Origin of the sequence: Streptomyces sp. ADI95-16, assembly GCF_003721495.1 — a bacterium.
GTDB lineage: Bacteria > Actinomycetota > Actinomycetes > Streptomycetales > Streptomycetaceae > Streptomyces > Streptomyces goshikiensis.
On the sequence record NZ_CP033581.1, the window covers coordinates 7,068,500 to 7,294,571 of the forward strand.

Here is a 226,072-nt window from a genome sequence, read left to right on the forward strand (position 1 = left end):
GCGGCGGCCCGGGCCGGTCCGCTCAGCGCGCCGAGCTCGGCGAGCAGCGGCGCCGCCTCACGCAGCAGACAGTCCTCGTCCCCGCCCGCCCGGTCCGGCCACAGCCCGGCATCGAAGCCTGCCGCGACCAGCAGCCGCAGGTACCCCGGAAGTCCCTTCGACGCGGCGTGCAGGACCGCCGCGGAGGCCCCCGTCCCGCCCGGGAGCGCATCCGCGGGGGCCATGGCCGCGTCCGGCGCCCCGGCCCCGTACCCCACCACTGGGACCGGCCGGCGCCAGCGGTCGAGCAGGGCCGCCACCGCCGCCACGTCCATCGGGCCGGCCTCCACCCGGACGATCCCAGCCGTCCGTACGCCCAGGTCAAGAGCCTCCAACAGGGCCGGCGGACTTTGCCGGGGCCGGTGCGCCAGAACCAGCACGAAGGGAGAGGGGGAAGGAGCGGAGGACGAGAGGGAGCGGATCAGCCGGAGCGCCAGCTCCAGCGAGGACGGATCGGCCCGGTGCAGCTCGTCGACTAACAGCACGCCACCGGCGGCCCGCTGCCGGATCAGCTCGTACCAGGTGGCCGGGTCGGACGCCTCGGACGCCTCGGCCGCCCCGGTCCGCCCTGCGGCGTCGCGGAAGACCCGGAACGGGCCCTCGCCCGAGCGGGGCGCGCGGGCCCAGATCACCGGAAGCCCGCGCCGCCCGGCCTGCTCCGCCAGCCAGCAGGCCAACTGCGTCTTGCCGGCTCCCGGTTCACCGGCTATCTCGACCACAACCCCCCGGCCGCGCTCCAACCCGTCCAGGACCTGGGAGAGCCGCGCGCTCTGCGCTTCACGTCCCACCGGTGGACCGTCCGCCATCGGTGACTGCACAACGAACATCACCCCTCCCCCCCTGCGGCCGCTACTCGATCCGGGCAATGCCACGGCGAGGCCGCACGTCAGTCTCGGAAACCTCTCCCCCCGCTCCTCACTTTGTAGCGCGCCGCACTGACAACGACCCGGCACCGCCGACGGCTCACTTCGCCGACGGCGTCCTGCGCTACGTATCCGGTTGCGTAGTTCTACGGCTGTGCGGGGCCGGGCCGCCGGGAAGACTGCCATCCCGTCAGCTCATCACCCCGACCTGGGAGAACCCGTGAAGTTGAGATCCATTGCGACGACGGCCGTACTCGGCGCCGTCGTCTTCACCGCCGTTCCGGCCGTGGCCGTCCCCTTCAGCGCCTACGCCTGCGGTGGCTCCACCCTGTGCCAGGACGAGGACCCGGGCGACGAGGGCGGTGGCGATGACGGCGGCGGCAACTGGGGCGGCGGCGACTGGGGCGGCGAAGGAGGCGGCGGCGAAGGAGGCGGTGGCGAAGGAGGCGACGGCGGCGACTGGAGCAACGACCCGGGCGACCCCGGGAACGCCCCGTCCGATCCGGGGGGCTCGGGGGTGGAGATCGTGGACGGGCCGATCGGCCAACCCATCGACGCGACCCTGCCCGAGGTCGTGGTCACCGGGCACGCCACCCGCCCCTCCGCCCCGGCCAACCCCGGCATCCCGACGACCCACGGGGGCGGCGTCAGCGGCCCCGGCCCCCTGGTCACCGTGCACAGCAGGGGCAGGGTGTGGGAGGAGCGCGGGAAGTGCTACCGCAACCAGTCCAGCTCCGTCGAGGCCAAGTACAGCCAGGGAGTGACCTACACGGTCGCCACCCAGACCAGCAGCAACATCTCGGCGACGGCGCTCCAGTTGCTCACCGCCCAGATAGGTACGCAGCTCAACACCACCGTGACCGAGACCTACAACACCGAGCTCACGCTCAAGCCGGGTGAGTCCTGGGCCGTTTACGTCGAGTACCAGACCAATGTCTACGCGATCACCACGTCCGACTTCTGGGGCAACTACTCGACCGAGTTCGTCAACGTCACACAGCCCACCGGCGTCGTGGCGGGTCGCGCCTGCTAGGTCCTGCCGTGACGGCCGGGTAGCCCTCCGCCCTGCCGTTTCACCGGCGGCTACTCGCCGTCCGGCGGCCAGGTGTCGCGGTCGCGGCGGTGGTGGAACTCCGTCAGCTCCGAGGCGAGGACGTCGAAGTGCGGGAGCGGGGCCCACAGGCCGCGCTCGCCGATGACGTAGAGGCGGCGTTTGGCTCGGCTCGCGGCCACGTTGAGCAGGTGCGGGGTGCGGGCCGCCCAGTCGCGGGCGCCGGGCCGACCGCCGCCGAGCACGAGGACGACGACGTCGGCTTCCTTGCCCTGGGCCCGGTGGACGGTGGCGCAGCGCTCCTCGATCAGTTCGGACGTCCAGCCGTCACGGCCGCGGCAGATCTTCTGGCATTCGGCGACGAGGGCGCGGAAGGGGGCGATGACGCGCACGCGCTCGACGCCGACGCCCTGCCGGCGCAAGTGGTCGAGGACGAACTCGAAGGCTCGGCGGTCGCGTTCGCCCCAGGGGGCGTCGGAGGGGCGGGACGGGTCGTCGGTGGCCAGCCAGCGGCTGGGTAGCAGGCCGTCCCGGTCCGCATCGGGGAACGCCTTGTGTTCGGTGCCGTGGACCATGAGGCCGCCGTAGGCGACCTCGTTGCTGACCGTGAACATCGGCTCTTCGCAACGGCGGTGCACGCGCAGCGGCGAGCCCACCCAGACGTGCTCGTCGCCGGTGTCCGGGGCCGGCAGGTAGGTGCCGTAGCGGTTGGTCCGGTCGGCGACGGCCTGGGCCGAGGTGGCCGACGGCAGCCAGTGCTCGTCCACGCCGTAGGCGCGCAGCAGCCGGCGCTGGAGGGCCTGGGGCATGGTGACGACGGGTTCGAGCTGGAGCGGATCGCCGACCAGAACGGCCCTGCGGGCCCGCCACAGCGCGCCGGCGGCGGCCTGCGGCGTGGCCTGCCCGGCCTCGTCGACAAGGACCCAGCCGATGGACTCCCGGCCGAGGCGCGCGAACATGCTCCCGACGGAGGAGAAGGTGGTCGAGACGACGGGCACCAGGAGGAACAGGGTCTGCCAGGCGTGCGCGACCTCCTCGTCGGGGACGGCCCCGTTGGTCCCGGCCATCAGCTCCATGAGGACCTGGAGGTTGCCCCGGACCTTCTTCGCTGCCCCGGCGACGAAGGCGCGGTGCAGGTCGAGGGCGCGCAGGAACAGGTCGCTGCGCGCGGTGGACCACGCCTCGTCGGACCAGGGCGAGCCGAGTTCCTGGTCGGCTTCGCCGAGGTGGGCCCAGCCGAGCGGCAGGGACGGCAGCGTCCGTGCCGCCTCCCGCAGCTCGCGGTGGTGGCCGTCGAGTTCGGCGACGGCGCCCCGCAGGTCGCGGCGGGACGAGTCGGCGCTCTGCCGGGCCTGCCGCAGGGAGGTGGCTGCCGAGGACTCCCGTGCGCTCGCGGCCCGTTCGCCGGCGCGGGCGGCGGTGAGGACGTTGGCCGCCTCGTCGACGGCGCCGCCGGACCGGGCGTGCCGGCCGGCGGCCAGGGATTCGGCGCGCACGGCTGCGGCGACCTGCTCCAGGGACTCTTCGAGCGCGGCGCGCTGCTGGACGAGCAGGTACGCGAGCTCGGCCTGGGTGTGCTCCTGCTGCCGTTCGGCGGCCTGCCGGTCGGCCGCGCTCTGCAGCAGCCGGCGCAGCCCGCCGCGCAGGCCCCGCTCGACGGCCGGGGGCGTGTCGTGGCGGGCAGTGAGCGCGGTGACGTACTCGCGGTGGTGAGCGGCCAGTTCACGCGCGGCCGACAGGTCCGCGCGGGCGGTGGCCAGCTCCTGCCGGGCCCGCGGTACGTACGCGGAGGCCGTCCGGTGTCCGGCCTCGGCCGCCGCGGTGGCGGTCCGGGCGGCGGCGGTGGCGGCCGCGGCCCGGTCCAGGGCCGCGGCGGCGGCGGTGACCTGCCGGTCGGCCCGGGACACGGCGGCTTCCAGGTCCGCGATCCGCTGCCCGGCCGACGGGGACTCGACGGCCGCCAGGGCCCCGGCCAGCCGGGTGCGCCCGGCGCGCAGCCGCTCGACCTCGGCCCGGGCGGTACGGAACGCGGCGACGGCGTCGGTCCACGACGGCACGGGCCGGGCGGGCCCGGCCGCCGCGGGCGCGACCCGCTCCGCCGGGGCGACGGGACCACGGCCACCGGGCTGTGGCTTGGGCGGGATCCAGTCGCTCAGGACCTCCCGCATGCCGCGCAGCGGCGGCAGCTCCGCGGCCTTGCGGGCGTCGGTCTCCTTCTGCGGCAGCCGGCCCCACCAGAACCGGTCCCCGAACTCCTTGCGGTTGGCCTTGTTGCCGAGCACCGCCGCGACCAGACCCCAGGCCGGCCCGCCGAGGAGCGCGGAGGCGAGGTCGGAGAAGTGGTCGGGTCCGTCGTGCCAGTGCTCGCCGAGCGCACCGATTCCGGGCAGCTCGGCGGTGATGTTCTCCACGGCGCCGTTGTTGGACGAGGTGACCACGATCTCGAACCCGGTCAGCCGCGGGTCGAGCCGCGACACGAAGCGGTGGTGCCCGCCCTGGCGGTCCTTGCCCCGCCACACCGGACCGGTGAACGCCTGCGCGGGCCGGTCGAACGTGGCCAGCACCGCCGCCCGCTCGACGACCAGGGCGGCGACCAGGTCGCGCAGCATCGTGGTCTTGCCCGTGCCCGGCGGGCCGTTCACGGAGAACATCCCGCCCTCGGTCCCCGCCCGGCCGGCGAGCATGCGGTCGACCGCGAACTGCTGGCTCAGCGCGAGCGGGAACCGCGCCGGTGCGGGCCAGCGGCCCGCCGGAACCAGGTCCGGAGCCACCCCTTCCAGGACGACCCCGCGCTCCCGGCGCACATCCGTCCGCGCCCCCACGTCGACTGCGTCGAGCTCGGTCAGGTACGCCTCCAGCGCCGGGCCGATCTCCTTCCCGGCGGCCGCGGACACCCGGGCCAGATCAGGGGGAAGCAGACTGTTCAAGAACGGCGCGGCGGCGGTGACCTTCGTCTGCGGGTCCCGCGGCCGGTGGACCAGCCTGCTCCGCACCCGGACCACCCGCGGCCGCAGGTGGTCCTGAACCCCGCACAGGTCGGCGATCTGCGCGCTCAGGGCGACCAGATCGGCGAACCCCAGCGCACGGGGACCGGCGCCGGCCCCGGACTCGGCCGATGTGTCAGGACCGTCGGCGGACGCCGCCTCGGGAACGCCCCCGGCGCCGTCCGGCCGCCCGGACTCCACCTGCTCCTCGGCGTGGCGCCGCGCCGCGACCCAGTCCGCGGCGCGGCGAACCAGGGGTTCCGCCGCGCCCTGCAACGCGGCGCCGGCGACCTCGCCGAACAGGGCCCCGACCGCGCCGACGGCGGCGCCGCCCAGGATCTCGGCGAGCAGCGACTGCCAGCCCCCGCCGCCGGCCGCGCCCGGCGCTCCCGCCGCACCCTCGGGGCCGGGCGACCGCTCGTACGCCGTTCCGGCGGCCGGTGCGGTGGGGCCGTAGGGGATCGCGGTGGCCGTGAGCTCGTCGATCGCCCCGCCGAACGCGTCGTCGAGCTCCTCGAATCCGTCCAGCCACCCCGGTGTGGACGGCCCCGGATCGAAGAGGCGGCCGGTCGCCCAGGCGCACGCGGAGATCACGGACGTGTCCTCAAGAGGTCGGCCCTCGTCGTCCAGGACCAGCGCGAACATCGCGCTCTGGCCCGACAGCACCAGCTCGGACTGCGGCACGCCGGGGTCGGGATCGGTCCCCGCGGGCAGTACCGCGATCATCGCCTGGCGGAGCAACTCCAGGTCGAAGACCCCGCAGTAGACCTCGTGCCGCCACATACGGCCGTACGGTGCCCGCCGTGCCCCCGTCTGCGGATGGTCCGGAGCCCACGGCAGGAGCGGTGGTACCCGGCCCGGCTCCGGCGTCAGGTCGGTTACGTATTCGTCCCTCGGCCCGGAGCGGGCGGCGGGGCGTCGGCGGGGTAGCGCCGGGATGGTCGGCGGGCTGAACAGCTCGATCGCGCGCCAGCACTCCAGCAGGGCCTGCCGTCGACGCTCCTGCGCGTGTCCGTTCCGCACCCACTGCCCCCGTGTCCCGCGCGCGGCATTCTGCCGCTCCCCTGACGATCAGCCGTGTCGCCGAATCTACCGGACCGTCAGCAGGGCGTGCCCCGGAGGCGGCTCAGCTCTCGGGGCGGAGCAGGCCGCGTTCGTACGCCTTCACCAGGCGCTGCGGCACCTGGTACACGGAGCCGTCGACCGTGATCGGGACCAGCTGCGGCGCGGTGGCCTTCCACCGGGCCCGGCGGTGGCGGGTGTTGCTGCGGGACGTCTTCCTCTTGGGGACGGCCATGGTGTTCTCCTGGGTGAGTCGGGGTCTTGCCGGGGTCTATCGGGTGCCGTAGGGGAGCAGGGCCATCTCGCGGGCGGTCTTGACGGCGGCGGCGAGCTCGCGCTGCTGCTGGGCGGTGACGCGGGTGACGCGGCGGCTGCGGATCTTGCCGCGGTCGGAGACGAACTTCCTCAGCAGGTCGGTGTCCTTGTAGTCGATGGAGGTGATCCCCGCCGTGTCCAGCGGGTTGGGGCGGGACTTGAGCGGCTTGTGGGGGTTCTGGCGGCGGGCCATGCGTGTTCCTTCGGGTCGTCGAGGTGTCGGGCGTCGGTGCGTACGGGGCTTACGAGACGGGGTCGAGCAGCGCGTCGAAGGCGGCGGGAAGGGACTTCCACGCCTCGGGTCCCGCCGCGTATTCGGCGTCGGTGAGGAGGCAGGACTCCAGGAGTTGCTCCAGGCCGTGCCGGTCGAGGCCGGGGGAGGTGAAGACGAGGTGCTGGCAGCAGTCGCCGTGGTCGGGGTGCCAGTCGAGCGAGGCCGCCGCCCGCCGCATCGGCGGGACCAGCTCCCAGGCGGCGTCCGGCAGTGACGCCAGCCAGGGGCCGGTGTTCTCCACGCACAGGGCGCCGCCCGCGGAGTCCCAGGCGAGCAGGGTGTCGGGGCGGTCCGCGAGCCAGAAGCGGCCGCGGCTGCGGGCGGCGGCGCAGCAGAGGTCCTCCAGTGCCTCGTAGAGGCGTTCGGGGTGGAAGGGGCGGCGGCGGTGCCAGACCAAGGTGGTCACTCCGGCCTCGTCGGCCTCCTGGGGGAGGAGGGCGCAGGCCGGGTGCTGGGCGGCGGCCGCGGCTTCCACGTCGAACCCGGCGAAGGCCAGCGCGGCCAGCTCGCCGCCGTCGGCGGCCACCCGGCGGGCGGTCGGATGGAGCTGGGCGAGCAGGGCGCGGTCCTCGGCGCCGGCCTCCCCGCTGTCGACGAGGGCGAGCACGGGCGCGTACTCGAGCTGCCGCGCCCAGGTGTCTCCGACGGTGCGCTGATCGGTGGCGGCGGCCGCGAGGCCCGCGTCGGCCAGGTCGTCGCCGTTGACGAGGTACGGCAGGACGAGCGCCGGGTCCACCGCGGTGATCACGCCGGTGAGTTCGAGCGCGCGGGCGCCGTGCGCGGCGACGACCTCGGCCATCGCCTTGGGCTCGACGGAGTCCCACAGTTCGACGACGGCCAGCCGGGTCAGGCCGCTGCCGGCCAGCCGTTCCAGCTCGGGGACGAGGTCCTCGCGCAGTGCGCAGCAGGCGCAGTCGTTGACGAGGGGCGTCTCGCCCCGGGACAGCTCGCCCGAGGCGTCGCGCACCAGGCGCAGGACCGTGCCCTCCGCTGCCGTGGCCAGGTCGTGGTGGAGGGCGATGCTGCCGGGGACGGCGTGCAGCAGGCGCTCCACGACTTCCTTGCGGGCGTCCGCGTGGAGCCCGCCGACGATGACGACGGGCAGGGTCACGGCTTGCTCCCGTACCGGCGCTGGAAGCGCTCGACGCGGCCGGCGGTGTCCAGGACGCGGGCGGTGCCGGTGTAGAAGGGGTGGCTCCGCGAGGAGATCTCGACGTCGATGACGGGGTAGGTGTTGCCGTCCTCCCACTCCACCGTCTTGTCGCTGGTGGCGGTCGAGCGGGTGAGGAAGGCGAAGTCGGCGGCCTTGTCGCGGAAGACGACGGGGCCGTAGGCGGGGTGGATTCCGGGCTTCATGTCGGTGTCCTTCGGGGCGGGGGAGGGTGGGGGCCGGTCAGCGCTCTTCGCGGAAGTCGACGTGCCGGCGCACCAGCGGGTCGAACTTGCGCAGGGCCAGGCGGTCCGGGTCGTTCCGCCGGTTCTTGCGGGTGACGTACGTGTAGCCGGTCCCCGCCGTGGAGCGGAGTTTGACGACGGGACGTATCTCGTTGCGTGCCATGCCGCTACTATACGGGAATGGAAATCGTTTCCAATAACCACTTCCGTCCAGAGAGGGGCAGGTAGCGCTTTGTCCGCCCACTGCCAGCTGACCGGAGCCCAGCCGGGCTTCGGCAACAACATCTCCCACTCGCACCGGCGTACGTCCCGCCGCTTCGACCCCAACATCCAGAGCAAGCGCTACTGGCTGCCGAGCGAGGGACGCCACGTGCGCCTGACCCTGAGCGCCAAGGCGATCAAGACCGTCGACGTCATCGGCATCGAGGCCGCGGTGGCCCGGATCCGCGCCCGGGGGGTCAAGGTCTGATGGCCAAGAAGAGCAAGATCGCGCAGAACGAGAAGCGCAAGGCGACGGTCGAGCGGTACGCCGCGCGGCGTGCCGAGCTGAAGGAGGTCCTGCGGCGGCCGTCCGCCACGGCGGCCGAGCGGGGCGCGGCGCTGACGGAGCTGCGCGGGCAGCCCCGCAACGCGAGCGCCACCCGGGTGCGCAACCGGGACAGTGTGGACGGCCGGCCCCGCGGACACCTGCGGAAGTTCGGGCTCTCGCGCGTCCGGATGCGTGAGCAGGCGCATGCCGGATTCCTGCCGGGAGTCACCAAGTCCTCCTGGTAGCAGCCGTATCCCTGGCCGGTAGGTACGGAGCGGTCCGGGAGGGGCGTGGGTGGCGCGAGCCAACCCGCCCGGACGGTCGACCGGACAAGTGCGGCCCGGCACCTCCTCGTCTTCCGAGGAGGTGCCGGGCCCGTGTCACGCAGACGGACGGAGGCCGTCGTGCGGCCGGGGCGGCCGGTGGGCGGGTCCGGTGGTCTCAGGAGACGGTGACGAAGACGCTGTGCCAGCCGCTCGCGCCGTCGGGGACGGTCCGGGCGCGCTCTTCGGTCTGCACCTGGCCGGTGCCGTCGGTGGCACGGACGGTGAGCGTGTGTCCGCCGGGGGTGGCGTTCCAGCGGTAGGACCACGGGCGCCAGGTGTCGACGGTGTCCTGTACGGCCAGGTCGGCGTCCTGCCACCGGCCGTCGTCGACGCGCACCTCGACCCGGGTGATGCCGCGGCGTTGGGCCCAGGCGACGCCCGCGACGGTGACGGCGCCGGCGGCGGGACGCGCGAAGGGTTTCGGGGTGTCGATCCGGGCCTGGGTCTTGATCGGTGCGCGGCGGGCCCAGCCGCGTTTGACCCAGTAGGGGTCGTAGGCGTCGAAGGTGGTGAGTTCGAGGTCGGTGATCCACTTGCAGGCCGATACGTAGCCGTACAGGCCGGGGACGAGCATGCGGACGGGAAAGCCGTGGTCGAAGGGCAGGGGCTCGCCGTTCATGCCCACCGCGAGCATCGCGTCGCGGCCGTCCATGACGTCCTCGACGGGGGAGCCGAGCGTCATGCCGTCCACGGAGCGGGCCACCAGCTGGTCGGCCTTGCCCCCACGGGAAGGCGGCCGGACGCCGGCCTCCCGGAGGAGTTCGGCGAGGGGGACGCCGAGCCAGCGGGCGTTGCCGATGTAGGGGCCGCCGACCTCGTTGGAGACACAGGTGAGGGTGATGTCGCGTTCGATGAGGGGGCGGGCGAGGAGCTGGTCGAGGGTGTGGGTGCGGGGACGGGCGACGCCCTTGCCATGGATCCGCAGCCGCCAGGTGCCGGCATCGACCCTGGGCACGACGAGCGCGGTGTCGACGCGGTAGAAGTCCCGGTTCGGTGTGGCGAACGGGCTGATGCCGGGCACCTTCAGCTCGGCCCCTGCCGGAAGGGCGGTCGCCGGGGAGGCGGGTTCCGGCAGTACGAGTGCGTTGCGGGAGGCGACGGCGCCTTGGCCCTTCCTGTCGACGAGGAACCGGCCGAGCGCACCCGCGGTCGTGGCCGCGACGGCGGTGGCGGCCGCCGCGGTCAGGAAGCCCCGCCTGTTCCACCCGGCCCCGGCCCCACCACCCTCGCCGCCCTCGCCACCCGCGGGCCGATGGGAGGCTTTCGACGCCAGGAACCAGAGGGTGAGTGCGCCCGCGACCCCTCCGGCGACCGAGGGGAGTGCGTCACCGACACCGATGGAGTCCGGACGCGTCAGGGCCGCGAGGGCGCCGACGACCCCGAACAGCAGCACACCTGCGGCACCGGCGCGGCGATGACGCAGGCTGAGCACGCCCAGACCCATGGCGATGAAGGCGAGGACGACGAGGATCCCCAGCTGCAGGACGGCCTTGTCGTCCTCGCCGAACGTACGGATCGCGAAGTCCTTCACCGCGGCCGGCGTCCGGTCGATCACCGCCCCGCCCACCACGGTCACCGGCCCCGCGGTCGGCCGCACCAGCCCGGCGACCAGCTCGGCGAGCGCGAGAGCCGTGAACGCGGCCAGGAGTCCGGCCAGCGCGCCCGGGGCGGCTCGGGAAAGGGTGCTGCGGAAGGTGGTCACACCGGCCATTCGGCGGCGCCCGCCCGGCGGATTGGCCGCTCACCCGAAAGAGCGGCCGGCCGCCCCACCAGGCGCGGGCCGTCCGGGCCGGCCCGTGCGTCCGCGACGGGGGCGGACGAAGCGGCCTCCCATCCGCACGGCTGTCCGCTACGAAGAACTGCCGACACCCCACCTGCGTGAACGACGAGGGACAAGGACCGGCATGCATGGACACCCCGCCCCCCGACGGCCGTTCCCGACGGCCCCTTCGCCTGCACGTCACGGCCGGAGCAGCGCCGGTGAACCAAACCCCTCCCCTCAGGTGCCCGCCACGCCGCCGACCTGCCAGGGACTCATCTACCGTGAGGTGGCCGAGGTCCTGCGCACGCCGCTTGCCACCATCTGCATGGGGGTGACCACATGAAACACCGCACGTCCGATGCCCACACCCTCGCCGCCGCCTACGCCCTCGGAGCACTGGAACCCGGTGAACGCACCTACTTCGAAGCCCACTTGCGGGCGTGCGAGGCCTGCCGGCAGGAAGCCGCCGAGTTCGAGGCGACCGCGGCACGCCTGGCGGCGGCGGTCGCGCAGCCACCCCCCGCGGCAGCCAAACCGCTGGTCATGGCCGCCATCGAGGAGGTACGTCAGCTGCCTCCGCGCGTCACCGCCACCACCTCCGCCCCCGCACCCACCCGGGGTCTCGCCCTGCGCCGCAGGGCCGTACCACTGGCTCTGGCCGCGAGCGTGGCGCTCGCCCTGCTCGGGGGCCTCGCCGTGTGGCAACAGCACAGCGGGCAGGACCTCAAGCAGCAGGCCCGGCAGGCGCGGCGGCAACTGGACGAGGTCAGCACGGTCCTGGCGGCGCCCGACGCCCGCACCGTCCACGGACGGGCCGCGAACGGAGCCCTGACCACCGTCGTCGCCTCCGAGCGGCAGAACAAGGCCGTCTTCGCCGCGGGCAACCTCCCCGCGCCCGGTGCGGGCAAGACCTACCAGCTGTGGCTCGCCCACGACGGCACCATGCGCCCGGCCGGCTTCATCGACCACGACGGCACGGTCGTCCTGACCGGCGAGCCGGCCGACGCGACCGCCGTCGGCCTCACCCTCGAACCCGCCGGAGGATCGCCCCGGCCCACCACCGAGCCCCTGCTCCTGATGCCCCTTCCCGCCTGATCCACCGGGCCCCGCCCAACAACGCCGGACACCACCGGCCTACCACGATCGAGGTACCTCATGGCCAGCACCCCCAAGATCGGGGACGTCATCGCCGACTTCCGCCTGCCCGGCGGACGCCTGGACGGTGAAACCTTCCGCCGCGCCGACTACGCCCTGAGCGCGCAGCGCGGCCGGCCGCTCGTCCTCGCCTTCTACCCCGGCGACGACACCCCGGTGTGCACCGCGCAGCTGTGTTCCTACTCCGACGGCCTGGCCGAACTGGAGTCCGCCGGGGCCGCCGTGTGGGGCATCAGCCCCCAAGGACTCGACAGCCACGAGGAGTTCGCCCGCGACAGGGGTCTGCGGATGCCGCTGCTGTCCGATGAGGGGCGCACGGTCGCGAAGTCCTTCGGCATCACCGCACCCCTGATCGGGCTGCGGCGTTCGGTGTTCATCATCAACGGCACCGGCCGCCTCCACTGGAAACACGTCACCGCCCTGGGCGCCACCTACCCGCCGCCCACCGTCCTGGCCGCACAGCTCTCCGCCCTGACCACCGCCTGAACCGGCGCACCTTCCGGCCAATCCGGCCGCCGGGCCGCTACGAAGTACGGGTGAAACGCAGCAGCCGGGCGGCGTGTCGGGTAGCCACCACCCCGACGTACGCCCCCTGCTCCGACCCGAAGGGACCCGCCGATGAGGCACGCCGCCGACCGACTCGAAGAACTCCTGGGCCACTTCCTCCCCGGCCCCCTTCCGGTGCGCGTACGCGCGTGGGACGGCAGCCAGGCGGGTCCGGCCGACGCCCCCCTGGTGCTGATCCGCTCACCCGACGCCCTGCGCCGCGTGCTGTGGCAGCCGGGCGAGCTCGGCCTCGCCGAGGCCTACGTCACCGGTGACCTCGACATCGACGGCGACCTCGCCGACGCCCTGTCGCGGGCCGGCCGGACCGTCCGCGACCGGCCCGCGGTACGCCCCCGGCCGGCCGCCCTGGCCGCGGCCGCCGCCCTCGCCGTACGCATGGGCGCTGCCGGACCGCCCCCGCGGCGCCCCGACGGACGGGCGCGCCTGACCGGCCCCCTGCACAGCGCCTCCCGGGACCGGGCCGCGATCAGCCACCACTACGACCTGTCCAACGACTTCTACGCACTCCTGCTGGACGAGTCGATGGCGTACTCCTGCGCCTACTGGACGCGGCCCGACGATCCCGCGTACACGCTGGCCGACGCCCAGCGCGACAAGCTGGAGCTGATCTGCCGCAAGCTCGGGCTACGCGCCGGTGACCGGCTCCTCGACGTCGGCTGCGGCTGGGGCTCCCTCACCGTGCACGCGGCCCGGGAGCACAAGGTGCGCGTCACCGCCGTCACCCTGTCCCGCGCCCAGCGCGACTTCGTCGCCGAGCGTGCCGTGCGCGAGGGAGTGGCCGACCTGGTGGACGTCCAGCTGCGGCACTGGCGCGACATCGACGGCGGGGGCCATGACGCGGCCGCCGCCGTCGAGATGGGCGAACACGTCGGCGACGCCGAGTACCCCGAATTCGCCGCGAAGCTGCACGGCGTCCTGCGTCCCGAGGGCCGGCTCCTGATCCAGCAGATGTCCCGCGGTGCCCACGCGCCCGGCGGAGGCGCCTTCATCGAGACGTACATCGCCCCCGACATGCACATGCGCCCGGTCGGCCGGACCGTGGACCTGCTGGAGGACGCAGGTCTGGAGGTCCGGTCCACCGAATCCCTCCGCGAGCACTACACGGCCACCATCGACGCCTGGCGCGCCACCCTCGAACGCCGCTGGAGCGACATCGAGGCCCTCGTCGGCGAGACCACCGGCCGGGTGTGGCGCCTCTACCTGGCCGGCGCCTCGCTCGCCTTCTCCGAACGCCGCATGGGCGTCGACCACATCCTCGCCGTACGGCCCGCCCGCGAAGGGACGTCGGCCATGCCGGCCACCCCCGCCGACTGGTACGCCCGGGTGGGCCCGTCATGAGCGGCACCGCCTGGAGCGCCCCCGTCCGCGGGCGCCGGAACATACAGGAAAACCGCTCCGGACGGGCGTCGCGCGGCACGCTTTGGCGGAAGTTGCTCAACCTGGGCCGCTCCGGCGCGGGCCGCACTATCGTCCACACCCCGTCATGAATTCCAGCCCCGTGACGCTGACACCGCTGACGGCAGCCAACCCGGAGACCGCCCCTTCATGCACACTGGACCGGCTCGCGCCGTCGGGACGCCACTGACCGTCCTGGCGCTGGTGGTCGCCGTATTCGCCCTGGTTCTCGGCGGGGCGGGGGCGGCCTCCGCCCATGCCGGCCTGAGCGGCTCCGATCCCGCTGACGGCGCCGTCCTGAAGGCCGTTCCGCAGTACGTCACGCTCACCTTCACCGAGTCGGTCAGCTTCTCCGACGACTCGCTGAGAGTCCTGTCGCCGGAGAACGAGCGCGTGAACCCGCGTCCCGCGCGGCATGTGGACGGCAAGGACAACACCGCGCGGGTGGAGCTGTCCGGCAAGCTGCCGCAGGGCACCTACACGGTGGCCTGGCGGGTCGTCTCCGCCGACGGCCACCCGATCTCCGGCGCGTTCGTCTTCTCCAACGGCAAGCCCTCCGAGACCGCCGCCGTGGTGGCGACCGGCTCACCGGACGACACGGCGGTCGGCCGCCTGTACGGCGTCTTCCGCTACGTCGCCTACAGCGGTCTGGCCCTCCTCGTCGGAGCCGCCGCGTTCGTCCTCGTGTGCTGGCCCGCGGCCGCGACGATCCGTCCGGTACGCAGGCTGCTGGCACTCGGGTGGGTGGCGCTGGCGGCTTCCACGGTGGCCCTGTTGCTGCTGCGGGGCCCGTACGAGACGGCCGGCCAGCTGACTTCGGCCTTCGACCCGGCTCAGCTGGGCCGGACCGTTACCGGCAGGCCGGGCGGTGCGCTGGTCGTACGGCTCGTGCTCCTGGCGGCTGCCGCGGTGTCGCTCCGGTGGCTGGCCCGACGCACCACCGACCGTACCGGCCTCGGGGCCCGAGTCCGGCCGGCGGGCGCGCTGTTCGCCTCGGCCCTGGCGGTGACGTGGGCGGCCGCGGAACACGCCTCCGCCGGCATCCAGGTGGCGCTGGCCATGCCCGTCGCCGTTCTGCACCTGCTGGCCATGGGGGTCTGGCTGGGCGGCCTGATCACCCTGCTGCTCCTGCTCCGGCGCCGGGGATCCGACGGTCAGGAGATCCCGGCGTCCGCGATCGGCCGCTTCTCGGCGCTGGCCTTCGGCGCCGTCGCGGTTCTGGTCGCCACCGGGGTGTACCAGTCGTGGCGGCAAGTCGGCTCTTGGGAGGCGCTGTCCACCACGTCGTACGGCAAGACCCTCCTCGTGAAGATCGCCGCCGTGGTCCTGGTGCTGTGGGCGGCCTCCTTCTCCCGCCGCTGGACCGCCCGACTCGGCCACGAGGCGACGCCGGCCACGGCCACGGCCACGGTCACGCCGGCGGTGTCCGCCCCCGAGCGGGTGCGGGTCGCCCAAGGGGTGGGCGCGCCCACCTCCGCGACGGGACAGGAGCTCGGCAGCGCGGCCGAAGCACCCGTCGGGGACGGGCCGGGCGACACGACCGAGGCGCCCTCCTTCGAGGCCGACGCGTACCGGCGCGGCCTGCGGCGCATGGTGACCGTGGAAGCCGTGCTCGGCGTCGTGGTCCTGGTGATCACCACCGTGCTCACCGGCACCCAGCCCAGCCGCGCCGCCGGGGAGAGGGTCGTGACGGCCTCCGCGGCGGAGCCGCAGGCACAGGTGGTCACCGTCCCCTTCGACATGGGCACCGCCAACCACCAGGGCACGGTGCAGATCACGCTGACGCCGGGCCGCGTCGGCGAGAACACGGTCGAAGCCGTCGTCTACACCCCGGACGGCGGCCTCGCCACCGTCCCGGAGCTCCGCCTCACGCTCACCCAGGACGCGCTCGGAATCGGCCCGCTCGACGCCAAGCTCAAGAACCTGAAGGGGTACTGGGCCGCCTACGACCTGCGGCTCCCCATGCCCGGCGTGTGGACCCTGAACATCACGGTGCGCACCACCGACATCGACCAGGTCACCGTGCGCGACACCGTCCGCATCACGTCGCTGCCGAGGTAGCCGGTGCACGGCGTCCGCCGTGCACCGGCCCCGCGGGTCTCGTCAGGCGTTGCCGCGGCCCCGGCGCACCCACCAGAAGGTGCCGCCGGCGACGAGCAGGAGCACGGCGGCGATCACACCGGCGACGGCTCCCGCGCCACTGCCCGCGTCCTCGGCGCTCGCCGCCCGCGCGCTCGCGGACCCGGCGGGCGCCGAGGGCTGCGCTGCGGCAGCGGCGGGAGCGGCGGGAGCGGAGGGGGCGGCGGAGCTCGGCGTCGGGGAGGGGGCGGGGGCGATCAACTTGGCTCCCGGGGCGGCGGCCTTCAGTTCGAGCACGGGAGCCGGATTGTCGACCTTCTCGCCGTTGGCGGGCACCTCGATCCAGCGGTCGATCTTTCCGTCGCCGTAGGTCTCCAGGGTCTTGAAGGCCAGGGACTTCTCGTCGGGCAGCTGGCGCACGGTGACGCTGTACTCGGCGTCCGTGCCGGTCGCCAGAGCCGGGCCACCGATCGAGTACCCGTCCGCCGTGGCCGTCAGCTTCCAGTCCTTCGGCGCGTCCTTCAGCGTCAGGGCGTCCGGGGCGATGCCCTTCGGCAGTACCACCCGCAACTCCTTGATGCCGGCGGTGTCCGACTCTGCCTCGGAGGTGAACGACAGCGTCACGTTCTCGGCGAGCGCACGCGGGTCGGAGGCCGTGACCTCGGCGTGTGCGGCGGCCGGTCCGGCGGCCACACCCACGACCACCACGGCGCCGACGGCCGCGATGCACAGCCTGCGCACCTGGAGGCCCAGCTTGCGGAGCCGGCGGGGAGTGCGTGATGTGTTCATGATGGAGAACCCTCTCGGTACGCGGGACGGGCCTCGGCCCGCAGCCGAGGAGCCCGTCAGGATCAGGGGAACGTCTCCCGCCCATCCGTCAGGAGGCCCCCGGCGCACCACCGCGTGACAGAGCATCGTCGCCGCCGCCGGTCGCACGGCCACGCCGTCGAGCGCGAGGGGTACGGTCCGCAGGGCCGGCCGCACCCCTGGCCGGCAGCGGAGGCCGAAAGCCGTGACGGTCGCCGCGACGGCCGCCTGGACCCATCGGCCCACCGTGTCCGGCAGGCGGCTCAGCGCCCGGTCCGCGCGGTGCATGAGCAGGGCCATCACGCATGCGGCCACGCAGTGCGCCGCTGTCATGGGCCATGTGCCGTGGTGGGCCGTACGGCCGATCCCCAGCACGCTTCCGTGCGCCTCGGCGTGCTGGGGACCTGCCAACCGGGGCACGGACAGGGCCTGGTGCAGCAGCAGTTGGGCGAGCCCGGTGGCGCTGAGCACCTGCCACCCGGGCCGGCACGGGCGCGCCGCGCACCACGAGAGGGCGAGGACGACCACCGCACCGGCGGCCGCCCGCCGCCAGGACACCGGCTCCTCCGAGGCCAGGTGATGGCCGATGACCGCCAGCGTGGAGCTGATGAGCGTGAACACGGCAGCCCGCAGCCACCGTCCGCCCCACCTCGAAGGTCGCGGACACGAGCGCGTCCCCGCAGTGGCTCCGGCCATGTCGGGCCCATCATCCACCGGGGCTGGTTGCCGTGCCCCCAACTGTCAATTGCGGAGCAGTTTTCCCGGATCGCCGGCCTCGGGTCCGGTCATCCGCCCCGACCTGCCCCGCCCCGCGCCCGTCAGCCGCCCACGTAGACGTCCTCCACGTAGCGGCCTTCCGCCACCAGCTCCCGGAGCCACTCCGAGGCCGTGGACGCGTCCTTCCCGCTGTAGCGGACGTACAGTTGCCGGAAGGCCTCGCGGACGCCGGGGGCCATGCGGGAGCCGTCCCCGCAGACGTGGATGCGGGCGCCCGCCTCGGTCAGCCGCCAGACTTCCTCGCCCTCCGCCTCGATCCGGTGCTGTACGAAGCGGACCCCGCCCTCGGGCGCCAGCGAGAAGGCGGGGCGCATGGACACGGCGCCCTCGCGGTCGGCGTCCTCCAGTTCCGCCCGGTGGAGGTAGTCCACGTCCGGGTGGTCACAGCCGAAGTAGCACAGCGCGGGCGCCAGCTCGGCTCCCGCCGCACGCAGCGCGCGACGGTCGGCGATCGCCCCCCGGAAGGGCGCGAGTCCGGTACCCGCGCCGATCATGATGACCGGCGTCCGCTCGTCGTGCGGAACGCGGAAGGCCTCCCGGCACGGCTGTACCCGGGCGAGGATCGTGTCGCCGGGGCGTACCCGGTGCAGGTACGAGGAGCCCGTTCCGCGGAACACGCCGTCCCGGCCGGATCGGTGGGGGGCCTCCAGGAGCGAGATCATCAGGTCCGCCCGCTCCGGACCTGCCGACGGGGACGAGGAGATGGAGTAGTGGCGGGGCCGCAGGGGTTCCAGCAGTTCCAGCAGTACGGGCCACGGCAGCCGGCCCCGGAGCGCGGGGTGCTCCTCGACGAGGTCCACGAGGCTGCCCGGGCGGGCTCCGCCCGCTCCGCCCGCTCCGCCCGCTTCGGCGGCTCCGTCGGCCTCTGCCGCGATCCGTTCCAGCGCGGCCTTCTCCGGCGGGCACGGGTTGTGCGCCGCGAGGACGGCCGCCCGCCCGGCCGTCACCGGGGCCTGGAGCTCGACGTACCGGGTGAGCAGTTCGCGTACGGAGACGGGGCGGTCGAGCGGCAGGGCGGTCCGGCCGGGTTGGCGGGTCCGGATGTTCAGCACCGAGCCCGGGTCGACGCCCAGGACCCGGGCCGCCCGCTCCACCTGGGCGGGGTCGTTGGCCGGGAGGACGGCGAGGTGGTCGGCGGTGCGGTAGCCGACCCCCTCGGGAAGCCTGACGCGCAGGAAGCGCTTCGGCCTGCCCGCCGGGTGGCCGAGGTCGGCGAGGTCCCCGGTGTGCGTGACCGTCATCGGCTGAAGGCCGTGTCGCCGGGCCAGTGCGCCGAGCGGCCCACCCGTGACCTTGACGACGTCGTACGCCGGGCCGGGCGGTTCCTCCGCCCGGGAGGGGGCCACGGACGCCGGGTCGCCGTAGCGTTCCAGCAGCGTACGGCGCAGGGCGGCGGTGAAGCCGCGCACCGCTCCCGCGAGGTCCCCGGAGGCGTCGGCCTCGGCGCGGTCCATCAGCCGCGCCGCACCCGCCGAGGCGAGGCCGCCGTCGATGAGCGCGGGTACCTGCTGGTAGGTGGCGGCCCAGTTGCGGTCCCCGACGCCCAGGACGGCGTAGTGCACGCCTGCCGCGGCGCCGGGGCCCGCCTGCGTCAGCCAGGAGACGAACGCGGCCGCGTCGTCGGTGGGCCGTCCGTTGTACGACGCGGCGACGACGACCACCGGCCCGTCCGTCGGCAGCCCGCCGTCACGGTGGTCGTCGAGGGGCGCGACACGCGTGGCGAAGCCCAGTTCCGCCGCCGCTTCGGCCAGGTCCCGCGCGTACGCGCGGCAGGTGCCGAAGTTGGATCCGTGCAGCAGCGTCAGCGTCGTACCCGGAACGGCCCGGGTGGGGGAGGCGCCCGGGTCCGGCGCCCGGGTGTCCTCCCCGTGGCCGGCGGGGAGGACCGCCCCGACGGCCGCGCGGTTGCGGGACCGGTCGGCCGGGGTGCGCCGGCCCAGGGCCAGGGTGAACCCGTCGGGCTTGAGCGTGAGCGTCTCCTTGACGCGCAGCTCGTACCGCCCCCGGTCGACGAAGCGGTAGCGGTGCACCAGCATGCCCAGCAGCATCGTTGCCTCGTGGAGGGCGAACTGCCGCCCGATGCAGGCGCGTTCTCCGGTCCCGAACGGCTTGTACGCGTGCGGGGAGCGGGCCGCCTCCGCCTCGGCGGCGAACCGGTCCGGGTCGAACTCCTCCGGGTTGTCGCCCCACACCGGGTCGCGGTGCAGCATCGGGGTCAGCACCAGCATCCGCTGCCCCGCCCTGACCGGGTAGCGGCCGCCGATCACGGTGTCGGCGCGCGCCTCGCGTGCGAACGCGGCGGCGGTCGGCCACAGCCGCAGCGTCTCGTTGAGAACCTGGCGTACGTAGCGCAGCCTGCCGATGTCCTCGAAGGCGGGCTCGGGGTCCGGGTCGTCGCCCCACAGCGCGTCGGTCTCGGCCTGGGCCAGGTGCAGCACCGCCGGGTTCTTCAGGAGGTGGTACAGCGCGAACGAAAGGGCGCCCGAGGTCGTCTCGTGGCCCGCGATCAGGAACGTGATCACCTGGTTCCTGATGTTCGCCTCGTCGAGCACCTCGCCGGACCGGGGGTGCGGGGAGCCCAGCATCAGTCCCAGCAGATCGTCGGTCGAGGTGTCCCCCGAGGCCTTGCGCCGCTCGATCACCTCGTCGACGACGCGGGCCAGGTAGGCGGCGTCCTCGGCGAACGCCGCGTCCTCGGCGGTGTGGTCCGCGCCGGGCACCCGGCCGAGCTTGGCCTGGCTGTGGGCGAGGGCCCGGACGAGTGCCTGGACGAACGGGTGCGCCCGCTCGCGCTCGAAGGACGCGAAGTCGTAGCCGAAGCCGGACAGGCCGATGGTGTCCAGGGTCATCCGGGTCATGTCCTCGGCGACGTCGACCGGGGCCGACACAGCGGCGCCCGCCGCGAACCGGGCGTCCCAGGAGCCGATGAGCCGCTTGGCGACCCGCAGCATGTGCGGGTGGTAGGTCCGCATCGAGGTGAGGGCGAAGGCCGGGAGCAGGATGTCGTGCGCCTTGGCCCAGTTGGGCTCGTCGTTGTACGCGGTGAACAGTCCGTCGGCGGCGACCTCGCGCACGTTCTCCAGCGCCGGGCCTATGCCCTTGACGAAGCGCTGCTCGTCGGAGAGCTCCTCCACCAGCGCCGCCGAGCTGACGAACACGGTCTCCCGGTCGTGGAAGCGCTGGACGAAGACCGGACCGAGCCGGCGCGCGTGCCCCATGGCCGTCTGCAGCGGGGTGCTCGTCATCCCCGTGTCGCTCACGTCGACGACCGGCGGGTGCCCGGTGTCGTCGTCGAGGGGTCCGGCGGCGGAGCTGTGCGATTCATTCATGGCGTCTGCCTCTTCTGGTCACGTCAGGCGTGGTGTGTCCACGGTGACGCGGCCGCCGGGGCGATCGGGTACGACGACTACCTATTCTTGTAGGGGTGTTTTCCGTTCCGGGCCTTGATCGGGGGCAGCCGGCCGTGGCAGGGGGAGAGTGCGTGACACAGCCGTCGGGGGAGGCGCCGGGCGAGGCGGCGGCGGCCTGGCGATCACGTTTCGTCAGCCTGTTCGACAGGGCGCCCGTGGCACTGGCGATCAGCGACGCGTACGGCCTGATCCTCGGCGCGAACCCCGCGTTCGCCTCCGCGTGGCAGCTCCAGCCGGGAAAACTGGAAGGGCGCCTCCTCCTCGACATCCTCACTCCGACCAACGACCGTCAGCTGCGCAGACTGGACGAGGCGCTGCGCTCGCGCCGCAGGTCCCGCTACCCGGTCGAGGTGAGCTGGCAGGTCCGGGGAACGGCCCGCCACGGCCGGGTCACCGTCGAACCGGTCTCCGACCCGCAGGACGACGTCCCCCGCCTGCTGGTCTCCCTGACCGAGGAATCGGGCGCGGGCCGGCCCGAGCAGCCGCCGGAGGACCCGGCCGACGGCCTGGGCCCCCAGGAGGCGCGCATTCTGCCGCTCGTCGCGGCGGGGGCGTCGGGAGCGGCCATCGCCCGAGAGGTGGGCCTCACCGTCGACGGGGTCAACTACCACGTGACCCGCCTCTGCCGACGGCTCGGCGTCCCCAACCGCCCCGCCCTGATCGCCCGCGCCTACGTCCTGGGCCTGCTGGACCCCACGGCGTGGCCCCCGCGCGCGGCGGCGGCCGCTCCGGAGCGGCCCTGAGGCGGCGTCCGCGTGCCGTGCGGCGCCCTCAGGTGCCGGGGGCGCGGCCCTTGGGCTGGCGGGGTTCGGGGGAGTCGGGCGCGGGTGGGACGGGGAGGTCCGTCGGCGTGTCCTTGGCGAGCGCGACCCGGGCGCCGTGGTGCGTCACGGTGAGGGGCTCTCCGGACAGCAGGGTGTAGCGGGCCGTCGACCGGCCCATGTCGACGCGGATCAGCCGCTGCCGGACACGGACGTTGAAGGCCAGCCGCGTCAGTGAGGACGGCAGGCGCGGCGCGAAGCGCACCGGGGGCCATTCCTGTTCCTCGGCCCGCGGAGTCCCGGACGGCTGCTCGCCCGGGAGTCCGGCCGGGTCCGCACGGAAGCGGCGCAGCCCGCCGAGGCCCTGGACCAGGGCGATCCAGGTGCCGGCGAGCGAGGCCATGTGGAGGCCGTCCCGCGTGTTGTGTTCGAGGTCGTCCAGGTCCATCAGCGCCGCCTCGCGCGTATAGGCCCAGGCGAGGCGCAGGTGGCCGGTCTCGGCGGCGAGCACGGCCTGGCAGCAGGCGGAGAGGGAGGAGTCCCTGACCGTCAGCGGCTCGTAGTACGCGAAGTTGCGGACCTTCTCCTCGGCGGTGAACTCGTCCGGGCACGTGAGCATGGCCAGGACCAGATCCGCCTGTTTGACGACCTGCTTGCGGTACAGCTGGAAGTACGGGAAGTGCAGCAGCAGCGGGTACTGGTCCTCGGAGGTGGCGTCGAAGTCCCAGGGCTCCTGGTCGGTGAAGCCGTCGGACTGCTCGTGCACCTGCAGCCGCTCGTTGTAGGGGATGGCCGTCCGCGCGGCGGTGTTGCGCCAGTCCGCGATCTCCTCGGCGCTGACGGCGAGGTCCGGTGCCCGGTCGGGGTGGCGCGAGACGGCGTCCGCCGCGGCGAGGAGGTTCCGCCGGGCCATGGCGTTGGTGTAGAGGTTGTCGCGCGCGATGGCGCTGTACTCGTCGGGGCCGGTGACCCCGTCGATGTGGAAGACGCCGTCGGAGTCGAAGTGGCCGAGCGAGCGCCAGAGCCGGGCGGTGTGCACCAGCAGGTCGAGGCCGGGACCGCGGTAGAACTCCCGGTCACCGGTGGAGAACACGTACCGCTCGACGGCCGCGGCGATGTCGGCGTTGACGTGGAAGGCGACCGTTCCGGCGGGCCAGTAGGCGGAGCACTCGGCGCCGTTGATCGTGCGCCAGGGGAAGGCCGCTCCCTCCAGGCCGAGTTGACGGGCGCGCTCCAGCGCGCTGGGAAGCGTGGAATGCCGCCACGCGAGGGCGGAGGCGACGGTGTACGGCGCGGTGTGGGTGAGGACGGGCAGGACGAAGGACTCGGTGTCCCAGAAGGCGTGGCCGTCATAACCGGTGCCCGTGAGGCCCTTGGCTGGGATGGGGCGCCGCTCGCCGCGCGCGGAGGCCTGGTAGAGGTGGAAGAGGGCGAACCGGACGGCCTGCTGGACCTCTTCGTCGCCCTCCACCTCGACGTCGGCACTGGACCAGAACTCGTCCAGGCAGGCCCGCTGTGCGTCGAGCAGCCCCTGCCACCCGGTGGTGCGGGCGCCCGCCAGCCCGCCTTCCACCTGGTCGCGCACGGCGGGCAGGGAGCGCTCCGCCGACCAGCCGTAGGCCACGAACTTGACGAGTTCGAGCCGCTGTCCGGGCTCCAGGGTGGCGGTCACCGTCAGGCGGGCCACGTCCGGTTCGCTCTCGGCGGCCCACGCGGTGCCGGCCGGGCCGTTCACGATGTGGTCGGCCGCCACCGCGACGCGCTGCCCGCTGGTGGCCGTGCAGTGGACCAGGCGCAGCCGGGTGTCGTGCGCGTAGTGCTCCTCGGGGAGCAGCGGGCGGTCGATGACGGCGGCCATGCGCGGGTCGCCGGAGGCGGTGGGCAACTGCTCGTTGGCGACGAGCTCGGACTGCACGGCGATGGTGGCCGGACCGCCCACGGTCTCCACGCTGTACGAGATGGCCGCGACGGCCCGCTGTGCGAGGGAGACCAAGCGGTGCGAGGTCAGGCGTACCGTCCGGCCGGAGGGCGTCGTCCACTCGGCGGACCGGCTGAGGACGCCGGTACGGAAGTCCAGGACCCGTTCGTGCGAGAGGAGTTCGCCGTAGCGCAGGTCGAAGGGGTGGTCGTCGACGAGCAGCCGGATGACCTTGCCGTCGGTGACGTTGATGGCCGTCTGCCCGGACTCCGGATACCCGTACCCGGCCTCGGCGTAGGGGAGGGGGTGGCTCGCGTAGACGCTGTTGAGGTAGGAGCCCGGCAGGCCGTGGGGCTCGCCCTCGTCGAGGTTGCCGCGCCAGCCGAGATGGCCGTTGGACTGGGCGAACACGGATTCGCTCTGCGCGAGGACGCCGAGGTCGAGGGCCGTCTCCCGCAGCCGCCAGGGCTCGGTCGCGAAGTTCTCGTGGGTGATCATCCGCGGTCCAGCAGTTCGGAGAGGTCGCTGACCACGACATCGGCCCCGTGCGCGCGCAGTTCGGCCGCCTGGCCGGTGCGGTCGACGCCGACGACGAAACCGAAGCCGCCCGCCTTGCCGGCGGCCACCCCGGCCAGCGCGTCCTCGAACACCGCGGCGTCGCGCGGGTCGGTGGCGAAGAGGCTGGCGGCCGCCAGGTAGCTGTCGGGGGCGGGCTTGCCGCGCAGTCCCCGCTCGGCGACGGTGATGCCGTCGACACGGTCTTCGAAGAGGTCCTCGATGCGGGCCGCCACCAGCACGTCCCGGCAGTTGGCACTGGAGGAGACGACCGCGCGGCGCAGGCCCGCGTCGCGTACGGCGCGCACGTAGGCCACGGAGCCCTCGTAGGCCTCCACCCCCTGCTCGCGGATCGCGCGGAGCACCAGTTCGTTCTTGCGGGTGCCCAGGCCGTGGACCGTCTCCCGGTCGGGGCCGTCGCTCGCGGCGCCCTCGGGCAGCGTGATGTCACGGGAGGCGAGGAAGGTGCGTACGCCGTCCTCGCGGGGCCGGCCGTCCACGTACTCGTCGTAGTCGCGCACGGAGTCGAAGGGTACGAAGGGCGGACCGTCGCGGTCGGCCCGCTGACGCAGGTAGTCGTCGAACATCTCTTTCCAGGCGGCCGCGTGGACCTTCGCGGTCCGGGTGAGCACCCCGTCGAGGTCGAAGAGGCAGGCGCTGACGTGGTCGGGGAGTCCCAGCATGCCGTCGAGGCTAGGAGGACGCGGCGGCCGACGGGCAGTGCGGCGCCCGCGGAACGGGCGCGGTACTCCGTACGGCGCGGGGCGTGTGGCGTTCGGAGCAACGCGCCCGTCGCCTCACCGCCCGCCGGGCCGGTGCCTCTCGGGCAGGTGCCACCGGTGGGGCGCCACGAGGGAGGTGATGGCCTCGGGCCCCCAGGATCCGGGGGCGTACGGGGCGACGGGCGGCGGAGCGTCCAGCAGCGGCGCGGAGATCTCCCACAGGCGTTCGATGCCGTCGGAGCGGGTGAAGAGGGACTGGTCGCCGAGCATGGCCTGGAGGATGAGGTGCTCGTACGCCTCCAGGGCGTTCTCGGTGGTGAAGGAGCCGCGGTAGCCGAAGACCATGTCGGCCTCCGCGAGCTGCATCGTGGGCCCGGGCTCCTTGGCGAGGAAGCGGGCGGTGATGGAGCCGGGGTCGGCGAAGTCGATGACGAGTTCGTTGGCGCGGCCGTCCGCCGCCTCCCGGGCGTCCAGGGGGAACATGCCGAGCACGGGCTCGCGCAGGCCGAGGGTGACGACGTGCCGGCCCTCGGCCAGCGCCTTGCCCGAGCGCAGGTGGAAGGGGACGCCGGCCCAGCGCCAGTTGTCGATGTCGACGCGCAGCGCGACGAAGGTCTCGGTGTCCGAGGCCGGATCGACCCCCGCCTCGGCGCGGTAGCCGGTGTACTGGCCGCGTACGACGCGGGCGGGGTCCAGGGGCCGCATGCTGCGGAAGACCTTGACCTGCTCGTCCCGGAGCGACTGCGCTTCGAGGGCGACCGGCGGTTCCATCGCCAGGAATCCGAGCAGCTGGAACAGGTGGGTGACGACCATGTCGCGGAAGGTTCCGGTGCCCTCGAAGAAGTGGGCGCGGCCCTGGATGTCGATCTGCTCGGGGACGTCGATCTGTACGTGGCTGATGTGCTCGCGGTTCCAGAGCGGCTCGAAGAGGCCGTTCGCGAACCGCAGGGCGAGGATGTTGTCCACCGCCTCCTTGCCGAGGAAGTGGTCGATGCGGAACACCCGGGACTCGTCGAAGACGGCGTGGATGGCCGCGTTGAGCGCGCGGGCGGACGCGAGGTCCGTCCCGAAGGGCTTCTCGACGATGACCCGCGCGTCACGGGCCAGCCCCGTGGCCCCGAGCAGCTCGATGACGGAAGTGAACGCCACGGGCGGGACGGCGAGGTGGAACAGGCGCCGCGGGGTGCCGCCGACGGCCCGCTCGGCCTCGCCCACCGCCCTCACCAGCGGCTCGGTCGCGTCCGTGTCGGCCGAGCCGAACGACAGGGCGGCCTCGAACTCCTGCCACTCGGGGCCCTCGGGGCGCGAGCGGCCGAACTCCGCCACGGCCTGGCGCGCGTGGGCGCGGAACTCCTCGTCGCTCAGGGCCTCGGCCGCCGGGGCGGAGCCGACGATGCGGTAGCGCCGCGGCAGGAGCCCCGCCTTGGCCAGGTGGAAGAGGCCCGGCAGCAGTTTGCGCCTGGCCAGGTCACCCGTCGCGCCGAAGAGCACGACGACGTGGTCCGCGGGCTGCGGCTGGGTCTGGGAAGCTTCGGAGTTCCTGTCCATGGCGGGCCCCCTCACGCGTCCGCGCCGGGACGCTTCTCGGCATGGCCGCCGAACTCGCTGCGCATGGCGGACAGCACCTTGGCGGTGAACTCGCCGAGCCCCCTGGACTCGTAGCGCTGGTAGAGGGCGGCGCTGATCACCGGCGCGGGCACGCTCTCCTCGATGGCCGCCAGCACGGTCCAGCGCCCCTCGCCGGAGTCGGACACGCGGCCCGTGAAGTCGTCCAGCCGCGGGGAGCGGGCGAGGGCGTCGGCGGTGAGGTCGACCAGCCACGAGCCGACGACCGACCCGCGGCGCCACACCTCGGCGACCTCGGCCACGTCGATCTCGTACCGGTAGGCCTCGGGATCGGACAGGGGAGCGGTCTCGGCGTCGGCGGTACGCGAGCGCAGGCCGGCGTCGGCGTGCTCGATGATGGCGAGGCCCTCGGCGATGGCGGCCATCATCCCGTACTCCACGCCGTTGTGGACCATCTTCACGAAGTGACCGGCCCCGCTGGGCCCGCAGTGGAGGTAGCCGTGCGGCGCGGTGCCCTCGGTCCGGGTCCGGCCGGGGGTGGGCTCGGCGCTGCCGGTGCCGGGCGCGATGGTGCGGAAGAGGGGGCCGAGCCGTTCCACGGGACCCCGTTCGCCGCCGATCATGAGGCAGTAGCCGCGTTCCAGGCCCCAGACACCGCCCGAGGTGCCGCAGTCGACGTAGTGGATGCCGCGCTCGGTCAGGGCCCGGGCCCGGGTGATGTCGTCCCGGTAGTAGGAGTTGCCGCCGTCGATGACGGTGTCGTCGGGCTCCAGGAGCCCGGCCAGCCGGTCCAGGGTGTCCTGGACCACGGCCGCCGGCACCATGAGCCACACGGCGCGGGGCCGCTCCAGCCGCTCGACGAGCTCCTCCAGCGAGAAGGCCGGCGTCGCGCCCTCGGCCTCCAGCGCCCGTACGGCGTCGGGGCTGACGTCGTTGACGACGCACCGGTGGCCGTCCCGCACGAGCCGGCGCACCAGGTTGGCGCCCATCCGGCCGAGTCCGACCATTCCGAGCTGCATGGGTGCGTCCGATGTCATCGCCGTGCTCCCGTTCTCCCGTTCCCGGCCGCGGGCCGGGTCACGCGGCGCGCGCCGCGCCGCCTTCCCGCTCCGCGCCCACTGTGCCCGCCCACCACGGCCCCGGCACCCGGGGCTGCGCCACTCGGCCCTGCCGGCGTTCCCGGCAGGCGGCCGCCGGGGCGCCCGTGCATGCTGGGGAAAGCGGTGTCCGGAGTCGGCCGACGACCCGTGAGAGCGACGACGGAGGCGGAAACTTGAGCCGAGCGATGCTCCGGCAGATCATCGACTACGCCAGCCGGGCCGACCCGTACCCGCTGTACGAGGAGCTGCGCAAGACACCGGTGTTCCACGACGAGGACGGGCCGTACGTCGTCAGCACCTACTACGAGATCCAGAGCCTGCTGCACGATCCGCGCATCAGCTCCGACCCCCGCAATCTGACGCTGTCGGCGAGCGACCCGCTGGTGCGAAGCGAAGGCGACGAATCGACCCTGCCGCCGGTCTTCCTGAGGCTCGACCCGCCGGACCACGACCGGCTGCGCCGCATCACGAACCGGCCCTTCGGGCCGCCGCACTCCCCGCACCGGGTCCACGACATGCGCGGCGAGCTCGCCGGCATCGTCTCCGGCCTCATCGACGGCATCGCCGGCGCGGACTCCCCGGAACGGATCGACCTCGTCGAGCAGTTCTCCTACCCCTTCCCGGTGACGGTGATCTGCCGGCTGCTGGGCGTGCCGCACGAGGACGAGCCGCGCTTCCACGGCTGGGCGGACACCATCGCCGCCAGCCTGGACTCCGATCCGGACGCCGACCCCGCCGAGAAGTCCAAGGGCGCGGCCGACGCGCAGATCGAGCTCGGCATGTACCTGGCCGGGCTGGTCGAGGAGCGCCGCAAGAACCCGGGCGAGGACATGCTGTCCCAGCTGGCGGCCGTCGCCGAGGAACCGGACGGGTCCATGAGCACGGTGGAGATCATCAGCACCGCGGCGCTGCTGCTGATCGCGGGCCACGAGACAACGGTCAACCTGATCACCAACGGCATGCTCACCCTGCTGCGCCACCCGGAGGTGCTCCAGCGGCTGCGCGAGGACCCGCGGCTGTCCGTACCGATCGTCGAGGAACTGCTGCGGTACGAGCCGCCCGTGCAGCTGCTGCCCCGGCGCAGCACGCTCACCGACATCGAGGTGGCCGGGGTGAACATCCCCAAGGGCGCCACGGTCGCGCTGATCCTCGCCTCCGGGAACCGTGACCCCAGGCGCTTCGAGAACCCGGACCGCTTCGACCCCGACCGGGGGGACATCCAGCACCTCGGCCTGGGCAGCGGCATCCACAGCTGCTTCGGCGCCCCGCTGGCCCGCCTTGAGGCCCAGCTGGCACTGAGCGAACTGGCCCGCCGGCTGGAGAACCCCCGGCTGCTGGAGGACCCGCCCCCGTACCGCCAGAACGCGGTGCTGCGCGGCCCCCGCCACCTGCCCATCGCCTGCGACGGCATCCGCCCCTGAGCCCGCCCGATCCGGCCGGCCCGTCAGAAGTGCGTGAAGAGCGGGCCGGCGGGCGTATGGATCTCGCCAAGGAAGCTGGTCGTACCGGATTTCCCCCTGAGGCTGTCCCTCGTCCGCGCTCGATCGGAGGGACCGGCATCATGGCCACGCACACAGGAAATCCGGACACGGCCGTCAAGGAGGCCGGCGCGGAGGAGCCCCCCGATACGGGGGCCGACGCGCGTCACAAGCTCACCGCCCTCCAGGGGCTGGCCGCGCTGTCGCTCGACGCGATGGCGTCCGTGGCGTACGGGCCCGAGTCGGTCGTACTGGTGCTGGCGGCGGCCGGGGCGTACGGCATGGGGTTCACCCTGCCCGTCACCCTCGCCATCGCCGCCCTGCTGGCGGTGCTGGTGGCCTCGTACCGGCAGGTCATCGCCGCCTTCCCGGACGGCGGCGGCTCGTACGCGGTCGCCAAGCGGCACCTGGGCCGGCGGACCGGCCTGGTCGCGGCCGCCTCGCTGATCCTCGACTACGTGCTGAACGTCGCGGTGTCGGTCACCGCCGGCGTGGCCGCCCTGACCTCGGCCTTCCCGGAGTCGTACGGGCAGCGGGTATGGATCTGCCTCGGCGTCCTCGTCCTGGTCACCGCCGTGAACCTGCGGGGCGTCGTCGACTCGGCGAAGCTGTTCCTGCTGCCGACGGCCCTGTTCGTCGGCTCGATCCTCGCCATGATCACCGTCGGCCTGTTCCGGGACGGGCCGCTCAGCACGGCCTCCGCCGAGGGACACGCGCCCGTACTCGGCGAGGGCGCCACCACCGTCGGCGCGCTGCTCCTGCTGAAGGCGTTCGCGGCAGGCTGCTCCGCCCTCACCGGCGTCGAGGCCGTCGCCAACGCGGTGCCGTCCTTCCGCGCCCCCGCCGCCCGGCGCGCGCAGCGCACCGAGGTCGCGCTCGGTGCGCTGCTGGGTGTGATGCTGATCGGCCTGTCCGTCCTGATCGGCCGCTTCCACCTCCAGCCGGTCGAGGGAGTGACGGTGCTCGCCCAGCTCGCCGACGCCTCCTTCGGGCACGACCTCGCCTTCTACGTGACGCAGTTCGCGACCATGGTGCTGCTGGCGCTCGCGGCGAACACCTCCTTCGGCGGGCTGCCCGTCCTGATGAGCCTGCTGGCCCGCGACAACCACCTGCCGCACCTGTTCGCGCTCAAGGCCGACCGCCAGGTGCACCGGCACGGTGTCCTCGCGCTGGCCGCGGTGTCAGCCGCCCTGCTGGTGTTCTCCGGCGGCGACACCAACACCCTCGTCCCCCTCTTCGCGATCGGTGTCTTCGTCGGCTTCACGATCTGTCAGATCGGCATGGTCCGGCACTGGTCCGGCGAACGTCCCCCGCGCTGGCGGGCCAAGGCCGCCCTGAGCGGATGCGGGGCGCTGCTCACCGGGGTCGCGGCCGTCGTGGTCACCGCCACCAAGTTCACCGAGGGCGCGTGGCTCATCGTCCTCGCGCTGCCGCTGCTGGTCCTCGGCTTCGAGAAGGTCGAACGCACCTACACCCGGATCGGCGAACGGCTGGAGCTCGGCCGGGTCCCGCAGGCCCCGACGCGGGCCCGCTCGCTGGTCGTCGTCCCCGTCTGCGGACTGTCGAAGCTGACCTGCCGGGCGCTGACCGCCGCCCGCTCGCTGGGCGACGAGGTGCTCGCCGTCACCGTCACCCACCCCGCGCCCGAGGACCGCCGGGCGGCCGAAGCCCTGCGCCGCGACTGGGAGCTGTGGAGCCCGGGGGTCGAACTCGTCGAGGTCACCTCGCCGACCCGGGCGCTCGGCCGACCGGTCTCCGGCTACGTCCGCGAGCTCACCGCCACGAACCCGGACGCCCAGGTCACCGTACTGATCCCGGAGACCGAGCCCGCCCGCCTGTGGCAGCGGATCCTCCAGAACCAGCGCGGAGCGGTCGTCGCCCACGCCGTACGACGCGACACCGACGCCGTCATCTGCCGGCTGCGCTTCCGCATCACGGACGAGGTGACGTGAGACCGCGCTCCCGCCTCGCGGCCCTCGTGCTCTCAGGTGAGGGCGGAGGGCGGCAGTTCCCCGTTGGCGGGTGGGGTGTCGGCCGGGGTGCGGAGGGTCAGGACCATGGTGAGGCCGCCGCCGGGGGTGTCCTCGGCCGTGAGGGTGCCGCCGATGGCCTCCGTGAAGCCGCGGGCGACCGCGAGGCCGAGCCCCACGCCCGCGCCGCGGGGCGCGTCGCCGTGCCGTTGGAAGGGTTCGAAGATCCTCTCCTTGGCCTCGTCGGGGACTCCGGGCCCGCGGTCCACGACCCGGAGCTCGACGCGGTCGAGCAGGGAACTCGCGCAGACGTGGACGGGCTGGCCGTGCGGGCTGTACTTGACGGCGTTCTCGACGATGTTGGCCACGACCCGTTCGAGGAGCCCGCGGTCGACGGCGACCATCGGAAGGGTCTCCGGGATGTCGAGTTCGACGCTGTCGTCGGGCAGGCCGCCCAGCGCCATCGGGACGATCTCGTCGAGGTCGGTCTCGCGGATGAGCGGGACGACGGAGCCCGTGTTCAGCCGGGACATGTCGAGGAGGTTCCCGATGAGCGCGGCGAGGCGGTCCGCGCCCTCCTCGATGCCTTCGAGGAGACCGGCCCTGTCCTCCTCGGACCAGTCGACGTCGTCGGAGCGCAGTGAGGTGACCGAGGCCTTGATGCCGGCCAGCGGTGTGCGCAGGTCGTGGCTGACGGCGGCGAGCAGGGCCGTACGGATGCGGTTGCCCTCGGCGAGTTCCCGGGCCCGCCCGGCCTCGTCGACCAGGCGCTGGCGGTCGAGCACGACGGCTGCCTGGGCGGCGAACGCGCCGAGGACGCGGCGGTCCTCGGCGGGCAGGACCCGCCCGGAGAGGGCCAGGGCCATGTTCTCGCCGATCGGCATGTCGACGTCGGCTTCCTCGGGCCGGGTCACCGGGTGGGCGCCGACGGCGGCGGCCGTGGTCCAGGGCTCGACCTCACCGGCCCGCTCCAGGAGGGCGACGGACCGCATGGTGAAGGTCTCGCGGAGGCGTTCGAGGAGCGCGTCGAGGGAGTTCTCGCCGCGCAGGACGCTGCCCGCGAGGAAGGAGAGGATCTCGGATTCGGCGCGCAGCCGGGCGGCCTGGTGGGTGCGGCGGGCGGCCAGGTCGACGACGGAGGCCACGGACACGGCCACACCGACGAAGATCGAGATGGCGACGATGTTGCGGGGGTCGGAGACGGTGAGCCGGTGGAGCGGCGGCGTGAAGAAGTAGTTCAGCAGCAGGGAGCCGAACGCGGCCGACGCGAGCGCGGGCAGCAGTCCGCCGAGCAGCGCGGCGGCGACGGTGAAGGTGAGGAACAGCAGCATGTCGTTCGCGAGCCCGAGCTCGGGAAGGACCTGGCTGAGCAGCAGGGTGAGCAGGGCGGGGCCGGCCACACCGGTCGCCCAGCCCCAGATGATCCGGGAGCGGCCCAGCCGGGCACCGCGCGCGAGCGGCAGGCGGCGGCCCTTGGCCGCGGCGTCGTGCGTGACCATGTGGACGTCGATGTCCGGTCCGGACTCGACGGCCACGGTGGCGCTGACGCCCCGCCCGAACACGTACTGCCAGGGCTTGCGGCGGCTGACGCCGAGGACGATCTGGGTGGCGTTGACGCCGCGCGCGAACTCCAGCAGGGCGTGCGGGACGTCGTCGCCTATGACGTGGTGGAAGGTGCCGCCGAGGTCCTCGACCAGGGTGCGCTGGACGGCGAGTTCCTTGGGGGAGGCGGAGGAGAGGCCGTCGCTGCGGGCGATGTAGACGGCGAGCACCTCGCCGCCCGCGCCCTTCTCGGCGAGCCGGGCGGCGCGCCGGATCAGCGTACGGCCCTCGGGGCCGCCGGTGAGGCCGACGACGATCCGCTCCCGGGCCTGCCAGGTGGAGCGGATGCCGTGCTCGCCGCGGTACTCCTGGAGGTACTCGTCCACGCGGTCGGCGACCCACAGCAGCGCGAGCTCGCGCAGCGCGGTCAGGTTGCCGGGGCGGAAGTAGTTCGACAGGGCCGCGTCGACCTTGTCGGGCTTGTATATGTTGCCGTGCGCCATCCGGCGGCGCAGGGCCTGCGGAGACATGTCGACCAGCTCGATCTGGTCGGCGCGCCGCACCACCTCGTCCGGAACGGTCTCGCGCTGGCGCACCCCGGTGATGGTTTCCACGACGTCGCCGAGGGACTCCAGGTGCTGGATGTTGACCGTCGTGACGACGTCGATGCCGGCCTGGAGGAGCTCTTCGACGTCCTGCCAGCGCTTGGTGTTGCGCGAGCCCGGGACGTTGGTGTGCGCGAGCTCGTCCACGAGGACCACGGCCGGGCGGCGTGCGAGCGCCGCGTCCACGTCCATCTCCGTGAAGACGGTGTCCCGGTACTCGATCTCGCGCCGCGGGATCATCTCCAGGCCGTGCAGCATCACTTCGGTGCGCGGCCGGTGGTGGTGCTCGACGAAGCCGACGACGCAGTCGGTGCCGCGTTCGGTCCTGCGGTGGGCCTCGGAGAGCATCGCGTACGTCTTGCCGACGCCCGGGGCCGAGCCGAGGTAGATCCGGAGCTTTCCGCGTCTCATGTGATGCCGGCTTCTCGTTCTGCTCGATGTGCTGTGTCTGTGTTGGTGTTGGTGTTGGTGTTGGTGGCTGTCAGGGCTCGAAGCGGTAGCCCATGCCCGGTTCCGTGATCAGGTACCGGGGGTGGGAGGGATTCGCCTCCAGCTTGCGCCGCAGCTGGGCCATGTAGACCCGCAGGTAGTTGGTGTGCTCCGAGTAGGTCGGCCCCCAGACCTCCAGGAGCAGCCTGCGCTGGGAGACGAGGTGCCCGGGCTTGGCGATCAGCAGCTCCAGCAGGTGCCACTCGGTCGGGGTCAGCCGGACGGTGTGGCCACCGCGCACCACCTTCCTGGCGGCCAGGTCGATGGTGAACTCGTCGGTCGCGATCCCCGAGATCCCGGCCGGGGAAGCGGGCGCTTCCTGTCGGCGGGTGGCGGCGCGCAGGCGCGCCAGCAGCTCGTCCATGCTGAACGGCTTGGTCACGTAGTCGTCCGCGCCGGCGTCCAGGGCCCGGATCTTCTCCTCGGAGGTGTGCCGCGCGGAGAGGACCAGGATCGGGACGTGGCTCCAGCCGCGCACACCCCTGATCACCTCCACGCCGTCCATGTCCGGCAGACCGAGGTCCAGGAGGATGGCGTCCGGTGTGCGGGCCGCCGCGAGCCGGAGCGCCATGGCGCCGTCCCCGGCTTCCACGACCTCGAACTTCCTGGCCTGGAGATTGATCTTCAGCGCGCGTACGAGCTGCGGATCGTCCTCCACCACGAGCACGCGTGTCATCGGTGCGGAGCCTTCCTTTCGTCACGTGCGAGCGGCCGGAGCCGGCGGGGCGACGCCTCGGGTCACACCCGGCGGCAGCCGGGGCCCGTCGCGCTCCGCCGGCTCCGGATCCGCGCCGCGGCGGCCGTCAGCTCTTGGCCAGGGCCTTGATCGCGATGTTGAGCCCCAGGACGTTGACGCGGGGTTCGCCCATGAAGCCGAGCGTGCGGCCTTCGGTGTTCTGCTCCACGAGCTCCTCGACCTGCTTGACGTCGAGGTCGTTCCGCTCGGCGACCCGGTGGACCTGGATCTTCGCGTACTCCGGGGAGATGCTCGGGTCGAGCCCGGAGCCGGAGGAGGTGACGGCGTCGGCCGGGACGTCCCGCGGGTCCACCGTGTACGAGGCCGTGGAGTTGTCCGCGATGACCGCGGCCTTGGCGTCCTCGACCATCTTGACCAGGTCCGGGTTGTCGGCGGCCTTGTTGGTGGCGCCGGAGAGGATCAGCGCGTACCGGGTGTTGACACTGTTGGACCCGAGGCCGCCCGAGGGGCGCGGCTGGAACCACTTCAGGTCCGGCTTGGCGCTCTCCTCGGGGTCGTCCGGGTTCCGCTTGGGGAGGTCGTAGGTCTGTCCGATGAGGGAGGACCCGACGACGGCGCCGCTCTTGTCCTTGGTCTCGGAGCCGTTGGCGTTGGCGTGGAAGGCGACCTGGGCGATGCCGGTCACGGCCAGCGGGTAGAGGACGCCGCACAGGACCGTCAGGACCAGGAGTGCCCGCAGGCCCGCGCCGATCAGCCGTGCGGTGTTGCCGACAGAGTTGTTCATGGCGGGTATCAGCCGATTCCGGGAATGAGGGTGATGAGCATGTCGATGAGCTTGATGCCGATGAACGGGGCGATGAGGCCGCCGAGTCCGTAGATCCCGAGGTTGCGGCGGAGCATCTTGTCGGCGCTCGTCGGCTTGTACTGGACGCCCTTCAGGGCGAGCGGCACGAGCGCGATGATGATGAGCGCGTTGAAGACGACCGCCGAGAGGATCGCGGAGTTCGGTGAGTGCAGGCCCATGACGTTGAGCTTGTCGAGGCCCGGGTAGACCACGGCGAACATGGCCGGGATGATCGCGAAGTACTTCGCGACGTCGTTGGCGATCGAGAAGGTGGTCAGGGCCCCTCGGGTGATGAGGAGCTGCTTGCCGATCTCGACGATCTCGATGAGCTTGGTGGGGTTGGAGTCCAGGTCCACCATGTTCCCGGCCTCCTTGGCGGCCGAGGTGCCGGTGTTCATCGCCACGCCCACGTCCGCCTGGGCCAGGGCCGGGGCGTCGTTCGTACCGTCGCCGGTCATCGCGACGAGTTTGCCGCCCGCCTGCTCCCGCTTGATGAGGGCCATCTTGTCCTCGGGGGTGGCCTCGGCGAGGAAGTCGTCGACACCGGCCTCCTCCGCGATCGCCTTCGCGGTCAGCGGGTTGTCGCCCGTGATCATGACGGTCTTGATGCCCATGCGGCGCAGTTCGTCGAACCGCTCGCGCATGCCCTCCTTGACGACGTCCTTGAGGTGGATGACGCCCAGGATCCGGGCGCCCTTCTCGTCCTCGACGGCGACCAGCAGCGGCGTGCCGCCGGCCTCGGAGATCCGGTTGGCCAGGACGTCGGCGTCGGCGGCGATCTGACCGCCCCGCTCCGTCACCCACGCGATGACCGAACCGGCAGCTCCCTTACGGGTCTTCTTGCCGTCCACGTCGACGCCCGACATCCGGGTCTGGGCGGTGAACTCCACCCAGGTGGCCTGCGCGAGCTCGCCCTGGTGGCGTTCGCGCAGCCCGTACTTCTCCTTCGCGAGGACGACGATCGACCGGCCCTCGGGGGTCTCGTCCGCCAGGGAGGAAAGCTGCGCGGCGTCGGCCAGTTCGGCAGCCGTGGTGCCCTTGACGGCCACGAACTCCGAAGCCTGCCGGTTGCCCAGCGTGATCGTGCCCGTCTTGTCGAGCAGCAGCGTGGAGACGTCGCCCGCCGCCTCGACGGCCCGGCCGCTCATCGCCAGGACGTTGCGCTGGACCAGCCGGTCCATGCCGGCGATGCCGATGGCGGAGAGCAGGGCGCCGATGGTGGTCGGGATCAGGCAGACCAGGAGCGCGGTCAGGACGATCATCGACTGCTTGGCGTCGGCGTAGATCGCGAACGGCTGGAGGGTGACGACGGCCAGCAGGAAGACGATGGTGAGGGACGCCAGCAGGATGTTGAGGGCGATCTCGTTGGGCGTCTTCTGCCGGGCCGCGCCCTCCACGAGCGCGATCATGCGGTCGATGAAGGTCTCGCCCGGCTTCGTCGTGATCTTCACGACGATCCGGTCGGAGAGGACCTTCGTACCGCCGGTGACGGCCGAGCGGTCGCCGCCCGACTCCCGGATGACCGGAGCCGATTCACCCGTGATCGCGGACTCGTCGACGGAGGCGACGCCTTCGACGACGTCCCCGTCGCCCGGGATGATGTCGCCCGCCTCGCAGACGACCAGGTCACCGATCCTGAGGTCGGTGCCGGGCACGGACTCCTCGGCCGATCCGGCCGAGGAGTCCGTGCCCGTCAGCCGGCGGGCGACGGTGTCGGTCTTGGCCTTGCGCAGGGTGTCGGCCTGCGCCTTGCCGCGGCCCTCGGCCACGGCCTCGGCGAGGTTGGCGAAGATCGTGGTCAGCCACAGCCAGGCGGTGATCGCCCAGCCGAACCAGTCCGTCGGGTCCGAGACCGCCAGGAAGGTGGTGACCACCGAACCGACGAGGACCACGAACATGACCGGGGACTTGACCATGATGCGCGGGTCGAGCTTCCTCACCGCGTCGGGGAAGGACTTCAGCAGGGCCTTGGGGTCGAACAGCCCGCCCCCGACGCGCCCTGCCGCGGGCTTGTGTCCGGTGGGCTGGTCCTCGTGCGGAGCACGGGTTGGGGTGATGGTGCTCATGAGGCGAGCCCTTCGGCAAGCGGACCCAGCGCCAGCGCCGGGAAGTAGGTCAGACCGGTGATGATGAGGATCGTGCCGACGAGCAGGCCCGCGTAGAGCGGCTTGTCGGTACGCAGGGTGCCCGCGGTCTCGGGGACCGGCTTCTGCTCGGCCAGCGAGCCGGCCAGCGCCAGCACGAAGACCATGGGCAGGAAGCGGCCGAGCAGCATGGCGATGCCGATGGTGCTGTTGAACCACTGGGTGTCGGCGTTCAGGCCCGCGAAGGCGGAGCCGTTGTTGTTGGCGCCCGAGGTGTAGGCGTAGAGGATCTCGGAGAAGCCGTGCGCGCCCGGGTTGGCCATCGAGTCGCCCGGCGTGGGCAGCGCCATCGCCGCGGCGGTGAAGCACAGGACCAGGGCGGGCGTGATGAGGATGTAGCAGGCGGCCAGCTTGATCTGCTGGGTGCCGATCTTCTTGCCCAGGTACTCGGGGGTGCGGCCGACCATCAGGCCGGCGATGAACACCGCGATGATCGCCATGATCAGCATGCCGTAGAGACCGGATCCCACACCGCCGGGCGCGATCTCGCCGAGTTGCATGCCCAGCAGCTGGATGCCACCGCCCAGGCCCGTGTACGAGGAGTGGAAGGAGTTCACCGCGCCCGTCGAGGTCAGGGTCGTGGCGACCGAGAAGATCGCGGAGGCGCCGATGCCGAACCGGGTCTCCTTGCCCTCCATCGCCCCGCCCGCGGCCTGGAGGGCCGGCCCGTGGTGGGCGAACTCGGTCCACATCATCAGCGCGGTGAAACCGATCCAGATGAGGCCCATGGTGGCGAGGATCGCGTAACCCTGGCGCAGGTTGCCGACCATCCGGCCGAAGGTGCGGGTGAGGGCGAAGGGGATGAGCAGGATCAGGAAGATCTCGAACAGGTTCGAGAAGGGGGTGGGGTTCTCGAAGGGGTGGGCCGAGTTGGCGTTGAAGTAGCCGCCGCCGTTCGTGCCCAGCTCCTTGATGACCTCCTGCGAGGCCACCGCCCCGCCGTTCCATTGCTGGGTCCCGCCCGTGAACTGGCCGACCTCGTGGATGCCGGCGAAGTTCTGGATCGCACCGCAGGCGACGAGGACCAGCGCGCCCACGACGGACAGGGGCAGCAGGATGCGGACGGTGCCGCGCACCAGATCCGCCCAGAAGTTGCCGAGCTCCCCGGTGCGGGAGCGCGCGAAGCCCCGTACGAGGGCCACCGCGACGGCCATGCCGACGGCGGCGGAGACGAAGTTCTGGACCGCCAGGCCGCCGGTCTGCACGACGTGGCCCATGGCCTGCTCGCCGTAGTACGACTGCCAGTTGGTGTTGGCCACGAAGGACGCGGCGGTGTTGAAGGCCTGGTCCGGGTCTATCGCGGAGAACCCGAGCGACCCGGGCAGGATCCCCTGCGCCCGCTGGAGGGCGTAGAGGAACAGGACGCTCACGGCGGAGAACGCCAGGACGCCGCGCAGATAGGCGGGCCAGCGCATCTCGGCCGACGGGTTGGCGCCGACGGCCTTGTAGATCCACTTCTCCGGCCCGTAGTGCCTCTCGGAGGAGTAGACCCGGGCCATGTAGTCGCCGAGGGGTCGGTAGGCCAGTGCGAGCGCGGCGATCAGCGCGAGCAGCTGGAGCACACCAGCGGTTACGGGGCTCATGTCGGTACTCAGAACCTCTCCGGATACACAAGGGCGAGGATGAGGTAACCCAGCAGGGAGACCGCGACCAGCAGGCCGACGATGTTCTCGATGCTCACAGCTTGGTCACCCCCTTGGCGATGAGAGCCACCAGCGCGAAGACCGCGACCGTGGTGACGACGAAGGCCAGATCGGCCACCGTGAGCTCCTGAATGAAGTGATGAAAATGGGTTTCGGCCAAGTCGGCCGAAGATGAGCAAACCGTGGGTCGGGCCGGGCGTTAAGACCCTTTGACGGACTCCATACGGGTGCCGCGGAACTCTTGACGCCGCCCATACGGGAACGCGGTGCGGTGGGCCCGGTGGCCTCCGGGGACCTGCGCGAGGGCGGTGTGCTGCCCCCTGCCCGGACACGCACGTCGGACACGGCGGCGGCGGGGTTCCGCCTTCTCCGGGAGTGCGTCCATTACGCCAGCGGAGGGGTCCGCGTTAAGGACACGTCAGGATTCGCTCAGCTGCGGGCATAAGGGATCAGCCTGCGTACGCTTGCTCAGCCGTCGGTGCCGATGGCTGATTCTTTGCCGTACGACAGGAGCTCCCCACGATGGCCACCCCTGCCCGCTCCTCGCGCCTGAGCGCGTGGATGCTGGAAGGCTTGACCGCCCAGACGAGTTCGCCCGCAGCCAAGGAGGCGGCTGCCCAGCCCCACGGCCGGCCGTGGTGGCGGGTCATGTGCCTGACGGGTCTGGACTACTTCTCCACCCTCGGCTACCAGCCCGGCATCGCGTTCCTGGCGGCGGGTCTGCTGTCGCCGCTGGCGACCATCGTGCTCGTGCTGCTGACCCTGTTCGGCGCGCTGCCCGTGTACCGGCGGGTGGCCGAGGAGAGTCCGCACGGCGAGGGTTCCATCGCCATGCTGGAGCGCCTGCTCACGTTCTGGAAGGGGAAGCTGTTCGTCCTGACCCTGCTCGGGTTCGCGGCGACCGACTTCCTCATCACCATCACCCTCTCGGCGGCGGACGCCACCGCGCACATGGTGGAGAACCCGCACCTCACCAGCACCCTGCACGGCCACGAGGTACTGATCACCCTGATCCTGATCGCGCTCCTGGGCGGGGTGTTCCTGAAGGGGTTCAGCGAGGCCATCGGAGTGGCGGTGGTCCTGGTCTTCACCTACCTCGGCCTGAACGTCGTCGTGGTGGCGGTCGGGCTGTGGAACGTGTTCAGCGAGCCGCAGGTCATCACCGACTGGACGACCGCGCTGACCGCCGAGCACGGCAACCCCTTCATGATGATCGCCATCGCCCTCGTCGTGTTCCCGAAGCTCGCGCTCGGCCTGTCGGGGTTCGAGACGGGCGTGGCGGTCATGCCGCACGTGAAGGGCGGTCCCGACGACACCGAAGCGAAGCCCGCCGGCCGGATCCGCGGTGCCAAGAAGCTGCTGACCACGGCCGCCGTGATCATGAGCATCTTCCTGATCTGCTCCAGCCTGATCACGACCCTGCTGATCCCCGCCGATCAGTTCCAGCCAGGGGGCGAAGCCAACGGCCGCGCGCTCGCCTACCTGGCCCACGAATACCTCGGTTCCGCCTTCGGCACCGTCTACGACATCTCCACGATCCTCATCCTCTGGTTCGCCGGCTCCTCCGCGATGGCCGGACTGCTCAACCTGATGCCGCGCTACCTGCCCCGCTACGGCATGGCCCCGCAGTGGGCCCGCGCCCTGCGCCCGATGGTGATCGTGTTCACCCTCATCGCGTTCCTCGTCACCTGGATCTTCGACGCCGACGTCGACGCCCAGGGCGGCGCCTACGCCACCGGTGTCCTCGTCCTGATCACCTCGGCGGCCGTCGCCGTCACCATCGCCGCCCGCCGGGCCGGGGAACGCGGCTGGACGATCGGCTTCGGTGTCATCTCCGCCGTCTTCGTCTACACCACCGCCGTCAACGTGGCCGAACGCCCGGACGGCGTGAAGATCGGCGCCTGCTTCATCGCGGGCATCATGGCGCTCTCCCTCCTCTCCCGCCTGGCCCGTGTCTTCGAGCTGCGCGTGACCCACCTCGAATTCGACGACATGGCCGCGAGGTTCGTCCGGGACACCGCCAACCGCACCATCCGCCTCATCGCCAACGAGCCCGACAACCGTGACAAGGCCGAGTACCGCGACAAGGTCGAACAGATCAGGGCCGACAACGACATCCCGGCCGGTGACGACCTCCTGTTCGTCGAAGTCACCGTCCTGGACCCCTCCGAGTTCGAATCCGGACTGCGGGTCCGGGGCGAGGTGCTGCACGACCGCTACCGCGTCCTGACCGTGGAGAGCTCCACGGTCCCCAACGCCCTCGCCGCGCTCCTCCTCCACATCAGGGACGAGACGGGCCAGCGCCCCCACATCTACTTCGAGTGGACCGAGGGCAACCCGATGGCCAACTTCTTCCGCTTCTTCCTCTTCGGGCAGGGAGAGGTCGCACCCGTCACCCGCGAGGTCATCCGCGAGGCCGAACCGGACCGGGACCGCCGCCCCCACGTCCACGCCGGCTGACGTCGACAGGAACTAGTCGCCGATGTCCCGGCTGCGGAAGTCGGCGAGGGTCTCACGGCGCATGAGCAGGCGGGCCCCGCCGTTGTCGACCGCGACGACCGGCGGCCGCCCGACCAGGTTGTAGCCGGATGCCATCGACAGCTGGTAGGCGCCCGCGACCGGTACGGCGAGCAGGTCGCCGGGGCGGACGTCCCCGGGCAGTTCCACATCGGCGGCCAGGACGTCGCCGGCTTCGCAGTGCCTGCCGACCACCGTGGCGACGCACGGCTCCGCGGCCGAGCGGCGGCCGACGAGGCGGGGCGCGTACCGGACCCCGTACAGGGCGGGGCGGGGGTTGTCGCTCATGCCGCCGTCGACGGCGACGAACACGCGGTCGCCGGTGCGTTTCACGGCGAGGACCCGGTAGAGCGCCACCCCGGCGGGTCCGGCGACGGCCCGGCCGGGCTCGATGGTGAGCCGGGGCACGGCCAGCCCGGCCGCCGCGCAGCTCTCCACGAGCGCGGTACGCAGCCGGCGGGCCAGGGCCGTGAGGTCCAGCGCGGGCTCACCGGGGCGGTAGGCGATGCCGTGGCCCCCGCCCATGTCCAGCTCGGGCAGGACGACTCCGTGGGCGTCGCGGATACGGGCCATCAGGCCGACCATGCGGCGCACGGCTGCGAGGTACGGCTTGACCTCGGTGATCTGGGAGCCGATGTGGCAGTGCAGGCCCGTCAGTTCGAGCTGCGGCTGGCCCAGGACGCGGGCGATGGCGTGCTGGGCCGAGCCGTCGGTGAGGGACAGGCCGAACTTCTGGCCGTCCGTACCGGTGCGGATCTTCTCGTGGCCGCCGGCCGTGATGCCCGGCACCACCCGGACCATCACCTTCTGCGAACCGCCCGTACCCACCATCGCGGCCAGCCGGGCGATCTCGGACGGGCCGTCGATGACGATGCGGCCCACCCCCAGCCGCAGCGCCGCCTCGATGTCGTGCGGTGACTTCGCGTTGCCGTGCAGGACCATGCGCTCCGGCGGGAAGCCCGCGGTGACGGCGAGTTCGAGTTCGCCCGCCGAGCACACGTCCAGCCCGAGGCCCTCCTCGTCGACCCAGCGGACCATCGCCCGGGACAGGAACGCCTTGGCGGCGTACAGGACGTCGGCGTCGGGGAAGGCGTCGCGGTACGTGCGGCAGCGGGCCCGTACCTCGCCCTCGTCCAGCACGTACACCGGCGTGTCGAAACGGTCGGCTATCTCGGCGAGCGGCACCCCGCCGACGGAGAGCCCCCCGTGCGGCAGCCGGCCGGTGGAGGCCGGCCAGACGGACAGGTCGTCCGAGTCCGCGGCGGCCCGGGACAGTGCGGTGATGGTCATGGAGTCCCCTCAGGCGGTGCGGGCCGCGACGCGGTCCGGCCGGCGGGTGGTGGCGACGGCCGCGGGTGCCGAAAGCATCGGGTCGATGGTGATCAGAGCGGCGCCGAGCGGATCGCACAGCTCCCGCAGCACGGACTCGGACAGCCGGATGTACCCCTGTCCCGCGCCGAGGGTCGAGACCAGCCGCTCCCTGCGGGTGAAGCCCACGGCGGTTCGCGCCCCCAGCGGGGTGCGGAACAGCCGGATCACCGCCGCGGCCGCGTCACCCGGCCGGACGGGCACGTACAGGAGTCCGGCCGGGATCCGTTCTTCGGGCTCGGGGTCTTCTTCGTACTGAAACAGGCACATGGCGCTCTCCCTGGGGGAACCACGAACGACGGATGACGCCCCGGGTGCGGGGAGGCAGGCCCGGGGCACGCGATCGAAGCTATCCCCGCCCCGGCACCTCCCGCGTCGCTCCCTGACGCCACCTTGACGGGCAACGGCCCACTCCATACACGTCACTGACGGACCCGGGGCGCGGCATCAAGGACGCGTACGGGTTTCCGGCTCCGGCGTCAGAGAGGCATCAGCGAAGCCCCCGCGCGACCGGCCGCGGCCGTTCCATGGAGGGCGAAGGACGACGAGGAAAGCAGGAGGGGTGGGGCGACGGTGCGAGGACGAGTGGTGGCGGGTACGTGCGGATCCCTCGGGAGCCTGACGGCGCTGCACCGGGCGGCCGCCGAGGCCCGGGCGCGGGACGCGGAGCTGTGGGTCGTACTGGCCTGGCAGGCGCCCCTCGGCGGCCCGGCCTCCCGGACCGCCGGTGGCGGAACGCCCCTGCTCGCGGGCTGCCGCGACGCGGCGGTCGAACGGCTGCGGGACGTCCTCGCCGCCGCCTTCGGCGACGGCCCGCCGGGCGTGACCCTGGCCGGCCTGACGGTCCGGGGAACCCCGGGTGCGGCCCTGGTCGACACCGTCCGCGACACCGGGGACCTCCTCGTCGTCGGTACGGGCTCCCGCACCCCGCTGCTGCGCGCCCTGCGCCCGTCGGTGTCCCGATACTGCCTGGCCCACGCCCCCTGCCCGGTCCTCGCGGTGCCGCCCAGCCCCCTCCAGGCCGACCTGGACGCGGTGCACCGGCGCATCGCGTGGCGCCGGCCCCTGCACGCCGAGGACCTGGCCGGATGAGCGCCCCGTCGGCGCGGACCCCCAGCCCTTTCGTGATACCGCCGTATCAACATCATGGTACGGTCGTATTACGAACAACGGATCCCTCCGGAGGTGCCCCGTGCCCGAGAACACGGCCCGCGTACGACGCGACATCGGCCACTACGTGAACGACGAGCTGCGCGATCGCTACTTCGCCGCCGGCGACGCGCTCTACGCGATGGGCGCGCCGATCCGCTCCGAGAGGGACGTCGAGACGAGCTTCGGCACCACACACGTCTACCGTTACGGCCCCACCGACCCCGCCGCGGAGTCCCGCACCCCGATCGTGCTGATCCACGGCTCCGGCGGATGCTCCGCCCAGTGGTACCCCAACACCCGCGCGCTCAGCGCCGAACGCCCCGTGTACGCCCTCGACACCCCCGGCGACCCCGGACGCAGCGTCCAGCGCGAGCCCATGTGGCAGCCGGAGCGGGCCGCCCAGTGGATGGACGAGGCCCTCGACGCGCTCGGCCTCGACCGTGTCCACCTCGTCGGCTCCTCCTACGGCGGCTGGCTGGTCATCAACCAGGCGCACCTGCGGCCCGGGCGGCTCGCTTCCGTCACCGCGCTCGACCCGGGCGGCCTGGAGAAGGTGGGGCTGCGGTTCTTCGTCTGGATCTTCGCCAGCCTCTTCGCCACCTACGCCCCGAAGTCCTGGCGGCCCCGCCTCGCGGCCTGGCTGGAGCAGCCGGTCATCGTCGTGCCCGAGCTGCGCACGTGGATCCAGGCCGGGGTGCGCGCCTTCCGGATCCGCCGCCCCGCGCCCCTGCCGCTGTCGGACGCGGAACTGGGTTCCATCCGGACGCCGTTCTACCTGGTCATGGGCAAGCGCAGCCTGCTCGTGCACCCGAAGCGCCAGCTGGAGCGCGTACCGCGCGTGATACCGGGGGCCCGTGCCGAGATCGTCGCCGCGACCGGGCACGGACCGCAGATCGACCACCCCGAACTGGTCAACGCCCGGATGCTGGGCTTCATGGAGGACGTGGACTCCCTCGCCCCGGCCGCCGGCCCGGGCGCCTGACGGAAGGGAACGGTGACCTGCCGACAGCCGAAGAGGACCTGCGCGACAGCACGCCGTGAACCCCGATGAGGGGCGTTGCCAGGGTGTGGTGCGGCCTGGTTGGCCGGCCGGGTGGCGGCCAGACTCGGCCGGGCGGAGTCATCCGCTTCGAACGAGGAGTAGGCAGGCATGAGGAACGAATCCAAGGTCGTGGCCATCACCGGAGCCAGCAGCGGGATCGGGGAGGAGACGGCCCGGCGGCTGGCCGGGGACGGCCACCGGTTGTTGCTGGGCGCGCGGCGCACCGACCGGCTCGACGCGCTCACCCGGGAGATCAACGAGGCGGGCGGCACCGCGGCGTTCCAGCGCCTGGACGTCACTGACGCCGCCGACGTACGGGCCTTCGTGGCCGCCGGCCGGGAGCGATACGGCCGGGTGGACGTGATGGTCAACAACGCCGGGGTGATGCCGCTCTCGCCGCTGGACGCCCTGAAGGTCGACGAGTGGGACCGGATGATCGACGTGAACGTACGGGGCGTGCTGCACGGGATCGCCGCCGCCCTGCCCGTGATGCGCGCCCAGGGCGGCGGGCACTTCGTGAACGTCGCCTCCGTCGGCGCGTACGAGGTGTCACCCACCGCGGCCGTTTACTGCGCCACCAAGTTCGCCGTCCGCGCCATTTCCGAGGGGCTGCGCCAGGAGTCGGACGGCTCCGTCCGGGTCACTCTGGTCTCCCCGGGGGTGACCGAGTCCGAGCTGGCCGAGGGGATCTCCGATCCCGCCGCGAGGGAGGCCATGAAGGCCTACCGCGCCGTGGCGCTGCCGGCGTCCGCGATCGCCGGGGCCATCGCCTACGCCGTCGCCCAGCCGGCCGGGGTCGACGTCAACGAGATCGTCGTACGTCCCGCCGCGAGCGCGCAGTGACCGCGGGCGGCGACGCGGCGGCCGGCCGGCGTCAGTGTTCGCCGCCGTGGAAGACGCAGCCGACCGTGGCGCCGCCGGCCATGCTGACCACGCCCACCGCCGGATCGGTGCTGCCCCGTACGAAACCTCCGGCGTACCCGTCGTCGCCGTCGCCGCGCGCGCCCAGGTAGATGCCCCAGTTGAGGAAGAGCTCCTGAGAGCCGCCGGCGCTGTCGGGGAACGGCTCGGAGGCGGGACGTACCCGGCGCTGGAGCACGAACGGGCCGTCCATCGCCGAGGAGACCTCGCGCTCCCACTCCGCCGGGTCCGCCGTCCAGCCGGCGACGATGCCCTTGCCGCCGTGCAGCAGCGTCGGCTTCAGGATCAGCTCGTGCTGGTGGGCCAGGGCGTGGGAGAGCGTGTCGACCGGCGAGCCGGCCCGGTCCGTGGTGCGGGGGCGCACGTACCGGGTCCAGGGCAGGAGCCGGTCGATGCACGCCAGTTCGGCGGCATCGAAGAGGTCGCGGTGCCGCTCGTCGGAGAGCATCGCCAGGGTGCCCTTGTTCCCGTACAGTTCGGCGTCCAGCCGGCTGAACAGCCCCACCCCGCCCTGCTCGACCGCGACCAGCAGCGGCTCCAGCAGGGCCGCCGAGGCGGGGTCGGTGAGGTCCTCGGGCAGGAAGTACCGGAAGACGACGTCGACGGCCCGGCCCGAGACCGTGGGACGGCCGTTCGGGTACGTGAACTCGCCGAGGTCGCAGGCGATCCCCTCGACTCCGTAGTCGGCCAGCTTCGCGGCGAACACCTTGAGCCGGGGCCCCACGACGGCGAAGTTGTCCACCGTGTCCACCACGGCGACGACGGGCGCCCGGTCGCTAGGGAGGGCCGCGGCGCATTCGGCGTACATGGTCCGCACCATGCGGCCCAGCGTGTCCTGGTAGCGGAGCGCGTGCCGCCGTACGAACTCCTCAAGCGGGGGATACGCCAGCATCGCCCGGTTGATGTCCGCGTTCTCGAAGCCGCCGAGCGCGCTGGTGATGTTGAATTCGAGGAGTTTGAACTCCGCACCGTCGTGATAGAGGTCGGCCCGCCCCAGCGGGAGGAGCGATCCGGTCCGGGCGCTGCGCGTGATCAGCGCGGATTGCAGCGGATCCATGCCGACCGCCGCGGCCAGTGCGGTCAGGCTGCCGCCGAACACCCGCTCCGGCAGCGAGCGCAGCAGTCCGTAGACCGTGTGGAGGTCCTCGACGACCGTGCGGCGCTCGGGCTCGCTGAGGAAGGCGGGGCCGTTCAGGAACCGGTCCTGGTACGCCAGCGCGAGCGTGGCCGACTCCCGGGCGGCGGCCGTCGGGTGGTCCGCCGAGGGGTGCCGCGCGAGCTCCTCCCCGTACGCGCGGCCCAGCCGCGATCTGGGCGCCTTGGGCAGGCTCGTGGTCGTCATTGCGTGTCCTTTCGAAGCGGAACGCGCCGCCGGGTCAGTCCGTGTCCGCCGGTCGCGGGGCCTGTGCGGTGCTCTGCTCGGTGCTCTGCTCGGCGCGGGTGATCCACTGGCGGCGGGCGCCCACGAGGAGCGCCACCGCGACGAGGGCCATGGCGACCGCCCCGACGCCGAACACGGCGCGGGTGCCGATTTCGGCGGCGACGATGCCGCCGGCCGCCGCACCGACGGGCAGCCCGCCCCAGGCGACGAGCCGGTACACGCTGTTGGCCCGCCCGAGCAGGTGCTGCGGCACCAGGGTCTGCCGCAGCACGACCACGACGACGTTCCACGTCACCGTCCCGCAGGCGAAGATCGCGAGGGCCGCGCCGGCCGCGTACACCGAGGGCACGGCGGCCAGGATCGTCTCGCTCGTGGCGATCAGCACGGCGGTGGCGACCAGCGCGCCTTCCCGGCCCAGGCGTTCGGTGAGTGCGGGGGCGAACCGTGAGGACACGACGGCCCCGACGGCTTGGCAGGCGAGCAGGGCGCCGTACCCGAACGGGCCCAGGTGGAGTTCCTTGCCGCTGTACACCACGAGCACGGCGAGCATCGCGTTCCCGGCCAGGTTGATCAGGCAGGAGATCAGCGCGAGGCTGCGCAACAGGTGGTGCGAGAAGAGCCACTTGGCGCCGGCCAGCATCTCCGACAGCACGCCGGCCCTGGCCGGTGCGGGCTCGATCGGCCGGGTGCCGCGGATGCGGCTCACCAGTACGGCGGAGCACAGGAAGGTGGCGGCGTCCACGCCGAACGGCAGGGCCACGGCCACACCGAACATCAGCGCGCCGAGGAGCGGGCCGATGAAACCGGTGCCGGCCTCCTGCGCGGCCATGATGCGGGCGTTGGCGGTGGCGAGCCCGGCCTGCGGGGTGATGAAGGGGACGAGCACCTGGGCGGCGTTGCGGGAGAGGACCTCGCCGACGCCGAGCAGGAACATGCACACGTAGAGCAGGGGCAGTCCGCCCCAGCCGCCGAGGATCCCGAGGGCGAGCACCGTGAGCAGGACGGCCCGGGCGATGTCGACCCGCACCATCATGGTCCGGATGTCGAGGCGGTCGACCAGCAGCCCCGCCGGGATGCCGAACAGGATGAACGGGACGGTGACGGCGACCGATGCCGCGCCGATCAGCCGGGGGTCGTCGGTCAGCCGGGTGGCGAGCAGGGGGGCGGCGGCGATCGTGGCTCCGTCGCCGAGCGAGGAGACCGCGGCGGACCACCACAGCTGGGAGAAGTCGCGCCCCAGGCGCGGCCGTTGTGAAGCGGCCCGGTCGGTCGTCGACGCGCTCATGACGCCACGTGGCAGCGCAGCAGGCAGTGCATTGCCTCCCCCTTCGATATGCGGTCCCGTTGTCGACGCGCCATCGGCCCGTCGTCGCTCGCCGAGGACCGTACGGTCAGGAGCCCGGGATTGCCGAGAATAGTCGGCGTCCGCGGTGGCGTCGAGGGAAAGATCAGCTCCGTCGGGAGACGGCGCGCCTGTCGCATCCGGTGTCCCGGGGTGGACAGGCCGTTCGCCTCCGAGGATGATCAAATTCCTTACGGGTGAGGGGGGTTGTCCCGCGCGCCGGGCCGTCGAGCCCTCCGTGGCCGCCGGGGCGTGTGGCCCGGCCTTTTCAGAAGGTGGAGAAACGATATGGCAGCACCGGACGCCGTGTCCGATCCGGACGGGACAGCGGGTGTCGAGGTCACCCGCATGTCGTTCGACGACTTCCTGGCCGTCGGCCCCCGGGGGCTGTACGAGGCCGACCGGCCCGTGGTCATCAAGCTGCCGAGCAGCGCGCAGGGACTCGGCCGGGACGAAGTGGCGGCGCGCCTGGCGGAGTTGACCGTCACCCTGTTCACCGAGCCGGGCGACAAGAACCACCCGGGGCGCTGGGAGACGCGGGACATCAAGCTCCGCGAGTTCTTCGCGGACGAGCGGCTCCTGACCAGCGCGGACACCTGGCACCGGGTGGTGTCGAACATCCGCGGCAATCCGGCCGACGTGAACGCCGTCATCGGCTTCGACGCCGAGGAGTTCTTCGGCTACGGCAAGTCCCTGTACGCGGCCAACCTGTGGATCAGCCACCGCGGCGTGTTCACCAAGAACCACTTCGACGAGTTCGAGAACTTCAACATCGCCCTTGAGGGACGCAAGCGGTTCATCATCGCTCCGCCCGGGGTGCGGGCCTACTACCCGAGGTCGGTCCTGCGCGGGTTCGGCGACAAGTCCGAGGTGGTCGACCTCGACGACGTCGACCTGAAGCGCTATCCGAGGCTGGCGGCGAAGCTCGCCCAGCGCCGTGACTTCGTCCTTGAGCCGGGCCACATGCTCTACCTGCCGCTCGGCTGGTGGCACCAGGCCGAGTCGCTGGACGAGATGAACATCAACGTCAATTTCTGGCTCAAGTCCAAGAAGATCCTCCACCGGCCGCACGTGCTCGGCGTCGCCCTGTACACGTACGCCTACCGGAGGCTCAAGGGCGTCTACAGCTACCGGCCCACCGAGGTGAACTCCTGATGAGCGAGCGCAAGACCATCACTCCCGCCCACCGGTACCGCAACAACGACCGGCTCATCGGGATCGGCAACACCTTCTGGAACACGTCCTACGAGCACGGGGTCGCCGGCATCGTCGGCGACCTCGAAGACGGCGTGTTCCACACGCCCGACGGACACGAATTCGTCAACTTCACGGTCTGCTCCTACCTGGACCTGGACACCCACCCCAAGGTCATCGACGGCGCCGTCGCCTCACTGCGCCGCTTCGGCGTACTCGACCACTGCATCCCGCGCACCCGGGTCCAGACACCGGTCCTGCTGGAGCTGGAGGAGTCGCTGGGCGAGCTGTTCGGCGCGATGGTGATCAGCGCGATCTCCACAGCGGCGGCCAGCACCGGCCTGCTCCCCGTGATCGCGTCGGGGCACCTCGGCAACGGCACCCGGCCGCTGATGGTCTTCGACAAGAACGCCCACGTCTCGATGGCCAACGCCAAGCCGAGCTGCGCCGACGAGACCGAGGTGGTGAGCTGCGGCCACCACGACCTCGACTTCCTCAAGGACATGTGCCGCACCTACGAACGCGTCTGCTACGTGGTGGACGGCTCCGACAGCCTCGGCGGCTACGCCCCCGTCCACGAGCTCGCCGAACTGCAGGAGAAGTACAACCTCCTGGTCTTCTACGACGACTCGCACTCGCTGTCCGCCTACGGCGAGCGCGGCATCGGCTACGTACGCTCCCACTCCCCGGTGCTGGACGAGCGGACCATCACCGTGGCGACGCTGAGCAAGGGCTTCGGGGCCGGCGGCACGGCGATCCTGCTCGACGGCTACCCCGAGCAGACCCGGCGGCTCATCGAGCGGTTCGCCGGTCCGCTGGGCTACTCGCAGAAGATGAACGCCGCCGCGGTCGGTGCGGCGCTCGCCTCGGCCGAGATCCACCGCACCGAGGAACTCACCCTGCTGCAGGGGCGGCTGCGGTCCAACATCGCGCTGTTCGACTCGCTGGTCGCGACCGAGCAGTCCGACAGCACGTACCCGATCCGGGTGGTGCCGATGACCGACGAGACGGTCATCGACGCCGCCAAACAGGTCTTCGCGGCCGGGTTCTACACCTCGCCGGTGTTCTTCCCGATCGTCGCCCGGGGCACCGCCGGACTGCGCGTGATGCTCCGGGCCGGTCAGAGCGAGGAGCAGATCAAGCGGCTCTGCGCGGCGCTGGTCCGGGCGGGAGCCCGCCCGGCGGCCGCGGCACCCGCGCCGGGCACGGGCGGCGAACGCCTCGCCGCACCGACGAGGGAGGGAGCGCCGGATGGACACGCATGAGGACCTCGGCACGGGAAGCGGGCACCCGTGGTTCGGCCGTCACCGGCTGCGGCCCGCAGCGCCCGCGGACACGATCCGGCGGATGCTGCGGCACGAGCTCCGGGACACCGGCTGGCCGTACCAGCGGGTCCTGCCCGCGGCGCCGATGGCGATCCCGCGCGCGTCCTACGCCGAGATCTTCCGGGTGAGCGTCGCGCTGATCGAGCTGCTGCGCCGCACCGCCCTGGAGAGCGGACCCACCACCGCCGACCGGCTGAGCGCCTACGACATGCCCGCCGCCGAGGACCGGCTGTGGGTGGGCGACCCGTTCATCGAGGAGCGGTACGCCGACTCCGTGGTCCGTCCGGACCTGGTCATCGGTCCGGACGGGCCGCGGTTCCTGGAGTTCAACGTCAGCGGCGCGCTCGGTGGCGTGGTGGAGACGCGGAGCCGGCTGGCGGTGTGGCGCAGGCTCCACGCCGACGAGGACGGCCGGACGCCGTTCCGCTCCCCGGACCCGTTCGCCGTCCGCGCGGACATGTTCCGGTCGCTCAGCGCGGAGCTCGCGCTGGCGCCGCGGGTGGCCGTCGTCGGCAGTGCCCGGGTGATCGGCGTGGAGCGGCGGTACTTCGAGATGGAGGCCGACTACTACAACAGCCACGGCCTGACCGCCCGCTTCTTCGAGCCGGAGGAGCTGCCCGAGGCGTGGGACTGCGCCCCGCACCTGCGCCATCCGGTCGGGCTGCGGAACTTCACCATCCCGGACTGGCTGGAGGTGGGCATCGACACCGCGCCGGTCCAGGACGCCCTGGACAACGGCTGCCTGCTGGTGGGCACCCAGACCTCGACCTTCCTGCACAGCAAGCTGACCATGGGGCTGCTCTCGGAGGGACGCCCCTGGATGACCGCGGCCGACCGCAGGCTCGTCGAGCGGTACCTGCCGTGGACGCGGATCCTCTCGGAGCGCAAGACCGACCGGGAGGGGCAGCCGGTCGACCTGCTCCCGTTCGTCCTGGGGAACCGGGAGCTGCTGGTGCTCAAGGCGGGCCTGGGGGAGAGCGGGAAGCAGGTCGTCATCGGCCGCGAGGTCGACCAGGCCGGGTGGGAGTCCGCCGTCGGCGCGGCCGTCGCCGGCGGCACCAGCGTGGTGCAGGCCTTCGTGGAGCCGCAGACCTGCCGGGTCTCGCTGATCGCCGACGGCTGCGACGAGCCGTACGACGCCGATGTCGCCCCGGTCCTCGGCCCCTTGGTGTTCGGCGGCCGCCCGGCCGGATTGTTCTGCCGGTTCTTCGGCGACGGCAGCGCCGGGATCGTCAGCGTCCGAGGAGGGACGAGCAGCTCCGACAACGTGATGGTGGCCATCTGACGCCGTCGCCCCCACCACCCCCGCCAGGACGCCCCGGAGGCCCGCCTCCGGGGCCGCCCCGCCGACCCCGGAGGCGCCCCCGGGCCGATCCGTCTCCGGAGCGCCCGCTGACGGCCGTGACCAGCGCGCTCAGCGCCGGGCCGTGACCGCCGCCAGGGCGTCCTTGACCTCCTGCGCCACGCGGGCCGCGTCCTCGGGGTTGTTCACCACGTCGGTGTGGTTCATGTCGATGACGAGGACCTCACTGGCCGAGTAGTGCTTGTGCACCCAGTCGTCGTAGCCGGACCACAGCGTCCGGTAGTACTCGACGAGCGCCTCGTCCTGCTCGAAATCGCGGCCGCGCAGCCCGATGCGGTACATGACCGTCTCGAAGTCCGCCTTGAGGTAGACCATGAGGTCGGGTGCCTTGCGGTACGGCAGGCCGTCGATCTCGCGCATCATCTCGCTCAGCAGTCCCTCGTACACCTGCATCTCGAGGGAGCTGATCCGGCCCAGGTCGTGGTTGACCTTGGCGAAGTACCAGTCTTCGTAGATGGACCGGTCGAGGACGTTGTCGGCCCGGTGGTACGCGTCCTTGATCGAGGCGAACCGCGTCTGGAGGAAGTAGAGCTGGAGCAGGAAGGGGTAGCGCTTGGCCTGGATCTCTTCGGGGCTCGCCGTGTAGAAGAGCGGAAGGATCGGGTTGTCTTCCACGCTCTCGAAGAAGACCTCGCTGCCCAGCTCCTTGGCGATCAGTTCGGCGACGCTCGTCTTGCCGATTCCGATCATGCCTCCGACGCAGATCACTGGCATACCTCACTTCTCCCTGGGGGTCTTCTGTTCCTGGGCCGCTGCGCGGGGCGTCCCACATCGATGAGACGCACGCCGGCGGTCACGCGATTCCCCGGGATCTTCGTGATCAGCGCCATGTGGTCCTCGTCCGGACCACGGCTCTGACCCAGGCCGCTCTCCTCGACGCGCACGGCGACGAGCCGCAGGTCCGCGGCCGTCTTGAATCTTAAGTGATGATCCGCCCCGCGCGGGCCAGAGCGGGGGGCGGCCAAGGCCGCGCGTCAGCGCCGCCCGCCGAACTCCCACGGGTGGATCTCGATGTCCGCGTAGCGCTCCACGGTCAGGACGCCGCGCGCCGTGTCGGCGTCCGGGGCCCGGACCAGCGCCGCCGTACCCAGCCAGGCGGTGGCGTCGTCGGACAGCAGCGGGCCGTACGCGATCAGGTCGTCCCGACCGGGCGGCACGGTGAGGTCGGCGGCCCCGCCCGCGCCGAGGCCGAGTACCAGGTACCGGTTGCCCCCGGTCCGGCCACCGGGGAAGTCCCACATGGTGCGCCCCAGCATGTCGCGCCAGCGGAGCAGCAGCACGTCCCGGTACACACCGGCTTGGTAGCCGGGCTCGTCGAAGGCGAACGCGCGCGCGGCGGCCGGATCGGGGAGGTCGACGATGTGCACGCTGCCGCTGGGGGCGTCGCCGCCGGGGGCGAAGGTCGGGCCCCGGGCGATCAGCTCCTTCTCGTACTGGTCCATGTAGGACCAGTGGCGTTCCAGCAGTTCCATGCGCAGGGCCTTGGAGCCGGGGCGATCGCGGTGGTAGCAGAAGAATTCCATGGTGCTGGACTCTCTCCGAGAACCGGCCGCAGATCAACGGTCCGGGGCTGGTGAATGCCGCCCGGATGCCGGGGTAGGGGGATCCGCACCAGCCCGATCGAGGAGGTCGAAGTGAGCATCGAGGACCCGTCCGGCAAACGAGCTCAGGAGATGCGCGACAAGGCGCAGGAGCTGGAGCAGGCCGCCCAGTAGGCCGCCGATCCCGCGGAGCGGCAGCGGCTCACGCAGAAGGCGCTGCGCATCCGTGAGAAGAGCGAGCAGGTGTACGGCTTCGGCGCCGGGACCATGGACCCCATGTAGCCCGGACGCGGGCGGCCGTCAGCGGACGCGGGCGGCGCTTCAGGTGGTCGCGGGAGGCTGAGCGTTGGCCACTCCGAAAGGGATGTGCACGCTCGGGGTGCCGTGCGCCGTGCCGTTCAGATGGGAGACCTGGTCGTCGAAGAAGATGTGCGGGTCGAGGGTGCGCATCACCGCCGCCTTTTCGATGCCGCCGAGGAAGAACGCGTCGTTGACCCGTAGCCCCCAGTCCTTGAGGCTCCGTATGGCGCGCTCATGGGTGGGGGCGTCCCGGGCGGTGACCAGGGACACCCGAAGACGCGGCTGATACGCGGGATCGCGGCGCCGGCGCTCCTCCTCCCGGCGCTGGATGCGGTTGACGCCCGCGAGGAAGGTGCGCAGCGGTCCCGGATCGTGGGGGGTGGCGGCCTCGCGGACCTCATGCGCGCGGAACTCGTCGAGCCCGAGGCTCTGGAAGACCCGCTCGGAGGCGTCGCTCGCCAGTACTCCGTCGAAGTCGAAGGCCATGCGGAGTTCGGGGTCGCTCTCGTCGTCGATCCGCGCCGTGTGGAGCACGTGGCCGGCCGGCAGTCCCGCCGCGACCGCGTCCCGGACGTCGGGTCCGTTGGCCGACAGGAACAACGACATGTTCAGCGCGCGCATGAACGGGTGCGAGGAACGGCCCTGCCGGAACACCGCCCGGCTGATCGGCAGGTGGTGCGCCGTGATCGACCGCATGACCCGCAGCCCGGTGTCGGGGTCGTTGCGCGAGAGGATGATGACCTCGACCAGGGGATCGGACCGGTCCGAGAGGTCGTTCAGCGACAGCAGGCGTCTGACGAAGGGGAAGGCCACCCCCTTGGCCAGGGCGTGGTCCGCGTGCGCCTCCTGGTAGGCCCGGTAGGCGTCCTCTCCTTGCTCCCGGAACACCGCGTCGCACTCGGTCAGGTCGAACAGGGCGCTGGAGGCGATCCCCACCACCAGGCGATCGGACAGGTCGTACCGCATGAAGCCCCCCCGCTGAACGTGACGGAACGATGGGGGGCTTATCGCCCTCCGGCATATGCGGAAAACGTCTGCCGAGGTGATGGGGAGGTCCCGGACGGGCCCTCGGCAGCCCCCGGGCGGTGGGCGGAGCCGCACCCAGGCGGGCGGAATCAGCCCATCCGGTTGTTGGGCTCGCGCTCGGGCGGGCGGGGGCCCTGTGATGCCTGCCGAGGTCGGGCGGCCGTGGGCCGTACGGGAGCGGCGGGAGCCGGGCGTCTGGGTTCGGCCACCCGCTCCCGCGCGCCGCATGCCGTGACGTTCCCGCACGGCGCTGGCTGGGCAGCCGGTTGGTGCTGATAGATCGTCACGTGAGGGGAACCGCGATGACCAAGGTCCTGGTGCTGCACAGCGTGTGTCTGGTGAGGTCCGGCCTCGCCGCGCTGCTGAGATCCGAAGGTGACTTCGACGTCACCTCCTCCGGCTGGCGCGCCGCCGGGCGCCAGGCGGCGTCCTTACGGCCCGACGTGGCCGTGGTGGACCTCGACTGTCCGGGGGCGTCGGCGGCCCTGCTCGCGGACGCCGGCGCCGCCCGCCCCATTCCACGCTCCACGCCCCTGCTCGTACTCGCCCGCGCCGACGCGCCCGGCTCGCTGCGGCGCGCCTTCCTGACCCAGGCGCAGGGTTACGTGGACAAGGACGGCTCGCCCGCCCGGCTGGTCCGGGCCATCGGCAGGGTCGCGGCCGGGGAACGCTCCATCGACGCCACGCTCGCCTCGGCCTTCATGGAGGCCGACCCCATGCCGCTCAGCCCGCGTGAGCTGAGCGTGCTGGCCCGGGCCGCCGAGGGCGACTCGATCGCGGAGATAGCCCGCGCCCTGCACCTCGCCAGCGGAACCGTACGGAACTACATGGCCGCCGTGACGCGGAAGACCGGCGCCCGAAACCGGATCGATGCCATCCGGATCTCCCGGCGGGCCGGCTGGGTCTGAGACCCCGGCGCCGGTTCCCCCGAAGCCCGCTTCACCCCCGCGCGTTCCACAGACCCACCAGATCCCGGTACAGGGGCGACCTGGCCGGGAGCTCCGCATGCGTGCCGCACACCGCCCGGGTCCCGTCGAGTACGAGGACCCGGTCGGCCCTGGCGGCGGAGGAGATGCGGTGGGCGACCACCACCAGGGTCCCGGGGCGCGCGGCGAGCGCCCGCTCGGCGCGTTCCTCCGTCCGGAGGTCGAGGTGGCAGGTGGCCTCGTCCAGCAGCAGCAGCGGGGCGGGGGAGAGATACGCGGCGGTGAGGGCGAGGTGCTGGCGCTCGCCCGGCGAGAGCCGGGCCGGGTCCACGGCCCCGTCCAGCCCGCCGAGCCGGTCCACGAGCCCGTCCACGCCGAGGGCGGCCGTGGCCCGCTCCACCTGGGCCCCGGATACCGGGCCGGGGCACAGGTGGGTCAGGTTCTCGCGGACCGTCCCCGTGAACACGTACGCCTGCTGGGGCAGCAGAGTCCGCCGGAGATCGGGCCCGCCCCCCTGCCCGGAGACGCCTTGCCCGGAGCCGGTCCCCTGCCCGGTGACACCCCGCGCGGAGCCCCCCTGCGCGGAGACGCCCCGCCCGGTGAGGTCCTGCGCGGAGACCTCCTGCCCGGAGACGCCCCGGGCGGGGGCACCCGCCACCCACACGGTTCCTCCGCCGGGCGGCAGCAGGCCGGCGATCAGAGCGGTGAGCGTGGACTTGCCGATGCCGCTCGGCCCCACCACGGCCAGGTGCTCGCCCGCCCCGACCGTCAGGTCGAGCCCGTCGATCACCGGCTGCGCGCGGGGCCCGTAGGCGAACCACACCCCCCGCAACTCAACGGCGACACCCGGCCCGGCCCCCACCCCCGGGGCCGAGGGCGCCGCCGGGGCCGTGGCCGGGGACGCGCCCGGGGTCGCCGCGTCCGCGCGCGCAGTTGCGCCCGCGCCCAGGGGCGGTCCCGCGTTGGCCGCCGGGGCCGTCGTCGCGGGGTCGGAGTCCGGTGGGGGGGACGGTCGCGGGGAGCAGAAGCGGTCCAGTACCACCAGCAGGCGGGTGCCCGCCGCGCCCACCGCCGTCATCAGGGCGTCCAGGGCGGGGAGCAGCGACTGCACGAGGTAGGTGAGGGCCCCGGCCACCGCGCCCGCGCTCACCCCGCGCCCGAGCAGCCACGGCGTCCCGGCCAGCAGCGCGACGACCGGCAACCGGCCGGCGACGCCCAGGGCCAGCGTGCGCAGGGCGGTCCAGCGCGCGAGGCGCCCGGTCAGCCGCTCCTGCTCGGCGATCAGCCGCTCCACCGGGGCTCCGGCGCTCGCCCCGCCGCCGCAGGCGACGACGTCGCGCAGCCCCGCCGCCAGTTCGCCGGAGCGCGCGGACAGCGCCTCGTCGGTGTCGAGCGCCGCCCGCTGCACGCCCGCCATCGGGCGCAACGTGGCCAGGAACCCTGCCGTGCCCAGGAGCAGCGCGGGCAGTACGAGGACCAGCAGGACGGGATCCAGCGCGGCCAGCCCCAGCAGCGCCCCCAGGGCGGTGAAGACGAACGACCGGGCGACCAGGACCAGTCCGGCGAAGGAGTCCCGGGCCATCTCGGTCTGCTGCGTGAGCCGGGAGACGGCACCCGCGTCACCGGCCCGACCGGGATCGGCGACGGCCCGCCCGATCGCCTGGCGTACGGAACGCCGCACCAGGCCGTCCCGCAGGGGCTCGACCAGGTCGGCGAGCCCGCCGAACACTCCGCGCAGGGCGAGGGCGCCGAGCAGGGCCCCCGCGCCGGCCACGGCCAGCCAGCCGAGGCCGGTGCCGGTACGCCCGGAGAGGAAGCCGTCGTCGAGGGCGCGGGCCACCGCGTAGCCGCCGAGGAAGGTGTGCGCGGACTCCAGCAGGGACCAGAGCGCGAGCCGGCGCAGCGACCGGTACCGCCCGCGCAGGAAGCGTCGGCCCTCGCGGGACACCCGGCGCCAGGAGCCGTCCCCGCTCATCGGACCGTCTCCCGGCCGGGCGCCCGCCGCCCGCCGGAGCGCCCCCCGCCGCCCGCCGCGGCCGATCCCGTTCCGGCACTCGCTCCCGTGTCCGGCCCTTCGACCGGCGCCGCACCCGTTCGTGGGATCGGTGCCGCCCCCGGCTCCGTGTCCGGTTCCGGGCCCGTTCCTTCGGCCCAGGCCGGGGCCGCATCCGCTGCCGCGTCGGAGCCCGCGTTCCGCTGCGCGTCCGGCCCTCCGGCGGCAGGTGGTACCGGTGCCGTCGCCAGAGCCGAGGCCGCCGCCGCAGGCTCCGCGTCCGGGTGCCCGACCGGTTCCGTCCCGGCGCCGAACACCGCCCGGTAGGCCGGGTCCCGCCACAGCTCCGCGTGGGGGCCGGTCGCGCGGACGCGTCCCGCGTCGAGCCAGACGACGAGGTCCGCGCGGGCGGCCGAGGAGATGCGGTGGGCGACGACGAGGCGGGTGCCCGGGCGGACCTCGTGGGCCAGGGCGCGCTCCACCTCCCGGGCGGTGAGGGTGTCCAGGCTCGACGTCGCGTCGTCCAGGATGAGCAGCCGCCCGGCACGGCAGAACGCCCGCGCCAGGCCCAGGCGTTGAAGCTCCCCGCCGGACAGCGGCGCGTCCGGCAGCGCCGTGTCGTAGCCGTCGGGCAGGCGGCGTACGAAGGCGTCCGCCCCGGCCGCCCGCGCCGCGGCGCGTACGCTCTCCGGGGTCGGCGCCGGCCCGCCGCCGAACGCGACGGCGGCCGCGACGTCCGCCCCGAACAGGGCGGGCCGTTCGAAGGCGTGGCCGACCTCGCGGCGCAGTTCCCCGGCGGACAGCTCCTCCAGCGGTACGCCGTCCAGCAGGACCCGGCCCGCGTCGCAGGCGGTGAGCCGCCCCGCCACCGCGGCCAGCGTCGTCTTGCCGGAGCCCGAGCGGCCGACGACGGCCACGGTGGTCCCGCCGGGGATCCGCAGGTCGACGTCGCGCAGCACCTCGGTGCCCTCGCGGACGACCCGCACCCCGCGCAGCTCCAGCGCGCCCGGCCCGCCCTGCGGCAACCGGCGTACGCCCTGAGGGAGTTGGGGCAGGTCGAAGAGGGCCGCCGTGCGGCGTGCGGCGGCGCGGCCGCGCACCACCGCCGCCAGCCGCCCCGTCACGACGCCGACCCCGGCCGCGAGTCCCGCGTAGCGGACCGCTGCGAGGAGCCCGCCGACGCCGAGGGCCCCCTCGGCGAGGCGGACCCCGCCCACGCCGAGGACGACGTACAGCAGCAGCGGCATCAGGGCACCGGTGCGCGCCATGGTCGTGCCGTAGATCCGCCAGGTCTCCCGCCCCTCGGCGCCGAGTTCCGGCAACCGGCGCAGTACGCGCGCCTGTTCGCGCTCGGCGGTGCCGGCGGCGGCGATGGTACGGGCGCCCGCGAGGGTCTCCACGAGGCGGCCGGCCATCGCGAGCTGGACTTCCTGGTAACGGCCCACGCTGGCGCCCGAGTCGCGGGCGAACGCCCTCAACAGCACGGCAAGCAGTGGGAGTCCGGCGAGGAAGGCCAGCGCGGTCCATACGTCGACCAGGACCAGCGCCACGAGCCCGCCGAGCGGCGCCAGCAGGGCCACGGCCGCGCTCACCACGGCGGCCGGTACCGCGCCGGCGGTGGTGGCCTGGGCGGTCAGCCGGGCGGAGAGTTCACCGGGGGAGTGGCGGGCGGCGTGGTGCGGCGCGGCCCGCAGCAGCCGGCCCAGCCCCAGGCGCCGCAGCCAGGCGGTGGAGCGGGCGTCGACGCCGCCGGTGAGCCGGGCCGTCACCGCGTCGAGCAGTACCTCGGCGGCGATCACCGCCGCGCACCACGCGGTCCACCGGGCGCCGCCGGGGTCCTGTCGCAGCAGCAGGTCGAGGGTGTGGCCGAGGACCGCCGGTTCGGCAAGCGCCGCGCCTGCGGCGGCCACCGAGCAGGCGGCGGCGGCGGCGAGACGGCCGCCGCTGTGTCGTGCGGCCGCCCGCAGCGCCCGGTCGGCGCCGCGGGCGGCCGTCGCCTCACGGGTGGGATCGGGTGCGGTCATGGGCGACGGCTCCAGGGGTGTGGTGCGGGCCCGGGCGGAAAACCGCCCGGGCCCGATAGGACCTGACTAGTTACAGGTCGTGATGCTCAGGCTGCTGTCGCCACAGAGGAGCAGGCTGGCGCGGCTGCCGCCACCGCCACCGTGCGCGGCCTCGGTGGTCTCTTCCTTCGGGGTTTCCATCGACTGCAGGTCGAGAAGCGTCATGTCTGATTCCTCTTCACTGTGGTGTTCCGATGGGTCACGGCCCCCACGAGGGGGACCGGCTCTGGGGCCGCCGCGGCCGACCGCGGCGGCGGGAGGAACGGCAGCCGCGCGCGCCCGCCGGGCGCGGCGCTGCCGAGGGCGAGGAGCGCGCCGGCCGTGCCCGTGGACAAGTCCATGGACAGGCGCATCATCTGCTCGCCGGGGAAGGCCAGGAAGCCTTGGTACGGGACCGCGTGCCGGGCCAGGGCCTCCACCTGCCGGGCGATGTCCTCCGGGCCGGAGCCCGGGCCCGGGGTGGTGGTGCGCGCCAGGTGGAGGATCATTCCGGCGGCGCCGCGGAACAGGCTCGGCTGCGCGTAGAACGTCGCCTGCGCGGCGCGGACGATCTCCGGCCGGGCCCGTTCGAAGCGCTCGTCCGGGGCGTGGGCCAGCCAGTCGTCCAGCACCATGCCGATCCCCACGCTGCCGGCCCCGAGGTAGGGCATCGTGCGCCACCCCTCGTCGACCTGGAGGGTGCCGAAGACGCTGGTCACACAGCGGTCGAGATCGCGGTGCAGGGCCCGGCCGGCCCGGAGCAGTGACTCCCGGTCGCCGGTGCGTTCGTAGAGCCGCAGGTGGAGGAGGGCGGGGCCGCTGTGGCCGTGGAGCAGACCGGCCCGTTTCGAACCGGCGGCGGTCTCGGACTCCGCGAGCAGATCGGCGCAGCGCAGGGCCGCGGCGTGCAGTGCGCTCTCGCCGGTGGCCGTGCCCAGGGAGTCCAGGGCCAGCCCGATGCCGGCGAGTCCGCCGTGCAGGTCGGGGCCGGCCGACTGCCAGGGCTGGCCCAGCAGTTGTTCGGCGAGGGCGAGCGCGCGGTCGCGGTGGCCGAGCCGCTCCAGGGTCCACGCGATACCGGCGAGGCCGTCGTAGAAGCCCAGCGGCATGCCGGAGGCCGGTTCCTTCGTCCGGGCCAGCAGCCATTCCTCGGCTTCGGGCCACGGGTCGGCGCCGGTCTCGGCGAGCGCGTACAGCACACCGGCGGCTCCGTAGCCGAAACCGGTGCCGCCGCCGGCGTTCGCGAACTGGGCGGTGTCCCCGGGGAAGAGGCGGTCGTCGCGGTCGAAGGTGGCGCTGGCCCTGATCGCCGCCGTCATGGAGGCGCGGGCCGCTTCCCAGTCGCCCGGCTCGACCGGCAGGTAGGGGTGGCGGGGCCTCACCGCGGACCCGGCGGCACCGGCCTCTGCCCCGGCCCCGGTCTCCGCCCCGGCGAGTATCTCCCGCACCGCCTCGTCGAGGAACTCACGGGGTACCGGGAACTGCTCGGCGGCGATGTCGGCCAGGTGCGCGGCCTTGCCCCGGTCCAGCACCAGCAGGCTGGTCAGCGGCAGGAACAGGGCCAGGCGCAGGCAGGCCAGGGCGTACCGGTCGACGGCGACGCCGCGCCGGTCCGCCGGGGCGACGAACGCCGGGTTGGCGACGGTCTGGCGGAGCCCCTCGTCGACGTGCGCGGCGGCCTCGAAGTCGAGGAGCGACACCGACGGTTCGCCGGTCTCCTCGTCCTCCGCGACCATGATGTTGAACAGGTGCAGGTCGTTGAAGACGATGCCGCGGGCGTGCACCGCCTCCACGGCCTCCGTCACCCGCCGGTGGATCTCCAGCGCCCACCGCGTGTACTCCGCGAGCTCCGCGGGGTCGGGGTCCGCCTCGATCAGCGGGTGCCGGCGGGCGAAGTAGGTGTTGAGGGGTTTGCCCTCCAAATACCGCATCACCAGGAAGTGGTGGTCCCCGACGGTGAAGGTGCCGTGCACCGCGGGCACGCAGTCCAGCCCGGCCAGCTGCTCCAGGGCCCGGCGTTCGCGGTCCAGCCGGGTCACGGCGTCCGCCCCGTCGGCCGCGAGCCCCGCGAAGGGGCGCGCTTCCTTGAGGACGACCGGCTCGCCGGTGCGGACGTCACGGCCGGCGTAGACGCCGCCCCCGTTGGAGAAGTGCAGGGCCCGCTCGACGGTGTAGGGGAGTCCTTCGAGGGTGACGGCCGCCCGCTCGGCCAGGTGGGGCGCCAGGAACGCGGGCAACTCGACCCACTCCGGCGGCTGGAACACCGGCCCCCGCGGGTCCGGAACCAGCCGGCCGTCCGGGGCCTCGATCGCGGGAACGAGCTCGCCGCGGTCGTCGTAGCAGTGCCGCAGCGTGAAACTGCCGTACCGCAGGTGCACGGGACCGCCGTTCCAGCGCAGGTCGCTCAGGATGTACGGGCCGGGCTCGCCGGTCAGCAGCGCGTCGAGCTCCTCGGCGACGCGCCCGCACTGCTCCTCGTCCGCCGGGTAGACGGTGAGGAACTTCCCGCTCGCGGCGCGGTCCGCGTACTTCGCGTTGCGCAGGTGCAACAGGTACCGGCTCGGAACGAACTTGAAGGCGATCCGCCGCTCCACGCAGTACCGGTAGACCCGTTCGAGGACCGACTCGGCGTTGTCGAGGCAGGCCGAGACGTGGATCTTCCAGCCCTGCGAGGGCAGTTGGGCGTCCAGGGGGCGCAGCGCCAGCCAGTCCCCGCTGCGGTGCGTCTGCCACCCCGCCGGTACGGGGGCGAGCGCGGCCGGGTAGTTCTCCTCGGCCCGCCGGTACGGCGCGTCGTAGAACCAGCGGTCGGCGTCGCAGAAGGCCGCGTACCCCTTGTTCACTCCTGCTCCCTCGGTCGGTGACGTGCTTACGCTGTCACGCGGTCCGAGGGCCGCGACAGTCACGGCTGTCACTTCCGGGGTGTGCAGTACGCACGAGTCACAACGGGCGCGCCGGGGGCAGTCCTCGCCCGCGCCGTCCTCGCGCCTCCCCTGGGGCGGAAACAAACCGGGCCCGGACCGCCGGGTTCCGCGAGCCGGGTGGGGGTGGCGCTCGTAGGCTGAAGGGGGTGTACGGCTCCTGTCCGGCAGCCGGTGGGCCGCGGGAAGGTGAGGCATGGGAAGGCGCTGGGCCGCTCGTCTGTCACTGGCCGCGGGTGTGGCGGCGCTGCTGGTGCTGGTGGTCTTCGGCGGGCTCGTCAGCCTCGTGCTCATGGGCGTGGGGTGGGCGGGGCTGGCGCTCTCGGCGGCGGGCGTGTGGTGGATGCTCACCCATACCGGCCGGATCCGGGTGCTGGCCGTGCTGCTGCTGGTGGCCGTGCCGCTCGCCGTGCTCGCCCTGTACGCGGCCGCCGGGCTGCTGTGGGTCGTGCTGGTCTCGCTCGGCCTGTGGGCGCTGGCCGTCTTCGCGGGCCGGGCCGCGCTGGTCGAGGACGCCCCGCCGGCCATGCCCGAGCACCCCGCCCGCAGGGCCGGGCGGCCGTTCCTGATCATGAACCCGCGCTCGGGAGGCGGGAAGGTCGCCAGGTTCCGGCTCGCGGAGCGGGCCAGGGCCCTGGGGGCCGAGGTCGTCGTACTGGATCCGGACCGGCCGCAGGACGTGGCCGAGCTGGCGCGGGAGGCCGTCCGGCGCGGCGCCGACCTGCTCGGCGTCGCGGGCGGTGACGGGACTCAGGCCCTGGTCGCCGGGGTGGCCGTGGCGCACGACCTGCCCTTCGTGGTGATCAGCGCCGGGACCCGCAACCACTTCGCCCTGGACCTGGGCCTGGACCGCAAGAACCCCGCCGGATGCCTGGAGGCGCTGACCGACGGCGTCGAACTGCGCGTCGACCTCGGATACCTCCGGGCGGGAGGTCCCGAGGAGCCCGAGGAGCCCGAGGAGTCGGCGGAGCCCGGTACGGAGGTCGTCTTCGTCAACAGTGCCTCGTTCGGCGTGTACGCGGAGGTGGTGCAGAGCCCCGCCTACCGCGAAGACAAGGTCCGCACCATCCTGGCGATGCTGCCCGACCTGCTGGCCCAGGAGAGCGGTGCGCGGCTGAGCGTCCGTGGCGACGGGCCGGTCCTGGACGCCCCCCAGGCCGTCCTGGTGAGCAACAACCCCTATCAGCGCGGCGACTCGGCGGGGCTCGGGCGCCGGGAGCGGCTGGACACCGGTGAGCTGGGGGTGCTGGGCATCCACGTCGGCAACGCCGCCGAGGCGGCGGAGCTCCTGCTGCACGGCGGGCAGCAGGGCCGCGGGCTGACCGAGACCACCGCCCGGGAGGTCGTCGTCGACGCCGACGCCCCCGTCATCCCGGTCGGTGTCGACGGGGAGGCCCTGACGCTGCCCACTCCGGTCCGCTGCCGCCTCGCGGCCGGCGCCCTGCGCGTACGCGTGCCCCGGCACCGGCCGGGCGTACGGCTGGGCGCGCCGCCGATGGACTGGCGCCGGGTGCGGCGGCTGGCGCTGACCATGGGCCGGGCCGCGGCGGGCCGTGGTCCCGCCTGACCGGGGGAGTGGGGGGAGGGGCGGTCACCGCCCCGGATTCCGCGGCAGGAGCAGTGCGGCCACGAGCCCGACGAGCCCGATCACGGCCAGCGCGATCATCGCGGCGGCGTAGGCGCCGGTGGAGAGGCCTGCGACGAGGATGGTGCCCGCCACCGCCGTGCCGAGGGAGGAACCCAGGTTCGACACGCTGCGGGAGAGGCCGGAGATCTCGCCCTGCCGCTCTTCGGGGAAGCTCGACTGGACGACGTTGACCGAGGGGGTCAGCATCACGCCGAGACCCAGTCCGATCAGCAGGAGGCCGGGCGTGAGGGCCCACGGGTTCGGGGAGCTGCCGGCCAGCGCGATCAGGACGACGATGCCGACGAGGGTGGCGAGGAAACCCGTCACGATCAGGGTCCGCTGGGGCCACCGCTCGGCGAGGCGTTCGGCGGCGAGCGAGGACACGAGCAGGCCGAGCGTGGCGGCGGTGAAGATGACACCGGTCTGGACGGCGTCGTAGCCGCGTACGACCTGGAGGTAGGCCGCCACGGTGAACGAGGACCCCATCAGCAGCAGCCACTGGACGTTCTGCGTGACCAGGCCCAGGTTGGACGTGCGGTCCCGGAACAGGGCCGTGGACAGCAGCGGTTCCTTGCCCGCCCGCTCCTTGGCCCGCACGGACCGGAAGAACCCGAGGAGCACGAGCGCGCCCAGGGCGAGCAGGCCGACCGTGAGCCAGAGGCTGTCGTCGGCCGCCAGGATGCCCATGACGACGAGGATGAGGCCCGCTGCCGAGAGGACCGCCCCGGTGGTGTCGAAGGAGCGGGTCGGATCGGGCGGGAGCGGATCCTCCAGGCGGCGGCTCAGCAGGATGATCACGGCGATGACCAGGGCCTGGAAGACGAAGGCCGCCCGCCAGCTCAGCGCCGAGGTGATCAGCCCGCCGATCAGCGGCCCGGCGGCCGCGCCGATGCCGCCCAGCGCCATGATGACGCCGAAGGCCCGGGCCCGGGAGGGGAGGTCCGTGAAGATCAGCGTCGTGAGGATGTAGACGGGCGGGATGAGCAGGGCCGTCCCGATGCCCTCCAGGATCGAGTTCCCGAGGATCAGTACGCCCAGGCCCGGGGCGGCGGCGCTCAGCAGCGCGCCGATGCCGTAGACGACGAGACCGACCAGGAGACAGCGCTTGCGGCCGTAGCGGTCGGTCAGTTTGCCGCCGGGGATCATCAGCGCGGCCATGACCAGGAGGAAGACCGTGATGGCCGTCTGTACCCCCTGGACGGTCGTGTCCAGGTCCTCGCTGATGTCGTTGATCATCACGTTCATGTTGGAGCCCGCGAAGCTGCAGATGAACTGCGCGAGCGCCAGCGGGGCGAGGACCCGCCGCTGCGCGCTGGACGGCCGGCGCGGGGTTCGGGTGTCGGACACCGGTGTCGCCTCCGCATCTCGGCCCGCCGGGCCTTCTGCGCGGCGGTTCGTACGCGGTGCCGCCCTTGGAGGTACGCACCCACGCTCACAGCGTGCGCCGCGCCGGGGCGGGGCGCACGCCGGGATACCCGGCACGCGTCCGGTGGCCCGGCCGGGCGCCGGGTCAGGTCGTCGTCCCGGCCTTGACCCAGCCGTCGCCGCCGAGGGGGAACTCGTAGCCCGGGCGACCGCCCAGGCCGCTGGTACGGAAGGGCCTGCCGTTGTGGTCGATCGTGAGGGTGCCGTGGCGGGAGCCGCTGGACCAGGACAGCTCCAGGTACCAGCTCACGTCGTACGCGGAGGCGTCGGCCTTGACGTAGAACACCTCCGGTTCCGACTCGCTGACCTTGAACGGGAAGTCCGGCTGGTCGGGCTCGGGCACGACGGCCGGGCGCGCGGCGTCGAGGGCCACGGTGAACGACCGGGTCGGTACGCCGGCGCCGCAGCCGACACCCGGGTAGCCCATGGCGTAGTCGTTCCAGGCGAGGGGCGCGTGCTTGCCGACCGTACGGACGGTCAGGCCGTCCAGGACCACCGTCTCCTTGCCGGAGCCCTGGAGGGTGAGCGTGACGTACTGCTCGCCCGCGGAGACGGCCCGGGACGCCGCCACCCAGGCGGGCGCGTCCCGTTCCAGGGGCGGCGGGCCCACCTCGGACGGAGGCTTCTCGATCAGGTAGTGCTGGCCGCAGGGCGACTCCCAGGTGTACGGCTGGGCGGTCACCTTCACCGGGGCACCGGACACGGCGCCGTCGCCGGAGGGGGCCCCGGGCGCGGAACCGGGCGCGGACCCGGACCCGGACGGTGCCGGGGGTGCGGCGGTGCCGGTGCCGGCTCCGGCCCCGGCACCGCCGGAGGCCGACGGGGAGGGCGCCGAGGGCGCGGGGGAGGCCGTCCGGCCGTCCGCGCGCTCCCCCGCTCCCGGCGCGGCGGACGCGGCGGCGGCGGGCCGGCCGCGGACGTCGGCGTCCCGTGACGTCAGGTGCGCGGTGAGGGCGACGGCCCCGATCGCCCCGGCCACGACGACCGCCGCGATCCCGGCGAGAACGGCCGTGCGCGGACGGCGCCGCCGCTCCGGTACGGCCGCCGCGGGCGGGGTGCCGGCGGGCGCGGGCTCCTCCGTCGCACCCGGCCCGCTCTCCTGCGGCGATGGCGACGGCGGCGGTGTCGCCGGGGAGGCGTCGGCCCGCGCCGGGCCCTCCGCGTCACCGGCACCCCGGCGCGGGCGGTTCGTGTCCGCCAGCACCCAGCTCCGGTGCAGTTCGAGGAGTTCCTCGGGCGAGGCCTTGCAGAGGCGGGCGAACCGCTCGACCGGTGCGTACTCCGTCGGGACGACATCGCCCGTGCAGTACCGGTGCAGGGTCGACGTACTCATGTGGAGCCGTTTGGCGAGCGTTCCGTAGCTGAGGCCGGACCGGTCCTTCAACTCCCGCAGCAGCCCGGCGAACCCGGACCCGGCAGTGTCTTCCGGCACCGATCCTCCTACCCCCGTGTCCCCGTCCGGCGTCCCAGGAACGGGTTGTTTCAGCAGCTCAGAGCCCGTTTCGGCGTCCCACCGTCCCTGACTGCCCCCGGTGGGTGGCGGCTGGGACGGATCACCGCACAGGCTGGGGCCATCCAAGCACACCGCTCACGGCGACCGGTCCCGACCGGCCGCCGCAGCCATGTCACATGAGGGGCCATCAGCCATGTCCGCCTTCCGCAGCACCCCCGCCACGAGCACCTCCCGCGCCTCCCGTCCCCGCGCCACCCGCCGGCTCGGCGGCGCCGCCGCACTCGCCCTCGCGGCCCTCGCCCTCACCGCGTGCCAGGACGGCAAGGGCCTCCAGGACGAGGGGGCCGCGACCTTCTCGGACTCCGCCGTCGCCACTCCCTCGGCGACGGCCACTGCGAGTGCCGGCTCCGGCTCGGCCTCCGGCTCCGCCACGAAGCCCGGCTCCGCCCCGAAGTCCGGCGGGGCGAAGGCGACCGGCACGGCGAAGACGACCGGCGGCGACGCGAAGGGCTCCTCCGACCCCTCCGCCGAGGGCAACCGCGTCACCTGCAACGGGTCCAACACCGCCGTCACCGTCCAGACGGTCTCCCGTCCGCTCAACCACATGCTGATCACGGTGAAGAACACCGGCACGAAGAACTGCGACCTCACGTACTACCCCGTGCTCCGCTTCGACGAGATGCAGTGGGCGCCGGCCGCGCGGAAGGACACCCAGCCCCAGGCCGTGGTCACCCTCGCCCCCGGCCAGTCCGGCTACGCCGGGGCCCTGCTGTCGGCGGCCGACGGCAGCGGCGAGGGCGGGGTGACCGGACACCGGCTGACGATCGCCTTCCAGGGCCGGACGCCCCTCAGCGACGGCGGCGCGTCCGCCGTCCCGTCCCTGCCGGCGGCGGGCGTCTACTACGACAGCTCGTTGACGGTCACCTACTGGCAGCAGAGCGTCTCGGACGCACTCGGCTCATGAGCCGCCGCCCGGCAGGGTCTCCTGGAGCCAGTCGAAGACGACCTCGCAGTGCAGCTGCGGGGCCATGGGGGAGCAGTGGAGCTGGGCGCCCTGGGCCGCGGTCAGCTTCACGTAGTCCTTGGGCGAGGTGAGCGCGTCGTACAGCCGGCGCGGCTGGCCGGGGTAGAACTGCTCGTCCTCGTAGTCCAGGACGAGGGTGGGCGCCTTGATCCGGCTGATGACGGAGGCGATCGAGAGTGCCTGGATACGGGTGGCGGGGGTGTAGAAGTCGGTGAAGAGCTTGCCCTGCCGGGCTTGGAGCATCGCCGGGACGGAGAAGGGCTCGAAGCGCTTCTTCAGCACGGCGGCGGCCTCCGGCGGCAGCTCGGGAACGACCTTCGTGTTCCAGATGTCGTTCGTCTCCTCCTTGCTGGGGGTGAGGATCTGCCGGATCTCGGGCGGGAAGCCGAGCCACGGCTCGATGCAGCCGGGCATGGCCACCAGCGCCGCGATCCGGCTCTCGAAGGCCGCAGCCCGCGGCGCGAGGTCACCCGCCATGCTCAGACCGGTCAGGGCGATCCTGTCCTGGTCCACGTCCGGGCGGGCGGAAAGCCAGTCGACGAGGGGGCTGACGACCTTCTCCCAGGTGGGGGTGAACACCACCCGGTCGACGAAGAGCAGCTGCCCCTGCCCCGGACCGTCGTAGACGAGCGCGTTCCAGCCGCGTTCGAGCGCGGCGGGGACCCCGTAGGTCCACATGTCGACGTTCTGGCCGTCGCTGCCGTTGGTCAGGATCACGGTGGGCCGGGGCGTGTTCGACGTGTCGGGCCGGAAGAACCACACCGGCAAAGGCGTCGTGCCGTACGGGACGGCGGCCTTGACCGGGGCGGGCTCGCACAGGTCGCAGAAGGTGTCCCAGGCGTCGCGTCCCGCCTTGTACAGCTGCTCCTCGCTGCCCGGGTCCTTGGAACCGAGGACGAAGAACAGCGCCTGGCCGTAGTACTGGGCGGCGCGCAGCGCCCGGAACCGTTTGGTCTGGCCGTCGGCCGGTGCGCCCGGCGGCGGCCCCAGGAGCTGGTCGCCGAGCTTGCGGAAGGTCTCGACGTACGTCTGCGCGGAGAGGCCGGCCCCGTTGATCGCGTTCACGGCGGTGAGGACCTCGCCGACCTCGGCGGCGCCGGCGCCGGAGGCCCCGAGCGCGAGGAGGCCGTTGAAGTTGTACCCCGGGTCCTTGAAGAGCGTCATCGCACCCGGGGTGGGGCCGGCCGCGGCCGCGAGGCCGGAGGGAGCGGAGCCGCTCGGGGTGGGCGCCGGCGCGCCGGGGGTGCCTCCGGGAGCGCAGCCGGCGGCGAGTGCCGCCCCGGCGCCGGCGACGAGCAGGGCGCGGCGGGTGGGACCGGACTCGGACTCCCGGTCGCCTGATATGTACGTCATATCAGTGGAACGTAGCCCTGGTCCGGTGCGACCACATCTCGCCCTGCTCCGAACGGCTCACGGCTCACGGCTTGCCGTCGGCGGCGGTCAGTAGCGGGGCTCGTCCGGTGGGCGGGGGTGGAGCCGGTCGCGCTCCCGGCCGGAGCGGTCCGCGTCCCGGGCGGCGCGGAGGTGGCTCAGGTGCCACCGGCTCTGCTGGGTCATCAGCGAGCCGAGCGAGTGGGTCGCGGTGGCCGGGTTCGCCAGGCACCGCTCGTAGCAGCGGGCCGCCCGGTCGGGCGCCTCGAAGTCGGTCCGGTACAGCTCGGCGCTGCGGAACTGGGCGTACGGGTGGCCGAGTTCCGCGGCCGCGACGAACAGCTCCAGGGCGTGCGCCACGGGAGCCCGGGTGAGCGGCAGCAGCCGTTCCAGGTACATCTCGCCGAGCGCCAGCATGGCCTCCGGCTCGCCGAGCCGTGCGGCCTCGCGGTACCAGTGCGCGGCGTCCGCGTAGGAGGCGGTGATGCCGGCCGGCGGGCAGCCGTCGTAGGAGAGCCGGCCGAGGTAGTGGGCGGCCCGCCGGGAGGTGCCGGCGCAGCCGCGCAGCCAGGGCGCCGCCGCGGCGTACTCGCCCCGGGAGAACAGGACGTGCCCGAGGAGTTCGGCCGCCGCGGCGTGACCGGCGCGGGCCGCGGGTTCGAGGAAGAACGCGGCGGCCTCCCGGTGTCGCGGCTCCTGCCAGCAGTGGAGCCCGATCCGGTGGAACTCCTCCGCCGTGGTGGGCTCGCGCCCGTCCACGGTGAAGTCGACGCCGTTCCACCTCACCCCGTCCCGCCCCCGTCCCCGCGGCGCGCGCCGCTCCGTACCCGTGGTCCCCGTCGTCGGTTCGCGGGCCCGACCCCGTTTACCGTACGCGGCAGCGGCCACATGCGGGCCATGACCGAACCGGAGGAGAGGGCCCCCGACCGGCCTTCCGCGCCGCCGAACCGGCCTCGTGCGGTGGCCGTGCGGCTCGACCGGACGGGCAGGTGAGCGTTTTGTCCGAGACCCTCAGGGTAGGCGCCGTTTCGTCCGCAGTCATTCAGTCATCCAGTCGAACAATCGAGCAACACCGAGGAATGGAGACGTCGTGTCCGTCGTCAAGAACGCCCTCCCGGAAGCTGACCTGAAGGTCGTCGGCGAAGCGCTGCAGGGCGCTCTGGTGGACCTGGGGCTCGTCGCCAAGCAGGTCCACTGGAACGTGGTCGGCCCCCGCTTCCGGTCCGTGCACCTCCAGCTGGACGAGGTCGTCACCTCGGCGCGCACCCACTCCGACGTGGTCGCCGAACGCGCCTCCGCCCTCGGGATCACCCCGGACGGCCGGGCCGCGACGGTGGCGTCGTCGAGCGCGATCAGCGGGGTGCCGGAGGGCTGGGTGAAGGACGTGGACGCGGTACGCATCCTCGTCGACGGCCTCAGTGCGGTGATCACCCGCATGCGCGAACGCATCCAGACCACCGCGGACCCCGACCCGGTCACCCAGGACATCCTCATCGCGGTGACCGGCGACCTCGAAAAGCACCACTGGATGTTCGCCGCCGAGAACGCCTGAGCGGGCACCGGCGGGTGGGCGCGGGCGGCTACGGGAGGATGGAGTCCACGTAGCCGCCGTCCACTCGGAGGGCGCCGCCCGTGGTCGCGGAGGCGAAGGGGGAGGAGAGGTAGACCACCATGTGGGCGATCTCCTCCGGCTCGATCAGCCGCTGGAGCAGCGACTGGGGGCGGTGCGTGCGCATGAACGCGCGTTGCGCCTCGTCCCACGGCAGGTCCCGGCCGACCAGTTCGTGGACGAAGTCCTCGACGCCGCCGGTGTGCGTCGGGCCGGCGATGACGGAGTTGACGGTCACCCCCGTGCCGGCGGCCTCCTTGGCGAAGCCCCGGGACACGGCGAGCAGGGCCGTCTTGGACATCCCGTAGTGGATCATCTCGGCGGGGACGGCCACCGCCGAGTCGCTGGCGATGTTCTGGACGCGGCCCCAGGAGCGCTCCATCATGCCCGGGAGGTACCGCCGGATCATCCGGACTGCGGTGAGCACGTTCGTGTCGAAGTAGCGGCGCCATTCGTCGTCTTCGATCTCCAGCGCCTTCGCCGGTGCGAAGACTCCGAGGCTGTTGACGAGGATGTCGGTCCGGGGGACCGCCTCGAAGACGGACCGCGCGCCCTCGTCCGTCGTGATGTCGCCGGGCGCCGCGACGAACTCGCCGCCCGACGCGCGGAGGCGGGCCAGCGCCTCCTCCACGGATGCGCGGCTGCGGCCGTTGACGGCCACCCGGGCGCCCGCGGCGGCCAGGCCGGCGGCGATGGCCGCGCCGATCCCCTGCGTGGAGCCGGTGACCAGGGCCGTCCTGCCGGAGAGGTCGATGAGCACGCGATACCCGCCTCGTCTGCCGCCGCGCGGCCCGTCGGGTCCGCCGTCCTCGTCACGGGTTCCCCGTATCGGCGGATTCCTCACCTTCCGTCGGGGAGACGGCCCTCACCGCGGCTGCCCGCGCAGGGCCCGGCTCCGTCACTATGGGGGCGTGCACCGCTTCCGCTTCCCGCGCTACCTGCTCATATGGGTGTCCTGTACGGCCGCCAGCGTGACCGCCGTCATGGCCACCGTCGACTTCGTGGCGGGCTCGACACGGCCGAAACCGCCGGTCGCGCGGTCGGCGCCGACCGTGTTCCTCTCACCCAGTGCCTCGGCTTCCCCTTCCGCTTCCGCTTCCGGTTCCGGCTCGCCCTCCGCTTCCGCGAGCCCTTCCGCGTCGCCCTCGGCCTCCAGCCCGCAGCTCTCCACTCCCGCGGCCGCCTCCCGCTCGCCTTCCCGGGCGCCCGGACCCCTCCCCTCGCCGGCCGGCACACCCCGTACCACCCCGGTCCAGGGCTGCGGGGGCGGCGGGGCCGGGTCGCACACCGTCCCGTCGACGGGCGGCAAGGCGACCGTGCGGTACGGGAGCGACAAGGTGTGCCTGATCTCCGCGGTCCCGGCGCTCGGGTTCAAGGTGAGCACCGCCCAGAACGCGGACCACACGCTCACCGTCACGTTCACCGGCAGCGGTCACACCTCGCAGATCACGGCGACGATCGTGCCGTCGGCGCGGGCCGCCGTCCGCGAGACCTCCTTCTGACTTCTGAGCGCGGCCCCGCGGCCCCGCGCCCCCGGCCAACCGAGTTGTCCGGGTTCCGTGCCGCTTCGGCGAAGCGGAGTCTGAGCGCTTCCTTAACGGCACCTCAAGATCGTGCCCAATGGCTTTCAGCCACCCCGGGCCGCCCTAAGCTCGCGGTCACCGACGGGCGGGCGGCGGCCGGACGCCCCGCCGCCGCCCGGGCCGTTTCGGCCACCGGTGTCCGAACCCGCGCATCCCAGGGGTGGCCCCACCATGTCTTCTCGCGCTCACCGCTCAGCCCGCCACGGCCGCCGCTCCCGGCGCGGCCTGCGGATACCCGTCATCGCCTCGGCGGTGGCGACCGTGGCCGCCCTCGGTGCCGCCTGGGCGGGTACGCAGGCGCTGCGGTCGCCGGGCTCAACCGCCGCTTCAACCACGGCCTCGGCCGCCGCTTCCGCCGAAGCGCGGTCGCGGACCGAGCCGGCGCCCGGCACCGTCTTCGTCCCGCCCGCCGACCCCTCGTCCGCCCCGGCGACGCCCTCCGCGTCCGCCCCGGCCCCGCCCGCCGCGACCCAGGGTTCCGCCGGCGCGAGTCCCAACCCGGCCGGCTCGAAGCCGGGGCCGGCCGGGGCGGCCCCCGCCGCCAAGCCCAAGCCGGCGGCCTCCGCCCCCAAGACGACGGCCAAGACCGCCTTCGCCCCCGGCTACGACTCCGCGGCCGACGGTCAGCAGGCCCTCGACGCCGCGCTGCGCGCCGCGGCGGCCGACGGGAAGCAGGTCCTGCTCGACTTCGGCGCCAACTGGTGCGGCAACTGCAAGGCGGCGGACAAGGTGTTCGGCCAGCCGGCGACGAACGCGCTCCTCAACGACTCCTATCACCTCGTCAAGATCGACATCGGCAGCCAGAACTCGGCGAACTTCTCGATCCTGCGCAAGTACTCCTCGGGCGGCGGCAGTTACAAGATGCCGGTACTGATCGTGCTCAGCCCGCCCGGGACGGTCCGCACCGACACCCATCAGACCGGCAACCCCGCGCTGACGGCGGACGGACTGGGCTCCTTCCTGCGCCAGTGGTCGTAACGCCCGGCCCCGCCCGACTCCCCGCCCCACGGAAGGACCGGACCGCCATGGCCCGCACCACTACCCGCACCCGCACCCGCACCCGTACCCGTACCGCGTTCGCCCCGCGCGGCGGGAGGCTGATCGGTGCGGCCCTCGCGCTGTTCGCCACGGCCGGGCTGACCTCGTGCTCCGCCGCGAAGGCGCAGCCGAGCGCCCCGGCGGTCACCCGCTTCACGCAGAACGGGGTGACGGTGACGCTCGCGGTCACCGGCTGGAAGGACGCCAAGGGCAGTCTGACGGCCACCTTCACCCCGACCGAGGCGGGTTACCACCTCTACAGCACCGATCTGCCGGCCGACGGCGTCGAAGGGGTGGGCAGACCCACCTCGGTCACGGTCGCCGGGGGCCTCGCGGCGGACGGGCCGGCCTCGGTCGACGCCGAGGTGCTGCGGATCAACCTGCCCGGCGTCGACAGCGCCGTCCCGGTGTACCCGGACGGCCCGGTCACGCTCACCCTGCCCGTCCGCGCCGAGGGCAAGGGCGGCGCGAGTGCCGGCGCCGCGAAGGCCCTCATCGGTTACGCGAGCTGCAACGCGGAAGAAGGCTGCAACATCCCGGTGCTGGACCGTCCGGTCATTCTCAACGTCACCGGAAACGCCCTGACTTTCCCGTGACCGACATCCGCTGGAATGCCGGAAAAGGCCATGGGGAATGAAGGCGGACTCGTCGGTTCCGGTCAATTGCGCCGCTGGATATGGTGTCCCGCATGCCCCGTGTACTCGTCGTCGAGGACGACCCCCGAATTCGCGCGTTCCTGATCGAGATCCTGACGGAGCACGGATTCGCCGTACACAACTCCAGCGACGGTTTCGGCGCTTTGCGGGAAATCACCCGGATGTCGTTCGACGCCGTCGTGCTCGACCTCGGACTTCCGGACCTGGACGGAGCTGACGCGCTCCGCATGATCAGAGGACTTTCCCCGGTGCCCGTCGTGGTGGCCACCGCCCGGGACGACGAGGCGGAAATCATCCGGCTGCTGAACGCGGGCGCCGACGACTACCTCGTCAAACCGTTCTCGGGCGGCCAGCTCGTCGCCCGGCTGTCCGCGGTGCTGCGCCGCACGGCCGGCTCGCACACCCCGGAACCGGGCGGCGGAGCCTGGTCCGGGGCGCCCGCCGACCTGATGCGCCCGGTCTCCGTCGGCCGGCTGACCGTGGACCCCGGGGCGCGGACGGCCGTCCTCGACGGCCGCGAACTCCGATTCACCCGAAGGGAGTTCGACCTCCTCGCGTTCCTCGCCCACCACGCGGGACAGGTCGTGTCCAAGCGCCGGCTCCTGAGCGAGGTGTGGCGCGAACCCTACGTGGACGACCAGACGGTCGACGTGCACCTGTCGGCCCTGCGCCGCAAGCTCGGGGAGAGCGCCGCCGCGCCCCGCTACCTGCGTACGGTCCGGGGCGTCGGCATCAAGCTGGTGGAGCCCCGTTGAGGCGGTCCCTGGCGGGCGTGGCCCTCGCCGTCACCTCGATGGTCGCCCTCTCCTTCCTGATACCGCTCGCCGTCCTGGTCATGTCGCTGGCCAGGGAACAGAGCATCACGGCGGCCGAACAGCCCGCCGCCGCCATGGCCCCCATCCTGACCCTCACCACCGACCCCGACGACCTGCGCGAATCCATGGCGGGCCTGGACCGGGCGGAACACCTGGCGATCCACCTGCCCGACACCCGGGCCATCGGCACCAGCCACGCGCCGGCCGATCTGCTGGAGCGGGCCAAGCGGGGCCGGGAGTCCATCTCGCAGGACGTGCCCGGCGGCGGCTGGATCTACCTCCAGCCGGTCGTGCTCCCGCAGGACCGGGTCGCCGTCGTCGAGAACTACGTCCCCGAGTCGGACCTGACCCGGGGCGTCGCCGCCTCGTGGACGGTCATGGTGGTCCTGGCGATCGGGCTGCTCATCGGATCGGTGCTCGTCGCCGACCGCCTCGGCGCGAAGGTCGTCCGGTCCTCGAAGCAACTCGCGCAGGCCTCGTACGTACTGGGGGAGGGCAACCTCAGCACCCGGGTCGTCCCGATGGGCCCGAGCGAACTGCGGGACGCCGGCGTGGCCTTCAACGCCATGGCCGACCGGATGACGGAGCTGCTCGCCATCGAGCGCGAACTCGTCGCGGACCTCTCGCACCGGCTGCGGACCCCGCTGACGGCCCTGCACCTCGCCACCGAACGCATGGGTCCGAGCCCGGAATCGGGCAGGGTCGAGGCCGCGGTCGGCGCGCTGGAGACGGAACTCCAGGCGATCATCACCGCCGCCCGCACCCCGCTGGCGATGGGGCCGATGGGACGCGCCCTGCGCGACGCGGGATCGCCGTCGCCCTCGCCGTCGGCGCCGCCCTCCGCGTCGTCCGCAGGCACGGGCCGGACACCGGGCGAGCGGTGCGAGGCGGGCGAGGTGATCCGCCGCCGGGCGGGGTTCTGGGCCGTGCTGGCCGCACAGCAGGACCGGACCTGCACCCTGGACATCGCCGAGGAGGCCACCACCGTCGACCTCGCGCACGACGACATCGCCGCCGTCGTCGACGCGCTGGTCGGCAACGTCTTCCGGTACACCGCGGAGGGCACGGCCTTCGCCATCGCCGTGGACCGCACCGCGCAGGCCGTGGAACTACGGGTGGAGGACGCGGGTCCCGGCATTCCGGACCCGGACGCGGCGCTGGCGCGCGGGAGCAGCACCAGTTCCACGGGCCTCGGGCTGGACATCGTACGGCGGGCCGCCTCGGCGACCGGGGGCACCGTGCACATCGCGCGGGCCGCGCTGGGGGGCGCGTCCGTACGGGTCACCTTCGGGCTCTCCACGGACATCGCCCGGAGCACCCTGCGGGGGCGCCGCCGGCGCGGCGGCAAGCGGCGAGTCTGAGCGGTTCCTTAACGGCACCTGAGGGCTCCCTGAGGGCTCCCTTCAGAGTCGGCCGGGCGGCCGGTGCGCCTCGTACAGTCACATCCAGCCGCCCGTTCCGGCGCGGCACCCCCTCGTAGCGCGGCCCGGCCTGCGAGTCACCCGTCCCAACGGAGGCCCCCGCCATGCAGACCCCCCACCCCCGCATACCCGCCGGCCACCGCGCCGCGCGCCACCCGCGGGCCCGGCGCGTGGTCCTGACCGCCCTGGGGACCCTCGCCGCCGGCACCGTGGGGGTGCTCGCGGTGAACGCCGCCACCGCGCCCTCGGGGAAGTCCCGCGCGGCCGACTTCGTCGCCCCGGCGGCGGACGGCCGCGCGAACGGGGCCGCCACCGGGACGGCCACGCCGAGCGAGCAGCCGACGGAGTCCGCCCCGCCCTCCGCGTCGGGCGAGCCGAGCCCCGGCACCTCCTCGGCGTCCGCGTCCGCCTCCGCCTCCGCCTCGGCGCCGGCCTCCGCGAGCGCCACCGCTTCCGCGCCGGGCGACCCGGTCGCCAAGGCGGCCGCCCCCGCCGCGCCCCCCAAGCCCAAGCCGGCGGCCACGACGAAGAAGCCCGCGCCCCCGGCCCCCGCCGGCGCCCCGGCCGGTGAGGCCGCCGAGGTCATCAGGCTGGTGAACATCGAGCGCGGTCAGGCGGGCTGCGGAGCCCTGACGGCGAACGCCAAGCTCACGCAGGCGGCCCAGTCCTACACCGAGGTGATGGCGCGGTCCGGGGAGCTCTCCCACACCGGACCGGACGGCTCCACCATGTCGGGACGCATCAGCGCGACCGGCTACAAGTGGTCGGCGACGGGCGAGAACATCGCCAAGGGGCAGGCGGACGCGGCCGCAGTAGTCGACGCCTGGATGAAGAGCCCCGGGCACCGGGCGAACATCCTCAACTGCAAGTTCACCGAGATAGGCGTCGGCGTCCAGAAGGCCGGCGGCCCCTGGTGGACCCAGGACTTCGCCCGGCCCCAGTGAGCGCACCCCGACGGTGTCACACCGCGGGGGTCCGGAAGGACTGACACGTCCCGGCGCGGGGTACTCCATCGGGCAACTGACGTCGGGGGGCGCTGATGGGCCGGGCACTGCGGATCGGGATACCCGTCATTCTGGTGGGGCTGTTCCTCTGGTGGGCCTCGTACTTCACCACGATCGTGGCCTGGGAGCTGCGCAAGGTCTTCGCCTGGCTGGCGGCGCCACTGCTGGCGGCCCTCCTGGCGGTACTGGTGTGGCTGGTGCTGCGGTTGATCGGGGGCAGGGGGCGCGGCCGGTTCGCCGGGCGGCTGCCGGTGGCGGCCCTCGGCTGGCTGGGCGGGCTGCTCGGGCTCGGCCTCGCGGTCGGCTGGCTGGTGTACGGGGCGTACCTCCAGGACCGGGCGTACATGGGCAACGCGCGGATCGTGTCCGAGCCGGTGCCCGAACTGTCCGCCCGCGCGCCGTACCTGGTCGGAAAGGCGCAGGCCGCCCCGCACCTGGGCGATGTCACCGGCGAGATCTCCGACATCACCTACCTGCCGGATTCGGACCGGTTCGCCACCCTGGTCGAACGGCGGGGCTGGCTGGCCGGGTACGAGGTGGGCCTCGTTCAGGACATCCCGCTCGGCGGCAGCAGCCGCAGCCAGCAGCGCTGTTCCTTCGACCTGGACACGGCGGACGCCCGCATCGGCGGCTGGTTCAACCACAACCTCGGCCGCAAGATCTCGGCGCACAAGCGCTGGGTGCGGTTCGAAGCCAGCGACGCGTACGTGACCTGCTCGGGCGACACCCCGATCGTGGTCGTCCCCCTCAAGCGCCAGACCGGGATCCTGGTGGTGACCGAACGGCCCGCCGGAGTCGCGCTCTACGACGGGCGGACGGGGAAGCTCACCGTCACCACCGATACCGCCGCGGTGCCCGGGCCGTCCTACCCGCTGAGCCTCGCGGGCCGGCAGCGGGAGGGCACGGCCGCGGTCGGCAGCTTCAGCGACTGGTGGTTCGAGCGCAGCGGCTGGGACGCCTCCGAGGACGGCGCCAACGCGGGCAACGAGTCGGAGTTCACGCTCCAGTACCGCGACGGCAGCGGCCACGGCGCGTACGTCACGCCGCTCACCCCGCAGGGGGAGGCCAGTTCGGTCGTCGCCGTGTCCACCGTGTCGACCCGGCAGGAGGGCGGCGCGCTCGCCCCGATCACCGTCCACCGGCTCGATCCGACGTGGTCCTCGCCCAAGGCCCTCGTCGCGCTGATCAAGGCCGAGTACCGGGACGTCTGTTGCTACAACGACGACCAGGTGTTCGAGGTCGTGCCCACCGGCGGCAGCACCTGGACGGCGACGGTCGGCAGCGACCAGAACCTCCGGTACCGGGTGGAGGGCCGCGGCCTGCCGGACGGCCGCGAGGCGAGCTGTCTGAAGACCGCCGACGGAGTGCTCATCCGGTGTGCGTACGCGGCGCCCGGCTCGCCGGAGGAGAAGGAACTCAAACGCCGGGAAGAGGAGAAACAGAAGGCCGCGGGCACGCCGAAGCCCGGCGAGGCCGGTGACCTGACGGCGTACACCCCCGAGCAACTCGCCGAACTGCAACGCCGGGTGTCCGATGAGGTCGTCCGGCGGCTGAAGGGAAGCTAGGCCCTGCGGGGCCGCGGGTCAGGGCTCGATCAGACCGACGCGGATCGCGTAGCGGGTCAGTTCGAGGCGGTCGCGCAGGCCGAGCTTCTGGAGGAGGTTGGCCCGGTGGCGTTCGACGGTCTTGGCGCTGATGACGAGGAAGTCGCCGATCTCCTTCGAGGTGTGGCCCTCGGCGACGAGTTTGAGGATCTCCTCCTCGCGCTCGGTGATGGGCCGGGCGGGCAGCGCCCCGCCCGTCCGCGCGCGGTCCAGATAGGTGCGTATCAGGGTGGTCTCGGCGCCCGGGTAGATGAACGGTTCGTCGCGCAGGGCGGCGCGGCAGGCCTCGACGAGGTCGCGGTCGGCGACCGACTTGGGGACGTAGCCGCTCGCTCCGGCCTTGAGGGCCTCGAAGAAGTACTGCTCGTTGTCGTACATGGTCAGCATCAGGATCCGCAGGCCCGGCCGCAGCCGGGAGAGTTCCCGGGCGGCTTGCAGCCCGGTCTGGCGGGGCATCGCGATGTCGAGGATGGCCAGATCGAGGCCGGGATCCCGGCGGGCGAGGGCGACCGCGTCGGCGCCGTCGGCGGCCTCGGCCACCACGGACAGGTCCGGTTCGGCGTCGAGGATGAGACGTACGCCGCTGCGGACGAGCGCGTGGTCGTCGGCGAGCAGCACGCGGGCCGGGGCGGGTGGTCTCATCGCCCGGTTCCTCCGGTCCGGTCCGCGGTGACGTTCAGGCACACCCGCGTGCCGCGGCCGCCGGGCCCGGCGCCGACGAGCAGTTCGGCGCCGATCAGCAGGGCGCGCTCCCGCATGCCCTGGATCCCGGCGCCCTCCGGCGCGGCCCCGATCCCGCCGCCGTCGTCGCCGACCACGAGCCCCACGCCGGCGCCGCCCGGCAGCGGCAGCAGGTGGACCTCGACCCGGCCGGCGCCGGAGTGGCGGGCCGCGTTGGTCAGGCTCTCCTGCGCGACGCGGTAGAGAACGAGCTCGGCCGCCGGTCCCAGCGCGGGCAGCCCGGGGGTGATGTGGGCGCTCACCCCGAGACGGGTGGTGGTGAACTCGGCGGCCAGGGCCCGGACCGCGCTGTGCAGACCGAGCTCCTCCAGCACGCCGGGGCGCAGTCGGCGGGCGATGCGGCGGATCTCGTCCAGGCTGGCGCGGGTGGTCTCCTGCGCCTGGTGCAGCTCGGCCCGTACGGGTTCGGGGACCCGGTCGGCGGCGTGCTTGAGCTGGAGCAGCACGGCGGTGAGCGTCTGGCCGATCTCGTCGTGGAGCTCCCGGGCGATCCGCCGGCGTTCGGCTTCGAGCGCGGACAGCACCCGGCCGCTGCTGGTGGCCCGCTCCGCTTCGAGGCGGTCGAGCATGGTGTTGAACGTGGCGGTGAGCCCGGCGATCTCGCCCTGGCCGGTGACCGCGGGCCGGGCGTCGGGCCTCAGCAGGTCGGCGGTGGCCATGGCCCGGTTCAGGCGGGCGAGCGGCGCGAGGCCGATCCGCAGCAGCACCGCGTTCGCGACGAGCATGGCGCCGAGCCCGCCGAGCAGGACGAGGGCCTCGCCGAGCAGGATGGGCGTGGAGACCGTGACCGGGCCGAGCAGCAGTGCCACCGCGACGACGAGCACGACCGCGTTCAGCAGGAAGATCCGCCCGTACAGCGACATGGCCCCACGTCCTTTCCCGCGCCGTCGCCCGCCGCGCCGCCGGTCTCCCCCCGTCAGCTGCCGCGGGCCCGCCTCCTTGGCGCACATACGGTCTGACCTGCGGAGGAACCTACTTCCCCGCTCCATCCTCACCGCCCGCGACCCTTCCTGTCCATCCGTGCCGACACCCATATTCCGGACACGCCGAACGTGGCACCATGGCCCCCGCCGCACCGCACGAAGAACGAGGGGGATGGGCCGTGCCCGCACCACGGACGCGTACGACACCACTGCCGGGCATCGGCGTCCAGTACGACCTCACCACCCGCGAAAGACGCCACCTGTCGGTCATCGCGCACCGGGACGGCTCCCGCACCGTGAACCTGTACCGGGCCGACGACCCCGACGCCTGCGCCCAGTCGCTGCACCTCACCGGGGCGGAGGCGGCCTCGCTGATCGACGCGCTGATGCCCGCCCACCACAGCCCGAACCTCCTGCACACCACCGACCTCGGCCTCGTCGCCGAGCGGATCGAGCTGTCGGCGTACTCGTACTGGAACGGCCGGGTGCTGGGGGAGACCCGGATGCGCACCGAGACCGGGGTCTCCGTGGTCGCCGTACTGCGCCGCGCGGAGGCCCGTCCGTCCCCGGCTCCGGACTTCCGGCTGGCCGGCGGGGACACCCTCATCGTCATCGGCACCCGCGAGGGCGTGGACGCCGCCGCCGCGATACTCGGGCGGGAGTGAGCGGATGCACTCTGCCGTCTTCCTCATCGAGTTCGGCGCGATCATCCTGGGCCTCGGCCTGCTGGGCCGGGTCGCGGGCCGCCTCAAGTTCTCACCGATACCCCTCTACCTGCTCGCCGGACTCGCCTTCGGAACCGGCGGCCTGCTCCCGCTCGGCGCGAGCGAGGAGTTCGTCGCGATCGGCGCCGAGATCGGCGTCATCCTGCTGCTGTTGATGCTCGGCCTGGAGTACACGGCCACCGATCTCGTCTCCAACCTCAAGACCCAGTACCCCGCCGGGCTCGTCGACTTCACCCTCAACGCCCTGCCCGGCGCCGCCGCCGCGCTGCTGATGGGGTGGGGGCCGGTGGCCGCCGTGGTGCTGGCCGGGGTCACCTGGATCTCCTCCTCCGGCGTCATCGCCAAGGTCATGGGCGACCTCGGCCGCCTCGGCAACCGCGAGACCCCGGTCATCCTCAGCATCCTGGTCCTCGAAGACCTGGCCATGGCCGTCTACCTGCCGATCATCACCGCGCTGCTCGCCGGGGTGAGCCTCGCCGCCGGCAGCCTCACGCTCGCCATCGCGCTCTTCGTCGCCGGGGCCGTGCTCTTCGTCGCCGTCCGGTACGGGCGCGTGATCTCCCGCTTCGTCTCCAGCGACGACCCCGAGAAGCTGCTGCTGGTCGTCCTCGGGCTGACCCTGCTGGTCGCGGGCATCGCCCAGCAGCTCCAGGTCTCGGCCGCCGTCGGCGCCTTCCTCGTCGGCATCGCGCTCTCCGGGGAGGTCGCCGAGGGCACGCACACCCTGCTGAGCCCGCTGCGGGACCTGTTCGCGGCAGTGTTCTTCGTCTTCTTCGGCCTGCACACCGACCCGGCCAGCATTCCGCCGGTCCTGCTGCCGGCCCTGGCGCTGGCCGTCGTCACCGCCGGTACGAAGATCGCCACCGGGTACTGGGCCGCGCGGCGCGCCGGGATCGGCGTGAAGGGCCGCTGGCGGGCGGGCGGAACCCTCGTCGCGCGCGGGGAGTTCTCCATCGTCATCGCGGGCCTCGCCGTCACCGCCGGAATCGAACCGGCCCTCGGTCCGCTGGCCACCGCGTACGTACTGATCCTCGTGATCGTCGGCCCGCTGACCGCCCGCTACACCCAGCCCCTGGCGGCCTGGACCGCGACCCGCCTCGGGGCCCGGCACACGCCGACCCGTGCTCCGGCGGCGCCGCCGGAACACGAGTCCGTCCCCACGCAGCCGGCGTCGGACCGCGGCTGACGGGAGCGCCGGGCCTGGCCTACCCGAGGAGGCGGCGCTTCTGCTCCGCGAACTCCTCCTCGGTCAGCACGCCCTGCTCCTTGAGGGTGCTCAGCTGCTTCAGCTGCTCGATCTTTGCGGTCATGTCGTCGGCCAGCGGCGCGGCGGCGGGCGGGGGAGCGGCGGCGGGCGGGGGAGCGGCCGCAGCCTGCTGTTCGCTCTCCTGCTGGGCCCACCGGCCGCTCTGGCGGCGGGACACGCGGTTGGACACCGCGGTGGCGGTGCCGGCGATGACGGCGGTGCGGGCGACCCCGCGAAGAAGTCCGGGCATGATGCTCATCTCCAGGCTGTGTGGGCCTCACTCGTCGGGGGGCAGGTCCTCCAGGGCGTCCAGCGAGGCCAGCAGGGCCTGGACGGGAATGCGTCCGGCCGCCACGAGCTGGGCTCCACCACGACGCAGGGCCCGGGCGAAGGGCGCCGCCCAGGTGTTCTCGTACACGATGATCCCGGCCGAGCTCCCGGCTTCCAGGGCGGCGGCGGCCTCCTGGATGTCACCGTGGTCGAGCAGGCCGGACGAAGCGCCCTCGAAGACGGTGAGGTCGACCTCGCCGCCGCCGAAGTCCTGGAGCTCCACCGCCGTCACCGTGCCGTCCTCTTCCTTGCGGACGAAGGCGAAGTCGAAGATGCGGATGATGCCCCGGTCGACGAGATCGACGAGAAGGGGGAAGCCCTCGCCGGTCATGCGGTTGCCCGGGAACTCGACGACGATGTAGTCGACGGGGCCCAGGTCCTCGACGTCGCCGAACCCGGTTCGGTCCTCGGCCTCGCTGCTCATGGCCGCTCCTGTCGGAGAAGGGGGGAAGGTCTTTTTCATTCCAGCACGCTGCCCGCGCCTCCGCATGTCTGGCGGTCGCCCGGTCGCCCGGTCGCCCGGTCAGCCCGTCAGCTGGTAGATGCTCTGTCCCGTCAGCCACAGGCCGAGCAGCAGGCAGACGAACACGACGGCCTCGTCCTTGTGCCCCTCCATCCACCTCCGCATCCGCAGCAGCCGCGCCTGGGCGGCTTCGGGCGCGAACACCATGTACAGCTCGGCGGCCAGCAGGCCGGAGCTGGCGAGCAGGCAGAAGCCGAACAGCGCGACGTAGGTGGTGGCGTGCGAGGCATCGGCCTGGATCACGGTCGTGGCGCCCGCCGCGACCATGCCCCACGGCTGGATCAGTACGGCCAGGCCGGCCGCGGCCCACGGCGAGCCGACGTCCATGCGGGAGGGCGGCGAAGGGCGCCCCGAGGCGGCCTCGCGGGCGGCCGCCCGCGCCTGCCTGCGGCGGTAGCGGTGCATTCCGTACAGCACCAGCCACACACCGATGGCCAGCTTGAGGGCCAGCGCGATCACGCTGGGCGGGGAGCGGGGCGACGGCGGCTGGCCGCCGGTCAGCGCCAGCACGATCGCGATCACCGCGACGAGGCACCCGAGCCACGCCAGGAGGAAGGCCAGCCCCTTCCAGACGCCTCTGGGGGACGAGACCACGAGGATGAAGGCCATCAGCGGGAGCGGGTAGAGGGCGATGGCCAACGCGATGAGCACGAGGTCGAGGACCATGACGCCCCAATCGTGTGACGACATACGACACTACGCACCGGACCGGGGCCCGACACCTTTTGCCCCGCTTCTTCGCGGTCCGCCGCTCCGAGATGCCACCCCCGGCCGCGTCCCCCAACCTGGACGCACACGAAGGAGACCGTCATGACGACGACCCGGCACCCGCCGTCCGCGCCGCGCGACTCCCCGGGCCGCTGATGCCGTCGGAGCGCAAGGCCCGGTGGCGCGAGCGCTCCCGGGAGCTGGCGGCGGCCGGCAAGCGGCTCCAGGGGAGGGCCGAGACCCGGTTCCCGGTGATCACCCACGCCACCGAGCGGATGGTCGGGGTCAACATCTTCGACTCCGCCACCCGGCTGGCCGCCCAGTGCTTCCTGACCGCCGTGCCCCTGCTCTTCGTCCTCGCCTCGTTCGCCCCGGAGGCCGTACGGACGCAGCTGGTCGACTCGATGCGGGCGATGTTCGGGCTCACCGGTCAGGCGAGCAGCCAGCTGAGCGACGTCCTCGACGGCTCCGCGGAGGACGACCTGCGCAACGCCGTGGGCGTGACGGGCGCCGTGATCGTGCTGCTGTCGGCGACGGCCGTGAGCCGCGCCATGCAGCGGCTGTGCCGGCGCGCCTGGGAGATCCCGCGCACCGGGACGCGGATCGCGATCTGGCGCTGGTTCGCCTGGATCGCCGTGTGGATGGTCCTGCTGATCATCCAGGGGCCGGTGCGCGACGGCTTCGGGCTCGGCCTGTGGCTCGGAATCCCCCTCACCTTCCTCTTCCAGACGGCGGTGTGGTGGTGGAGCCAGCACCTGCTGCTGGGCGGGATGATCCCGTGGCTCCCGCTGCTGCCCGGCGCCGTGCTCACGGCCATCGCGATCACCGCGCTGTCGCTGGGCGCGCGCGTCTACATGCCGATCGCGCTCAACCGCTCGCTCGCCGCGTACGGGTCCACCGGCTCGGTGTTCGTCATCCTCTCGTGGCTGATCGTGCTGTGCGTGGCGGTCGCCATCGGCATCAGCACGGGCGCCGCCGTGGCGCAGGAGCCGTACCTGGCCAGGCGGCTGGGCAGCCCGGTCCCGAACCGGTTGCGGCAGCCGCCGCCCTGACCGCTGTCCCGCGCCCCCGCCCTCCGGGCGCCCGCAGCGCAGGGGTGTGGCGCGAGTGCCATGCTGGGAGGCGGAGGCGGGGGCCCTGGTGGCCGGGAGGTTCACTGCGATGACGAAGCGCGCCAAGACCGCGACCGCGAAGCGGACCGCGAAGCCGACCGCGAAGCCGACCGCGAAGCCGACCGCGAACGCGGCCAAGAAGGGCGGCAACGAGCCCCTGCTCCCGGCCAAGGACCGGGCCGCGGCCGGCCGGGCCGCCCGGGCGCGGACACCGCGGTCCGCCCACGGGGACTTCGAGCCGTCGGCCCGACGGCCGGATCCGGTGGACGTCATCGAGGGGCAGTCCGCCACCCGGGTGCAGGAGCTCATCCCGATCCGCTACGGCCGGATGGCCCAGTCACCGTTCCGCTTCTACCGGGGCGCCGCCGCGATCATGGCCGGGGACCTGGCCGGCACACCCGACTCGGGCATCCGGGTCCAGCTGTGCGGCGACGCGCACCTGCTGAACTTCCGGCTGCTCGGCTCCCCCGAGCGCAACCTCCTCTTCGACATCAACGACTTCGACGAGACGCTGCCCGGGCCCTGGGAATGGGACGTCAAACGGCTCGCGACGAGCCTGGTCATCGCCGGGCGCGAGAACGGCTTCTCCGCGCACGAGCGCGCGGGCATCGTACGGTCGGGCGTGAGCGCCTACCGCGAGCAGATGCGCCGCTTCGCCGGGATGAACACCCTCGACGTCTGGTACGCGAAGGTCGACGAGACGGACCTCCAGGCGGTGGCGGCGGACGCGCTGCACACCCGCGGCCGCAAGAACGTGTCCGAGGCGCTCACCAAGGCCCGCGGGCGCGACAGCCTCCAGGCGTTCGAGAAGCTCACCGAGCTGGTCGACGGCGAACGCCGCTTCGCGGCCGCCCCGCAGCTGATCACGCCGATCTCCCAGCTGCTGCCGGACCGGGAACGGGACGGGCTCGAAGGCGAGATCCACGACCTCGTCGAGCAGTACGGGCGCAGCCTCCAGTCGGACCGCCTGCACCTGCTGCGCCAGTTCTCGGTGGTCGACATGGCGCGCAAGGTGGTGGGCGTCGGCAGTGTCGGCATGCGCTGCTGGGTCATCCTGCTGCTGGGCCGGGACGACCAGGACCCGCTGATCCTCCAGGCGAAGGAGGCCGGCGAGTCCGTCCTGGCCGCGCACACCGGCGCCAGCGAGTTCGCCACCCAGGGCGAGCGGGTCGTCGCCGGACAGCGCGTGATGCAGGCCGCCAGCGACATCTTCCTCGGCTGGCACCGAGTGCACGGGGTCGACGGCCGCGAACGGGACTTCTACGTACGCCAGTTGCGCGACTGGAAGGGCATCGCCGAACCCTCCCGGATGGTGCCGCGCGGCATGCGGGCCTTCGCCGGACTGTGCGGAGTGACCCTGGCGCGGGCACACGCCCGGTCCGGGGACCGGATCGCCATCGCCGCCTACCTGGGCCGCCGCGAGGTCTTCGACGACGCGCTCGTACGGTTCGCGGAGAGCTACGCCGACCAGAACGAGCGCGACCACCGGCGTCTGGTGGAGGCGATCGCCTCCGGCCGGGTGAGCGCCGTCCCGGCCTGAGCCGGACCGGGCCACGCCCACCGCCAGTCGACTGAACCCCCGGGCGAGGCGCCGTGCCACCCCGCCCGGGCGTGGCACGCTGCGCCCATGACGGCAGCGAAGGCGGCCCCGGCCGGGAACACGGGGAAGGCCGGGAACGCGAGACTCATCCTGCTGACCCTGGCGGCCGGGCAGTTCCTGATGGCCCTGGACAGCTCGGTGATGAACGTCTCGATCGCCACGGTGGCCGATGACATCGGCACCACGGTGAGCGGCATGCAGGGCGCGATCACGGCCTACACGCTGGTCATGGCGATGCTCATGATCAGCGGCGGCAAGGTCGGCGCGCTCATCGGCCGCAAACGGGCGTTCATGATCGGCTGCGCCGTCTACGGGTGCGGATCCCTCACGACCTCCCTCGCCCCGAACCTGACGGTGCTGATGCTGGGCTGGTCGTTCCTGGAGGGCGTGGGAGCGGCGCTCATCCTGCCGGCGATCGTGGCGCTCGTCGCCTCCAACTTCGGCAAGGAGCAACGTCCGGCCGCCTACGGCCTGGTCGCGGCCGCCGGCGCGATCGCCATCGCCCTCGGCCCGCTCATCGGCGGCGTGGCGACCACCTTCTTCTCCTGGCGCTGGGTGTTCGCGGGAGAGGTCGTGGTGGTGCTGGTCATCCTGATGCTGGCCCGCCGGGTCGTCGACGCGCCCCCGGACCACCGGCCGCGCATCGACGTGCTGGGCGCGATCGTGTCCGCCGCCGGCATCGGGCTGTTCGTCTTCGGCGTGCTGCGGACGAGCGAATGGGGCTGGTTCCGGCCCAAGGCCGGCGGCCCCGCCTGGTTCTCGCTCTCGCCCGTCGTCTGGCTGATGCTGGCCGGCCTCCTGCTGGTCTGGCTGTTCTTCCGCTGGGAGGCGCGCCTGGTGGCACGGGGGACCGAACCGCTCGTCGACCCGGCACTGCTGGGCAACCGCCAGTTCTCCGGCGGTCTGACGATGTTCTTCTTCCAGTACCTCGTCCAGATGGGCGTGTTCTTCGTCATCCCGCTCTACCTGTCCGTGGCGCTCGGCCTGTCCGCCCTCAGCACGGGCGTACGGATCCTGCCGCTCTCCCTGACCCTGCTCGCCGCCGCGATCGGGATCCCCAAACTGTGGCCGAACGTCTCACCGCGGCGCGTCGTACGCATCGGGATCCTGGCGATGTTCGTCGGCGCCGTCATCCTGATGGCCGGCCTGACCCCGGACGCCGGCGCGGCCGTGGTCACCGTTCCGCTGCTGCTGATCGGCCTCGGGATGGGGGCGCTCGCCTCCCAGCTCGGAGCCGTCACCGTGTCGGCCGTACCGGACGAGCGGAGCGACGAGGTCGGCGGCATCCAGAACACCTCCACCAACCTCGGCGCCTCGATCGGCACCGCCCTCGCCGGGTCCATCATGATCGCGGTACTGACGAGCTCGTTCCTCGCCACCATCGACCAGAACCCGGCGATCCCGGCCGACGTCAAGAGCCAGGCGCACACCAACCTCGCGGGCAGCGCCCCCTTCCTGTCGGACGAACAGCTCGGCGCGGCCCTCGACGAGGCGGGCACGGACCCCGTGGTGGCCCAGGCGGCCCTCGACGCCAACGACAGCGCCCGCATCGACGGCCTGCGGGCCGCGCTCGGCATCCTCGCCCTCACCGCGCTGCTCGCGCTGTTCTTCACCCAGCGCATCCCCGCGACCCAGCCGTCCGCGACGCGCGGACCGGCCGACGCCCCGTCATGACGGGTGCGGGCCCGCCACCTTGTCGGCGGCCGGGTGCTCTCCCGTGTCCTCGGCGAGGAAATCCGTCACCGCGAGCGCGAAGAGCAGGGCGAGGGCCAGACCCACGACCACCCAGCCGGTGGGGTAGGACCACAGGAGGTACACCAGGGCGGCGACCGCCACCAGCCCCCAGGTGAACCAGGCGCGGTGGCGCCGGATGAACGGGCCGACCGGTCCGGTGCGCAGACCCAGGCGGTCGGCCGTGGCGCGGGTGGCGGCGATGCCGGAGTGCCAGATCTGGCGGGCCGCGACGGCGTACCGGCCGGGGCCGGAGAGCCAGGCGGCGAGGGCGACCACCACGCCGAGGACCACGACCATCCGGACCGTCGTGCGCAGCAGGCGGACCAGCGCGTCGTAGACGGAGCCGGCCGCGGCCTGCGAGACGGTGTCGGGCAGCGCGCCCAGGTAGACGGTGCGGAAGACGGTCAGGGCCAGACCGAGGACGAGGGCCGCGAAGGCGACCGCGAGGGCCGAGGTCACCAGGGCCCGGCGGCGGTGGGCGGAGAGCAGGATGCCGGCGGCGATCAGGACCAGGGCGAGGACCGGCAGCCACACGCCGGCGATCTGCAGGAGCCGGAAGCCCGTCTTGACCCTGCCGATGTCCTTGGACTGCACGACGGTGAAATCGGTGTGGATCTCGGGGATCTTGCCGGCGACGCTCATCCCGGAGTCCACGAGCCGCGTCTTGACCTGGTCGATCACCGGGGCGAGGTCGACGGTCACCGCGTCGTTCTTGATCTGGACGGCGGAGTCACCACTGCCGGTCAGGGCCTTGACCAGAGCGGTGTGGATGGTGCGGTTGGCGTCGGTCCAGATCGTCTCGAAGGACTTCGAGGCGATGACGTCCTGCGCCTTGTCCTTCACGAAACTGCTGACCGCGCTCTCCAGCGAGCCGCCGAGCTTGCCGAGCGCCTTCTGGAGCAGCGGCCGTTGGTCGGGAGCCACGTCCTCCAGCAGGGCGGTGAGGTCGAGGTGCTGCATCAGGGCGGCCGTGACGCGGTTCGCGGCGGCTTCCTGGACGTCGGGGTCGGAGGCCAGCGGCGCGACCGTGGAAACGTAGCGGTCGGTGTTCCCCACGATGCCGGAGGTCCACGCGGCGACGATGCCCAGCGGGGCCAGCACACAGCCGACGATGATCAGCAGCGCGGCCAGCAGCGACCGTGTCCGGTGCCGCGGCGGGGTCCGCTTCCCGGCCGCGGCCTCCGACTCCAGGGCGGCGACCCTGGCCCGCAGCGCCGCGAGTTCGGCCGCGCTTTCGTCACCCTGCATGGCTGACCTCCTACGGGGTCGGGCGCCTGGGACCGTCGAGGATCAGTGGATGACGCTGAAGCTGCGCCACGGCAGGCTGGCGGGGGCCGTCACGTTCGACAGCGTGGTGGCGACGTAGATGCCGTCGGCCCGGTCGGTCTTCTGGCAGTCCGGCGTCCGGTAGAGGACGACGTCGACGAGGGTGTTGTTGTGGACGTGGGTGGCGCCCCGCGGCAGGCCGATCTTGTGGCAGCCCGTCACCAGGGTGTTGGAGTAGCTCAGCTCGGTCACCGAGTCCTGGGCGCGGAAGCTGAGCATCCCGACGGTCGTCCGGCCCAGGCCCGAGCAGGCGGTGGCGGTCAGCAGCAGCGCTGCGACCCCGGTGATGACGCCGATACGCCGGCTGTGGGACATGGCGCGGTCCTCGTCTGTGCGGTGGTGTGGCTCTCCTTGTCCCACAGCCTGCCCCGGCGCGCGGCGGGCGGCATCCGCTGCTCGGCCGGGCGGATGAACGGGGCGGACGAACGGGGCGGACGAACGGGCGCGGCGCCGGGGCGCTTGCGGCCACGGGTGGCCGGGCCGTCCGGACGGCCCGGCCACCCGTGGCGCGGCCGCCGGGCCCGCTCGGCCGGTGCCCGTCGCACGCGGCCCCGTCCGGGAGCTACGGAAGGGGTTCGTGCATCGTCGAGCAGTGGATGCCGCCGCCGCCCGCCATCAGCCGGTCGACGTCGAGCTGTACGACCGTCCGCCCGGGAAAGGCCTCGGCGAGGGCCCGGTTCGCCGCGGCGTCCTTGACCGCGTCGCCGAACCGGGCCGTGATGACCGCCCCGTTGACCACGTGGAAGTTCAGGTACGAGTCGACGAACTGGGAGTCCTTCGAGCGGACGGTGTCGGGCCCGTCCACGCGGATCACCTTCAGCCGCCGCCCCCGGGCGTCGGTGGCACGGGAGAGGATCGCGAACTGTTCGCGGGCGTCCCGCGCCCACGCGTCATCGCGGTCCTCCGGCGGGACCTGCACCATGACGACGCCCGGCCGCACGAAGCGCGAGGTCACGTCGATGTGGTCGTCGGTGATGTCCTTGCCCTTGATGCCCGGGACCCAGATCATCCGGTCGGCGCCGTAGGCGTGCAGGACCGCGTCCTCGATCTCGGCCCGGCTCATCCCCGGGTTGCGGTTCTTGTTGACCAGACTGCTCTCCGTGGCCATGACGGTGCCGTCGCCGTCGGTCTCGATCGCCCCGCCCTCACCGACGAACTCCGTCCTGCTGAAGGGCAGGCGCCCCTCGTCCGCGATGCGCCGGGCGACCTCGGCGTCGCGGGAGTGGGTCTGCTTCTTGCCCCAGCCGTTGAAGCCCAGGCCGATCGCGTCGAGTCCGCCGCGTCCGTCGCGGCGGAAGACAGGGGCGGTGTCCCGCATCCAGAGGTCGTCCGTGGGGATCGAGTCGAGCACGGTGACCGCCGGGCCGCACCGGGACCGGGCGGTGGCGGCGGTATCGGCGTCCGGCGCGCACATCACCACCGGCTCGTGGAGGGCGACCGTCCGGGCGATCAGGGCGATGTCCTCCTGTACGCCGGCCAGCCGGCGGCCGCCCCAGATGGACGTGCGCGACGGCCAGGACATCCAGGTACGGGCGTGCGGGACGTCATCGCGCTCCACCCACCAGCGCGGCAGGGCCGCGCTCGCCCGCTGCGGGGCCATCGCCATCGAACCCAGCGCCACGCCCGCCGCCCCGACGCCGGCGGCGCCGATGACGCGGCGGCGGGAGGGTTCGGCGGAGCCGCCGAACAGGCGGCTGAAGAGGGAGCGGCCGTCGCCGTGGAATGCGCTCATGGGTCTCTCCGGATCTCTTGGGGGAGGGGAGCCGTGGCCCGACTCTGTCATTGACTGAAAATTCAGTCAAGAAGCGAGCCGTGAGGAAGCCCGGGACGGGGAAGGGAACCGGGGAAGTGCCCCGTGCCCGGCCGCCGCGCGGCACCGGCATGCCTACGAGAGGCGCTGGAGCTCGGCCTCGATCGACGCGGCCATCAGGTCCCGCGCGTGCGCCAGGGGCAGGCTGCCGCTGAGCCAGCGCGAGCTGAGGCCCTCCACCAGGGCCGTCAGCCGTTCGGCGGTTCCGGCGAGCGCCGCGGCGCCGGCCATCGGCCGGACCCGGCCGAGGAGCTCGCCGACCTCCTGTACCCATACCAGCGTGGCGCGGGCGAGGTCCTCGCGCAGGTCGGGATCGAAGACCGCGCTGGCCCGGAGCTCTCCCCAGGCCGTGCTGTTCTCGCGCACCTCGGGGGTGTCCTGGAATTCGAGGAGGAGGGTCTCCTCCAGCTCGCCCCTCGCGTCCAGCGGGGGAGCGCCGGGATCCCGCTCCGTGGTGTACCGCCCCGCGCGATCGTTGATGAACTCCAAGGTGGCGCGCATGATTCCGGCGCGGTCCTTGAAGTGGTAGTAGATCAACGCGGTGGACACGCCCGCCTCCGAGGCGAGTTCCTCCACGCGCAGGCCGCGCACGCCGCGTCGGGCGATGACCCGCGCGGCCCCCTCCATGATTGCTGTTCGACGGTCCGCCACAAGCCGACACCCTACCCGGGCGCCGATCACCGGCACGACCTCGACCCTGACTGAAATTACAGTCGGATGGGATCCGCTGCCGTTCGGGCGGCGCACCGCCGCCGGGTGCCCTACGCGGTAGATTGACTGAAATTCCAGTCAGTGTCAGAGTGGGGGCGTCGCCGCGGAACTCGATGTTCCGTACCGGTCCGCGGCGCGGCCGCTGGATCGCCGTGCCGCGCGCCCGTGCCGACAATGGGACGGATGACGTTCCTCGCCCGCAGCCCTTGACCGCTGCCCCGTCGGCGAAAGCCCATCAGCCGAATGCCGGAGCCCTCTGTGACCCCTTCGCCCCTGTCCTCTCCCGTCTCCCGCCGCACCGCGCTGCGCGCCCTCGCGGGCATCGGCGGCGCGCTGGCCTTCGGGGCCGCCGCCTGCGCCCCCTCCGACCCGGAGGGCCCGGCGGCCTCGCCCGCCTCCGGCGCCGCGGAGGCGGCGGGTGGCGCGGGCCGTCGGTTCGGCGCCGAGTGGGAGAGCCACGCCCGGACCTTCATGTCCTGGCCCGCACTGGAAAACGTCTGGTACGAGGACCTGCCCGCCGTACGGGCGGACATCGCCCGCGTGGCCCGTGCCGTGGGCGAGTACGAGCCCGTGGTGATGCTCGCCCGGCCCGACCAGCAGGAGGCGGCCCAGCAGGCGTGCGGTTCCGGCGTCGAGGTGATCGCGCTCCCGGTGGACGACCTCTGGGCGCGCGACACCGTACCGGTCTTCGTCGAGCAGGATCACAAGGTCCTCGGCGTCGACCTCAACTTCAGCGGCTGGGGCAACAAGCAGGAGCACCGGAGCGACGCCCAGGTCGGCCGGCTGCTGCTGGCGAAGTACGGGATCGAGCGCGTGCGGGCACCGCTCGTCGCCGAGGGCGGCTCCTTCGAGACCGACGGCGAGGGCACCCTGCTCGTCACCGAGAGCTCGGTGGTCAACAAGAACCGCAACCCCGGCAAGAGCCGCGACCAGATCGAAGCCGAGCTCAAGGGCAGCCTCGGCATCAAGAAGGTGATCTGGCTCGCCGGAGTCCGCGGCCAGGACATCACGGACGCGCACGTCGACAGCCTGGTCCGGTTCACCGCCCCGGGCGTCGTCCTCCTCGACCAGGCGTTCCCGGGCTCCGAGCCCGACGTGTGGTCGCGCGCCGCCGACCAGGCGAGGACGGTGTTCAAAGACGCGACGGACGCGCGCGGCAAGCGCCTGGAGGTCGTCGACCTGCCCCAGCCCGACCTGGACAAGATCACCGGCCGTGGTGACGCCTTCGTGTCGACGTACGCGAACTTCTACGTGGCCAACGGGGCCGTCTTCATGCCCCGCTTCGGGGACGCCCGGGCGGACGACCGCGCGAAGGGCATCCTCCAGGAGCACTTCCCGAAGCGCGACATCGTCCCCGTGAAGATCGACACCATCGCCGGGGGCGGCGGCGGCATCCACTGCTCGACCCACGACGAACCCGGCAAGCCGGCCGAGTAGCCCCGCCGGCCCCGAAGAGCGGACCCCCGCCGTCCCGTACTGCCGGACAGATCCACACTTGCTAGGCCTTTGGTGGAATGGCCAAGCATTCGCCAGCTGATGTACGCGAAGCTCCTCGCACATGCAGTATGGGATGACGATGGTTCCCGGCAGGTGCGGAGGCGGAGACGGTGGGCGGTGTCGCGCAGGACCTCCGGTCGTAGCCCGGCCCCGCCCCGGCGCGATCGCACGACGGCCACCGCCGGGTCACCCCTTCCGATCTCCTGCTCACGAGGCGAGGTATCGACCCATGGATGTACGCGGCTTGGACGGCAGCGCGGGCGACGTCGACTACGGCGCCATCGGCTCCACCTACTCCGGCTACCGGCGGCCCGACCCGCGCATAGCCCGGCTCATCGTCGACGCGCTGGGCGGCGCCCGTACGGTCGTCAACGTCGGCGCCGGAGCCGGCTCCTACGAGACGGCCGCCGCGGCCGTCACGGCGGTCGAGCCCTCCGAGTCGATGCGGGCGCAGCGCGCGGCGGCCCTGCCGCGCGCCGTGGACGCGGTCGCGGAGGACCTCCCCTTCGAAGACGGGGAGTTCGACGGGGCGATGACCCTGTTCAGCGTCCACCAGTGGAGCGACGCCGAGGCGGGACTGCGGGAGATGCGGCGCGTCACCCGCGGCCCGGTCGTCGTGCTCACCTGCGACCCCGAACTGGTGCGGGACTTCTGGCTGTACGCGTACGCGCCCGAGGTGCTCGACACCGAGGCCCGGCGCTACCCGCCGCTGGAGAAGATGGCCGCCGCCCTCGGCGGCACCGGCACGGTGGAGACCGTACCGATCCCGCTGGACTGCACCGACGGCTTCAACGAGGCCTACTACGGGCGCCCCGAGATGCTGCTGGACCCCGCCGCCCGCCAGGCCTGCTCGGCGTGGAGCTTCGTCGACGACGGAGTGCGGGAACGGTTCACCACCCGGCTGCGGGAGGACCTGGACTCCGGCGCGTGGGACGAGCGGTTCGGCCACCTGCGCACCCAGCCGGCCTACCTGGGCTCGCTCGTCATCGTCCGGGCGGTCGGTCACTCCTCCTGGTAGGAGTGCCGCTGCTCCCTCCAGGGATCACCGGTGTTGTGGTAGCCGCGCTCCTCCCAGAAGCCGCGGCGGTCGGCGGTCATGTACTCGATCGCGCGCAGCCACTTGGGGCCCTTGTAGCCGTACAGGTGCGGTACGACCAGGCGCAGCGGGAAGCCGTGCTCGACGGTGAGCGGTTCCCCGTGGTGATGGGTGGCGAGCAGGGTCCGCTCGGAGGTGAAGTCGGCGAGCCGCAGGTTGGCGCTGTACCCGTACTCGGCCCACGCCATCACGTGCGTGACCTGCGGGGCGGGGGGCGCCAGCGCCAGGACCGTACGGGCGGCGACCCCGAAGAACTCGTGGTCGGTCGTGGTGGGACCCGAGGCGCAGTGCAGGTCGGTCTCGATCGTGATCCCGGGCAGCGCGGAGACCTCGTCGAAGGTCCAGGAGTACTTCTCCCCCGAGGCGGTGGCGCCGAAGACCTGGAAGTTCCACCGGTCGCGCCGGAACTTGGGCACGGGGCCGTAGTGCGAGACGGGCCAGCCTTTGGCCAGGCGCTGTCCTGGGGGGAGCGGTGGGGTTCCCACGGTCGGTCGTCCTTTCCCGGTGGCCGGCGGCCGGCGGCGGAGCGGTGGCTCCGGTGCGGGCCGCCGGATGAGATCCTGCCAGCCCCGCCACCGGTACGCCGACCCGGCGCGTGCCCGATCCGCCACGGGCGCCGGTACGGCCACGCCGGCGTCGGGCCGCGGGCCGTACTCCGCGAGATGGCGCAGCTCCGGTGACGGCGCGGCGAGTTGGAGCAGGATCCCGGTGGCGGCGCCACCGCCGGCGACCGCGCGACGGTACAACTCCCGGGCGCGGCCGCCCTTCGCGGACCGGAGCGCCCGCGCCGTTCCAGCAGCGGGGCGCCCGCGAGGGTCGCCCTCGACATCGCCTGCTGCGCGGGCTGGGCCGCCCGGCGGGCCGGGACCGGGCGGGGCCCCGGCCGCGCTCGTCGCGGGCGGCGCGGTGTGCACCGTGCTCACCGTGTTCTTCGCGGGGTCTCCGGGTCTCCGCGTTCCGCTGACGCTCAGGCGGGCAGCGCGAGCAGCATCAGGGGCGCGGTGGTGGGCTGCGGCGAACCGCCGGCCGGTTCGAGCGTGAGGCCCACCCCGCTGGCCTTGCGCAGATCGCCCTGGAGGAGGGTGGCCCCGTCGCGGTCGACGAGCCCGGCCGGACGCATCGTGCCGTGGTCGTCGTACCAGAGCTGGTACGTCCGGCCCGGCCCCGGGTCGGGGAGTCCGGTGCCGACGAACACGGCCTTGTCCTGCCGCTGGGAGCTGACCACGGAGGTGACGGCGCCGGTACTGGTCCGGCCGTGCACGGTACGGGCGTCGGGCGCCGCCAGCACGGAGGTGAGGTCCCGCATCCGCAGCTCCGTGCCCTGCGCCCGCTGCTGTGCCTCCTCGGTCTGCTGGTGCTGCCACACGGCGAGGCCACCGAACGAGGCGGCCGCCACGAGGCTCGCGGCGAGGGCCAGTGGTCCGGCCTTGCGGCGCAGCACGCCACTCACCGTCCGGGGCCGCTCGTCCGCCGGCAGCCGCGGCGGCAACTGCCGTACGGAGTCGATGCCGTGCAGGACGGCGTCCTTCATCCGCGGGGGCGGCGCCGCGGCGACCGCGGCGGCGAGGCGGGCCGTCGTACCGCTGAACTCGGCCACCTCCTGGCGGCAGGACGCGCACTGCGCGAGGTGAGCCGTGAACGCCGTCAGTTCCTCGCGGCCCAGGGCGTGAAGGGCGTAGGCGCCGGTGAGGGTGTGCAGGTCTTCTTCGTTTCTCATGTGGTCACCCCCATGCAGTCGCGCAGTCGGATCAGCCCGTCGCGCATGCGTGTCTTGATGGTAGGAAGCGGTGCGCGAAGCGTCTCGGCTACTTCACGGTAGGTCAGGCCCTGGTAGTAGGCGAGGGTGACGGCTTGCCGCTGGAGCTCGGTCAGGCCGCGCATGCAGCGCCGTACCTGTTCGCTCTCCAGCCGGGTTTCGACCTGCTCGGCCACCTCGTCGAAGGGCCGCTGGTGTTCGCGCGCCGCCTGGTCGTACTCGCGGTTGGCCGAGGCCTGGGCGGAGCGCACCCGGTCGACGGCCCGGCGGTGGGCGAGGGTGGCCGCCCAGGCGGGCACGCTGCCCTGGTCGGGCCGGTAGCGGGAGGCCTGCCGCCAGAGGTCGATCATCACCTCCTGGGCCACCTCCTCGGACTGGGCTCTGTCGCGCACGACCTTGACCACGATCCCGAAGACGGTGCCGGCGAGGGCGTCGTAGAGCGCGGAGAACGCGTCCTTGTCGCCGCGGGCCACCTGCGCCATGAGGTCTTCGAGCCGTGAGCCGCCGCCGTCCGGGGCGGCGAAGGGGAGAGGCTGCCTCACTGGTGCCCCTTCCCGCCGCCCGACGCCGCGCGGCGCCCGGTGGTGGCGGGTGGTCCGCCGGGATGCGTCTGCGTCCATTGCATGACAGTCCTTCGGGTCGAGAACAACCGGACCCGAACAGTACGCGGGCCTGTCATTCCGGTTGAGGCAGAGGGTTGGCTCGGATGTGGTCGGGCGCGGTGGTGATGTGGTTCCGGATGTGGTCCGCATTCTGGTTCCTTGACCGGTCTTCGGAGCGGACGTCCGTACGGATTGCCCTGGTCGTTCGGCAATTCGACGGCCGCCGGTCGTTCGATCGGACGACAGACCAATCCGGCCGGCGCACCGCTGCGAAGGGCCGGTGTGAGCAACTTCCGCGAGCGAATCCCCCGGCTCGCGGCCGGTGCGGCGACGGGCCTGCCGGCCGGTTCCGCGGCCCCGGCCGGCGCCGAGCCGGCGGCCTCGCCGACCCGGCCGCGGGCGGGGCCGGAGACGGCGGTCGGTTCAGCTGCCCCCGCCCGCGATCAGGACGCCCCGGCGCGGGGCCGAGCCCGTGCGCCCCACCCCGCGACTCACCCGGTACCCACCGGGACCAACGACCAAGTAGCCCCCCGGCCGTGGGCCGGCGCCCCCTGGCGGGGGTGGCGCCGGCCCACGTTTTACCCTCCCTTTGCCGACGCAGCCAATCCGGCCCGCCGTCGGCCGCGAAGTACAGGTGAACGGCCGCCCAGGGCGGCGTGGCGACTCATGGGGAGCTGGTACCTGTGCACACACGGAGAGTGGCCGTCATCGGGAGCGGCGTCGCGGGACTGACCGCCGCCTACGTCCTCGGCAAGTCTTGCGAGGTCACCCTCTACGAGGCCGACGACCGGCTCGGCGGCCACGCCCACACCCATGAGCTCCCCGCCGACGGCGGCGGAACCGTACGCGTGGACTCCGGGTTCATCGTCCACAACGAACGCACCTACCCCACGCTGCTGCGGCTCTTCGGCGAACTGGGCGTGTCCACCCAGGACTCCGAGATGAGCATGTCCGTCCGCTGCGACGGCTGCGGCCTGGAGTACGCCGGAGCCCGCGGCGCCGCGGGCCTGTTCACCGGCCGCGCCGCCCTGCGCGGCCGCTACCTGCGGCTGCTGGCCGAGGTGCCGCTCTTCCACCGGCGCGCCCGCGCGCTGCTGAGCGAGGGCGGCCCCGACCAGCGCACCCTCGGCGACTTCCTGAGCGACGGCCGCTTCTCCCCGTACTTCGTCTCGCACTTCATCGGCCCCCTCGTCGCCGCCGTGTGGTCCTGCCCCGCGCGGACCGCGCTCTCCTACCCGGCCGCGTACCTGTTCCGCTTCCTCGAACACCACGGCCTGCTCTCGGTCACCGGCTCCCCGCAGTGGAAGACCGTCACCGGCGGCAGCTCCGCCTACGTCGACCGGATAGCCAAGGAGATCGGCGACGTCCGCACCTCCACCCCCGTGCGCGGGGTCACCCGCCACCCGGGAGCCGCCCTCGTCACCACCGAGGACGGCCTCACCGACGCCTACGACGCCCTGGTCATCGCCACCCACCCCGACCAGGCCCTGCGGCTGCTGATGGACCCCACCCCGCACGAACGCCGGGTCCTCGGCGCCTTCGCGTACGAGGACAACCCGACCGTCCTGCACACCGACACGGACCTGCTGCCGCGCTCGCCCCGGGCCCGCGCCTCCTGGAACTACCACCTCGCCGACTGCGGCACCTCCACCGAAGGCGTCCGGGTCAGCTACGACATGACACGCCTCCAGAAGCTTCCCGGCGCCACGGACTACGTGGTCACCCTGAACGCGGGCGACCACGTCGACCCCGACCGGATCCTCGCCCGCATGCGGTACGCGCACCCCGTCTACACCCCCGAATCGGTCGCCGCCCAGCGGGAGTTGCCCCGGCTCAACACCCGGGTCAACGTCTACGCCGGCGCCTACCACGGCTGGGGCTTCCACGAGGACGGCTGCCTCTCCGGCGTACGGGCGGCCGAGGCCCTCGGGGTCCGGTGGTGAGCCCCCGGCCGGCCGCCGCCCCCGCCTCGCCCGCCCCCGCCCCGCCCGCCTCCGCCCCGGACCCCGCCGCCGGCGCTCCCGCCGTGGTCCCGGCCCTCTACGACTGCGTCGTCGCGCACGCGCGGACGGCTCCGATCCGGCACGCCTTCCGCCACCGCACGTACATGTGGCTCGTGGACCTGGACGCACTGCCCCGCATCCCGCGCGCACTGCGCCCGTTGGCCCGCTTCGACACCCGTGACCACTTCACCGGGACCGCGCAGGGCATCCGCGAAGGCCTGGACGCCTACCTGGCCACCCGGGGCGTACGGCTCGACGGCGGCCGGGTGCTGATGCTGGCGCACGCCCGGGTGCTGGGGTACGTGTTCAACCCGCTGACGCTGTACTGGTGCCACGACCGGTCCGGAGCGCTGGTCTGCGTCGTCGCCGAGGTCCACAACACCTACCGGCAGCGGCACTGCTACCTGCTGCGCCCCGACGCGACGGGCCGGGCCGAGGTCGCCAAGGACTTCCCCGTCTCGCCCTTCTTCCCCGTGGACGGCCACTACCGGATGCGCCTGCCCGAACCCGGCGAGCGCCTCGACGTCACCGTCCAGCTGGAGCGCGACGGCCAGCGGCCCTTCACCGCGACCCTGCGCGGCCGCCGCCGCCCCGCCACCCCGGCGGCCCTGCTGCGCGCCGCCGCGGGGCACCCCTGGTCCACCGCCGCCGTCACGGCCGGGATCCGCCACCACGGCATCCGCCTCCTCCTGCGCGGTCTGCCCGTCCAGCCCCGGCCCGACCGCCCCGGGCCGGACGGGGGCGCGACGCCCCCGTCCGGCCGGCCGCTCCGCTGCCCCGCCGGAGCCGCCCCCGCCCCCGCTCCCGTCCCCGTACGTCAGGAAGGCATCGCTCCGTGACCCTCTCGCTCCCGCGTACCGCCGACACCTTCATCCCGCCCCACGCGTACGTCGACGCCGATGTCTGGCCCGACGTGGCACGGCCGCCCGCGGCCCCGTTCGGGCACGCCGCCGCGGCCCGCCGGATCGTCCGCGGCGCCCTGGCGAGGCTTCCGCTGCGCTGCCGCTTCGCGGACGGCCCGGCCACCGGCACCGGGCCCTCGCTCACCGTCCACGACCCGGAGGCCTTCTTCACGCGGATCGGCGCCCACGGCCTGATCGGCTTCGGCGAGTCCTACATGGCGGGCGAGTGGGACAGCGACGACCTGACCGGCCTGCTGACCATCCTGGCAGCCAACGTCGACGAGCTCGTCCCCGCCCCGCTGCGCCGCCTGCGGAGCTCCTGGGTGGCGCGCAGGCCCACACAGCAGGGCACCCGGGCGGGCGCGCGCGAGAACGTCCAGCGTCACTACGACCTGTCCAACGAGCTGTTCTCGCTGTTCCTCGACGACACCCTGTCCTACTCCGCCGCCCTCTTCGCCGCCTTCCCCGCCCGCCAGGAGTCCCTCCGGACGGCCCAGGAACGCAAGATCGACCGGCTGCTCGACCTGGCCGACGTCGGCGAGGGCACCCGCCTGCTGGAGATCGGCACGGGCTGGGGCGAGCTCGCCCTGCGGGCGGCCCGGCGCGGCGCCCAGGTGACGACCGTGACCCTCTCCGCCGAACAGCGCGACCTCGCCCGCCGCCGCGTCGCCGAAGCCGGCCTCTCCCACCGGGTGGACGTCGACCTGCGGGACTACCGGGACGTCTACGGGCGCTACGACGCGGTGGTCAGCGTCGAGATGATCGAGGCGGTCGGGGCCGAGCACTGGCCGGTGTACTTCGGCGCGCTGCGCCGCGCCCTGCTGCCCGGCGGCCGGATCGCCCTCCAGGCCATCACCATGGGCCACCGGCAGATGCTCGACACCGCCGCCACCCACACCTGGATCAGCAAGTACGTCTTCCCCGGCGGCCTGATCCCCTCCCGCGAGGCCATCGAGGAGAACGCCGCCGCCGTGGGCCTGCGCGTGCTCTCCGACCACGGCTACGGCGACCACTACGCGCAGACCCTGCGCCTGTGGCGGGAGCGCTTCACCGCCCGCGCCGACGAGGTGGATCGGCTGGGCTTCGACCGCACCTTCCGCCGGATGTGGGAGCTCTACCTGGCCTATTCCGAAGCCGGATTCCGCTCGCGCTACCTCGACGTCCGCCAGCTGCTCCTCACGGAAGCCGACCCGGACGACTGGCCCGAGCGGGAGCGGGAGCCCCGGCCGTGACCACGGCGGCCACGGCGAGGACCCGCGCTGCGCGGTGCTCCTCGCCCACGGGCGCGGCGACCCGGACCCGCACCGGGGGCAGCGGCAAGCGCCTGCTGGAGGCCCCCACGGCGGACCGCCCCGCCCACGCCGAGTACGTCGCCCGCACCAGCGGGTTCATTCCCCGGCCGCCTCGGGATCCGGCAGGGGCTGCTCGGACCAGATGACCTTGCCCTCGGGCGTGTACCTGGCCCCCCACCGGCGGCTGAGCTGCGCCACCAGGAAGAGGCCGCGGCCCCCCTCGTCCGTGGTGGTGGCGTAGTGCAGCCGCGGCGAGCTGCTGCTGCCGTCGAAGACCTCGCAGGTCAGCACCCGGTCGAACAGCAGCCGCACCCGGACCGGCTCGGCGCCGTGCCGGATGGCGTTGGTGATCAGCTCGCTCAGCACCAGTTCCGTGCCGAAGGAGAGCTCCGAGAGCCCCCACTCCTCCAGCTTCGCCGTGGCCTTGGCCCTTATGGTCCCGACCGCGCTCGGCTCGAACGGCACCTCCCACTCGGCGATGTGGTCCGCCGGCAGCGCCGACGTCCGGGCCACCAGCAGGGCCACGTCGTCCCGGGGCCGAACCGGCAGCAGCTGTTCGAGGACCGCCCGGCAGGTGTCCTGAGGACTGCGGTCGGCGTGGGCCAGCGCCGCGCGCAGCAGGTCGAGGCCCTCGTCGATGTCCCGGGCCCGGTCCTCGACCAGCCCGTCGGTGTACAGCACCAGCTGGGTGCCCTCGCTCAGCTCCAGCTCCGCCGACTCGAACGGGAACCCGCCCAGCCCCAGCGGCGCCCCCGCGGGCAGCTCGGGGATCTCCACCGTGCCGTCCGGGTGCACCAGCGCCGGCGGCACGTGCCCCGCCCGCGCCACCGTGCAGCGCTGGTTCACCGAGTCGTACACGGCGTACATGCAGGTCGCGCCGAGCAGACCGCTCTGGGCGCCGTCGCCCTCCGCGTTCTGGTCGATGTACTGCACCAGGTCGTCCAGCCGGGTCAGCAGCTCGTCCGGCGGCAGGTCCAGCGACGAGAAGTTGAGCACGGCCGTGCGCAGCCGGCCCATGGCCGCCGCGGCGTGCAGCCCGTGCCCGACCACATCGCCGACGACGAGCGCCACCCGGCTGCCGGGCAGCGGGATCACGTCGAACCAGTCGCCGCCCACCCCGGACTGCGCGGGCAGGTAGTAGTGGGCCACCTCCACGGCGTTCTGCTCGGGCAGGTCGCGCGGCAGCAGGCTGCGCTGGAGGGTCACGGCCAGGGCGTGCTCGCGGGTGTAGCGGCGCGCGTTGTCGATGCTGACGCCGGCCCGCGCCACCAGCTCCTCCGCCAGCGACAGGTCCTCCTCGTCGAAGGGCTCCGGCTTCTGCGAGCGCCAGAAGTTGACCACTCCCAGGACCACCCCGCGGGACTTGAGCGGGGCCGTGATCAGGGAGTGCACGCCGTACTCGACGATGGCCCGCGCCCGCGGCGGGTCCTGGGCGTGCCAGCCGGCCGCGTCGGCCAGCTCGGCGACCACCTCGGCCCGGCCGCTGCTCAGCCCGCGCGCCTGCGGGGTGGAGGGCACGAAGTCGATCAGCCGGCCGCGCGGGTACAGCGGGACGTCGTCGCGGATCCCGCTGAACCCGGTGCGGCGCAGGTCCACCGCCGCCGCGGCGGTGGGCTCGTCTCCGTGCAGCACCTGCTCCGCGAGGTCCACCGTGGCGAAGTCCGCGAACCGGGGCACCGCGACGTCCGCCAGCTCCTGGGCGGTCCGCTCCACGTCCAGGGTGGTGCCCACGCCCACCCCGGCGTCGTACAGCAGCTTCAGCCGCCTGCGGGCCGCTTCGGCGCGGGTGCTGAGCACCTGCATCTCGGTGGAGTCCCGGATGGTCACCGCGGCGCCCTCGGGGCCGCCGCCGGGCTTGGTGGGCCGCTGGTTGATCACCAGCAGCCGCTCCCTGGCCTCGTGCACCTCGTCGGTGGCCACCCGGCCGGACAGCAGCAGCTCGGCCAGGTGCCGCTCCAGCCCCAGCTGGTCGACGCGCCGGCCCTCGGAGTCCGCCGGCAGCCGCAACAGCCGTTTCGCCTCGTCGTTGGCGAGCAGCAGCACCCCGCCCCCGTCGGTGATCAGGACGCCCTCCCGGACGGCGTGCAGCACCGCGTCGTGGTGCTCGTACATCCGGGTCATCTCCAGCGGGCCGAGCCCGTGGGTCTGCCGCCGCAGGCGCCGGCTGATCAGCGCCGCGCCGGCGGTGGCCAGGGCCAGGCCCGCCGCGCTGGCGCCGAGAATGACGGGGAGCTGCCGGTTGACCACGCCGGTGACGTTCTTGACCGTGAGGCCCGCCGACACCAGTGCCTCGACCTTGCCGTCGGGGGAGAACACCGGCACGACCGCCTGGATCTCCTGGCCCAGCGGCCCCTTCACGCTCTCCGTGTACACCTCGCCGGCCAGCGAGGGCTCGATCGTGCCGACGAACTTCTTGCCGATGCGGTCGGGGAGGGGATGGGTGTAGCGGATCCCCTCGGTGTCCATCACGACGATGAAGTCCATCCCGGCGGCCTTGCGCGTCGCCTCGGTGAGCGGCTGGAGGATCTTCGTGGGATCCGGGGTCTTGAGCGCGGCGCGCAGTCCGAGCGAGTGGGCGAAGGTCTGGGCCACCGCGACCGAACGGGCGCGGGCCTCGCGGTCGACGTCATGGCGCGACTGCAGTACCAGCGCGAGGACCGCCCCGGCGGCGAGCAGCACCACGACCGCCACCTGAAGGACGAATACCTGTCGGGCGACGCTTCGCGGGCGATTTCGTCTCAGTGACCGCACCGACGTCCCCGGCACGGGTTGCAAGGATGGGCCACGAACCATTTGTAGCACTGCCGGTGGCCTGAGGTCGGTCGAGATACCCCGGTGGGGTGCGGCGATTCTCGCCGGGCGGTGATCCGGGCGCGGGCGTCCGGCCCGGCGGCGGCGCGGCGGGCGGCGGTCCCGGGCGCCGCGCGGGCGGCGGAACGCGCACTTCACGGCCTTGTCCGGCGTCTGCCACTACCGTGAATCCCGAAGGTGAGTCACTGCCGCGTGGCGAGGGAGGCCGGTAACCGTGTCCACGTCCAGCCATGAGATGTTCGGCGCGCCGTGCTGGGTCAGCCTGATGGCCCGGGACCTCGCCTCCGCCCAGGAGTTCTACGGAGCCGTGCTGGGCTGGGAATTCCGCCCCACCCGGCTCGGCGAGCAGTTCTCCGTGGCCATGTACGACGGGGTGCCGGTCGCCGGGATCGGTGCCCTGGCCCTGCGGCTGGGCGTCCCGGTGGCGTGGACCCCGTACTTCGCCGTGGACGACGCGGACGTGACCGCGGCGCGGATCCGCGAGCGCGGCGCCACGACGGCGGTGGGGCCGCTCGCCTTCGGCACCGGGCGCGCCGCGCTCGCCGCCGACCCCGACGGGGCGGTCTTCGGTTTCTGGCAGGGCGAGGTCATCCCCGACTGGACGCTCCGCGGCGACGGGGCCGCCGCGTGGATCGAACTGCGCACCCGGGACGCGTTCGCCGCCGCGGTCTTCTACGGTGAGGTCCTGGACTGGGCCTGCGAACGGCCGGGCTGCTGCGACGTCTCCTACGAGCAGGGACACGTCATCGTCCGGCGGGGCCACGACACGGTGGCGCGGATCAGCGGCGGGGCCGTCGAGGCCGCCCCCGACCCGGAGGTCCGGCCGCGCTGGCACGTGCACTTCTCGGTGCTCGACCTGGAGAAGGCGGTGGAGACCGCGACCGCGTCCGGCGGCGCCGCCGTCTCGCCGGTGCAGAGCTCGGCGGCCAGCCGTTCGATCACCCTGCGGGACCCGGACGGCGCACTGTTCACCGTCGTCTCGCCGAACACCTGAAACCCGCGCACGCGGCGCGTCGCCTCCCCGGCACCGGTGCCGGGGAGGCGACGCGCCGCGTGCGTGCGGTCAGTCCTTGAGGGTGTCCTTGATCTTTTCCTTGGCCTGGCGGGCGTCGCCCTTCGCCTGGTCCATGCGGCCCTCGGCGGTGAGGCTCTCGTTGCCCACGGCGCGGCCGGCGGCCTCCTTGGCCTTGCCCTTGGCCTGCTCGGTCTTGGCCTTTGCCTTCTCTCCGTGCGACATGTGGTTCCTCCATGGCGTCGGGACGGGTGGACGTAGATGCGTCTGACCGGGAACGGCCGCCCTAAACACCGCGGACCGGATCGCGCAACTCGGGGCCGCTCAGTAATCGAGCACTTGTTCGGATGGCGCGGTAGGCTGGAGCCATGCACGCACTCCAGGGCTCGCTCTTCGACCAGGCCGACGAGACCGGGCTCGGCCCGCTCCGCGGGCTGCGCCGCACCGAGCTCGGCGCCGGGGCCTGGGTGGACCACCTGCCCGGCTGGCTGACCGGGGCCGACGCGCTGTTCGAGCGGCTGGCCGCCGAGGTGCCCTGGCGGGCCGAGCGCCGCCAGATGTACGACCGCGAGGTCGAGGTGCCCCGGCTGCTCGCCTTCTACGGCGAGGGGGAGCCGCTTCCGCATCCCGCCCTCACCACCGCCCGTACCGCCCTGAGCCGGCACTACGCCGCCGAGCTCGGCGAGCCGTTCGCCACCGCCGGGCTGTGCCTCTACCGGGACGGCCGCGACAGCGTCGCCTGGCACGGCGACCGGAGCGGCCGCTCCGCCACCGAGGACACCATGGTCGCGATCGTCTCCGTCGGAGACCCCCGCGATCTCACCCTGCGCCCCCGCGACGGCGGAGCCACCCTGCTGCGGCTGCCGCTGGGGCACGGCGACCTCGTCGTGATGGGCGGCTCCTGCCAGCGCACGATGGAGCACGCCGTCCCCAAATCGGCCCGCGCCGTCGGCCCCCGGATCAGCGTCCAGTTCCGTACCCGCGGCGTCCGCTGACCCCGCCGGGCCGGGAACCCGCTGCGGGCGGCGCACCGCGCTGGCGCGCCGCCCGCCACGGGTGTCCGCTGGAGGGGTGGACCCCGCATGCGAGCGCGCCTGGCTGGCCGGACTGCCCCCGGCGGCGGGCGCGGCCGTCATGGCCGCCGGGATCCTCTCCGTCGGCCTGCACCTGATCGGGTACGACCCGCTGTCCCTCGCGGCCCTGGCGATCGCGGCGCTGCTGTGGCTCGTCCTCGCCCGGGACTTCGCCGCCCGGCTGACCGGCGACCGCGGCCGCTTCCGCGCCGAGGCCGACACCCCGGCCGCGCTGACGGCGGTCGCCGCCACCACCGTCCTCGGGACCCGGCTCTCGATGCTGGGATGGCAGGCTGCGGCCGCCGCCGCGCTGGCACTGGCCGCCGCGCTCTGGCCGGGGCTGTCGTACGCCGTCGTGGCGCACCGGCACCGGCACCGGCGGATGCCCGGGGCCGCCTTCCTCGTCTGCGTCGCGACCCAGGGGCTCGCCCTCCTCGCGGCGGTGCTCGCCGCGGCGGACCGGCAGACGTGGCTCGCCCGGGCGGCGCTGGCCGCGTTCTGCCTCGGACTGCTGCTGTACGGCGCCGCGCTCGTACGGTTCGACTTCCGCGAGGTGTGCAGGGGCGCCGGCGACCACTGGGTGGCGGGCGGCGCGCTGGCCCTCACCGCCCTGGCCGGCTCCAAGCTCCTCGAATCACCCGTCTGGACGGGCTGGACGCACACCGCGCTGCGCACCGTCACGCTCGTCGCCCTCGGCCTGTCCCTCGTCTGGTACGTGGTCCTCCTCGCCGCCGAACTGGGCAGACCGCGCCCGCGCTACGACATCCGGCGCTGGGCCACCGTCTTCCCGCTCGGCATGACCGCGACCGCCTGCCTCTCGGCGGCCGCGCCGACGGGCGTGGCCTGGCTTCGCCGGCTGGGTGAGCCGCTGCTGTGGATCGCCGTCGCCGCCTGGCTCCTGACCTGCGTCGCGTTCGCCGCGGAGCACCTGCGATCCCGCCGGGCCCCACGCCGGCCCCCCGACGCGAGCGCCCGCCGCGGCTGACCGGGGCCGACCGCCGCTGACCGGGGCTCAGCCGGACTTCCTCCCGGCGCCCGCCCGGAGCCCCGCCACCGCGACCCAGGCCAGCAGGACGACCGCCGTGAGCAGCGCCCAGCGCGAACCGTGGTGCAGCGTCAGCAGACCCCCGGCGAAGGCCCCGCACAGCAGGGCCACGACCGACACCAGACGCCGTACCGCGGGCGCGCCCCAGGGATCGGCGGCCAGCCCCGTCAGCGCCCGGGTGACCACCGTCGTGGTCAGGTCCGGTACCGCCAGCCGGTGGACCACCGCGTTCTGCAGCCCCATGCCGAGCGCGAGCAGCCCGACCACCGCGAGCTGACCGCCGCCGGAGGACGTCGCGGCGAACGCGGCGCCGACCAGGGCCGCCTGCACCGCCACCAGCGGCCCGAACATCCGCGCCGCCGGTCTGTCGCGGCGCAGCCGCCCGGCCGCCATGGCCCCGGCGATGAAGGCCCCCAGCGCCAGGACCGAGGCCGCGCCGGACAGTTCGCGGTCCCCGGCGAGCGCGAACCCGAGGAACACCACGTTGCCCGTCATGTTGGCGACGAAGACGTGGTCGAGCCCGAGGTAGCTCACGGCGTCCACCAGCCCGCTCACGAAGGTGAGCACGATCAGCAGCGGCGCCACCACCCCGTGCGGCCCGCTCGATCCGTCCGGCCCCGGCGGGAACAGCAGGGCGGACAGCCTCCGCAGGATCATTCCCGTTCCCTCCCGGCACGCGTCCGCGCCCGCCGCTCCCTGTGGCGACCCCGCCCGCACCTCAGTAGGGTCCCCGCCATGGCATACACGTTTCAGGTGACCATCGACTCCGCCGAACCGCACGTCCTCGCCGACTGGTGGGCCGACGCCCTCGGCTGGGAGGTCGAGTCCAGCGACGAGGCCTTCATCCGCCGCATGATCGAGGACGGCCGGGCGACCGAGGAGGACACCACCACCCACCGCGGCACCCTCGTGTGGAAGGCCGGCACCGGGATCCGCCACCCGGAGGGCCTCGACCGCGCACCCCGCGTCCTCTTCCAGTACGTCAGCGACGCCAAGACCGTCAAGAACCGCGTCCACCTCGACGTCCGCACCGGATCCGACGACCCGAAAGCCGTCGTCGAACGCCTGATCGCCAAGGGCGCCCGGCACCTCCACGACGCCAGCCAGGGCCCCTACACCTGGACGACGCTCGCCGATCCGCAAGGCAACGAACTCTGCGTCTCCCACTAGCCGCGCCTGCGCCCAGCGCCCGCGCGGCACCGTCACCTCGGCGGTGACCAGGCGTAATTAGCTGTCGGAGCGTGCCTCCCGCACGTGAGAATGGAGCATCTCAATCCGGGAGGGAACCCCATGAGCCAGGCCCACCTGACTCTGCACGACCTGCTGCCGCCCCAGGACCTGGCGGCCGCCATCGACGCCGGGCACGTGACCCGCAAGTCGCACCCCGAACTGCCGCTGTCCATCTACACGTACAGCCGGACGGCCCAGTACGAGCAGGTGTGGAACCAGGTCACCACGCGCTGTCGCGGCCTCGTCGCCGACGACACCACCGGCGCCGTCGTCGCCCTGCCGCTGCCGAAGTTCTTCAACGTCGGCGAGCACGAGTCGGGCCGGCCGTACGCGCCGCCGCTGCCGAGGGACGAGCCGTTCGAGGTGTACGAGAAGGTCGACGGCAGCCTCGCCGTCGTCTTCCACTACGCCGGCCGCTGGCGGGTCGCGTCCAAGGGTTCCTTCATCAGCGCCCAGGCCACCTGGGCACAGCGCCGCCTCGACGCGAAGGACACCTCGGGCCTGGTCCCCGGCGTGACCTACCTCGCCGAGATCCTGTACCCGGAGAACCGCATCGTCGTCGACTACGGCGACCGCCGGGACCTGGTCCTGCTCGCCGCCTACGACCGGGACGGCACCGAGGTCCCGCTCGCCGAAGCCGCCGCGCACTGGCAGCCCATCGGCTCCGTCGTCACGGTGTGGCCCGCGATGCCGCTGGCCGAACTGATCGCGCTGACCGAGTCCAGCACCCTGCCCGGCGGCCGCGCCGCCACCGGCACCGACGCCGAGGGCTTCGTGCTGCGCTTCGCGTCCGGAGTCCGGGCCAAGGCCAAGATCTCCGAGTACGTACGGCTGCACAAGGTGCTCACCCGCGTCACCGAGCGCGACATCTGGCGCGGCCACGGCATCCAGCGCTTCGCCGGCCTGCCCGCCAAGCAGCTGGCGCAGCACCTGGGATGCACGGCCGCGGACATCGAGGCCTGGGGCGACAAGCCGCTCGACGCGCTGCTGGACCAGGTGCCCGACGAGTTCGACGCCTGGGTGCGCCAGGTCATCGCCCGGCTCGAAGCCGAGGCCGCGCTCCGCGAGCGCGCCGTCGACCAGGCCTTCCAGGGCCTCGCCCACCTGGCCGGCGACCGCGGCGCGTTCGCGCGGGCCGCGAAGGCGCTGCCCGACGGCCGGCTGCGCGCGGCGATGTTCCTGCGCCTGGACGGCCGGTCCACCGAGCTCGCCGTCTGGCGGGACCTGCGGCCCGAGACGTCCGACCCGTACACCACCGATGAGGAGAACTGACCAGTGTCCGAAGACCCCGTACGCCCCGTCGTCCATGTCATGACGGGGTTGCCGGCCTCGGGGAAGACGACCGCGGCGCGGGCCTTGCAGGCCGGGGCCGGAGGGCGGATGCGCCGCGTCAACCTCGACGACCTGCGGGCCATGCTCGACGTGCCCGACCCCGAGCACAGCCGCTCGTACAAGCACGAACAGACCGTCCTGGCCATCCAGGACGCGGCCGTGCGCGCGGCGGTCGAGGACGGCTTCGACGTGGTCGTCGACAACACGCACCTCACCCCGCACATCCCCAAGCGCCTGAAAGCCGCGGTCGCGGGGCTCGCCACCTTCGTCGTGCACGACTTCACCGACGTGTCCGTTGAGGAGTGCGTGGCCCGGGACGCGGCGCGGGAACGGCAGGTCGGCGAGGAGATCATCCGGATACTCGCCGACAAGCACCAGCGGTCCCGCAAGGGCGGCTGGCGGCTGACCGCCGAGTGGCTGAACGACGAGCCGCCCGTCGCGCCGTACGTGGCCGACCCGGCGCTGCCCGCCGCCGTGATGTGCGACATCGACGGGACGCTCGCGCTGACCGGCGACCGCCACGTCTACGACTTCACCCGCTGCGGGGTCGACCTGCTCAACGAGCCGGTCCGGTACGCGCTCGACGCGTTCAGGCGCGCCGAGGGTGACACCATCGTGCTGCTGTCCGGGCGCAGCGAGGACCACCGGGCGGAGACCGAGGAGTGGCTCGCGCGCCACGAGGTGCCGTACGACGAGCTGTGGATGCGCGCTTCGGGGGACCAGCGCCGGGACGACGTGGTGAAGGCCGAGCTGTTCGACGCGCACGTCCGCCACCGGTACGCGGTGCGGATGTCGCTGGACGACCGGGACCGGGTGGTCGCGGTCTGGCGCCGGATGGGCCTGCCCACCTGGCAGGTCAACTACGGCGACTTCTAGTGTGGGTGCGGTGACCGTACTGATCGTGGACGCCGCGAACGTCGTCGGATCCGTGCCCGACGGCTGGTGGCGCGACCGCCGGGGCGCGGCCGAGCGGCTGCGCGACCGGCTGGCGGAGCGGGACGCGGGGGAGGAGATCATCCTCGTGGTCGAGGGCGCCGCGCGGGGCGTCGAGTCCGTGCCCCGGGTACGGGTGGACCCGGCTCCCGGGAGCGGCGACGACCGGATCGTGGAGCTGGCCGGGCAGTACGCGGAGCGCGGCTGCGTGGTGGTCACGGCGGATCGTGAACTGCGCGCACGGGTAGGGGCGTTCGGGGTCGAGTGCGTGGGTCCGCGGACGGTCCGCCCGGCGCCCTGAACGCGGGTCCTGACGCCGGAAGTCCGGCCGCCCGGGGTACGGGGGGCCGGACTTCGGGCGGCCGGACTTGTGCGGCTGGACTTGGCTGCCGGACTTGGGGCTGCCGGGTTACGACATCGGCTGCGGACGCGGCTCCTGCGGACGGGCGGGGCAGGCCTTCACGGTGCTGAGGTTGCGGACGTAGCGGGCGGCCACCCAGCGGGAGTCGGGGCCGGCGAGGCGGTACCAGACGTTGTTGCCGTCGACCGGGTCCCCGGTGTTCTTGCAGACGAGCTCGACCCGCTGGTTCGGCTGGACCGTACCCAGCTTGATCGCGTGGATGTACGGCTTGTTGCGGATGTTCAGCGGGCCCTGGGCGATGACCTTGCCGTAGACGGCCTTGGTGGTCTCGGTGCCGTCGGTTCCGTCGGTGGTGTTTCCGCTGGGACGGCCGTTGGGGCGACCGTTGGGACGACCGTTCGGGCGTCCGTTCGGGTTCCCGTTGGGGCTCACCGCGGCGTTCTCCGAGGAGTCGCCGGCGTTGTCTGCGTTCTCTGCGTTGTCGTCGGCGTTCTCTGTGGTGTCGGCGTTGTCCGTGTTGTCTGCGTTGTTGGAGTTCTGGTCCGGCCAGCCGTGGTCCGAGCCGTCGTCCATGACGCTCCCCTGCTCCTGGGTGTCGGGCAGCGGGTCCTCGTCCGCCACGGCGAAGCCCGCTCCGACCAGGCCGAGCACCAGGCTTCCGGCGGCGAGAGCGAGGATGGTCCTGGGGCGCTTCAGCATGAGCCGGCTCCTCTGTGAAGGAAGTCATCCGCCCGGCCGCGGCACGCGGCCGGAGGCGGCGACCAGGCGGTCACCACGGACGACTATGACCGGGTCGCGGCACATCGCCAGGGCGACGCACCGCCGATTAGCCCGATATGCGTAATATCTGGCCGTGGCCTCCGCACACCCTCGGAGGGCCGTCGGATCATATGCGCGGAGTGAGTTCAGGGCACTCTTTCGAGGGACTCCCGTGCACCCTGCACCTGGCTAGCATTCTCATGAGCGCCTGCCACGCAATCCCATATGGGATTGCGTGATCATGCGTGTCCGACAACGAGAGGGCAGTCATGCAATTACGCAATGGAGTCGTGGCGAGCGAAATCCCCGGCGTGGTCTGGGTGAAGAGCAGCGCCAGCATCGGAAACGGAAACTGCGTCGAAGTCGCCGCGCTGGACGGCGGCGGTGTGGCGGTGCGCAACTCGCGCTTCCCCGACGGGCCGGCGCTGGTGTTCACCACCGCCGAGATCGAGGCGTTCGTCGACGGCGCCAAGCGATCCGAGTTCGACCATCTGACCGGATGACGGTCTAAGCTCGGGCCAAAGCTTGGAGCGGCGGGTATTCAGGCACCATTCTGGGGCTGTCACTCAACCCCGGTCATATCGGAGTTCGTATGCCCGCGCTCCCCGAGCACCAGCCCGGCCCCGTCGCCCCCGTCCTGCCGCTGGACCGGGAGCCCGGGAGGGAGGCGGCCGGGCGGATGCTGGGGAGAGAGCTCAGAGGATGGCGTGAGGACCGCGGCCTCACGCTGAAGGACGTCGCACCGGTGATCCGTGGATCGGTGTCCAAGATCAGCCGGCTGGAGCGCGGGGAGAGCCCCCCCAAACAGCGCGACGTACTGGACCTGGCCCGGCACTACGGGGTCGGCCCCGAGGACATGCGGACGATCGAGCGGCTCCTCCAGCACGCTCAGGACTGCGAGTGGTACGAGCAGTACAGCGATGTCACGCCCGGCTTCCTCAAGCGCCTGATCCAGCTGGAGGGCGATGCCACGGCCATGTGCATCTACGAGAACATGGTCGTCCCGGGTCTCCTCCAGACCCGCGAGTACGCCCGGCAGATGGTCCGCGCCGTGATGCCGAGCGCCTCCGCCGCGGAAGTGGAGCGGGTGGTGGACCTGCGGATCAGGCGCCAGCTCGTCTTCGACCGGCCCGGGCCCCGGGTGACCGTACTGCTCGACGAGAGCGTCCTGCGCCGCCGCTTCGGCAACGCCGACGTGATGCGCGGACAGCTGGCCCACCTGCTGCGCGCCTTCGACAGCGCCAAGGTGAACATCCGCGTCATCGAGATGTCCCGGGGCTACGGCATCGCGCCGCTCTACCCGATCACGCACCTCCAGTTCGGCGACGGGGGGCCGGCCGAGCTGGTCTACGTCGAGCACATCAACGGTGCGAACTACGTGACCCGGCGACGGGCCCTCGACGACTACCGCAATGCCCTGACCCGCGCCCGGATGGCGGCGACGTCCCTGGAGAAGAGCCGGAAGATGATCAAGGAAGCGATGGAGCAGTACGGCTGACCGGCGCCCGCCCGCCCGCCCGGCCCTCGACGCCGGCCACGCGCCCGCCCCGCACCTCGCGGGACGGGCGCGCCGTGCTCGTCGGTACCGAAGGGCCCAGGGCCCAGGGCCCGCTCAGCCCCGCCGGGTGGGGACGCGGGCCACGCCGCCCCACTCCACCCAGTCCGTGGGCCGGTCCTGGGCGCGCGGGGGCGGGCCGTCCGGCCGCCAGTCGACCACGTCGACCAGGCCGGGATCGAGGATCTCCAGGCCGTCGAAGTACCGCCGGACCTCGTGCGGCTCCCGGACCCGGCCCCAGTGGCCGTGGGTGGCGACGTCCATGAGCTTGGTGACGTCCTGGCGCACGACGGGGTCGTCGCTGACGAGCTGGCAGACCACCATGAAGCTGCCGTCCGGCAGCAGATCGGCCGTCTCGCGCACCACGGCCGCGGGGGAGCGGGGCTCGTCCCCGTCGGGGATGCAGTGCAGGACGGACACGAACAGGGCGGCGATCGGCTGCTCCCAGTCGAGGAACGGCTCCGTCTCCCGCCGGATCCGCTCGGTCTCGCGCAGGTCCGCGTGGACGACGACCGTGCCCGCGTTCTCGTCCAGCATGGTCCGGGCGTGCGCCAGCACCATCGGGTCGTTGTCGATGTACGCGACCTTGCAGTCCGGGTGGGCGCGCTGCGCCACTTCGTGGACGTTGTCCTGCGTGGGCAGGCCGGAACCGTGGTCGAGGAACTGCTGGATCCCGTAGTCCTCCACCAGGATGCGGACCACGCGGCGCAGGAAGGCCCGGTTGTTGCGGGCGAGGAGCTGGGTGCTGGGGGCGATGCGCAGAAGTTCGGCGCAGGCCGCGCGATCGCTCGCGTAGTTCTCGACTCCGCCGAGGAGCCAGTCGTACATCCGGGCCACGCTCGGGGTGTGCATGTCAATCAAAGGTGTGTGTGGGTCCTGCCCTAACTCCATGAGCCCTCCTTGTGGCCTTCGTCAGAGGCCTGCGGGTTGGGATAAGGGCTCATGTTAGGGAGTCGCCCTCTGGCCTGCCAATCACTCGATGGGGTTCAAGACAGGGGGACGGGGGCGGCGGCCCGGAGGCCGCCGCCCCCGCGGCGGGCCGTCAGGGCCGGCGGCGTCGCAGGTCACGGCGGCGGGCCCACTGCGCGCAGCAGACCCGGGCGGCTTCGGTGAGGTCGGCCAGCAGTCGGGGTGCGGCCGCCCAGGGCTCGGGTGTGAGGGCGAGCAGCAGGACCGCTCCGCTCACGTGCACGGCGACCGGAACGAGGCTCGCCCAGAGCGGGGTGCCGTCGGATTCAGCCGGGGGGCCTTCCTCGTCCGGCGGGGCAGACATAATGGCGGCGGAAGGGGCCGGGGCGCGAGTGTGGCGCCGCCGCTTCTTCTGGTGGGTCATGCGAATTTCCTTTTCTGGCTTTTTGCGGACTCGCCGGCGGCCCCGGGGCTGCATCCCGGGGCCGCCGCCGCGCGCAGTGCGTGAAGGAAACTCCACTGCCTGCGGAAAGCCGACCTTACATGTCAGCGCCTGCCCTTTGCGCCGCACTGTCGCTAACTGATCGGCCCTCGATCCATGCAATCTTGAAGCCCTGTGATCAGGCCTCGATATGGTCATCTTTTCGGGAGATTCGATATCTACTTCGCATGTCTTTGATCGATATTGATCGAATGGGCGGGCGGCAAGCGGTCAGAAAAGAAACGCGCCCGCTTGCTGCGCGAGGCGTCTGCACATGCAGATGGGAAATTCGCTGGGTTGCGTATGGCAAAGACGCCGACCCGGGCCGGGCGTTTGGGCTAGTGGGGCGGGGTCGGCCGGTTCGCGCCGCCGTTCGCAACTCGTCTTTGCGCGCCTTCGCACGGCCGTCTCCGGCAAGCGGACTGTCTCCCGCGCGGGCTGCGACACCGGGCGCGGTTCGCTTACGGCTGAGCGCATGCGACGCCCGCGCGTGCGTGCGGGGCCGTGCCCGCCCCCGTACGGGCACGGCCTCGCGGCGGAGGCCCGGGGGGAAGGGCCGATGCCGGTATGGGTCCGGCTCGGGGAAATCTACGGGCGATCCGCCCCCGGCCGCGCCCGTCCACAGGGTGAAGTCCGCCTACTTCCCAAGGTGGGGACCCCGTACAACCCAGGTTGTACTCAAGGGGGTTGACGTCCGGCCCGACGTCGGCATCGCCGCGGGGCCCGTCCTCAGCGCCGCCATCGTCCGGGCCGCTCAGGATGCGGGCGGCGGCCACCGGATCCAGAGTGGCCGCATGGGTATCGAAGACTACAGCGGCGGCCCCGGGGCCCAGCAGACCGGCGTCCTGGTCGTGACGACCAACGACGTCCCCGGCTACCGGGTCGAGCAGGTCATCGGGGAGGTCTTCGGCCTCACCGTGCGCTCCCGCCACCTGGGCAGCCAGATCGGCGCCGGTCTGAAGTCGATGATCGGCGGCGAGCTGAAGGGCCTGACCAAGACACTGGTGGAGACCCGCAACCAGGCCATGGAGAGGCTCATCGAGGCCGCGAAGGCGCGCGGCGCGAACGCGGTCCTGATGATGCGCTTCGACGTGACGGACGCCGCCGACGTCGGCACCGAGGTGTGCGCGTACGGGACGGCCGTGGTGCTGGTCCCCGCGACCGGCTGACCCCTCAGGCGGGCTGCCACAGCTCGACCCGGTTGCCCTCGGGATCGGTGACCCAGCCGAACCGGCCGACACCCTCCATGTCCTGGGTGTCCCCGGCCACGTCGGCCCCCTTGGCGCGCAGTTGCGCGAGCATCGCGTCCAGGTCGCGGACCCGGAAGTTGAGCATGGTGTGCTGCGCGCGGGACCCGAAGTAGTCGGTCCCGGACTCGAACGTCGCGAACACCGTCGGCCCGGTTTCCTGCTGCCACAGGCCGTGCTCGTCGACGTCCAGGCCCAGGCACTCGCGGTACCAGGCGCCGAGGGCCGCCGGGTCGGCCGCCCGCATGAAGTAGCCACCGATTCCAAGTACGCGTTCCATGCGGCCATCCTGCCAGGACCGGCGGCGGCCGGGCGGCCCGGCGCCACCGGCCGGCCCCGGGCCCTCAAGGGGCCGGACGCGCCGCGGGTTCCCGCAGTCCCGCCGCCAGCCCGGCGACGACCACGGCCAGGCCCAGCCACACCGCCGGCCCCGGTACCCCGCCGCCCGCGCACACCCCGGCGCCGGCCGCGGCGAGCGGGGCGACACCGGTCAGCAGCCCGGCCCGGCCGGAGCCGACCGCGGCCACGGTGCGGTACCAGAGCAGGAACGCCACCGCCGTCACCATCACGGCCAGGTACCCGGCGGCCGCCCACTGCCGCGGGCCCAGCTCCGCGAGGTCCGCCGGGCGCTCGCAGAGCAAGGTGAGCCCCGCCAGCATCACCGCCCCCAGCCACACCGCGTGCAGCGACACCCCCCACGCGCCGTGCCGCCGCAGCACCGGCACCGCGAGCAGCGTGAACCCCGCCTCGCAGCCCAGCGCGAGCGCGGCCCACGCCACCCCGGCGGCGTCCGTCCGGCCGGTCCCCTCCACCAGGACGGCCCCGGCCACCACGACCGGGGCGGCCAGCAGGATCCGGCGGCTGGGCCGGCGGCCCTCCAGGAGCGGGCCGATCACCCCGAGGAGGACCGGCACGGAGGCCACCGCGACCGCGATGACGGCCGGTTCGGCGTGCGCGACACCGCGTACGACGGCCACGTTGAACAGCACCAGACCCGTCGCGGCGATCCCCGCCAGCCACAGCCACTCCCGGCCGCGCGGGCGCAGCACCGGCACCCGGGCGGCCCGGGCGAGGGCGAACAGGATCAGCGCGGCGGCCGCGTACCGGACGGCCTGGGTGGCGAACAGCGGGGCGTCGACCAGCGAGCGGGAGACGGTGACGCTGCTGCCGACCAGCGCCATGCCGGCGATCCCGGGCGCGAGGTCGCGCAGCGCGGCGGACGGGGCTGCTACGGGGGCTGACGCGGAAACGGATACGGGCGCGGGCGCGGGGTGGGTGGTCAGTGGCTCCATACCGTCGAGCCTGGGCCCAGAATGGACCCATGAGCAGGTCCAATGAACCTCTGTTCCAGGGGTCCAAAACGCGCTCCGCAACGGGCTCCGCGACCGGGTCCGCAACCGGGTCCGCCCTCCTCGGCGGCTCGGACTTCCTTCAGCTCGACCCCGGCCGGGCCCCCGCCGGCGGCCGCACCGAGTGGCTCGCCGGGCGACTGCGCGCCGCGATCGCCGACGGCACGCTCCCGGTCGGCACCCGGCTGCCCGCCAGCCGGGTCCTCGCCGCCGAACTCGGCGTCTCGCGCGGCCTGGTCACCGAGGCCTACCAGCGGCTGGCCGAGACCGGCCAGGTCGCGGGGCGCGGCCGGGCCGGCACCGTGGTCGTCGCGGCCCCGCCGCCCGCACCGGCCGGGCCCGTGCGCACCCCGGCCCGCGGCGGCCTGGTAGACGCGCTGCGCGCCGAGCCCTGCCGGATCGACCTCTCGCCCGGCGTACCCGACCTGACCGCCTTCCCCCGTACCGCCTGGCTGCGAGCGGAACGCCGGGTCCTCGGCGGACTCACCCCGGCCGACTTCGGCTACGGCGATCCGCAGGGCGCGCCGGCGCTGCGGGAGGCGGTGGCCGGCTGGCTGGCCCGCAACCGCGGCATCCGGGCCGACCCCGACGAGGTGGTGATCGTCGCCGGGGTCGCCCAGGCACTGGCGCTCCTCGCGCAGGTGCTCCGCGAGGACGGGGTCCGGCGGGTCGCGGTGGAGGACCCCGGCTCGCTCGGCGCCCGGCAGCAACTGGACTACGGGCGGCTGTCCACGGCGCCGGTACGGGTGGACGCGTCCGGGCTGGACGTGGCCGCGCTGCGGGCCGGCGGGGCCGGGGCGGTCCTGCTGACGCCGGCTCACCAGTTCCCGACCGGGGTCGTCCTCGACGGCGAACGCCGCCGGGAACTGCTGGGCTGGGCGGCCGCGGGGGGCGTGGTCATCGAGGACGACTACGACGCCGAGCACCGCTACGACCGCGCGCCCGTACCCGCGCTGAAGGCGCTGCTGCCCGAGCGGGTCTGCTACACGGGCAGCGTGTCCAAGCTGCTCGCGCCCGCGCTCCGGCTGGGCTGGCTGCTGGCCCCGCCCCGGTACCGGGACGCCGTGGTGGAGGCCAAACGGTACGCGGACCTCGGCAACGCGGTCCTGGCCCAGCTGGTGCTGGCCGACCTGATGGACTCCGGGGAGCTGGAACGCCACCTGCGCTTCGTGCGGCGGCGCCACCGCGGCCGCCGGGACGCGATGCTGCGGGCCGTCGCCGCCCACCTGCCGGGCGCCCGCGTGCACGGCGCGGCGGCGGGGCTGCACCTGATGGTCACCTTCGACGAGGACGGCTTCGAGGACGGCTTCGAGGACACCGCCCTCGCCTCGGCGGCCCTCGCTCTCGGCGTCAAGGCGCACCCCCTGTCCTGGCACCGCCTGCGGCCGGGCCCGCCGGGGCTGATCCTCGGCTACGCGGCGGGCCCGGTCAGCGAGATCGAGGAGGGCGTCGCGCTCCTCGGCGAAGCCCGCGACCGGCTCTCCCGGATCTCCCGGCGCACGCGGCGAAGCTGACGCCGGGTCAAGGCAGGCCTTTCCGGCCCGGACTTGTGGCCGCCCTCGCCGACCGGCCGGCGAAGGCGGCGAAAAGTTTTTTCTCCCGGGCGGCAACCTCCGGCGGGGTCGCGCGTCGTGCGGGGGTGAAGGGCGTGATCCGCGCCCCTCACCGACCGTGGAGAACCGGAGAACCACCGTGAAGAACCTGAAGAGCGTCCCCTCGACCGCCCGCCGGGCGGCGGCCGTCACCACCGCCGTCGCCGGAGTGGCCATCGCTCTCGCGGCCGGGCCGGCCTTCGCCGCCACGGGACCGTCCGCCAGCCCGACGCCGCCCGGCGCGAGCGCGAGCCCGTCGCCCTCCGTCAGCGTCCCGCCGCGCGGCACGCCCACCCCCACCCCCAGCCGCAGCGCCGCGCCGTCGTCCGCCCCGTCTCCGTCGGTGAGCGCCGTCCCGGGCTCCGCCGCGCCCTCCCCGGCGCCGACCCCGCCGGGCGCCACCCCGTCCGCCTCGCCCAGTGCCGCCCCCGGCGGATCCGGCTCCTCCGAGCTCGCGCATACTGGCTCCTCCACCACCACCATGGCCCTCGGCGCCGGCGCCGCCGGGCTCATCGCGGTCGGTGCCGGCGCCCTGTACACCGTGCGGCGCCGCGTCAGCAGCTGAGGAATCCTGTGCTCCACCTCGTCTCAACCGCAGGCCCCCTCGCTCCCGGTCACGGCCGGGAGCGGCGGGGCCCGTGGTGGTGGCTGCTGCGCCGAGAGCGTTCCGCCCCGGCCGCCGAGCCCCAGCCGCGCCGGTTCTCGTACACCTACGACCCGGGCCACGAAGGCACCGGCCCCGGACACGGGGAGAGCGGGCAGCCGCCCACGGTCAGCGCGCTCTACCACGCGCACCGGTTGCGCATGGTGCGCCTCGCGGTGCTGCTCGTCGACGACCCGGCCACCGCCGAGGACGTGGTGCAGGACGCCTTCACCGCCCTGTACCGGCGGCACGGGGAGAACATCACGGAGGTGGACAACGCGCTGGGCTACCTGCGCACCGCCGTGGTGAACACCTCCCGTTCCGTGCTGCGCCGCAGACGGACGGCGCGCGCGTGGACCCCGCCCGCCGCCGTCGACGTACCGTCCGCCGAGGCGCACGTCGTCCTCGACGAGGCGCACCGCGAAGTGCTCGCCGCCCTGGGGCGGCTGACCCCCCGCCGGCGGCAGGTGCTGGTGCTGCGCTACTGGGCCGACCTGAGCGAGGCGGAGATAGCCGACACGCTCGGCATCAGCCGGGGCGCCGTCAAATCGAACGCGAGCCGGGGGCTGGACGCGCTGGAACGGATCCTGGAGGGACGGATATGACCTCGTACGGCGAATCGCCGGGCGGCCACCCGGCCGAGCGCCCCGTCGAGCGGCGGCTGCGCCGGGCGCTGGCCGCGCGGGCGGCCGAGATCACCGTGCGCGACCTGCGTCCCGCCGATCCGCCGGGACCCCGCGCGCGCGGCTCCCGCCCCGCGTGGCTGCGGGCGTACGGGACGCGCCGCTTCGTGCTGCCCATGGCGGCCGGGCTGGCCGCGGCGGCCACGGTGATCGGGTACGTCGTCCTCGCGCCCGGGGCCGCCCCGGCCCGCCCGGAGCCGCCCGCCGCCCCGCCCGAGATCAGCACCCCCGGTCCCACACCGGGATCGAGCACGCCGACGCCGGGAGCGTCGCCGTCGCCGTCTCCGACGCCCGGGGGGAGCCGGACACCGCCGGGCCCCTCCGTGTCCTCCTCGCCGTCGGGGCTGCCGTCGCGCTCGCCCGCCCCGCCCTCGCGGGCCCCGTCGCCGTCGGGCTCCCCGTCCGGCCCCGCCCGGTCCTCGTCCCCGTCGTTCTCGCTGCCGCCCACCGGCACCGGCACCCCGTCGGCCTCGCACAGCGCGACGAGCTCGCGCGCGCCGGGCTTGTAGCACCGGTCCCGCCGGGCACGCCGCAGCGGCCTCTCCCGCAGGGGGGCGGGAGAGGCCGGGACCGGGGAGGGGGTCAGCAGGTGCGGAAGCGGTACGCCTTGGAGCCGGGGGCCGTCACGTCCAGGTCGCGCTGGACGACGGAGAGCTTGGAGCCCCAGGCGGAGCAGGCCTTGCCGTAGCCGGAGTTCTGGTACTCGATGACGAACACGCGGTTCGCGTAGGCCTTCGCGAAGTCGCCGCACTCGTCGTACTGGCCGCACTCCTCGGCGACGGCGAAGTCGAAGCCGATCTTCGTCCGGTCGGGGAGCAGGTCGGCGGTGTTCTTCTGGCCGATGGCGAGGCCCGCCGCGTGTGCGCGGTCGGCGAGCAGTTTCGCGAAGGCGGCGTTGTCGGCCTTCTTCAGCCGGCCGCCGGAACGGGAGAAGGAGTCCAGGTTGTCCGGCTCGACGGCCTGGTAGCCGCTGCGGGCGCAGCCGCTGATCCAGTCGCCGACGACCTTGGCGAGCCGGGTGCGCTTGTCGGCCGTCGAGGTGTCGAGGAGGGCCTCGCCCCAGTCCTCGTCGACGACCGGGCGCCGCGAGGAGTCGCGCAGTACGAGGTCGGGGTGGTTCTTCTGCCACCAGCCCAGGGCGTCGGGCTGGGCCTGGAAGGCGTTGATGTAGCAGACGTTGTACAGCCCGGCGGCGGGCGGGGCGGAGCGGTCCCGGGAGACCGCGCCCACGCCCTTGGGCGGCGTGTAGGGGGCGCCGATCTGGTAGTCGAAGGACACGTTCGCCGCGGGGAGGCGGGGGGAGGCGGCCTGGCCTGCGGAGGCCTGGGAGAGCATCAGGCCCGCTCCGACGGCGACGGCGACGCCCGCGGCGGCCGCGGCCAGGGTGGCCTTGCGGCGCGGGAACGGGGTCGTGGAGTGTTTCGGCACACGTTCTCCTGTGCGAGGTGCGATGAGGTATTCGCATCCTGCGGGAGCGATCGTGAGGAATTGATGAGGTGCGGTTCAGGCCCTAAAGCCGTGTCGGGCCGCCCGCGTGGGCGGGTCCCGGGTCTCCGGGGCCCAGTGAGAGTCGGACCAGGGCGCCGCCGCCGGGGCGGAGGTCCGCCGTGAGGTCACCGCCGTGCGCGGCGGCGATCTCGGAGACCAGCGACAGGCCGATCCCGGTGCCGCCGCCCGGCGAGCGGAACCGCTCCGTCAGGGCGGGCAGGTCGGCTGCCGCGATGCCCGGGCCCCGGTCGGCCACGGCCACGGTCGCGCCGCGGACCATGACGTGCACCTCCGCGCGGCGGCGGCGGGCGCGGGGGCCGGGGTGGCGCCGTGGCGCACCGCGTTGTCGAGGAGGTTGCGGACGGCGATGCGGACGAGCGCCGGGTCCGCGGTGACCACGGACGCGTCGAGGGAGGTGGTCAGCACGTGGGGGCCGGCCGCCAGTTCCTCGCAGGCCTGCTCGACCAGCTGGTCGAGCCGCAGGGGGACGGCCCGCAGGTCCGGCCCGGCGGTCTGGAGGCGGCCGCGGGTGAGGACGTTGTCGACGACGTCCGTGAGGCGCTCGGTGGCCCGGCGGATGCGCGGCAGGTGCGGGCCCGGGCCGCGCGGGTCGGTGCCCGCGAGGTCGACCGAGCTGCGCATCACCGCGACCGGGGTCCGCAGCTCGTGGGCGGCATCGGCGAGGATGCGCTCCTGCGCCTCCAGCGACTGCCAGGCCGGCCGCAGGCTGCGGCCGGACAGCAGGTGTCCCGTCGCGGCGGCCAGGGCGGTGAGCAGCCCGGCTCCGACGAGGACGGAGGCGGCCAGCCGGCGGTGCTCGGCCATCCACTGGGACGGGTCGCCGACGACCACGACCGCGCCGCGCACCTCCTGCGTCTCGTCGTGGTGGAAGGGGCGGGCCAGCAGGTAGGCGGCGGCGCCCCGGGAGTCGGGTGCCTCGGTCCGTACGGTGTCGTCGCGGTCCATCGCGGTGCGGGCGAGCGCGGCCAGCCGGCCCTCGGCCACGGCGGGGTGGGCCGGTCCGGGGGAGGTGAAGACCAGGCGCAGCGTGCCGCCGGGTGTCGCGTGCAGCACCCGTACGCGGGGGGCGCCGCGGGTGGCTTCGTCGTCGTAGAGGCCGTCGAGCTGGAGGCCGTCGTCCGTGTAGTAGATCAGCGAGGTGCTGACGGCGGCGCGCTGGTCCATCTCGTCGTAGGCGGCGGCGCGCCAGGAGCGCTCGTCGGTGCGGATCACCATCCAGGACAGCGCGCTGACGCCGGCCAGGGTGATGAGGGTGTAGGCGAGGGTCAGCCTGAGCTGGAGCCGCCGCAGGCGTCTGTGGGCGGGCGACCGCCGGCGGCCGGCCCGTCCGCGGGCCGTCTTCGGCGTCCGCGCGGCACCGGTCACCGGGGGGCCCGGCGGCCGCCGGGGGCGGGGCCGTCGCCGTCGTCGCCTTCGTGGTGGTCTTCGCCGCCGAGCAGGAAGCCGTGGCCGCGGACGGTGCGGATCAGCGGCGGCGGGCCGAGCTTGCGCCGCAGGCCGGCCACGACGGCGTCGACGACGTTCGAGACGGGGTCGGCCATCTCGTCCCAGCAGTGCTCGACCAGCGCGGCGCGGGTGACCACCGTCTCCCGGTGGACGAGCAGGTGCCGCAGGACGGCGTACTCCTTGTGGGTCAGGGTGAGCAGGATCCCGTCCCGCCGGACCTCGCGGCGGGCCGCGTCCAGCTCCAGGCCGGCGTGGCGGAGGTGGACGGGGAGCCGGTTCCCCGCGCGCCGGGCCAGGCTGCCGACCCGCATCACGAGCTCCTCCATGGCGAAGGGCTTGGGGAGGTAGTCGTCGGTGCCGGAGCGGAAGCCGGCGACCCGGTCGGAGAGGGTGTGCAGCGCGGTGAGGCAGAGCACGGGGGTCGTCCAACCGGAGCGGCGCCGGTGTTCCAGGGCGGGGAGGGTGTCCCCGGAGGGCAGCATGCGGTCCAGGACGACGCAGTCGTAGGCGTTCAGGTCGAGCAGGAAGTCCGCCTCCGGCCAGTCGTGGGCGCCGTCGACCGCGTAACCGGCGGCCTTGAGGCCGGCCGCCACGACCTCGCGGAGGTCGGGTTCGTCCTCGACCAGGAGTACGCGCATGTGCTGTCCGCCCTTTGGTTCGCGCTGAACGGGAGGACATAGTAAACAAGCCGTGGCCATTGCTTGACCCTCGGTGTCGCGCCCGCCGCCAGGGCAGGGTCGACGGCGGCCCGATGTCGAGAACGTACCGTCGGCTCCGTCCCCGGGACATCGGCGGCCACCACCGGCCGCACGCGGAAGAAGGAGAGATCGGCATGCCGATTCAGCGGATGGACAACGTCGGCATCGTCGTCGAGGACATGGACGCCGCCGTCGCGTTCTTCGTGGAACTCGGTATGGAGCTGGAGGGCAGGGGGGGTGCCCCTATGGGTTTGGTCAAGGTGATGGGGCGGGTTGTGGTTCGTAGAAGGTGCCGTCTCGGAGCATGGCGAACAGGACGTCGGCTCGTCGTCGGGCGAGGCAGAGGAGGGCTTGGGTGTGGTGCTTGCCCTGGCTGATCTTCTTGTCGTAGTAGGCCCGGGATCGTGGGTCGGCGAGGGCGGCGAAAGCGGAGAGGAAGAAGGCCCGTTTGAGCTGCTTGTTTCCTCTCCGGGAGGGTTGTTCGCCGCGGATGGAGGAGCCGGAGCTGCGGGTCGTTGGGGCGAGGCCGGCGTAGGCGGCGAGGTGGGCGGCGGAAGGGAAGCTGGATCCGTCGCCGACGTCGATGAGGATGCGGGCTCCGGTCCTGACGCCGATCCCCGGCATGGACGTCAGGACCTTGGAAAGAGGGTGGTTCTCCAGCAGTTCCTCGATCCGAGCGGCGAGGAGTTTTCGCTGGTCAAGCACTGCCTGGAGAGAGTTGGCGAGGCTGGGAACAATCAATGTGGCCGCGTCCGTGCCCGGGACGATGACGGTCTGCTCGTCCAGAGCCGTGAAGATGTCGTCGACGAGACGCTCCGCCATCCGCGGGGCCTTCGGACGTATCAGCGTCACGAGCCGACGGCGTCCGGCCTTGCGGATCTGGGCCGGGGATCCGAACTGGTTGAGGAGCTTGAGCACGGCCGGGTGCTGGACTCGTGGGCCCAGGACCCGTTCCAGGGACGGGTGGATCTGCGTGAGAAGGCCCCGCAGGCGGTTGCTGATCCTCGTCGCTTCGCCGGCCAGGTCGTCGTCGAAGCCGACGATCATCTCGAGCTCGGCGATGGTCTCTTCTTCGCGGTCGACCGAGCGGAGAGTGTGGGGCATGACGCGGGCTGCGTCCGCGATGACGAACGCGTCGCGGGCATCGGTCTTGGCCTCGCCCGGATAGAGATCGGCGATCCGCCTCATCGTCAGCCCCGGCAGATAGGCCACCGGGCAGCCCATGTCCCGGGCCACTGCCAGTGGCAGAGCTCCGATCGAGGCCGGCTGGTCCACGACCACCAGCACGGTTCCGTGCTTGGCCTGCAGTTTCCCGAATACCTCGCGGAGCTTGGGTTCGCTGTTGGGCATCCGTTTGTCGAAGGCCTTCTTCCCGGCCGGGGTGACGGCGGTGGCGTGGTGTTCGCCCTTGCCGACGTCCAGGCCTAGGAAGGCGCCGATGCCGCTGATTTCGATCACGTGCATCCTCCGGTCGTCCCCGTCGCCCGGCCGTCCCACGGCACCGATCGCCACATCCACATTACGAAGAGCCTCCCGACCTGCGGAAAGGCCGGTGGTCATGCCCCTAATCAGCGGTCTGTCGATGCCTCCGGAGCCGGTGACACCACCCCCCAAGCCATGCGATCGACAGGGGGAGAAAGTCATGCCAACTCCGGAGGCCGGGCGCCCCATTGCGGGGCAACCAAAACGGTAATGGGGGGGCGGTCGAGGGCCTCTTCGCCGACCAGTGCACCGGACTCGACGGCGTCCGCTGTGACATCGCGATGCTCCGTACCCCGGACGGTCACAGCCGGCTCGAACTGGCGAAGTACCGCAGCCCCGCGGCCATCAGCGGCGGACCGCGCAACCGGCCGCACAACATCCTGGGCACGCACCGCGTCATGTTCGCCGTCGACGACATCGAGGACACCGTGGCCCGCCTGCGCCCGCACGGCGCCGAACTCGTCGGCGAGATCGCCCGGTTCGAGGACAGCTACCTGCTCTGCTACCTCCGCGGCCCGGAGGGCTTCATCGTCGGACTGGCCGAGCAGCTGCGCTGAGCCCCACCGTCACGCCCGACCGTCGCGGTGCGTGTTCTCCACGGCGGCGACCAGCGGGGCCAGCTTCGGGTCCCGGGCGGCCTCGTCGAGCGCCTCCCGCAGCGCGGCGTCGTTCGTGGGCCGCGCGGCGGCCAGCAGGGCCAGGCCCGCCTCGCTCACGTCGGTGTAGATGCCGCGCCGGTCGGTATCGCAGATGTAGCGGTTCAGCAGCCCGCGGTCCTCCAGCCGGCTGACCAGGCGCGTCGTGGCGCTCTGGCTGAGCACCACCGACTCGGCGACCTGCTGCATGCGCAGGTGGCCGCCGATGCCGCTGTGCTGCCGGCTCAGGACGTCCAGCAGCGAGTACTCGCGCACGCTCAGGTCGTGCCCGCCCTGGAGCGCCCGCTCGATGTGCGTCTCGATCCGGCCGTGCAGGAGGGAGAGGGCGCACCAGCCCTGGGAGAGGGCGGTGGTGGCGCTGTCCGTGACCGTCATGGACTCCTCCTTCTGAGCTTGTCCCACCAGGATAGGCCACTACCGCAATAGCCCGCGCTTGCAATTAAACGGCGTCTGCAACTAATGTGGACGCTCGTAAGCCGCGAAAGCAACCGAATGCGGCGTTGCGCAGCCTCCCTGAAAGACACCTCCCTCATGCCTCTCGCACTCCTCGCCCTCGCCATCGGAGCCTTCGGGATCGGAACCACCGAGTTCGTGATCATGGGCCTGCTCCCCGAGGTCGCCGCCGACTACGGCGTCACCATCCCCACCGCCGGCTTCCTGGTCACCGGGTACGCCCTCGGTGTCGTCCTCGGCGCCCCCCTGATGACCGTCCTCGGCACCCGCGTCCCCCGCAAGCGGATGCTGATGCTCCTGATGGGCCTGTTCATCGCCGGCAACGTGCTCTCCGCGCTCGCCCCCGCCTTCGGCGTCATGCTGGCCGGGCGCGTCGTCGCCTCCCTCGCCCACGGCGCCTTCTTCGGCATCGGCTCCGTCGTCGCCGCCGGGCTCGTCGCCCCCGAGAAGAAGGCCGGTGCGATCGCCATGATGTTCACCGGTCTCACCGTGGCCAACGTCGTCGGCGTCCCGCTCGGCACCCTCGTCGGCCAGACCGCGGGCTGGCGCCTGACGTTCCTCATCGTCGCCGCCCTCGGCGTCCTCGGCCTGTTCGGCATCGCCAAGCTGGTCCCCGAGCTGCCCCGGCCCGAGGGCGTCCGGATCCGCCACGAGCTGGCCGCGTTCCGCAACGTCCAGGTGCTGCTCGCCATGGCGATGACCGTGCTCGGCTTCGGCGGGGTCTTCGCCGCGATCACGTACATCACCCCGATGATGACCAACGTCGCCGGCTTCGCCGACACCTCCGTCACCTGGCTGCTCGTGCTCTTCGGCCTCGGCATGGTCGCCGGCAACCTGATCGGCGGCCGGTTCGCCGACCGGGCGCTGATGCCGATGCTGTACGTGTCCCTGGGCGCGCTGGCCGTCGTACTGGCCGTGTTCACCCTCACCGCCCACACGAAGGCCGGCGCCGCCGTCACCGTCGTGCTGATCGGGGCGCTGGGCTTCGCGACCGTGCCGCCGCTGCAGAAGCGCGTCCTCGACCAGGCGGCGGGCGCCCCGACCCTGGCCTCCGCCGTCAACATCGGCGCCTTCAACCTCGGCAACGCGCTCGCCGCCTGGCTGGGCGGGCTCGTCATCGCCGCCGGGCTCGGCTGGACCGCCCCGAACTGGGTCGGCGCCGCGCTGGCCGCCTCCGCGCTGGTCCTCGCCCTGGTCTCCGGCGCGCTGGAACGCCGTACGGCCGCAACCCGAACGCACCCGGGCGGCGCCGGCGGCAGCGGCGGCCCGGCCGTCGCCGCCCCGGCGGCCGGGGCCGTGCCGGCCCGTCACTGACCCGCCACTGACCTGCCACCTCCCCACCCCGCACTCCACAGGAGAGTCCCGCATGTCCCGCACCACCGTCCGTACCGCCCGCCGTACCGCAGTCGCCCCGCTGACCACCGAGGACGCCGAGCTCCTCGTCGCCGCCGCCGCCGACGCCGCCGAGCGCGCCGGGGTCACGGTCAGCGTCACCGTCCTCGACGCCGGCGGCCACCCGCTCGCCTTCCGCCGGGACGACCGGGCCGTGCTGATCTCCGGCGAGACCAGCACCCGCAAGGCCTTCACCGCCCTCCAGCTGGACACCCCGACCGCCGGCCTCGTCGACGCCGTCCAGCCCGGCGGGCCCTTCCACACCCTGCCCACCGCCCTCGACCGGCCGCTGCTCTTCATCGCGGGCGGCCTGCCCGTCCACCGCGACGGGCGCCTCATCGGCGCGATCGGCGTGGGCGGCGGCGCCCCCGACCAGGACCACGGGTTCGCGGCCGAGGCGCTCGCCGCGCTCGACGGCGCGACCGAGGGCTGACCGGGCGCCGACCGGGAAACCGGCCGCGGCGCCCCGGCGCCCCGGGTCGCGCCGACGTGTCCCCCGTGCCAGGTTGGGTACGGGGGACACACGGGCATGACGAACGGTCCCGCGAAAGCCCGACGCGGCCGATGGCACCGATGACACCTATGAAACCGATACATCCGATGAACGAGCGCATACGGATCAGGAGAGGCAACGCGATCGCGACGGCCACGGTCGCCGCGCTGGTCTCCCTCGTCTCCATACCCGGCTGTACGGCGAGCCCCGCGAGGCCGGACGCCTCCCCGTCCGCCGCCACCGGCAGCCCGGCCACCGAGCCTCCCCCCTCGCCGACGCCCTCGTACCCGCTGTCCTCGGCCCCCCGCACCATCCCGGCCGTACGGGAGCACGAGGCGGCCCGCGGCCCCGGCTGGAAGCCCGCCCCCGACGCCCGCGTCGTCGTCCCGCCGGCCAACAGGGCGGCCCTCGCCGACGAGGGCAGGCTGCTCGCCGGTGAACTCGGGATCGGCTACGCCGAGGCCGCGGAACCCCGTCGCGGTGACGTCCAGCTCGCCCTGGGCGCCAAGAACTCCGGTACCCCCGAGTCGTACACCCTCACCGTGCGGGACGGGCAGGTCCGGATCACCGGCCCCGACGAGGCCGGGGTCTTCTACGGCACCCGCACCCTCAAACAGGCGGTGAAGACGGGCGGTTCGGCCCCGGAGGGAACCGTGCGCGACGCGCCCGCGAAACCGCAGCGCGGGCTCAACCTCGACATCGCCCGCAAGTTCTTCACCCCCGACTGGATCGAGGACCGGCTGCGCGAGATGGCCGACCTGAAGCTCAACCAGCTCGGCCTGCACTTCTCCGACGACCAGGCCTTCCGGATCGAATCCGCCTCGCACCCCGAGATCGTGTCCACCCCGCACCTCACCAAGGCGCAGGTGCGCGAGATCAACGCGCTCGCCGCCCGGCTGCACATCACGGTGGTCCCCGAGATCGACTCGCCCGGCCACCTCGGCGCGGTGCTGCGCGCCCACCCCGACCTACAGCTGCGCGACGTACAGGGGCGGGCGGTCAAGGGCGCCGTGGACATATCGAACCCGGCGTCGGCCAAGCTGGTGGACGATCTGCTGCGCGAGTACCAGCCGCTGTTCCCCGGCGGCGCCTGGCACTTGGGCGCCGACGAGTACCAGGCCCTGGTCTACCGCGACCCGCAGAGCTCCTTCCCACGGCTCGCGAGCGCGGCCCGGCAGCGGTACGGGCCGTCGGCGCGGGTCCAGGACCTCGCGACGGGCTGGCTGAACGACCGCGCGGACGTGGTCCGGCCGTCGGGCAAGGCGCTCAAGGCGTGGAACGACGGCTTCTTCGCGGGCGGGGTGACGAACGCGGCGAAGGACATCCAGGTCGAGTACTGGACGGGCAAGGAGAACGGCGCCCGGCCGCCGCTGGAGTACCTGAGGGAGGGCCGCAAGGTCGTCAACCTCAACGACGAGTACCTCTACTACGTGCTCGGGCAGCCCAACCAGTTCACGTACCCCACCGGCAAGCGGATCTACGAACAGTGGACCCCGCTGGTGCTGCGCGGGACGACCCCGGTGCCCGCGGCGTACGCGGACCAGATCCTGGGCGCGCGGCTCGCCGTCTGGAGCGACCTGGCCGGGGCACAGACCCAGGACCAGGTCGCGGCCGGCATCCGGCTCCCGCTGGCGGCGCTGTCCCAGAAGGTCTGGGACGCGCGCACCCCGCAGCAGCCCTGGACGGAGTTCAAGGGCCTCGCGGACCGGCTCTAGAGCCGGTCCGCACCCGGCTACCAGATGGAGTTGACCCACTCGGGGTGGTCGATGAACGGGTTCCGGTTGTGCTGGAAGGTGTCGAATATGACCTGGTTGCGACGCTGCTCGAAGGCGTCCGGCGGGTCCATCTGGTTCCACTGCTTCAGCAGGCTGATCTTGCCGAAGAGCGGGGCGGAACCGTTGTTGACCTTGTCGTTCAGCTCCAGGTCGGCGAAGCCGTCGCCGCCGTCGTAGCGCACGGCCATGTAGAGGAGCATGCGCGCCACGTCGCCCTTGACCGCGTTGCGCGGCTCGAAGGAGTCGGAGTCGGTGAAGCTGCCCGGGGCCTCGGAGACCGGGCTGCCGCCCTTGTCGAAGTCCTTGTTGCCGCGGGTGCTGTTGACGGTGACGTCCTCGGGCCGCAGGTGGTGCAGGTCCGTGCCGGGGCCCGTCGCGGTGCCGAAGTCGCCGTGGCTCTTGGCCCAGACGTGCTCGCGGTTCCAGTCGTTGGCGCCGCCGCCGTTCGTGTTCTTGGACTGTGAGCGGCCCGAGTACACGAGGATGACGTTGTTGGGGTTCGCGGGGTCCTGGTCGGTGACCTTCAGCGCGTTCCACACGCCGTCGTAGGTCACCTTGGACTGGTTCTTGATGATGTTGTGCAGCGCGGACTTCAGTGCGGCGCCGGTCTTTCCCTCGGTGCCGGTGTAGTACGCGTCGACGGCCGCGGCCGCGGTAGTGGTGGACGCGGCGGCGGCGGGGGCGGGAGCGGCGGCGTGGGGAGCCGCCGCTCGCTGCTGCCCCGCCGAGGCGGCGGCCGGTACGAGGAACAGGGCGGCCGCGGCGACGCCGGCGGCCCAGGGGGTATGACGGAGGATGCTCATGACGTGGGGGATACCTCTTCACATGCACCGCCCCCGCCTGCGGTTGGCGGGGCATCAGTGGCAGAGCGAGGGTCACATTGTCATGTGCCCAACAGGTTAAGACCATGTGTCGGAACAGGAGACTTCACCCCCGGTCCCGCGTGGGCAGTGCCTCCTCGTCGGGACGGCCACACCCCTCAACGTCCGCCCGCGCCCTGAGCGATGGGCGCACCCGCCCGGCGGTGATGAGCGCACCCGCCCGGCGCGCCCCGTCGGCCCCGCCCCGGCCGGCCGTCGCGGCATGGGCCTCGGGGGGCTTTTCTGGGTAGAATGTGCGTACTTTTATGGATATCGAAGGGTTGGCCAATCCCTCGCACACGCGGCGCCGAATCACTGATGGGACCGCTCGCCAAGGGCTGGTCAGCTGGTCAGCTGGTCATGCGTGATGTGCAGGAGATGAGCTTCGTGACCATTTCCATCCGATTCCGCCATATATCCGCCGGCGTCGCCGCGACGGGTCTGCTCGCCGGAGGAAGCCTCCTCGGGGCCGTCGGCGCCGCGTCGGCCGCGCCGACGGCGACCTCCTCCGCGGTGAGCTCGACGCACGCGGACGACAACGACAACCGTGATCGCCAGGGTGACGGCCAGGGCAACGGCCAGGGCGACGGCAACCGGCAGGGCGACGGCAACCGCCAGGGCAACGGCAACCACCAGGGCGACGGCAACGGTCAGGGCGACGGCCGTGACCAGCGCCAGGACCACCGTCAGGGCGACCGCCACGACAAGGGCGACAACGACAAGCGGAATCACAATGACCGGTGCTGGTGGGAGCGCGGTCACTGGGGCAAGACCTGGGTGAAGGGCCACCACGAGAAGGTGTGGCACCCCGGCGTCTGGCACCCCGGTTACAAGGACCACCACGGGAACTGGCACCCGGGCTGGAAGGGCAAGGGCTGGGTCGAGAGCAAGTGGGTGCCGGGCCACTCGGTCGGTCACTGGGTGCCGGGACACTGGAACTGCCACAACAAGTGGTGACCGCTCGGCGACGGCCCGGTCGTATACGGCCGCGCGCTGTACGCCGTGAGCAACTGGAGTGACGCCGTCGACGTGTTCACCCTCGGCGGGGCGGGGCGGGGCGGGGCGGCCGGCCCGGTTCGTCAAGTGGACGAAGGGTCCGGCTCCGCCACCGCCCCGACGGTCGTCAGTTGCCCGACGTGACCATGGGGGCGGGCTCGTACTTGTAGTTCGCCGGGCCGAAGTTCTTCTTCACGGCCGCTTCCCAGGAGCCGTCCGTCACCATCTTGGTGAGAGCGGCGTTGATCTTCTTCTGAAGTTCCTTGTTGCCCTTCTTGACGCCGATGCCGTAGTTCTCGTTGCTCAGGCTCAGCCCGATCAGCTTGAACTTGCCCGCGTTCTCCTTCTTGGCGGCGTACCCGGCCAGGATGGAGTTGTCGGTGGTCATGGCGTCGGCCGAGCCGTCCTGGACGGCGATGAGGCACTCCGAGTAGCCCTCCAGCTCCATCACGCTGGCCTTGGGGGCGAGGGCCTTGACCTTCTCGGCCGAGGTCGAGCCGGTGACGGAGCACAGCTTCTTGCTGTTGAGGTCCTCGGCCTTGGTGACGGAGGCGTCGTCGGCGCGGACGAGCAGGTCCTGGTGCGCGATGAAGTACGGGCCGGCGAAGTCGACCTTCTCCTTGCGCTTGTCGCTGATCGAGTAGCTGGCGGCGACGAAGTCGACCTCGTTGTACTGGATCAGCAGTTCCCGGTCGGAGCTGAAGACCTGCTTGAACTCGATCTCGTTCGCCTTGTAGCCGAGCTGCTTGGCGACGTACGTGGCCACGTCGACGTCGAAACCGGTGAAGGTGCCGTCCTGCTCGCGGAACCCGATGCCGGGCTGGTCGAACTTGACGCCGATCGCGATGGGCTCCTTGGCGTCCTCCGCACACCCGGAGGCGGTCAGGGCGACCGCGATGGTCGCGGCGACCGCACCGGCCTTGGAAACCTTCATGCTGGACTCTTTCCTCGGGAACACGGGTCACGCGGGTCGCGCGGGAATCGCGGGCAGGTTGAAACGGGTGAAACGGGTGGATCGGGAGAATTGGATAACTCGTTCACGAGCGGAACCAGGGGTTCGGCTTGGCGCGTGTATGAGGAAGCTAGGAAGGCTCCGGCGCGGTGTCACGGCATCTGAGCGAAATTTGAGGATAACGATCTGGATCTCCCGGAGGATCTTCGACGGATATGGATCTTGCAGGGAGAAGGGGGCGGGGAGTGGTGACGGGTTCGATCAGGGTCGACGGCAATACGCTGCTGCTGGGTGACGGGGTACATGTCCGTTTCATCAGGACATTGCGGCTTCCGGAATCGGGTACGCACGCATTGCCACCGAATTTGGGGGAGTTTCCCCTGCGGCGGGTCGAGGACTATCCGGACACGGTGCCGGGGGAGTGGCTCGCCAAAGGTGGCGTGATGCTGCCGGTGTACCTGCGCGAGGCGATGTGGCTGAGCTTCGGCGGGACCCGCGAGCCGGCCGCGCTCCAGGTCGGCGTGGGCAAGGTGTGCGCGGTGTCGGGCGAGCGCTGGTCGGGGCGGCTCGCGCGCGACCCGCAGAACTACGTGGTGCTGCCCCGGCAGCCGTGGCTCGACGGGATCAACTCGGGCGACGGGACGGTACGGCAGTTCGTGGCGGTGCCGCTCGGGCTCGGCGCGACGGTGGAGGGGCAGGTCACCGGCGAGGAGACCACCGGCGGGGTCCAGCTCCAGGCGTTCCCGCTCGGGCCGCAGGCGCTGGAGCGCTGGCGGGAAGGGGAGCGGGCCCGGCTGCTGCCCCCGCCGCCGCCCGCGCCGGGCGGCGGCGGGCTGTACGGGGGTCCGCCGGCTCCCTCCGGGGGTTTCGGTGGCTACGGGGCCCCGGCGCCGATGCGCGCGGCGGTCCCGGCCGCCCCGGGCGCTGCCGCGCCCGCCGCGCCCGCCGCGGCCCCGGCGATGGGGCTGGGCGTCGGCGGTTCGATGCGGCAGGAGGTCTACCGCGACGACCGGGCCCCGACCGCCTGGGCGCCGGAGCCCGCCGCGCGGGTCTTCGTCCACCTGGTCACCCCGCCGGCGTGGCGCCGCATCACCGGCGAGGAGCCGCCGCCCTCACCGGTCGACCGGGCCGCGTACACCAGGGCCGGGCTGCCCTGGTTCGACTACTACGACGAGAGCGGCCACGACCTCCCGCCGACCGGAACCCTGGGCCAGGTCAAACCGGTCGGCGACTGGCTCGGCGACGACCACACCCCCTGGACCCCGCCGACCCCGCACCAGATCACCCCGCTCGGCCCCACCCCGAGGCCGGGCAAACCCGTCCGGGACGGCGACTGGTAGCCCCGCCCGCGCCCCCTGGGGGACCGGCCGCGGGGCGTCAGGGGTGCCGCGAGGCGGAATGTCCTACAGGGGGCGTATGTCCCCATCGGTGAGCGGGAATTGGTCAAACTGGTGATCGAGTTCGGGCCAGGCGGTCGGTATGATCGCGGACAGCAAGGCCGTAGCGCAGAGGTCGTCGCGCCCACGCATCGAGCTGGAGGACGTCGGTTCGAATCCGACCGGTCTTGCGTCTTCTTCATGTCGTTGCGGACGCCGGGCACCGGCGAAGGACCGGTGGAGTGGTGATGACACAGCCGACACCCGTACGCTGCCCCGTGATCGAGCACCCCGAGCTGCCGCTCGCCGACCCGGCGGGGCTCGATCCGCTGCTCGCGCGGCTCGCCGCGGCCGAACGCGTCGACGCCGACGAGGAGTTCCCCCTCGGTACCCTCCGCGGCGACGGCCGCGTCGACCTGTGCAAGCAGGGCCTCGGCCCGGCCGGCGCGGCGCGGCTGCTGCCGGTGGCCGCCGCCTCCGCGCACGCCCGGCACCTGCTGCTCGGCACCAACTCCATCGGGGACGACGGCGCCCGCACCCTGGCCCGCTCGCTGGCCGGGGGGCACGGGCTGCACACCCTCTACCTCGGCTGCAACCGGATCGGCCCGGACGGGGTGAGCGCCCTGGCCGGGGCCCTCGCCGACGACACCACCGTCCGCGCCCTCTGGCTCAAGCGGAACCCCGTCCTCGAAGACGGCGCCCGCACCCTCGCCGCCCTGCTGCGCCGCAACACCACCCTGCGCACCCTCGACCTGGTCAACACCGGCATCGGGGCCGAAGGCGTACGTGCAGTCCTCGACGCCCTCATCCACCGCGAAGCCCCCCTGGAGCGGCTGTTCCTCGGCGGCAACGGCCTCACCGCCGCCGACGCGCCGCTGCTCGCCGCCCTCATCCGCGACGCCGGGGTCCGCGAGCTGTACCTCCCCGCCAACCACCTCGGCGACGCCGGCGCGGCCGTCCTCGCATCCGCGGCGGCCGCCGACCCCGCCCGCCCCGTCCGCCTCGGCCTCGGCGGCAACGGCATCGGCCCGGCCGGCGCCCGCTCCCTGGCCGACGCCCTCGGCGGCATCGACACCCTGGACCTCGGCCGCGCGATGTCCGAACGCAGCCTCGGCTCCGACGGCAACTCCACCGGCGACGAGGGCGCCCGCGCCCTGGCCGCCGCCCTCCCCGGCAGCCCCCTGCGCCGTCTGGAGCTGCGCCACACCGGACTCACCGGACGCGGCGCGAAGACCCTGCTGGCCGCGGTGCCCGCCGGCTCCCCGCTGGAGTACGTCGGCCTCGGCCCCGGACTGCCCCGCCGCGTCAAGCGCTCCTTCGCCGAACGCCTGCGCCCCGCCCGCGCCACCCACCCGGACCTGCGCGCCATCGGCAGCGTGTACCGATGAGCGGCGTCCTGCCCGGCGGCATCCTGCCCGAGGACGCCCCGACCTGGCAGCGGATCCGCCGCCACGCCGTACCCGGCTGGATGATCGAGCGCGCCACCGCGCACCGGCTCGACGGCGACTGGCGGGCTGCCTGCGCCGCCGCGGCCGTGGACATCCGCTTCGACCCGGCCGACATCGCCGCGCGCCACGGCTCGGCCGTCGCCGAGGCCCTGGAGGACGACCTGCGCCACGTGGCGCCCGACCTGCTGCGCTGGCACCTGCCCCGCGTGCTGGGCGGCCGTACGACGATCGCCACCGACCTCCGGATCCTGCTCGCCGCCTACGGCCCCCGCCCCGACGCGCCGTCCCTCTGCGTCGCCACCCCCGCGATGACCGAGGGGCCGCAACGGCTGCGGCTGCTGTGCGAACCGGTCCACCCCGTGCGGCCCCACGTCCCGTACTCCGGCTTCGCCGTGGAGGACTGGAGCGCGGCCCGGCCGCTCTGGGACGCCCGCCGCGCCGGCGCGCTGCGCGGACTCCTCGGCGCGGGCGACGGCCGGCTGCCCTTCTTCCGCGCCGACGGCACCCCGCTCGGCCCCGACGAGCTGCCCCGCGCGGACCCCGGCTCCGCCGACCCCGCCAGGGCCGCCGAGTGGGTCACCCTCCTCCAGGCCCGCGGCGACTACGCCGAGGCCTACGCGGCCGCGGGCATCGAGCGCGACCTGACCACCCCCGAGCGGACCAGGACCTACGGCCACCCGGTGACCGCGGAGTCGGTCCTCGCGACCACCGCCCTCGACCTGACCCGGCTGCGGGCCGGGGTACGGGAGCTCGCGGCGGCCGGGGCCGGCGGCGCGTTCCGCATCCAGTCCCCCTACCGCACCATCCGGCTCGACGCGGTCGGCGAGGCCCCGCACGGCCCCGACGGCCCGATCCGGGCCCGTTACGTCGAGCAGCGGGAGGAGGCGGCGCGCGTCGCCCGGCTGCCGGAGTACGCCTGGAAGCGGCTGCCCGACCTCGAACTCGTACGGCTCGGGCGGATCACCCCGCGCGAACTCCACCCGCTCGTCGCCGGGGCCCTGTTCCCGGGCGCCGGCCCCGCCGTCGGGCCGCCCGGCCCGGCGCGGAGCAAACCGGTGCGGGTGCGCTGCGGGGGCGGCTGGCACGAGGTCCGCTCGCGCGGCGGCCTGCTGGAGATGCCGCACACCCCCGAGGAACAGCGGCGCGAGCGCGCGCTGCGGGCGTTCGGCGGCGCCGTCAGCGGCTGCTTCGCCGTGGAGGCGACCTGGATCACGGGAGAAGGGCGGCTGCCGCGCGCCCTGCGCGCCGAGCACCGGGAGTTCTTCCTGCGGGCCCAGCACGGCGACACCCCGGCCGTCCTGGCCCTGCTGGACGCCGGTGTCAGCCCCCGGATCCGGGACGGGCGGCGGCGCGGACTGCTCCACCTGCTCCCCCTCCTCGACCACGAGCCGCTGCTGCCCAGACTGCTGGCGGCCGGGCTCGACCTGGAGTCCAAGGACGTCAACCAGCGCACCCCGCTCCAGTCGGCGGTGCACTGGGGCGGCTCCGCGGAACTGGTCCGGGCGCTGCTCGCGGCCGGGTCCCGGATCGACGTCATCGACGAGATGGAACTGTCCCTGTCCCAGGAGATCCGCCGCTACAAGCGCTCCGACCTGGCCTTCCTGCGGCGCCGGGTGGACGAGGAGTTCCCCGGCATCGGCGCCGACTGGTGGGACGAGTACGTGCAGGACCGCGAGGACGACGAGTACGACGAGCACGACGAGGACGACGACGCATGAGTTCCCAGCCGCATCCGCAGGGCGGCCCGCGCGCCCTCGCCGCCGCCGACGCCCTCAACGCCCGGCTCGGCGGCACCCGGACCGAGCCCGCCGTCAACCCCCAACTGGAGGCGCTCGCACTGGCCGTGACGGCCAATCAGCCCGTCCTGCTGTGGGGCGAGCCCGGCATCGGCAAGTCCGCCGGCATGGAACAGCTCGCCGCCGCCCTCGGCGTCGGGCTGGAGAGCGTCATCGCCAGCGTCCACGAGCCCTCCGACTTCGCGGGGCTGCCCATCGTCGGCGACGACCCCGCCACCACCGGCGTCCCCATGGCCCCGCCGGACTGGGCGGTCCGCCTCGCCCGCACCGGCCACGGGCTGCTGTTCTTCGACGAGCTGTCCTCCGCCCCGCCGGCCGTGCAGGCCGCGCTGCTGCGCGTGGTGCTGGAACGCCGCGTCGGCAGCCTCGTCCTGCCCGCGTCGGTAAGGATCGTCGCCGCGGCCAATCCGCCGTCCAGCGCGGCCGACGGCTGGCACCTCAGCCCGCCGCTGGCCAACCGGTTCGTACACCTCGACTGGACCCACGACCCCCGCACCGTGGCCCGCGGCATGGCCGGAACCTGGCCCGAGGTCGCCATCCCAGCCGTCGACCCCGCCCGGATCTCCGGCTCCGCCGCCCGCGCCCGCGGTGTGATCTCCGGATTCCTGACGGCCCGGCCCGGCCTCGTGCACCACATGCCGAAGGAGGCCGAGGGCCGCGGCCGGGCCTGGCCCTCGCCGCGGACCTGGGAGATGGCGCTACGGCTGCTGGCCGCCGGATACGCGGCCGGCGCGGGCCGCGAGGCGCTCGCCACCGCCCTCACCGGGGCCGTCGGGGAAGCCACCGGCATCGAGCTGCTCTCGTACATGGAACACCTCGACCTGCCCGACCCGGACCGGGTGCTCGCCGACCCGGACGCCTTCGCGCTGCCCGGGCGCGGCGACCGGCAGCTCGCCTTCCTCATCGCCGTGGTCGCGGCCGTCCAGAGCGAGCTCACCCGCCCCCGCTGGGAGGCCGGCTGGGCGGTCCTGGCCAAGGCGGTGGAGGCGGGCGTACCCGACGTGGCCGCGCGGGCGGCCGCCGACCTCGCCGCGATGCGCCACCCGGACTGGCCCGTCCCCGCCGGGATCGACGCCTTCGTGGAGCTGCTCCAGCTCGCGGGCGCGCTGCCCGGCGGCGGCTGAGGCCGGGGCGGTACCGCGTGAGCACCGCCGCCGGCCTGGACCGGGCGAAGCTGCTCGCCGCCCGCTTCAAGGCCGCCCAGGACCGCCCGTACCTCGCCTCCGCCCTGTATGCGCTGACGGTGGTCCCGTCCTCGCGCGTCCCCACCATGGGCGTCGACCGGCACTGGCGCTGCTACGTGGCGCCCGCCTTCGTCGACGCGACGCCCGTCACCGAGCTGGCCGGGGTGTGGATCCACGAGGTCGCCCACCTGCTCCGCGACCACCACGCGCGGGCCGGCCGGCTCCCGGCCGCCGACCAGCGCGACCACCTCCGCGTCAACCTCGCCCAGGACTGCGAGATCAACGACGACCTGCTCGCGGACGGGCTGCGGCTGCCCGAAGGCCGGGTGGAACCAAGGGACTTCGGCCTGCCCGCGGGCGGCATGTTCGAAAGCTACCTGCCCGCCATCCCGGCCTCGTCCCCGCACGGCGCGGACTGCGGATCCGGCGCGCACGGCACCCCGATGCCCTGGGAACTCGGCGAGGCCGCCGGTCCGGCCCGGATCGGCGCCGTGGAGGCCGAGGCGCTGCGCCGCCAGACCGCCGAGGCCGTCCGGGCCCACCAGCGCGCCCGGGGCAGCGTCCCGGCCGGCTGGCGGCGCTGGGCGGAGCAGCTGCTGGAACCCACCGTCGACTGGCGCCGGGCGCTGTCCGGTGCGGTACGGGAGGCCACCGCCTGGGCGGCGGGCGCCGTGGACTACACCTACCGCCGCCCCTCGCGCCGCACGCCCGCGCTCGGCGGCCGCGTGGTGCTGCCCAGCCTGCGCAGGCCGCTGCCCCGGGTGGCGATCGTCATCGACACCTCGGGGTCGATGGGCGAGGACGACCTCGCCGCCGCGCTCGCCGAAGTCACCGGTGTGCTGCGGGAGGTGGGGGTAGGCGCCCAGCGGGTCGCCGTCCTGGCCTGCGACGCCGACGTGCACGCCGTGACCCGGGTGACCAGCGCCGAGCAGGTGACCCTGGCCGGGGGCGGCGGCACCGACATGACCGTCGGCATCAGCGCCGCGCTGGCCCTGCCCGACCGGCCGAACATCGTCGTCGTCCTGACCGACGGGTACACGCCGTGGCCGGCCGAGACCCCGTCCTGCCGGCTGATCGCCGCCCTGATCGGGGCCGCCGCGCCGGAGCCGCCGAGCTGGGTGGAGACCGTACGGGTCGACCTCGGGCAGTGACCCGACTGGCCTGGAACGTACGGTGGTTCGCCCCCCGTTCACGCGCGCATGACAGCATGGCGGGGCAACACCCGGTACACGGAGGGGGAGTTCGGTGAGCGGAGTACGCAAGGGCCTGGCCAAGGTGGAGATCGCGCTGCGATGGGATCCCAGCCCGGCTGGCACGCCCGCGAACGACCTGGACATACTCGCCGCGGTCTACGGCGCGGCGGACCCGCACGGGGAGCCGGTCTACCTCGTGCACTTCGGCAGCCGGGCCCCCGACGGGACGATCACGCTGAACCGGGACAGCCAGACCGGGCAGGGCTTCGGCTTCGACGAGGTGATGACCCTCGAACTCACCCGGATGTCGAGCGAGTTGGGCCGCGTGGTGGTGGGCGTCGTGATCCAGGACGCCGACGCGGGCACGGGCGCGGGGGAGGGTGTGAAGACCTTCGCGGACATCCCCGGAACCGGGCTGCGCATCCGCGAGGGCTACACGGACCTTGCCGAGACCGACTTCGCCGCCGTCGCGGGCGCCACGGCGGCCACGGTCGCGGAGTTCGTCCGCGACGCCTCGGGCAGCTGGTCGCTGGACGGCGCCGTGCGCGGCTTCGAGGCGGGCCCGGAGGAGTTCGCCCGGACCATGGGAGCCGTCCGCTCCTGATCCCGAGGCCCGTCCGCTCCTGACCCCGCGGGCCCCGTCGGTTCCGCACAGATCGGGCGGCGGCCACTCGTCGCGCGAGTGGCCGCCGCCCGGTCCGGGTGGCGCGCTGCCGCCGTCCCCACGAGGCAGCGCGGGCGGGTCGCCGTCCGGTCATCGGAGACGGCTGCCCGCCGGTTCTAGGGGGTGATCCCGAGCGAGGGAAGCAGGGCCGCGTCGACGAACCGGACCAGATAGTCGGCGTCGGCGTAGCGGCCCTCCAGGACCGGGCGGATCCGCAGCACACCCATCAGCTGCGCCGGCAGGAACTCCACGGCCGGATGGTCCGGGCCGATCTCGCCGCGCGCCACCGCCCGCGCGACCATCGCGTCGAACGCCGCCAGCTCCGGCTCCACCAGCGCCTCGCGCAGCGCCGCCTGGAGCTCCTCGTCGCTGAGCACCGCGTGCCCGAGGGCCTGGGTGAGCCGGGTGTCGCGCCCCGAGGTGCCGGCCGCGATCCGGGCCGCCTCGCGCAGGTCGCCCGCCAGGGTCCCGGTGTCCACGGCCGCGAGCGTGCCCTGCCGGTTCGCGCGCAGGGCGGCCGCCACGAGCTGCGGCTTGCTCTTCCACTGCCGGTAGAGCGTCGACTTGCCGCAGCAGGCGCGGGCGGCGACGCCCTCCATGGTCAGGGCCTCGTAGCCGTGCTCGCGCAGCTGTTCCAGCACGGCGTCGTAGAACTCCTGCACCCGCTCCGGGCTGATCTTGGAGCGGCGCGCGCTGGTCGGCGTCGACGTCATGGGGTGCGGCTCTCCTCGGCGGCTCGGTCGGTAGGGCGAGTGTACGGGAAGACGAGCTTATCGCTACACCTGCGTATCGATACGCGAATGTATCGATACACTGGCGTGTCGATGTGCTGCACAGGAAGTGAGACCGGGGGATGACCTCTCCTACGAAACCGGCCGGGCCACCCCCCGGCCCGCCGGCCGCCCGGCGCCGCCTCATACGCGAGCTGCTGCTCGTCGCGGGCCTGTTCGCCGTCTACAAGGCCGGCCGGACGCTCTCGACCGGCCGCACGGACGAGGCGTACCGCAACGCCGGACGGATCTGGGACGCCGAGCGCGCCCTGCACCTGCCCGGCGAGGGCGCGGTACAGCGGCTCCTGCTGCACGGGGACGCCCTCGTCCACACCGCGAACACCTACTACGCGGCCGTGCACTTCCCGGCGACCGCGCTCTTCCTGGTCTGGCTGTACGTCCGCCGGCCGGCCCACTACCTCTGGGCCCGCCGGGTGCTCGCCGTCCTCACCGGCGCCGCCCTCGCCCTGCACCTCACCTTCCCGCTCGCCCCGCCGCGGATGCTCGGCGCCGCGCACCTGGTCGACACCGGCCAGGTGTACGGGCCCAGCGTGTACGGGGCCGCGCCGGCGACCGACACCATGGCCAACCAGTTCGCCGCCATGCCCTCGCTGCACTTCGGATGGGCCCTGATGCTGGCCCTCGGCATGATCGCCGCGACCCGGTCGCGGTGGCGGGCCCTGTGGCTGCTGCACCCGCTGCTGACGCTGCTGGTGGTCGTGGGCACCGCCAACCACTACTGGCTCGACGCGATCGTGGCCACCGTGCTGCTGGGCGGGGCGCTGCTGCTGATCCCGAGGCCGGTGGCGGCCCGTACCGCCGCCGCCGTCGTACGCGGACACGTGCCGGGCCCGAAGGCCCCGGCGGCCGCCGCGGCCCCGGCCGCCGTGTCCGGGCCCGCCGCCGCCGTATCCGGGCCCGCGCCTGCGCCCGCGTCCGCCGCCGTGCCCGTGCCCGTGTCCGGGGCCGCCGCCCCGGCGCCCGGGCCTCCCACGCCCGCGACCGCTCTCGCCGCGCCCGCGGCCGTCACCGCCGGGGCCGGACGATGAACGCCACCGCCCTCGCCCTCCTGCTGTGCCTCGCCTCCGCCGTGACCTACGCCGCGGCCGCCGTGGCCCAGGAACGCCTCGCCCGGCGCGCCGTCGCCCGCAGCGCGAAGGCCCTGCTCGGCTCCGGCGGCTGGTGGTGGTCGGCCGGGCTGAACGCGGCCGCCGCGCTGCTGCACGCAGCCGCCCTGCGCTACGGACCGCTCACGCTGGTCCAGCCGCTGGGCGCGCTCACCCTCGTCGCCGCCGTCCCGCTGGGCGCGCGCGGCGCAGGCCGCCGGGTGGCGGCCACCGAATGGCGCGGCACCCTGGCCACCGTCGCCGGGCTCGGCCTGCTGCTGCTCCCCGCCTCGGGACCGGCCCCCGACGACACCCTCAGCCTGGCCGAGGCGCTCGCCGTCTCGGGCGCCACCGCCGCCGTGATCCTGCTGCTCACCGCACGGCGGGACCCCCGCTCGGGTCTCCGCCACGCCACGGCGTCCGGCCTGGCCTCCGCGGCGGCCTCCGCCCTGACCCAGACCGTGGCGGTGGCCGGCGGCCGCGGCGGGGCCCTGCTGAGCTTCCGCGTCGTCGCGGTGGCCCTGCTGGTGGTGGTGTTCGCGGTCGGCGGGATGCTGCTGTCCCAGCGGGCCTACCGGGGCGGGCTGGGCGCACCGCTGGCCGTGGTGAACCTGGCCAATCCGCTGGCCGCGGCCGCCATCGGCATGGTCCTGCTCGGCGAACGCCTCCAGGGCGGGGCGCTGGGGGTCCTGCTGGCGGTGACCGGCGCGTTCGCGGCGGCCCGCGGGGTCATGCTGCTGACCCGGACGCCGATCGTCCGCGTCGTGGCGTGAGAGGCCGCGCTGAACCGTTCGCGGCCGTTTCGCGTCCTCGCTGGTGAGCACGCCGACCGACGGGCGTGACGGAACGAAGCGGAGTGCACGGGCATGGGCATAGTCAGCTGGATCATCCTCGGACTGCTGGCGGGCGCCATCGCCAAGGTGCTGCTCCCCGGCCGGGACCCCGGTGGCCTGATCGGCACCACCCTCATCGGCGTCGCCGGCGCCTTCACCGGAGGCTGGCTCTCCGCCAAGTTCCTGGACCGCCCGATCCAGAACGAGTTCTTCGACCTCGCCACCTGGGGCTCCGCCATCGCCGGCTCCCTGGTCCTGCTGATCGGCTACCGGATCCTGTTCGGCAACTCCCGCGACTGACCCCGCCGACCGGGAGGCCAACGCCCCGCTCCGGAAGCCGCCGCACACGCCGGGACCGGGCGCGGCGCCGCGCGGTGCGGTGCGGTGCTCGTCGGGGACGGCCGACCGCGCGGGGCGGCGGCCTCATCGCCGGGTCGGCCGTCCGCGCAGGCGTCGCGCTCGCCGGCCTCGGCCCCGGGGTCAAGGCGCAAGGGCGCGAACCCCCGCAAGAGCGCCAAGACCGGCGCGGGCGAGGCCGATGCCCCCGATCCGCCGGGGCCCAGGGGCGAGATCAGGCCAAGGGCCGGGCGCCCGCTCTGGCGGGCCCGGGCCGGGGCCGGTTTCACTGCGGGCCCATGAGACGACACATCACGGGCCTGCTCGGCGCGCTCGCGCTCGCCGCGGGCACGCTGGCCGCCGCGGCACCCGCGAGCGCGGCCCCCGCCGGGCTCCCCGCCACCACCGCCACGGCCGTGGCGGCGCCCGCCGGTCCGGGGCGCGCCACCGCGCGCGGCGCCCGCCCGGCCGGGCTCTCCGCCACCACCGCCGCAGCCGTGGCGGGGCGCGCCCCCGGCAGGGCGGGCGCCGCGGGAGGGGAGGTCCCCGCCGAGTTCGGGAGCGACTGGCACGATCCGGTCACCGCCGGTCCGGCCGTCGCGCGGCCCGGGACGCGGGCGTGCGAGGTGACCCTCGCCGAGGCGCGGTTCCGGGACTTCACCCCCTACCGGGGCGACTACACCCCGCCCACCGCCTGCGGCTCCGCCTCCTGGGCCAAGGTGGTGCTCCGCCTCGACGGCAAGGTCAAGGGCCGCCAGTACGACCGCCTCGGCAACCTCACCCTGGGCGGCGTCGAGATCCTCCGTACCTCCACCCCCCAGCCCTCGCCCGACGGCATCAGCTGGGCCGTCGAGAAGGACGTCACCCGCTACCGCGACACCCTGAGGCGCCCGCAGCCCGTCGAGATGCTCATCGGCAACGTGGTCGACGACACCTACACGGGCGTCATCGACGTCAAGGTCACCCTCACCTTCTACGCCGCCGAGCGCGGCCCCGGCCGCCCGGCGGCCCCCGACACCCCCGACCGGGTCCTCCCGCTCACCACCCCGGCCGTCACCACCCCCCGCAACACCGAACGGCTCCTCGCCGAGGTGTACGCCACCGGCTCCGGCGGCGGCTGCGAGGAGTACTGGTACCTGACCACCCCCGACGCCGCCCCGTACTCCTGCAAGGCCGCCGACGGCCCCCACCGCGAGGTCCGCGTCCTCGTCGACGGACAGCTCGCCGGCATCGCCGCGCCCTTCCCCACCGTCTGGACCGGCGGCTGGTCCAACCCGTTCCTCTGGTACGTGACCCCCGGCCCCCGCGCCTTCGACGTCCAGCCCGTCCTCTACGACCTCACCCCCTACGCCGCGCTCCTCAACGACGGCCGCCCGCACCGGATCGAGGTCTCCGTCGCCGGCGTCCCGGCCGGCCAGAGCGGCTGGAGCACCCCGACCAACCTGCTGCTGTGGCAGGACGAGGCCCGCGCCGTCGTCACCGGCGCCCTGACCCGGCACGACGAGGGCGAACCGGCCAACTCCTCCCGCTGGACCCCGGGCACCGAGCACCGCCTCGACACCGAGGGCGGCCACCGCCTCACCGTCGCCGGTTACCTCGACACCTCCCACGGCCGGATCACCACCACCGTCAGCCGCGAGGTGCGCGGCGCCTCCGTCCACCGCTGGACCGACGGCGAGGGCCTGGACGCGCTCACCGCCACCTGGACCGACCGGGAGGACGTGGCCCGCGGCGCCACCACCACCCGTACCGAGCGCACGTACACCATGGACGGCGTCACCACCCTCGGCGCCGGAGACCGGCTGCGCACCGTCCTCTCGCTGGGCGACCGCGCCGACACCGTCACCCTGCGCGGCGGCCGCCCGGTCGACTCCTCCCGGCTCGACGACCGGTACACGGGCGACGCCACCTACACCACGAACGTCCCGCGCGACCAGCGGCACGCGGTGGGCACCACCACCGCGCGCCACCGCCTGTACGGGGCGGGGGCACCGGGCGGCTGTTACGACCGTACGGTGGCCACCGCCCAGGGCACGGTGACGGTGGACCGCCGCCGCTGCTGACACACCGGGCGCCTACGATGACCGGCCATGGACACGAGTGAGGCCGGCAGACAGCTGGTCGATGGCCGATTCGAACTGATCAGCCCGCTGGGCGCCGGCGGCATGGGAACGGTGTGGCGCGCCCGCGACATCGCGTTGCACCGCGACGTGGCCTTGAAGGAGGTGCGCCCGCCGGACCCGGCGACCGCGGCCGCGCAGCCCGGGCTGGCCACCCAGCTGCGCGAACGCGCGATCCGCGAGGCCCGGGCGCTGGCCCGGCTCGCGCACCCGAACGTGGTGACGATCCACCACATCGTCGAGCCCGCCGAGGGCGTGGACGGCCACCCGTGGATCGTGATGGAGCTCGTCAAGGGCGGCTCCCTGCACGACCGGCTGGAAACCGGCCCGATGCCGGTCGCGGACGTCCTGCGGCTCGGCCTCGACGTGCTGTCCGCGCTGCGGGCCGCGCACGCCGAGGGCGTCCTGCACCGCGATGTGAAACCGGCCAATGTGCTGCTGCGGCCCAACGGCTCGGCCGTGCTGACCGACTTCGGCATCGCGGCCCTGCACGGTTCGACCGCCCTGACCTCCACCGGGGTGCTGATCGGCTCGCCCGAGTACATCGCGCCCGAGCGGGTCCGCGGGGAGGAGGGGCTCGCCTCCTCCGACCTGTGGTCCCTCGGCATGCTGCTGTACGTGGCGGCGGAAGGCGTGCACCCGATGCGCCGGGCCAGCAGCCTGGCCACCGTGGTGGCCGTGCTCGACGACCCGATCCCCGTGCCCGTCCGGTCCGGTCCGCTGGGGCCCGTACTGGAGCGGCTGCTGGTCCGGGACCCGGCGGCGCGGCCGGACGCCGAGCAGCTGGAACTGCTGCTCCGGAACGCGAGCAGTGCTCTTGGCGGGGCGACGCCGGTCACGCCGCCCGTGGTCCTCGGCCAGTACGGGCCGCCGACCCCGCCGCCGTTCAGCCCGCCGTCGTTCAACCCCGGCGGTGGATCCCCGTACGCGCCGACCACGCCCGTCGTGGCGCCGCGCATCCCGCGCCGCCGGCCGGCGCTGATAGCGGCCCTGCTGACGGTGGCCGTCGCCGGCGGAGTGATCGGCCTCGTCCAGGCGTTCCCCGGCGGCGGGTCCGGTTCGGGCGGCGACGCGAAGGGCTCCACGGCCTCCCACTCCGCCTCCGCCCCCGCCTCCGGTTCCGGCTCTGGCTCGGCCGGCTCGGGCTCTGGTTCGGGCAGCGGCGCCACGCCCGGCCCCAGGGCGAGCGCCTCCCAGGCCGGCTCCGACACCGCGGCCAAGGGCAGCATGCTCACCCCCGCCAACATCCGTATCGCGCTGGCGGCGTTCAAGGAGAAGACCGGCACCACCACCTTCGTGGACCTGAGGATCTACGACGGGTACGTGCTCGCCTCCATCCCCACCGCGCCCGACGCCAAGACCGTCGACGCGTGGCAGTACCGCGACGGCGCGGCCAAGCGGACCGGCCCCGACGGCACGGTGGACGAGGAAGAGCCGCTGATCGACATGTCCAAGGTCAGCTGGGACGCCCTGCCCGAGCTGATGGAGAAGTCGAAGAAGGAGCTCAAGATGCCGAACCCGACCTCGCGGTACGTCATCGTCGAGCCCTGGATGATGGACCAGGTCCCCTGTATGCGGCCCTACCTCAGCGACGAGTACGGCCAGGGCGGCTACGTCCTCGCCGGCATCGACGGCAAGATCAAGAAGGTCGTCGCCTCCTGATGGCGGTTCCCCGGGCATGACATTTGTCCTGCCCGGGTCCGTACACGTGGATCTGCCGCTCTCCCCGCCCGGTCTCCTAGCGTGGTGCACATGCAGCAGCAGACCACGAAGCAGCCCGTCCCCGCGGTCCGGACCCCACGCGTGTTCCGCGCAGGCGCGAGGAGGGCGGCGCGCGCCAAGGAGGATTGCCGCGACGGTGGCGGCACGGGCCCGATCGGTACGCCCGGGGGCTTCGCCCTGCTGCCGTGGCTGCTCCTGGGCATGGGGTCGATCTCCAACGTCCTCAAGGGCGAGACCCCCGACCCGTGGGTCGGCGTCGTCGGCCTCCTCGCCTTCAACTCCCTCTACGTCAGCCTGGTGTTCCGCGCCTTCGACCGCGGGGCCCGGGAATCCGTCGCCACCCGCTGGTGCCTGGCCGCGCTCGGCCTCGTCACCTTCGCCCTCGCCGCCGCCTACGGGGGCAACTGGCTGCTCTTCTTCCCGCTGCTGGGACTCGCCACCGGCGCCGTGCTCCGCGGCCGCCCCCTCGGGCGGGTGCTGTTCGCGGTCACCGCCACGGCGGCGGCGGTGGCCGGGTACCACGAGGGCTGGGACGCGGTCGGGGTGGTGTACGGGACCCTGGTGTCGGGCGCCGTCACCGCGGCCATCCTCGCGCTGTCCGGGACGGTGCGTGAACTGCGCGACACCCGCGAGGAGCTGGCCCGGGCGGCGGTCGACCAGGAGCGGCTGCGCTTCTCGCGCGACCTGCACGATCTGCTGGGCCACACCCTCTCGGTGATCGTGGTGAAGTCGGAGGTGGCCCGCCGGATCGCGCCCCGCGACATCGACGCCGCCCTCGTCCAGGTCCGCGACATCGAATCGGTGGGCCGACAGGCGCTGACCGAGATACGGGAGGCCGTCACCGGCTACCGCGAGGCCAGCCTCGCCGCCGAACTGGACCGGGCCCGGGGCGCGTTGACGGCGGCGGGCATCGAGTCCGTCGTACGGCAGTCCGGCCCCCCGCTGCCCCCGCAGGCGGCGGCGCTGCTGGGCTGGGTGGTCCGCGAGTGCGCCACGAACGTGATCCGGCACAGCGGCGCGACCACCTGCGAGATCGAGGTGCGCGGCTCGGCCGAGCGGGTCCGGCTGGTGATCACCGACGACGGCGCAGGCGTAGCGTCGACCCTGCCGGGCAGTGGTCTGACCGGCCTCACCGAACGCCTCGCGGCGGCCGGTGGCGTTCTGGAAAGCGGTCCTGCCCCCGGCCGCGGTTTCCGGGTCACCGCCGAACTCCCGGTGGAGCCGGCCGACGGGGGCGAGGAGAGCCGATGATCAGGGTCCTGCTGGCGGAGGACCAGGGGATGATGCGCGGCGCCCTGGCCCTGCTGCTCGGGATGGAGGAGGACATCGAGGTGGTGGCGCAGGTCGCCGCCGGGGACGAGATCGTGCCCGCCGCCCTGGCGGCCCGGCCGGACGTGGCCCTCCTGGACATCGAACTCCCCGGCCGCAGCGGCCTCGACGCCGCCGCCGACCTGCGGGCCCGGTGCCCCGGCTGCCGGGTGCTGATCCTGACGACCTTCGGCCGGCCCGGCTACCTGCGCCGGGCGATGGAGGCCGGGGCCGCCGGGTTCCTGGTGAAGGACGGGCCGGTGGAGGAACTCGCCGCCGCCGTCCGCCGGGTGCTCGCGGGGGAGAAGGTGATCGACCCCGCGCTCGCGGCCGCCGCGCTCGGCGCCGGCCCGAACCCGCTGACCGCGCGGGAGCGGGACGTGCTGAACGCCGCGGCGGACGGGGCGACCGTGGCCGACGTCGCCGCGAGGGTGTCCCTGACCGAGTCGACGGTGCGCAACCACCTGTCCTCGGCGATCGGCAAGACGGGCACCCGCAACCGCATGGAAGCGGTCCGCGCCGCCCGTCGCCAGGGGTGGCTCTAGGGCCTGATCCGAAAGGACAGGCCCTAGGGGCGGTCAGTAGGCGCCGTTGACGTTGTCGATCGAGCCGTAGCGGGCGGCCGCGTAGTTGCAGGCGGCGGTGATGTTCGCGACCGGGTCGTAGGAGTCCATGGGCGTGCCGGGCACGTGGTAGGCCCGGAAGGTCGGGTCGATGACCTGGAGCAGGCCCTTGGAGGGTATGCCGGCGGCCGCGTTGGAGTCCCAGTTGTTGATGGCCATCGGGTTGCCCGAGGACTCGCGCATCACATTGCGGTGAATTCCGTTGTAGCTTCCCGGAATTCCGTGCTTGGCCATGACGTCCAGGGACTCCCGGATCCAGCCGTCAAGATTGTTCGCGTACGTGGGGGCGGCGGGCTCGGCCGAGATCGTCTTGGCCCGTGCGGCCGCCGCCTTGGCGGCCGTGCCGAGGGTCAGCTTGAGGCCGGGCTGAATGAGCGAGGGGTTGCCGCCGATGGTGGTCTTGTTGGCGTCGTAAAGGGCCTGCCAGCCGCCGTTCACGGAATGCTGGGCCGCGATCTTGGAAAGCGTGTCCCCGCCGATGACGGAATACGTGAGGGGTACGGCGGCCTTTTCCACGGCGGGTGCCGCGGCCGGGGCGAGCGTGGTCACCGAGGCGACGGTGGCGGGCTGCGTGACGGCCGCCCCGGCCGTGGTCGCGCTGATCAGCGGGAGGGCGAGGGCCGCGCCGCCGGTGCCGGCGAACGCCAGCCTGCGGGCGATCGGGTGCTGCTTCGGCCGACGGTGCTTAGCCTTTGCGGGCATGGCGCAATTCCTCACGTGGGGGGACGGGAGAGCCACGGCGGCGGCCGGATTCGGCAGGGGGCCACCGGGAATGATGGTGACCGTAGGCCGTCCCTCGGTGTGGGAACAAGACTGGAATTCCGGCTGGAGATCGACTTCTCGGAATAGGTCCGTTAAATGACCATGAAGCCCCCTTCCCGGGAAGGCCAACTTTCTTTCCGGGATAAGGGAATCGGCTGTTTCCGGAAAATGATGTTGGCGTGCTCCGCGTGACTCACATCACGGTTTAAAGGCGCCGAGGATGAATTCGGACAACTCGCCCGTACCCAGACCTGATTCGGGCGACTCGCCTGATACCGGCGAATCGCCCACACCGTCCCCTAGCGGGCGGAGAACCCCGCGGTGATCGGAGATCGGCGGTGGTCAGAGCTCGGCGGTGGTCAGAGGCCTGCCAGCGACCGCAGGGTCCGCGCCGCCGAGGCCCCGTCCGCCGGGAGCAGCGGCAGCCGGACGTCCGCCGTCGGGATCCGGCCCCGCGCGTGCAGGACCGCCTTGATCACCGTCGGGTTGGGCTCCTCGAAGACCGCCGCCGAGACGCGGGCCAGCGCATGGCCCAGCGCCCGCGCCCGGGGGACGTCACCCGCCTCCCAGGCCGCCGCGAGCTCCACGAAACGGGCCGTCGCCAGGTGCGCCGAGGCCAGGATCGCGCCCGCCGCACCGAGGGCCAGCATCGGCGAGGCGTACGCGTCGTCGCCGGCCAGCACCTCGAACCCGTCCGGCAGGTCCCCGAGCAGCGCCACCGTGTCCTGGTCGATGCCCCCGGCGGCGTACTTCACCCCGGCCACCCCCGGCAGCTCCCCGAGCGCCCGCAGTGCCCCCGCGTCCAGCGGCTGCCCGGTCCGGTACGGGACGTGGTAGACGACCAGCGGTACGGGGCTGACCTCGGCCAGCCGGGCGAAGTGCGCGAGCACCCCCGCCGCCGAGGGCCGTACGAACGGCGGCACCGTCACCAGCGCCGCCCGCACCCCCGGCCACCGCTCCAGCCGGGCGAGCGAGGCCTCGGCGGCCCGGGTGCCGCTCGCCCCGGCGCCCACCGTGAGCAGCCCGCCGCGCTCCGCGCAGACCCGCGCGCAGACCTCGGTCACGAGATCCCGCTCGGCCTCGTCGAGCGCGGCCGTCTCGGCGGTGGTGCCGAGCGCCACGATCCCGGCGGCGCCCGCGTCGAGGACCTCGTGGGCGAGGGTCTCCAGGGCCTCGGTGGCGATCCCCCCGGCCGCCGTGAAGGGCGTGACGAGCGGTACGTGGATCCCCCGCAGGGAGAGCGTGGGCTGGGGCCGGGTGTCCTGTCGCGTGGTCATGCCGTCGAGCCTCGCCCGCCCGAACCGGCAAATCCAGTTCGCGCTTCTTACCCGAACCGTAAGCTGAGCCGATGCTCGACGTTCGGCGCCTGCGCCTGCTCCGTGAACTCGCCCGCCGCGGCACCATCGCCGCCGTCGCCGAGGCCCTCGCGTTCAGCCCCTCGGCCGTCTCCCAGCAGCTCGGCGTCCTCGAACGGGAAGCCGGCCTGCCGCTGCTGGAGCGCACCGGCCGGCGGGTCCGGCTGACCCCCGCCGGGGAGGACCTCGTCCGGCACGCCGAGGCCGTCCTGGAACGGCTGGAGCGGGCCGAGGCCGATCTCGCCGAAGCGCGCACGGGGCTCGCCGGCGCCCTGCGCGTCGGCTCCTTCCCCACCGCCACCCGGGCCATCGTCCCGGCCGCCCTGATGGCCCTCGCCCGCCGCCACCCGCGACTGGAGCCGATGGTCTGCGAGACCGACCCGGCGGCCGTCGCGCACGCGCTGCGGGCCGGCGACCTGGACGTGGCCCTGGTCCACGAGTACGACTTCGTCCCCGCGCCGCGGGAGCCCGGCCTGACCACCGAGCCGCTGTACGGGGAGGCGATGTATCTCGCGGCCCCGGCGGCCCCGGCGGCCCCAACGGCCCCGGCGGGCACCCCGGAGGAGGCGGGACGCGACCAGGGCGCGGTGCTCCGTACCCACGCGGAGGCACCCTGGATCACGGCGACGCCCGGCACCCTCTGCCACGCCATGACCGTACGGGCCTGTCAGGCGGCCGGGTTCACGCCCCGGGTCCGCCATCAGGTCGACGAGTTCGCCACCGTCCTCGCCCTGGTCGCGGCCGGTCAGGGGGTGGCCGTCGTACCGCAGCTCGGCATCACCGGCGCCGACCACGCCGTCGGCCTCACCCGGCTGCTGATGGAGCGCCGGACCCAGCTCGCCTTCCGCAGCGGAGCCGGCGCGCACCCCGCCGTGGCCGCGTTCGGCGCGGCGCTGCGGGCCGCCGTGCCGCCGGAACTGGCCAGTCCGCGCGCCGAAGCGTGACACAACTCCCGCACCGCTCCGCGTCCGTGTACGTTCGATGATCCAGACGGATCCGATCAGAGCGGGGTATGACGTGACACATCGCGTACGTGGGGTCATCGCACGGAGCAAGGGCGCACCGGTGGAAACGACGACGATCCTCGTGCCCGACCCCGGCCCCGGCGAGGCGCTCGTCAGGGTCCAGGCCTGCGGGGTCTGCCACACCGACCTGCACTACCGCGAGGGCGGCATCAACGACGAGTTCCCCTTCCTCCTCGGTCACGAGGCCGCCGGCGTCGTCGAATCGGTCGGCCCCGACGTCACCTCCGTCGCGCCCGGCGACTTCGTCGTCCTCAACTGGCGCGCGGTGTGCGGCACCTGCCGGGCCTGCAAGCGCGGCCGTCCCTGGTACTGCTTCAACACCCACAACGCCACCCAGCCCATGACCCTGGAGGACGGCACCCCGCTGTCCCCGGCGCTCGGCATCGGGGCCTTCGCCGAGAAGACCCTGGTCGCCGCCGGCCAGTGCACCAAGGTGGACCCGGCCGCCTCCCCGGCCGCCGCCGGACTCCTCGGCTGCGGGGTGATGGCGGGCCTCGGCGCCGCGCTGAACACCGGCAACGTCGGACGCGGGGACTCCGTCGCCGTCATCGGGTGCGGGGGAGTGGGCAACGCGGCCGTCGCCGGCGCGCGGCTCGCGGGCGCCTCGCGGATCATCGCCGTGGACCTGGACGACCGGAAGCTGGAGTGGGCGCGGGGCCTCGGCGCCACCCACACCGTCAACGGCCGCACCGAGGACGTCGTCAAGGCGGTCCAGGCGCTGACCGGCGGCAACGGCGCGGACGTCGTCATCGACGCCGTCGGCCGCCCGGAGACCTACCAGCAGGCCTTCTACGCGCGGGACCTCGCGGGCACCGTGGTCCTGGTCGGCGTGCCGACCCCGGAGATGAAGCTCGAACTCCCGCTGCTCGACGTCTTCGGCCGGGGCGGCGCCCTCAAGTCCTCCTGGTACGGGGACTGCCTGCCCGAACGGGACTTCCCGCTGCTGATCGACCTCTACCTCCAGGGCCGCCTCGACCTCGACGCCTTCGTCTCCGAGACGATCCCGCTCGACGGCGTCGAGGAAGCCTTCACCCGCATGGAACGCGGCGAGGTCCTCCGCTCGGTCGTGGAGTTCTAACCCCAGGCCACCCCGCCCGCCCCCGGCTGCCCGGCCGACCCGCCAGGCGGGCCGGCCGGGCGACCTGGCCGGGCCGGGGGCCGAACGGCCCGGCGGGCCGCAAGCCGCCGCCCGGGCCGGGGAGTCGGCCGGGCAGCCTTCGGGGGCGATGGCGGGGGGTCCGCGCGGGGGGTTCGGACGTAGACTCGGCCGCGGCCGGCACCCGGCACCCTCCGACCGTTTCCGCTCGCCGCACTCAGGGGATTCCCGTGACCTCCGATCGCAGTTACCGTCAGCCCGGTGTCGTCCTGACCGACCACCACTTCACCGTCCCGCTGGACCACGCCCACCCGGGCGGCGAGTCCATCGAGCTGTACGCCCGCGAGGCCGTCGCGACCGGCAAGGACCCCGAGGGCCTGCCCTGGCTGGTGTACCTGGAGGGCGGCCCCGGCTTCGGTGCCCGGCGGTTCATCGGGCGGCAGGCCTGGCTGGGGCGGGCCCTCGCCGAGTACCGGGTGCTGCTCCTCGACCAGCGCGGAACCGGCCGCTCCACCCCGGTGTCCCGGCAGACGCTGCCCCTGCGCGGCACGCCGGGGCAGCAGGCCGAGTACCTCGCCCACTTCCGCGCCGACGCGATCGTGCGCGACTGCGAGGCCATCCGCCCCCGGCTGACCGGCGGCGCGCCCTGGACCGTACTGGGCCAGAGCTTCGGCGGGTTCTGCGCCACGCGCTACCTCTCCACCGCCCCCGAGGGCCTGGCCGCCGCGCTGCTCACCGGCGGCCTGCCCTCGCTCGACGCCACCGCCGACGAGGTGTACCGGGCCGCGTACCCCCGGATCGAGCGCAAGAACCTGGCCCACTACGCCCGTTACCCGGCGGACGTGGAGCGCGCCCGCCGGATCGCCGCGCACCTCGCCGAGACCCCGGTCCGCCTCCCCGGCGGATACCGGCTCACCGTCGAGGCGTTCCAGTCCCTCGGCATCCTCCTCGGCACCGGCGACGGCAGCCACCAGCTGCACTACCTGCTGGAGGACGCCTTCGTCCCGACCCCGGACGGGCCCGCCCTCTCCGACGCCTTCCTGGAGGGCGTCCACGGCCAGCTCTCCTTCGCCGGACACCCGCTGTACGCGCTCGTCCACGAGGCGCTCTACGCCCAGGACCCGGCCGCGCCCACCGCCTGGGCCGCCGAGCGGGTGCGCGCCGAGCACCCGCGGTTCGACGCCGCCAAGACCCTGGCGGGGGACGAGCCGCTCCTGTTCACCGGCGAGACCATCCACCCCTGGCACTTCACCGCCGACCCGGCGCTCGCCCCGCTGCGCGAGACCGCCGAACTGCTGGCCGCCCGCACCGGCTGGGAGCCGCTCTACGACCCGGCGCGGCTCGCCGCCAACGAGGTCCCGGTGGCCGCCGCCGTCTACCACGACGACATGTACGTGGACACCGAGCACTCGCTGCGCACCGCCCGCGCGATCCGGGGCCTGCGGACCTGGGTGACGGACGAGTTCGAGCACGACGGCGTCCGTGCCGGGGGCCCGCGCGTACTGGACCGCCTGCTGGCCCTGGTCCGCGGCGAGGCGTAGGGGCGTCCCGCTACGGGCGGGCGTACGAGCCGATCCCGACCAGGCAGTACACGTACTCGTTGAGCGGGACGCCGCCCCGGGTGTAGCGGTACGAGAACGCGTACTGGGTCTTCGGGTTGTCGTTGCAGCGGTTCAGGTCCGAGGTCAGCGGGATGCTCTGGATCACCTTGTAGTGCGCGTCGGACGCCGAGCAGGAGACCTCGCGGACGCCGGTGACCGTCTGCGCGGTCGTCGAGTCGGGCAGCGTCCCGTTGAGACAGGTCCCCGAGTCGAACGGGCTGGGGGCGGCCTCGCTCGCGGTCGCGCCGCCGTCCGGGGCGGCCGTGGCCGTGGCCGGCGGGGCCGGGGCGGGCGAGTACGGGCTGTACGAGGGGCTGGGCACGGGGCCGGCGGAGGCGGCGGTGTTCCCGTCGTCCCCGTCGTTCCCGTCGTCCCCCCGGTTCAGCAGCACCAGGCCGACGGTCACGGCGGCGAGGACGGCGACCGCCACCAGGCACCCCCGCGTGCCCGCCTTGCCGGCGGCGGACGGTCCCGGGGTCGTGCCCGGCCCCGTACCCGGGGCCACCCGGACGCGCAGCAGCACGTCGGTGCCCCCGAGGCGCGCCCGGACCAGGGCTCCGTCCGAGGTCGGCGGGATCCTGAGCCGGGCGGTGCCGGTCCCGCCCGGCAGCGGCACGGTGAGGATCACTCCGTGCGCCGCCTGCTGCGGGGTGAGCGTGAGGGGGATCTCCTGCGAGGACACCGGTGGCTCCCAGAGGTGAGGGCGGTCGTGACGGACCCTCACGGATTGTGCCGGGCAGGTGCTCGCCGCCGCAGCCGTTCCGCCGCACGCGCCCCGGCGCGGACCAGGTGCGCACGGCCCGGGCGCCGGCAGCGGCGTCAGGTCCGGGGCGAGCCGGCAGCGCCCGGTTCGAAGAAGTCCCGGTGGCGTCGAGGAGCGCAACCACCTCTCCGTGCCCGTCCATTCGCCTATGGTGCGCAGCATGACCAAAGAAGTGGATCAACCGGCGCAGCTGGAACCCATGCCCACCGACTGGCAGCGCGCCCTTGCCGTGGTCGCCCACCCCGACGACCTGGAGTACGGCTGCGCGGCGGCGATCGCCGACTGGACGGACGGCGGCCGCGAGGTCGTGTACGTCCTGGCCACGCGCGGCGAGGCCGGCATCGACACCCTCGCCCCCGAGGAGTGCGCCCCGCTGCGCGAGGCCGAGCAGCGGGCGAGCGCGGCCGTGGTCGGGGTGTCCGAGGTGGAGTTCCTCGACCACCGCGACGGGGTCGTCGAGTACGGCCTCGGCCTGCGCCGGGACATCGCGGCGGCCATCCGCCGGCACCGGCCGGAGCTCGTGATCACCCTGAACCACCGTGACACCTGGGGCGGACAGGGTGGCGGGGGCTACTGGAACACCCCCGACCACCAGGCCGTCGGCCGGGCCACGCTGGACGCGGCCGGTGACGCCGGCAACCGGTGGATCTTCCCCGAGCTGATCGCCGAGCGGGGCCTGGAGCCGTGGAACGGGGTGCGCTGGGTCGCGGTGGCCGGTTCCGCCACGCCGACGCACGCGGCCGATGCCGGGCCGGGGCTGGAGCGTTCGGTGAAGTCCCTGATGGAGCACAAGGCGTACATCGAGGTGCTGACGGACCAGGACCCCGAGGAGTACTGCCGCACCTTCCTCACGGGCAACGCGCGGCAGGCGGCGCCCCGGTTCGGCGGCCGGCCTGCGGTCACGTTCGAGGTCTTCCCGCGCTGACCGCCGCCCCCTACCGTGTCTGACGACTCGTCAGGAATGGTCGAGAGGGGTCCGGTTCGGATGATCGACACGGTGTCCACGGAGATCGCGGAGGGTGAGGAGCGGATCCGCCTGGAGGTCGCGGACGGCATCGCGGTCCTCACCCTCTGCCGCCCGGACAAGCTCAACGGCTGGAGCTGGGAGTCCACGCGCCAGCTCGGCCTGCTCGCGGACCGGATCCGCTTCGACCCGGGCGTACGGGTGGTGCTGCTGCGGGCGGAGGGACGGGCCTTCTGCGCGGGGATCGACGTCACCGCCCCGGGCGGCGCGATCACCGGCGCCTCGGCCGCCGAGCGGACCCGGAACTACTACGAGGGCATCCGCTGGGTCCACGAGCGCTTCGCGGTCCTCGCGCGGCTGCCGCAGCCGGTGGTCGCGGCCGTGCAGGGGTACTGCCTCGGGTTCGGCTTCGAGCTGGCGCTGATGGCGGACGTCCGGGTGGCGGCGCGGGACGCGGTGTTCGCCCTCCCGGAGGCCGGGCTCGGCGTGGCGGTGGACGCGGGCGGCGACCTGCGGATCGCGCGGGAGGCGGGCGCGGGCTGGGCCAAGTTCCTGGCGCTGACGGGCCGGCGGATCGACGCGGAGACGGCGGAGCGGCTGCGGCTGGTCCAGCTGGTGGTTCCGACGGGCGAACTCGACGGCGTGGCACGGGAGGTGGCGGCGGAGATCGCGGCCAACGCGCCGCTCGCGGTGCAGGGGATCAAACGGGGGATCGACGCCTACGCGGACGCGGGGCTGGCGGCCGCGCTGGACGGCGTCGCGATGACGGCGGCACTGACCCTGACCTCCGAGGACTGCCGCGAGGGCTACACCGCCCGGTCCGCCCGCACCCCACCCCGCTTCACGGGCGCCTGACCCCCGCCGGCGGCCGCGCGGCGCGGGCACCCGCTGTTCACGGGGTGAAGGGGCCGCGGCCCAGCTGGGTGCGCAGGGGGGTGAGCTCCGGGTTGACCACGGTGCGGCGCTGCCAGTTGGCGCCGTCCACGACCAGGGTGTGCCCGGTGACGAACCGGGCGTACGGCGAGGCCAGGAAGGTGGCCGCCCACCCCAGCTCGCGCGGGGCGCCCACCCGCAGGGCCGGCTGGCGCGCGTCCAGCCCGCCGCCCGGTCCGCCGCCTGTCCCGCCGCCCGGTCCGCCGTCCAGCCCGGCCGTGATCGCCTCCGGCAGGTCCGGGTGCGGGAACAGCCCCGGGACCAGGCCGTTGATCTGGATCCCGTACGGCCCCCACTCCACCGCCAGGGTCTCCACCAGGTTCTTCACACCGGCCTTCGCGGCCGCGCTGTGCGCGAACCCCGGCCCGCCGGTCCAGGCGTACGAGGCGCCGATGTTCACGATCGAGCCCGGCGTCCCCGCCGCCAGGTGCCGCCGCCCGAACTCCCGCGTCATGAACCAGGTGCCGGTCAGGGTGATGTCGACCACCGCCCGCCACGCGCCCGGCGTCAGGTCCTCCGCCGGCGACGGGAAATTGGCGGCCGCGTTGTTGACCAGGACGTCCGGCAGCCCGACCGCCGCCTGCGCCGCGTCGAAGACCTCCGCGACCCGCTCCGGGTCCCGGATGTCGCAGACGGCGGCCGTCACCCGGCCCGCGCCGGGGACGGCCGCCAGCTCCTCGCGCGCCGCCTCCAGTTGCCGCGCCCGGCGGCTCGCGATCACCAGGTCCGCGCCGAGCCGCGCGAACTCGGCGGCGATGGCCTTGCCCAGCCCGGAGCCGCCGCCGGTCACGAGGACCACCTGCCCCTCGTACGTACCGGGGGGCAGGGCGGCGGCGCCGAGCGGCGGCGGCGCGGGCAGCCCGCGCGCGGGGTCCTGCGCGGGGTCCTGCGCGGGGTTCCGTGAAGGGTTCTCCATGCGGCCATCGATACCGCGCGGGCGCTCAGATGGCCATGGCCGCGCCCCCGCGGAACCCGGGCCTGTTCCCCGCCCCGCTCCCCGTCCCCGCTACGCCTTCGGCGCGTACGCCTGCCCGCTCGCGCAGGTCCACACCACGGCGCTGGCCGTCATCGTGTTCCAGTCGTAGAAGGTGCCGCCCACCCGGTCGTCGTCCGACGCGGCGAAGGCCTCGCTGCGCGAGTCCGGCGCGGCGCCCGCCGGGTGGGGCAGTGCCAGCGGGGAGCCCTTGCCCGGCCAGTACGCGGCCTGGATGTGGTTGGCGTAGCCCTCGACGAAGGTGACGGCGGTGCCGACGCTCACGTTCGTGGTCGGGCTGATGGCGTCGAGCGTGAGGTGCTCGAAGCCCCCGACCCGGCCCGGGTCGGCCGGGAGCGCGTCGTACGGCTTCTTCCAGGCGGCGGGCTTGCGCTCCTGCCAGTCGCGGTAGCTGCGGTCCTCGTGTCCGACGACCCGGCCCAGGTCGTCGATGCCGGTCGCGCGCGTGCCCACCGTGTAGTCCGAGTCGGTCCAGACCCGCAGGCTGTACGGCGGGTAGCCGCCGCCGGCGGGCCAGACGACGGGGAAGCTCTTGCTCGTGACGACGTCGTCCTCCCAGTAGTAGGTGAGGGCGGTGCCGACGATGTCGCCGCGCTTGTTGATCCCGTCCACCGAGGTGATCTTGGTGGAGGGGTGCGCGTCCGCCGGTACGGGCAGCTCGCGCACCACCGTGCCGTTCAGCCACTCCTTCGGGACGCCCGCGTCCATGCCGACGACCCGGCCGGCGTCGTTGACGTCCGTCAGGGTGCTCGGCGTGGTGGCGGAGTTGACCAGTGCGACCGCCGCCGCGCCCTGCTGGTAGGTGAAGGCGAAGCTGTGGTCGTAGTCGCCCGGCCGGCGGAGCGCGCCGACCATCAGGCCCTTGGCGTTCACGGCCTTGACCTCGCCGGACTGGAACCCCTCGGGCACCGGTACCGCGTGCGCCGTGCCGTCCGCCGTCCAGTACGCCGGCAGGCCGCGGCTCTGGCCGGCGATCAGGCCGTTCGCCCCGAAGGCCTTGACCGTCCCGCCGTTCCCGGCGGGCCCGGCCGCGATGTCGGCCAGCTTGACGACGGCCGGTGCGCACGCCTTCTCGGCCGCCGGGCCCGGCGTGGCCGCGGCGGCCGGGCCGGCCGCCGTGATCAGGCCCGACAGGGCGATCGCGGCGGCGGTCGCGGCTCCGGCCGCGGACATGCTGTTTCTCATGTGGAGGTCCCCCCTGGACATGTGCTGTTCCCCGTTGAGTCATGACACGTGCACGTCACATGCTGCCGCAGGAGCGACGCGAGTGGCGCGATTGGCGCGGGTTGTTTTCGGGCCCGGGGTGGGCAGGTCCTCTGCCGGGCCCCCTCCGCTCCGCCTCCCGAAGGCTCCCGGGGCCTCCCGACGGTTCCCAATCAGGCAAGCGACCGCTTAGTATGCGGCCGAGCGTGGTTCCTCGACGGCGGCTGGAGGCCCCGGATGCAGGCATGGCGAGTACACACCCCCGGCGAACCCAGCGAGGCCATGCGTCTCGAAGAGGTCCCCGAACCGGTCCCCGGCGAGGGGGAGGTGAGGCTGAAGGTGCTCGCGGCGAACGTCAACTTCCCCGACGCGCTGCTCGCCCGAGGCCAGTACCAGATCCGGCCCCCGCTGCCCTTCACCCCCGGGGTGGAGATCTGCGGCGAGACCGAAGACGGCCGCCGCGTCATCGCCAACCCGAGCCTGCCGCACGGCGGTTTCGCCGAGTACGTCATTGCCTCCGAGCGCGCCCTGCTGCCCGCCCCCGACACCCTCGACGACGCCGAGGCGGCCGCCCTGCACATCGGCTACCAGACCGGCTGGTTCGGCCTGCACCGTCGCGCCCGCCTCCGGTCCGGCGAGACCCTGCTCGTCCACGCCGCCGCGGGCGGGGTCGGCAGCGCCGCCGTCCAGCTCGGCAAGGCCGCCGGGGCCACCGTCATCGGGGTCGTCGGCGGCAAGGCCAAGGCCCGTACCGCCGAGGAACTCGGCTGCGACCTGGTCATCGACCGCACCGTCGACGACACCGCCCGGATCGCCGCCCGCGTGAAGGAGTTCACCGGCGGACGCGGCGCGGACGTGGTCTACGACCCGGTCGGCGGCGAGGCCTACACCGCCTCCGCCAAGTGCGTGGCCTTCGAGGGCCGGATCGTCGTCGTCGGCTTCGCCAGCGGCACCATCCCCGCCCCCGCCCTCAACCACGCCCTGGTCAAGAACTACGCCGTGCTCGGCCTGCACTGGGGGCTCTACGCCGCCAAGGACCCCGCCGCCGTCCTCGCCTGCCACACCGAGCTCACCCGGCTCGCCGCCGAGGGCGCCGTGAAACCGCTCGTCACCGAACGGGTCCCGCTCGCCGGGGCCGCGGACGCCGTGCAGCGCCTCGCCGACGGGACCACCGCCGGCCGGCTGGTCGTCGTACCGGCCCTGGACGGAGGCGGCTCGCGATGATCACCTCCGAGGAACTGGTCGCGCGCGTACGGGACCTGCTCGCCGCCCACCCGCCCGGCGAAAGCGACCGCACCGACTTCCTGCGGGCCCGCTTCGACGCCGGACTCGCCTGGGTCCACTACCCCGAGGGCCTCGGCGGACTCGGCGCCCCGCGCTCCCTCCAGACCGTCGTCGACGCCGAGCTGGAGGCCGCCGGCGCCCCCGGCAACGACCCGCGCCGGATCGGCATCGGCCTCGGCATGGCCGCGCCGACGATCCTCGCCTACGGCACCGAGGAGCAGAAGCACCGCTTCCTGCGGCCCCTGTGGGTGGGGGAGGAGGTCTGGTGCCAGCTGTTCAGCGAACCCGGCGCCGGCTCCGACCTCGCCGCGCTCGCCACCCGCGCGGTCCGCGAGGAGGACTTCGGCGACTGGATCGTCGACGGGCAGAAGGTGTGGACCTCCAGCGCCCACACCGCCCGCTGGGCCATCCTGATCGCCCGCACCGATCCGGGTCTGCCCAAGCACCGGGGCATCACGTACTTCCTGTGCGACATGCACGCCCCGGGCGTCGAGGTCCGGCCGCTGCGCCAGATCACCGGCGAGGCCGAGTTCAACGAGGTCTTCCTCACCGGCGTCCGGATCCCCGACGCCCACCGCCTCGGCGCCGTCGGCCAGGGCTGGGAGGTCGCCCGCACCACCCTGATGAACGAACGCGTCTCCATCGGCGGCATGCGCATCCCGCGCGAGGGCGGCATGATCGGCCCCGTCTCCGCGCTCTGGCGCGACCGCCCCGAACTGCGCACGCACGCGCTGCACCAGCGCCTGCTGGAACTGTGGGTGGAGGCCGAGGTGGCCCGGCTGACCGGGGAACGGCTGCGCCAGCAGCTCGCCGCCGGCCAGCCCGGCCCCGAGGGCTCGGGGATGAAGCTCACCTTCGCCCGCCTGAACCAGGAGATCAGCGGCCTGGAAGTGGAACTTCTCGGCGCGGAAGGCCTGCTGTACGAGGACTGGACGATGCGCCGGCCCGAAATCGTCGACTTCACCGGCCGCGACGCCGGCTACCGCTACCTGCGCGCCAAGGGCAACAGCATCGAGGGCGGCACCAGCGAGGTCCTCCTCAACATCGTCGCCGAGCGGGTCCTGGGGCTGCCCGCCGAACCGCGCGACGACAAGGACATCGCCTGGAAGGACCTGGCCCGATGACGGACGAGACGGAGCGGACGACCCCGATGGCCTCGCATGCCCCCTTCGACCTGCTGTACTCCGAGACCGAGGAGGAGCTCCGGTCGGCCGTACGGGCGCTCCTCGCCGACCGCTGCGACGCCGCGAGCGTGCTCGCCCGGGCCGAGACCGACCGGCCGTACGACCCGGAGCTGTGGAGCACCCTCGCGGGCGGGATCGGGGCCGCCGGACTGCTCGTCCCGGAGAAGCTCGGCGGGCAGGGCGCGAGCCACCGGGAGGCGGCCGTGGTCCTGGAGGAACTGGGCCGGGCCGTCGCGCCCGCCCCGTACCTGACCAGCGCCGTCCTGGCGACGGAGATCCTGCTCGGCTGCGACACGACCTCGGCCGAGGTCGCCGGGCTGCTGGCGCAGGTGGCGGCGGGCGCGCGGGTCTGCGTGCCCGCCGTGCCGCTGACGCTGGCGCCGGGGGCCCCGCTGCCCTCCGGGGTGCGGGACGCCGGGGGCGGGGTCCTGACGGGGAGCGTCGGCCCGGTCGCGGACGCCGTGGCCGCCGATGTGCTGCTGGTGCTGGCCGACACCGGGCTGTACGCGGTCCCGGCGGCGGCGGCCACGCTCGTACGGGCGGTCCCGCTGGACCTGACCCGGCCGCTGGCCACCGTGGAGCTGGACGCGGCCACCGGAACCCGGCTCGGGGACCCGGCCACCGCGCGGGCGGCGGTCGCGGGGGCGCTGCTGTCGGGGGCGGGGCTGCTGGCGTCCGAGCAGCTCGGGCTAGCGCAGTGGTGCCTGACGGAGACCGTCGCCCACGTACGGGGCCGCCACCAGTTCAACCGGCCCGTCGGATCCTTCCAGGCCCTCAAGCACCGGCTGGCCCGGCTCTGGCTGGACGTGGCCTCGGCCCGCGCGGCGGCGCGCGCCGCCGCGGACGCGCTCGCCACCGGCTCCCCGGACGCCCCGCTGACGGTCGCGGTGGCCCAGGCGTACTGCTCGGGCGTGGCCGTCCGGGCCGCGGAGGAGTGCGTGCAACTGCACGGCGGCATCGGCATGACCTGGGAACACCCGGCGCACCTGTACCTGAAGCGGGCCAAGGCCGACGTCCTGGCCCTGGGCTCCGCCGGCCACCACCGCACCCTGGTGGCGGACTTCGCGGAACTCCCGTCCCCATAGCCGGGGCCCCGACGGGGTGACCTCGTTCGCTGGTCCGCGTTAGTCCCCGTACGCGGACCACCGAGCGAGGGAGACCGTATGTTCACAGCACCGGCCGCCGCACCACTCACCCGTCGCGCGGTCCTCCGTACGGCCTTCACCGCCGCCGTGCTGGCCGGGACGGCCGCCGCGCTGGCCCCGGTACTGCGGGCCCGGCGGCCCCGGCAGACGCTCACCCCGGCGCCGTTCGCCGAGGAGACCTACCGCGGCCGGCACATCGCCGTCGAGCTCGCCGGGACGGCCGTGCGCATCGACGGGCGCCCGCTGCACGTGATGCGCCGCGCCGACGGCAGCTACCTCAGCGGCATCAACCACTTCCAGTCGTTCGCGACCCCGCTGGAGCTGGCCCGCGCCGCCATCGACGAACTGGGCACCACCCAGCTGGCCCTCGCCGCCCCCCACCACGGCGGCTGACGCACGGGAACGGGAGGAGCCCCGAGGTGTACACCCGGCAGAACCAGAAGAACCTGACCAGCACTCAGAAGAGGCGGTTCACCGCCGCCGTCCTGGAGCTCAAGCGCAACGGGACCTACGACCGGTTCGTGCGCACCCACGACAAGTACTTCGTGCCCGACCGGGACCGGGGGCTCCGGGTGGGCCACATGTCCCCGTCGTTCTTCCCCTGGCACCGCCGCTACCTCGTGGAGTTCGAGAAGGAGCTCCGGGCGCTCGACCCCGGCGTCAGCATCCCGTACTGGGACTGGACCACCGACACCAGCCCGGTCTCCTCCCTGTGGGCCGAGGACTTCCTCGGCGGCACCGGCCGCTCCTCCGACCGCCAGGTGATGACCGGCCCGTTCGCCTACGCGAGGGGCGACTGGACCATCACCGTGGGGATCACGGAGGCCCGGTACCTGACCCGCAACCTGGGCCGCCCGCAGAACCCGGTCAGCCTGCCCACCCCGGCCGAACTCCAGTGGGCGATCGACGACCCGACGTACGACGCCTCTCCCTGGGACTCCACGGCGGGCGGCTTCCGCAACAGGCTGGAGGGCTGGGCCGCGCCGAAGAGCGAGCGCTGGCGCAACCACAACAAGGTCCACCAGTGGATCGGCGGCCACATGACGGGCGGTACGGCGCCCAACGACCCGGTGTTCTGGCTGCACCACGCCTTCGTGGACCTGCTCTGGGACCGCTGGCAGCAGCGGCACCCCTCCTCCGGGTACCGGCCCGCCAGGGCGCCGGTGCCGGGCGACGCCCAGCGCGGCCGGGTGATCGCGCTGGACGAGCCGATGCCGCCGTGGAACATCAGCCCGCGGGAGATGCTCGGCCACCAGGGCGTCTACCGCTACGAGGTCTGAACCCACCCGTGCGGCGCAAGGGCCCCCGCCGACCGGCGGGGGCCCTCAGTGTCGTTCCGACGGGCGGGCGATCAGCCGCCGTAGCCCTCGGTGTGCTCCTGCTGCGTCTGCGCGCCGCCGCCCGAAGCGTTGACGCAGGTGTTGCCGAACGCCGGGTTCAGCAGGCCGACGATGTTGACGCTGTTGCCGCAGACGTTGACCGGGACGTGCACCGGAACCTGGACGAGGTTGCCCGAGAGGACACCGGGGGAGCCGATCGCCGCACCCTGCGCTCCGGCATCGGCGACAGCCAGACCGGCACCGGCGGCCACGGCGCTACCGGCGACAGCGGTGATGGCGAATGCCTTCGCGATACGCGACATCAAGATCTCCTCGTGAGATGTGGGGTTGCCACAGAAGCTGCGGCATTTGACATGGCATACAACGCGGAGACGGCCCAGGGGTCACGGGCGCTGCGCCTACCCGGTGACCGGGAACCGCACCGAGGCGAAGTACGGCCGCACCTGGGTGACGGTCCCCGGCCCGAGCCGCTCCACCGGGGCGCCCGCGCAGCCCGGCTCCCGGTAGAACGTCGCGGTGCCCCGGGTGTGGTTGGTGACGGCCCGGGAACCGCCGCCCTCCGCCGCGACACAGCCCTTCGGGGCGGTGAGCCCGTGGACCCGGTCGTCCTGGCCCACGTACTGGAAGTCCGGACCGGCGGCCGCCGACGCCGTACCGCCCGCCGCCGGAGCTGCCGTAGCCGCAGCCGTGGCCGTAGCCGTGGCCGCCGCGACCGCGGCGGCGGCCAGCAGCAGGGCGGGAGCCGCACCGGTCCGGAGGGGGATCCGCGTGTCTCGCATGATTCGCATGGCCCGTCCAACCGGACCCGCCCCGGGCCGGGTCACGCCGGATCACCCGTTGGACGGCTGTGCGACCGTGTGCGACCGTGCCTGGACAGGCGGAACGTTCCAGGAGGACGGGATGAGCGCACCGAGCGGCCGGCCCCGGGCCGGCACCGGGTACGGAGTGGTCGAAGGCCGGCGCGAGGCCGGCGGCATCGCCGTCTTCCGCGGCATCCCGTACGCCGCACCTCCCGTCGGCGCCCTCCGGTTCGCCGCGCCCGCGCCCCCGGAGCCCTGGGAAGGCGTCCGCGACGCCGGCGCCTTCGGCCCCACCGCGCCCAAGGTGCCCTACCCCGACACCTTCGCGGCCCTGCTGCCCGACCCGGAGATCCCCGGGGACGACTGCCTCAACCTGAACGTGTGGACCCCGGACCCGGACCCCGGCGCCCGGCTGCCCGTCATGGTGTGGATCCACGGCGGGGCGCTCACCCGGGGCTCCGCCGCCGTCCCCGTCTACGACGGCGCCGCCTTCGCCCGCGACGGGGTCGTCCTCGTCTCCCTCAACTACCGCCTCGGCGCGCTCGGTTACGGCCTCTTCCCCGACGCCCCCGCCAACCGCGGCCTGCTCGACCAGATCGCCGCCCTCACCTGGGTCCGCGACAACATCACGGCCTTCGGCGGCGACCCCGGCCGCGTCACCGTCTTCGGGGAGTCCGCCGGGGCCATCAGCATCGGCGCCCTCCTCGCCGCCCCGCCCGCCGCCGGGCTCTTCACCCGGGCCGTCCTGCAGAGCGGCGCCCCCGAGGTGCTGCCGCGCGACCGGGTGCGCACCATGGTCCGGCGGATGGCCGCGCTGCTCAAGGTGCCCGCCACCGCCGAGGCCTTCACGGCCGTCGCCCTGCCGGACCTGCTCCGCGCCCAGGCGGCGGTGCTGCGCCGCACCAACTCGCTCGTCGGCGGCCCCGGCTTCGGCCTGGTGGCGGACCCCGGCATCCTCCCGGCCGATCCGCTGGAGGCGGCCGCCGCCGGGGAGGTGCCGCTGCTGCTGGGCTGGACCGCCGAGGAGTACCGGCTCTGGCTGGCGCCGACCGGGGCGATGCGGGTGCTGGACCGGCTCGGGCCGCTGGCCGTGTCGCTGGCCCGGGCCCGCAGCGGCAAGGACCGGGCCACCGTACGGGCGCTGCGCACCGCGCTGCCCGGGGCGAGCGCCGCCGAGCTCGCGGGCCAGCTGCTCACCGACCGGCTGCTGCGCGACCCGCTGCGGCGGCTGGCCGGGGCCCGGCGGCCGGCCCCGAGCCACCTCTACGAGTTCCGCTGGCGCTCCGGCGTCCCCGGCCTCGGCTCCTGCCACGCCCTGGAGCTGGGCTTCGTGTTCGACACGCTCCACGTACCGGAGGCCGGCTGGCTGGCCGGGCCGGACACCCCGCAGGAGCTGGCCGACGAGATGCACGCGGCCTGGGTGCGGTTCGCGGTCACGGGGGACCCGGGCTGGGCCCCCTGGGACGGCAACGGCCCGCCGAAGGTGTTCGGCGGGCCGGAGCGCGAAGGGGAGGGGGCGGGGGAGGCGCTGGCGGCTACTCCACCGGTCCTTCCATGACCTTGCTGATGAACTGGATCGGGCCCTCGCCCATGTTCGGGACGTAGGTCTTGGCGTTGTGCTTGCCGCCCGGGATGACCTTCAGGCTGGTGTGGACCGGGCCCTTGTTGCCGTAGGTGGCGATGAACTTCTGCACGTCCGGCAGGGTCCTCTTGTTGGACTCGCTGTCGCCGACCTGGAACGCGATGTAGACGTCCGGGCCCTTCTTGTCGATCAGGTCCTTCGCCAGCAGCTCGGGGTTGTTCTCGGCCTTCTCCTTGTCGTGGCCCTTCCACAGGGAGGAGTCCGGGACGATGTCCGGGCCGGAGGCGACCACGGCCTTGAACCGGTCCGGGTACTTCAGCACGGCCTTCATGCCCGCGAAACCGCCGGTGGAGGAGCCCATGAAGGCCCAGCCGTCACGGGACTTGATGGTGCGGAAGTTCGCCTTCATCAGGTCCGGGACGTCATCGGTGAGCCAGGTGCCCATCTTGGGCTGGCCCGGGATGTCGGAGCCGTCCCAGTAGACGCCCTTGTCGTCCGGACCCGGGTTGAGCACCGGCATCGCCAGGATGAAGGGCTTGCTCTTCCCCTCGGCGTACCACTTGGAGATGCTGGACTGGAGACCGAGGTCGGTGCCCATCCAGTAGTTGTTCGGGTAGCCGGCGCCGCCGGGCAGGGCGATCAGGACCGGGAAGCCGCTCTTGGCGAACTTCGGGTCGTTGTACTCCTTGGGCGCCCAGACCCAGACCTTGCCCTTGAAGCCGGACTTCTTGCCGTCGAGCGTGGTGACGGCGATGTGCGTGCCGTCCGGCAGCGTCTGCGCGTTCTTGAAGTCGGCGGCCGGGCCGGTCGGCATCAGCATCTTCGAGTTCGGCGCCTGCTTGGCGGCGCCCCCGCCGCCCCCGCCCCCGCCCCCGCCGGCCGGCTGTCCGAAGGACACGGCACTGCCCTTGTCCGTGAACGGGGGTATCTCGAAGTGGTACATCACGCCGGCGGCTATGCCGGCGAGGCCCAGCACGGCCACGCCCGCGATCAGCCAGCGCTTGCCGCGTGAGCGCCGGCGCGGCTCCTCGGGGGGCTGCGGCGGGCCGTAGTCGTACTCGTGGCCGTAGCCCTGGTCCGGGCCCGGTCCCTGGCCGTAGCCCGGCCCCTCCTGCCCGTAGCCCTGGCCCTGGGCCTGCCCGTAACCCTGGGCCTGCCCGTAACCCTGGCCCTGGCCCTGGCCGTACGGGGGGCCTGGCGGCGGGCCGTCGTGCGGTGGCCGGGGCTGCCGGTACTGCCCTTCCGGTGCCGGCCGGTAAGGCTGGTACTGCTGCTGACCGTCGGGTGCGTAGGACATCGCGGTGGCTCTCCGGCTTGTGCTGCCCGATCGGGCGGGGGGTTGGCTGCTTCCTCTCGGATGATGATCGCAAATACGTTCTGGTTCCTTATTTTCCCTTCTCTTGGGGTTCCGTAGGGCAATGCGTTGCCGATCGCTCAGCGGCTCGGTGGAGTTCCCGCGCTGTTCGCCGAGTGTCCCTGGCCCATGCACATGCCGCTGGGTATGGTGCGTCCGCGCCGCCGCCCCCACCCCCCTCTGCCCGGAGGTTTCCCGTGTTTGGCATGTCCCGTTCACAGGTGAGCCGTAAGACCGCCCTCGCCACCGCCTTCGGCGTCACCGCCGCCGGCGCGGCCCTGTGGGCCGGCATCGGAGCCGCCCAGCCCGCGCACGCCGCCGGCCTGCCCGCGCCCGACCACGTCGTCGTCGTGGTCTTCGAGAACCACGCCTACAACCAGGTGATCGGCAGCTCCAGCGCCCCCTACCTCAACTCCCTCAAGACGGGGGGAGCCAACCTCACCAACTCCTTCGGCATCACCCACCCCAGCCAGCCGAACTACCTCCAGCTCTTCTCCGGCTCCCACCAGGGCGTGACCGGGGACAGCTGCTACACCCCCGGCTTCAGCTCCGCCCCCAACCTGGCCTCCGAGCTGATAGCCGCCGGCAAGACCTGGGCCAGCTACAACGAGACCCTGCCCAGCCAGGGCTCCACCACCTGCAGCAGCGGGAACTACGCCCGCAAGCACAACCCCTGGTTCGCGTTCTCCAACGTGCCCACCAGCACCGCCAAGACGATGACCCAGTTCCCGGCGGACTTCACCACGCTGCCCAAGGTCTCCTTCGTCGTCCCCAACCTCTGCAACGACATGCACGACTGCTCCGTCGGCACCGGTGACACCTGGCTCAAGAACAACCTCAAGGCCTACGCGGACTGGGCCAAGACCCACAACAGCCTCCTCGTCGTCACCTTCGACGAGGACAACCGGCTCGCGGGCAACAAGATCCCGACCGTCCTCTACGGCCAGCCCGTCACCCCCGGCAGCACGTCGAGCACCACCTACAACCACTACGACGTGCTCCGCACCCTGGAAGGCCTCGCCGGCCTGACCACCCACGCCGGCAACGCCGCCGGCGCCAAGGACATCACGGGGATCTGGGCCTCCTGACCATGTACGTTGCGGACAGTCGCGGCACCCCCGCGCCCGCCGTGACCCCCGAGTCACCGGCCGTCGCCCCGGGCACCAGCCCGGGGCGGCGCGCCGCGCTCGCCCCCACGGTGCTCGCCCTCGGCACGGTCAGCCTGATCACCGACGTCTCCTCCGAGATGGTCACGGCCGTGCTCCCGCTCTACCTCGTCGCCGGCCTCGGGCTCTCCCCGCTCGGCTTCGGACTCCTCGACGGCCTCTACAACGGCGTCAGCGCCCTGGTCCGGCTGACCGGCGGCCACCTCGGCGACCGCCTCGGCCGCCACAAGGCCCTCGCCGGCATCGGCTACGGCCTCTCCGCCCTGTGCAAACCGCTCCTCCTGCTCGCGCACACCCTGCCCGCCATCGGCGCCGTGCTCGCCCTCGACCGGACCGGCAAGGGCCTGCGCACCGCCCCGCGCGACGCCCTGATCTCACTGTCCGCCGCGCCCGCGGACCGCGGCCGGGCCTTCGGCGTCCACCGGGCCATGGACACCGCGGGCGCGCTGATCGGCCCGATCCTGGCCTTCCTGATCCTGCGCGGCGCCGCCGACGGCTACGACGCCGTCTTCACGGTCAGCGCCTGCGTGGCCGCCCTCGGCGTCCTGGTGCTGGTCCTCTTCGTCCCCGGCCGCCGCACGGCGGCCGCCCCCGGCGCCGAGCCCGTCTCGCTGCGGGCCTCCGTCGGCCTGCTGCGCCGCCGCGACCTGCGCCGGATCAGCCTCTGCGCGCTGCTGCTCGGGCTGTGCACCGTCAGCGACGGGTTCGTCTTCCTGCTCCTCCAGCGCGCCACCGGGATCGCCGACCGCTGGTTCGCCCTGCTGCCGCTGGGCACCGCCGCCGCGTTCTTCCTGCTGGCGCTGCCGCTGGGCCGGCTCGCCGACCGGATCGGCCGCCGCCGGGTCTTCCTCGGCGGCCACCTCGCGCTGCTCCTCCTCTACGGGCTCCTCCTCGTCGGCGGGCAGCACCCGGCGCTGCCCTACGCGGTGCTCCTGCTGCACGGCGGTTTCTACGCCGCCACCGACGGCGTGCTCATGGCCGCCGCCGCCGGGACCGTCCCCGAGGAACACCGCGGCGCCGGACTCGCCCTCGTCCAGACCGGCCAGGCCCTCGCGCGGTTCGCCGCCTCGCTGGGCTTCGGCGCCGTCTGGACCGTGTGGGGCCCCCGCCCCGCGCTCGCCGTCGCCGCCGCGCTGCTCGCCGTCGCGGCCGCCCTCTGCGTCCGGCTCCGGCCCGGCGCCGACGCCTGACCCCCACCTCCGAAAGGCCCCCATGACCCTCCAACGCCGGATCCTGGTCCTCGTCTGCGCCGCCGCCCTGCTCGCCGCGGTGGCGGCGCTCGCCGTCGTACGGGCCTCCTCGCGCGCCGACGAGAAGAACCAGGCCCGGGCCGGCGGGCCCCGGATCACCCGGGGCGAGGTCTCCCTGACCCCCGGCGACGGCGGCCGGCGGATCGTGTTCCGGAACATGGCCTGGGGCCCGCACCGCGACGAGCTCGCCACCGTCCCGGCCGGTGAACCCGAGGGGCCCCGTACCGCCTCCGGAGTGACCTGCCTGCGCTTCCACTCCGCCGCGGGCACCGGCGTCTGCCTCCAGGCCGACAAGGGCGGGGTCCAGGAGAGCTACCGGGCGGTCGTCCTCGACGCCCGCCTCAAGGAGGTCTCCGCGCACCCGCTGGCGGGCATCCCCACCCGCGCCCGGGTCTCGCCCGGCGGGCACCTCGCCGCCTGGACCGTCTTCGTCGGCGGGGACTCCTACGCCGGCACGAACTTCTCGACCCGCACCTCGGTGCTCGACCTGCGCACCGGACGGTACGACGCCTCGCTGGAGGACTTCACCATCCGCAAGGACGGCAAGACGTACCGCAACGCCGACGTCAACTTCTGGGGCGTGACCTTCACCGCCGACGAACGGGGCTTCTACGCGACGCTCGCGACCGGCGGCAAGACCTACCTGGTCCGCGGCGACCTGGCCGAGCGGACCGTGACCACCCTGCGCGAGAACCTGGAATGCCCCTCGCTGTCGCCCGACGGCACCCGGCTGGTGTTCAAGAAGCGGGTGGAGGGCGCCCCGGCGGAGGCGCCCTGGCGGCTGTACGCGCTGGACCTGGCCACGATGCGGGAGACCCCGCTCGCCGAGGAACGCAGCGTGGACGATCAGGTGGTGTGGACGGACGACAAGACCGTCGTGTACTCCCTGCCCGGTGACTTCGGCGCCGACCTGTACGCGGTACCGGCCGACGGGAGCGGCGCGCCGGCCCGGCTGATGGACTCGGCGCTCGCCCCGGCCTTCCTCGGCTGAGAGCCGGGAGGACCGGGGCGGGCGCCGGCCGGGAGGACCGCTACGCCGGGATCAGCGTCTTGCGCCGGCGCTTGCGCTGCGCCGCCGAAGACAGCCTGAGCTCGATGATCGACCGGACCGTCGGCCACTCCTCGTCGAGGATCGAGTAGAAGGCCGTACTGCGCACCGCGCCGTCGAGCCCCCGCGAATGGGCCCGGCGGACCCCTTCACAGGTGAACCCGAGGCGCTCCATCGCTGCGCGCGAGCGCCCGTTACGGGCGTCCGCGCGCAGCGAGATGCGCCGGACGCCCCAGGTTTCGAAGGCATGGCGGAGCATGAGCAGCTTCGCCTCGGTGTTGATGCCGGTTCCCTGGGCCGCCGGGGACAGCCAGGTATTGCCGATCTCGGCGGCATCGGGGATCGCCGTGGCGGGATCGCCGAACGGGACTCCCGGCACGGCGGGCCACACGAGCGGCCCCTGCCAGTAGTCCAGTTCCAGGAACCGGGTCGAACCGACGACCCGCCCGTCGGTGGCTCTGACCACCGCGAACGGGAGCGATCGACCCGCCGCCTGATCGGCGAGGGCACGGTCGATGTACTCGTGGGACGCCTGCACCCCATGGGGTACGGGAGTGAAGGCGTAAGTCGTACGATCCTCGGCCCCGGCCATGGCCAAGGCCTCGGTGTGGTGGGGGGCGAGGGGCTCGAGCCGCACGGAGCGGCCGGCGAGGAGTACGGGTACGGGCACGGAGCCTTCGGTCCTTCTGGGCGGTGGGGTGGTTGCACAGTCTGCGCTCCTGACGTCGCCCCCCGTGCAAAACACGGGTGAAAGGCAACGGGCTGTCAGGTGAACGCGAGTGGCTCAATGTAGCCCCTCAACGAGCTCTCATGAACCCCCTAAATGGCAACGTCATGGCGATGATTTTCGAGGACTTTCGTCCCCGCCGGGAAGAGCCCTCAATCCTGATCCGGGGACATCCCTTCAACCGGTCGACGTGGACCCGCCAAGCGGCTGCCCCGAGTGGCGAAAGTCACCGGTTCGGCGTGTCTGACCTGCGACGATACGGAGGCGACCCGGCGTCGCCGTACCAGCGCCCGGCCGCCGGGGCGCCGGGCCGGGCCGGCCCGGTTCCCGGCCGGGCGGGCATCGAACAGGCGGCCGTCGCAGGAGTGTCCGGGGGGCGGCGGGCCGACCGGGTCACGGCGTTGCGCCACCCGGGTCCGCCGAGGGTCCGGGCGGGTCGCCGCGGAGCATTCCGGAGCGCCCCCGGGGGCCCGGTTCCGAGGGGGCGGCACCGGCCCGGCGCGCCCTTGAGATCATCGCGTCCATGGACATGGACGACGTATTGCGGCGGCTGGCCTCCGTCGGGCCGTTCTTCACCGTGCCGTACGGGAAGGAGCCCCCCGGCCCCGGCTTCCGCCCGCTCGGCGACCTCTACGGGGAGCGGCTGGGCCCGTACGTCACCGAGGTGGGCCGGCGGATCCGCAGCGGACCCGGCCGGGTCGCCGCGTCCACCGCGCAGCTCGGCATCGCCTCGCGGCTGTGGTCGCTGGGCCTCGGCTGCGCCGCCCTGGGCGGGCGGGTGCCGGACCTGGGCGTCGACCGGGTGTGGTGGCGGCTGCCCGCGGCGGGATCGCTGGAACTGTGGCTGCCCGAGCCGGAACCGGGCGCGCTGGACGCCGGGGCGCTGGGGGAGAACGTGCTGGGCAACCTCGCGGTGCTGGACGCGGGGCTGCGCGAGCGGTTCGGGGTCTCGGCGAAGGTGCTGCGCGGCAACACCGCCTCCGCGCTGGTGGGGGCGCTGCGGGTGCTGCTCGACCGGGTTCCGGGCGGGCCCGCCGTCTCGCTCGCGGCGGATCTGCTGGCCGACGGCGGCCCCCTGGGCGGCGCGGGCACCTTCCTCCACGAAGAGGGCCTCGGGGTGGCCTTCGTACGGCGCAGCTGCTGCCTCTACTACCAGGTGCCCGGCGGCGGCCTGTGCGGGGACTGCGTGCTGCGGACCAGGTGAGCGGGCGGTCCGTTCGAACCGGCGCAGGCCACCGGGGCGCGGTTGCACCGCTCCCCGATGGCCCCGCGGCAGCGCCGTGACGTCGTCTTCGACCGCCGGCTCGCCGACGCGTCCCGTGGCGCTAGGTCCGCTCGTGGCGGCCCACTAGACCCGTACTTCGCGGGTGACTGTTTCAGGTCTGTGGCCAGCGGGTTTGTGTGATGTCGGTGTCGAGGAGATCGAGGAGGTGGAGTTGGACGCCGCGGTTGATCTGGACGGTTGGCGGGTCGGTGACGTTGCCGATCCGCAGGGTGAGTTCGCCGAGGTGGTAGAGGATCATCCGGCCGGTGGGCCGGACCCGTCGGTTGTCCGGATAGAGACCGGCCATGGTCTCGTCGGGGCCCAGCGCGCGTCTGACCTGCCGCTCGATCAGGCAGAAGACGAGCAGGGCCAGGCAGATCACCTGGATCAGCGCGGCGACGCGCCGGTTGTGCTGCACGAAGACCGGTGCGACCGCGAGGGGGCCCTTGAAGTCGTGGTAACGCCGTTCGACCGCACCCTGGCCCTTGTAATGGATCAGGACCTGGGCCGGGCCGGCCTTGTCGGCCGGGACGCTGGTGATGAGTGCGTACCAGCCGTCGACGGCTGCTTCGGCCTTGAGTACGTCCTGGTCGAAGTGCCAGGCAAGGCCGGGGGTGCCTTGCTCGTCCTCGGTGATCTGCCACCGCAGGCAGGAGGTGACACGGCGTTTGGCTGTGACGACGCCGATCCGGGCGACGATCTTCTCCCGGGTCTTGTAGTGCCGTCCGCCCGCCGCTGCGGTGAGCCTGTCGAGGTCTTCGGCAGCCTTGGCCAGTCGTTTGGCCCGGGCCGCCTGCTGGCCGGCCGCGACGGCGGTGGAATGGACCAGGATCCGGCGCACGGTCAGCAGTGGATCGCTCTTGCGGCGGCCGGTCATCGTATGAACGTCTTCCAGGACCCGGTAGGTCTCCCGTTCCGCCCCCGGTTTCCTCTCGTCCCGCGCGGGCACCCAGTCGACGGGCTGTGCCTCCTCAGGATCCAGGACTGCGTAGAACTCGTCCTTGATCTGCGCGGCCGGGACGGGCGCGATGAACTCCACCCCGGCCTGAAGCAGGGCGGTGATGTTGGAGTAGGACACCAGCTTGGAGTCGGCGACCATCAAGAACTCGTGGGTGCCGGCCATCGCTTTGAGGTCTTTCATCGCTCCGACGACCTGGCTGACCTCGGCCGCGGCGCCGTCGAAGACCCGGGAGTGCACGGGGATACCGCCGTCGGCGGACACCGCGAGCCCGGCCTGGACCTGTTTCAGGTCCAGGCGCCGGTCTTTGGGATGCCCGTTGCAGGCGATGAGCGGGTACCGCTCGTCCTGGTCACCGGCGGGGAAGGCGCCATGGACGGACATGCTGGTCATGTCCCAGTGCAGCCGGGAGACGTCGATCCCGAACTCAGTGATGGCCCGGGCACCGACGGTGCCCGCGATGACCTCCAGCTTCGGGGCGATCGCGTCCAGCGCGCGGGCCAGACGGTCGTCGTTGAGCAGGTCCGGTGTGATGCCGAAGACCTCCTCCACCGCCCAGGTGCGGGCCCAGTCCCCGACCCGCACCAGCGGTGCGGGCGAGGTCAGCCGGTTGGCCACCAGTGCCTCGATGACCTGTCCGTGGGTCAGATGGGCGCTCGCGCCGCCCGGACACACCTCATCGACGACCCCGGCAACATCCAGCCGGCGCAGAAACTCGGCAGCGACAGGCAGAGCGCCCAGACGCTTCTCCACCACGGATGTCACCACGCACTCAAAGCGCTGGCGCTGGGACCGTGGCCGCGGGGACCGGGAAGTCATCGACACACCCGGACCAACGCCACACCACCGGTCCGGGACACTCCCGGACCGGTCACACCATACGAATCAACGACCCGCGAAGTACGGGACTAGAACGTGAGGTTCCAGGCGTCGATCTTGCCGGTGTCGCCGCCGGCGTTGTCGTTCACGCGCAGCTTCCACGTGCCGTTCGCGACCTCCGAGGAGGCGTTGACGGTGTAGGTCTGCGCGATGTTGTCGGTGCCGCCGCCGGCCCGGTTGTGGACCGTGTAGACGGTGCCGTCCGGCGCCACCAGGTCGACCTTCAGGTCACCGATGTAGGTGTGCTTGATGTCCACGCCCACCTTGAGGGTGGCCGGAGCGTTGCCGCTCACCCCGCTGACCGTGATCGGGCTCTCGACGGTGGTGTTGTCGCCGATGGCGACGTCACCGAGGTTCTCGAAGTACTTCCCGGACGGCGGGGTGCTCCCGACGGCCTTGAGGGCGTCGACCTGGCCCTCGCCGAAGAAGGAGTTGTTGGCCGCGGTGCCAGTGCAGCGGTTGTCCGACGGGCAGGCGATGTCGTTGGCCTGCGTGGCCAGCTTGTCGCGGATCTGCGCCGGGGTGATGCCGGGGTTGGCACTGGCGATCAGCGCCGCCACGCCCACGACGTGCGGGGTGGCCATGGAGGTGCCGCTCTTGGTGCCGTACTTCCCGCCCGGCAGGGTGGAGTAGACGTCGCTGCCCGGGGCCGCCACGTCGATGACGCCCGAGCCGAAGTTCGAGAACGAGGCCTTCGTGGTGCCCGATCCGTTCGCCGCGACGGTGACCACGCCCGGGAGCTCGGTCGGGATGTCGAGGCAGGCGTTGGTGATGGTGCGGGTGACCGGGGTCGAGTCGTTCGGGCTCGCGGTGTCGGTCGTCTTGTGGGCCAGGTCGTAGTTCTCGTTGCCGGCCGCGGCGATCTGGAGCGAGCCCTTGCTCTCCGCGTACTCCTGGGCGCGCTTGACGCCCTCGATGATGGCGGCCTGGTCGATGTTGTCGGGGCAGTTGAACTGCCACGGGTCGGTGTAGTAGCTGTTGTTGGTGACCTTGAAGCCGTGGTCACCGGCCCACACGAAGCCGCAGATGGTGTTCTCGGCGAAGAAGAACGAGTTGCCCGGCTCGGCGACGCGGACCGCGGAGATCTTCACGCCCGGGGCCACGCCGACGACGCCCTTGCCGTTCTTGGCGGCCGCGATGGTGCCCGCGACGTGGGTGCCGTGGGTGTCCACGTCACGCCAGGCGCCGGTGCGGGCGTCCGCCTTGCCGTAGGCGCAGGAGACGGAGTCGGCCGCGTTGAAGTTCGGCGCCAGGTCCTGGTGCTGGTCGTCCACGCCGGTGTCCAGGACGCCGACCTTGACGGAGGCGGAGCCGGTGGTGACGGCCCAGGCCTGGTCGGCCTTGATCTGGCTCATGTCCGCGCGGACCGGCTCGCCCGCAGGGGTGCTGGACTGGGCCGGGTTGGCGGGCAGGGCCGGGTTGTAGGCGTCCGCGGGGACGTCCGAGGTGCGGGTGGCGCCGACCTTCTGGACCCCGGAGACCCCGCGCATGGTGGTGGCGAAGGTGGAGGAGGTCGAGTGGGCGACGATCACGCCGATGGCGTCGTAGTTCGAGAACACCGTGCCGCCGTTGGCGGCGATGGCCGAACGGACGGCCGAGCTGTCACCGGGGGCGGTGATCACGAGGTAGGCGCGCGTGCCGGCAACCCAGGTCGCACTCTGGGAAGACGGCGCGGCGGCCTTGGCGCCACCCGGGGCCTTCGCGACCGGGGCGGGGGCCCCGGACGGGGAGACGGGGGCGGTGCCGGCGAGCGCGGCGGGGGCCCCGAAGGCGAGTGCGGCGCCGAGCGTGGCGGCCAGCACGAGGGTACGTCGAGGTCGGCTGGATATGTGGGGTATCAATGCGTCCTCCGAAGACGGCCCGGTAGCTGCTGGTGGCAGCTACCGGGCCGTACGAAACGAGTGGTGGACGCAAGATGTCAGACGGGTGCCCCGCTGCGGAAGTACCTTTTACCGCACGCGCATTCGCCCGCCGGTGGCTGAAAAGCGACCATGGATGGACGCGGGGCGGCCGGGCCCACTAGGCCGGGACGCCGTCCTTGGGGGTGGCCGGCTGGGCCGGTACCGGGGTCGGGGCCCCGTCGTCCACCTGGTCACCGTGCGTGTCTTCCACGAGCGTGGTCTCGTCGAACGGGCAGCGGCCCGCGAGGACTTCGGCGGCCCGGTCCCGGTCAAACTCCTTCGTCCACGTCCCGATCAGCACCGTCGCGACCGCGTTCCCGGCGAAGTTGGTCAGCGCCCGCGCCTCGCTCATGAACCGGTCGATGCCCACGATCAGGCCGACCCCGTCCACGAGTTCCGGCCGGTGTGACTGGAGTCCGCCGGCCAGGGTGGCCAGGCCCGCGCCGGTGACGCCGGCCGCGCCCTTCGAGGCCACGATCATGAACAGCAGCAGTGAGATCTGCTCGCCGATGGCCAGCGGCTTGTCCATGGCCTCCGCGATGAACAGCGAGGACATCGTCAGGTAGATCGCGGTCCCGTCCAGGTTGAACGAGTAGCCCGTCGGCACCGTGATGCCGACCACCGGCTTGGAGACCCCGAGGTGCTCCATCTTCGCGATCAGCCGCGGCAGCGCCGACTCCGAGGAGGAGGTGGACAGGATCAGCAGGAACTCCCGGCCCAGGTAGCGCAGCAGCGCGAACACGCTGACTCCCGTGCACACCCGCAGCAGCGTGCCCAGCACCACGATCACGAACAGCAGACAGGTCGTGTAGAAGCCGATCATGATCACGGCCAGTGACTTCAGGGCGTCGATGCCGGTCGCTCCGACCACCGCCGCGATCGCCCCGAACGCGCCCACCGGGGCCGCCCACATGATCATCGCGAGGACCCGGAACACCAGCTTCTGTACGTGCCCGATCCCGCGCAGCAGCGGCTCGCCCGCCGGGCCCATGGCCTGGAGCGCGAACCCGCACAGCAGCGCCACCAGCAGCGTCTGGAGCACCTGGCCCCCGGTGAAGGCGGAGACCAGCGTCGTCGGGATGATCGCCAGCAGGAACTCCGGCGTGCTCTGCGCACCGCCCGCCTTGGCCTGCGCCTCGCCGGCGTGCCGCGCCGCCTCGGTGAGGTGCAGCCCGCTGCCCGGCTCCAGCAGGTTGCCGACCAGGAGCCCGATCCCCAGGGCGACCGTGGACATGATCATGAAGTAGCCGAGGGCGAGCCCGCCCACGGCACCGACCTTGGCCGCCTTGCGCACCGATCCGATGCCGAGCACGATCGTGCAGAAGATCACGGGCGAGATCATCATCTTGATGAGGTTCACGAAGCCGGTGCCCAGCGGCTTCAGTTCGACGGCCACGCCGGGTGCGGCGAAACCGACGGCGATTCCGAGGAGTACCGCGCCGATCACCGCGATGTAGAGATAATGGGTCTTGTCGCGTCTGGCGGCCACGCTGCCTCCTGGTGATGATTACGTTCCGGGAGACCATCGCCCGCCGATGTGACCCCGGTCACCCTTGCGTTCATTGAGTTCATGGCCGGGTACACACTGAACCCCATGTTCCGTTTGCCTCGGCCGCCGCGCTCCCTCGCCGGCCAGTTGTTCGCCATGCAGGTGCTGGTGGTCGCGGTCGTCGTCGCGGGCTGCGCCGTGTTCGCGTACGCGACCGCCCGCGGCCAGGCCGAGGACGCCGCCCGGCGCCAGGCCGGGGCGGTGGCCCGCTCGGTCGCCGACTCCCCGTCCGTCCGCGAGGCGGTGCGCGGGGCGGCGCCGGGCACCGCCCCCGCGGCCGGCCTCCCGACGGGCTCGGCGACGGGCGCCCCGGCGAGTTCCGCGACCGGCTCCGCGACTGGTTCCGCGACCGGCTCCGCGGTCGATGCCTCGGCCGTGCTCTCGGCCGAGCTCCAGCCCTACGCCGAGCGGGTGCGCACCGACTCCGGAGTGGACTTCGTGACGATCATGGCCCCGGACGGGCGGCGCTGGACCCACCCCGACCCGCGCCGCATCGGAGAGCGGTTCATCGGCAACACCGCCCCCGCCCTGCGCGGCGAGACCTTCAGCGAGACCTACACCGGCACCCTCGGCCCCTCGATCCGCGTGGTCACCCCGCTGACCGACAACGGCCGGGTGATCGGCATGGTCAGCGCCGGGATCACCGTCCGCGTCATCGGCGACCGGCTGGCCGCGCAGCTCGTCGTCCTCGGCTGGTTCGCGGCCGGCGCCCTCGCCCTGGGCGGCGCGGGCACCTACGTGGTCAACGCCCGGCTGCGGCGGCACACCCACGGCATGAACGCCGCCGAGCTGAGCCGGATGTACGACTACCACCAGGCGGCCCTGCACGGTGTCCGCGAGGGACTGCTCATGCTCGACGGCCAGCGCCGGATCACCCTCATCAACGACGCGGGCCGCGAACTCCTGGGCCTGGAGGGGAAGATCAGGGGAACCGGCGTCGCCGACCTCGGGCTGCCCGCGCCGCTGACCGGCGCGCTGCTCGCCGACCGGCCCCGGGTCGACGAGGTGCACCTGACGGCCGACCGGGTGCTGGTCGTCAACAGTTCGCCCGTCGCCGGCGGCGGCCGCCGGGGCACCGTCGTGACCCTGCGCGACCACACCGAACTCCAGTCGCTGACCGGGGAACTGGACCATGAGCGCGGGTTCACACAGGCCCTGCGCTCCCAGGCGCACGAGGCCGCCAACCGGCTGCACACCGTGGTCTCCCTCATCGAACTCGACCGGGCCGAGGAGGCGGTGGAGTTCGCCACCGCCGAACTGGAGCTGGCCCAGGCCCTCACCGACGAGGTGGTCACCGCCGTCGGGGAACCGGTACTGGTGGCGCTGCTGCTGGGGAAGGCCGCGCAGGCGCACGAGCGCGGCGTGGAGCTGGTCGTCACCCCGGACAGCAGCGTGATCGACGGGCGGACCGGGATCCCGCCGGCCCGCGACCTCGTCACGGTGCTCGGCAACCTCGTGGACAACGCGGTGGACGCCCTCAGCGGGGTTCCCGGCGGCCGGGTTATGGTGACGGTGCGCGCCGAGGGCGACGGGCTGCTCATCCGGGTCGCCGACAACGGGCCGGGGCTGCCCGAGGGCGCGGACGTGTTCCGGCGCGGCTGGTCGGGCAAGGGCGAGGGGCGCGGCCTCGGCCTCGCGCTGGTGCGCCAGGTGGCCCACCGGCACGGCGGCAGCGCCGATGCCGGCGCGCGCGCCGACGGCGGCGCGGAGTTCACCGTACGACTGCCGGCGCGCGGGGAGGCGGGGGCATGAGCGCGCCCGAGGTGCGGGTCCTGGTCGTCGAGGACGACCCCGTCGCCGCCGCCGCGCACGCGCTCTACGTCGGCCGGGTGCCGGGGTTCACCGCCGTCGGCGCCGTGCACTCGCTGGCCGAGGCCACCCGGGTGCTGGAGCGGACCGGGGTCGATCTGCTGCTCCTGGACCTGACCCTGCCCGACGGGCACGGGCTGCGCTTCGCCCGGGGGCTGCGGGCCGCCGGGCACCCCGTCGACGTGATCGTGGTGACCTCGGCGCGCGACCTCGCGGTGGTCCGGGAGAGCGTCTCGGTCGGCGTCGTGCAGTACGTGCTCAAGCCGTTCGCCTTCCCCACCCTGCGCGAACGGCTGCTGCGGTACGCCGAGTTCCGCGCGACGGCGGGTGAGGCGGCGGGCCAGGACGACGTGGACCGGGCCCTCGCGGCCCTGCGCGCGCCCCGCCCGGCCGAGCTCCCGAAAGGCCTCAGCGCGCCGACCCTGGACAGGGTCGCCGCGCTGCTGCGGGCCGCGCCCGAAGGGCTGACCGCGGCCGGGGCGGCCGAGGCGGCGGGGATCTCCCGGATCACCGCCCGGCGCTACCTGGAGCACCTGGTGGACACCGGCCGCGCCGACCGCACCCCCCGGTACGGTCAGGTGGGCCGCCCCGAACTGCACTACCGCTGGCTGGCCGCCGCCGGCTCGGTGTCGAAGGTGTAGAACTTGCGGTGGTCCAGCATGTCGGCCGGGGTCACGTCGTTCCACGGCCGCATGGTGTCGTGCAGGTCCACCACGTTCGAGGTGCCCGCCGCCGGCAGGTACGTCGAACGCGGGTTGCGGGCCTGCCAGTCGGCCCACAGCTTGTCGATGAAGGCGTGGTGCATCCAGAACACCGGGTCGTTGGGGGAGACCCCGGTGGCCATCTGGCCGCCGACCCACACGTGCACCCGGTTGTGGAGGTTGGCGCCGCGCCAGCCCTCCAGGTTGTTGCGGAAGCCGTTCGAGGAGCTGTTCCACGGCGCCATGTCGTAGACCGGCATGGACAGTACGGCGTCCACCTCGGCCTTCGTCGGCAGCTCGGCGACGCCCGCGCCGAGGGCGCGCCGCAGGTAGTTGCGGCCGTCCACGCGCACGTTGACGTCCCACTTGCCCGTCGCGTACGCGAACGGCCCGTCGGTCACCTGGCCGTCGCGCGCCCGGCCGGTGCCGCCGAGGAAGTCGGCGGCCCAGAGGGAGGATCTGGTGGTGCGGTCCGCGCTCCAGTCCCAGTAGGGGATGGTGACCTTGGCGTCCACCGTCTGCAGCGCCGCCTCGAACTCCAGGAGGAAGCGGCGGTGCCAGGGCAGGAAGGACGGCGAGCGGTGGCCGACGCGGTCACCCGAGTCGGTGTCGCTCATGATGAAGCCGTTGTGCGTGGTGACGAAGCGGTCGTAGGCGCCGGTGCGCTTGAGCTCGATCAGCGCGTTGGTGAAGGCGCGCTTCTCGTCGGCGGACAGCGTGGCCTGGTTCTTGCGCACGGTCATGCCGCGCCTCCCATCGGTGCGAACGGAGCGAGCTGGGAGCCCTGGAGCTCGCGGACCGCGGCGCGGGCGAGCGAGGTGGGGTCGGCGAAGGTCTCGTAGTGGTTGACCACGCTGATCCAGGTGCCGTCGGCGTTGCGCATCACGTGCAGTTCGCGGCCGTCTATTCGGACGGTGGGCAGATCGGCGCCGTGGTGGCCGCCGTGGTGGCCGCCGCCCGTGGCGGGGCTGATCTGGATGCGGCGTCCCTGGAACACCTCGTCGACGGTTCCGGCAGGGGCGGCGGGGGCCGGGGAGGCGGCGGTCGCGCTGTGGGCGGCGGCGCCGAGGAGACCGAGGGCACTGAGCGTGCCGGCGGTCGTGCCCAGGGCCTGCCGGCGGGTGATCTTGTTCATGGCCGAAGAACTATCAGGCCGGTGCGGCCAGTTGTTCGATATCCGGACATCATTCGACAAGTTGCGGATCGAACGAATTGGCCGATCTTCCCGTCCGTACCGGCTCCAGCGGCTCGGACGGGAAGATCTACGCGCGCAATCGTATCGAACGATAAAATCTTCGGCGAACCTGGGCCACTATGTGCGGCGTCACACGCTGGAGTCGTCCGGATACAGGAGCCGGAATTGTCTGGTTGGTTCACTTATAGTCCGGATATGGCTCTGCATGAGACGAAGGACGTACCCGCCCAGGACGCCGACACGGACGTGTTCACTTCCGCGCTGAGTGGCGAGATCCTCCCCAAGTACCGGATGCCGGAGGACCACTCACCCTCCGAGGTGGTCTACGAGCTCCTGCACAACGAGCTCCTCCTCGACGGCAACGCGGCCCAGAACCTGGCCACCTTCTGCACCACCTGGTCCGACGACGGCGTGCGACGTCTGATGGCCGAGTGCCTCGACAAGAACATGATCGACAAGGACGAGTACCCGCAGACGGCCGAGATCGAATCCCGCTGCGTCAACATCCTGGCCGACCTCTGGAACGCCCCCTCCGGCGGCGCGGCCACCGGCTGCTCCACCACCGGCTCCAGCGAGGCGGCCATGCTCGGCGGCCTCGCCCTCAAATGGCGCTGGCGCGAACGCCGCCGCGCCGCCGGCCTCCCCGTCGACCGTCCCAACCTCATCTGCGGTCCGGTACAGATCTGCTGGGACAAGTTCGCCCGCTACTTCGACGTGGAGCTGCGCCAGATCCCGCTGGAGCCCGGCGCCACCGGCCTCCAGCCCCACCAGCTCGCCCAGTACGTGGACGAGAACACCATCGGCGTCGTCGCCATCCTCGGCGTCACCTACAGCTGCGACTACGAACCCGTCGCCGCGATCTGCGCCGAACTCGACCGGATCCAGGTCGAACGCGGCTGGGACGTACCCGTACACGTGGACGCCGCCAGCGGCGGGTTCGTCGCCCCCTTCCTGCACCCCGACGTCGTCTGGGACTTCCGGCTGCCGCGCGTGGCCTCCGTCAACACCTCGGGCCACAAGTACGGCCTCGCCCCCCTCGGCGTCGGCTGGATCGTCTGGCGCACCGCCGACCTGCTCCCCGCCGACCTCGTCTTCAACGTGGACTACCTCGGCGGCGACATGCCGACCTTCGCCCTCAACTTCTCCCGCCCCGGCGGCGAGGTCATCGCCCAGTACTACCTGTTCCTGCGCCTGGGCCGCGGCGGCTACCAGCGCGTCCAGCAGGCCTGCGCCGAGACCGCCCAGTACCTGGCCCAGGAGATCGCCAAGATGGGCCCCTTCACCCTCCTCTACGACGGCCGGGGCGGCCTCCCCGCCGTGTCGTACACCCTCGCCGACCCGGAGGGGAGCCCCTTCACGCTCTACGACCTCTCCGACCGGCTGCGGATGCGCGGCTGGCAGGTGCCCTCGTACGCGCTGCCGGCCGACCGCGACGACACCGTCATCCAACGCGTCCTGATCCGGCACGGCGTGACCCGCGATCAGATCGCCCTGCTCGCCTCCGACCTGCGCAAGGCCGTGGAACACCTCACCGCCACACCCCCGCCCGTGCCCGCCACCGAGCCCCGGTCCGGCTTCCACCACTGACGGTCAGGCGGGCGCCGACCAGCGCATGCCCAGGGCCGTCAGCGCCTCGACCCGCTCCGGGGCGAGCGACGCGGCGCGGGAGCGCTGGTTGGCGATCCACGAACCCAGCTTGAACTCCCGCCCGCCGACCCGCTCCACATGCGTACGGGGCACCCGCAGGTGCCGCTCGCGCTCGTGGAACAGCCGGGCGGCCTCCAAGTGCGCCGCCCAGGTGGCCGCGTGGGCGACCCGCGGCGGGGGGAGCTCGGCCCCGGTCGCCCGGGTCACCCCCAGCGTGTGCTCCAGCAGCCAGCGCTGCGCCCAGGACAGCCGCTCCCAGGACAGCCGCTGGGAACGCAGCCACAGGCCCAGGTCCTCGCCCTGCACCAGCACCTCGCCCGGACCGGCCGGGAGCCGCCCGCCCGCGTCCAGGTGCACCCGGGTCAGGTGGAAGGCCCGCTGCCAGGAGACCGGCCAGGCCGGGCACCAGGCCGCGTCGATCTCCTCCAGGGCCTCGCGCCGCTCCTGCGACAGCGCGCCCGGGCTCTCGCGGCGGGCCGCCGCGCGCTGGTTCTTCACCCAGATCCCGACCGGCGCCCCGTTCCAGGTGGCGTCCGCCGGCGGCAGCAGGTGCCCGTGCTCCGCCGCCCAGGCGCGGGCCGCCTGCAGCCCCTCCTCGAACGCCACGTCGAAGTGGCTCCACACCATGCCCAGCCGGTCCAGCTCCGCCACCCGCTCCCGGCCCAGCGCGCCCCGGCGGTACGTGCGCCGCGCGTCCGCGATCCACTGGCCGAGCGGGAACCCGGCCAGCCCGGGCGGCCACGGCGACCCGCCCGCCGGCACCCGGTGGGCGAACGGCACCTTCAGGTCCCCGGCGCCCTCCGCGTAGATCCGGGCCGCCTCGACCCCGCGCCGCCAGTGCTCGTGCTCCGGATTCAGCACCCGGAGCCGGACGAACGCCGCCAGCAGCGCCGGATCGCGCGGGGTGGCGAAGCTCAGCAGCGACTCCGCGCCGGACCCCGCCCCCGGCGCTCCCGCCGGGCGGCCCGGGGCCTGCGGCTGGGCGAGGGCCTCGACGAGCCGGGTGTCGTGCGCCCGCAGCGCCTCCAGCAGCCGCGCGAGGCTCCCGTACGCCCGTGAGGTCAGCATCGACTCCGGTGTCTCGCCCGGTCCGAGGAGCACCGGCACCACCAGCGAGGCGACCTTCCCCTCGCCGGGCCGGATCCGCAGCGCCCGGCCGACCGCCTGGACCAGGTCGGGCATCGAGCCGCGGACGTCCGCCCAGTACACGGAGTCGCACTGGGCGATGTCGACGCCCTCGCCCAGCACCCGGACGCTGCCGAGGAAGGCCTTCTCGGCGGCCTGGCCCGAGGCGAACTCCGCCAGCACCCGGCGGCGGTGCGCGGGCGGGTGCAGACCGCACAGCCAGTCGGCCCACACGGTCCGGGGATACACGGGCCCCTTGGGCTCCCCGGTTCCCGGGCGCGCTCCTCCCCGGGACCTTCCGGGGGCCCCGCCGGACGGCCGGGCGGACCGCAGGCGCCGCGCCACCGCCGGGAGCCCGGCGGCGAACGCCTCGGCCTCCCGCGTCAGGTGGTGGAAGACGAGCGTCCGCCGGAACCCCTGGTCCGCGGCCGCCTTCACCAGCGCCGTCTGCAACGCCGCGAGCCGGCTCCCGCGCACCGCGTCCGAGCGGCCGTCCGGGCCCAGCAGCACCGCCGCCTGGAAGCCCGGATCGGTGACGTCCACGCAGACCACCCGGTACGGGGCGCAGATCCCCCGGTCGATGGCCTCGGACAGGGTCAGGGTGTGGCAGCGCGCCCCGAACGGTCCTGCCGGGTCGTCCTCCATCGAGGCGACGAGCCCGCCCCTACCCCGGCCGTCGTCGTCCTCGCCGGCCTCGCCGCCCTCCTCGGGAGGCTCGCCGTCCTGCCACACGCGGGGCGTGGCCGTCATGTACAGCCGCCGGAGGGCGGGGATCCGGGCGTTGTCGTGCACCACCGCCCAGGGCTTGCCGATCCGCCCGGACGTACGGTGCGCCTCGTCGACCACGATCAGGTCCCAGCCCGGCAGCCCCGCGAGGTGCGCCCGCTCGATCGTGCCCATGCCCAGCGAGGCGTACGTGGCGAACACCGTCACCCGGTCCGCCACCCGGCCGCCCAGGCCGGCCAGTTCGGCCGGATCGGTGGTGGTGGGCATCCCGGCGTCGTCCTCGCGCAGCGAGCAGACGGCGAGGCGCCGCCCGGCCCGGCCGCCCTCCCGCCAGGCCGCCGCCGTCTGCACGAGCAGGTCCAGGGTGGGCACCAGGACCAGCACCCGGGCCGCCCGGAGCTCCTCCGCCGAGCGCACGGCGACCAGCGACTTCCCGGAACCCGTGGCCATGATCACCTGGGTCCGCAGGCCCGCCTGGGGCACCCGGCCCCCGGCGGGCAGCTCCAGCGCCCGCGCCACGGCGTCGACCGCTTCGCGCTGGTGCGGGCGGAGCTCTTTCCTCGCCATACCGCAGTTCTCCGTCCGCCCGCGCTCTGAACAGCCCTTTCGCCTCCAGTCTCCATCCTGCCGGAAACCTGAGGCGGTGGCGGCGGGCGCGGGCGGCGCCCCGGCTACATCTTGGCGCCGAAGTTCTGGGTCCACCACGGGCCGCCGGCGCCCTGGTGGATGCCCACGCCGATCTCCTTGAACGCGCAGTTGAGGATGTTGGCGCGGTGGCCCGGGCTCTTCATCCAGGAGTCCATGACCGAGTCGGCGTTCTGCTGCCCCCGCGCGATGTTCTCCCCGTACGTCGACCACCGGTACCCGGCGGCGGTCACCCGCTTGCCCGGGTCGGCCCCGTCGGGGTTGGTGTGGTCGAAGAAGTTCCGGGCGGCCATGTCGTCGGAGTGCCCCTGGGCGGCCGATCGGAGCTGGGAGTTCTCCGTGAGCGGCCCGCAGCCGGCGGCGGCCCGCTCCTTGTTGACCAGGGCGATGACCTGGCCCGCCACCCCCGGAGGGGCGGGCGCCGGCGCCGGGGCCGAGGGCTTCGGCGGCGTGGACTTGGTGCGGGTCGGCGAGGGGCTCGCGCTCGCGGTGGTCGGGCTCTGCGAGGGGGAGGCGGAGGCCGACGCGGAGGGGGACGGCGAGGCGGAAGCCGAGGCCGACGCCGAGGGCGAGGCCGAATCCGAGGGGAGCACCGCGTCGGGGGCCGACAGGGCCGCCAGGGGCGAGGCGGTCGCGCCGCCCTCGGCCTCGGTCTTGCCGGAGCCCGGCAGCGTACCGAGGTAGACCAGCCCGCCGCCCGCGACGCACGCGGCGAGCACGGCCCCGCCGATGACCCGGCGCCGGTTCTGGCGCCGCTTGCGCAGGGCGCCGCGGCTGCCGCCCGCCTCGGAGCCGGACGCGGAACCGGAACCGGAGCCCGGCCCGGAGTCGCCCGCGCGCCGCCGGGCCGCCCGGCCCGGGCCCGACACGACCGGGGTGAGCTCCGTGGCCGCGTCGTGCACCGCGGAGCCGACGGGGACCATGCCGCTCGCCGCTGCCGACCGTACGCCCGCGAGGAGCGCCGCCCCGACCGGCACCAGGGCCAGCCCGGCCAGCAGGCCCTCCGCCGGGACCAGTCCGCTGAACAGACCGGAACAACGCATGCATTCCCGGGCGTGCCGGGCTATTCGCTTGCGCCACAGCGCCGAGGGCCGGCCGTCCCAGCCCGCCGTCACCGCGCGTAGCGCGTCGCACGGAGGCTGCGAGTCCAGCGCCCGCTCGACGACCCGCGCCGACTCCAGCTGGGCCTTCATCCGCTGCACCCGGACCGCCGTGTGCTGCGGCGACAGCTCCAGCGCGGCGGACATCTCCGCGCGGGTGACCTCCCCGGCGCACTCCAACCACCACAGCGACAGCAGGGCCCGGTCGTCGGGCTCCAGCCAGCGCGTGGCGCGGGCCGTCTCACGCCGCTGACCGGCCAGGTTGAGCCGTACGACGGTCAGGTCGACGAAGTCGGCGCCCGGATCGGCGAGGTCGTTCGCCTCCTCCAGGCCGCTCTCGCCGAGGCCGCTGCGGCGCTCCTGCCAGTGCGCCCGGATGCGGTTCATCGTGATCGCCACCAGCCAGGAACGGAAGCTGTCGTCCGCCCGCAGACCGCCCAGTCCGTCGAGGGCACGCAGCATCGTGTCCTGCACCACGTCGTCCACGTCGCAGGAGCCGTTCAGGGCCCGGCCGACGATGTTGTAGACCAGCGGCAGGAAGGAGCCGACCAGCTCGTCCTGAGCGCGGGGATCGCCCGCGCGGGCCGCTGCGACCAGTGCTGCCGTGTGCTGTGTACTCATGTGATTGTTCCCTGTCCGTACCGGCGGTCGATGATGCCCAATACCTGGGAGACCGTCGAGAGAGGCCCCGATAACACTTATCCGGAAGTCAGATTTTCCGCCTTCGGAAAATCTGACTGGTGGGGCCGCCAGCATCGCATCCCCGCGAGCCGGCCGAGCGGCCGGGTTCGGGTTGGGCGCCGGCTCGCCGGCGCCGATGAACTCCCGCCGTCCATCGCTCCCTTGGGGTACCCGAAGTCCCGGGCGGGGCCACAATGGGAGTCACCACGGGACGTGTTGGGGGCGGCATGCCGGCGTTGCTCTGGAGTGGATCCGGCCGTACGAGGGGCTGGCTCGGCTATCTCGGCGCGGTCGGGCTGGGAGCGGGCGCGCTGGCGCTGGCCTCCCTGTGGACCTCCGGAGCCTGGGCCACCGGCATCGGCGCGGCCGTGACCACGCTGTCCGGGCTCCTCGCCGAGCGGCTCGCGCCGGGGGACCCGCCCGGCGTCGGCGCCGCCGAACTGCTGCGCACCTCCGCCGGGCGGATCCCGCGGCTGCGCCATGTGGACCGGCCCGAACTGGCCGGGGCCCATCCGGCCGAGACCCCCGGCGCGGCCCCCGCGTACATCGAGCGCGACGCCGCGCCCCGGCTGCGCGCGGCCCTCGCCGGAGGCGGATTCGTCCTGGTGGTGGGGGAGTCCACGGCGGGCAAGACCCGGCTCGCCTACGAGGTGACCCGCGCCCGCCACCCCCGGCACGCCTTCGTGCGCCCGCTGTCCCGCGCCGCGCTCCCGGAGGCGGTACGGATCGCCGCCCGCCGGCGCCGCGCCGTGCTGTGGCTGGACGACCTGGAGGACCACCTCGGCGCCGGCGGTCTCACCGCCGCCCAGCTGGCCACGCTCTCGCGCACCCTGGTCGTCGCGACCATGCGGGTCCAGGAGTACCGCCGCTACGACGCCCGCGAGGAGAGCCGGCTCACCGGCTCCGACCGCGACGCCTGGCGGGCCCAGCGCGATCTGCTCCAGCGGGCGACGGTGCTGCGCCTGGCCCGGCACTGGTCCCCGGAGGAACGCCGCAGGGCCGCCGCCCACCAGGCGGACCCCCGGATCGGGGCCGCGCTGCGCGCCGGGGAGCGCTTCGGGATCGCCGAGGTCCTCGCCGCCGGGCCGGAGCTGCGCGCCTCCTGGGAGAACGCCTGGGCCCCGGGCACCAACCCGCGGGGCGCGGCCGTCGTCGCGGCGGCCGTGGACTGCCGCCGGGCCGGGCTGCGGCGGCCCGTCAGCCGCGAGTGGCTGCGCGCGCTGCACGCCCCCTACCTGGCGGCGCGCGGCGGCGGCGACCTCCAGCCCGAGCCCTTCGCGGCGGCGATGGACTGGGCCTGCGCCTCCGCCTACGCGACGAGCGGGCTGCTCATCGGCAACTACGGCCAGGGGTACACGGCCTTCGACTACCTGCTGAACGCACCCGGGCCGGAGCCGGTTCCCGACCATCTGTGGCGGGGTCTGCTGGCCCGGGTGGAGCCTGTCGACGCGTACGACATGGGGCTGGTCGCCCATCAGGAGGGGCGGCTGCCCCGGGCGGTGGAGGCCCTCACCCGCGCCCACCGCGGCGGCGTCCCGGGCGCCGAACTGCCCCTGGCCATCGCCGTCGGGGACTCCGGTCGGCCGCGCCGGGCCGCCGCCGACCTCGCCGGGATCGTCCGGCGCCGCGAGGACCGGCTCGGCCCCCGCCACCGCGACACCCTCGCCGCCCGGCACCAGCTGGCCTTCTTCACGGGGGAGGCCGGGGACTACCGCGCCGCGGCGGCCCGGTTCGCGGAGCTGGCCGCCGACACCGAGGCGGTGCTGGGTCCCGACCACCCCGACACCCTTGCCACCCGGCACCAACTGGCCTACTTCACCGGCGAGGGGGGCGACGGGCGCGGCGCTGCCCGCCAGCTGGAGCGGCTGCTCGCCGACCGGCTGCGCGTCCAGGGACCCCGGCACCCGCAGACGCTGGCCGCCCGGCGCAGCCTGATCTGGTACCGCGCCACCGAACCGGCCGAGGCCGGGCGGCAACTGGCCGCGCTGCTCGCCGACGCGGAGGGCCTGCTCGGCCCCGATGACCCGCACACGCTCGCGATCCGGAGCAGCCTGGCTGCCCTCGCCGCCCCGTCCGGCCGGGCCGCCGAGGCCGCCGGAGCCTGGGCGGCCCTGGCGGCCGACCGCACCCGGGTGCTCGGCGCCGAGCACCCGCACACGGTCTACGCCCGGCTGGAGTGGGCCCGGGCGCTGATCGCCGAGGGGCGGGCGGACGAGGCCCGCGCCCTGCTGGCCCGGGTCCTCGACGCGGCCGGCCGGGCCCTGGAGCCCGGACACCGACACCTGCGGACCGCCCGGGAACTCGCCGCTGCCGCTGCCGCTGCCGCTGCCGCTGCCGCTGCCGCTGCCGCGCCTGCCGCGCCTGCCGCGCCCGCCGACTCGGCCGCGCCCGCCGACTCCGGCTTCGTCGTCAGAGAAGCGGAGCCAGGGCCTCCGTAGCCGCGCGCAGGGCCGGTGCGTAGGCCTCGATCCGCTCGCGGGAGACCAGGAAGGTGACGGTGGTGACGGACACCCCGCCGACCGGGCGGCCCCCCGGGCCGAGGACCGGCGCGCCGACGCAGCGGATGGTGGGCTCGTTCTCCTCGTCGTCCACCGCGAACCCCCGGGCGCGGACCGCCTCCAACTCGGCCCGCAGCGCCTGCGGGGTGGTCAGCGAACGGGGTGTCCGGCCGGGCAGGCCGGTGGCGGCGATCAGCTCCCGCACCTCCTCGGCGGGCAGGTGGGCCAGGACGGCCTTGCCGATCGCCGTCGTGTGCAGGGGCATGCGCATGCCGACGCGGGAGGCCGTCCGGAAGGGCTGGTCGCTCTCCAGCTTCCGGACGTAGGTGAGGGACTCTCCGGTGTGCAGCGCCAGGTGCACCGTCTGCCCGGTGGCGCGCCGGAGTTCGTCCAGGATCCGCTCGACGTCCGCCGGCTCCCCGGCTCCGACGAGGGCGGCCAGTCCGCGCAGCCGGGGGCCCGGCGCGTACCGGCTGTCGGCCTCCGGGCGTACGAAGCCCTGCTCGATCAGCGAGGCCAGGATCCGGAACGTACTGGACTTCGGGACCGCGGCCGCCGCCGTCAGATCGGTGAGCCGGTGCGGACCGCCGGGCGCCGCGACGGCCTCCAGGATCCGCAGGGACTTCTCCAGCGCGCTGCCGGCCGCCGAAGCGCGGCCGCCGCGACCGGGAGGGGGCGCTGCGCCGGGTTCGGGGACCGGGCTGTCGTCGGCCGTTGACATGTGATCTCCGCGGATGGGTATGGTCTCCACCAGATGTTCCGGTACACGGTACCAAGTTCCACTACGTGGAACGCCGGGAGGGGTTGGTCGTGTTGTCCTGTCATCCCTACGAGGTGCTGGCCGCCCAGCGGCTGCTGCCGGTGCTGCGCGAGGCCCGCGCGGACGAGGCCGTGCGCCGGACCACCGCCCTGCTCGCCGCCGGATGCCGCGCGGTCGAACTCACCACCACCACCCCCGGCTGGGCCGGGGCCGTCGCCCGCACCGCCCCGCTCCACGACGCCACCGGCCGGCCGGCCCTGATCGGCGTCGGTACGGTGACCACCGCCGCGCAGGCGCGGACCGCGCTGGACGCCGGCGCGGCGTTCCTGATCTCCCCCTACCCGGCGCCCGAGGTCCGGGCGTACGCCGCCGAACGCGGGGCCGTCTTCGTCGAAGGCGGGTTCACCCCCGGCGAGATCGCCGCCGCCGCGCGGCAATCGGGCGCCGCCAAGGTGTTCCCCGCCCATGTCGGCGGCCCGGCCTTCATCCGCTCCCTCAAGGCCGTCCTGCCCACGGCCCTGCTCATCCCGACCGGCGGGATCACCCCCGCCGAGGTCCCCCACTGGCTGGCGGCCGGCGCGACCGCCGTCGGGATCGGCGCCGGGCTGCCGGCCGACCCCGCCGAACTGGCCGCCGTATTCGAGGAACTGGCCCTGCCCCGCAGCTGCGACCGCGCGACCGCGGGGGCCTGACGGTGACCCGGCCCGCCACCCCCGCCGGGTACGACGTCCTCGTCCTCGGCGAGGTGCTCGTCGAGATCCATGCCGACGCGCCGCTGCGGCACGCCGTCGACGGGACCCGGGTGCGGCTCTCCTACTCCGGCGACGCCCTCAACGCGGCGGCCGCCGCCGCTGCCGCCGGGGCCCGGACCGCGCTCCTCGCCGTCGTCGGCGACGACGAACTGAGCGCTCCGCTGCTGCGCCGGGCCACCGAACTCGGCATCGACGTCTCCCACGTACGCCGCGCCCCGCGCCCCAACGGCGCCTACCTGCTCGGCTCCGACACCGAGGGCGACCGGGACTTCGTCTACTGGCGCACCCACAGCGCCGGCTCCACCCTCTCGACCCGGCACATCGCGTCCTGGCGCGCGTTGCTGACCGGTTGCAAGGCCCTCGTCACCAGCGGGATCACCGGCGCCCTGGCACCCGGCAGCCGGGACGCGGTGCTCGCCGCCGCCCGCATCGTGCACGAGGCCGGCGGGCACCTCTCGTACGACCCCAACTTCCGCCCCCGGCTCACCGGCCGGGCCGAGGCCCGCGAACTGCTGGCCCGCATCGCCCCGTTGACCGGGCTCCTGAAGAGCTCCTGCCCGGCCGACGCGCAGGCCCTGGTCGACACCGGCGACCCGCGCGAGGCCGCCGCCCGCTACCGCGCACTCGGCGCCCGCGCGGTCGCCGTCACCGCGGGCGCCGGCCGGCTGCTGCTCGACGAGGGCGCGGGGGAGGCGACGTACCAGCCCGTACCGCCGAACCCCCACCCCCTCGACGCGACCGGTGCCGGGGACTGCTTCACCGGCACCGCCACCGCCCGGATCGCCCTCGGTGACCCGCTCGCCGACGCCGTGGCCTACGGGACGGCCGCCGCCTCCCTCTCCGTGTCCGGGCGCGGCGGCACCGGCCGGATCCCCGCCTTCACCGAGACGGCGGCCCTGGCGGCCGCCCACCGCGGCGGCCGCTGACTAGACCGCTTCCAGCAGGGCGATCTCCTCGGCGGACAGCCGCAGCGCGCCCGCGGCGATGTTCTCGACCAGGTGGTCCGGGTTCCCGGTGCCCGGTATGGCCAGGACGTGCGGACCCCGGTTCAGGGTCCAGGCGATGCGCAGCTGCGCGGCCGACACCCCGTGCGCCGCGGCGAGCGCGCGCACCGCCTCGCCGTCCTGCGAGACCACCCCTGCCTCCTTGCCCGAGCCCGCGACGGCGAAGAACGGCACGAAGGCCACGCCCCGCTCCCCGCACGCGTCCAGGAAGGCGTGGTCCTCGGCCGGGGAGCCGATCCCGTACGCGTTCTGCACGCACACCACGGGCGCGATCGTCAGCGCCTGCGCGAACTGGCCGGGGCTGACGTTGGAGATGCCCAGGTGCCGGATCAGCCCGGCGGCGCGCAGCTCGGCGAGCGCCCCGAAGTGCTCGGCGATCGACGCATCCGCCTGGCTGCGCGGGATACGGAGGTTGACCACGTCCAGGTGGTCGCGGCCCAGCTGGCGCAGGTTCTCCTCGACCTGTCCGCGCAGCTGCTCGGGCGTGGCCCACCACCAGTCGCCGCCGGGAGCCCGGGCCGGCCCGACCTTGGTGGTGATGACGAGCTCGTCGGCGTACGGGGCGAGGGCGCTGTTGATCAGCTCGTTGGCGGAGCGCAGCGGGGAGAAGTAGAAGGCGGCCGTGTCTATGTGGTTGACACCCAGTTCGACGGCCTTGCGCAGCACGCCGGTGACGCGGTCGCGGTCGCTGGGGGAGCCGTCCGCGAGGTGGGTGAGGCGCATCGCGCCGAAGCCCGTCCGGTTGACGGTGAGGTCGCCGAGCCGCCAGGTGCCGGCGGCGCTCGCGGTGATGGGGTTCAAGGTCATCCGGAGACGATATCCGGGTCGTTGACCCAGCCGGCGGCGAGGACCAGCCGGGAGGTCCGGTGCACGGCCACGAAGCCGAACGGCCGGTGGAAGCGGACCTCGGCGTGCCGGACGCGGTAGGCGAGCCGCGGCTCGGCGCAGCCCGCGGCCAGACCCGCCGTGGTGACGGCCGCGGCCTCGAACCCCTCGGCGTCGAAGCGGGCCACGGCCACCTGACGCGCGCTCCCGACCGCCAAGGGCGTGGCGCTGATGCCGGGGAAATGGCCGTAACGGACGTCCGAGGCGCTGCGCAGACCGAACAGCCCGGCCTGGTGGAGCAGATCGTGATCCGCGTCCACGGAAAAGGTCACCGTCTTCACGCTCAGCCGGGGTTCCCGCGAGCTCGACGCGACGGCGGCGATCGACAGGCCGGGCCCTGGCTCCCCCTCGGGGAGCAGGCTCGCACCGGTCGCCGGGATCGTACGGGTCGCGGCGGCGATCCCGGTGGCGAGCACCTCGCCCGGCGCCGCCTCCGGCTCGCCGAGCACCAGGTGCACGTCCACCCCGGTGTCCCCGACCACCTCCAGGAGCGTGACGGGCCCCGCCGGCGTCCGGGCGACGCGGACCCGGTCCAGCAGGGCCGTCTCGCGGTACAGCCCGCTCACCTCGCGCCCGGCCCACGGGCCCTCGGTCAGCTCCGGGCACCACGGCGAGAACGGCCGGATCCACTTCAACCGCAGCGCCAGCGCCGACGCCAGGACCAGCAGGGTGTCCTGCCGGACCGCGACCGGCATCCTCTCGATCAGCCCGCCCGTCCGCTCCGACGCCCACGCGTCGAGCGTCCCGGCATCGGCCTCCGCGTCGCCCGACAGCACGCCCCGCGCGCCCTCCGGGAGCAGCGCCCGCCAGGGCTCCTCCAGCGGGAGACCGGCCCTGGTCCACAGCCCCGTCGCGGCCTCCAGGCCCCGTACGCCGGCCAGCGCGCCCAGCAGGTCCCGCGCGGCCCGCGCCGCCGAGCCGGCGGGTATGCCCAGGGCTTCGGCCAGTTCCGCCCGCGCCGGGCCGCCGGCGCCGTCCGCGAGGAGGGCCAGCAGCGGCCAGACTCCCGCCGCCGTCAGCACCGTGCCGCGCTCGCCCGTCACCGCCCGGGCCGCCCAGCGCGTGGTGAGCCGGCCCACCGCTCGTACCGCCGCGTCGTCCATGGCGGGAGCGTACGTGGTGGGCGCCGCCGGGCCGGTGTCCATTTCCGCGGCCCGGCGGCGCCGGTCGATGGGGATCAGCGGCCGCCGCGCAGGCCCAGTACCCGACCTTCTCGTACGGGCGGTCGTGGCCCGCGTCGCCGTGCCCCGCGGCGGCTACGGGCGCGAAGGCGGTCAGCCTGCCGAGCGTGCTGCGGGGCGCATGGGCTTCCTTTGCGGATGCGGAGGCGTGCTGTGCGTGCACCTCGGAAACTATTGGTCTGGACCATCTGGGTCAAGAGGGTGGTCATACCCGCGTGTGGGGCGAGAACCCGGCCGTCCGAAATTCCTCCGTCACGGCACTGGGCACCTCTGGGTCCGGTCGCTACCCTCCGCGCATGATTTCCACGGTGGTCTGGGGTACCGGGAACGTCGGCCGGGCGGCGATCCGTGCCGTCGAGGCCCACCCGGCACTCACACTCACGGCAGTACTCGTCCACAACCCCGACAAGACCGGCCGCGACGCAGGCGAACTCGCCGGTCTCGAAAGCCCCTTGGGCATCACCGCGACCGACGGCGTCGAGGCCGTCCTCGCCGCCCGCCCCGACGCCGTGGTCTACGCGGCCTCCGGCGACATCCGCCCCGACGACGCCCTCGCCGACATCACCCGGGCGATCCGGGCCGGCGCCGTCGTCGTCAGCCCCGCCCTGTACCCGCTCTACGACCAGCGCAACGCCCCGCCGGAGTTCCGGGACCCGGTGCTCGCCGCCGTCGAGGCGGGCGGCGGCTCGCTGTTCGCCTCCGGAGTCGACCCCGGCTGGGGCAACGACGTACTGCCGCTGCTGATCAGCGGGCTCGGCACGACCGTCGACGCGATCCGCTGCCAGGAGATCTTCGACTACTCCACGTACGACCAGCCCGACTCGGTCCGCCTCCTGGTCGGCATGGGCCAGCCGATGGACTTCGAGCCGATGATGCTGATGCCCTCGGTCCCGACGATGGTGTGGGGCGGTCAGATCCGGCTGATGGCCCGGGCCCTCGGCGTAGAACTCGACGAGATCCGCGAGACGTCCGAGCGCCGCGCGCTCGACGCGACGGTGACCACGCGGACGATGGGCGCCTTCGAGGCCGGCACCCAGGGCGCCATCCGCTTCGAGGTGCAGGGCGTCGTCGAGGGCGAACCCCGCATCGTCATCGAGCACGTCACCCGGATCCACCCGTCCTGCGCCCCGGACTGGCCCGCGCCGCCCGACGGGGCCGGGGCGCACCGCGTGATCATCGAGGGGCGACCCCGGATCGAGGTCACGGTCGAGGCCACCGACGAGGGCGAGAACCGCTCCGCGGGCGGGAACGCCACGGCGGTCGGCCGTCTGGTGGGCGCCATCGACTGGCTGATGGAAGCGGAACCCGGAATCTACGACGCGCTCGACGTCCCGCTGCGTCCCGCGGTCGGCAAACTCGGAAGGAAGCAGTCATGAGGATCGACGTTCCCGAGGGTCAGCACCCGATCGAGTACGTGTGGGGGGACATGGTCCCCGGCATCGGGATGGCCGCGGCGAACTTCTCGCTGTCCGTCTACGCCCACACCACCCTGGGCCTGCGCGAGTTCGAGGCCGCCCGGCTGCGGGTCGCGCAGATCAACGGGTGCGTCTTCTGCCTCGACTGGCGCACCGAACGCGACGGGCAGAAGGTCGAGGAGGAGTTCGCCGACGCGGTGACCGAGTGGCGCACCACCGACGCCTTCGACGCGCGCACGCGGCTCGCCGCCGAGTACGCCGAGCGGTACACCCTCGACCACCACGGTCTCGACGAGGAGTTCTGGGACCGGATGACCGCGTCCTACAGCCAGCTGGAGATCGTGGAACTGACGATGAGCATCGGCTCCTGGCTGGCGTTCGGCCGCCTCAACCACGTGCTGGGCCTCGACAGCGTGTGCGTACTGCCCGGGCACTGACGTGGTCCGGGGCCGCCCGGCTCGATGAGCGCGGCCGGCCCCGGCCTCGGCCGGTCCGGTCCGCTACAGGTCGGTGGCGATGATCTTCTCGATGTTGCGCTCGGCGAGCGCGGTGATCGTGACGAAGGGGTTCACGCTGGTGTTGCCGGGGATCAGGGATCCGTCGATCACGTACAGGCCGCTGTAGCCGTGCAGGCGGCCGTAGTTGTCGGTCGCCTTGTCCAGGACCGCGCCGCCGAGCGGGTGGTAGGTGAGGTGGTCGCCCCAGACCTTGTTACCGCCGAAGAGGTCGCTCCGGTAGATCGTCCCCTCCTTCGAGTTGATCTTGTCGAAGATGGACTTGGCCATGTCGATGGCGGGCTGCTTCCACGCCCGCTGCCAGTTCAGGTCCACGTTGCCCGTCGCCGCGTTCCAGGAGAACTCGGCGCGGTGGGGGTTCTTGGTGATCGACAGGTACAGCGAGGCGTACGTCTCGATGCCGGTGGGCAGCGGTGCCACCTCGGCGAACGCGCCGCCCGCGTCCCAGTTGTCGATGCCGGCGGTCGGCATGGAGGCCTGGAGCTTCCCCGTCGCGTCCCAGATGTGGTTGGCGCGGCCGCACATGACGTTGCCGTTGTCGCCCCAGCCCTTGCCGACCTCGTCGTTGAGGAGGGGGAGCCGGCCGGTGGCCTTCAGCCTGACCAGCAGCTTGCTGGTGCCGACGCTGCCCGCGGCGAAGAACACCCGGTCGGCGGTGACGGTCTTGGTGGCCGTGGTGTCGCCGGTGGTGTTGATCTGGTCGATGGAGACGGTGTAGCCGCCGCCGGTCGCCGGGGCGACCGAAGTGACCTTGTGCTGCGGGGAGATGGAGACGCGGCCGGTGGCCTTGGCCTGGGCGATGTAGGTCTTCTGGACCGACTTCTTGCCGTAGTTGTTGCCGTAGAGGACCTCGCCGTCGAGCGAGGACCGGGGCACGGTGCCGGCCTCCTCCTGCTTCATGTAGTCCCAGTCGTACACGTTGGGCACGAACACGAACGGGAAGCCGGAGCGCTGGGCGTGCTTGCGGCCGACCCGGGCGTACTGGTAGCAGGGCGCCGTCTCCCACCAGGCCTGGTCGACGTTGGTGACCCCGAGCCCGGCGTTGGCGCGCGGATAGTAGACGTCGTACATCTCGTCGGCGTCGACGGAGGGGAGGACGGCCCCGAACCGCTCGCGCTTCGGGGTGACCGCCATACCGCCGTTGACCAGCGAACCGCCGCCCACGCCGCGGCCCTGGTAGACCGTGATGCCGTTGAAGTCCTCGGCGTCCAGGATGCCCGTGTAGCGGGGGACGTCCTTGTCGATCGGGAATCCGAGGAAGTTGCTGATGGGGGCCTTGGTCCTGGTGCGGAGCCAGAAGGAACGGTAGTCCGGCCTGGTGGTGTTGGCGAAGATCTTGCCGTCCGAGCCTGGGGTGTCCCAGGCCATGCCCATCTCGATCATGTGCACGTCGACGCCGGCCTGGGCGAGGCGGAGGGCGGCGACGGAGCCCCCGTAACCGGTGCCGATGATCAGGACCGGGACGTGCGCCCCGTTGTCGATCGGGGCGGCGGTGGCACTCGTGGCGACGGTGGCGCGGGCGGTCGTGGCGGAGGCACTTCCGGCGACGGCCACCGCCCCGAGTATGGAACTTGTTCTAGCGATGAACCCTCGTCGGGAGAAGCCCTTGGAGCCCTTGTCGGGCATGAAAGGATCACTCATGTGACATTCCTTACTGTGGGGTGGAATGAGAACGAGTTCTACTGCGGCATGCATGTGAAGTCACTAGCTACGACTTGGTAACTTCCGGCAGATTACACAACAGGCGCACCAGGTCACGGCGTGTGTCGACGGCGTGTCGTTGGTCTCTACACGCTCTGGTGCGGGGGGAGTTGGGCCGGAGACGGTCAGCCCGGGGTCAAGCCCCGGAAAGGCTCCACTGGCCGACGTCCTCGGCGAGACCGCCGTTCAGCGCGAACTGCACCGCGGCGAGCCCGGCGTCCTTCGGGAGCCGGAAGGTGACGAAACCGGCCGTCGTGCCGCCGGGGTCGAGGGTGACGGTCTCGGGGAAGGCCGGCCCGGCCGGTACCGAGGCGTTCAGGCCGGCGAACCGCCGCCCCGCGGTGTCCAGCAGGTGCGCGCACGACGCGGGTGAGTCCTTGTACACGGCCGACCCGGTGTTCTCCAGCCGCAGTTGTACGGCGACCAGCCGGTCGGCGTCGTCGGGCGCGGCACTCGCGGGGTCGACCACCCGCACCAGCGTGACGTCGAGACGCTCGCCCGGCAGACCGCCCGAGAGCGGGACGGTCTCACCGGAGCCGCCGCGCGCCGCACCGAGCAGGGCCGGACCGAGGAGGACGAGGGCGGCGAGCGTAGCGCGCATGCCGAAACCACCTCCTGCCGCAAGGGCCACGCAGCCCACGATCCTCCACACCCCCCGCCCCCGCCAGCCCGGGCGCGGCCCGGGGACTCGGATGCGGGGCTGACCTCCAAGCCGGAGGTGAACATCCCGCCGGGGCGGTTAAATGTTCGAATGTCACGGTTCGGGCATAGCCGCCCCTGATTCCGCTTGTGCCCATACGGTGACCGGAATCCAGATCCGCTCCTGTGGGGGTTCCTCATGTCACAGCAGTTCCAGCCGCCTGGTCAGCCTCAGCCCGGATACGGCTACCCGCCCCCGCCCCCGCCGAAGAAGAGCAGCGCGGGGAAGATCGTCGGGTTCTCCTGCCTCGGTGTCGTCGGCGTGGTGGTGCTCCTCGGCATCGTCGCGGCAGTCGTCGGCGGCGACGGCGGCGACTCGGCGACGGGAGCCGCCAAGCCGGCCGCTGCCGCGTCATCGGATGCGGCGAAGGGCTCCGAGGCGAAGCCGACTTCGGCCGCTCCGGACAAGAAGGCCGCCGTGTCCGTCGTCGCGAAGAGGACGGAGTTCAAGAAGAGCGTCATCGCCGATGACTCCGCCTACACCAGCGTTGCGGTCACCATCACGAACAACTCGTCGAAGCCGATCGATGTGAACCCGCTGTACTTCACGATCACCGACACCTCGGGGACCAAGCACATGGCCGAACTCGCGGCCGATGAGAACCAGATCGCGACGGTCGAGCTCGCGCCCGGCGAGAACATCACCGGAACCGTCACCGGCAAGGGCGGGTTCAGCCCCAAGACCGTGACCTATACCGACGGGCTCATCGGCAAGGGCGTTCGCGCCGAGGTTTCATGAGACGGGCCCGGCCGCTGGTCGCGGCCGGGCCTGGGCTTTATGTGCGGGGGACCTGGAGCCTGGTCCAGGACGTGGGGCCGGGGTGGCCGTCGGCGTCGGCGCCGGTGTAGCCGAGTTTCTGCTGCCAGGCGCGGTAGGACGCCACGTCGCCGGAGCCCCAGACGTCCAGGTCGGTGTGCGTGCGGTAGCGGTCGCAGCCGACGGCGACGAGGCGTTGGTGCATGGCGGCGATGATCGGCGAGCGGCGGCCGGTGGTGAAGAACGCGGCCCCCGGGAAGGGCTCGTAGGGGGCGTCGGCGAAGGCGGGCCAGGTTCCGGGGTCGGTGTGGTCGTTCTCCGGTACGTGGGCGTGGGCGTACCAGCCCGCGCGCGAGCGCCATACGGACTCGCTGCGGTTGGAGGTGAAGGAGGTCGGGCGGCCCATGGGCCAGCTGTCCGGGACGCCCCAGTCGCGTATCCAGGCGTTGAGCGCGCCCCATCCCTCGCACGGGGTGTCGACGAGCCGGGCGTAGGTCGTGCCGTTCCAGCGGCAGTACGGGAAGAACAGGGTCTCCACCTGGATGACGACGCTTCCCGCGCGGTTGGTGCGGGTGCCCCCCGCGGCGTCGGCCAGTGACTTGGAGCGGCTGTCGGCGGGAACGAACTGGGTGAAGCGGCCGACGAAGGGGTCCCACAGGATGTGCGGGGCGACCTTCTTGCCGTCGGGGTTGCGGCCGAAGTAGCCGACCAAGTCCTCGTAGGGGGCCAGCGGGAGGGGATTGGCGGCCGTGCCGTTGTCGTCCCAGGTGATGTGGGCGATGGCCTTCGCGGGGCCGCCGTCGGTGGGCGCGTGGTCTCCGATGTCCAGGCGCGTGGCGCCGGGCAGCCAGAGTTCGGGCATGACGTCTCCAGGGCGTGGGGGGCTGCCCCCGACTGCGCGGCGGGGGTGGAGGAAAGCTGCTGCGGCGCGAGGGCCGGGGCGCCGGCGGGGCGGCGCGAACGGCAGAGCTCGGCGGCGAGGGTGCTTGGCGGGGGTGGCGGTCCGGGCGGGGTGTGCGGCCGAAAGGGCCCGTACGGGGCCGGTACGGGGCCCCGTACCGATGAGGATCCCCAGGTACGTGCCTGCCGATACCTGACAGTTGTGCCGAATACCTCAGACCGGCGTCATCGGGGTCGAAATGGATCGAACACATCGGCATGGCAGACTGGGGCGCGTTCACCCGGGCGGTGCAGGACAGGAAACCGGTGCGATTCCGGTGCGGTCCCGCCACTGTGACCGGCCCCCTCGCGGGGCCGGGAGTCAGACACTGACGCGCCGCCCCTTCACGTCGACCGGGGACGAGGATCCCCCGGAGAGGCCTCGCCATGTCGCGTTCCCGCGCCGTTCTGCGCTCGCTCGCCCCCGCCGCCCTGCTGATCCCGCTGGCCGGATGCGGAGGTTCCGCCGGCTCCGCGGACCCGGCCGCCGGGGCGGATGCCGCGCCCGGGTTCCCGTACACCGTCACCAACTGCGGTGTGAGCAGCACCTACCAGGCCCCGCCGCGGCGGGCGGTCACCATGAACCAGCACGCCACCGAGATCATGCTCGCCCTCGGGCTGGAGGAGAAGCTGGTCGGCACCGCCTACCTGGACGACGCCGTGCTGCCCGCCTATCGGCCCGCCTACGACAAGGTCAAGGTGCTGGCCAAGGAGTACCCCTCCAAGGAGGTCCTCCTCGGCGCCAACCCGGACTTCGTGTACGGCGGTTACTCCAGCGCCTTCGACAAGGCGCAGGGCCGGGACCGGGAGGGGCTGGCCAAGGCCGGCATCAACTCCCGGCTCAGCGTGGAGTACTGCACCCGGGGGCCGGTGGGGCTCGACCAGCTCCAGACCGAGATCATCGAGGTGGCGCGGACCTTCGGCGTACCCGAGCGCGGCGCCGCCCTCATCGGGACCGAACAGCGCCGGATCGACGCCGTCACCGCACGGGTGAAGGACAAGGCCAAGCCCGCCGTCTTCGTCTACGACTCGGGCGAGGCCTCCGCCTTCACCTCGGGAGGCAACGGCATCGGCAACGAGATCGTCTCGCTGGCCGGCGGGACGAACGTGTTCGCCGACCTCAAGGACACCTTCGGTGACGTGTCGTGGGAGAAGGTCATCGAGCGCAAGCCCGAGGTCGTCCTCATCTACGACTACGGCGGCACCACCGTCGAAGCCAAGAAGCAGCGCCTGGTGAACGACCCCGCCCTCGCGGAGGTTCCCGCCGTCAAGAACCGCCGGTTCGTGGTGCTCCCGCTGTCCTCGGCCGTCCTGGGCGTGCGCGTCGCCGACGCCGTCGAGTCCCTGGGCCGCCAGCTGCACCCCGACTCCGCGTGAGCCGTCGCCGCGCCCCGGCCGTGGCCTTGCTGCTCGCCGCCGCCCTCGCGGCCTGCGCCGTCGCGGGCCTGGCGCTGGGGCCCGTACGCATACCCCCCGGCCAGGTGCTCGACACCGTACTGGACGGGCCCGGCCGGCCCGGCGCGTTCGCCTCCATCGTGTGGGACGTACGGATGCCGCGCGTCCTGCTCGGCGCGGTCGTCGGCGCCGGACTCGCGGTCGCGGGCACCGTGCTCCAGGCCCTCGTGCGCAACCAGCTCGCCGATCCGTTCCTGCTCGGCGCCTCCTCCGGAGCCTCGGCGGGCGCCGTCGCCGTCATCGTCCTCGGCGCCGGGGCGGGCGTGCTCGGCGGGATCGGCGTACCGCTGGCGGCGTTCGCCGGGTCGATGGGCGCGCTCGTCGCCGTCTACGCCCTGGCCCGGCGCGGGGGCACCATGACCACCGGCCGGCTGATCCTCGCCGGGGTCGCCGTCCAGTACGTCCTGTCCGCGCTCACCAGCCTGGTGCTGGTACTGGCCGCGCACCCCGACCAGATGCGGAGCGTCCTGTTCTGGACCCTCGGGGGTCTGGGCGGGGCCCGCTGGGACGAACTGGCCCTGCCCGCCGTCGCGCTGCTCCTCGGCACCGGGCTGCTCATCGCGCTGGCCCGGCCCCTGGACCTGCTGCTCGCCGGGGAGGAGGGCGCGCGGACGCTCGGCCTGGACACCGGACGGTTCCGGGCCGTCGTCTTCGTCCTCACCTCCCTCGTCATCGGGGTGCTCGTCGCCTACAGCGGGGCGATCGGTTTCGTGGGGCTGATGGTTCCGCACGCCGCCCGCATGGTCGTCGGCGCCGGGCACCGGGCGCTGCTGCCGGTGGCCGCACTGGGCGGAGCCGTCTTCCTGAGCCTGGCCGACCTGCTCGCCCGTACCGCCGCCGCCCCCGAGGAGATACCCGTCGGCGTGGTCACGGCGCTCGTCGGCGGGCCGTTCTTCCTGTGGATGCTGCGCCGGTCCACCCGTACCGAAGGAGTGGCCGGATGACGGCGGACCCGGTGGAACTCGCCGTCGAAGCCGTGCGTTACGAGGTGGACGGGCACACGCTGCTCCACGGGATCGACCTCACCGCCCGCCCCGGCGAGACGGTCGGCGTCGTCGGCCCCAACGGCAGCGGGAAGACCACCCTGCTGCGCTGCGTCTACGGCGCCCTGCGCCCCACGGGCGGCCGGGTGCTGCTCGACGGGGCGGACGCCGGCGCGCTCGGGGTCAAGGACCGGGCGCGGCGGGTGGCGGTCGTCCCGCAGGACGCGGCGGGCACCTTCGGGCTGACCGTCGGCGAGGTCGTCGCCATGGGCCGCAGCCCGCACAAGCGGTTCTGGGAGCAGGACGGCACCCAGGACGCGCGGCGCGTCGCCGAGGCCCTGGAGACGGTCGGCGCGGCGGCCTTCGCCGACCGCCGCTTCGAGGAACTCTCCGGCGGCGAACGCCAGCGCGCCCTGGTCGCCCGCGCCCTCGTCCAAGCCCCCGGCCTGCTCGCCCTCGACGAGCCGACCAACCACCTGGACATCCGCTACCAGCTGGAGATCCTGGGTCTGGTCCGCGCCCTGCCCGCGACCGGCCTGCTCGTCCTGCACGACCTCAACCTCGCCGCCTCCTTCTGCGACCGGCTGTACGTCCTGTCCGCCGGGCGGGTGGCGGCCTCCGGACCGCCGGAGCGGGTACTCACCGAGGAACTGCTGGCCGAGGTCTACGGGGTGCGCGCCCGTGTCGGGGTCCATCCCGACACGGGCGCGCCGAACATCGTCTACGTCCCGGAGCCCCGTCGTCCCAGTGCCCCGGCGGGCTGACGGGCTGACGGTCAACGCCCGGGTGACGTGCCCCCGTAGACCGCCTTGACGTTGTCCCGCGCCGGGTGCGTGCGGCCCGCCGGGCCCGCCGCGAACACGCGCAGCAGGTTCTCCGTCACCCGGGTGGTCAGCGCACCCGACCGGGCGTCCAGGCCGTGGTTGCGCCCGCTCGCGCCGTCGCCCTTCGCGTCCAGGGCCTCCACCCACCGCATCGTCCCGGTCGCGAAGACGCCCGCCCCGCTCGCCGCCGTGTAGTACGCCGTGTCCTGATGGCTCGGGCGGCCCTCGCACACCACCGGGGAGTGGGCCAGGATCTCGATCGGCCGGGGCGTGGGGAAGCCGGTGTTGACCTTGTCGTACTCCACGCCCACCAGGTGCGCGAACCGGTCGCCCTCGCTCACTCCCGCGCCCTCGAACAGCCAGTGCCCCGGGTTGGTCACCACGTACGGGGCGTCCACCGGGTAGCCGTCGTAGATCACGCCGAGCAGCGAGCTCTCCGGGTCGGCCCCGGGCGCCGAACGGAAGTCGACCGTCGCCGGCTGGCCGCGTTTGAACCCCGGGTCCTGCTCGTAGGAGGACTTGTAGCAGACCAGCGTCCGGTCCGGGCCGAGGTCGGAGGGCTCCAGCCGGATCCGGCGGAAGCAGCAGTTCGCCCCCAGGACCGCCAGGTTGGTGCCGGCGTCGCGGGCCGCCGTGATGTGCGCCCGCTGCTCCGGGGACCAGTACTCGTCGTGGCCGAGCGAGAGGACCGCCGCCGCGCCCTCCAACAGCCGCTTCTCCCGGGCCACATCGGTGGTCGTCGCGTACGCGAGGGGGATGCCGAGCCGCTCCGCGAGCGCGATCAGCGGCGCCTCGTACGTGAGGAAGAGGCCCGCGCCGTCGTCGTACTCGTACGGCCGGTCGAAGCTCACCGCGAGGGAGCGCGAGGCGTAGCCGCCACTGGGGCCGTCGTAACTGCCGTAGCCGCCCCACCGGTTGTACGCCTGCCAGGTCGCCACCGCGTTGACCACGACCGTACGGCCGGCCGTCGTCGCCGAGCGCACGGTGAGCGGCACGAACCGCTGGCCCTCACCGCCCTGCGCGTCGAGCCGCAGCAGGTAGCTGCCCTCCGGCCAGTCCTTGGTCTCGACCGTGGTGGTACGGGCCCACCGGGTGCGCACCATCCGGGTCCCCGGGTCCACGGTGTGTTCCGGCTGCCGGGCCCCGGGCAGCGCCTCGGAGCGCCACACCAGCCGGGCGCGGGCGCCCGCGTACCAGCCCATCCGGTAGGCGGACACGGTGAACCGGGGCGCGGTGGTGGACACGTGCAGCCCGAACGACTCGCCGGGCAGGACGCTCACCTTGTCGGCGAACCCCTCGACGGCGCGGGCCGGACCGGGCTTGGTCACGGTCCAGTCGGCGTTCCCGGGCCGGGCGTTCTCCGCCTTGACGTCGAAACCCCGGGGCCCCGCCTTGCCGCCCGCCTTGCCGCTCGGCGCGTTGCTTCCGCCCGCCTTCGCGCCGCCGCCGTCCGGCCCGTCCGCGTCCCCGGTCCCGCAGCCGCCCACCGCCCCGAGTCCGGCCACCGTGGCCGCCCCCGTCGCGAGGGCGAGGAACCGCCGCCTGCCCGCGCCTTCGGCCGCGCCTTCGGGGTCCCCGGGTATGTGCTCCTGATCCATGGGGGCACGTTATGTCACCGTTCGCGCCCCCCTCCGGCCGGGTTCCGCCACCGGGTTCCCCATTACCGTTTTGGTTGCCCCGCAATGGGGCGCCCGGCCTCCGGAGTTGGCATGACTTTCTCCCCCTGTCGATCGCATGGCTTGGGGGGTGGTGTCACCGGCTCCGGAGGCATCGACAGACCGCTGATTAGGGGCATGACCACCGGCCTTTCCGCAGGTCGGGAGGCTCTTCGTAATGTGGATGTGGCGATCGGTGCCGTGGGACGGCCGGGCGACGGGGACGACCGGAGGATGCACGTGATCGAAATCAGCGGCATCGGCGCCTTCCTAGGCCTGGACGTCGGCAAGGGCGAACACCACGCCACCGCCGTCACCCCGGCCGGGAAGAAGGCCTTCGACAAACGGATGCCCAACAGCGAACCCAAGCTCCGCGAGGTATTCGGGAAACTGCAGGCCAAGCACGGAACCGTGCTGGTGGTCGTGGACCAGCCGGCCTCGATCGGAGCTCTGCCACTGGCAGTGGCCCGGGACATGGGCTGCCCGGTGGCCTATCTGCCGGGGCTGACGATGAGGCGGATCGCCGATCTCTATCCGGGCGAGGCCAAGACCGATGCCCGCGACGCGTTCGTCATCGCGGACGCAGCCCGCGTCATGCCCCACACTCTCCGCTCGGTCGACCGCGAAGAAGAGACCATCGCCGAGCTCGAGATGATCGTCGGCTTCGACGACGACCTGGCCGGCGAAGCGACGAGGATCAGCAACCGCCTGCGGGGCCTTCTCACGCAGATCCACCCGTCCCTGGAACGGGTCCTGGGCCCACGAGTCCAGCACCCGGCCGTGCTCAAGCTCCTCAACCAGTTCGGATCCCCGGCCCAGATCCGCAAGGCCGGACGCCGTCGGCTCGTGACGCTGATACGTCCGAAGGCCCCGCGGATGGCGGAGCGTCTCGTCGACGACATCTTCACGGCTCTGGACGAGCAGACCGTCATCGTCCCGGGCACGGACGCGGCCACATTGATTGTTCCCAGCCTCGCCAACTCTCTCCAGGCAGTGCTTGACCAGCGAAAACTCCTCGCCGCTCGGATCGAGGAACTGCTGGAGAACCACCCTCTTTCCAAGGTCCTGACGTCCATGCCGGGGATCGGCGTCAGGACCGGAGCCCGCATCCTCATCGACGTCGGCGACGGATCCAGCTTCCCTTCCGCCGCCCACCTCGCCGCCTACGCCGGCCTCGCCCCAACGACCCGCAGCTCCGGCTCCTCCATCCGCGGCGAACAACCCTCCCGGAGAGGAAACAAGCAGCTCAAACGGGCCTTCTTCCTCTCCGCTTTCGCCGCCCTCGCCGACCCACGATCCCGGGCCTACTACGACAAGAAGATCAGCCAGGGCAAGCACCACACCCAAGCCCTCCTCTGCCTCGCCCGACGACGAGCCGACGTCCTGTTCGCCATGCTCCGAGACGGCACCTTCTACGAACCACAACCCGCCCCATCACCTTGACCAAACCCATAGGGGCACCCCCCCGGGCGTCACGGCAGCCGGTCACCTAGGCTGGCGGCGCACGGGTACACCGCCAACCGGCCCTGGGGGCAAGCGAGATGACACCGAACACCACCGTCCACGACGGCGCTCCGGGACTGGGCGCCGTCCGCCAGCTGTGGCAGCTCCTCGAACCCGTCCACGCCGTCGTCTACTTCGCCCCCGAGTCCTACGAGGAGGCCGCCGCCCTCGGGTACGCCACCGACGACCGCTGGCCGCTGTACTTCGCCTTCCGCGCCGCCCCGCTCGGCGCCGCCGGACCGGAGCTGGTCACCTCCCTCTTCTACAGCTTCAGCCCGTCCATGGTGGAGCGGTACGTCTCCCGGCTCTGGGAGACGGCCCCGCCGGCCGCGGTGCTCGCGGCCCGGGCGGCAGCCACCGACCGGGCCCTGCGCGCCCTGCTCGGCGAGCGCGTCGCCTCGCCCGACCTGGCCGAGGCGGCGGCGCTGGCCCGCCGCGCCGCCGAGGCCGCGGCGACCGCCGGGCGCCCGCTGGCCGCCGCCAACTCCGCCCAGCCGTGGCCCGAGACCCCGCACGCCGTGCTCTGGCAGGCCGCCACGATCCTGCGCGAGCACCGCGGCGACGGCCACCTCGCCGCCCTCCAGGCCCACCGCCTCGACCCGGTCGAGTCCCTCGTCCTGCACTCCGCCGCCGGAGCCGCCCCCGCCGAGGTCTTCGAGAGCCGCCAGTGGTCCCCGGGGCAGTGGAGCGACGGCCGCGACCGGCTGGCCTCCCGAGGGCTGCTCGCCGGGGACGGCGCCGCCACGGGGGCGGGACTGGCCCTGCGCACCTCCGCCGAGAAGCTCACCGACGAACTCGCCGCCGCCCCCTGGTCCGCGCTGAGCCCACAGGAGGTCACCCGGCTCACCGAACTGCTCCTCGCGCCGGTCCTCGACATCGTCGCCGCCGGCCTCCTCCCGCACCAGAGCACGCTGGGCATCGGAATGAAGTACGACTACCAGCCGAGTTGAGTCACGCCCCGGCCGTGCGGAAGGCACGGCCCTCCCACAGGGCCGGGGCTCCTTCGGCCACGAACACCGCCCTGCCGCCACCAAAGACGTTCATGGACGTAGGGTGAGCGGGCAGGAGCTGCTGATCACTCGGCCGGCCGTCCGCCGGTCGACACCGATGAACGCGGAGGAAAGAAACACATGCGCTATCTCCCCCTGGGCAGCTCCGGTCTCCAGGTCTCCGCCGTCGGTCTCGGATGCAACAACTTCGGCGGCCGTCTCGACGCCCAGGCCACCCGCTCCGTCGTGGACGCCGCCCTCGACGCCGGCATCACCCTCCTCGACACCGCCGACATCTACGGCGACCGGGGCGGCTCCGAGAGCCACCTCGGCCAGGCCCTCAAGGGCCGCCGCGAACAGGTCGTCCTGGCCACCAAGTTCGGCTACGACGGCGTCGACATGGGCTACGGTCCCGCCGCCGGCGCCCGGGGCGGCCGCGCCTACATCCGGCGCGCCGTCGAGGAGTCGCTGCGCCGTCTGGTGACCGACCACATCGACCTCTACCAACTGCACAGCCCCGACCCCACCGTCCCCATCGCCGAGACCCTGGCCGCGCTCACCGAACTCGTCGCCGAGGGCAAGATCCGCTACATCGGCCACTCCAACCTCAGCGGCTGGCAGCTCGCCGAAGCCGCCCACGTCGCCCGCGAGACCGGCGCCACCCCCTTCGTCTCGGCGCAGAACGAGTGGTCGCTGCTCCAGCGTTCCGCCGAGCGCGACCTGGTCCCGGCCGCCGAGCACTACGGCGTCGGCGTGCTCCCGTACTTCCCGCTGGCCAACGGGCTGCTCACCGGCAAGATCCGCCGGGGCGCCCCCGTACCGGCCGGGTCCCGGCTCGAAGGGCGCGACGCGTACCTGACCGAGCAGCGCCTGGACGGCGTCGAGGCGCTGGCCGCGCTCGCCGACAAGTACGGCCGCAGCCTGCTGGAGCTGGCCATCGGCTGGCTCTGCGCCCAGCCCGGCTGCGCCTCCGTCATCGCGGGCGCCACCTCAGCCGAGCAGGTACGCGCCAACGCGGCCATCGCCGACCGGCCGCTGGAGCCCGAGCTGCTCGCCGAGATCGAGGCGGCCCCGGCGATCGCGAGGCCCGCGTGACCCACCGGCTGCGCTGCGCCGTCCTGGACGACTTCCAGCAGGCGGCCACCACCCTCGCCGACTGGGCGCCGGTCGCGGACCGGGTGGAGGTGGTGACCTTCCCCGACCACCTCACCGGGGAGGACGAGCTGGCCGCCCGGCTCGCCGCCTTCGACATCGTCGTCACCCTGCGCGAGCGCGTGCCGTTCCCGGCCGGCCTCCTCGACCGGCTGCCCCGCCTGCGGCTGCTCATCGCCAGCGGCATGCGGAACTCGGTCATCGACTACGCCGCCGCCGCGCGGGCCGGGGTGACCGTGTGCGGCACCGGCAGCTCCTCGACCCCGCCCGTCGAGCTCACCTGGGCGCTGCTGCTGGGCCTCGCCCGGGGCATCGTCCCGGAGAACACCGCGCTGCGGGGGCGGGGCCCCTGGCAGAGCACCGTCGGCACCGACCTGCACGGCAGCCGGCTCGGCCTCCTCGGCCTCGGCAAGATCGGCGGCCGGGTGGCCCGGATCGGCCTCGCGTTCGGCATGGACGTGGTCGCCTGGAGCCAGAACCTGACCGACGAGCGGTGCGCGGAGGTGGGCGTCACCCGCGCCGCGTCCAAGGAGGAACTCCTCGCCGGCAGCGACTTCGTCTCCGTGCACCTCGCCCTGGGGGAGCGCACCCGGGGGCTGATCGGGGCCGCGGAACTGGATCTGATGCGCCCGGGCGCGTACCTCGTCAACACCTCGCGCGCGGCCATCGTCGACCAGGAGGCCCTGCTCGGGGCGCTGCGCGAGGGGCGCATCGCCGGTGCGGGCGTCGACGTGTTCGACAGCGAGCCGCTGCCCGCCGATCACCCGATGCGCAGCGCGCCGAGGCTCCTCGCCACGCCGCACCTGGGGTATGTGACACGGGACAACTACGCCACGTACTACGGCCAGGCCGTCGAGGACATCAAGGCGTTCCTCGACGGCGAACCGGTACGCGTCCTGCCCTGAGGGCGCTGAGGTCCTGAGGGCCGTCAGGGCCCTCGGGACCGTCACAGGGCCCCCGGTCAGGACACGATGTCCTTGCGGGCGAAGCCGCGGAAGGCGAGGGCGAAAAGGACCAGGGCGTACGACACCGAAACCGCCGCGCCCTTGACCATCCCGCCCCACTCCAGGTGGGGCTGGAGCGCGTCGGCCCACGCGAACTGCCAGTGCGCGGGCAGGAACTCCCGCCACGACCCCAGCGCGGTCACCGCGTCCAGTACGTTCCCGACGATCGTCAGCCCGACCGCCCCGCCCACCGCGCCCAGCGGCGCGTCCGTGCGGGTCGACAGCCAGAACGCCAGCCCGGCCGTGACCAGCTGGGACACGAAGACGAACGCGACGACCAGGGCGAGGCGCGGCACGGTGTCCGCGGCCGCGAGCGAACCCCCGGCGGGCAGCTTCAGCGGACCCCACCCGTACGCCGCCGTGCCCGCCGCCAGCGCCACCACCGGCAGCAGCACCATCGCCGCCAGGCTGAAGCCGAGCGCCACCACCAGCTTGCTCCACAGCAGCCGGGCCCGAGGGACCGGCGAGGCCAGCAGGTAGCGCAGCGAGGACCAGCTCGCCTCCGACGCCACCGTGTCCCCGCAGAACAGCGCCACCGGCACCACCAGCAGGAACCCGGCCGACACGAACAGGCACGTCGCCGCGAAGTTCGCGCCCGAGGCCGTCGCCGTGTCGATGAGGGTGATCCGGCCGTTCCCGCCGTTCGGGCCGCCGCCGGGCCCGCCGCCCACCGCGAACGCGATCATCAGGACGAACGGGAGCGCGGCCAGCACCCCGCCCATCACCAGCGTCCGCCGCCTTCGCCACTGGCGCAGCGCCTCCACGCGCAGCGGCAGGGTGCGGCTCGCCCGGTAGCCGGGGGCCACCTCCGTCACGGCACTCATGCCGAACCTCCGATCAGGGTGAGGAACGCGTCCTCCAGCCGGCGGTGCGGCCCCACCGCGGACACCGGGACCTCCAGCCGTACGAGTTCGGCGATCAGGCTCTCGGCCGTCGCGCCCTCCAGCCGTACCAGCAGCCCGTCATCGGCCGCCGCCACGGAGCCCACGCCCTCCAGCGCCGCCACCTTCTCGGCGGTCGTCTCGTCCACCGGCCGGGCCAGTGTCACCAGCAGGGTGTCCCCGCCGCCCGTGATCTCCGCGACCGCGCCCGCCCGCACCAGCCGGCCGCGGTCCATGACCACGAGGTGGGTGCAGGACTGCTCGACCTCCGACAGCAGGTGGCTGGAGACGATGACCGTCCGCCCGCCCGCCGCGTACCGGATCATCACGTCGCGCATCTCCCGGATCTGCGGCGGGTCCAGACCGTTCGTCGGTTCGTCGAGGATCAGCAGATCGGGCATCCCGAGCATGGCCTGCGCGATCGCGAGCCGCTGCCGCATGCCCTGCGAGTACGTGCGCACCGCGCGCTCCAGCGCGTCGCCGAGCCCGGCGATCTCCAGGGCCTCCGCCAGGTGCGCGTCCTCGGCCGGACGCCCGGTGGCCCGCCAGTACAGCTCCAGGTTGGCGCGGCCCGTCAGGTGCGGGAGGAATCCGGCGCCCTCCACGAACGCCCCGACCCGCGACAGCACCGGCGCCCCGGCCCGTACCGCGTGCCCGAACACCCGGATCTCCCCGGCGTCCGGGGAGATCAGCCCCATCAGCATCCGCAGCGTGGTGGTCTTGCCCGCGCCGTTGGGCCCGAGCAGGCCCAGTACCTGCCCCTTCTCCACCCGGAACGACAGGTCCCGCACCGCGTACCGGTCCTGTGCCCTCGCGTACTTCTTCGTCAGGCCGGTGATCTCCAGCGGTACGTCGGCCCGTGCCGGGTCCGGCGCCGGTACGCGGCCCCGCGCCCCCGCGCGGCCCCGCCCGGGCCGCCGGATCCCCAGCAGGGCCGCGGCCAGCGCCGCCGCGCCCAGCGGCAGTCCCCAGGTCCAGGCGGGCAGCCCGGCGGCCGCCGTCCGCACGTCCTCGGCGACGGGCACCGCGAGGGGGCCCTCCACCGCGACGGTGTAGGTGGCCGGGGCGGCCGGCGAGGCGTAGCCGAGGTCGGTGGCGGCCACGACGAGGCGCAGCCGGTGCCCGGCCTCGACGGCGTGGTCGATCGCCGGGAGCCGCAGCGCGACGGTGGCGCCGTTGCCGGCGTTCTCCACCCGTACCGGGGCGACCAGCTGACTGGGCAGCACCTGCTGCCGCCCGTCGGGGCCGACATCGTACACCTTGCCGAAGAGGACGGCCGATCCGTCCGCGGCCGTCGACCTCACCTTCAGGGTGACGGTCGGGGTCCCGGTGATCCGCAGACCGGCGGGCAGCGGCGCCGACTCGAACCGGGCGTTCTGCCCAGGGAAGTCCAGCGAGAGCCCCGCGCCGAACGCGGCGAGCTGGCCGCCGATGCCGGGCAACGCGGACAGGGCGGGCGGGGTGGCGCCGGCCGGATTGGCGAAGGTCTGCTCCCGGCCGGTCAGCGCGATCGGGTGCGGGCCGGAGGTGAGCCCCGGGTACCGCTCGCCCGTCGCGCCGCGCAGCTGGACCTCGCCGTCGGTGGAGTCGATGCCTCCGGAGCGCGAGACGCGGAACGCCGGGCCGGTGGCGGCCTTCTCGTCGCCCTTGAGGTAGTGGTCGAACCAGGACGTCACCCGGGCCTGGGTCCGGCCGGACTCGCGCATTCCGCCGTCGTGTCCGCCGGCCGCCCAGTCCACGGCGACGGGCGCGCCGTTCGCCGCGATCGCCCGGGCCATCGCGTCGGCCTGGCCGAGCGGGAAGAGGGAGTCGTCCTGGCCCTGCACGATGAGGGTGGGCACCTTGATCCGGTCGCCGACCGCCGACGGGCTGCGCTTCTCCAGCAGCTCGCGGGCTTCGGCGTCGGGCTTCCCGGCCACCGCGACCCGCTCGTACATGGCGCACAGCTCAGGTTCGAAGCGCCCGCAGCCGGTGGCCGCGGGCGCACCGGGGCGGGCGTCCCGGCCGTCTTGGCTCTCGGGGGCGGGCGCGGACGGCTGAAGGCCTTCCGCGGCGCCGGTCGTGAAGAAGATGCCGGTCCAGAGCTTCTTGAAGACGCCGTCCGGGAAGAGCGAGTCGGCGAGGTTCCAGTACGAGATCTGCGGGGCGATCGCGTCCACCCGCCGGTCGTAGCCGGCGGCGAGCAGCGACACCGCGCCGCCGTAGGAGGCGCCGGAGACGCCGACGCGCGGATCGCCGTCCGCGTCGAGCCGCACCTCGGGCTGCCGGGCGAGCCAGTCGATGAGCCGGGAGACGTCCTTGACCTCCCGCTCGGGATCGTTCAGCCCGATCCGGCCGCCGGAGCGGCCGAAGCCGCGGGCGGACCAGGTCAGGACGGCGTACCCGTCCCGGGCCAGTTGCTCGGCCTGCGCGCGGGTCTCCTCCTTGCTGCCGCCGAAGCCGTGCCCGAGGAGGACGGCGGGACGTTTCGCCCCGTCGGCGACGCCCGCGCCGGAGGCGGTGAAGTACGAGGTGTCGATCGCGGCGCCGGGCATGTCGAGCACGCGGTCCTGGCGGTGCACGGCCGGGGCGTCGCCGGCCGCGGCGGTGGCCGTCAGCGTGCCGGCCCCCGCGACGACGGCGAGGGCGGCCGCGCCGGCCAGCAGGCGGCCGCGGCGGCGCCGGGGAAGTCGGAGCTTCATGTGGAAACCCTAGTCGCAGGGCCCGCCCCGCCCGAGCGTCCCCAGGCGGAAGTCCGCGACCTCCTCAGGGCGTACACCGCAGGCCCGGAATACCGCACCCGCGGTACGCCGACCGGCGGGGTCGTCCGAACCGTGTGGCCGCCGGCGGGCGGTGGCGGGTGGCAGGCGGCAGGATGGCGGCATGCTGCTCGCCGAGGTCGCGCGCGTGTCGGCGGAGGTCGCCGGGACCTCCGCCCGGTCCCGCAAGACCGCACTGCTCGCGGAGCTGTTCGCCGCCGCGCCCCCCGACGAGGCCGGGCTGGTGATCGCGTACCTGGCCGGGCGCCTCCCGCAGGGCCGGCCCGGCATCGGCTGGCGGGCCCTCGCCCGGGAGGTCCCACCGGCCGGGGAACCCACCCTCGGCGTCGGCGCCGTCGACGCGGCCGTCACCGAGCTGGCCGCCGTCGCGGGGCCGGGCGCGCAGGCCGGGCGGCGCCGGATCCTGGACGCCCTGCTGGGCGCGGCCACCGCCCCCGAGCAGCGGTTCCTGCGCAGCCTGCTCTCCGGCGAGGTGCGCCAGGGCGCGCTGGACGCGGTGGCCCTGGAGGGCGTGGCCGCGGCCGCCGGGGTACCGGCCACCGCACTGCGCCGGGCGGTGATGCTGGACGGCTCGCTGCCCCGGGTGGCGGCGGCCGTACTGGCCGGGGGCGAGGGGGCCCTGCGCACGGTCACCCTGCGCGTGGGCCGGCCCGTACAGCCGATGCTGGCGGGTTCCGCCAAGTCGGTGGCCGAGGCGCTCGCCGCGCTCGGGCCGTGCGTGCTGGAGGAGAAGCTCGACGGCATCCGGGTGCAGGTGCACCGCGACGGCGACGACGTACGGGTGTACACGCGCTCCCTCGACGAGATCACCGACCGGCTTCCGGAGGTGGCCGACCTGGCGCGGGCGCTGCCCGGTGACGCGTTCATCCTCGACGGGGAGGTGATCGGGCAGGGCGCGGACGGCCGCCCGGTGCCGTTCCAGGAGATCGCGAGCCGGGTCGGCTCCCGGGTGGACGTCGCGGCCGCCCGGCAGACGCTGCCGGTGGCCCCGTACTTCTTCGACGTCCTCGCCGCCGGCGGCGAGGTGCTGCTGGACCTGCCGGTCCACGAGCGGTACGCGACGCTCGCCGCCCTCGTTCCGGAAGCCTCGCGCGTCCGTCGGCTGGTGGTGGCGGACCCGGCGGCGCAGGCGGCCGAGGCCGAACGCTTCTGGGCCGACACCCTGGCCCGGGGCCACGAGGGGGTGATGGCCAAGGGCCTCGACTCCGCCTACGCGGCCGGCCGGCGCGGCAAACACTGGCTGAAGGTGAAACCGGTGCACACCCTGGACCTGGTGGTGCTCGCCGCCGAATGGGGGCACGGCCGCCGCACCGGACTCCTGTCCAACCTGCACCTGGGCGCCCGCGCCGCCGACGGCACCTTCGCCATGCTCGGCAAGACCTTCAAGGGGCTCACCGACGAGATGCTGCGCTGGCAGACGGAGCGGCTGCGCGAACTGGCGGTCGAGGACGACGGCTTCACCGTCCGGGTCCGCCCGGAACTGGTCGTCGAGATCGCCTACGACGGCCTCCAGCGCTCCACCCGCTACCCCGCCGGAGTGGCCCTCCGCTTCGCCCGCGTCCTGCGCCACCGCCCGGACAAAACCGCCCCCGAAGCGGACACGGTGGCCACCGTCCTGGCGGCCCACCCGGGTTTGCCTCAGAGGCAAGGGAGATTGCCAGGCGGGCAAGATTCTGGCTCAATCGGGGTATGACACCCGGATCCGACGAAGACGCCGGGGCAGCGGCGCACGAGCTGCCCACCGTGGCCCCGCAGCTGCGGGACCTGCGGCGGCGGGCCGGCCTCACGCTGGAGGCCGCCGCCACGCGGTCCAGGCTTTCGCCCGCCCACCTGTCACGGCTGGAGACCGGCCGGCGCCAGCCCTCGCTGCCGCTGCTGCTCGGTCTCGCCCGCACCTACGGTACGACGGTCTCGGAGCTGCTCGGGGAGACCCCGGCCGTGGCCGATCCCATCGTACGCGCCGGTGGTCCGGGGGCACGGGAGGCCGACGGGTGGACGTACTGGCAGGCCGGCGGCTCCGGGCGCGGGATGCAGGCGCTGCGCGTGCACGTCCCGCACGGGCGCAGTCAGGGCGAGCTGGTCCGCGTCCATCCCGGCGAGGAGTGGCTCCACGTCCTCAAGGGGCGGCTGCGGCTGCACCTGGGGGAGGCCGAGCACCTGCTGGAGCCGGGGGACAGCGCGCACTTCGACTCGCTCACCCCGCACCGGATCGGCGCCGCCACGGCCCAGGGGGCCGACCTGCTGTTCGTCCACACGCTGCTGCAGAGCAGCCTCGCCGGGCTGTGTCTCGGCGGCTCGACCACGACCACCAACCAGCACCGTCCGTAACTCCGTAGCTCCGTAGCTCCGTAGCCCCGTAGCCCCGAGGAGAGAGCATGTCCGTGGATTCCGCAGAGCCCGTGTCCGACCCCGCCGTGCAGGCCGGGGAGCCCGCCGCGCCGGGCGTGCGCAAGCGCATCGAGTCGAAGTTCCCGCGCGGTCTGGTCATCCGGCTGATCGCCTACCTGTTCGTGGGCCACCTCTTCGCCTTCTTCGTCTACCTGTTGTTCGTCCTGGGCGGCCAGAACCAGTGATCCCCGGGGCCCGCGCGGCCCGGCCGGCCCGGACCGCGCCGGACCCAGCCCAGCACCAGCACCGACGCCACCGCCGCGAACGCGCACCAGGTGGAGGCGAACTCCAGCCGCCACAGGGCCGCGCAGACCACCGCCCCGGCGGCCAGCACCGCCCCCAGCCGCCGTAGCTCCCGGTCCCCGGAGAGCAGCAGCGCGCCCAGCGTGGCGAAGAGGTAGCCCGCGAGCACCAGCGGGGCGTACGGGACGGCCACCCCGTACCCGATCGTGTGGCCCCGGACCTCGGCGTCCACCGGCCGGGTCGCCAGGCAGTACGCGAGCACGGCGGCGGTCGCGAGCCCGACGGTCCCCACAGCACGCGACGGGCCCGCGGCGCGGCCGCGAGCAGCACCCCGAACGCCACCCACACGGGCAGCACCGGCAGCGCGATCACCGCCCAGGCCGTACTGGCGGGGCCGCAGCCGCCGCCCGCGTTCCAGACGGCCGCCTCCACCAGCTGGTGTGCGCCCAGCAGCAGCGGAAGCGCCGCGACGGGCAGGTCCCGGGCCCGTCGCACGCGCAGCACGCACACCACCCCGACGGCGGTGATGACCGTACCCGCCGCCAGATCGGCCGTCGCGCTCCAGCACATGCGCCGCGCCCGCGCTCACGCCGTCCCGGCGCTCACACCGAGGCGGGGGGTTCGAGCGGCGGGGCGCTCACCCCGCAGTGCATGTGGCACTGCGGATGGCAGGCCGCGGGCGAGGAATTGCGTACGGTCGCCCACGCCAGGACGGAGCCGAGCACCAGGATCCCCGCACACCAGGGCATGGCCCGCCCGAAGGCCGCGTCGAACTCGGTCGCCGAGCGGTACGACTCGGGTCCCATTCCGGCCAGCAGCGGCAGCGCCGCCACCGCGAGCAGTCCGGCGGCGCGCGCGGCCGCGTTGTTGACCCCGCTGGCCAGGCCCGCCCGGCCGGGGTCCACCGAGGCCAGTACGGCGGCCGTCAGCGGCGCCACCAGGGCCACCATCCCCATTCCCATCACCAGCAGCGCGGGCAGCACGTCCTGGACGTACGAGGCCTGCGGCCCCACGCGCAGCATCAGCAGCATTCCGGCCGCGCACAGCAGCGGCCCCACGGTGAGCGGGATCCGCGGCCCGATCCGCTCCGCGAGCTCGCCCGAGCGGGCGGACAGCAGCAGCATCAGGCCGGTGGTCGGCAGCAGCGCGGCGCCGGCGGCCAGCGCCGAGTAACCGGCGACCACCTGGAGCTGGAGCACGACCAGGAAGAAGAACCCGCTGAACGCCGCGTACACGCACAGGGTGACCAGGTTGACGGCGGTGAACTGGCGGGAGGCGAAGATGTCCGGCGGCACCATCGGATCGGCCCGCCGCCGCTCGACGAGGACGAAGACGGCGCCCAGGACGACGCCGAGGACGGCCGCGGCGATGATCAGCGGAGATCCGGACCGGGCCTCGATCAGCGCGTAGGTGACCAGGGACAGGGACGACGCGGCCAGCAGCGCTCCGGCCACGTCGAAGCTCCCGTGCGCCTGCGGGTCCCGCGATTCCGGTACGTGCCGCAGCGCCACCGGCACGCACACCGCGGCCAGCGGCACGTTCAGCAGGAACACCCAGCGCCAGCCGGGCCCGTCCACGAGCCAGCCGCCGAGGAACGGCCCCACAGCCGCGCCGACGCCGCCGAGCCCCGACCACAGCCCGATCGCGCGGCCCCGGTCGTCGGGGTGGATCGAGCCCTGGATCAGCGCGAGCGAACCGGGCGTGAGCAGCGCCCCGCCGACGCCCTGGAGGGCGCGGGAGGCCACCAGCACCCCGGCGTTCGGGGCGATGCCGCACAGCAGCGAACCCACGGCGAACCACACCACGCCGAGGACGAAGATCCGCCGCCGCCCGAACCGGTCGCTGAGCGCGCCGCCGACCAGGATCAGCCCGGCGAGGGTCAGCAGGTAGGCGTTGACCGTCCACTGGAGCACCGCGAGATCGGCGCCGAGGTCCTCGCCGATCCGGGGGAGGGCGACGTTGACGACGGTGGAGTCGAGCAGCGCCATGCTCGACCCGAGCACCGTGGTGAGCAGGATCCAACGACCCCGGGCGGAAGCGATCCGGACGGCGGGCGGGGCGGCGGGCGCCGGGATGGTCATGTCTTCAGCCTCGCCCGGCCGCCCGCCGAGGGCCACCCGGCCGCGCCGCGCCACGGCGTCCCGGGCCGGGGTGCGGCGTTCCGTGGCCGTGGCGGGTTCCAGATCGGCTCAATTGGCCCCCTTGTAATGAGCATGACCCCTCGATCACCATGACCCGCGCACGTCACGCATGCCCGTTCCGTCCGTTCCGCACAACCTGCACACGGCGTACGAGGAGACCACACGTGGCCCGAAGCACCAGACGACGATCCTTACGCGCGGCCGTCGCCGCCCTCAGCTCCGTCCTGCTCTTACCCATCGGCGCGGGCGTCGCCGCGGCCGCGCCGGAGCCCGGCCCCACGCCCAGTGCGGCCGAGCGCAAGATCGAACCCAAGCTGCGCGCCCAGCTCGACGACTCCGCGAAGGCCGTCTTCTGGGTCTATCTGGACAGCGCCGCCGACCTCTCGGCGGCGGGGAAGCAGAAGACCCGCGCGGCCAAGGCAGAAACGGTTCTGCGCACCAAGAAGGAGCACGCCGCGCGCAGCCAGGCCGAGGTCATCAAGGCCCTGGACGGAGCGAAGGCCGAGTACACCTCGTACTGGATCGTCAACGCGGTCCGCGTCGTCGGCAGCGAGAAGCTCGCCGGCACGCTCGCGCAGCGCCCCGAGGTCTCCCGGATCGACGCCGACGACAAGGTCGCCCTCCCCAAGCCCGCCGAGGGCAAGCGGGAGAAGGCCGCCGCCGACGCCGTCGAGTGGAACATCGACCGGATCAAGGCCCCCCAGGTGTGGGAGCAGCTCGGCGTGCGCGGCGAGGGCATCGTCGTCGCCAACATCGACAGCGGCGTGGACTACACCCACCCGGCGGTGAACAACCAGTACCGCGGCAAGAACGCCGACGGCTCGTACGACCACAACTACAACTGGTTCGACCCCGGTGGCGTCTGCGCCTCGGCCGCGCCCTGCGACAACAACGACCACGGCACCCACACCATGGGCACGATGGTCGGCGACGACGGCGGCGCCAACAAGATCGGTGTCGCGCCCGGCGCCAAGTGGATCGCCGCCAAGGGCTGCGAGACCGGCTCCTGCTCCGAGGCCTCCCTCCTCGCCTCCGGACAGTGGATCGTCGCCCCGACCGACCTGAACGGCCAGAACCCGCGCCCCGACCTCGCCCCGCACATCGTGAACAACTCCTGGGGCAGCGCGGCGCACGACGAGTGGTACCAGCAGATCGTCGACACCTGGCGCGCCGCCGGCATCTTCCCGGCCTTCTCCAACGGGAACTCCGGCCCGAGCTGCGCCACCAGCGGATCGCCCGGCGACTACGCGAGTTCCTACAGCTCCGGCGCCTTCGACATCAACAACGCGATCGCCCCGTTCTCCTCGCGCGGCGCGGGCCCCGGCGGCATCGTCAAGCCGAACATCGCGGCGCCCGGCGTGAACGTCCGCTCCTCCGTCCCCGGCGGCGGGTACGAGGCCTTCTCCGGCACCTCGATGGCCTCCCCGCACACCGCGGCCACCGTGGCCCTGCTCTGGTCCGCCGCCCCCGCCCTCGAAGGCGACGTCGCGCAGACCGAGTCGCTGCTCGACGGCACCGCGCTGGACACCGACAGCAGCCAGTGCGGTGGCAACGCCGCCGACAACAACGTCTTCGGCGAGGGCCGGCTCGACGCGCTGGCCGCCGTGAACGCCGCCCCGCGCGGGGCGATCGGCGCCCTCGGCGGCACCGTCCGCGCCGGCGGCGAGCCGGTCGCCGGTGTGAAGATCACCGCCCACGGTCCCATCGACCGTACGGTGACCACGGCCGCCGACGGCTCGTACCGCTTCGGCTCCCTGTCCGTCGGCGAGTACGCGCTGACCGCGTCCAAGTTCGGCTACGGGCAGCAGGCGGCGACGGCGACGGTGACCGAGAACGCCACCGCCACCGGCGACTTCACCCTCACCCAGGCCGCCTCCGGCAAGCTCACCGGCACGGTCTCCTCCGCCGCCGGTCCCGCCGCCGGCGCCGTCGTCACCATCGCGGACACCCCGGTGACCGCGACCGCCGACGCGCAGGGCCGCTTCGAGGTCACGCTGCCGCACGGCACGTACGACGTGAACGCCACCCACGCCTCCCGCTGCGTCACCGGTGGCACGGCCAAGGTCACCGTCGCCGGGGACGCCACGGTCGCGGTCAGCCTGCCCGAGCGCACCGACGGCTACGGCTACGCCTGCGCCACCGCGAGCGGCGCCGCGTACCCGGCGGGGGACCGGCAGCTCGCGCTGACCGGCGACAACACCACCGAGCGCGTCGGCCTGCCGTTCCCGCTGCCGCTGTACGGAAAGACGTACGGCCAGGCGTGGATCGGCACCAACGGCACCGTCAGCTTCGGCGGCAACAACACCGGTGACATCAACGGCGACCTGCCGAGCACGGCCACGCCCAACGCGGCCCTGTACCCGTTCTGGGACGACCTGGTCGTCGGCGCCCCCGGCAGCGGCTCGGGCGTCTTCACCGCGGTCACCGGCACCGCGCCGCACCGGCGGTACGTGATCGAGTGGCGCGACGTGGCGCACTGGTCGGCGCAGACCGACAAGTTCTCCTTCTCGGCGGCCATCGGCGAGGACGGCACCGTCACCTACCACTACAAGGGGACGGGCGGCACCGGGATCAAGGGCGGCTCCACCGCCACGGTCGGCGTGGAGAACGCCACCGGCACCGACGCCTTCAAGTACTCCTTCAACACCCCGGTCATCACGGACGGCCTCTCCATCGGCTTCCGGACCACCAAGAGCGGCGTGGTCACCGGCCAGGTGCTCGACGCCAACGACGGCAAGGGCATCGAGGGCGCCACGGTGACCGTCGGCACCGGCGACGCCGCGGTCTCCGCGACCACGGCCGCGGACGGCGCCTACGTCGTCCAGAGCCCGTCCGGCTCGCGGCAGGTCTCCCTGACCGCGGCCCAGTACGAGTCCGGCTCGGCCACCGTCGACGTCAAGGCGGCGGACGTCACCTCGGTGATCCGCTCCCTGCGCACCGGCAAGGTCACCGCCTCCACGCCGGGGGTGGAGGTCGTCCTCCCCGCCGACCAGAAGCGCACCCGCACCCTCGACCTCACCAACCCGGGCCTCGGCACGGACTTCACGGTGGCCGAGGACGCTGCCTGGCTGACGGCCACCCCGGCTGCCGGGAACCTGCCGACCGGAGGCAAGGCCGCGGTCGCCCTGGCAGTGGACACCACCGGGCTGGCCGCAGGCGCCGTCCTGACGGCCGACCTGAAGATCACCTCGGCCAGTGGCCGCGCCCCCGTGCTCACCGTGCCCGTCAAGGTCGTGGTCCCGCGCTACCAGGTCGCCCTGGACGCGGGCTCCGACTACGCGGCCACGGACGCGCTCGGCGACGGCTGGTCCCCGGACCGCAAGTACAAGGCCGGCTCGTACGGCTACCAGGGGAACTCCTCCGTACAGTCCACCGGTCGCACCATCGCCGGCACGGACGACCAGCGGCTGTTCCGCAACGCCCGTGAGGGCATGTACGAGTACCGCTTCGACAACGTCCCGAACGGCACCTACACGGTGGAGCTGGGCTTCGCGGAGCTCTCCGCCGCCAAGCCGAACAAGCGCGTCTTCGACGTCATGGCCGAGGGCACGCAGGTGCTGCCGTCCCTGGACATCGCGCTGGAGGCGGGCTCGTCGTACAAGGCCCTGACCCGTACGTACACGGTCACGGTCACCGACGGGGTGCTCAACATCCGCTTCGTCACGCACAGCGGGTTCGGCAAGCCCCTGCTGAACACCCTGCGGGTGACGGACCGGCCCGACAAGAGCTGATCGCACGTCCGGGGGCGGGGCGTCTTCGGGCGCCCCGCCCCCGCGGCGTTCCGCCCCCCGTACCGTCTCCCCGTACCGGCATCCGGGTGGCGGGCCGCGACTTCGCCGCGACGCGCGCGGGGACGGCCGCCGGGCGTGGCTAGCGTCGTCGACCATGACGCCGCACAGCGACGAGGCCCTGTACGCGAAGGTGAGCTCCGCCGGCCCGGGCGCCTTCTGGGCGCTCGGAGGACCCGAAGGGCTCCAGGCCCGCTCCGCTGCCAGTACCGACGCCGCCAGCACCGACGCCGACGCCGACGCCGTCCACGATGTCGCGGGGCTCATGCCCGTGCTCGCCCTCTGGCCCGTGATCGGGTGCCTCGTGGACCGGGGCGAGCTCTCCCTGCACACCCCGCTCACGGCGCACGGGCCCACCACCCACCAGCTCCTCACGCGCGGGGCCGCCGACGGCCTGCCCGACCTGGTCCCGTTCGTCGAGGGGCTCTGCGGCGCCCCGGTCGCCGACTGCGCCGCCGAGCTGGTCTGGCGCCCGCTCGGAATGACCCGCACCGCCACCGGCCCCGACGGGACCCTGCGCGCACCGCTCGCCGACCTCGGCCGGTTCCTGGGCCACCTGCTCTCCCCGGCGGACCACCCCGTCCCCCGGGCCTGGACGGCCGAGTCCCTGCGGATCCGCACCGGTGAACTCACCCCCGCCCGGGGCCTGCTCTGGCACCCCGGCCCGTACGGCGTCTGGTCGTACGGAGACGGCCCGAGCCTGTGGATCTCGCCCCGGCACAGCCGCTGGGCGGCGCTGGTCCCGGGGCGCGGCGACGCCGGCTCCGCCGCCCTGCGCACGGCCTTCCGCGAGG

198 protein-coding genes, 5 pseudogenes and 1 riboswitch (2 of these 204 cut by a window edge) are annotated in these 226,072 nt (G+C 73.5%); of the genes and pseudogenes, 109 read left to right on the forward strand and 94 right to left on the reverse strand.

The features are described from left to right. Positions 1-827: the 5' portion of a LuxR C-terminal-related transcriptional regulator gene (locus EES41_RS31350; protein WP_164495992.1), read on the reverse strand. 2,140 nt of this gene lie to the left of the window's left edge; only the first 827 of its 2,967 coding nucleotides appear in the window; it begins with the start codon at positions 825-827; its stop codon lies off the left edge, out of view. A gap of 295 nt (positions 828-1,122) precedes the next feature. Between EES41_RS31350 and EES41_RS42405 the strand changes: the two genes are divergently transcribed. Beyond that, positions 1,123-1,935, forward strand: a complete 813-nt coding sequence (locus EES41_RS42405) for a DUF6426 family protein (protein WP_164495993.1) — start codon at positions 1,123-1,125, stop codon at positions 1,933-1,935. A gap of 50 nt (positions 1,936-1,985) precedes the next feature. On the opposite strand, the gene EES41_RS31365 is transcribed toward EES41_RS42405, so the two are convergent. The 6 genes from EES41_RS31365 to rpmG form a co-directional block, all read right to left on the reverse strand. Beyond that, on the reverse strand, positions 1,986-5,960 hold the full coding sequence (locus tag EES41_RS31365) for a DEAD/DEAH box helicase (protein ID WP_164495994.1): 3,975 nt from the start codon (positions 5,958-5,960) through the stop codon (positions 1,986-1,988). Positions 5,961-6,063: 103 nt separating this feature from the next. After that, positions 6,064-6,234, reverse strand: coding sequence for a 50S ribosomal protein L32 (rpmF, locus tag EES41_RS31370; protein ID WP_123081328.1), 171 nt, complete (start codon positions 6,232-6,234; stop codon positions 6,064-6,066). A 36-nt stretch (positions 6,235-6,270) separates the two neighbouring features. After that, the gene (gene rpsR, locus EES41_RS31375) at positions 6,271-6,507 is read right to left on the reverse strand and encodes a 30S ribosomal protein S18 (protein WP_123081329.1); all 237 of its coding nucleotides are present in this window, start codon (positions 6,505-6,507) and stop codon (positions 6,271-6,273) included. A gap of 49 nt (positions 6,508-6,556) precedes the next feature. Next, on the reverse strand, positions 6,557-7,699 hold the full coding sequence (locus tag EES41_RS31380) for a GTP-binding protein (protein WP_123081330.1): 1,143 nt from the start codon (positions 7,697-7,699) through the stop codon (positions 6,557-6,559). Next, a complete protein-coding gene (locus EES41_RS31385) occupies positions 7,696-7,944 on the reverse strand; it encodes a type B 50S ribosomal protein L31 (protein ID WP_123081331.1) in 249 nt (82 codons plus the stop codon). Before EES41_RS31385 ends, EES41_RS31380 begins: the two co-directional genes overlap by 4 nt. A 37-nt stretch (positions 7,945-7,981) precedes the next feature. Further along, on the reverse strand, positions 7,982-8,146 hold the full coding sequence (gene rpmG, locus EES41_RS31390; protein WP_123081332.1) for a 50S ribosomal protein L33: 165 nt from the start codon (positions 8,144-8,146) through the stop codon (positions 7,982-7,984). Positions 8,147-8,215: 69 nt separating this feature from the next. Here rpmG and rpmB point away from each other — a divergent pair, with 69 nt between their 5' ends. Further along, entirely contained in the window at positions 8,216-8,452 is a 237-nt protein-coding gene (gene rpmB / locus EES41_RS31395) for a 50S ribosomal protein L28 (protein WP_123081333.1), read from the forward strand. After that, positions 8,452-8,757: a 30S ribosomal protein S14 gene (gene rpsN, locus EES41_RS31400; protein WP_123081334.1), complete on the forward strand. Its 306-nt coding sequence runs from the start codon at positions 8,452-8,454 to the stop codon at positions 8,755-8,757. Before rpmB ends, rpsN begins: the two co-directional genes overlap by 1 nt. Before the next feature lie 196 nt (positions 8,758-8,953). Here the strand turns inward: rpsN and EES41_RS31405 are convergent, their stop codons facing one another. After that, positions 8,954-10,549 (reverse strand): molybdopterin-dependent oxidoreductase, encoded by a 1,596-nt coding sequence (locus EES41_RS31405; protein ID WP_123081335.1) that lies wholly within the window; start codon positions 10,547-10,549, stop codon positions 8,954-8,956. A gap of 390 nt (positions 10,550-10,939) precedes the next feature. Here EES41_RS31405 and EES41_RS31410 point away from each other — a divergent pair, with 390 nt between their 5' ends. The 4 genes from EES41_RS31410 to EES41_RS31425 all read left to right on the forward strand — a co-directional run bounded on the left by EES41_RS31410 (position 10,940) and on the right by EES41_RS31425 (position 15,778). Further along, entirely contained in the window at positions 10,940-11,695 is a 756-nt protein-coding gene (locus EES41_RS31410; protein WP_123081336.1) for an anti-sigma factor, read from the forward strand. A gap of 60 nt (positions 11,696-11,755) precedes the next feature. Next, the gene (locus EES41_RS31415; protein WP_123081337.1) at positions 11,756-12,241 is read left to right on the forward strand and encodes a peroxiredoxin; all 486 of its coding nucleotides are present in this window, start codon (positions 11,756-11,758) and stop codon (positions 12,239-12,241) included. A gap of 132 nt (positions 12,242-12,373) precedes the next feature. Further along, the gene (locus tag EES41_RS31420; RefSeq protein ID WP_123081338.1) at positions 12,374-13,660 is read left to right on the forward strand and encodes a cyclopropane-fatty-acyl-phospholipid synthase family protein; all 1,287 of its coding nucleotides are present in this window, start codon (positions 12,374-12,376) and stop codon (positions 13,658-13,660) included. 207 nt (positions 13,661-13,867) lie between these two features. Further along, the gene (locus tag EES41_RS31425) at positions 13,868-15,778 is read left to right on the forward strand and encodes a copper resistance CopC/CopD family protein (RefSeq protein ID WP_123081339.1); all 1,911 of its coding nucleotides are present in this window, start codon (positions 13,868-13,870) and stop codon (positions 15,776-15,778) included. Positions 15,779-15,820: 42 nt separating this feature from the next. Here EES41_RS31425 and EES41_RS43240 read toward each other — a convergent pair whose 3' ends face one another. Together EES41_RS43240 and EES41_RS31435 are read right to left on the reverse strand one after the other, a co-directional pair. Beyond that, positions 15,821-17,224: a DUF1775 domain-containing protein gene (locus EES41_RS43240; protein ID WP_254211630.1), complete on the reverse strand. Its 1,404-nt coding sequence runs from the start codon at positions 17,222-17,224 to the stop codon at positions 15,821-15,823. 197 nt (positions 17,225-17,421) lie between these two features. After that, a complete protein-coding gene (locus tag EES41_RS31435; protein WP_123081340.1) occupies positions 17,422-20,709 on the reverse strand; it encodes a bifunctional cytochrome P450/NADPH--P450 reductase in 3,288 nt (1,095 codons plus the stop codon). A 152-nt stretch (positions 20,710-20,861) separates the two neighbouring features. Here EES41_RS31435 and EES41_RS31440 point away from each other — a divergent pair, with 152 nt between their 5' ends. After that, positions 20,862-21,533: a PAS domain-containing protein gene (locus tag EES41_RS31440; RefSeq protein ID WP_123081341.1), complete on the forward strand. Its 672-nt coding sequence runs from the start codon at positions 20,862-20,864 to the stop codon at positions 21,531-21,533. 28 nt (positions 21,534-21,561) lie between these two features. Here the strand turns inward: EES41_RS31440 and EES41_RS31445 are convergent, their stop codons facing one another. The 4 genes from EES41_RS31445 to gnd all read right to left on the reverse strand — a co-directional run bounded on the left by EES41_RS31445 (position 21,562) and on the right by gnd (position 27,331). After that, positions 21,562-23,967 (reverse strand): glycoside hydrolase family 65 protein, encoded by a 2,406-nt coding sequence (locus EES41_RS31445; protein WP_123081342.1) that lies wholly within the window; start codon positions 23,965-23,967, stop codon positions 21,562-21,564. Continuing rightward, on the reverse strand, positions 23,964-24,707 hold the full coding sequence (locus EES41_RS31450; RefSeq protein WP_123081343.1) for a beta-phosphoglucomutase family hydrolase: 744 nt from the start codon (positions 24,705-24,707) through the stop codon (positions 23,964-23,966). The genes EES41_RS31445 and EES41_RS31450 overlap by 4 nt, the downstream gene beginning before the upstream one ends. A gap of 114 nt (positions 24,708-24,821) precedes the next feature. Then, entirely contained in the window at positions 24,822-26,294 is a 1,473-nt protein-coding gene (zwf, locus tag EES41_RS31455; protein WP_123081344.1) for a glucose-6-phosphate dehydrogenase, read from the reverse strand. An 11-nt stretch (positions 26,295-26,305) separates the two neighbouring features. After that, a complete protein-coding gene (gene gnd / locus EES41_RS31460; RefSeq protein WP_214352515.1) occupies positions 26,306-27,331 on the reverse strand; it encodes a phosphogluconate dehydrogenase (NAD(+)-dependent, decarboxylating) in 1,026 nt (341 codons plus the stop codon). A 254-nt stretch (positions 27,332-27,585) separates the two neighbouring features. On the opposite strand from gnd, the gene EES41_RS31465 reads away from it, so the two are divergent. Both EES41_RS31465 and EES41_RS31470 read left to right on the forward strand, forming a co-directional pair. Then, positions 27,586-28,833, forward strand: coding sequence for a cytochrome P450 (locus EES41_RS31465; RefSeq protein ID WP_254211631.1), 1,248 nt, complete (start codon positions 27,586-27,588; stop codon positions 28,831-28,833). Positions 28,834-28,973: 140 nt separating this feature from the next. After that, a complete protein-coding gene (locus EES41_RS31470) occupies positions 28,974-30,842 on the forward strand; it encodes an APC family permease (protein ID WP_123081347.1) in 1,869 nt (622 codons plus the stop codon). Between the two features lie 32 nt (positions 30,843-30,874). Here the strand turns inward: EES41_RS31470 and EES41_RS31475 are convergent, their stop codons facing one another. From EES41_RS31475 to EES41_RS43900, 7 genes are all read right to left on the reverse strand, one after another. After that, complete coding sequence (locus EES41_RS31475) at positions 30,875-33,418, reverse strand: sensor histidine kinase KdpD (protein ID WP_123081348.1); 2,544 nt, start codon at positions 33,416-33,418, stop codon at positions 30,875-30,877. A 70-nt stretch (positions 33,419-33,488) separates the two neighbouring features. Next, positions 33,489-34,172 (reverse strand): response regulator, encoded by a 684-nt coding sequence (locus tag EES41_RS31480; protein WP_123081349.1) that lies wholly within the window; start codon positions 34,170-34,172, stop codon positions 33,489-33,491. Positions 34,173-34,299: 127 nt separating this feature from the next. Beyond that, positions 34,300-34,977, reverse strand: a complete 678-nt coding sequence (locus EES41_RS31485; RefSeq protein ID WP_123081350.1) for a potassium-transporting ATPase subunit C — start codon at positions 34,975-34,977, stop codon at positions 34,300-34,302. Positions 34,978-34,985: 8 nt separating this feature from the next. Then, complete coding sequence (gene kdpB / locus EES41_RS31490; protein ID WP_123081351.1) at positions 34,986-37,103, reverse strand: potassium-transporting ATPase subunit KdpB; 2,118 nt, start codon at positions 37,101-37,103, stop codon at positions 34,986-34,988. Next, a complete protein-coding gene (gene kdpA / locus EES41_RS31495; RefSeq protein ID WP_123081352.1) occupies positions 37,100-38,764 on the reverse strand; it encodes a potassium-transporting ATPase subunit KdpA in 1,665 nt (554 codons plus the stop codon). The genes kdpB and kdpA overlap by 4 nt, the downstream gene beginning before the upstream one ends. Before the next feature lie 8 nt (positions 38,765-38,772). Further along, positions 38,773-38,862 (reverse strand): K(+)-transporting ATPase subunit F, encoded by a 90-nt coding sequence (kdpF, locus tag EES41_RS31500; RefSeq protein ID WP_079196248.1) that lies wholly within the window; start codon positions 38,860-38,862, stop codon positions 38,773-38,775. Further along, positions 38,859-38,984 carry a hypothetical protein gene (locus tag EES41_RS43900; protein ID WP_284681847.1) on the reverse strand — a complete coding sequence of 42 codons (126 nt, stop codon included), beginning with the start codon at positions 38,982-38,984 and terminating at the stop codon, positions 38,859-38,861. The genes kdpF and EES41_RS43900 overlap by 4 nt, the downstream gene beginning before the upstream one ends. 362 nt (positions 38,985-39,346) lie before the next feature. On the opposite strand from EES41_RS43900, the gene EES41_RS31505 reads away from it, so the two are divergent. Beyond that, positions 39,347-41,284 carry an APC family permease gene (locus tag EES41_RS31505; protein WP_123081353.1) on the forward strand — a complete coding sequence of 646 codons (1,938 nt, stop codon included), beginning with the start codon at positions 39,347-39,349 and terminating at the stop codon, positions 41,282-41,284. 12 nt (positions 41,285-41,296) lie between these two features. On the opposite strand, the gene lysA is transcribed toward EES41_RS31505, so the two are convergent. Both lysA and EES41_RS31515 read right to left on the reverse strand, forming a co-directional pair. Continuing rightward, on the reverse strand, positions 41,297-42,631 hold the full coding sequence (lysA, locus tag EES41_RS31510; RefSeq protein ID WP_123081354.1) for a diaminopimelate decarboxylase: 1,335 nt from the start codon (positions 42,629-42,631) through the stop codon (positions 41,297-41,299). Between the two features lie 9 nt (positions 42,632-42,640). Continuing rightward, a complete protein-coding gene (locus EES41_RS31515; protein ID WP_123081355.1) occupies positions 42,641-42,979 on the reverse strand; it encodes an SAV_915 family protein in 339 nt (112 codons plus the stop codon). A 318-nt stretch (positions 42,980-43,297) separates the two neighbouring features. Between EES41_RS31515 and EES41_RS31520 the strand changes: the two genes are divergently transcribed. The 3 genes from EES41_RS31520 to EES41_RS31530 all read left to right on the forward strand — a co-directional run bounded on the left by EES41_RS31520 (position 43,298) and on the right by EES41_RS31530 (position 45,746). Beyond that, positions 43,298-43,801 (forward strand): universal stress protein, encoded by a 504-nt coding sequence (locus EES41_RS31520; RefSeq protein WP_254211632.1) that lies wholly within the window; start codon positions 43,298-43,300, stop codon positions 43,799-43,801. A 100-nt stretch (positions 43,802-43,901) separates the two neighbouring features. Then, on the forward strand, positions 43,902-44,843 hold the full coding sequence (locus EES41_RS31525; protein WP_123081357.1) for an alpha/beta fold hydrolase: 942 nt from the start codon (positions 43,902-43,904) through the stop codon (positions 44,841-44,843). A gap of 168 nt (positions 44,844-45,011) precedes the next feature. Beyond that, complete coding sequence (locus EES41_RS31530) at positions 45,012-45,746, forward strand: SDR family oxidoreductase (protein WP_123081358.1); 735 nt, start codon at positions 45,012-45,014, stop codon at positions 45,744-45,746. Positions 45,747-45,777: 31 nt separating this feature from the next. Here EES41_RS31530 and EES41_RS31535 read toward each other — a convergent pair whose 3' ends face one another. Next, positions 45,778-47,166, reverse strand: a complete 1,389-nt coding sequence (locus tag EES41_RS31535; protein WP_123081359.1) for a hypothetical protein — start codon at positions 47,164-47,166, stop codon at positions 45,778-45,780. A gap of 34 nt (positions 47,167-47,200) precedes the next feature. Next, the gene (locus EES41_RS31540; RefSeq protein ID WP_123081360.1) at positions 47,201-48,490 is read right to left on the reverse strand and encodes an MFS transporter; all 1,290 of its coding nucleotides are present in this window, start codon (positions 48,488-48,490) and stop codon (positions 47,201-47,203) included. A 345-nt stretch (positions 48,491-48,835) separates the two neighbouring features. Here EES41_RS31540 and EES41_RS31545 point away from each other — a divergent pair, with 345 nt between their 5' ends. Genes EES41_RS31545 through EES41_RS31555 form a run of 3 tightly spaced genes read left to right on the forward strand, consistent with a single transcriptional unit; the run spans position 48,836 to position 52,351 of the window. Next, complete coding sequence (locus EES41_RS31545) at positions 48,836-49,702, forward strand: cupin-like domain-containing protein (RefSeq protein ID WP_250569301.1); 867 nt, start codon at positions 48,836-48,838, stop codon at positions 49,700-49,702. Beyond that, a complete protein-coding gene (locus EES41_RS31550; RefSeq protein WP_123081361.1) occupies positions 49,702-51,006 on the forward strand; it encodes an aminotransferase class I/II-fold pyridoxal phosphate-dependent enzyme in 1,305 nt (434 codons plus the stop codon). Before EES41_RS31545 ends, EES41_RS31550 begins: the two co-directional genes overlap by 1 nt. Then, positions 50,993-52,351, forward strand: coding sequence for a hypothetical protein (locus tag EES41_RS31555; RefSeq protein ID WP_123081362.1), 1,359 nt, complete (start codon positions 50,993-50,995; stop codon positions 52,349-52,351). Before EES41_RS31550 ends, EES41_RS31555 begins: the two co-directional genes overlap by 14 nt. A gap of 129 nt (positions 52,352-52,480) precedes the next feature. Here EES41_RS31555 and EES41_RS31560 read toward each other — a convergent pair whose 3' ends face one another. After that, the gene (locus EES41_RS31560) at positions 52,481-53,143 is read right to left on the reverse strand and encodes a deoxynucleoside kinase (protein WP_123081363.1); all 663 of its coding nucleotides are present in this window, start codon (positions 53,141-53,143) and stop codon (positions 52,481-52,483) included. A gap of 260 nt (positions 53,144-53,403) precedes the next feature. After that, positions 53,404-53,952 (reverse strand): YciI family protein, encoded by a 549-nt coding sequence (locus EES41_RS31565; RefSeq protein ID WP_123081364.1) that lies wholly within the window; start codon positions 53,950-53,952, stop codon positions 53,404-53,406. A gap of 54 nt (positions 53,953-54,006) precedes the next feature. On the opposite strand from EES41_RS31565, the pseudogene EES41_RS43905 reads away from it, so the two are divergent. Further along, positions 54,007-54,252: pseudogene (locus EES41_RS43905) on the forward strand (DUF6381 family protein). Positions 54,253-54,291: 39 nt separating this feature from the next. Here EES41_RS43905 and EES41_RS31575 read toward each other — a convergent pair. Continuing rightward, a complete protein-coding gene (locus EES41_RS31575; RefSeq protein ID WP_123081365.1) occupies positions 54,292-55,236 on the reverse strand; it encodes a 5'-nucleotidase in 945 nt (314 codons plus the stop codon). A gap of 362 nt (positions 55,237-55,598) precedes the next feature. On the opposite strand from EES41_RS31575, the gene EES41_RS31580 reads away from it, so the two are divergent. Next, complete coding sequence (locus EES41_RS31580) at positions 55,599-56,204, forward strand: response regulator transcription factor (protein ID WP_123081366.1); 606 nt, start codon at positions 55,599-55,601, stop codon at positions 56,202-56,204. 31 nt (positions 56,205-56,235) lie between these two features. On the opposite strand, the gene EES41_RS31585 is transcribed toward EES41_RS31580, so the two are convergent. The 4 genes from EES41_RS31585 to lanKC all read right to left on the reverse strand — a co-directional run bounded on the left by EES41_RS31585 (position 56,236) and on the right by lanKC (position 63,100). After that, positions 56,236-58,197 carry an ATP-binding cassette domain-containing protein gene (locus EES41_RS31585; RefSeq protein ID WP_123081367.1) on the reverse strand — a complete coding sequence of 654 codons (1,962 nt, stop codon included), beginning with the start codon at positions 58,195-58,197 and terminating at the stop codon, positions 56,236-56,238. Next, positions 58,194-60,239, reverse strand: a complete 2,046-nt coding sequence (locus EES41_RS31590; RefSeq protein ID WP_123081368.1) for an ABC transporter ATP-binding protein — start codon at positions 60,237-60,239, stop codon at positions 58,194-58,196. The genes EES41_RS31585 and EES41_RS31590 overlap by 4 nt, the downstream gene beginning before the upstream one ends. A 66-nt stretch (positions 60,240-60,305) precedes the next feature. Beyond that, positions 60,306-60,443: a SapB/AmfS family lanthipeptide gene (locus EES41_RS31595; protein ID WP_030723876.1), complete on the reverse strand. Its 138-nt coding sequence runs from the start codon at positions 60,441-60,443 to the stop codon at positions 60,306-60,308. Beyond that, positions 60,440-63,100, reverse strand: a complete 2,661-nt coding sequence (gene lanKC / locus EES41_RS31600; protein ID WP_123081369.1) for a class III lanthionine synthetase LanKC — start codon at positions 63,098-63,100, stop codon at positions 60,440-60,442. Before lanKC ends, EES41_RS31595 begins: the two co-directional genes overlap by 4 nt. A gap of 274 nt (positions 63,101-63,374) precedes the next feature. Here lanKC and EES41_RS31605 point away from each other — a divergent pair, with 274 nt between their 5' ends. Beyond that, complete coding sequence (locus tag EES41_RS31605; protein ID WP_123081370.1) at positions 63,375-64,745, forward strand: diacylglycerol kinase family protein; 1,371 nt, start codon at positions 63,375-63,377, stop codon at positions 64,743-64,745. A gap of 24 nt (positions 64,746-64,769) precedes the next feature. Here EES41_RS31605 and EES41_RS31610 read toward each other — a convergent pair whose 3' ends face one another. Then, a complete protein-coding gene (locus EES41_RS31610; protein ID WP_123081371.1) occupies positions 64,770-66,152 on the reverse strand; it encodes an MFS transporter in 1,383 nt (460 codons plus the stop codon). A 163-nt stretch (positions 66,153-66,315) separates the two neighbouring features. Continuing rightward, positions 66,316-67,662 (reverse strand): helix-turn-helix transcriptional regulator, encoded by a 1,347-nt coding sequence (locus EES41_RS31615; RefSeq protein WP_123081372.1) that lies wholly within the window; start codon positions 67,660-67,662, stop codon positions 66,316-66,318. A gap of 214 nt (positions 67,663-67,876) precedes the next feature. Between EES41_RS31615 and EES41_RS31620 the strand changes: the two genes are divergently transcribed. Beyond that, positions 67,877-68,647, forward strand: coding sequence for a DUF4232 domain-containing protein (locus EES41_RS31620; RefSeq protein ID WP_123081373.1), 771 nt, complete (start codon positions 67,877-67,879; stop codon positions 68,645-68,647). On the opposite strand, the gene EES41_RS31625 is transcribed toward EES41_RS31620, so the two are convergent. Together EES41_RS31625 and EES41_RS31630 are read right to left on the reverse strand one after the other, a co-directional pair. Further along, the gene (locus tag EES41_RS31625) at positions 68,642-70,060 is read right to left on the reverse strand and encodes a S9 family peptidase (RefSeq protein ID WP_123081374.1); all 1,419 of its coding nucleotides are present in this window, start codon (positions 70,058-70,060) and stop codon (positions 68,642-68,644) included. The two genes, EES41_RS31620 and EES41_RS31625, sit on opposite strands and share 6 nt — an antisense overlap. Before the next feature lie 87 nt (positions 70,061-70,147). Then, on the reverse strand, positions 70,148-70,864 hold the full coding sequence (locus EES41_RS31630; protein WP_123081375.1) for a tetratricopeptide repeat protein: 717 nt from the start codon (positions 70,862-70,864) through the stop codon (positions 70,148-70,150). A gap of 304 nt (positions 70,865-71,168) precedes the next feature. Between EES41_RS31630 and EES41_RS31635 the strand changes: the two genes are divergently transcribed. Beyond that, positions 71,169-71,630, forward strand: a complete 462-nt coding sequence (locus tag EES41_RS31635; protein WP_123081376.1) for a Dps family protein — start codon at positions 71,169-71,171, stop codon at positions 71,628-71,630. 28 nt (positions 71,631-71,658) lie between these two features. Here the strand turns inward: EES41_RS31635 and EES41_RS31640 are convergent, their stop codons facing one another. Together EES41_RS31640 and EES41_RS41670 are read right to left on the reverse strand one after the other, a co-directional pair. Further along, positions 71,659-72,447, reverse strand: coding sequence for an SDR family NAD(P)-dependent oxidoreductase (locus EES41_RS31640; protein ID WP_123081377.1), 789 nt, complete (start codon positions 72,445-72,447; stop codon positions 71,659-71,661). Between the two features lie 174 nt (positions 72,448-72,621). Next, positions 72,622-73,023 carry a hypothetical protein gene (locus EES41_RS41670; RefSeq protein ID WP_164495645.1) on the reverse strand — a complete coding sequence of 134 codons (402 nt, stop codon included), beginning with the start codon at positions 73,021-73,023 and terminating at the stop codon, positions 72,622-72,624. Position 73,024: 1 nt separating this feature from the next. Here EES41_RS41670 and EES41_RS42410 point away from each other — a divergent pair, with 1 nt between their 5' ends. The 7 genes from EES41_RS42410 to EES41_RS31680 all read left to right on the forward strand — a co-directional run bounded on the left by EES41_RS42410 (position 73,025) and on the right by EES41_RS31680 (position 79,769). Next, positions 73,025-73,189: a hypothetical protein gene (locus EES41_RS42410; RefSeq protein WP_229895239.1), complete on the forward strand. Its 165-nt coding sequence runs from the start codon at positions 73,025-73,027 to the stop codon at positions 73,187-73,189. 252 nt (positions 73,190-73,441) lie between these two features. Beyond that, positions 73,442-74,248 (forward strand): thioredoxin family protein, encoded by an 807-nt coding sequence (locus EES41_RS31655; RefSeq protein WP_164495996.1) that lies wholly within the window; start codon positions 73,442-73,444, stop codon positions 74,246-74,248. A 47-nt stretch (positions 74,249-74,295) separates the two neighbouring features. Continuing rightward, positions 74,296-74,904, forward strand: coding sequence for a hypothetical protein (locus EES41_RS31660; RefSeq protein ID WP_123081380.1), 609 nt, complete (start codon positions 74,296-74,298; stop codon positions 74,902-74,904). Between the two features lie 92 nt (positions 74,905-74,996). Then, positions 74,997-75,719, forward strand: coding sequence for a response regulator transcription factor (locus EES41_RS31665; protein WP_123081381.1), 723 nt, complete (start codon positions 74,997-74,999; stop codon positions 75,717-75,719). Then, entirely contained in the window at positions 75,716-77,140 is a 1,425-nt protein-coding gene (locus tag EES41_RS31670; protein ID WP_123081382.1) for a HAMP domain-containing sensor histidine kinase, read from the forward strand. The genes EES41_RS31665 and EES41_RS31670 overlap by 4 nt, the downstream gene beginning before the upstream one ends. A gap of 164 nt (positions 77,141-77,304) precedes the next feature. Then, complete coding sequence (locus EES41_RS31675; protein ID WP_123081383.1) at positions 77,305-78,144, forward strand: CAP domain-containing protein; 840 nt, start codon at positions 77,305-77,307, stop codon at positions 78,142-78,144. Between the two features lie 95 nt (positions 78,145-78,239). After that, positions 78,240-79,769 (forward strand): hypothetical protein, encoded by a 1,530-nt coding sequence (locus EES41_RS31680; RefSeq protein ID WP_123081384.1) that lies wholly within the window; start codon positions 78,240-78,242, stop codon positions 79,767-79,769. An 18-nt stretch (positions 79,770-79,787) separates the two neighbouring features. Here EES41_RS31680 and EES41_RS31685 read toward each other — a convergent pair whose 3' ends face one another. Then, positions 79,788-80,450, reverse strand: coding sequence for a response regulator transcription factor (locus EES41_RS31685; protein ID WP_073798498.1), 663 nt, complete (start codon positions 80,448-80,450; stop codon positions 79,788-79,790). After that, on the reverse strand, positions 80,447-81,412 hold the full coding sequence (locus EES41_RS31690; RefSeq protein ID WP_123081385.1) for a sensor histidine kinase: 966 nt from the start codon (positions 81,410-81,412) through the stop codon (positions 80,447-80,449). The genes EES41_RS31685 and EES41_RS31690 overlap by 4 nt, the downstream gene beginning before the upstream one ends. A 239-nt stretch (positions 81,413-81,651) precedes the next feature. On the opposite strand from EES41_RS31690, the gene EES41_RS31695 reads away from it, so the two are divergent. Together EES41_RS31695 and EES41_RS31700 are read left to right on the forward strand one after the other, a co-directional pair. Continuing rightward, positions 81,652-82,137 carry a cation:proton antiporter regulatory subunit gene (locus tag EES41_RS31695; protein WP_008743763.1) on the forward strand — a complete coding sequence of 162 codons (486 nt, stop codon included), beginning with the start codon at positions 81,652-81,654 and terminating at the stop codon, positions 82,135-82,137. A 4-nt stretch (positions 82,138-82,141) separates the two neighbouring features. Beyond that, on the forward strand, positions 82,142-83,383 hold the full coding sequence (locus tag EES41_RS31700; RefSeq protein WP_123081386.1) for a cation:proton antiporter: 1,242 nt from the start codon (positions 82,142-82,144) through the stop codon (positions 83,381-83,383). A gap of 19 nt (positions 83,384-83,402) precedes the next feature. Here the strand turns inward: EES41_RS31700 and EES41_RS31705 are convergent, their stop codons facing one another. From EES41_RS31705 to EES41_RS31715, 3 genes are all read right to left on the reverse strand, one after another. Beyond that, positions 83,403-83,693, reverse strand: a complete 291-nt coding sequence (locus EES41_RS31705) for an SHOCT domain-containing protein (RefSeq protein WP_123082812.1) — start codon at positions 83,691-83,693, stop codon at positions 83,403-83,405. 27 nt (positions 83,694-83,720) lie between these two features. Further along, positions 83,721-84,197 carry a DUF6325 family protein gene (locus EES41_RS31710; RefSeq protein ID WP_174261769.1) on the reverse strand — a complete coding sequence of 159 codons (477 nt, stop codon included), beginning with the start codon at positions 84,195-84,197 and terminating at the stop codon, positions 83,721-83,723. 99 nt (positions 84,198-84,296) lie between these two features. Then, entirely contained in the window at positions 84,297-84,962 is a 666-nt protein-coding gene (locus EES41_RS31715; RefSeq protein WP_123081387.1) for a GAP family protein, read from the reverse strand. 59 nt (positions 84,963-85,021) lie between these two features. Between EES41_RS31715 and EES41_RS31720 the strand changes: the two genes are divergently transcribed. The 3 genes from EES41_RS31720 (at position 85,022) to EES41_RS31730 (ending at position 89,390) form a co-directional block, all read left to right on the forward strand. Then, complete coding sequence (locus tag EES41_RS31720; RefSeq protein ID WP_254211633.1) at positions 85,022-86,056, forward strand: YhjD/YihY/BrkB family envelope integrity protein; 1,035 nt, start codon at positions 85,022-85,024, stop codon at positions 86,054-86,056. A gap of 109 nt (positions 86,057-86,165) precedes the next feature. After that, positions 86,166-87,656: a DUF2252 domain-containing protein gene (locus EES41_RS31725; protein ID WP_254211634.1), complete on the forward strand. Its 1,491-nt coding sequence runs from the start codon at positions 86,166-86,168 to the stop codon at positions 87,654-87,656. Positions 87,657-87,743: 87 nt separating this feature from the next. Continuing rightward, positions 87,744-89,390: an MFS transporter gene (locus tag EES41_RS31730; RefSeq protein ID WP_123081389.1), complete on the forward strand. Its 1,647-nt coding sequence runs from the start codon at positions 87,744-87,746 to the stop codon at positions 89,388-89,390. Here the strand turns inward: EES41_RS31730 and EES41_RS31735 are convergent. The 4 genes from EES41_RS31735 to EES41_RS31750 form a co-directional block, all read right to left on the reverse strand. Beyond that, a complete protein-coding gene (locus EES41_RS31735; RefSeq protein ID WP_123081390.1) occupies positions 89,385-90,698 on the reverse strand; it encodes a hypothetical protein in 1,314 nt (437 codons plus the stop codon). The two genes, EES41_RS31730 and EES41_RS31735, sit on opposite strands and share 6 nt — an antisense overlap. Positions 90,699-90,740: 42 nt before the next feature. After that, the gene (locus tag EES41_RS31740) at positions 90,741-91,091 is read right to left on the reverse strand and encodes a hypothetical protein (RefSeq protein ID WP_123081391.1); all 351 of its coding nucleotides are present in this window, start codon (positions 91,089-91,091) and stop codon (positions 90,741-90,743) included. 247 nt (positions 91,092-91,338) lie between these two features. After that, positions 91,339-92,508, reverse strand: coding sequence for an agmatine/peptidylarginine deiminase (locus EES41_RS31745; RefSeq protein WP_123081392.1), 1,170 nt, complete (start codon positions 92,506-92,508; stop codon positions 91,339-91,341). A 153-nt stretch (positions 92,509-92,661) separates the two neighbouring features. Then, positions 92,662-93,237, reverse strand: coding sequence for a TetR/AcrR family transcriptional regulator (locus tag EES41_RS31750; RefSeq protein ID WP_234377369.1), 576 nt, complete (start codon positions 93,235-93,237; stop codon positions 92,662-92,664). A gap of 333 nt (positions 93,238-93,570) precedes the next feature. Between EES41_RS31750 and EES41_RS31755 the strand changes: the two genes are divergently transcribed. Both EES41_RS31755 and EES41_RS31760 read left to right on the forward strand, forming a co-directional pair. After that, positions 93,571-94,734, forward strand: a complete 1,164-nt coding sequence (locus tag EES41_RS31755) for an agmatine deiminase family protein (protein WP_254211810.1) — start codon at positions 93,571-93,573, stop codon at positions 94,732-94,734. 289 nt (positions 94,735-95,023) lie between these two features. After that, positions 95,024-95,812 (forward strand): class I SAM-dependent methyltransferase, encoded by a 789-nt coding sequence (locus EES41_RS31760; RefSeq protein ID WP_123081394.1) that lies wholly within the window; start codon positions 95,024-95,026, stop codon positions 95,810-95,812. Here the strand turns inward: EES41_RS31760 and EES41_RS31765 are convergent. The 3 genes from EES41_RS31765 to sigK form a co-directional block, all read right to left on the reverse strand. Continuing rightward, a complete protein-coding gene (locus EES41_RS31765) occupies positions 95,797-96,375 on the reverse strand; it encodes a molybdopterin-dependent oxidoreductase (RefSeq protein ID WP_123082815.1) in 579 nt (192 codons plus the stop codon). The two genes, EES41_RS31760 and EES41_RS31765, sit on opposite strands and share 16 nt — an antisense overlap. Before the next feature lie 482 nt (positions 96,376-96,857). Continuing rightward, entirely contained in the window at positions 96,858-97,607 is a 750-nt protein-coding gene (locus EES41_RS31770) for an anti-sigma factor (protein ID WP_123081395.1), read from the reverse strand. Next, positions 97,604-98,128, reverse strand: a complete 525-nt coding sequence (gene sigK / locus EES41_RS31775; RefSeq protein WP_254211811.1) for an ECF RNA polymerase sigma factor SigK — start codon at positions 98,126-98,128, stop codon at positions 97,604-97,606. Before sigK ends, EES41_RS31770 begins: the two co-directional genes overlap by 4 nt. A gap of 803 nt (positions 98,129-98,931) precedes the next feature. On the opposite strand from sigK, the gene EES41_RS31780 reads away from it, so the two are divergent. The 3 genes from EES41_RS31780 (at position 98,932) to EES41_RS31795 (ending at position 102,385) form a co-directional block, all read left to right on the forward strand. Further along, a complete protein-coding gene (locus EES41_RS31780) occupies positions 98,932-100,191 on the forward strand; it encodes an NAD(P)/FAD-dependent oxidoreductase (RefSeq protein WP_254211635.1) in 1,260 nt (419 codons plus the stop codon). Between the two features lie 83 nt (positions 100,192-100,274). After that, complete coding sequence (locus EES41_RS31790; protein WP_123082818.1) at positions 100,275-101,090, forward strand: DUF1365 domain-containing protein; 816 nt, start codon at positions 100,275-100,277, stop codon at positions 101,088-101,090. Beyond that, on the forward strand, positions 101,087-102,385 hold the full coding sequence (locus EES41_RS31795) for a cyclopropane-fatty-acyl-phospholipid synthase family protein (protein WP_254211636.1): 1,299 nt from the start codon (positions 101,087-101,089) through the stop codon (positions 102,383-102,385). The genes EES41_RS31790 and EES41_RS31795 overlap by 4 nt, the downstream gene beginning before the upstream one ends. Positions 102,386-102,541: 156 nt before the next feature. Here the strand turns inward: EES41_RS31795 and EES41_RS31805 are convergent, their stop codons facing one another. Next, positions 102,542-105,136 carry a SpoIIE family protein phosphatase/ATP-binding protein gene (locus tag EES41_RS31805; RefSeq protein ID WP_254211637.1) on the reverse strand — a complete coding sequence of 865 codons (2,595 nt, stop codon included), beginning with the start codon at positions 105,134-105,136 and terminating at the stop codon, positions 102,542-102,544. A gap of 385 nt (positions 105,137-105,521) precedes the next feature. On the opposite strand from EES41_RS31805, the gene EES41_RS31810 reads away from it, so the two are divergent. Next, positions 105,522-106,250, forward strand: coding sequence for a VOC family protein (locus tag EES41_RS31810; RefSeq protein ID WP_123082819.1), 729 nt, complete (start codon positions 105,522-105,524; stop codon positions 106,248-106,250). Positions 106,251-106,319: 69 nt separating this feature from the next. On the opposite strand, the gene EES41_RS31815 is transcribed toward EES41_RS31810, so the two are convergent. Then, positions 106,320-106,493, reverse strand: a complete 174-nt coding sequence (locus tag EES41_RS31815) for a CsbD family protein (protein WP_123081399.1) — start codon at positions 106,491-106,493, stop codon at positions 106,320-106,322. A 143-nt stretch (positions 106,494-106,636) separates the two neighbouring features. On the opposite strand from EES41_RS31815, the gene EES41_RS31820 reads away from it, so the two are divergent. Further along, positions 106,637-107,263, forward strand: coding sequence for an alpha-ketoglutarate-dependent dioxygenase AlkB (locus EES41_RS31820; RefSeq protein WP_123081400.1), 627 nt, complete (start codon positions 106,637-106,639; stop codon positions 107,261-107,263). A gap of 76 nt (positions 107,264-107,339) precedes the next feature. After that, positions 107,340-108,326: a hypothetical protein gene (locus EES41_RS31825; protein WP_302186176.1), complete on the forward strand. Its 987-nt coding sequence runs from the start codon at positions 107,340-107,342 to the stop codon at positions 108,324-108,326. A 27-nt stretch (positions 108,327-108,353) separates the two neighbouring features. On the opposite strand, the gene EES41_RS31830 is transcribed toward EES41_RS31825, so the two are convergent. Further along, a complete protein-coding gene (locus tag EES41_RS31830) occupies positions 108,354-109,043 on the reverse strand; it encodes a YoaK family protein (protein ID WP_123081401.1) in 690 nt (229 codons plus the stop codon). A 78-nt stretch (positions 109,044-109,121) separates the two neighbouring features. Here EES41_RS31830 and EES41_RS31835 point away from each other — a divergent pair, with 78 nt between their 5' ends. The 4 genes from EES41_RS31835 (at position 109,122) to EES41_RS31850 (ending at position 112,182) form a co-directional block, all read left to right on the forward strand. Then, positions 109,122-109,556, forward strand: coding sequence for a VOC family protein (locus EES41_RS31835; protein ID WP_037798729.1), 435 nt, complete (start codon positions 109,122-109,124; stop codon positions 109,554-109,556). A 120-nt stretch (positions 109,557-109,676) separates the two neighbouring features. Next, a complete protein-coding gene (locus EES41_RS31840; protein WP_123081402.1) occupies positions 109,677-110,888 on the forward strand; it encodes an RNA ligase in 1,212 nt (403 codons plus the stop codon). Positions 110,889-110,891: 3 nt separating this feature from the next. Further along, positions 110,892-111,824, forward strand: coding sequence for an AAA family ATPase (locus tag EES41_RS31845; protein WP_229895246.1), 933 nt, complete (start codon positions 110,892-110,894; stop codon positions 111,822-111,824). A gap of 1 nt (position 111,825) precedes the next feature. After that, entirely contained in the window at positions 111,826-112,182 is a 357-nt protein-coding gene (locus tag EES41_RS31850; RefSeq protein WP_123081403.1) for an NTP pyrophosphohydrolase, read from the forward strand. 108 nt (positions 112,183-112,290) lie between these two features. Here EES41_RS31850 and EES41_RS31855 read toward each other — a convergent pair whose 3' ends face one another. Then, complete coding sequence (locus EES41_RS31855; RefSeq protein WP_123081404.1) at positions 112,291-112,941, reverse strand: SH3 domain-containing protein; 651 nt, start codon at positions 112,939-112,941, stop codon at positions 112,291-112,293. Between the two features lie 329 nt (positions 112,942-113,270). Here EES41_RS31855 and EES41_RS31860 point away from each other — a divergent pair, with 329 nt between their 5' ends. Further along, entirely contained in the window at positions 113,271-113,504 is a 234-nt protein-coding gene (locus EES41_RS31860) for a DUF397 domain-containing protein (RefSeq protein ID WP_123081405.1), read from the forward strand. Between the two features lie 89 nt (positions 113,505-113,593). Beyond that, the gene (locus EES41_RS31865) at positions 113,594-114,499 is read left to right on the forward strand and encodes a helix-turn-helix transcriptional regulator (RefSeq protein WP_123081406.1); all 906 of its coding nucleotides are present in this window, start codon (positions 113,594-113,596) and stop codon (positions 114,497-114,499) included. 114 nt (positions 114,500-114,613) lie between these two features. Here EES41_RS31865 and EES41_RS31870 read toward each other — a convergent pair whose 3' ends face one another. Beyond that, on the reverse strand, positions 114,614-115,447 hold the full coding sequence (locus EES41_RS31870; RefSeq protein ID WP_123081407.1) for an SAM-dependent methyltransferase: 834 nt from the start codon (positions 115,445-115,447) through the stop codon (positions 114,614-114,616). A gap of 151 nt (positions 115,448-115,598) precedes the next feature. Then, positions 115,599-115,829: a hypothetical protein gene (locus tag EES41_RS31875; RefSeq protein ID WP_164495997.1), complete on the reverse strand. Its 231-nt coding sequence runs from the start codon at positions 115,827-115,829 to the stop codon at positions 115,599-115,601. 911 nt (positions 115,830-116,740) lie between these two features. On the opposite strand from EES41_RS31875, the gene EES41_RS31880 reads away from it, so the two are divergent. Next, complete coding sequence (locus tag EES41_RS31880; protein WP_037800117.1) at positions 116,741-117,115, forward strand: YbjQ family protein; 375 nt, start codon at positions 116,741-116,743, stop codon at positions 117,113-117,115. Between the two features lie 4 nt (positions 117,116-117,119). Here EES41_RS31880 and EES41_RS31885 read toward each other — a convergent pair whose 3' ends face one another. Both EES41_RS31885 and EES41_RS31890 read right to left on the reverse strand, forming a co-directional pair. Then, entirely contained in the window at positions 117,120-117,473 is a 354-nt protein-coding gene (locus tag EES41_RS31885; RefSeq protein WP_123081409.1) for a VOC family protein, read from the reverse strand. Between the two features lie 64 nt (positions 117,474-117,537). Then, on the reverse strand, positions 117,538-118,485 hold the full coding sequence (locus EES41_RS31890) for a DMT family transporter (protein WP_123081410.1): 948 nt from the start codon (positions 118,483-118,485) through the stop codon (positions 117,538-117,540). A gap of 29 nt (positions 118,486-118,514) precedes the next feature. Between EES41_RS31890 and EES41_RS31895 the strand changes: the two genes are divergently transcribed. From EES41_RS31895 to EES41_RS31910, 4 genes are all read left to right on the forward strand, one after another. Beyond that, the gene (locus EES41_RS31895; protein WP_123081411.1) at positions 118,515-120,056 is read left to right on the forward strand and encodes a PLP-dependent aminotransferase family protein; all 1,542 of its coding nucleotides are present in this window, start codon (positions 118,515-118,517) and stop codon (positions 120,054-120,056) included. Positions 120,057-120,234: 178 nt separating this feature from the next. Beyond that, a complete protein-coding gene (locus tag EES41_RS31900) occupies positions 120,235-120,699 on the forward strand; it encodes an LAETG motif-containing sortase-dependent surface protein (RefSeq protein WP_123081412.1) in 465 nt (154 codons plus the stop codon). Positions 120,700-120,707: 8 nt separating this feature from the next. After that, the gene (locus EES41_RS31905) at positions 120,708-121,382 is read left to right on the forward strand and encodes an RNA polymerase sigma factor (RefSeq protein ID WP_254211639.1); all 675 of its coding nucleotides are present in this window, start codon (positions 120,708-120,710) and stop codon (positions 121,380-121,382) included. Beyond that, positions 121,379-121,969 (forward strand): hypothetical protein, encoded by a 591-nt coding sequence (locus EES41_RS31910; protein ID WP_123081413.1) that lies wholly within the window; start codon positions 121,379-121,381, stop codon positions 121,967-121,969. Before EES41_RS31905 ends, EES41_RS31910 begins: the two co-directional genes overlap by 4 nt. Before the next feature lie 73 nt (positions 121,970-122,042). Here EES41_RS31910 and EES41_RS31915 read toward each other — a convergent pair whose 3' ends face one another. From EES41_RS31915 to EES41_RS31925, 4 genes are all read right to left on the reverse strand, one after another. Next, positions 122,043-122,888, reverse strand: coding sequence for an endo alpha-1,4 polygalactosaminidase (locus EES41_RS31915; RefSeq protein ID WP_123081414.1), 846 nt, complete (start codon positions 122,886-122,888; stop codon positions 122,043-122,045). A gap of 82 nt (positions 122,889-122,970) precedes the next feature. After that, entirely contained in the window at positions 122,971-123,228 is a 258-nt protein-coding gene (locus EES41_RS43245) for an ATP-binding protein (RefSeq protein ID WP_254211640.1), read from the reverse strand. Continuing rightward, positions 123,156-124,334, reverse strand: a complete 1,179-nt coding sequence (locus tag EES41_RS31920) for a HAMP domain-containing sensor histidine kinase (protein ID WP_254211641.1) — start codon at positions 124,332-124,334, stop codon at positions 123,156-123,158. The genes EES41_RS43245 and EES41_RS31920 overlap by 73 nt, the downstream gene beginning before the upstream one ends. Then, positions 124,331-125,053 carry a response regulator transcription factor gene (locus EES41_RS31925; RefSeq protein ID WP_123081415.1) on the reverse strand — a complete coding sequence of 241 codons (723 nt, stop codon included), beginning with the start codon at positions 125,051-125,053 and terminating at the stop codon, positions 124,331-124,333. Before EES41_RS31925 ends, EES41_RS31920 begins: the two co-directional genes overlap by 4 nt. Before the next feature lie 113 nt (positions 125,054-125,166). Between EES41_RS31925 and EES41_RS43250 the strand changes: the two are divergent. Continuing rightward, positions 125,167-125,346 (forward strand): annotated as a pseudogene (locus tag EES41_RS43250) (VOC family protein); the annotation flags it as partial. Between the two features lie 22 nt (positions 125,347-125,368). On the opposite strand, the gene EES41_RS31935 reads toward EES41_RS43250, so the two are convergent. After that, positions 125,369-126,577, reverse strand: a complete 1,209-nt coding sequence (locus EES41_RS31935; protein ID WP_164495729.1) for an IS110 family transposase — start codon at positions 126,575-126,577, stop codon at positions 125,369-125,371. A gap of 206 nt (positions 126,578-126,783) precedes the next feature. On the opposite strand from EES41_RS31935, the gene EES41_RS31940 reads away from it, so the two are divergent. Next, positions 126,784-127,152 carry a VOC family protein gene (locus EES41_RS31940; protein ID WP_254211642.1) on the forward strand — a complete coding sequence of 123 codons (369 nt, stop codon included), beginning with the start codon at positions 126,784-126,786 and terminating at the stop codon, positions 127,150-127,152. Between the two features lie 9 nt (positions 127,153-127,161). Here EES41_RS31940 and EES41_RS31945 read toward each other — a convergent pair whose 3' ends face one another. Then, positions 127,162-127,626, reverse strand: a complete 465-nt coding sequence (locus tag EES41_RS31945) for a MarR family winged helix-turn-helix transcriptional regulator (RefSeq protein ID WP_123081416.1) — start codon at positions 127,624-127,626, stop codon at positions 127,162-127,164. 156 nt (positions 127,627-127,782) lie between these two features. Here EES41_RS31945 and EES41_RS31950 point away from each other — a divergent pair, with 156 nt between their 5' ends. From EES41_RS31950 to EES41_RS31960, 3 genes are all read left to right on the forward strand, one after another. Next, a complete protein-coding gene (locus tag EES41_RS31950; protein WP_123081417.1) occupies positions 127,783-129,018 on the forward strand; it encodes an MFS transporter in 1,236 nt (411 codons plus the stop codon). A gap of 52 nt (positions 129,019-129,070) precedes the next feature. Further along, the gene (locus EES41_RS31955) at positions 129,071-129,529 is read left to right on the forward strand and encodes a heme-binding protein (protein WP_123081418.1); all 459 of its coding nucleotides are present in this window, start codon (positions 129,071-129,073) and stop codon (positions 129,527-129,529) included. Between the two features lie 167 nt (positions 129,530-129,696). Further along, positions 129,697-131,304: a glycoside hydrolase family 20 protein gene (locus tag EES41_RS31960; protein ID WP_123081419.1), complete on the forward strand. Its 1,608-nt coding sequence runs from the start codon at positions 129,697-129,699 to the stop codon at positions 131,302-131,304. Positions 131,305-131,321: 17 nt separating this feature from the next. Here the strand turns inward: EES41_RS31960 and EES41_RS31965 are convergent, their stop codons facing one another. Continuing rightward, the gene (locus tag EES41_RS31965; protein ID WP_123081420.1) at positions 131,322-132,167 is read right to left on the reverse strand and encodes an endonuclease I family protein; all 846 of its coding nucleotides are present in this window, start codon (positions 132,165-132,167) and stop codon (positions 131,322-131,324) included. A gap of 444 nt (positions 132,168-132,611) precedes the next feature. Here EES41_RS31965 and EES41_RS41675 point away from each other — a divergent pair, with 444 nt between their 5' ends. Next, positions 132,612-133,181 (forward strand): hypothetical protein, encoded by a 570-nt coding sequence (locus EES41_RS41675; RefSeq protein ID WP_164495998.1) that lies wholly within the window; start codon positions 132,612-132,614, stop codon positions 133,179-133,181. Between the two features lie 166 nt (positions 133,182-133,347). On the opposite strand, the gene EES41_RS31980 is transcribed toward EES41_RS41675, so the two are convergent. Continuing rightward, positions 133,348-134,154: a glutamate ABC transporter substrate-binding protein gene (locus tag EES41_RS31980; protein ID WP_123081422.1), complete on the reverse strand. Its 807-nt coding sequence runs from the start codon at positions 134,152-134,154 to the stop codon at positions 133,348-133,350. Between the two features lie 263 nt (positions 134,155-134,417). Here EES41_RS31980 and EES41_RS31985 point away from each other — a divergent pair, with 263 nt between their 5' ends. The 7 genes and pseudogenes from EES41_RS31985 (at position 134,418) to EES41_RS32010 (ending at position 141,773) form a co-directional block, all read left to right on the forward strand. Continuing rightward, on the forward strand, positions 134,418-135,512 hold the full coding sequence (locus EES41_RS31985) for a hypothetical protein (RefSeq protein ID WP_123081423.1): 1,095 nt from the start codon (positions 134,418-134,420) through the stop codon (positions 135,510-135,512). A gap of 154 nt (positions 135,513-135,666) precedes the next feature. Next, a pseudogene (locus EES41_RS41680) lies at positions 135,667-135,739 on the forward strand. A gap of 57 nt (positions 135,740-135,796) precedes the next feature. Beyond that, positions 135,797-136,936 carry a gala protein gene (locus EES41_RS31990; RefSeq protein WP_123082822.1) on the forward strand — a complete coding sequence of 380 codons (1,140 nt, stop codon included), beginning with the start codon at positions 135,797-135,799 and terminating at the stop codon, positions 136,934-136,936. After that, complete coding sequence (locus tag EES41_RS31995) at positions 136,933-138,714, forward strand: ankyrin repeat domain-containing protein (protein ID WP_123081424.1); 1,782 nt, start codon at positions 136,933-136,935, stop codon at positions 138,712-138,714. Before EES41_RS31990 ends, EES41_RS31995 begins: the two co-directional genes overlap by 4 nt. After that, a complete protein-coding gene (locus tag EES41_RS32000) occupies positions 138,711-139,916 on the forward strand; it encodes an AAA family ATPase (RefSeq protein ID WP_037798741.1) in 1,206 nt (401 codons plus the stop codon). Before EES41_RS31995 ends, EES41_RS32000 begins: the two co-directional genes overlap by 4 nt. Positions 139,917-139,933: 17 nt before the next feature. Next, positions 139,934-141,127 carry a VWA-like domain-containing protein gene (locus tag EES41_RS32005; protein WP_123081425.1) on the forward strand — a complete coding sequence of 398 codons (1,194 nt, stop codon included), beginning with the start codon at positions 139,934-139,936 and terminating at the stop codon, positions 141,125-141,127. 94 nt (positions 141,128-141,221) lie between these two features. After that, positions 141,222-141,773, forward strand: a complete 552-nt coding sequence (locus tag EES41_RS32010; protein WP_123081426.1) for a TerD family protein — start codon at positions 141,222-141,224, stop codon at positions 141,771-141,773. Between the two features lie 176 nt (positions 141,774-141,949). Here the strand turns inward: EES41_RS32010 and EES41_RS32015 are convergent, their stop codons facing one another. Beyond that, the gene (locus tag EES41_RS32015; protein WP_037798745.1) at positions 141,950-142,546 is read right to left on the reverse strand and encodes a TetR/AcrR family transcriptional regulator; all 597 of its coding nucleotides are present in this window, start codon (positions 142,544-142,546) and stop codon (positions 141,950-141,952) included. Positions 142,547-142,686: 140 nt separating this feature from the next. On the opposite strand from EES41_RS32015, the gene EES41_RS32020 reads away from it, so the two are divergent. From EES41_RS32020 to EES41_RS32050, 7 genes and pseudogenes are all read left to right on the forward strand, one after another. After that, the gene (locus EES41_RS32020; RefSeq protein WP_123081427.1) at positions 142,687-143,652 is read left to right on the forward strand and encodes a phosphatase PAP2 family protein; all 966 of its coding nucleotides are present in this window, start codon (positions 142,687-142,689) and stop codon (positions 143,650-143,652) included. Further along, complete coding sequence (locus tag EES41_RS32025; protein WP_214355096.1) at positions 143,649-144,482, forward strand: hypothetical protein; 834 nt, start codon at positions 143,649-143,651, stop codon at positions 144,480-144,482. The genes EES41_RS32020 and EES41_RS32025 overlap by 4 nt, the downstream gene beginning before the upstream one ends. Positions 144,483-144,575: 93 nt before the next feature. After that, positions 144,576-144,842, forward strand: coding sequence for a GlsB/YeaQ/YmgE family stress response membrane protein (locus EES41_RS32030; RefSeq protein ID WP_037798748.1), 267 nt, complete (start codon positions 144,576-144,578; stop codon positions 144,840-144,842). A gap of 575 nt (positions 144,843-145,417) precedes the next feature. Next, a pseudogene (locus EES41_RS32035) lies at positions 145,418-146,941 on the forward strand (peptide-N4-asparagine amidase); the annotation flags it as partial. A gap of 27 nt (positions 146,942-146,968) precedes the next feature. Beyond that, the gene (locus EES41_RS32040) at positions 146,969-148,660 is read left to right on the forward strand and encodes a serine/threonine-protein kinase (RefSeq protein ID WP_123081428.1); all 1,692 of its coding nucleotides are present in this window, start codon (positions 146,969-146,971) and stop codon (positions 148,658-148,660) included. A gap of 81 nt (positions 148,661-148,741) precedes the next feature. After that, on the forward strand, positions 148,742-149,971 hold the full coding sequence (locus EES41_RS32045; RefSeq protein ID WP_123081429.1) for a sensor histidine kinase: 1,230 nt from the start codon (positions 148,742-148,744) through the stop codon (positions 149,969-149,971). Then, positions 149,968-150,573, forward strand: coding sequence for a response regulator transcription factor (locus EES41_RS32050; protein ID WP_123081430.1), 606 nt, complete (start codon positions 149,968-149,970; stop codon positions 150,571-150,573). The genes EES41_RS32045 and EES41_RS32050 overlap by 4 nt, the downstream gene beginning before the upstream one ends. A gap of 33 nt (positions 150,574-150,606) precedes the next feature. On the opposite strand, the gene EES41_RS32055 is transcribed toward EES41_RS32050, so the two are convergent. Both EES41_RS32055 and EES41_RS32060 read right to left on the reverse strand, forming a co-directional pair. After that, entirely contained in the window at positions 150,607-151,353 is a 747-nt protein-coding gene (locus EES41_RS32055) for a transglycosylase SLT domain-containing protein (RefSeq protein ID WP_123081431.1), read from the reverse strand. A 419-nt stretch (positions 151,354-151,772) separates the two neighbouring features. Further along, a complete protein-coding gene (locus EES41_RS32060; protein ID WP_123081432.1) occupies positions 151,773-152,690 on the reverse strand; it encodes a dihydrodipicolinate synthase family protein in 918 nt (305 codons plus the stop codon). Positions 152,691-152,761: 71 nt separating this feature from the next. Between EES41_RS32060 and EES41_RS32065 the strand changes: the two genes are divergently transcribed. The 3 genes from EES41_RS32065 (at position 152,762) to EES41_RS32080 (ending at position 156,430) form a co-directional block, all read left to right on the forward strand. Beyond that, positions 152,762-153,712, forward strand: a complete 951-nt coding sequence (locus tag EES41_RS32065; RefSeq protein ID WP_123081433.1) for a LysR substrate-binding domain-containing protein — start codon at positions 152,762-152,764, stop codon at positions 153,710-153,712. Positions 153,713-153,785: 73 nt separating this feature from the next. Beyond that, positions 153,786-154,871, forward strand: coding sequence for an S-(hydroxymethyl)mycothiol dehydrogenase (locus EES41_RS32070; protein WP_174261770.1), 1,086 nt, complete (start codon positions 153,786-153,788; stop codon positions 154,869-154,871). 248 nt (positions 154,872-155,119) lie between these two features. After that, on the forward strand, positions 155,120-156,430 hold the full coding sequence (locus tag EES41_RS32080) for an alpha/beta fold hydrolase (protein WP_123081435.1): 1,311 nt from the start codon (positions 155,120-155,122) through the stop codon (positions 156,428-156,430). Between the two features lie 10 nt (positions 156,431-156,440). Here the strand turns inward: EES41_RS32080 and EES41_RS32085 are convergent, their stop codons facing one another. Then, positions 156,441-157,172 (reverse strand): hypothetical protein, encoded by a 732-nt coding sequence (locus EES41_RS32085; RefSeq protein ID WP_123081436.1) that lies wholly within the window; start codon positions 157,170-157,172, stop codon positions 156,441-156,443. Positions 157,173-157,413: 241 nt separating this feature from the next. Between EES41_RS32085 and EES41_RS32090 the strand changes: the two genes are divergently transcribed. Both EES41_RS32090 and EES41_RS32095 read left to right on the forward strand, forming a co-directional pair. After that, complete coding sequence (locus EES41_RS32090; RefSeq protein ID WP_123082824.1) at positions 157,414-158,178, forward strand: PIG-L deacetylase family protein; 765 nt, start codon at positions 157,414-157,416, stop codon at positions 158,176-158,178. Positions 158,179-158,238: 60 nt separating this feature from the next. Next, positions 158,239-159,072 carry an enoyl-CoA hydratase/isomerase family protein gene (locus EES41_RS32095; RefSeq protein WP_123081437.1) on the forward strand — a complete coding sequence of 278 codons (834 nt, stop codon included), beginning with the start codon at positions 158,239-158,241 and terminating at the stop codon, positions 159,070-159,072. Between the two features lie 37 nt (positions 159,073-159,109). Here EES41_RS32095 and EES41_RS32100 read toward each other — a convergent pair whose 3' ends face one another. Both EES41_RS32100 and EES41_RS32105 read right to left on the reverse strand, forming a co-directional pair. Continuing rightward, positions 159,110-160,066, reverse strand: a complete 957-nt coding sequence (locus EES41_RS32100) for an SDR family oxidoreductase (protein WP_123081438.1) — start codon at positions 160,064-160,066, stop codon at positions 159,110-159,112. Positions 160,067-160,156: 90 nt separating this feature from the next. Further along, positions 160,157-161,329, reverse strand: coding sequence for a hypothetical protein (locus tag EES41_RS32105; RefSeq protein ID WP_164495999.1), 1,173 nt, complete (start codon positions 161,327-161,329; stop codon positions 160,157-160,159). Positions 161,330-161,584: 255 nt separating this feature from the next. Between EES41_RS32105 and EES41_RS32110 the strand changes: the two genes are divergently transcribed. The 5 genes from EES41_RS32110 to EES41_RS32130 all read left to right on the forward strand — a co-directional run bounded on the left by EES41_RS32110 (position 161,585) and on the right by EES41_RS32130 (position 166,240). After that, a complete protein-coding gene (locus EES41_RS32110; RefSeq protein ID WP_123081440.1) occupies positions 161,585-162,571 on the forward strand; it encodes an NADPH:quinone oxidoreductase family protein in 987 nt (328 codons plus the stop codon). Beyond that, positions 162,568-163,755: an acyl-CoA dehydrogenase family protein gene (locus tag EES41_RS32115; protein WP_123081441.1), complete on the forward strand. Its 1,188-nt coding sequence runs from the start codon at positions 162,568-162,570 to the stop codon at positions 163,753-163,755. Before EES41_RS32110 ends, EES41_RS32115 begins: the two co-directional genes overlap by 4 nt. After that, positions 163,752-164,900, forward strand: a complete 1,149-nt coding sequence (locus EES41_RS32120) for an acyl-CoA dehydrogenase family protein (RefSeq protein ID WP_123081442.1) — start codon at positions 163,752-163,754, stop codon at positions 164,898-164,900. Before EES41_RS32115 ends, EES41_RS32120 begins: the two co-directional genes overlap by 4 nt. Before the next feature lie 78 nt (positions 164,901-164,978). Beyond that, entirely contained in the window at positions 164,979-165,353 is a 375-nt protein-coding gene (locus EES41_RS32125) for a tyrosinase family oxidase copper chaperone (RefSeq protein WP_123081443.1), read from the forward strand. 26 nt (positions 165,354-165,379) lie between these two features. Then, complete coding sequence (locus EES41_RS32130; protein ID WP_123081444.1) at positions 165,380-166,240, forward strand: tyrosinase family protein; 861 nt, start codon at positions 165,380-165,382, stop codon at positions 166,238-166,240. 71 nt (positions 166,241-166,311) lie between these two features. On the opposite strand, the gene EES41_RS32135 is transcribed toward EES41_RS32130, so the two are convergent. Together EES41_RS32135 and EES41_RS42415 are read right to left on the reverse strand one after the other, a co-directional pair. Next, the gene (locus EES41_RS32135) at positions 166,312-166,602 is read right to left on the reverse strand and encodes a chaplin (RefSeq protein WP_123081445.1); all 291 of its coding nucleotides are present in this window, start codon (positions 166,600-166,602) and stop codon (positions 166,312-166,314) included. Positions 166,603-166,698: 96 nt separating this feature from the next. Next, the gene (locus tag EES41_RS42415; protein ID WP_216827275.1) at positions 166,699-167,079 is read right to left on the reverse strand and encodes a hypothetical protein; all 381 of its coding nucleotides are present in this window, start codon (positions 167,077-167,079) and stop codon (positions 166,699-166,701) included. A 121-nt stretch (positions 167,080-167,200) separates the two neighbouring features. Here EES41_RS42415 and EES41_RS32145 point away from each other — a divergent pair, with 121 nt between their 5' ends. Next, positions 167,201-168,658, forward strand: a complete 1,458-nt coding sequence (locus tag EES41_RS32145; protein WP_123081446.1) for a carboxylesterase/lipase family protein — start codon at positions 167,201-167,203, stop codon at positions 168,656-168,658. Here EES41_RS32145 and EES41_RS32150 read toward each other — a convergent pair. Further along, entirely contained in the window at positions 168,636-169,625 is a 990-nt protein-coding gene (locus EES41_RS32150) for an esterase family protein (protein WP_123082825.1), read from the reverse strand. The genes EES41_RS32145 and EES41_RS32150 overlap by 23 nt on opposite strands. A gap of 617 nt (positions 169,626-170,242) precedes the next feature. Between EES41_RS32150 and EES41_RS32155 the strand changes: the two genes are divergently transcribed. Genes EES41_RS32155 through EES41_RS32165 form a run of 3 tightly spaced genes read left to right on the forward strand, consistent with a single transcriptional unit; the run spans position 170,243 to position 173,443 of the window. Next, positions 170,243-171,124: an alkaline phosphatase family protein gene (locus tag EES41_RS32155; protein ID WP_123081447.1), complete on the forward strand. Its 882-nt coding sequence runs from the start codon at positions 170,243-170,245 to the stop codon at positions 171,122-171,124. Between the two features lie 2 nt (positions 171,125-171,126). After that, positions 171,127-172,392: an MFS transporter gene (locus tag EES41_RS32160; RefSeq protein ID WP_073777544.1), complete on the forward strand. Its 1,266-nt coding sequence runs from the start codon at positions 171,127-171,129 to the stop codon at positions 172,390-172,392. 22 nt (positions 172,393-172,414) lie between these two features. Beyond that, the gene (locus EES41_RS32165; RefSeq protein WP_123081448.1) at positions 172,415-173,443 is read left to right on the forward strand and encodes a hypothetical protein; all 1,029 of its coding nucleotides are present in this window, start codon (positions 172,415-172,417) and stop codon (positions 173,441-173,443) included. A gap of 40 nt (positions 173,444-173,483) precedes the next feature. Here EES41_RS32165 and EES41_RS32170 read toward each other — a convergent pair whose 3' ends face one another. Further along, positions 173,484-174,170, reverse strand: a complete 687-nt coding sequence (locus EES41_RS32170) for a GNAT family N-acetyltransferase (protein WP_073798565.1) — start codon at positions 174,168-174,170, stop codon at positions 173,484-173,486. 580 nt (positions 174,171-174,750) lie between these two features. On the opposite strand from EES41_RS32170, the gene EES41_RS32175 reads away from it, so the two are divergent. Beyond that, positions 174,751-175,431 (forward strand): (2Fe-2S)-binding protein, encoded by a 681-nt coding sequence (locus EES41_RS32175; protein WP_123081449.1) that lies wholly within the window; start codon positions 174,751-174,753, stop codon positions 175,429-175,431. Between the two features lie 172 nt (positions 175,432-175,603). Here the strand turns inward: EES41_RS32175 and EES41_RS43255 are convergent, their stop codons facing one another. From EES41_RS43255 to EES41_RS32190, 3 genes are all read right to left on the reverse strand, one after another. Further along, positions 175,604-177,205, reverse strand: coding sequence for an IS1634 family transposase (locus tag EES41_RS43255; RefSeq protein WP_254211644.1), 1,602 nt, complete (start codon positions 177,203-177,205; stop codon positions 175,604-175,606). Positions 177,206-177,357: 152 nt separating this feature from the next. Beyond that, positions 177,358-179,130, reverse strand: coding sequence for a S8 family serine peptidase (locus EES41_RS32185; protein WP_123081450.1), 1,773 nt, complete (start codon positions 179,128-179,130; stop codon positions 177,358-177,360). Positions 179,131-179,347: 217 nt separating this feature from the next. After that, positions 179,348-180,718: a cation:dicarboxylase symporter family transporter gene (locus EES41_RS32190; protein WP_123081451.1), complete on the reverse strand. Its 1,371-nt coding sequence runs from the start codon at positions 180,716-180,718 to the stop codon at positions 179,348-179,350. Positions 180,719-180,823: 105 nt separating this feature from the next. Here EES41_RS32190 and EES41_RS32195 point away from each other — a divergent pair, with 105 nt between their 5' ends. Both EES41_RS32195 and EES41_RS32200 read left to right on the forward strand, forming a co-directional pair. Continuing rightward, complete coding sequence (locus tag EES41_RS32195; RefSeq protein ID WP_250568545.1) at positions 180,824-182,530, forward strand: sensor histidine kinase; 1,707 nt, start codon at positions 180,824-180,826, stop codon at positions 182,528-182,530. After that, on the forward strand, positions 182,527-183,228 hold the full coding sequence (locus EES41_RS32200) for a response regulator (protein WP_073777532.1): 702 nt from the start codon (positions 182,527-182,529) through the stop codon (positions 183,226-183,228). The genes EES41_RS32195 and EES41_RS32200 overlap by 4 nt, the downstream gene beginning before the upstream one ends. Here EES41_RS32200 and EES41_RS32205 read toward each other — a convergent pair. Both EES41_RS32205 and EES41_RS32210 read right to left on the reverse strand, forming a co-directional pair. Then, entirely contained in the window at positions 183,186-184,031 is an 846-nt protein-coding gene (locus EES41_RS32205) for a tyrosinase family protein (RefSeq protein ID WP_123081452.1), read from the reverse strand. The genes EES41_RS32200 and EES41_RS32205 overlap by 43 nt on opposite strands. Then, positions 184,028-184,423 carry a tyrosinase family oxidase copper chaperone gene (locus EES41_RS32210; RefSeq protein WP_123081453.1) on the reverse strand — a complete coding sequence of 132 codons (396 nt, stop codon included), beginning with the start codon at positions 184,421-184,423 and terminating at the stop codon, positions 184,028-184,030. Before EES41_RS32210 ends, EES41_RS32205 begins: the two co-directional genes overlap by 4 nt. 255 nt (positions 184,424-184,678) lie before the next feature. Between EES41_RS32210 and EES41_RS32215 the strand changes: the two genes are divergently transcribed. After that, positions 184,679-186,070 (forward strand): glutamate decarboxylase, encoded by a 1,392-nt coding sequence (locus tag EES41_RS32215; RefSeq protein ID WP_123081454.1) that lies wholly within the window; start codon positions 184,679-184,681, stop codon positions 186,068-186,070. A gap of 3 nt (positions 186,071-186,073) precedes the next feature. On the opposite strand, the gene EES41_RS32220 is transcribed toward EES41_RS32215, so the two are convergent. Then, complete coding sequence (locus EES41_RS32220; RefSeq protein WP_123081455.1) at positions 186,074-188,548, reverse strand: DEAD/DEAH box helicase; 2,475 nt, start codon at positions 188,546-188,548, stop codon at positions 186,074-186,076. 104 nt (positions 188,549-188,652) lie between these two features. After that, positions 188,653-190,347, reverse strand: a complete 1,695-nt coding sequence (locus tag EES41_RS32225; RefSeq protein WP_123081456.1) for a sigma-70 family RNA polymerase sigma factor — start codon at positions 190,345-190,347, stop codon at positions 188,653-188,655. A 287-nt stretch (positions 190,348-190,634) separates the two neighbouring features. On the opposite strand from EES41_RS32225, the gene EES41_RS32230 reads away from it, so the two are divergent. Next, positions 190,635-192,845 (forward strand): tetratricopeptide repeat protein, encoded by a 2,211-nt coding sequence (locus EES41_RS32230; RefSeq protein WP_123081457.1) that lies wholly within the window; start codon positions 190,635-190,637, stop codon positions 192,843-192,845. Here the strand turns inward: EES41_RS32230 and EES41_RS32235 are convergent. Then, positions 192,817-193,626 (reverse strand): IclR family transcriptional regulator, encoded by an 810-nt coding sequence (locus EES41_RS32235; RefSeq protein WP_123081458.1) that lies wholly within the window; start codon positions 193,624-193,626, stop codon positions 192,817-192,819. The genes EES41_RS32230 and EES41_RS32235 overlap by 29 nt on opposite strands. Positions 193,627-193,715: 89 nt before the next feature. Here EES41_RS32235 and EES41_RS32240 point away from each other — a divergent pair, with 89 nt between their 5' ends. Next, positions 193,716-194,357 (forward strand): bifunctional 4-hydroxy-2-oxoglutarate aldolase/2-dehydro-3-deoxy-phosphogluconate aldolase, encoded by a 642-nt coding sequence (locus EES41_RS32240; protein ID WP_254211645.1) that lies wholly within the window; start codon positions 193,716-193,718, stop codon positions 194,355-194,357. Between the two features lie 2 nt (positions 194,358-194,359). Beyond that, positions 194,360-195,343: a sugar kinase gene (locus tag EES41_RS32245; protein WP_123081459.1), complete on the forward strand. Its 984-nt coding sequence runs from the start codon at positions 194,360-194,362 to the stop codon at positions 195,341-195,343. Here EES41_RS32245 and EES41_RS32250 read toward each other — a convergent pair whose 3' ends face one another. Both EES41_RS32250 and EES41_RS32255 read right to left on the reverse strand, forming a co-directional pair. Further along, positions 195,344-196,228, reverse strand: coding sequence for an aldo/keto reductase (locus EES41_RS32250; protein ID WP_123081460.1), 885 nt, complete (start codon positions 196,226-196,228; stop codon positions 195,344-195,346). It abuts the gene before it with no gap. Beyond that, on the reverse strand, positions 196,225-197,409 hold the full coding sequence (locus EES41_RS32255) for a serpin family protein (RefSeq protein WP_123082828.1): 1,185 nt from the start codon (positions 197,407-197,409) through the stop codon (positions 196,225-196,227). The genes EES41_RS32250 and EES41_RS32255 overlap by 4 nt, the downstream gene beginning before the upstream one ends. Before the next feature lie 374 nt (positions 197,410-197,783). Here EES41_RS32255 and EES41_RS32260 point away from each other — a divergent pair, with 374 nt between their 5' ends. Continuing rightward, positions 197,784-198,863: a dihydrodipicolinate reductase gene (locus EES41_RS32260; RefSeq protein ID WP_123081461.1), complete on the forward strand. Its 1,080-nt coding sequence runs from the start codon at positions 197,784-197,786 to the stop codon at positions 198,861-198,863. Beyond that, positions 198,860-199,339, forward strand: coding sequence for a carboxymuconolactone decarboxylase family protein (locus EES41_RS32265; RefSeq protein ID WP_123081462.1), 480 nt, complete (start codon positions 198,860-198,862; stop codon positions 199,337-199,339). The genes EES41_RS32260 and EES41_RS32265 overlap by 4 nt, the downstream gene beginning before the upstream one ends. A gap of 63 nt (positions 199,340-199,402) precedes the next feature. On the opposite strand, the gene EES41_RS32270 is transcribed toward EES41_RS32265, so the two are convergent. Both EES41_RS32270 and EES41_RS32275 read right to left on the reverse strand, forming a co-directional pair. Further along, positions 199,403-201,058 (reverse strand): GMC oxidoreductase, encoded by a 1,656-nt coding sequence (locus tag EES41_RS32270; RefSeq protein WP_123081463.1) that lies wholly within the window; start codon positions 201,056-201,058, stop codon positions 199,403-199,405. 196 nt (positions 201,059-201,254) lie between these two features. Beyond that, entirely contained in the window at positions 201,255-201,719 is a 465-nt protein-coding gene (locus tag EES41_RS32275; protein ID WP_254211646.1) for a DUF4352 domain-containing protein, read from the reverse strand. A 237-nt stretch (positions 201,720-201,956) separates the two neighbouring features. Between EES41_RS32275 and EES41_RS32280 the strand changes: the two genes are divergently transcribed. Further along, positions 201,957-202,556, forward strand: coding sequence for a DUF4352 domain-containing protein (locus tag EES41_RS32280; RefSeq protein WP_123081464.1), 600 nt, complete (start codon positions 201,957-201,959; stop codon positions 202,554-202,556). A gap of 37 nt (positions 202,557-202,593) precedes the next feature. On the opposite strand, the gene EES41_RS32285 is transcribed toward EES41_RS32280, so the two are convergent. Further along, positions 202,594-203,436, reverse strand: a complete 843-nt coding sequence (locus tag EES41_RS32285; RefSeq protein WP_123081465.1) for a peptidoglycan-binding protein — start codon at positions 203,434-203,436, stop codon at positions 202,594-202,596. A gap of 294 nt (positions 203,437-203,730) precedes the next feature. Beyond that, a riboswitch (cobalamin riboswitch) is annotated at positions 203,731-203,866 on the forward strand. 34 nt (positions 203,867-203,900) lie between these two features. Between EES41_RS32285 and EES41_RS32290 the strand changes: the two genes are divergently transcribed. Genes EES41_RS32290 through EES41_RS32300 form a run of 3 tightly spaced genes read left to right on the forward strand, consistent with a single transcriptional unit; the run spans position 203,901 to position 206,715 of the window. Then, complete coding sequence (locus EES41_RS32290) at positions 203,901-204,890, forward strand: ABC transporter substrate-binding protein (RefSeq protein ID WP_123081466.1); 990 nt, start codon at positions 203,901-203,903, stop codon at positions 204,888-204,890. Continuing rightward, positions 204,887-205,912, forward strand: coding sequence for an iron ABC transporter permease (locus EES41_RS32295; RefSeq protein ID WP_123081467.1), 1,026 nt, complete (start codon positions 204,887-204,889; stop codon positions 205,910-205,912). Before EES41_RS32290 ends, EES41_RS32295 begins: the two co-directional genes overlap by 4 nt. Next, positions 205,909-206,715 (forward strand): ABC transporter ATP-binding protein, encoded by an 807-nt coding sequence (locus EES41_RS32300; protein WP_123081468.1) that lies wholly within the window; start codon positions 205,909-205,911, stop codon positions 206,713-206,715. The genes EES41_RS32295 and EES41_RS32300 overlap by 4 nt, the downstream gene beginning before the upstream one ends. Before the next feature lie 11 nt (positions 206,716-206,726). Here the strand turns inward: EES41_RS32300 and EES41_RS32305 are convergent, their stop codons facing one another. Further along, positions 206,727-208,373 (reverse strand): N,N-dimethylformamidase beta subunit family domain-containing protein, encoded by a 1,647-nt coding sequence (locus EES41_RS32305; RefSeq protein ID WP_254211647.1) that lies wholly within the window; start codon positions 208,371-208,373, stop codon positions 206,727-206,729. A gap of 291 nt (positions 208,374-208,664) precedes the next feature. On the opposite strand from EES41_RS32305, the gene EES41_RS32310 reads away from it, so the two are divergent. From EES41_RS32310 to EES41_RS32325, 4 genes are all read left to right on the forward strand, one after another. Then, positions 208,665-209,873: an IS110 family transposase gene (locus EES41_RS32310; protein WP_164495729.1), complete on the forward strand. Its 1,209-nt coding sequence runs from the start codon at positions 208,665-208,667 to the stop codon at positions 209,871-209,873. Positions 209,874-209,971: 98 nt separating this feature from the next. After that, positions 209,972-210,883 (forward strand): hypothetical protein, encoded by a 912-nt coding sequence (locus EES41_RS32315; protein ID WP_123081469.1) that lies wholly within the window; start codon positions 209,972-209,974, stop codon positions 210,881-210,883. Positions 210,884-211,063: 180 nt separating this feature from the next. Then, positions 211,064-212,017 carry an aldo/keto reductase gene (locus EES41_RS32320; RefSeq protein WP_123081470.1) on the forward strand — a complete coding sequence of 318 codons (954 nt, stop codon included), beginning with the start codon at positions 211,064-211,066 and terminating at the stop codon, positions 212,015-212,017. Continuing rightward, the gene (locus EES41_RS32325; protein WP_123081471.1) at positions 212,014-212,979 is read left to right on the forward strand and encodes a D-2-hydroxyacid dehydrogenase family protein; all 966 of its coding nucleotides are present in this window, start codon (positions 212,014-212,016) and stop codon (positions 212,977-212,979) included. The genes EES41_RS32320 and EES41_RS32325 overlap by 4 nt, the downstream gene beginning before the upstream one ends. A gap of 56 nt (positions 212,980-213,035) precedes the next feature. Here the strand turns inward: EES41_RS32325 and EES41_RS32330 are convergent, their stop codons facing one another. Together EES41_RS32330 and EES41_RS32335 are read right to left on the reverse strand one after the other, a co-directional pair. Further along, on the reverse strand, positions 213,036-213,902 hold the full coding sequence (locus tag EES41_RS32330) for an ABC transporter permease (RefSeq protein ID WP_123081472.1): 867 nt from the start codon (positions 213,900-213,902) through the stop codon (positions 213,036-213,038). Then, positions 213,899-216,640, reverse strand: coding sequence for a CocE/NonD family hydrolase (locus tag EES41_RS32335; protein ID WP_123081473.1), 2,742 nt, complete (start codon positions 216,638-216,640; stop codon positions 213,899-213,901). Before EES41_RS32335 ends, EES41_RS32330 begins: the two co-directional genes overlap by 4 nt. 181 nt (positions 216,641-216,821) lie before the next feature. Between EES41_RS32335 and EES41_RS32340 the strand changes: the two genes are divergently transcribed. The 3 genes from EES41_RS32340 to EES41_RS32350 are packed head-to-tail and all read left to right on the forward strand — an operon-like array spanning position 216,822 to position 219,291. Continuing rightward, a complete protein-coding gene (locus tag EES41_RS32340; RefSeq protein ID WP_123081474.1) occupies positions 216,822-218,411 on the forward strand; it encodes an ATP-dependent DNA ligase in 1,590 nt (529 codons plus the stop codon). Beyond that, complete coding sequence (locus tag EES41_RS32345) at positions 218,408-219,046, forward strand: helix-turn-helix domain-containing protein (protein ID WP_123081475.1); 639 nt, start codon at positions 218,408-218,410, stop codon at positions 219,044-219,046. The genes EES41_RS32340 and EES41_RS32345 overlap by 4 nt, the downstream gene beginning before the upstream one ends. 47 nt (positions 219,047-219,093) lie before the next feature. Further along, on the forward strand, positions 219,094-219,291 hold the full coding sequence (locus EES41_RS32350; RefSeq protein WP_008743543.1) for a DUF6126 family protein: 198 nt from the start codon (positions 219,094-219,096) through the stop codon (positions 219,289-219,291). On the opposite strand, the pseudogene EES41_RS32355 reads toward EES41_RS32350, so the two are convergent. Both EES41_RS32355 and EES41_RS32360 read right to left on the reverse strand, forming a co-directional pair. Next, positions 219,255-219,919: pseudogene (locus EES41_RS32355) on the reverse strand (DUF6629 family protein). The gene EES41_RS32350 and the pseudogene EES41_RS32355 overlap by 37 nt on opposite strands. Positions 219,920-219,951: 32 nt before the next feature. Next, positions 219,952-221,430 carry an MFS transporter gene (locus tag EES41_RS32360; RefSeq protein WP_123082831.1) on the reverse strand — a complete coding sequence of 493 codons (1,479 nt, stop codon included), beginning with the start codon at positions 221,428-221,430 and terminating at the stop codon, positions 219,952-219,954. Between the two features lie 224 nt (positions 221,431-221,654). Here EES41_RS32360 and EES41_RS43910 point away from each other — a divergent pair, with 224 nt between their 5' ends. Together EES41_RS43910 and EES41_RS32370 are read left to right on the forward strand one after the other, a co-directional pair. Next, positions 221,655-225,221 carry a S8 family serine peptidase gene (locus tag EES41_RS43910; RefSeq protein WP_302186177.1) on the forward strand — a complete coding sequence of 1,189 codons (3,567 nt, stop codon included), beginning with the start codon at positions 221,655-221,657 and terminating at the stop codon, positions 225,219-225,221. 154 nt (positions 225,222-225,375) lie between these two features. Continuing rightward, positions 225,376-226,072, forward strand: partial view of a hypothetical protein gene (locus EES41_RS32370; protein WP_123081477.1) — the 5' portion only. The gene runs 50 nt beyond the window's last position; 697 of the gene's 747 nt are visible here — the first part of the coding sequence; it begins with the start codon at positions 225,376-225,378; its stop codon lies beyond the right edge, outside the window.

Coding starts and splice junctions, on each gene's coding strand:
- EES41_RS31405 (WP_123081335.1), bottom strand. CDS start 10,549: ATGGCCGGTGTGACCACCTTCCGCAGCACCCTTTCCCGAGCCGCCCCG.
- EES41_RS31855 (WP_123081404.1), bottom strand. CDS start 112,941: ATGCTGAAGCGCCCCAGGACCATCCTCGCTCTCGCCGCCGGAAGCCTG.
- EES41_RS31965 (WP_123081420.1), bottom strand. CDS start 132,167: ATGAGCATCCTCCGTCATACCCCCTGGGCCGCCGGCGTCGCCGCGGCC.
- EES41_RS31535 (WP_123081359.1), bottom strand. CDS start 47,166: ATGACGACCACGAGCCTGCCCAAGGCGCCCAGATCGCGGCTGGGCCGC.
- EES41_RS31865 (WP_123081406.1), top strand. CDS start 113,594: ATGCCCGCGCTCCCCGAGCACCAGCCCGGCCCCGTCGCCCCCGTCCTG.
- EES41_RS31770 (WP_123081395.1), bottom strand. CDS start 97,607: ATGAGAAACGAAGAAGACCTGCACACCCTCACCGGCGCCTACGCCCTT.
- rpsN (WP_123081334.1), top strand. CDS start 8,452: ATGGCCAAGAAGAGCAAGATCGCGCAGAACGAGAAGCGCAAGGCGACG.
- EES41_RS32050 (WP_123081430.1), top strand. CDS start 149,968: ATGATCAGGGTCCTGCTGGCGGAGGACCAGGGGATGATGCGCGGCGCC.
- EES41_RS32165 (WP_123081448.1), top strand. CDS start 172,415: ATGACCCTCCAACGCCGGATCCTGGTCCTCGTCTGCGCCGCCGCCCTG.
- EES41_RS31980 (WP_123081422.1), bottom strand. CDS start 134,154: ATGAAGGTTTCCAAGGCCGGTGCGGTCGCCGCGACCATCGCGGTCGCC.
- EES41_RS31545 (WP_250569301.1), top strand. CDS start 48,836: ATGGCAGCACCGGACGCCGTGTCCGATCCGGACGGGACAGCGGGTGTC.
- EES41_RS32200 (WP_073777532.1), top strand. CDS start 182,527: ATGAGCGCGCCCGAGGTGCGGGTCCTGGTCGTCGAGGACGACCCCGTC.
- EES41_RS32120 (WP_123081442.1), top strand. CDS start 163,752: ATGACGGACGAGACGGAGCGGACGACCCCGATGGCCTCGCATGCCCCC.
- EES41_RS31660 (WP_123081380.1), top strand. CDS start 74,296: ATGGCCCGCACCACTACCCGCACCCGCACCCGCACCCGTACCCGTACC.
- EES41_RS32330 (WP_123081472.1), bottom strand. CDS start 213,902: ATGAGTGCCGTGACGGAGGTGGCCCCCGGCTACCGGGCGAGCCGCACC.
- EES41_RS32175 (WP_123081449.1), top strand. CDS start 174,751: ATGGACATGGACGACGTATTGCGGCGGCTGGCCTCCGTCGGGCCGTTC.
- EES41_RS32260 (WP_123081461.1), top strand. CDS start 197,784: ATGATTTCCACGGTGGTCTGGGGTACCGGGAACGTCGGCCGGGCGGCG.
- EES41_RS42415 (WP_216827275.1), bottom strand. CDS start 167,079: ATGCGAGACACGCGGATCCCCCTCCGGACCGGTGCGGCTCCCGCCCTG.
- EES41_RS32095 (WP_123081437.1), top strand. CDS start 158,239: ATGATCGACACGGTGTCCACGGAGATCGCGGAGGGTGAGGAGCGGATC.
- EES41_RS31590 (WP_123081368.1), bottom strand. CDS start 60,239: ATGACCGCACCCGATCCCACCCGTGAGGCGACGGCCGCCCGCGGCGCC.
- EES41_RS32320 (WP_123081470.1), top strand. CDS start 211,064: ATGCGCTATCTCCCCCTGGGCAGCTCCGGTCTCCAGGTCTCCGCCGTC.
- EES41_RS31990 (WP_123082822.1), top strand. CDS start 135,797: ATGACACAGCCGACACCCGTACGCTGCCCCGTGATCGAGCACCCCGAG.
- EES41_RS31655 (WP_164495996.1), top strand. CDS start 73,442: ATGTCTTCTCGCGCTCACCGCTCAGCCCGCCACGGCCGCCGCTCCCGG.
- EES41_RS31885 (WP_123081409.1), bottom strand. CDS start 117,473: ATGGAACGCGTACTTGGAATCGGTGGCTACTTCATGCGGGCGGCCGAC.
- EES41_RS32100 (WP_123081438.1), bottom strand. CDS start 160,066: ATGGAGAACCCTTCACGGAACCCCGCGCAGGACCCCGCGCAGGACCCC.
- EES41_RS32090 (WP_123082824.1), top strand. CDS start 157,414: ATGACCAAAGAAGTGGATCAACCGGCGCAGCTGGAACCCATGCCCACC.
- EES41_RS32125 (WP_123081443.1), top strand. CDS start 164,979: ATGTTCACAGCACCGGCCGCCGCACCACTCACCCGTCGCGCGGTCCTC.
- EES41_RS31820 (WP_123081400.1), top strand. CDS start 106,637: ATGCACGCACTCCAGGGCTCGCTCTTCGACCAGGCCGACGAGACCGGG.
- EES41_RS31585 (WP_123081367.1), bottom strand. CDS start 58,197: ATGAGCGGGGACGGCTCCTGGCGCCGGGTGTCCCGCGAGGGCCGACGC.
- EES41_RS31425 (WP_123081339.1), top strand. CDS start 13,868: ATGCACACTGGACCGGCTCGCGCCGTCGGGACGCCACTGACCGTCCTG.
- EES41_RS32055 (WP_123081431.1), bottom strand. CDS start 151,353: ATGCCCGCAAAGGCTAAGCACCGTCGGCCGAAGCAGCACCCGATCGCC.
- EES41_RS31540 (WP_123081360.1), bottom strand. CDS start 48,490: ATGAGCGCGTCGACGACCGACCGGGCCGCTTCACAACGGCCGCGCCTG.
- EES41_RS31760 (WP_123081394.1), top strand. CDS start 95,024: ATGGATGTACGCGGCTTGGACGGCAGCGCGGGCGACGTCGACTACGGC.
- EES41_RS31605 (WP_123081370.1), top strand. CDS start 63,375: ATGGGAAGGCGCTGGGCCGCTCGTCTGTCACTGGCCGCGGGTGTGGCG.
- EES41_RS31505 (WP_123081353.1), top strand. CDS start 39,347: ATGGCCACCCCTGCCCGCTCCTCGCGCCTGAGCGCGTGGATGCTGGAA.
- EES41_RS32015 (WP_037798745.1), bottom strand. CDS start 142,546: ATGACGTCGACGCCGACCAGCGCGCGCCGCTCCAAGATCAGCCCGGAG.
- EES41_RS32315 (WP_123081469.1), top strand. CDS start 209,972: ATGACACCGAACACCACCGTCCACGACGGCGCTCCGGGACTGGGCGCC.
- zwf (WP_123081344.1), bottom strand. CDS start 26,294: ATGGACAGGAACTCCGAAGCTTCCCAGACCCAGCCGCAGCCCGCGGAC.
- EES41_RS31705 (WP_123082812.1), bottom strand. CDS start 83,693: ATGCCCGGACTTCTTCGCGGGGTCGCCCGCACCGCCGTCATCGCCGGC.
- EES41_RS32285 (WP_123081465.1), bottom strand. CDS start 203,436: ATGCCCGAACTCTGGCTGCCCGGCGCCACGCGCCTGGACATCGGAGAC.
- EES41_RS31890 (WP_123081410.1), bottom strand. CDS start 118,485: ATGGAGCCACTGACCACCCACCCCGCGCCCGCGCCCGTATCCGTTTCC.
- EES41_RS31715 (WP_123081387.1), bottom strand. CDS start 84,962: ATGGTCCTCGACCTCGTGCTCATCGCGTTGGCCATCGCCCTCTACCCG.
- EES41_RS31515 (WP_123081355.1), bottom strand. CDS start 42,979: ATGTGCCTGTTTCAGTACGAAGAAGACCCCGAGCCCGAAGAACGGATC.
- EES41_RS31935 (WP_164495729.1), bottom strand. CDS start 126,577: ATGCACGTGATCGAAATCAGCGGCATCGGCGCCTTCCTAGGCCTGGAC.
- EES41_RS31620 (WP_123081373.1), top strand. CDS start 67,877: ATGTCCGCCTTCCGCAGCACCCCCGCCACGAGCACCTCCCGCGCCTCC.
- EES41_RS31550 (WP_123081361.1), top strand. CDS start 49,702: ATGAGCGAGCGCAAGACCATCACTCCCGCCCACCGGTACCGCAACAAC.
- EES41_RS32210 (WP_123081453.1), bottom strand. CDS start 184,423: ATGAACAAGATCACCCGCCGGCAGGCCCTGGGCACGACCGCCGGCACG.
- EES41_RS31955 (WP_123081418.1), top strand. CDS start 129,071: ATGTCCCGCACCACCGTCCGTACCGCCCGCCGTACCGCAGTCGCCCCG.
- EES41_RS32225 (WP_123081456.1), bottom strand. CDS start 190,347: ATGAGTACACAGCACACGGCAGCACTGGTCGCAGCGGCCCGCGCGGGC.
- EES41_RS43245 (WP_254211640.1), bottom strand. CDS start 123,228: ATGGTCCGCGGCGCGACCGTGGCCGTGGCCGACCGGGGCCCGGGCATC.
- EES41_RS31675 (WP_123081383.1), top strand. CDS start 77,305: ATGCAGACCCCCCACCCCCGCATACCCGCCGGCCACCGCGCCGCGCGC.
- EES41_RS31745 (WP_123081392.1), bottom strand. CDS start 92,508: ATGAGCGCATTCCACGGCGACGGCCGCTCCCTCTTCAGCCGCCTGTTC.
- gnd (WP_214352515.1), bottom strand. CDS start 27,331: ATGCAGCTCGGAATGGTCGGACTCGGCCGGATGGGCGCCAACCTGGTG.
- EES41_RS31685 (WP_073798498.1), bottom strand. CDS start 80,450: ATGAGACCACCCGCCCCGGCCCGCGTGCTGCTCGCCGACGACCACGCG.
- EES41_RS31580 (WP_123081366.1), top strand. CDS start 55,599: ATGACCAAGGTCCTGGTGCTGCACAGCGTGTGTCTGGTGAGGTCCGGC.
- EES41_RS32150 (WP_123082825.1), bottom strand. CDS start 169,625: ATGTACCACTTCGAGATACCCCCGTTCACGGACAAGGGCAGTGCCGTG.
- EES41_RS31950 (WP_123081417.1), top strand. CDS start 127,783: ATGCCTCTCGCACTCCTCGCCCTCGCCATCGGAGCCTTCGGGATCGGA.
- EES41_RS31945 (WP_123081416.1), bottom strand. CDS start 127,626: ATGACGGTCACGGACAGCGCCACCACCGCCCTCTCCCAGGGCTGGTGC.
- EES41_RS31560 (WP_123081363.1), bottom strand. CDS start 53,143: ATGCCAGTGATCTGCGTCGGAGGCATGATCGGAATCGGCAAGACGAGC.
- EES41_RS32310 (WP_164495729.1), top strand. CDS start 208,665: ATGCACGTGATCGAAATCAGCGGCATCGGCGCCTTCCTAGGCCTGGAC.
- EES41_RS31435 (WP_123081340.1), bottom strand. CDS start 20,709: ATGAATGAATCGCACAGCTCCGCCGCCGGACCCCTCGACGACGACACC.
- EES41_RS32290 (WP_123081466.1), top strand. CDS start 203,901: ATGTCGCGTTCCCGCGCCGTTCTGCGCTCGCTCGCCCCCGCCGCCCTG.
- EES41_RS32360 (WP_123082831.1), bottom strand. CDS start 221,430: ATGACCATCCCGGCGCCCGCCGCCCCGCCCGCCGTCCGGATCGCTTCC.
- EES41_RS31555 (WP_123081362.1), top strand. CDS start 50,993: ATGGACACGCATGAGGACCTCGGCACGGGAAGCGGGCACCCGTGGTTC.
- EES41_RS32230 (WP_123081457.1), top strand. CDS start 190,635: ATGCCGGCGTTGCTCTGGAGTGGATCCGGCCGTACGAGGGGCTGGCTC.
- EES41_RS31480 (WP_123081349.1), bottom strand. CDS start 34,172: ATGACACGCGTGCTCGTGGTGGAGGACGATCCGCAGCTCGTACGCGCG.
- EES41_RS32000 (WP_037798741.1), top strand. CDS start 138,711: ATGAGTTCCCAGCCGCATCCGCAGGGCGGCCCGCGCGCCCTCGCCGCC.
- EES41_RS31575 (WP_123081365.1), bottom strand. CDS start 55,236: ATGCGGTACGACCTGTCCGATCGCCTGGTGGTGGGGATCGCCTCCAGC.
- EES41_RS32065 (WP_123081433.1), top strand. CDS start 152,762: ATGCTCGACGTTCGGCGCCTGCGCCTGCTCCGTGAACTCGCCCGCCGC.
- EES41_RS31665 (WP_123081381.1), top strand. CDS start 74,997: ATGCCCCGTGTACTCGTCGTCGAGGACGACCCCCGAATTCGCGCGTTC.
- EES41_RS32155 (WP_123081447.1), top strand. CDS start 170,243: ATGTCCCGTTCACAGGTGAGCCGTAAGACCGCCCTCGCCACCGCCTTC.
- EES41_RS31420 (WP_123081338.1), top strand. CDS start 12,374: ATGAGGCACGCCGCCGACCGACTCGAAGAACTCCTGGGCCACTTCCTC.
- EES41_RS32275 (WP_254211646.1), bottom strand. CDS start 201,719: ATGCGCGCTACGCTCGCCGCCCTCGTCCTCCTCGGTCCGGCCCTGCTC.
- EES41_RS31840 (WP_123081402.1), top strand. CDS start 109,677: ATGAGCCAGGCCCACCTGACTCTGCACGACCTGCTGCCGCCCCAGGAC.
- EES41_RS31625 (WP_123081374.1), bottom strand. CDS start 70,060: ATGACGTACATATCAGGCGACCGGGAGTCCGAGTCCGGTCCCACCCGC.
- EES41_RS31450 (WP_123081343.1), bottom strand. CDS start 24,707: ATGCTGGGACTCCCCGACCACGTCAGCGCCTGCCTCTTCGACCTCGAC.
- kdpB (WP_123081351.1), bottom strand. CDS start 37,103: ATGAGCACCATCACCCCAACCCGTGCTCCGCACGAGGACCAGCCCACC.
- EES41_RS31385 (WP_123081331.1), bottom strand. CDS start 7,944: ATGAAGCCCGGAATCCACCCCGCCTACGGCCCCGTCGTCTTCCGCGAC.
- EES41_RS31410 (WP_123081336.1), top strand. CDS start 10,940: ATGAAACACCGCACGTCCGATGCCCACACCCTCGCCGCCGCCTACGCC.
- EES41_RS32220 (WP_123081455.1), bottom strand. CDS start 188,548: ATGGCGAGGAAAGAGCTCCGCCCGCACCAGCGCGAAGCGGTCGACGCC.
- EES41_RS32025 (WP_214355096.1), top strand. CDS start 143,649: ATGAACGCCACCGCCCTCGCCCTCCTGCTGTGCCTCGCCTCCGCCGTG.
- EES41_RS32020 (WP_123081427.1), top strand. CDS start 142,687: ATGACCTCTCCTACGAAACCGGCCGGGCCACCCCCCGGCCCGCCGGCC.
- EES41_RS32345 (WP_123081475.1), top strand. CDS start 218,408: ATGACACCCGGATCCGACGAAGACGCCGGGGCAGCGGCGCACGAGCTG.
- EES41_RS31710 (WP_174261769.1), bottom strand. CDS start 84,197: ATGAGCAGCGAGGCCGAGGACCGAACCGGGTTCGGCGACGTCGAGGAC.
- EES41_RS31530 (WP_123081358.1), top strand. CDS start 45,012: ATGAGGAACGAATCCAAGGTCGTGGCCATCACCGGAGCCAGCAGCGGG.
- EES41_RS31910 (WP_123081413.1), top strand. CDS start 121,379: ATGACCTCGTACGGCGAATCGCCGGGCGGCCACCCGGCCGAGCGCCCC.
- EES41_RS31415 (WP_123081337.1), top strand. CDS start 11,756: ATGGCCAGCACCCCCAAGATCGGGGACGTCATCGCCGACTTCCGCCTG.
- EES41_RS32135 (WP_123081445.1), bottom strand. CDS start 166,602: ATGTCGCGTATCGCGAAGGCATTCGCCATCACCGCTGTCGCCGGTAGC.
- EES41_RS31810 (WP_123082819.1), top strand. CDS start 105,522: ATGGCCCGGGACCTCGCCTCCGCCCAGGAGTTCTACGGAGCCGTGCTG.
- EES41_RS32305 (WP_254211647.1), bottom strand. CDS start 208,373: ATGGATCAGGAGCACATACCCGGGGACCCCGAAGGCGCGGCCGAAGGC.
- EES41_RS31485 (WP_123081350.1), bottom strand. CDS start 34,977: ATGAACAACTCTGTCGGCAACACCGCACGGCTGATCGGCGCGGGCCTG.
- EES41_RS32115 (WP_123081441.1), top strand. CDS start 162,568: ATGATCACCTCCGAGGAACTGGTCGCGCGCGTACGGGACCTGCTCGCC.
- rpmF (WP_123081328.1), bottom strand. CDS start 6,234: ATGGCCGTCCCCAAGAGGAAGACGTCCCGCAGCAACACCCGCCACCGC.
- EES41_RS32060 (WP_123081432.1), bottom strand. CDS start 152,690: ATGACCACGCGACAGGACACCCGGCCCCAGCCCACGCTCTCCCTGCGG.
- EES41_RS31470 (WP_123081347.1), top strand. CDS start 28,974: ATGGCCACGCACACAGGAAATCCGGACACGGCCGTCAAGGAGGCCGGC.
- EES41_RS32265 (WP_123081462.1), top strand. CDS start 198,860: ATGAGGATCGACGTTCCCGAGGGTCAGCACCCGATCGAGTACGTGTGG.
- EES41_RS31740 (WP_123081391.1), bottom strand. CDS start 91,091: ATGTCCCACAGCCGGCGTATCGGCGTCATCACCGGGGTCGCAGCGCTG.
- EES41_RS32160 (WP_073777544.1), top strand. CDS start 171,127: ATGTACGTTGCGGACAGTCGCGGCACCCCCGCGCCCGCCGTGACCCCC.
- EES41_RS31995 (WP_123081424.1), top strand. CDS start 136,933: ATGAGCGGCGTCCTGCCCGGCGGCATCCTGCCCGAGGACGCCCCGACC.
- EES41_RS32110 (WP_123081440.1), top strand. CDS start 161,585: ATGCAGGCATGGCGAGTACACACCCCCGGCGAACCCAGCGAGGCCATG.
- EES41_RS32195 (WP_250568545.1), top strand. CDS start 180,824: ATGTTCCGTTTGCCTCGGCCGCCGCGCTCCCTCGCCGGCCAGTTGTTC.
- EES41_RS32300 (WP_123081468.1), top strand. CDS start 205,909: ATGACGGCGGACCCGGTGGAACTCGCCGTCGAAGCCGTGCGTTACGAG.
- EES41_RS31735 (WP_123081390.1), bottom strand. CDS start 90,698: ATGCAGGGTGACGAAAGCGCGGCCGAACTCGCGGCGCTGCGGGCCAGG.
- EES41_RS32335 (WP_123081473.1), bottom strand. CDS start 216,640: ATGAAGCTCCGACTTCCCCGGCGCCGCCGCGGCCGCCTGCTGGCCGGC.
- rpmG (WP_123081332.1), bottom strand. CDS start 8,146: ATGGCACGCAACGAGATACGTCCCGTCGTCAAACTCCGCTCCACGGCG.
- EES41_RS31880 (WP_037800117.1), top strand. CDS start 116,741: ATGGGTATCGAAGACTACAGCGGCGGCCCCGGGGCCCAGCAGACCGGC.
- EES41_RS31475 (WP_123081348.1), bottom strand. CDS start 33,418: ATGAGACGCGGAAAGCTCCGGATCTACCTCGGCTCGGCCCCGGGCGTC.
- EES41_RS32350 (WP_008743543.1), top strand. CDS start 219,094: ATGTCCGTGGATTCCGCAGAGCCCGTGTCCGACCCCGCCGTGCAGGCC.
- EES41_RS32280 (WP_123081464.1), top strand. CDS start 201,957: ATGTCACAGCAGTTCCAGCCGCCTGGTCAGCCTCAGCCCGGATACGGC.
- EES41_RS32340 (WP_123081474.1), top strand. CDS start 216,822: ATGCTGCTCGCCGAGGTCGCGCGCGTGTCGGCGGAGGTCGCCGGGACC.
- rpsR (WP_123081329.1), bottom strand. CDS start 6,507: ATGGCCCGCCGCCAGAACCCCCACAAGCCGCTCAAGTCCCGCCCCAAC.
- EES41_RS31725 (WP_254211634.1), top strand. CDS start 86,166: ATGACGAAGCGCGCCAAGACCGCGACCGCGAAGCGGACCGCGAAGCCG.
- EES41_RS31690 (WP_123081385.1), bottom strand. CDS start 81,412: ATGTCGCTGTACGGGCGGATCTTCCTGCTGAACGCGGTCGTGCTCGTC.
- EES41_RS32215 (WP_123081454.1), top strand. CDS start 184,679: ATGGCTCTGCATGAGACGAAGGACGTACCCGCCCAGGACGCCGACACG.
- EES41_RS31860 (WP_123081405.1), top strand. CDS start 113,271: ATGCAATTACGCAATGGAGTCGTGGCGAGCGAAATCCCCGGCGTGGTC.
- EES41_RS31835 (WP_037798729.1), top strand. CDS start 109,122: ATGGCATACACGTTTCAGGTGACCATCGACTCCGCCGAACCGCACGTC.
- EES41_RS31700 (WP_123081386.1), top strand. CDS start 82,142: ATGCACTCTGCCGTCTTCCTCATCGAGTTCGGCGCGATCATCCTGGGC.
- EES41_RS32255 (WP_123082828.1), bottom strand. CDS start 197,409: ATGGACGACGCGGCGGTACGAGCGGTGGGCCGGCTCACCACGCGCTGG.
- EES41_RS31875 (WP_164495997.1), bottom strand. CDS start 115,829: ATGTCTGCCCCGCCGGACGAGGAAGGCCCCCCGGCTGAATCCGACGGC.
- EES41_RS32040 (WP_123081428.1), top strand. CDS start 146,969: ATGGACACGAGTGAGGCCGGCAGACAGCTGGTCGATGGCCGATTCGAA.
- EES41_RS31870 (WP_123081407.1), bottom strand. CDS start 115,447: ATGGAGTTAGGGCAGGACCCACACACACCTTTGATTGACATGCACACC.
- EES41_RS31595 (WP_030723876.1), bottom strand. CDS start 60,443: ATGACGCTTCTCGACCTGCAGTCGATGGAAACCCCGAAGGAAGAGACC.
- EES41_RS31960 (WP_123081419.1), top strand. CDS start 129,697: ATGAACGAGCGCATACGGATCAGGAGAGGCAACGCGATCGCGACGGCC.
- EES41_RS31730 (WP_123081389.1), top strand. CDS start 87,744: ATGACGGCAGCGAAGGCGGCCCCGGCCGGGAACACGGGGAAGGCCGGG.
- EES41_RS31925 (WP_123081415.1), bottom strand. CDS start 125,053: ATGCGCGTACTCCTGGTCGAGGACGAACCCGACCTCCGCGAGGTCGTG.
- kdpA (WP_123081352.1), bottom strand. CDS start 38,764: ATGAGCCCCGTAACCGCTGGTGTGCTCCAGCTGCTCGCGCTGATCGCC.
- EES41_RS32270 (WP_123081463.1), bottom strand. CDS start 201,058: ATGAGTGATCCTTTCATGCCCGACAAGGGCTCCAAGGGCTTCTCCCGA.
- EES41_RS31680 (WP_123081384.1), top strand. CDS start 78,240: ATGGGCCGGGCACTGCGGATCGGGATACCCGTCATTCTGGTGGGGCTG.
- EES41_RS31565 (WP_123081364.1), bottom strand. CDS start 53,952: ATGGAATTCTTCTGCTACCACCGCGATCGCCCCGGCTCCAAGGCCCTG.
- EES41_RS31895 (WP_123081411.1), top strand. CDS start 118,515: ATGAGCAGGTCCAATGAACCTCTGTTCCAGGGGTCCAAAACGCGCTCC.
- EES41_RS32205 (WP_123081452.1), bottom strand. CDS start 184,031: ATGACCGTGCGCAAGAACCAGGCCACGCTGTCCGCCGACGAGAAGCGC.
- lysA (WP_123081354.1), bottom strand. CDS start 42,631: ATGACCATCACCGCACTGTCCCGGGCCGCCGCGGACTCGGACGACCTG.
- EES41_RS31830 (WP_123081401.1), bottom strand. CDS start 109,043: ATGATCCTGCGGAGGCTGTCCGCCCTGCTGTTCCCGCCGGGGCCGGAC.
- EES41_RS31445 (WP_123081342.1), bottom strand. CDS start 23,967: ATGATCACCCACGAGAACTTCGCGACCGAGCCCTGGCGGCTGCGGGAG.
- EES41_RS32030 (WP_037798748.1), top strand. CDS start 144,576: ATGGGCATAGTCAGCTGGATCATCCTCGGACTGCTGGCGGGCGCCATC.
- EES41_RS32105 (WP_164495999.1), bottom strand. CDS start 161,329: ATGAGAAACAGCATGTCCGCGGCCGGAGCCGCGACCGCCGCCGCGATC.
- EES41_RS32250 (WP_123081460.1), bottom strand. CDS start 196,228: ATGACCTTGAACCCCATCACCGCGAGCGCCGCCGGCACCTGGCGGCTC.
- EES41_RS31815 (WP_123081399.1), bottom strand. CDS start 106,493: ATGTCGCACGGAGAGAAGGCAAAGGCCAAGACCGAGCAGGCCAAGGGC.
- EES41_RS32235 (WP_123081458.1), bottom strand. CDS start 193,626: ATGTCAACGGCCGACGACAGCCCGGTCCCCGAACCCGGCGCAGCGCCC.
- EES41_RS32145 (WP_123081446.1), top strand. CDS start 167,201: ATGAGCGCACCGAGCGGCCGGCCCCGGGCCGGCACCGGGTACGGAGTG.
- sigK (WP_254211811.1), bottom strand. CDS start 98,128: ATGGCGCAGGTGGCCCGCGGCGACAAGGACGCGTTCTCCGCGCTCTAC.